At 63.8% G+C, this 225,039-nt stretch carries 213 protein-coding genes, 1 tRNA gene, 12 pseudogenes and 1 riboswitch (2 of these 227 cut by a window edge); of the genes and pseudogenes, 113 read left to right on the forward strand and 113 right to left on the reverse strand.

The window, feature by feature from the left end; genetic code table 11:
- The 4 genes in view from HAP41_RS07920 to tnpA (HAP41_RS07935) are tightly spaced (at most 51 nt apart) and all read right to left on the reverse strand, a layout consistent with a single transcriptional unit that may run on beyond the window.
- A protein-coding gene (locus HAP41_RS07920) for a plasmid pRiA4b ORF-3 family protein (protein ID WP_166055583.1) crosses the window boundary here: on the reverse strand, positions 1-60 show its beginning. It extends 543 nt beyond the left edge of the window; the window shows 60 of its 603 coding nt (coding positions 1-60); it begins with the start codon at positions 58-60; its stop codon lies off the left edge, out of view.
- The gene (gene tnpC / locus HAP41_RS07925) at positions 57-1,622 is read right to left on the reverse strand and encodes an IS66 family transposase (protein ID WP_166055670.1); all 1,566 of its coding nucleotides are present in this window, start codon (positions 1,620-1,622) and stop codon (positions 57-59) included. The genes HAP41_RS07920 and tnpC (HAP41_RS07925) overlap by 4 nt, the downstream gene beginning before the upstream one ends.
- A gap of 51 nt (positions 1,623-1,673) precedes the next feature.
- A complete protein-coding gene (tnpB, locus tag HAP41_RS07930; protein ID WP_166065968.1) occupies positions 1,674-2,027 on the reverse strand; it encodes an IS66 family insertion sequence element accessory protein TnpB in 354 nt (117 codons plus the stop codon).
- Positions 2,021-2,443 (reverse strand): IS66-like element accessory protein TnpA, encoded by a 423-nt coding sequence (gene tnpA, locus HAP41_RS07935; RefSeq protein ID WP_166055731.1) that lies wholly within the window; start codon positions 2,441-2,443, stop codon positions 2,021-2,023. Before tnpA (HAP41_RS07935) ends, tnpB (HAP41_RS07930) begins: the two co-directional genes overlap by 7 nt.
- A 374-nt stretch (positions 2,444-2,817) precedes the next feature.
- On the opposite strand from tnpA (HAP41_RS07935), the gene HAP41_RS07945 reads away from it, so the two are divergent.
- Entirely contained in the window at positions 2,818-3,144 is a 327-nt protein-coding gene (locus HAP41_RS07945) for a Rieske (2Fe-2S) protein (RefSeq protein WP_224580920.1), read from the forward strand.
- Between the two features lie 32 nt (positions 3,145-3,176).
- Here HAP41_RS07945 and istB (HAP41_RS07950) read toward each other — a convergent pair whose 3' ends face one another.
- Together istB (HAP41_RS07950) and istA (HAP41_RS07955) are read right to left on the reverse strand one after the other, a co-directional pair.
- The gene (gene istB, locus HAP41_RS07950; RefSeq protein ID WP_166063422.1) at positions 3,177-3,938 is read right to left on the reverse strand and encodes an IS21-like element helper ATPase IstB; all 762 of its coding nucleotides are present in this window, start codon (positions 3,936-3,938) and stop codon (positions 3,177-3,179) included.
- A gap of 16 nt (positions 3,939-3,954) precedes the next feature.
- A complete protein-coding gene (gene istA, locus HAP41_RS07955) occupies positions 3,955-5,496 on the reverse strand; it encodes an IS21 family transposase (protein ID WP_166065845.1) in 1,542 nt (513 codons plus the stop codon).
- A gap of 1,809 nt (positions 5,497-7,305) precedes the next feature.
- Here istA (HAP41_RS07955) and HAP41_RS07960 point away from each other — a divergent pair.
- Together HAP41_RS07960 and HAP41_RS07965 are read left to right on the forward strand one after the other, a co-directional pair.
- Positions 7,306-7,653 (forward strand): (2Fe-2S) ferredoxin domain-containing protein, encoded by a 348-nt coding sequence (locus HAP41_RS07960; protein WP_166103768.1) that lies wholly within the window; start codon positions 7,306-7,308, stop codon positions 7,651-7,653.
- A 91-nt stretch (positions 7,654-7,744) separates the two neighbouring features.
- Positions 7,745-8,793: pseudogene (locus HAP41_RS07965) on the forward strand (IS630 family transposase); the annotation flags it as partial.
- Between the two features lie 417 nt (positions 8,794-9,210).
- Here HAP41_RS07965 and HAP41_RS07970 read toward each other — a convergent pair.
- From HAP41_RS07970 to HAP41_RS07980, 3 genes and pseudogenes are all read right to left on the reverse strand, one after another.
- Complete coding sequence (locus HAP41_RS07970; RefSeq protein ID WP_166064748.1) at positions 9,211-10,485, reverse strand: IS256 family transposase; 1,275 nt, start codon at positions 10,483-10,485, stop codon at positions 9,211-9,213.
- Between the two features lie 325 nt (positions 10,486-10,810).
- A pseudogene (locus HAP41_RS07975) lies at positions 10,811-11,400 on the reverse strand (OmpW/AlkL family protein).
- A 617-nt stretch (positions 11,401-12,017) separates the two neighbouring features.
- On the reverse strand, positions 12,018-12,431 hold the full coding sequence (locus tag HAP41_RS07980; RefSeq protein WP_166103765.1) for an ArsC/Spx/MgsR family protein: 414 nt from the start codon (positions 12,429-12,431) through the stop codon (positions 12,018-12,020).
- An 839-nt stretch (positions 12,432-13,270) separates the two neighbouring features.
- On the opposite strand from HAP41_RS07980, the gene nifH reads away from it, so the two are divergent.
- The 7 genes from nifH to HAP41_RS08010 all read left to right on the forward strand — a co-directional run bounded on the left by nifH (position 13,271) and on the right by HAP41_RS08010 (position 19,503).
- Complete coding sequence (nifH, locus tag HAP41_RS07985) at positions 13,271-14,155, forward strand: nitrogenase iron protein (RefSeq protein WP_166106146.1); 885 nt, start codon at positions 13,271-13,273, stop codon at positions 14,153-14,155.
- A 144-nt stretch (positions 14,156-14,299) separates the two neighbouring features.
- The gene (locus tag HAP41_RS07990; RefSeq protein ID WP_414643292.1) at positions 14,300-15,016 is read left to right on the forward strand and encodes a nitrogen fixation protein NifQ; all 717 of its coding nucleotides are present in this window, start codon (positions 14,300-14,302) and stop codon (positions 15,014-15,016) included.
- A 377-nt stretch (positions 15,017-15,393) separates the two neighbouring features.
- Positions 15,394-15,735, forward strand: a complete 342-nt coding sequence (nifW, locus tag HAP41_RS07995; protein ID WP_166103762.1) for a nitrogenase stabilizing/protective protein NifW — start codon at positions 15,394-15,396, stop codon at positions 15,733-15,735.
- A 318-nt stretch (positions 15,736-16,053) separates the two neighbouring features.
- Positions 16,054-16,179, forward strand: a complete 126-nt coding sequence (locus HAP41_RS49990) for a hypothetical protein (RefSeq protein WP_256375202.1) — start codon at positions 16,054-16,056, stop codon at positions 16,177-16,179.
- A 559-nt stretch (positions 16,180-16,738) separates the two neighbouring features.
- Entirely contained in the window at positions 16,739-17,848 is a 1,110-nt protein-coding gene (locus tag HAP41_RS08000; protein ID WP_166103759.1) for an electron transfer flavoprotein subunit alpha/FixB family protein, read from the forward strand.
- An 11-nt stretch (positions 17,849-17,859) separates the two neighbouring features.
- The gene (locus HAP41_RS08005) at positions 17,860-19,167 is read left to right on the forward strand and encodes an FAD-dependent oxidoreductase (protein WP_166103756.1); all 1,308 of its coding nucleotides are present in this window, start codon (positions 17,860-17,862) and stop codon (positions 19,165-19,167) included.
- Between the two features lie 39 nt (positions 19,168-19,206).
- Positions 19,207-19,503 carry a ferredoxin family protein gene (locus HAP41_RS08010; protein WP_166103753.1) on the forward strand — a complete coding sequence of 99 codons (297 nt, stop codon included), beginning with the start codon at positions 19,207-19,209 and terminating at the stop codon, positions 19,501-19,503.
- A gap of 246 nt (positions 19,504-19,749) precedes the next feature.
- Here the strand turns inward: HAP41_RS08010 and ahpD are convergent, their stop codons facing one another.
- The 9 genes and pseudogenes from ahpD to HAP41_RS08050 form a co-directional block, all read right to left on the reverse strand.
- Entirely contained in the window at positions 19,750-20,274 is a 525-nt protein-coding gene (ahpD, locus tag HAP41_RS08015; RefSeq protein ID WP_166103750.1) for an alkylhydroperoxidase, AhpD family, read from the reverse strand.
- Positions 20,275-20,280: 6 nt separating this feature from the next.
- Entirely contained in the window at positions 20,281-20,835 is a 555-nt protein-coding gene (locus HAP41_RS08020; RefSeq protein ID WP_166103747.1) for a peroxiredoxin, read from the reverse strand.
- 579 nt (positions 20,836-21,414) lie between these two features.
- A complete protein-coding gene (locus HAP41_RS08025; RefSeq protein ID WP_414643366.1) occupies positions 21,415-21,582 on the reverse strand; it encodes a hypothetical protein in 168 nt (55 codons plus the stop codon).
- On the reverse strand, positions 21,542-21,811 hold the full coding sequence (locus HAP41_RS51010; protein WP_256478601.1) for a DUF2478 domain-containing protein: 270 nt from the start codon (positions 21,809-21,811) through the stop codon (positions 21,542-21,544). Before HAP41_RS51010 ends, HAP41_RS08025 begins: the two co-directional genes overlap by 41 nt.
- On the reverse strand, positions 21,735-21,983 hold the full coding sequence (locus tag HAP41_RS51015; protein ID WP_256478605.1) for a DUF2478 domain-containing protein: 249 nt from the start codon (positions 21,981-21,983) through the stop codon (positions 21,735-21,737). Before HAP41_RS51015 ends, HAP41_RS51010 begins: the two co-directional genes overlap by 77 nt.
- Positions 21,967-23,163, reverse strand: coding sequence for a molybdenum ABC transporter ATP-binding protein (gene modC / locus HAP41_RS08035; protein ID WP_166103744.1), 1,197 nt, complete (start codon positions 23,161-23,163; stop codon positions 21,967-21,969). The genes HAP41_RS51015 and modC overlap by 17 nt, the downstream gene beginning before the upstream one ends.
- A 369-nt stretch (positions 23,164-23,532) precedes the next feature.
- Positions 23,533-23,670 (reverse strand): hypothetical protein, encoded by a 138-nt coding sequence (locus HAP41_RS08040; protein WP_166103741.1) that lies wholly within the window; start codon positions 23,668-23,670, stop codon positions 23,533-23,535.
- A 608-nt stretch (positions 23,671-24,278) separates the two neighbouring features.
- A complete protein-coding gene (locus HAP41_RS08045; protein WP_166064748.1) occupies positions 24,279-25,553 on the reverse strand; it encodes an IS256 family transposase in 1,275 nt (424 codons plus the stop codon).
- A gap of 334 nt (positions 25,554-25,887) precedes the next feature.
- A pseudogene (locus tag HAP41_RS08050) lies at positions 25,888-27,177 on the reverse strand (IS256 family transposase).
- A gap of 376 nt (positions 27,178-27,553) precedes the next feature.
- Here HAP41_RS08050 and HAP41_RS08055 point away from each other — a divergent pair.
- From HAP41_RS08055 to HAP41_RS08070, 4 genes are all read left to right on the forward strand, one after another.
- Positions 27,554-27,838, forward strand: coding sequence for a hypothetical protein (locus tag HAP41_RS08055; protein ID WP_224580919.1), 285 nt, complete (start codon positions 27,554-27,556; stop codon positions 27,836-27,838).
- A 78-nt stretch (positions 27,839-27,916) separates the two neighbouring features.
- A complete protein-coding gene (locus HAP41_RS08060; RefSeq protein WP_224580918.1) occupies positions 27,917-28,762 on the forward strand; it encodes a DPP IV N-terminal domain-containing protein in 846 nt (281 codons plus the stop codon).
- 214 nt (positions 28,763-28,976) lie between these two features.
- Positions 28,977-29,561: a prolyl oligopeptidase family serine peptidase gene (locus HAP41_RS08065; protein ID WP_248577187.1), complete on the forward strand. Its 585-nt coding sequence runs from the start codon at positions 28,977-28,979 to the stop codon at positions 29,559-29,561.
- Positions 29,491-29,829: a prolyl oligopeptidase family serine peptidase gene (locus HAP41_RS08070; protein WP_248577227.1), complete on the forward strand. Its 339-nt coding sequence runs from the start codon at positions 29,491-29,493 to the stop codon at positions 29,827-29,829. The genes HAP41_RS08065 and HAP41_RS08070 overlap by 71 nt, the downstream gene beginning before the upstream one ends.
- Before the next feature lie 637 nt (positions 29,830-30,466).
- On the opposite strand, the gene HAP41_RS08075 is transcribed toward HAP41_RS08070, so the two are convergent.
- Together HAP41_RS08075 and HAP41_RS08080 are read right to left on the reverse strand one after the other, a co-directional pair.
- Positions 30,467-31,537, reverse strand: a complete 1,071-nt coding sequence (locus tag HAP41_RS08075; protein WP_166103738.1) for a cytochrome-c peroxidase — start codon at positions 31,535-31,537, stop codon at positions 30,467-30,469.
- A 1,716-nt stretch (positions 31,538-33,253) separates the two neighbouring features.
- Positions 33,254-33,523: a hypothetical protein gene (locus tag HAP41_RS08080; RefSeq protein WP_175618158.1), complete on the reverse strand. Its 270-nt coding sequence runs from the start codon at positions 33,521-33,523 to the stop codon at positions 33,254-33,256.
- 886 nt (positions 33,524-34,409) lie between these two features.
- Here HAP41_RS08080 and HAP41_RS08085 point away from each other — a divergent pair.
- Entirely contained in the window at positions 34,410-36,029 is a 1,620-nt protein-coding gene (locus HAP41_RS08085; RefSeq protein ID WP_166103732.1) for a hypothetical protein, read from the forward strand.
- 164 nt (positions 36,030-36,193) lie between these two features.
- Here the strand turns inward: HAP41_RS08085 and HAP41_RS08090 are convergent.
- The 6 genes and pseudogenes from HAP41_RS08090 to HAP41_RS08115 form a co-directional block, all read right to left on the reverse strand.
- Positions 36,194-37,456, reverse strand: a pseudogene (locus HAP41_RS08090) (IS5 family transposase); the annotation flags it as partial.
- A gap of 42 nt (positions 37,457-37,498) precedes the next feature.
- Positions 37,499-38,101 carry a plasmid pRiA4b ORF-3 family protein gene (locus HAP41_RS08095; protein WP_166055583.1) on the reverse strand — a complete coding sequence of 201 codons (603 nt, stop codon included), beginning with the start codon at positions 38,099-38,101 and terminating at the stop codon, positions 37,499-37,501.
- The gene (gene tnpC / locus HAP41_RS08100; protein WP_166055670.1) at positions 38,098-39,663 is read right to left on the reverse strand and encodes an IS66 family transposase; all 1,566 of its coding nucleotides are present in this window, start codon (positions 39,661-39,663) and stop codon (positions 38,098-38,100) included. Before tnpC (HAP41_RS08100) ends, HAP41_RS08095 begins: the two co-directional genes overlap by 4 nt.
- Positions 39,664-39,714: 51 nt before the next feature.
- Entirely contained in the window at positions 39,715-40,068 is a 354-nt protein-coding gene (tnpB, locus tag HAP41_RS08105; RefSeq protein WP_166065968.1) for an IS66 family insertion sequence element accessory protein TnpB, read from the reverse strand.
- A complete protein-coding gene (gene tnpA, locus HAP41_RS08110) occupies positions 40,062-40,484 on the reverse strand; it encodes an IS66-like element accessory protein TnpA (RefSeq protein ID WP_166055731.1) in 423 nt (140 codons plus the stop codon). Before tnpA (HAP41_RS08110) ends, tnpB (HAP41_RS08105) begins: the two co-directional genes overlap by 7 nt.
- Before the next feature lie 285 nt (positions 40,485-40,769).
- Positions 40,770-40,949 (reverse strand): annotated as a pseudogene (locus tag HAP41_RS08115) (IS3 family transposase); the annotation flags it as partial.
- Positions 40,950-41,375: 426 nt separating this feature from the next.
- Here HAP41_RS08115 and HAP41_RS08120 point away from each other — a divergent pair.
- From HAP41_RS08120 to HAP41_RS08140, 5 genes are all read left to right on the forward strand, one after another.
- The gene (locus tag HAP41_RS08120; RefSeq protein WP_206706209.1) at positions 41,376-41,546 is read left to right on the forward strand and encodes a hypothetical protein; all 171 of its coding nucleotides are present in this window, start codon (positions 41,376-41,378) and stop codon (positions 41,544-41,546) included.
- Positions 41,536-42,453, forward strand: a complete 918-nt coding sequence (locus tag HAP41_RS08125; protein ID WP_224580917.1) for a recombinase family protein — start codon at positions 41,536-41,538, stop codon at positions 42,451-42,453. Before HAP41_RS08120 ends, HAP41_RS08125 begins: the two co-directional genes overlap by 11 nt.
- Before the next feature lie 128 nt (positions 42,454-42,581).
- The gene (istA, locus tag HAP41_RS08130) at positions 42,582-44,123 is read left to right on the forward strand and encodes an IS21 family transposase (RefSeq protein ID WP_166063394.1); all 1,542 of its coding nucleotides are present in this window, start codon (positions 42,582-42,584) and stop codon (positions 44,121-44,123) included.
- Between the two features lie 16 nt (positions 44,124-44,139).
- Positions 44,140-44,901: an IS21-like element helper ATPase IstB gene (istB, locus tag HAP41_RS08135; RefSeq protein ID WP_166063422.1), complete on the forward strand. Its 762-nt coding sequence runs from the start codon at positions 44,140-44,142 to the stop codon at positions 44,899-44,901.
- A 57-nt stretch (positions 44,902-44,958) separates the two neighbouring features.
- Positions 44,959-46,203 carry a recombinase zinc ribbon domain-containing protein gene (locus HAP41_RS08140; RefSeq protein WP_224580916.1) on the forward strand — a complete coding sequence of 415 codons (1,245 nt, stop codon included), beginning with the start codon at positions 44,959-44,961 and terminating at the stop codon, positions 46,201-46,203.
- On the opposite strand, the pseudogene HAP41_RS08145 reads toward HAP41_RS08140, so the two are convergent.
- Positions 46,203-46,751: pseudogene (locus HAP41_RS08145) on the reverse strand (integrase core domain-containing protein); the annotation flags it as partial. The gene HAP41_RS08140 and the pseudogene HAP41_RS08145 sit on opposite strands and share 1 nt — an antisense overlap.
- A gap of 150 nt (positions 46,752-46,901) precedes the next feature.
- On the opposite strand from HAP41_RS08145, the gene HAP41_RS08150 reads away from it, so the two are divergent.
- Positions 46,902-47,831, forward strand: coding sequence for a DEAD/DEAH box helicase (locus HAP41_RS08150; RefSeq protein ID WP_224580915.1), 930 nt, complete (start codon positions 46,902-46,904; stop codon positions 47,829-47,831).
- Positions 47,832-47,881: 50 nt separating this feature from the next.
- Here HAP41_RS08150 and HAP41_RS08155 read toward each other — a convergent pair whose 3' ends face one another.
- Positions 47,882-48,778: a 3'-5' exonuclease gene (locus HAP41_RS08155; protein ID WP_166103728.1), complete on the reverse strand. Its 897-nt coding sequence runs from the start codon at positions 48,776-48,778 to the stop codon at positions 47,882-47,884.
- A 365-nt stretch (positions 48,779-49,143) separates the two neighbouring features.
- Between HAP41_RS08155 and HAP41_RS08160 the strand changes: the two genes are divergently transcribed.
- The 3 genes from HAP41_RS08160 to HAP41_RS08170 all read left to right on the forward strand — a co-directional run bounded on the left by HAP41_RS08160 (position 49,144) and on the right by HAP41_RS08170 (position 53,005).
- Positions 49,144-50,004 (forward strand): tyrosine-type recombinase/integrase, encoded by an 861-nt coding sequence (locus HAP41_RS08160; RefSeq protein ID WP_029085027.1) that lies wholly within the window; start codon positions 49,144-49,146, stop codon positions 50,002-50,004.
- A 20-nt stretch (positions 50,005-50,024) separates the two neighbouring features.
- Positions 50,025-51,251: an IS91 family transposase gene (locus HAP41_RS08165; RefSeq protein WP_166061603.1), complete on the forward strand. Its 1,227-nt coding sequence runs from the start codon at positions 50,025-50,027 to the stop codon at positions 51,249-51,251.
- 407 nt (positions 51,252-51,658) lie between these two features.
- Positions 51,659-53,005, forward strand: a complete 1,347-nt coding sequence (locus HAP41_RS08170) for an IS5 family transposase (RefSeq protein ID WP_166053956.1) — start codon at positions 51,659-51,661, stop codon at positions 53,003-53,005.
- Positions 53,006-53,179: 174 nt separating this feature from the next.
- On the opposite strand, the gene HAP41_RS08175 is transcribed toward HAP41_RS08170, so the two are convergent.
- Both HAP41_RS08175 and HAP41_RS08180 read right to left on the reverse strand, forming a co-directional pair.
- Positions 53,180-53,255, reverse strand: a tRNA-Ile gene (locus HAP41_RS08175).
- A 343-nt stretch (positions 53,256-53,598) separates the two neighbouring features.
- The gene (locus HAP41_RS08180) at positions 53,599-54,576 is read right to left on the reverse strand and encodes a Bug family tripartite tricarboxylate transporter substrate binding protein (protein WP_166103725.1); all 978 of its coding nucleotides are present in this window, start codon (positions 54,574-54,576) and stop codon (positions 53,599-53,601) included.
- Between the two features lie 107 nt (positions 54,577-54,683).
- On the opposite strand from HAP41_RS08180, the gene HAP41_RS08185 reads away from it, so the two are divergent.
- Positions 54,684-55,661 carry a TAXI family TRAP transporter solute-binding subunit gene (locus HAP41_RS08185; RefSeq protein ID WP_166103722.1) on the forward strand — a complete coding sequence of 326 codons (978 nt, stop codon included), beginning with the start codon at positions 54,684-54,686 and terminating at the stop codon, positions 55,659-55,661.
- Positions 55,662-55,731: 70 nt separating this feature from the next.
- On the opposite strand, the gene HAP41_RS08190 is transcribed toward HAP41_RS08185, so the two are convergent.
- Both HAP41_RS08190 and HAP41_RS08195 read right to left on the reverse strand, forming a co-directional pair.
- A complete protein-coding gene (locus HAP41_RS08190) occupies positions 55,732-56,961 on the reverse strand; it encodes an ABC transporter substrate-binding protein (RefSeq protein ID WP_166103719.1) in 1,230 nt (409 codons plus the stop codon).
- A 98-nt stretch (positions 56,962-57,059) separates the two neighbouring features.
- Positions 57,060-57,953: a substrate-binding domain-containing protein gene (locus HAP41_RS08195; RefSeq protein WP_166103714.1), complete on the reverse strand. Its 894-nt coding sequence runs from the start codon at positions 57,951-57,953 to the stop codon at positions 57,060-57,062.
- A gap of 326 nt (positions 57,954-58,279) precedes the next feature.
- Between HAP41_RS08195 and HAP41_RS08200 the strand changes: the two genes are divergently transcribed.
- The 4 genes from HAP41_RS08200 to HAP41_RS08215 are packed head-to-tail and all read left to right on the forward strand — an operon-like array spanning position 58,280 to position 63,599.
- Positions 58,280-59,113 carry an ABC transporter substrate-binding protein gene (locus tag HAP41_RS08200; RefSeq protein WP_166103709.1) on the forward strand — a complete coding sequence of 278 codons (834 nt, stop codon included), beginning with the start codon at positions 58,280-58,282 and terminating at the stop codon, positions 59,111-59,113.
- 54 nt (positions 59,114-59,167) lie between these two features.
- Complete coding sequence (locus HAP41_RS08205) at positions 59,168-60,310, forward strand: molybdopterin-binding protein (RefSeq protein WP_166103706.1); 1,143 nt, start codon at positions 59,168-59,170, stop codon at positions 60,308-60,310.
- Between the two features lie 12 nt (positions 60,311-60,322).
- Positions 60,323-62,272 (forward strand): molybdopterin biosynthesis protein, encoded by a 1,950-nt coding sequence (locus HAP41_RS08210; protein ID WP_166103703.1) that lies wholly within the window; start codon positions 60,323-60,325, stop codon positions 62,270-62,272.
- A gap of 46 nt (positions 62,273-62,318) precedes the next feature.
- Positions 62,319-63,599, forward strand: coding sequence for an FAD-dependent monooxygenase (locus HAP41_RS08215; RefSeq protein ID WP_224580914.1), 1,281 nt, complete (start codon positions 62,319-62,321; stop codon positions 63,597-63,599).
- Here HAP41_RS08215 and mobA read toward each other — a convergent pair.
- Both mobA and fdhD read right to left on the reverse strand, forming a co-directional pair.
- The gene (gene mobA, locus HAP41_RS08220; RefSeq protein ID WP_166103700.1) at positions 63,482-64,117 is read right to left on the reverse strand and encodes a molybdenum cofactor guanylyltransferase MobA; all 636 of its coding nucleotides are present in this window, start codon (positions 64,115-64,117) and stop codon (positions 63,482-63,484) included. The genes HAP41_RS08215 and mobA overlap by 118 nt on opposite strands.
- A complete protein-coding gene (gene fdhD / locus HAP41_RS08225; RefSeq protein WP_166103697.1) occupies positions 64,104-64,994 on the reverse strand; it encodes a formate dehydrogenase accessory sulfurtransferase FdhD in 891 nt (296 codons plus the stop codon). The genes mobA and fdhD overlap by 14 nt, the downstream gene beginning before the upstream one ends.
- 209 nt (positions 64,995-65,203) lie before the next feature.
- On the opposite strand from fdhD, the gene mobB reads away from it, so the two are divergent.
- The 8 genes from mobB (at position 65,204) to ybaK (ending at position 75,003) form a co-directional block, all read left to right on the forward strand.
- Entirely contained in the window at positions 65,204-65,731 is a 528-nt protein-coding gene (gene mobB / locus HAP41_RS08230; RefSeq protein WP_038943987.1) for a molybdopterin-guanine dinucleotide biosynthesis protein B, read from the forward strand.
- 9 nt (positions 65,732-65,740) lie between these two features.
- Entirely contained in the window at positions 65,741-66,997 is a 1,257-nt protein-coding gene (locus HAP41_RS08235; protein WP_166103694.1) for a molybdopterin molybdotransferase MoeA, read from the forward strand.
- A gap of 43 nt (positions 66,998-67,040) precedes the next feature.
- On the forward strand, positions 67,041-67,304 hold the full coding sequence (locus HAP41_RS08240) for a sulfurtransferase TusA family protein (protein WP_014497569.1): 264 nt from the start codon (positions 67,041-67,043) through the stop codon (positions 67,302-67,304).
- 319 nt (positions 67,305-67,623) lie between these two features.
- Complete coding sequence (locus HAP41_RS08245) at positions 67,624-69,279, forward strand: OFA family MFS transporter (protein WP_085402171.1); 1,656 nt, start codon at positions 67,624-67,626, stop codon at positions 69,277-69,279.
- A gap of 110 nt (positions 69,280-69,389) precedes the next feature.
- Positions 69,390-69,662: a hypothetical protein gene (locus HAP41_RS08250; protein WP_063985265.1), complete on the forward strand. Its 273-nt coding sequence runs from the start codon at positions 69,390-69,392 to the stop codon at positions 69,660-69,662.
- Positions 69,663-69,814: 152 nt separating this feature from the next.
- Positions 69,815-71,518, forward strand: a complete 1,704-nt coding sequence (locus HAP41_RS08255; protein ID WP_071916298.1) for an NADH-ubiquinone oxidoreductase-F iron-sulfur binding region domain-containing protein — start codon at positions 69,815-69,817, stop codon at positions 71,516-71,518.
- On the forward strand, positions 71,515-74,283 hold the full coding sequence (gene fdhF, locus HAP41_RS08260) for a formate dehydrogenase subunit alpha (protein WP_166103691.1): 2,769 nt from the start codon (positions 71,515-71,517) through the stop codon (positions 74,281-74,283). Before HAP41_RS08255 ends, fdhF begins: the two co-directional genes overlap by 4 nt.
- Positions 74,284-74,529: 246 nt before the next feature.
- Positions 74,530-75,003 (forward strand): Cys-tRNA(Pro) deacylase, encoded by a 474-nt coding sequence (gene ybaK, locus HAP41_RS08265; protein ID WP_166103687.1) that lies wholly within the window; start codon positions 74,530-74,532, stop codon positions 75,001-75,003.
- Positions 75,004-75,013: 10 nt separating this feature from the next.
- On the opposite strand, the gene HAP41_RS08270 is transcribed toward ybaK, so the two are convergent.
- Positions 75,014-75,697 carry a GntR family transcriptional regulator gene (locus HAP41_RS08270; protein WP_166103684.1) on the reverse strand — a complete coding sequence of 228 codons (684 nt, stop codon included), beginning with the start codon at positions 75,695-75,697 and terminating at the stop codon, positions 75,014-75,016.
- 150 nt (positions 75,698-75,847) lie between these two features.
- Here HAP41_RS08270 and tcuA point away from each other — a divergent pair, with 150 nt between their 5' ends.
- From tcuA to HAP41_RS08290, 4 genes are all read left to right on the forward strand, one after another.
- Positions 75,848-77,239: an FAD-dependent tricarballylate dehydrogenase TcuA gene (gene tcuA, locus HAP41_RS08275; protein ID WP_166103680.1), complete on the forward strand. Its 1,392-nt coding sequence runs from the start codon at positions 75,848-75,850 to the stop codon at positions 77,237-77,239.
- Positions 77,226-78,332 carry a tricarballylate utilization 4Fe-4S protein TcuB gene (gene tcuB / locus HAP41_RS08280; RefSeq protein WP_166103677.1) on the forward strand — a complete coding sequence of 369 codons (1,107 nt, stop codon included), beginning with the start codon at positions 77,226-77,228 and terminating at the stop codon, positions 78,330-78,332. The genes tcuA and tcuB overlap by 14 nt, the downstream gene beginning before the upstream one ends.
- 78 nt (positions 78,333-78,410) lie before the next feature.
- On the forward strand, positions 78,411-78,563 hold the full coding sequence (locus tag HAP41_RS08285) for a DUF5993 family protein (RefSeq protein ID WP_166051565.1): 153 nt from the start codon (positions 78,411-78,413) through the stop codon (positions 78,561-78,563).
- Between the two features lie 10 nt (positions 78,564-78,573).
- Positions 78,574-79,140 carry a disulfide bond formation protein B gene (locus HAP41_RS08290; protein ID WP_071916291.1) on the forward strand — a complete coding sequence of 189 codons (567 nt, stop codon included), beginning with the start codon at positions 78,574-78,576 and terminating at the stop codon, positions 79,138-79,140.
- Here HAP41_RS08290 and HAP41_RS50705 read toward each other — a convergent pair.
- The 4 genes and pseudogenes from HAP41_RS50705 to HAP41_RS50310 form a co-directional block, all read right to left on the reverse strand.
- Positions 79,133-79,387, reverse strand: coding sequence for a hypothetical protein (locus HAP41_RS50705; protein ID WP_414643367.1), 255 nt, complete (start codon positions 79,385-79,387; stop codon positions 79,133-79,135). The two genes, HAP41_RS08290 and HAP41_RS50705, sit on opposite strands and share 8 nt — an antisense overlap.
- A pseudogene (locus HAP41_RS08295) lies at positions 79,297-79,878 on the reverse strand (esterase/lipase family protein); the annotation flags it as partial. The gene HAP41_RS50705 and the pseudogene HAP41_RS08295, both read right to left, overlap by 91 nt.
- Positions 79,817-83,221: an acyl-[ACP]--phospholipid O-acyltransferase gene (locus HAP41_RS08300; RefSeq protein ID WP_166103673.1), complete on the reverse strand. Its 3,405-nt coding sequence runs from the start codon at positions 83,219-83,221 to the stop codon at positions 79,817-79,819. The pseudogene HAP41_RS08295 and the gene HAP41_RS08300, both read right to left, overlap by 62 nt.
- A gap of 361 nt (positions 83,222-83,582) precedes the next feature.
- Positions 83,583-83,849, reverse strand: a complete 267-nt coding sequence (locus HAP41_RS50310) for a hypothetical protein (protein ID WP_166103670.1) — start codon at positions 83,847-83,849, stop codon at positions 83,583-83,585.
- Positions 83,850-83,900: 51 nt separating this feature from the next.
- Between HAP41_RS50310 and HAP41_RS08305 the strand changes: the two genes are divergently transcribed.
- On the forward strand, positions 83,901-84,533 hold the full coding sequence (locus HAP41_RS08305) for a TetR/AcrR family transcriptional regulator (protein ID WP_175618566.1): 633 nt from the start codon (positions 83,901-83,903) through the stop codon (positions 84,531-84,533).
- Between the two features lie 13 nt (positions 84,534-84,546).
- Here the strand turns inward: HAP41_RS08305 and HAP41_RS08310 are convergent, their stop codons facing one another.
- The 4 genes and pseudogenes from HAP41_RS08310 to HAP41_RS08325 all read right to left on the reverse strand — a co-directional run bounded on the left by HAP41_RS08310 (position 84,547) and on the right by HAP41_RS08325 (position 91,368).
- Entirely contained in the window at positions 84,547-87,183 is a 2,637-nt protein-coding gene (locus tag HAP41_RS08310; protein WP_224580913.1) for an autotransporter outer membrane beta-barrel domain-containing protein, read from the reverse strand.
- A 315-nt stretch (positions 87,184-87,498) separates the two neighbouring features.
- Entirely contained in the window at positions 87,499-88,809 is a 1,311-nt protein-coding gene (locus HAP41_RS08315; RefSeq protein ID WP_135215520.1) for a GGDEF domain-containing protein, read from the reverse strand.
- Between the two features lie 246 nt (positions 88,810-89,055).
- Entirely contained in the window at positions 89,056-90,360 is a 1,305-nt protein-coding gene (gene pncB, locus HAP41_RS08320; RefSeq protein WP_041955082.1) for a nicotinate phosphoribosyltransferase, read from the reverse strand.
- An 80-nt stretch (positions 90,361-90,440) separates the two neighbouring features.
- A pseudogene (locus HAP41_RS08325) lies at positions 90,441-91,368 on the reverse strand (LysR family transcriptional regulator).
- A 117-nt stretch (positions 91,369-91,485) separates the two neighbouring features.
- Here HAP41_RS08325 and pcaH point away from each other — a divergent pair.
- Both pcaH and pcaG read left to right on the forward strand, forming a co-directional pair.
- On the forward strand, positions 91,486-92,247 hold the full coding sequence (pcaH, locus tag HAP41_RS08330) for a protocatechuate 3,4-dioxygenase subunit beta (RefSeq protein WP_166103666.1): 762 nt from the start codon (positions 91,486-91,488) through the stop codon (positions 92,245-92,247).
- Between the two features lie 4 nt (positions 92,248-92,251).
- The gene (pcaG, locus tag HAP41_RS08335) at positions 92,252-92,878 is read left to right on the forward strand and encodes a protocatechuate 3,4-dioxygenase subunit alpha (RefSeq protein ID WP_166103663.1); all 627 of its coding nucleotides are present in this window, start codon (positions 92,252-92,254) and stop codon (positions 92,876-92,878) included.
- Positions 92,879-92,902: 24 nt separating this feature from the next.
- On the opposite strand, the gene HAP41_RS08340 is transcribed toward pcaG, so the two are convergent.
- Together HAP41_RS08340 and HAP41_RS08345 are read right to left on the reverse strand one after the other, a co-directional pair.
- Positions 92,903-93,517 carry a LabA-like NYN domain-containing protein gene (locus HAP41_RS08340; protein ID WP_166103660.1) on the reverse strand — a complete coding sequence of 205 codons (615 nt, stop codon included), beginning with the start codon at positions 93,515-93,517 and terminating at the stop codon, positions 92,903-92,905.
- A 401-nt stretch (positions 93,518-93,918) separates the two neighbouring features.
- Positions 93,919-94,824, reverse strand: coding sequence for a helix-turn-helix domain-containing protein (locus HAP41_RS08345; RefSeq protein WP_166106135.1), 906 nt, complete (start codon positions 94,822-94,824; stop codon positions 93,919-93,921).
- Between the two features lie 51 nt (positions 94,825-94,875).
- Here HAP41_RS08345 and pobA point away from each other — a divergent pair, with 51 nt between their 5' ends.
- Complete coding sequence (gene pobA, locus HAP41_RS08350; RefSeq protein WP_071916282.1) at positions 94,876-96,048, forward strand: 4-hydroxybenzoate 3-monooxygenase; 1,173 nt, start codon at positions 94,876-94,878, stop codon at positions 96,046-96,048.
- A 177-nt stretch (positions 96,049-96,225) separates the two neighbouring features.
- Complete coding sequence (locus HAP41_RS08355) at positions 96,226-97,290, forward strand: SDR family oxidoreductase (protein ID WP_166103657.1); 1,065 nt, start codon at positions 96,226-96,228, stop codon at positions 97,288-97,290.
- 26 nt (positions 97,291-97,316) lie between these two features.
- Here HAP41_RS08355 and HAP41_RS08360 read toward each other — a convergent pair.
- The 3 genes and pseudogenes from HAP41_RS08360 to HAP41_RS08370 all read right to left on the reverse strand — a co-directional run bounded on the left by HAP41_RS08360 (position 97,317) and on the right by HAP41_RS08370 (position 101,484).
- Positions 97,317-99,466 (reverse strand): annotated as a pseudogene (locus tag HAP41_RS08360) (CHASE2 domain-containing protein).
- Positions 99,467-99,484: 18 nt separating this feature from the next.
- Positions 99,485-100,156, reverse strand: coding sequence for a hypothetical protein (locus HAP41_RS08365; protein ID WP_166103654.1), 672 nt, complete (start codon positions 100,154-100,156; stop codon positions 99,485-99,487).
- A gap of 188 nt (positions 100,157-100,344) precedes the next feature.
- Entirely contained in the window at positions 100,345-101,484 is a 1,140-nt protein-coding gene (locus tag HAP41_RS08370) for a response regulator (RefSeq protein WP_166103651.1), read from the reverse strand.
- Between the two features lie 286 nt (positions 101,485-101,770).
- On the opposite strand from HAP41_RS08370, the gene HAP41_RS08375 reads away from it, so the two are divergent.
- From HAP41_RS08375 to HAP41_RS08430, 12 genes are all read left to right on the forward strand, one after another.
- Positions 101,771-102,094 carry an STAS domain-containing protein gene (locus HAP41_RS08375; RefSeq protein ID WP_063985245.1) on the forward strand — a complete coding sequence of 108 codons (324 nt, stop codon included), beginning with the start codon at positions 101,771-101,773 and terminating at the stop codon, positions 102,092-102,094.
- On the forward strand, positions 102,094-102,459 hold the full coding sequence (locus HAP41_RS08380) for a response regulator (protein ID WP_008142319.1): 366 nt from the start codon (positions 102,094-102,096) through the stop codon (positions 102,457-102,459). Before HAP41_RS08375 ends, HAP41_RS08380 begins: the two co-directional genes overlap by 1 nt.
- Positions 102,456-104,543: a chemotaxis protein CheA gene (locus HAP41_RS08385; protein ID WP_166103649.1), complete on the forward strand. Its 2,088-nt coding sequence runs from the start codon at positions 102,456-102,458 to the stop codon at positions 104,541-104,543. The genes HAP41_RS08380 and HAP41_RS08385 overlap by 4 nt, the downstream gene beginning before the upstream one ends.
- Complete coding sequence (locus tag HAP41_RS08390) at positions 104,543-105,004, forward strand: chemotaxis protein CheW (protein ID WP_071916276.1); 462 nt, start codon at positions 104,543-104,545, stop codon at positions 105,002-105,004. The genes HAP41_RS08385 and HAP41_RS08390 overlap by 1 nt, the downstream gene beginning before the upstream one ends.
- Positions 105,005-105,042: 38 nt before the next feature.
- Complete coding sequence (locus HAP41_RS08395) at positions 105,043-106,740, forward strand: methyl-accepting chemotaxis protein (RefSeq protein ID WP_166103647.1); 1,698 nt, start codon at positions 105,043-105,045, stop codon at positions 106,738-106,740.
- A 36-nt stretch (positions 106,741-106,776) separates the two neighbouring features.
- Complete coding sequence (locus HAP41_RS08400) at positions 106,777-107,253, forward strand: chemotaxis protein CheW (protein WP_063985241.1); 477 nt, start codon at positions 106,777-106,779, stop codon at positions 107,251-107,253.
- Positions 107,254-107,313: 60 nt separating this feature from the next.
- Entirely contained in the window at positions 107,314-109,116 is a 1,803-nt protein-coding gene (locus tag HAP41_RS08405; RefSeq protein WP_166103645.1) for a methyl-accepting chemotaxis protein, read from the forward strand.
- A gap of 138 nt (positions 109,117-109,254) precedes the next feature.
- Complete coding sequence (locus HAP41_RS08410; protein ID WP_071916273.1) at positions 109,255-110,109, forward strand: CheR family methyltransferase; 855 nt, start codon at positions 109,255-109,257, stop codon at positions 110,107-110,109.
- A 16-nt stretch (positions 110,110-110,125) separates the two neighbouring features.
- Positions 110,126-111,217, forward strand: coding sequence for a protein-glutamate methylesterase/protein-glutamine glutaminase (locus HAP41_RS08415; RefSeq protein ID WP_166103643.1), 1,092 nt, complete (start codon positions 110,126-110,128; stop codon positions 111,215-111,217).
- A 5-nt stretch (positions 111,218-111,222) separates the two neighbouring features.
- The gene (locus HAP41_RS08420; protein WP_175618156.1) at positions 111,223-112,944 is read left to right on the forward strand and encodes a chemotaxis protein; all 1,722 of its coding nucleotides are present in this window, start codon (positions 111,223-111,225) and stop codon (positions 112,942-112,944) included.
- A 152-nt stretch (positions 112,945-113,096) separates the two neighbouring features.
- Positions 113,097-113,543 carry a hypothetical protein gene (locus HAP41_RS08425; RefSeq protein WP_014497533.1) on the forward strand — a complete coding sequence of 149 codons (447 nt, stop codon included), beginning with the start codon at positions 113,097-113,099 and terminating at the stop codon, positions 113,541-113,543.
- 124 nt (positions 113,544-113,667) lie between these two features.
- On the forward strand, positions 113,668-113,952 hold the full coding sequence (locus tag HAP41_RS08430) for a hypothetical protein (protein ID WP_166103640.1): 285 nt from the start codon (positions 113,668-113,670) through the stop codon (positions 113,950-113,952).
- 23 nt (positions 113,953-113,975) lie between these two features.
- Here the strand turns inward: HAP41_RS08430 and HAP41_RS08435 are convergent, their stop codons facing one another.
- From HAP41_RS08435 to HAP41_RS08445, 3 genes are all read right to left on the reverse strand, one after another.
- A complete protein-coding gene (locus HAP41_RS08435) occupies positions 113,976-114,341 on the reverse strand; it encodes a VanZ family protein (RefSeq protein WP_166103638.1) in 366 nt (121 codons plus the stop codon).
- Positions 114,342-114,839: 498 nt separating this feature from the next.
- On the reverse strand, positions 114,840-115,091 hold the full coding sequence (locus HAP41_RS08440; protein ID WP_063985235.1) for a hypothetical protein: 252 nt from the start codon (positions 115,089-115,091) through the stop codon (positions 114,840-114,842).
- 223 nt (positions 115,092-115,314) lie between these two features.
- Complete coding sequence (locus HAP41_RS08445) at positions 115,315-115,488, reverse strand: hypothetical protein (RefSeq protein WP_166103634.1); 174 nt, start codon at positions 115,486-115,488, stop codon at positions 115,315-115,317.
- A gap of 761 nt (positions 115,489-116,249) precedes the next feature.
- On the opposite strand from HAP41_RS08445, the gene HAP41_RS08450 reads away from it, so the two are divergent.
- The 4 genes from HAP41_RS08450 (at position 116,250) to HAP41_RS08465 (ending at position 117,746) form a co-directional block, all read left to right on the forward strand.
- The gene (locus HAP41_RS08450) at positions 116,250-116,633 is read left to right on the forward strand and encodes a hypothetical protein (protein WP_166051456.1); all 384 of its coding nucleotides are present in this window, start codon (positions 116,250-116,252) and stop codon (positions 116,631-116,633) included.
- A 135-nt stretch (positions 116,634-116,768) separates the two neighbouring features.
- Positions 116,769-116,939: a hypothetical protein gene (locus tag HAP41_RS08455; protein ID WP_162136531.1), complete on the forward strand. Its 171-nt coding sequence runs from the start codon at positions 116,769-116,771 to the stop codon at positions 116,937-116,939.
- Positions 116,940-117,026: 87 nt separating this feature from the next.
- Positions 117,027-117,272 carry a hypothetical protein gene (locus tag HAP41_RS08460; protein WP_224580911.1) on the forward strand — a complete coding sequence of 82 codons (246 nt, stop codon included), beginning with the start codon at positions 117,027-117,029 and terminating at the stop codon, positions 117,270-117,272.
- 51 nt (positions 117,273-117,323) lie between these two features.
- Positions 117,324-117,746, forward strand: a complete 423-nt coding sequence (locus HAP41_RS08465) for a hypothetical protein (protein ID WP_028150369.1) — start codon at positions 117,324-117,326, stop codon at positions 117,744-117,746.
- A 28-nt stretch (positions 117,747-117,774) separates the two neighbouring features.
- Here the strand turns inward: HAP41_RS08465 and HAP41_RS08470 are convergent, their stop codons facing one another.
- Positions 117,775-118,509 carry a metallophosphoesterase family protein gene (locus HAP41_RS08470; protein ID WP_166103627.1) on the reverse strand — a complete coding sequence of 245 codons (735 nt, stop codon included), beginning with the start codon at positions 118,507-118,509 and terminating at the stop codon, positions 117,775-117,777.
- A gap of 111 nt (positions 118,510-118,620) precedes the next feature.
- Positions 118,621-118,944, reverse strand: coding sequence for a hypothetical protein (locus HAP41_RS08475; RefSeq protein ID WP_071916268.1), 324 nt, complete (start codon positions 118,942-118,944; stop codon positions 118,621-118,623).
- Between the two features lie 396 nt (positions 118,945-119,340).
- On the opposite strand from HAP41_RS08475, the gene HAP41_RS08480 reads away from it, so the two are divergent.
- From HAP41_RS08480 to HAP41_RS08490, 3 genes are all read left to right on the forward strand, one after another.
- Positions 119,341-120,201, forward strand: a complete 861-nt coding sequence (locus HAP41_RS08480; RefSeq protein ID WP_029085027.1) for a tyrosine-type recombinase/integrase — start codon at positions 119,341-119,343, stop codon at positions 120,199-120,201.
- 20 nt (positions 120,202-120,221) lie between these two features.
- Positions 120,222-121,448 (forward strand): IS91 family transposase, encoded by a 1,227-nt coding sequence (locus tag HAP41_RS08485; RefSeq protein ID WP_166053869.1) that lies wholly within the window; start codon positions 120,222-120,224, stop codon positions 121,446-121,448.
- A 405-nt stretch (positions 121,449-121,853) separates the two neighbouring features.
- A complete protein-coding gene (locus tag HAP41_RS08490; protein WP_166053956.1) occupies positions 121,854-123,200 on the forward strand; it encodes an IS5 family transposase in 1,347 nt (448 codons plus the stop codon).
- Positions 123,201-123,471: 271 nt separating this feature from the next.
- Here HAP41_RS08490 and HAP41_RS08495 read toward each other — a convergent pair whose 3' ends face one another.
- Genes HAP41_RS08495 through HAP41_RS08510 form a run of 4 tightly spaced genes read right to left on the reverse strand, consistent with a single transcriptional unit; the run spans position 123,472 to position 126,443 of the window.
- Positions 123,472-125,037 (reverse strand): GMC family oxidoreductase, encoded by a 1,566-nt coding sequence (locus HAP41_RS08495; RefSeq protein WP_166103623.1) that lies wholly within the window; start codon positions 125,035-125,037, stop codon positions 123,472-123,474.
- Positions 125,038-125,066: 29 nt separating this feature from the next.
- Positions 125,067-125,615 carry a hypothetical protein gene (locus HAP41_RS08500; RefSeq protein WP_063985596.1) on the reverse strand — a complete coding sequence of 183 codons (549 nt, stop codon included), beginning with the start codon at positions 125,613-125,615 and terminating at the stop codon, positions 125,067-125,069.
- Positions 125,616-125,660: 45 nt separating this feature from the next.
- On the reverse strand, positions 125,661-126,056 hold the full coding sequence (locus HAP41_RS08505) for a VOC family protein (RefSeq protein ID WP_166103618.1): 396 nt from the start codon (positions 126,054-126,056) through the stop codon (positions 125,661-125,663).
- A complete protein-coding gene (locus HAP41_RS08510) occupies positions 126,057-126,443 on the reverse strand; it encodes a c-type cytochrome (protein ID WP_175618155.1) in 387 nt (128 codons plus the stop codon). It abuts the gene before it with no gap.
- Between the two features lie 303 nt (positions 126,444-126,746).
- On the opposite strand from HAP41_RS08510, the gene HAP41_RS08515 reads away from it, so the two are divergent.
- On the forward strand, positions 126,747-127,052 hold the full coding sequence (locus HAP41_RS08515; protein WP_166103615.1) for a hypothetical protein: 306 nt from the start codon (positions 126,747-126,749) through the stop codon (positions 127,050-127,052).
- Between the two features lie 69 nt (positions 127,053-127,121).
- Here HAP41_RS08515 and arfB read toward each other — a convergent pair whose 3' ends face one another.
- The 7 genes from arfB to HAP41_RS08550 form a co-directional block, all read right to left on the reverse strand.
- Positions 127,122-127,541 (reverse strand): alternative ribosome rescue aminoacyl-tRNA hydrolase ArfB, encoded by a 420-nt coding sequence (gene arfB / locus HAP41_RS08520; RefSeq protein WP_063985592.1) that lies wholly within the window; start codon positions 127,539-127,541, stop codon positions 127,122-127,124.
- 116 nt (positions 127,542-127,657) lie between these two features.
- The gene (locus HAP41_RS08525) at positions 127,658-129,025 is read right to left on the reverse strand and encodes a M16 family metallopeptidase (protein ID WP_166103612.1); all 1,368 of its coding nucleotides are present in this window, start codon (positions 129,023-129,025) and stop codon (positions 127,658-127,660) included.
- On the reverse strand, positions 129,022-130,416 hold the full coding sequence (locus tag HAP41_RS08530; RefSeq protein WP_371496566.1) for a M16 family metallopeptidase: 1,395 nt from the start codon (positions 130,414-130,416) through the stop codon (positions 129,022-129,024). Before HAP41_RS08530 ends, HAP41_RS08525 begins: the two co-directional genes overlap by 4 nt.
- Before the next feature lie 204 nt (positions 130,417-130,620).
- The gene (locus tag HAP41_RS08535; RefSeq protein ID WP_071909532.1) at positions 130,621-131,343 is read right to left on the reverse strand and encodes a hypothetical protein; all 723 of its coding nucleotides are present in this window, start codon (positions 131,341-131,343) and stop codon (positions 130,621-130,623) included.
- 106 nt (positions 131,344-131,449) lie between these two features.
- The gene (gene lspA / locus HAP41_RS08540) at positions 131,450-131,944 is read right to left on the reverse strand and encodes a signal peptidase II (RefSeq protein WP_166103609.1); all 495 of its coding nucleotides are present in this window, start codon (positions 131,942-131,944) and stop codon (positions 131,450-131,452) included.
- Positions 131,941-134,937 (reverse strand): isoleucine--tRNA ligase, encoded by a 2,997-nt coding sequence (ileS, locus tag HAP41_RS08545; RefSeq protein ID WP_166103606.1) that lies wholly within the window; start codon positions 134,935-134,937, stop codon positions 131,941-131,943. The genes lspA and ileS overlap by 4 nt, the downstream gene beginning before the upstream one ends.
- 218 nt (positions 134,938-135,155) lie before the next feature.
- Positions 135,156-136,127 carry a bifunctional riboflavin kinase/FAD synthetase gene (locus tag HAP41_RS08550; protein ID WP_166103603.1) on the reverse strand — a complete coding sequence of 324 codons (972 nt, stop codon included), beginning with the start codon at positions 136,125-136,127 and terminating at the stop codon, positions 135,156-135,158.
- 230 nt (positions 136,128-136,357) lie between these two features.
- Between HAP41_RS08550 and HAP41_RS08555 the strand changes: the two genes are divergently transcribed.
- The gene (locus HAP41_RS08555; RefSeq protein ID WP_007596883.1) at positions 136,358-136,753 is read left to right on the forward strand and encodes a response regulator; all 396 of its coding nucleotides are present in this window, start codon (positions 136,358-136,360) and stop codon (positions 136,751-136,753) included.
- Positions 136,754-137,068: 315 nt separating this feature from the next.
- On the forward strand, positions 137,069-138,403 hold the full coding sequence (locus HAP41_RS08560) for an IS5 family transposase (RefSeq protein ID WP_085398139.1): 1,335 nt from the start codon (positions 137,069-137,071) through the stop codon (positions 138,401-138,403).
- A gap of 94 nt (positions 138,404-138,497) precedes the next feature.
- Here the strand turns inward: HAP41_RS08560 and HAP41_RS08565 are convergent.
- The 4 genes and pseudogenes from HAP41_RS08565 to HAP41_RS08580 form a co-directional block, all read right to left on the reverse strand.
- Positions 138,498-139,333: pseudogene (locus HAP41_RS08565) on the reverse strand (IS5 family transposase).
- Positions 139,334-139,445: 112 nt separating this feature from the next.
- A complete protein-coding gene (locus HAP41_RS08570) occupies positions 139,446-140,300 on the reverse strand; it encodes a TIGR01459 family HAD-type hydrolase (protein WP_063985586.1) in 855 nt (284 codons plus the stop codon).
- A gap of 15 nt (positions 140,301-140,315) precedes the next feature.
- Positions 140,316-141,791 carry an EAL domain-containing protein gene (locus HAP41_RS08575; protein ID WP_166103600.1) on the reverse strand — a complete coding sequence of 492 codons (1,476 nt, stop codon included), beginning with the start codon at positions 141,789-141,791 and terminating at the stop codon, positions 140,316-140,318.
- A gap of 227 nt (positions 141,792-142,018) precedes the next feature.
- Entirely contained in the window at positions 142,019-143,581 is a 1,563-nt protein-coding gene (locus HAP41_RS08580) for a winged helix-turn-helix domain-containing protein (protein ID WP_166103597.1), read from the reverse strand.
- A gap of 119 nt (positions 143,582-143,700) precedes the next feature.
- Between HAP41_RS08580 and HAP41_RS08585 the strand changes: the two genes are divergently transcribed.
- Complete coding sequence (locus HAP41_RS08585) at positions 143,701-144,540, forward strand: class I SAM-dependent methyltransferase (protein WP_063985583.1); 840 nt, start codon at positions 143,701-143,703, stop codon at positions 144,538-144,540.
- 49 nt (positions 144,541-144,589) lie between these two features.
- Here HAP41_RS08585 and HAP41_RS08590 read toward each other — a convergent pair whose 3' ends face one another.
- From HAP41_RS08590 to uvrC, 7 genes are all read right to left on the reverse strand, one after another.
- On the reverse strand, positions 144,590-145,720 hold the full coding sequence (locus HAP41_RS08590) for a YihY/virulence factor BrkB family protein (RefSeq protein WP_166103592.1): 1,131 nt from the start codon (positions 145,718-145,720) through the stop codon (positions 144,590-144,592).
- 1 nt (position 145,721) lies between these two features.
- Entirely contained in the window at positions 145,722-146,309 is a 588-nt protein-coding gene (locus tag HAP41_RS08595) for a phage holin family protein (protein ID WP_166103590.1), read from the reverse strand.
- Positions 146,310-146,399: 90 nt separating this feature from the next.
- Positions 146,400-147,359, reverse strand: coding sequence for a 50S ribosomal protein L3 N(5)-glutamine methyltransferase (prmB, locus tag HAP41_RS08600; protein ID WP_166103587.1), 960 nt, complete (start codon positions 147,357-147,359; stop codon positions 146,400-146,402).
- Positions 147,359-147,856, reverse strand: coding sequence for a molybdenum cofactor biosynthesis protein MoaE (locus tag HAP41_RS08605; RefSeq protein WP_166103583.1), 498 nt, complete (start codon positions 147,854-147,856; stop codon positions 147,359-147,361). The genes prmB and HAP41_RS08605 overlap by 1 nt, the downstream gene beginning before the upstream one ends.
- 3 nt (positions 147,857-147,859) lie before the next feature.
- A complete protein-coding gene (gene moaD, locus HAP41_RS08610) occupies positions 147,860-148,111 on the reverse strand; it encodes a molybdopterin converting factor subunit 1 (protein ID WP_018318355.1) in 252 nt (83 codons plus the stop codon).
- Positions 148,108-148,725, reverse strand: a complete 618-nt coding sequence (gene pgsA / locus HAP41_RS08615) for a CDP-diacylglycerol--glycerol-3-phosphate 3-phosphatidyltransferase (RefSeq protein WP_014491974.1) — start codon at positions 148,723-148,725, stop codon at positions 148,108-148,110. Before pgsA ends, moaD begins: the two co-directional genes overlap by 4 nt.
- Positions 148,726-148,821: 96 nt before the next feature.
- Positions 148,822-150,885: an excinuclease ABC subunit UvrC gene (uvrC, locus tag HAP41_RS08620; protein WP_166103580.1), complete on the reverse strand. Its 2,064-nt coding sequence runs from the start codon at positions 150,883-150,885 to the stop codon at positions 148,822-148,824.
- Between the two features lie 249 nt (positions 150,886-151,134).
- Here uvrC and HAP41_RS08625 point away from each other — a divergent pair, with 249 nt between their 5' ends.
- A complete protein-coding gene (locus tag HAP41_RS08625; RefSeq protein WP_014491976.1) occupies positions 151,135-151,758 on the forward strand; it encodes an outer membrane protein in 624 nt (207 codons plus the stop codon).
- 85 nt (positions 151,759-151,843) lie between these two features.
- Here the strand turns inward: HAP41_RS08625 and HAP41_RS08630 are convergent, their stop codons facing one another.
- The 4 genes from HAP41_RS08630 to HAP41_RS08645 all read right to left on the reverse strand — a co-directional run bounded on the left by HAP41_RS08630 (position 151,844) and on the right by HAP41_RS08645 (position 154,596).
- Positions 151,844-152,059 carry a cold-shock protein gene (locus HAP41_RS08630; protein WP_063986700.1) on the reverse strand — a complete coding sequence of 72 codons (216 nt, stop codon included), beginning with the start codon at positions 152,057-152,059 and terminating at the stop codon, positions 151,844-151,846.
- Between the two features lie 254 nt (positions 152,060-152,313).
- Complete coding sequence (locus HAP41_RS08635; protein ID WP_166103577.1) at positions 152,314-153,174, reverse strand: 23S rRNA (adenine(2030)-N(6))-methyltransferase RlmJ; 861 nt, start codon at positions 153,172-153,174, stop codon at positions 152,314-152,316.
- 121 nt (positions 153,175-153,295) lie between these two features.
- Positions 153,296-154,012 carry a ribonuclease T2 family protein gene (locus HAP41_RS08640; RefSeq protein WP_166103574.1) on the reverse strand — a complete coding sequence of 239 codons (717 nt, stop codon included), beginning with the start codon at positions 154,010-154,012 and terminating at the stop codon, positions 153,296-153,298.
- A gap of 122 nt (positions 154,013-154,134) precedes the next feature.
- Positions 154,135-154,596, reverse strand: a complete 462-nt coding sequence (locus tag HAP41_RS08645; RefSeq protein ID WP_063985577.1) for a hypothetical protein — start codon at positions 154,594-154,596, stop codon at positions 154,135-154,137.
- Between the two features lie 183 nt (positions 154,597-154,779).
- Here HAP41_RS08645 and HAP41_RS08650 point away from each other — a divergent pair, with 183 nt between their 5' ends.
- Together HAP41_RS08650 and HAP41_RS08655 are read left to right on the forward strand one after the other, a co-directional pair.
- Positions 154,780-155,073, forward strand: a complete 294-nt coding sequence (locus HAP41_RS08650) for a hypothetical protein (RefSeq protein WP_166103571.1) — start codon at positions 154,780-154,782, stop codon at positions 155,071-155,073.
- Positions 155,074-155,103: 30 nt separating this feature from the next.
- Complete coding sequence (locus HAP41_RS08655; protein ID WP_166103568.1) at positions 155,104-155,634, forward strand: DUF3617 domain-containing protein; 531 nt, start codon at positions 155,104-155,106, stop codon at positions 155,632-155,634.
- A 170-nt stretch (positions 155,635-155,804) separates the two neighbouring features.
- Here HAP41_RS08655 and HAP41_RS08660 read toward each other — a convergent pair whose 3' ends face one another.
- The 3 genes from HAP41_RS08660 to HAP41_RS08670 are packed head-to-tail and all read right to left on the reverse strand — an operon-like array spanning position 155,805 to position 158,482.
- Positions 155,805-157,193: an ATP-binding protein gene (locus HAP41_RS08660; protein WP_028151545.1), complete on the reverse strand. Its 1,389-nt coding sequence runs from the start codon at positions 157,191-157,193 to the stop codon at positions 155,805-155,807.
- Between the two features lie 18 nt (positions 157,194-157,211).
- Positions 157,212-157,943, reverse strand: a complete 732-nt coding sequence (locus tag HAP41_RS08665) for a response regulator (RefSeq protein WP_176400451.1) — start codon at positions 157,941-157,943, stop codon at positions 157,212-157,214.
- On the reverse strand, positions 157,940-158,482 hold the full coding sequence (locus HAP41_RS08670; RefSeq protein WP_063985573.1) for a MarR family winged helix-turn-helix transcriptional regulator: 543 nt from the start codon (positions 158,480-158,482) through the stop codon (positions 157,940-157,942). Before HAP41_RS08670 ends, HAP41_RS08665 begins: the two co-directional genes overlap by 4 nt.
- 336 nt (positions 158,483-158,818) lie before the next feature.
- Between HAP41_RS08670 and HAP41_RS08675 the strand changes: the two genes are divergently transcribed.
- The 5 genes from HAP41_RS08675 (at position 158,819) to HAP41_RS08695 (ending at position 163,084) form a co-directional block, all read left to right on the forward strand.
- Positions 158,819-159,901 carry a branched-chain amino acid aminotransferase gene (locus HAP41_RS08675; protein ID WP_166103559.1) on the forward strand — a complete coding sequence of 361 codons (1,083 nt, stop codon included), beginning with the start codon at positions 158,819-158,821 and terminating at the stop codon, positions 159,899-159,901.
- 138 nt (positions 159,902-160,039) lie between these two features.
- Complete coding sequence (locus tag HAP41_RS08680; RefSeq protein WP_166103556.1) at positions 160,040-160,564, forward strand: YegJ family protein; 525 nt, start codon at positions 160,040-160,042, stop codon at positions 160,562-160,564.
- A gap of 84 nt (positions 160,565-160,648) precedes the next feature.
- The gene (gene hisS, locus HAP41_RS08685) at positions 160,649-162,169 is read left to right on the forward strand and encodes a histidine--tRNA ligase (RefSeq protein WP_014491987.1); all 1,521 of its coding nucleotides are present in this window, start codon (positions 160,649-160,651) and stop codon (positions 162,167-162,169) included.
- Positions 162,170-162,269: 100 nt separating this feature from the next.
- Entirely contained in the window at positions 162,270-162,473 is a 204-nt protein-coding gene (locus HAP41_RS08690; RefSeq protein ID WP_008144861.1) for a tautomerase family protein, read from the forward strand.
- A 206-nt stretch (positions 162,474-162,679) separates the two neighbouring features.
- On the forward strand, positions 162,680-163,084 hold the full coding sequence (locus HAP41_RS08695) for a thioesterase family protein (protein WP_166103552.1): 405 nt from the start codon (positions 162,680-162,682) through the stop codon (positions 163,082-163,084).
- 121 nt (positions 163,085-163,205) lie between these two features.
- On the opposite strand, the gene proC is transcribed toward HAP41_RS08695, so the two are convergent.
- Together proC and HAP41_RS08705 are read right to left on the reverse strand one after the other, a co-directional pair.
- Positions 163,206-164,042, reverse strand: a complete 837-nt coding sequence (proC, locus tag HAP41_RS08700; protein WP_224580910.1) for a pyrroline-5-carboxylate reductase — start codon at positions 164,040-164,042, stop codon at positions 163,206-163,208.
- Positions 164,043-164,233: 191 nt separating this feature from the next.
- A complete protein-coding gene (locus HAP41_RS08705; RefSeq protein WP_028151553.1) occupies positions 164,234-164,734 on the reverse strand; it encodes a type III secretion system chaperone family protein in 501 nt (166 codons plus the stop codon).
- Positions 164,735-165,121: 387 nt separating this feature from the next.
- A riboswitch (FMN riboswitch) is annotated at positions 165,122-165,297 on the forward strand.
- Positions 165,298-165,371: 74 nt separating this feature from the next.
- On the opposite strand from HAP41_RS08705, the gene HAP41_RS08710 reads away from it, so the two are divergent.
- The 9 genes from HAP41_RS08710 to HAP41_RS08750 all read left to right on the forward strand — a co-directional run bounded on the left by HAP41_RS08710 (position 165,372) and on the right by HAP41_RS08750 (position 174,780).
- Positions 165,372-165,929 (forward strand): 6,7-dimethyl-8-ribityllumazine synthase, encoded by a 558-nt coding sequence (locus HAP41_RS08710; RefSeq protein ID WP_071909551.1) that lies wholly within the window; start codon positions 165,372-165,374, stop codon positions 165,927-165,929.
- Between the two features lie 100 nt (positions 165,930-166,029).
- A complete protein-coding gene (locus HAP41_RS08715; RefSeq protein ID WP_071909552.1) occupies positions 166,030-167,232 on the forward strand; it encodes an MHYT domain-containing protein in 1,203 nt (400 codons plus the stop codon).
- A 360-nt stretch (positions 167,233-167,592) separates the two neighbouring features.
- Positions 167,593-168,456, forward strand: coding sequence for an FAD binding domain-containing protein (locus HAP41_RS08720; RefSeq protein WP_166106125.1), 864 nt, complete (start codon positions 167,593-167,595; stop codon positions 168,454-168,456).
- 12 nt (positions 168,457-168,468) lie between these two features.
- Entirely contained in the window at positions 168,469-168,969 is a 501-nt protein-coding gene (locus HAP41_RS08725; protein ID WP_063985567.1) for a (2Fe-2S)-binding protein, read from the forward strand.
- The gene (locus HAP41_RS08730) at positions 168,966-171,386 is read left to right on the forward strand and encodes an aerobic carbon-monoxide dehydrogenase large subunit (RefSeq protein ID WP_166103545.1); all 2,421 of its coding nucleotides are present in this window, start codon (positions 168,966-168,968) and stop codon (positions 171,384-171,386) included. The genes HAP41_RS08725 and HAP41_RS08730 overlap by 4 nt, the downstream gene beginning before the upstream one ends.
- 2 nt (positions 171,387-171,388) lie before the next feature.
- Positions 171,389-172,255, forward strand: a complete 867-nt coding sequence (locus HAP41_RS08735) for an AAA family ATPase (protein WP_166103542.1) — start codon at positions 171,389-171,391, stop codon at positions 172,253-172,255.
- Positions 172,252-173,460, forward strand: a complete 1,209-nt coding sequence (locus HAP41_RS08740; protein ID WP_166103539.1) for a vWA domain-containing protein — start codon at positions 172,252-172,254, stop codon at positions 173,458-173,460. The genes HAP41_RS08735 and HAP41_RS08740 overlap by 4 nt, the downstream gene beginning before the upstream one ends.
- Before the next feature lie 11 nt (positions 173,461-173,471).
- Entirely contained in the window at positions 173,472-174,311 is an 840-nt protein-coding gene (locus tag HAP41_RS08745) for an XdhC family protein (RefSeq protein ID WP_166103535.1), read from the forward strand.
- Between the two features lie 10 nt (positions 174,312-174,321).
- Positions 174,322-174,780 (forward strand): SRPBCC family protein, encoded by a 459-nt coding sequence (locus HAP41_RS08750; RefSeq protein WP_166106123.1) that lies wholly within the window; start codon positions 174,322-174,324, stop codon positions 174,778-174,780.
- Between the two features lie 114 nt (positions 174,781-174,894).
- On the opposite strand, the gene HAP41_RS08755 is transcribed toward HAP41_RS08750, so the two are convergent.
- From HAP41_RS08755 to HAP41_RS08795, 9 genes are all read right to left on the reverse strand, one after another.
- The gene (locus HAP41_RS08755; protein ID WP_063985561.1) at positions 174,895-175,929 is read right to left on the reverse strand and encodes a D-alanine--D-alanine ligase family protein; all 1,035 of its coding nucleotides are present in this window, start codon (positions 175,927-175,929) and stop codon (positions 174,895-174,897) included.
- The gene (locus tag HAP41_RS08760) at positions 175,926-176,954 is read right to left on the reverse strand and encodes a putative zinc-binding metallopeptidase (protein ID WP_166103532.1); all 1,029 of its coding nucleotides are present in this window, start codon (positions 176,952-176,954) and stop codon (positions 175,926-175,928) included. Before HAP41_RS08760 ends, HAP41_RS08755 begins: the two co-directional genes overlap by 4 nt.
- Before the next feature lie 217 nt (positions 176,955-177,171).
- Positions 177,172-178,125, reverse strand: coding sequence for a ribose-phosphate pyrophosphokinase (locus tag HAP41_RS08765; protein WP_028151562.1), 954 nt, complete (start codon positions 178,123-178,125; stop codon positions 177,172-177,174).
- Between the two features lie 193 nt (positions 178,126-178,318).
- Entirely contained in the window at positions 178,319-178,918 is a 600-nt protein-coding gene (locus HAP41_RS08770) for a hypothetical protein (protein WP_166103528.1), read from the reverse strand.
- Between the two features lie 117 nt (positions 178,919-179,035).
- A complete protein-coding gene (locus tag HAP41_RS08775) occupies positions 179,036-179,968 on the reverse strand; it encodes a MerR family transcriptional regulator (protein ID WP_166103524.1) in 933 nt (310 codons plus the stop codon).
- 72 nt (positions 179,969-180,040) lie between these two features.
- Positions 180,041-180,808, reverse strand: a complete 768-nt coding sequence (gene pgeF / locus HAP41_RS08780; RefSeq protein ID WP_166103520.1) for a peptidoglycan editing factor PgeF — start codon at positions 180,806-180,808, stop codon at positions 180,041-180,043.
- Positions 180,805-181,923 (reverse strand): class I SAM-dependent methyltransferase, encoded by a 1,119-nt coding sequence (locus tag HAP41_RS08785; protein WP_166103517.1) that lies wholly within the window; start codon positions 181,921-181,923, stop codon positions 180,805-180,807. The genes pgeF and HAP41_RS08785 overlap by 4 nt, the downstream gene beginning before the upstream one ends.
- A gap of 21 nt (positions 181,924-181,944) precedes the next feature.
- Positions 181,945-182,790, reverse strand: a complete 846-nt coding sequence (gene lgt / locus HAP41_RS08790) for a prolipoprotein diacylglyceryl transferase (protein ID WP_166103514.1) — start codon at positions 182,788-182,790, stop codon at positions 181,945-181,947.
- Positions 182,791-182,804: 14 nt separating this feature from the next.
- The gene (locus tag HAP41_RS08795) at positions 182,805-183,536 is read right to left on the reverse strand and encodes a dienelactone hydrolase family protein (protein ID WP_166103509.1); all 732 of its coding nucleotides are present in this window, start codon (positions 183,534-183,536) and stop codon (positions 182,805-182,807) included.
- 167 nt (positions 183,537-183,703) lie between these two features.
- Between HAP41_RS08795 and HAP41_RS08800 the strand changes: the two genes are divergently transcribed.
- The 4 genes from HAP41_RS08800 to ychF all read left to right on the forward strand — a co-directional run bounded on the left by HAP41_RS08800 (position 183,704) and on the right by ychF (position 186,692).
- On the forward strand, positions 183,704-183,964 hold the full coding sequence (locus HAP41_RS08800; RefSeq protein WP_166103506.1) for an accessory factor UbiK family protein: 261 nt from the start codon (positions 183,704-183,706) through the stop codon (positions 183,962-183,964).
- A 198-nt stretch (positions 183,965-184,162) separates the two neighbouring features.
- Positions 184,163-184,870: a 50S ribosomal protein L25/general stress protein Ctc gene (locus HAP41_RS08805; protein WP_166103502.1), complete on the forward strand. Its 708-nt coding sequence runs from the start codon at positions 184,163-184,165 to the stop codon at positions 184,868-184,870.
- A gap of 61 nt (positions 184,871-184,931) precedes the next feature.
- Positions 184,932-185,537 carry an aminoacyl-tRNA hydrolase gene (gene pth / locus HAP41_RS08810; RefSeq protein WP_085399290.1) on the forward strand — a complete coding sequence of 202 codons (606 nt, stop codon included), beginning with the start codon at positions 184,932-184,934 and terminating at the stop codon, positions 185,535-185,537.
- A gap of 57 nt (positions 185,538-185,594) precedes the next feature.
- The gene (gene ychF / locus HAP41_RS08815; RefSeq protein WP_028151572.1) at positions 185,595-186,692 is read left to right on the forward strand and encodes a redox-regulated ATPase YchF; all 1,098 of its coding nucleotides are present in this window, start codon (positions 185,595-185,597) and stop codon (positions 186,690-186,692) included.
- A gap of 160 nt (positions 186,693-186,852) precedes the next feature.
- Here the strand turns inward: ychF and HAP41_RS08820 are convergent, their stop codons facing one another.
- A complete protein-coding gene (locus tag HAP41_RS08820) occupies positions 186,853-187,149 on the reverse strand; it encodes a DUF4282 domain-containing protein (protein ID WP_063985551.1) in 297 nt (98 codons plus the stop codon).
- Positions 187,150-187,305: 156 nt separating this feature from the next.
- On the opposite strand from HAP41_RS08820, the gene HAP41_RS08825 reads away from it, so the two are divergent.
- From HAP41_RS08825 to HAP41_RS08835, 3 genes are all read left to right on the forward strand, one after another.
- Complete coding sequence (locus HAP41_RS08825; protein ID WP_166103499.1) at positions 187,306-187,758, forward strand: MaoC family dehydratase; 453 nt, start codon at positions 187,306-187,308, stop codon at positions 187,756-187,758.
- Entirely contained in the window at positions 187,758-188,237 is a 480-nt protein-coding gene (locus tag HAP41_RS08830; protein ID WP_166103496.1) for a MaoC family dehydratase, read from the forward strand. Before HAP41_RS08825 ends, HAP41_RS08830 begins: the two co-directional genes overlap by 1 nt.
- 199 nt (positions 188,238-188,436) lie before the next feature.
- Positions 188,437-188,583, forward strand: a complete 147-nt coding sequence (locus HAP41_RS08835; protein WP_166103493.1) for a hypothetical protein — start codon at positions 188,437-188,439, stop codon at positions 188,581-188,583.
- A 42-nt stretch (positions 188,584-188,625) separates the two neighbouring features.
- Here HAP41_RS08835 and HAP41_RS08840 read toward each other — a convergent pair whose 3' ends face one another.
- From HAP41_RS08840 to HAP41_RS08860, 5 genes are all read right to left on the reverse strand, one after another.
- Positions 188,626-188,763: a hypothetical protein gene (locus HAP41_RS08840; protein WP_014492018.1), complete on the reverse strand. Its 138-nt coding sequence runs from the start codon at positions 188,761-188,763 to the stop codon at positions 188,626-188,628.
- A gap of 486 nt (positions 188,764-189,249) precedes the next feature.
- Positions 189,250-189,672 carry a hypothetical protein gene (locus HAP41_RS08845; RefSeq protein WP_071909569.1) on the reverse strand — a complete coding sequence of 141 codons (423 nt, stop codon included), beginning with the start codon at positions 189,670-189,672 and terminating at the stop codon, positions 189,250-189,252.
- A 216-nt stretch (positions 189,673-189,888) separates the two neighbouring features.
- The gene (locus HAP41_RS08850) at positions 189,889-190,812 is read right to left on the reverse strand and encodes a hypothetical protein (protein WP_166103490.1); all 924 of its coding nucleotides are present in this window, start codon (positions 190,810-190,812) and stop codon (positions 189,889-189,891) included.
- Between the two features lie 383 nt (positions 190,813-191,195).
- A complete protein-coding gene (locus tag HAP41_RS08855; protein ID WP_063985546.1) occupies positions 191,196-191,636 on the reverse strand; it encodes a nuclear transport factor 2 family protein in 441 nt (146 codons plus the stop codon).
- A gap of 236 nt (positions 191,637-191,872) precedes the next feature.
- Positions 191,873-192,325, reverse strand: coding sequence for a nuclear transport factor 2 family protein (locus tag HAP41_RS08860; protein ID WP_166103485.1), 453 nt, complete (start codon positions 192,323-192,325; stop codon positions 191,873-191,875).
- A gap of 294 nt (positions 192,326-192,619) precedes the next feature.
- Here HAP41_RS08860 and HAP41_RS08865 point away from each other — a divergent pair, with 294 nt between their 5' ends.
- Complete coding sequence (locus HAP41_RS08865; RefSeq protein WP_166103482.1) at positions 192,620-192,856, forward strand: hypothetical protein; 237 nt, start codon at positions 192,620-192,622, stop codon at positions 192,854-192,856.
- Positions 192,857-193,347: 491 nt separating this feature from the next.
- Here the strand turns inward: HAP41_RS08865 and HAP41_RS08870 are convergent, their stop codons facing one another.
- Both HAP41_RS08870 and uvrB read right to left on the reverse strand, forming a co-directional pair.
- A complete protein-coding gene (locus HAP41_RS08870; RefSeq protein ID WP_166103479.1) occupies positions 193,348-193,947 on the reverse strand; it encodes a hypothetical protein in 600 nt (199 codons plus the stop codon).
- A gap of 129 nt (positions 193,948-194,076) precedes the next feature.
- Entirely contained in the window at positions 194,077-197,037 is a 2,961-nt protein-coding gene (gene uvrB / locus HAP41_RS08875; protein ID WP_166103474.1) for an excinuclease ABC subunit UvrB, read from the reverse strand.
- A 245-nt stretch (positions 197,038-197,282) separates the two neighbouring features.
- On the opposite strand from uvrB, the gene HAP41_RS08880 reads away from it, so the two are divergent.
- Positions 197,283-198,842: a gluzincin family metallopeptidase gene (locus HAP41_RS08880; protein WP_166103468.1), complete on the forward strand. Its 1,560-nt coding sequence runs from the start codon at positions 197,283-197,285 to the stop codon at positions 198,840-198,842.
- A 15-nt stretch (positions 198,843-198,857) separates the two neighbouring features.
- On the opposite strand, the gene HAP41_RS08885 is transcribed toward HAP41_RS08880, so the two are convergent.
- The 4 genes from HAP41_RS08885 to HAP41_RS08900 form a co-directional block, all read right to left on the reverse strand.
- Positions 198,858-199,754 (reverse strand): HAD family hydrolase, encoded by an 897-nt coding sequence (locus HAP41_RS08885; protein WP_166103461.1) that lies wholly within the window; start codon positions 199,752-199,754, stop codon positions 198,858-198,860.
- Between the two features lie 104 nt (positions 199,755-199,858).
- Complete coding sequence (locus tag HAP41_RS08890) at positions 199,859-200,089, reverse strand: hypothetical protein (RefSeq protein WP_063985544.1); 231 nt, start codon at positions 200,087-200,089, stop codon at positions 199,859-199,861.
- A 54-nt stretch (positions 200,090-200,143) separates the two neighbouring features.
- The gene (locus HAP41_RS08895) at positions 200,144-200,371 is read right to left on the reverse strand and encodes a hypothetical protein (RefSeq protein WP_063985543.1); all 228 of its coding nucleotides are present in this window, start codon (positions 200,369-200,371) and stop codon (positions 200,144-200,146) included.
- A 124-nt stretch (positions 200,372-200,495) separates the two neighbouring features.
- Positions 200,496-201,413, reverse strand: a complete 918-nt coding sequence (locus HAP41_RS08900) for a LysR substrate-binding domain-containing protein (protein WP_028151584.1) — start codon at positions 201,411-201,413, stop codon at positions 200,496-200,498.
- A 307-nt stretch (positions 201,414-201,720) separates the two neighbouring features.
- Between HAP41_RS08900 and HAP41_RS08905 the strand changes: the two are divergent.
- The 3 genes and pseudogenes from HAP41_RS08905 to HAP41_RS08915 all read left to right on the forward strand — a co-directional run bounded on the left by HAP41_RS08905 (position 201,721) and on the right by HAP41_RS08915 (position 203,607).
- Positions 201,721-202,496 (forward strand): annotated as a pseudogene (locus HAP41_RS08905) (TSUP family transporter).
- Positions 202,493-202,723 (forward strand): hypothetical protein, encoded by a 231-nt coding sequence (locus HAP41_RS08910; RefSeq protein ID WP_166103457.1) that lies wholly within the window; start codon positions 202,493-202,495, stop codon positions 202,721-202,723. The pseudogene HAP41_RS08905 and the gene HAP41_RS08910 overlap by 4 nt, the downstream one beginning before the upstream one ends.
- A gap of 185 nt (positions 202,724-202,908) precedes the next feature.
- Complete coding sequence (locus HAP41_RS08915) at positions 202,909-203,607, forward strand: glutathione S-transferase family protein (protein ID WP_166103455.1); 699 nt, start codon at positions 202,909-202,911, stop codon at positions 203,605-203,607.
- Positions 203,608-203,780: 173 nt separating this feature from the next.
- Here HAP41_RS08915 and HAP41_RS08920 read toward each other — a convergent pair whose 3' ends face one another.
- Positions 203,781-203,999 carry a cysteine-rich CWC family protein gene (locus tag HAP41_RS08920; protein ID WP_224580909.1) on the reverse strand — a complete coding sequence of 73 codons (219 nt, stop codon included), beginning with the start codon at positions 203,997-203,999 and terminating at the stop codon, positions 203,781-203,783.
- A 114-nt stretch (positions 204,000-204,113) separates the two neighbouring features.
- Here HAP41_RS08920 and HAP41_RS08925 point away from each other — a divergent pair, with 114 nt between their 5' ends.
- The 3 genes and pseudogenes from HAP41_RS08925 (at position 204,114) to hmuQ (ending at position 207,290) form a co-directional block, all read left to right on the forward strand.
- Positions 204,114-205,670: a DUF1800 domain-containing protein gene (locus tag HAP41_RS08925; RefSeq protein ID WP_166103453.1), complete on the forward strand. Its 1,557-nt coding sequence runs from the start codon at positions 204,114-204,116 to the stop codon at positions 205,668-205,670.
- Between the two features lie 2 nt (positions 205,671-205,672).
- Positions 205,673-206,889: pseudogene (locus HAP41_RS08930) on the forward strand (DUF1501 domain-containing protein).
- Between the two features lie 77 nt (positions 206,890-206,966).
- Complete coding sequence (gene hmuQ / locus HAP41_RS08935; RefSeq protein ID WP_166103450.1) at positions 206,967-207,290, forward strand: heme-degrading protein HmuQ; 324 nt, start codon at positions 206,967-206,969, stop codon at positions 207,288-207,290.
- 18 nt (positions 207,291-207,308) lie between these two features.
- Here the strand turns inward: hmuQ and HAP41_RS08940 are convergent, their stop codons facing one another.
- The 6 genes from HAP41_RS08940 to HAP41_RS08965 all read right to left on the reverse strand — a co-directional run bounded on the left by HAP41_RS08940 (position 207,309) and on the right by HAP41_RS08965 (position 211,207).
- The gene (locus HAP41_RS08940; RefSeq protein WP_166103448.1) at positions 207,309-208,250 is read right to left on the reverse strand and encodes an aldo/keto reductase; all 942 of its coding nucleotides are present in this window, start codon (positions 208,248-208,250) and stop codon (positions 207,309-207,311) included.
- Between the two features lie 262 nt (positions 208,251-208,512).
- On the reverse strand, positions 208,513-208,968 hold the full coding sequence (locus HAP41_RS08945) for a GNAT family N-acetyltransferase (RefSeq protein WP_166103446.1): 456 nt from the start codon (positions 208,966-208,968) through the stop codon (positions 208,513-208,515).
- 87 nt (positions 208,969-209,055) lie between these two features.
- A complete protein-coding gene (locus HAP41_RS08950) occupies positions 209,056-209,868 on the reverse strand; it encodes a PAS-domain containing protein (RefSeq protein ID WP_166103444.1) in 813 nt (270 codons plus the stop codon).
- 127 nt (positions 209,869-209,995) lie between these two features.
- Positions 209,996-210,154, reverse strand: a complete 159-nt coding sequence (locus tag HAP41_RS08955; RefSeq protein WP_166103441.1) for a hypothetical protein — start codon at positions 210,152-210,154, stop codon at positions 209,996-209,998.
- Positions 210,155-210,227: 73 nt separating this feature from the next.
- Positions 210,228-210,404: a hypothetical protein gene (locus tag HAP41_RS08960; RefSeq protein WP_166103438.1), complete on the reverse strand. Its 177-nt coding sequence runs from the start codon at positions 210,402-210,404 to the stop codon at positions 210,228-210,230.
- A 152-nt stretch (positions 210,405-210,556) separates the two neighbouring features.
- Positions 210,557-211,207 (reverse strand): glutathione S-transferase family protein, encoded by a 651-nt coding sequence (locus HAP41_RS08965; RefSeq protein WP_166103436.1) that lies wholly within the window; start codon positions 211,205-211,207, stop codon positions 210,557-210,559.
- Positions 211,208-211,769: 562 nt separating this feature from the next.
- Here HAP41_RS08965 and HAP41_RS08970 point away from each other — a divergent pair.
- The 9 genes from HAP41_RS08970 (at position 211,770) to HAP41_RS09010 (ending at position 221,202) form a co-directional block, all read left to right on the forward strand.
- On the forward strand, positions 211,770-212,972 hold the full coding sequence (locus tag HAP41_RS08970; protein ID WP_166103433.1) for a pyridoxal phosphate-dependent aminotransferase: 1,203 nt from the start codon (positions 211,770-211,772) through the stop codon (positions 212,970-212,972).
- A gap of 172 nt (positions 212,973-213,144) precedes the next feature.
- On the forward strand, positions 213,145-213,627 hold the full coding sequence (locus HAP41_RS08975) for a DUF992 domain-containing protein (protein WP_063985534.1): 483 nt from the start codon (positions 213,145-213,147) through the stop codon (positions 213,625-213,627).
- A 153-nt stretch (positions 213,628-213,780) separates the two neighbouring features.
- On the forward strand, positions 213,781-215,829 hold the full coding sequence (locus HAP41_RS08980) for an elongation factor G (protein ID WP_166103430.1): 2,049 nt from the start codon (positions 213,781-213,783) through the stop codon (positions 215,827-215,829).
- 321 nt (positions 215,830-216,150) lie between these two features.
- Positions 216,151-216,423: a helix-turn-helix domain-containing protein gene (locus HAP41_RS08985; RefSeq protein ID WP_014492044.1), complete on the forward strand. Its 273-nt coding sequence runs from the start codon at positions 216,151-216,153 to the stop codon at positions 216,421-216,423.
- A gap of 92 nt (positions 216,424-216,515) precedes the next feature.
- Positions 216,516-218,270 (forward strand): SulP family inorganic anion transporter, encoded by a 1,755-nt coding sequence (locus tag HAP41_RS08990; RefSeq protein WP_166103426.1) that lies wholly within the window; start codon positions 216,516-216,518, stop codon positions 218,268-218,270.
- 66 nt (positions 218,271-218,336) lie between these two features.
- Positions 218,337-218,981, forward strand: coding sequence for a YoaK family protein (locus tag HAP41_RS08995; protein WP_166103423.1), 645 nt, complete (start codon positions 218,337-218,339; stop codon positions 218,979-218,981).
- A gap of 52 nt (positions 218,982-219,033) precedes the next feature.
- Positions 219,034-219,873, forward strand: coding sequence for a shikimate dehydrogenase (locus HAP41_RS09000; RefSeq protein ID WP_166103420.1), 840 nt, complete (start codon positions 219,034-219,036; stop codon positions 219,871-219,873).
- Between the two features lie 67 nt (positions 219,874-219,940).
- On the forward strand, positions 219,941-220,567 hold the full coding sequence (locus tag HAP41_RS09005; RefSeq protein WP_071909587.1) for a hypothetical protein: 627 nt from the start codon (positions 219,941-219,943) through the stop codon (positions 220,565-220,567).
- 14 nt (positions 220,568-220,581) lie between these two features.
- Positions 220,582-221,202, forward strand: a complete 621-nt coding sequence (locus HAP41_RS09010) for a single stranded DNA-binding domain-containing protein (RefSeq protein ID WP_166103417.1) — start codon at positions 220,582-220,584, stop codon at positions 221,200-221,202.
- Between the two features lie 126 nt (positions 221,203-221,328).
- Here HAP41_RS09010 and HAP41_RS09015 read toward each other — a convergent pair whose 3' ends face one another.
- Positions 221,329-222,465 carry an alpha-hydroxy acid oxidase gene (locus HAP41_RS09015; protein ID WP_014492050.1) on the reverse strand — a complete coding sequence of 379 codons (1,137 nt, stop codon included), beginning with the start codon at positions 222,463-222,465 and terminating at the stop codon, positions 221,329-221,331.
- Positions 222,466-222,584: 119 nt separating this feature from the next.
- On the opposite strand from HAP41_RS09015, the gene HAP41_RS09020 reads away from it, so the two are divergent.
- From HAP41_RS09020 to HAP41_RS09030, 3 genes are all read left to right on the forward strand, one after another.
- A complete protein-coding gene (locus HAP41_RS09020; RefSeq protein WP_166103414.1) occupies positions 222,585-222,752 on the forward strand; it encodes a hypothetical protein in 168 nt (55 codons plus the stop codon).
- A gap of 220 nt (positions 222,753-222,972) precedes the next feature.
- The gene (glmM, locus tag HAP41_RS09025) at positions 222,973-224,316 is read left to right on the forward strand and encodes a phosphoglucosamine mutase (protein ID WP_071909589.1); all 1,344 of its coding nucleotides are present in this window, start codon (positions 222,973-222,975) and stop codon (positions 224,314-224,316) included.
- A gap of 297 nt (positions 224,317-224,613) precedes the next feature.
- Positions 224,614-225,039 carry the beginning of an MFS transporter gene (locus HAP41_RS09030; protein WP_166103411.1) on the forward strand. It continues 825 nt past the right edge of the window, so only the first 426 of its 1,251 coding nucleotides appear in the window; the start codon lies at positions 224,614-224,616; its stop codon lies off the right edge, out of view.

Genomic DNA, 225,039 nt, shown 5'->3' on the forward strand with positions numbered 1-225,039 from the left:
CTCCGGCTTCACATCCTTGAGGGTCACCTTGATCCGGACCGCGGTCGTGTTCAGGCTCATGCCGCCAGCCTCGGATCGCGTGTATGCATCGTATAGGTCGACGCCCAGGGAAGCAGTTCGTCCAGTCGCGCTGCAGGCCAACCATTGACGAGCTTGGCGAGAACGTCAGCGAGCCAGTGCTCGGCACTGACGCCATTGAGCTTACAGGTCTCAATGAGCGAAGCCAGCAATGCCCAATTCCCGGCGCCTTCGTCGCAACCGGCAAAAAGAGAGTTCTTGGCGTTGAGCTTGATCGGTCGCATCGCACGCTCGACAGCATTCGTGTCCATTTCGATGCGCCCATCATCAAGATAGAGCGTCAGGCCGTCCCAATGACGTAGTGCATAGCGCAAAGCCTTCGCCGTGTCGCTCTTCTGCGCAAGGTGATCGAGCTTGGCCTCAAACCACTGCTTCAAGGCTGCAACCAGAGGCCGGGTATGCGCTTGTCGGCCAGCACGGCGCTCGTCCGCAGATCGGCCGCGGAGGGCCTTCTCGACCGCGTAAAGCTGGGCGATGCGCTCAAGAGCCTCGCGGGCAACCGGAGCTGGCGCAGGCGCAGCCTCCCGCTCGATCTTCACAAACTGGCGCCGCAGATGCGACCAGCAGAAGGCGAGCGTCCCGGACAGGGCGTCCGCACGCGTCTCTCGGGTCATGGTCTTGTAAGCCTGATAGCCGTCGCAGTGGATGATGCCGCGATAGCCCTCCAGCAGCCGCAAGCCATGAACGGCGCCGCGGCCCGGTGCATAGGCATAGACTACCCCAGGCGGATCAGGTCCGGCCCAAGGCCTGTCATCGCGTGACAGCGCCCAGAAGTAGCCGGTTTTTGTTCTGCCGCGCCCCGGATCCAGCACCGGCGCCGGGGTCTCATCGACACAGAGCTTCGAGGAGGCGAGCAGAAGCTGGCGCAGACGATGCCACACGGGCTTCAATTCCTGGGCGGCATAGCCGACCCAGAAGGCGAGCGTGGAACGATCCAGCGCTATTCCGTGCGTCGCCAGCATCTGCGCCTGGCGGTAAAGCGGCAAATGCCAGTGATACTTGGCATCGATCACATGCGCGACCAGCCGCTCGGTGGGCAATCCTCCCCTGATCAATCGCTCGGGAGCCGCGTGCTGCAGGACGACGCCATGACAGGCGCGGCAGGCCAGCTTGGGACGGCGGGTGATGATGACGCGATACTGCGCCGGAACGACGTCGAGCCTCTGGCTCTCATCCTGACCAATCTCGAAGAGGTTGCCCTTACAAGACGGGCAGCAGCTCTCGGCCGGCATCATAGTCTCGATGACGCGCGGCAAATGCTCCGGCAGCTGACCACGGTTGGCTCTGCGCGCGGCAGCTCTCTTCTCGCCTGTTTTGGGATTGGCACGATTCTCGGCGGCTTCGAGAGCCGCAACGGCCTGATCGATATCCTCCAGAACAAGCTGCAGCTGATCAGCGTCCAGCTTTTCCGAGGACCGACCGAACTGCGCATCTTTCGCAAGCTTGAGCAACCGCTCGAGCCGGGCGCAGCGATCCAGCAGAGCCGCGGCAAAGGCACGCAACTCGGCTGGATCGCTCGGTAGCTCATCAGGCAAATCACTCATTGGCCCGAGCTTGCCATGCTTCGCGTCACGATGCAGCGATGATTTGCATTTTTACGCAAGCGCTTTCGGCTGCGGGATCCGAGGCGCGTGCATGCGCGTCCAATCCATGCCGGCCAGCAGTGCTGACAGCTGGGCCCCATTCATCCGCATCACACCGGCCACGATGGGTGGCCATTTGAAGCCGCTGCCATCGAGCCGCTTCCAGTACATCACAAGGCCGCTGCCATCCCAGACGACGATCTTCACCCGATCGGCGCGCTTCGCACGGAACACCACCGCCACGCCCTTCATCGGGTCATGGCCCAGCGTATCCTTCGCCAGCAGCGCCAAGCCCTCTGCACCCTTCCTGAAGTCCACAGGTTGCGTCGCCACGTAGATCATGAGGCTCGCCGGCATCGTCAGCATGAACGTGTCCGTCGCAGCGCAATGAACACATCGCTCAACGCAGCAAGGCCAGGCGCCCCGCGCACCTCCACGCGCGCGCCCTGGAACTCAACCGTAACAATGGCTGCTTCCGGCGAACCGGAGGGCTCTGCGGCCGCAGGCAACGCTAATTCCGACACCACCGGCACGAACGACAGCGTGTCCGCCGACGCCGGCAATACCAACTGGCCCAAACGCGCCCGGCGCCGCCAATCATGCACCTGCTGGGGCCGGCAGCCATGGCGACGAGCGACGTCTGTTACAACCGCCCCCGGTTCGAGGCTTTCCGCCGCAATCTGCGCCTTCAAATCATCCGGCCAGCGCTTTCGACCTGCGCCAGCGAACACTTCAATACGCGGTGACAACGGTCGTCTTATGTCGTCAGAATGGTCGTCCATTGTGAGCACCCTTCCAGAAGATGACTCTTCTAACGGTGCTCTCAAGACTCCGCACAAACAATCAGACGGGCCTCGGCGCTACGCTTACTGTGAACTCGCAACAGGTCATTGTTCACGTCCGCTTCGCTCCGAACGGGAGGGTGGTGCAAATCAGCGAGCGCCCGGCGAAGCTCACGCCGAACTAATGGTTTGAGGTCCTTAACGCCCGTGCCAGCTCAAGCTATCGCCCGATCGCTCGTGGTCGTGGTGTTTTTCGACTGACGCGGACCGCGATCGAAACCTTCAAGCAGGAAACCACGAGGCGGGAATGAGCGAAGGTATAATCGGCAACCTGCTGAGCGATCAGATCGAGGTATTCGCCGTATGTCCCGCTGATGCTATCGAGCGGACTGGCGCCAAGGGCTTTAGCCTGTCGCGCGCGGATCGATGCTAGCGGCGAGTGCCGGCCGCTTCTAATTATTGTGGTGCGCACTTTCGGGAACGATTATTTCGGGTATGTCAACCGTTGTCCGCATGACAGTGCCTGGCTCAACATCGGCTCCGGCGAGTTTTTCTCTCCAGATCGCTCCATTCTCAGATGCGGACGGCATGGTGCGAGATTCGAGGTCGACACTGGGGTATGCATTCGATGGGCTGCATATTTCAGTGATCGTGAGCAGCGATTTCGCGCGATCATGAGCGCCGAATTCAGACGATCGTGAGCAGCCTCGCTCCGGCCGAGGCGGTGATAGGGTCAGCGTTCTGGCTGCTCGTCAAGGGTGATGGTTTTGGCGTTGCGTTTTCGCATGCTTTCGCCAGCAAGCTGGAGGCGGTGAGCGTTGTGGACGAGGCGATCCAGAATCGCGTCGCCTAGCGTGGGATCTCCGATAACTTCGTGCCATGTGTCCACAGGGAGTTGGCTGGTTACGATGGTGGAGGAGCGGCCATGGCGATCGTCAAGGATTTCCAGTAGATCGCGCCGCTCGGCAGCGGTGAGCACCGACAATCCCCAATCATCCAAAATCAGAACCTGGGCGCGGCCAAGGGTTTTGAGCAAGCGGGCATAACGTCCATCGCCCCGCGCGAGCCCCAACGCTTCGAACAATCTTGGGACGCGGTGATAGAGGACCGAGCGATTATCTCGGCAGGCCTTGTGGCCGAGGGCACAGGCTAACCAACTTTTGCCCAATCCGGTCGCCCCGGTTATGAGCAAATTCTCGTGGCGATCGATCCAGTCGCCGCTGGCGAGCTTGGCGAAGACGGCCCGGTCGATACCCCGCGGCGTGCGCAAATCGACGTCCTCCACGCAGGCATTCTGGCGGAGCGAGGCCAGCTTGAGGCGCGTGGTGAGCCGCCTGGTGTCGCGTTCCGCCGCTTCCCGGTCGACCAGCAGGCCGATGCGATCTTCGAACGGCAAGGCTTCGAGATCAGGCGATCGTCGCTGCTCCTCGAAGGCCTTGGCCATGCCGCTCAAGCCGAGCTCGATCAGGCGTTCGTGGGTGGGATGGTTGAGCATACAGGTCTCCTTGGCTTCAGTGAAAATAATCGCGGCCGCGGATGTTGCCGTGGCGCAGGGGTTGGTGTTCGGAGGGCTCGTCGAGAAAGGTACGATCCAGACCGTTCTGGAGGATGGAGCGGATCGAGGCGACGGATCGCGCCTTGATCAGAATGCCGCGCCGGCAGGCCGCTTCGACGCGCTCCGCGCTGTAGCTTTTGACCAGTGACAGAATGCCGAGGCAGGTGCGAAAGCCTTGCTCGGGATGCGGCCGGGCCGCGATCACGGCCTGGAAGAAGGCGGCGGTCGACGGACCGATCCGCTCGCCGGCGACGATCACTCCGGCGGGCGTCCATTGACCGTAGCGCCGATGGGCGCTGGGCATATGGTCGGCGATGGTGGTGTGGCCCCGCCGGTTGGGCGCGCGGGCGTGGCTGGCGATCCTGCGGCCGTTGTGGAAGATCTCGACCGTTCTGTCATCGATGCGTGCGTCGACAAGCTCACGGATGAGCCGATACGGCGCGGAATACCAGTGTCCATCGATCTCGATATGATAGTCGGGGCCGATCCGGCATCGCTTCCAGCGTGCGAAAGCGTAAGCCTGGTCCGGCAGCTTTGTAAGCTTGGGCTTGTCGAGCTCGGCGAACAGTTCGGCGCGACTGGCGCCAAAGTCGCGCATCTGCCTTGCATTGAGTTCGACGACGAGTGTTTTGATGGCTGCGTTCAGCTCCGCCAACGAAAAGAAGCGTTGGTTGCGCAGCCGCGCCAGAATCCATCGCTGGGCGACTTGCACCGCAACTTCGACCTTTGCCTTATCTTTTGGGCGCCGCGGCCGGGCTGCGAGAATGGCCGTGCCGTAATGGCTCGCCATCTCGGCATAGGTTCGGTTGAGGCCGGGATCGTGGCGGTCGGGATTGGTGACGGCGGCCTTGAGATTGTCGCAGACTACGAATGTCGGCACGCCGCCGAGGAAGGCGAAAAGATTGATGTGGACCCGGATCCAGTCGGCGAGCCCCTCGCTTGGACAGGCCTCGGCATAGGTATAGTTGGAGGCGCCCATCGCCGCGACGAACAGCTTCATCGACTGCACTTCCCCGTTTGAGGGATCGATGACGTCGATGGTGTCGCCGGCGAAATCCACGAAAACCTTCTCGCCGCCCAGATGCGTCTGCCGCATCGAAGGCCGGGCTCGCCCCTTCCAGGCCTCGTACGTCGTGCAGAACCAGGTGTAGCCGAAGCCATCGGGATGGGTGGCGCGATACTCGTCCCACAGCAGCCGACGGGTCACGTTGCGTCGGCGCAGCTCCTTGTCGACATAGCCCCAGTCGGGAACGGCCCGCTGGGGGCTCTGCGACGCAGGCCTCGGCGCCGGGAAAAGCAGCAGCTCCAGGTCCTCGTCGCTCATTCCGGCCGGCAACGGCCAGTTCAGCCCGGCAGCCCCGGCTCGGCGTAGATAGCTGTGCACGGCGCCGTTGCTGATGCCCAAGGTGCGCGCGATGGCTCGCTCCGGCAAGCCTTGAACATGTTTTAAGCGGAGAACCTCTTTGATCCGGCGCATCGACAATCTCTGGGTGGGCATCGGCCTTCCTCGTTCACTGACGAGGCAGTTCCTAAGCCGGTTGAGTTGTCGGCCGAAGCGGGCTGAGTTGCTGAAAAGCTGCTCACGATCCCGCGAAATCCGTGCTCACGATCGTCTGAAATCTCTGCTCACGATCCCCTGAAATCCGTGCTCACGATCCCGCGAAACATGCACGATGGGCCCTGCAACGGACAAGCGCTTGAGCCGGTCGCACTCACCGTGATAGATGGTGACGTCTGCCTATGCGGCGTCAAGCTGCTGGCGGATGATCGGCGTGCCGACCTATTCGAGGACAGCGGCGAAACCATTGATGTTATGATCCACCCCGATTAACAGCTGCATCGCTTAGCTATTGCTCGAGTTGCCTTAGGCGTTTGGCGCCGGATAAAGCCTTGTGAGCGTTGGCGCAGGTGCGTGTCGTCGCTTTTTGAACTTGTAAGAGCAGAACGTTTTGAACCCGCAAGTTCAGTGGCACGCATCCGGATCCCGGTCATGCACCCGGCGATCTCCGTGGCACGAAGGAAGGGCTCTGGCGCTAACTCACCAAATGGACCTGGCATGCAAGAACCGCTTCTGGCTGCCGGTGGATGACAATAGGTTCGAGAAAGAAATGCCCTCGGCGGCTGCAAGCCCACCGAGGGCACCGTCTGGGCTGGAAGAATGGGGAGACCTAGACTGACAGGACCGTTTGAGCAGAGAAATGACGATCCTGTATCCGATGTTCGCGGGACACGCAGCGCGCAACGCACGCCGAACGATCGGATGTCCGCGGGCGCCGCCGGCGTTCGTGTCTGCGCTGCAATTGCAATGCCAACCCCCTGTACATCCGACGCCCATGGCGAATTTCGTCACCTTAATCCACTGACGGCATCGCTCCAGGTCAAATGCATTAACGAGCACGTGCGCGTGGTCATTCTCATCGTTCCGCAAGATGCGGCGAGCGAATCTCGAGTTGAAGCGCTCGAAGCGGTTGAGGCAAGCCGACATCGTTGTGTGGGCGGTCTTGCCGCTGCTGCCAATCAGGATTGCGGCAGGCCAGCTCTGTCGCCTCAAACGTAAGCTCGGTGATCACCTGTGCCTCGCTCGGACCCCGTCGCAATTGGGCGCTATCTTTGACGAAAACGCGGGATGAGCAGCGGCACGTGCGCGGCGCTTAGGAAGTTCTTTGGTTCGCGGTCGAACGATGCAATTAGCCGACTCCGCTGGGCAGAGCGCTCTCTTCACTGGGCCGATCGCCATACGCGCTCCTCGATAGACGGGACGCAGATCACGACGATCGCGGCTCATTCCGCGAAATGACCGTGCAAGGTCTGAACAGACCGAGCGAGTATCTTCCGTCCAATCGCAGGAGCGGACTGCGGAAAGGTGAAGCGTTGAACATGATGCGACGTTTGTCATGTCCGGAACAGGAGAGAACGACATTGTCGTAACCGCGGCAATGAGTGTCAGTGGCGCCGGAGGCGGGCAAGGGATCGTTGCGGAAACGAGCGTTGCGCATTGGCGTGGAAGTTGCTTGAACATGTTGGATGGTTGAGCAAATGATGCGTGAGCAGAAACGGTCGCGATTTGGGAGAAGGCGTTGAAATTGATCAAGGAGGGCGGTCAGACGCGGAGGTATCTGCTCGCGGATTTTCCGATAACAAGCACGATTAACAAGCACGATGATGTCCGCTCGCTTCGGCTGCTTTCGCGAGCACGAGTCAGCTGCTTCAATTGATCGATCCGGCGTTCAACTGAAGAATAGATTGTGCGGCAAGTACTCCGGCGTTGCCGCTTTTCAGATGATCCCCTTGATTTCAGGATAGGCGCATGAACGCAGAAACCGAATTCGAGCTTCCTCAACTTTACAGGTATCATGTCTTTGCCTGCCATACGCAGCGTCCGCCGAATCATCCGCACGGCAGCTGCGGCGCCTCGGGCGCGCAAGCCCTGTGGGATAGGATGGGCAAGGCGATCGAATCGCAAGGTCTGAACGATGTCGGCTTCACGGTGGCGGGCTGCCTCGGCTTTTGTAACTCAGGCCCTTTGATGGTCGTCTATCCCGACGGAGTCTGGTACCGCGCGACCACGCCCGAGGACGTGGACGAAATCGTAAATTCTCATCTCGTACAAGGCAAACGTGTGGACCGTCTTGTGATGGTGCTCAAGCGAAGCTAATGTCCTGATTCACAAAGTTCGCAATCGTAGATTCGCAGTAGATTCGCGTCGCCGTCCCAAGGATGGAGCTGTAGCAGCGACGGAGGATCTGATGGCGGTCCAGCAACTTGCGCCCCTGACATTGAGCGATGAAGAGCATGCCGAACTGAAGTCGCCGACGATGCAGCGGAAGACAGCGCAGGCGCTGGCTCTGAGAGCCCGGATCGTGCTGACCTGCGCGGAGGGCGGTCAGAACAAGGACGTCGCGGCCAAGCTGGGCTTGGACCGATCGACGGTAGGCAAGTGGCGGCGGCGTTTTGTGGAGCGGCGCGTGGACGGGCTGCATGACGAGCCGCGCTCCGGGGCGCCAAGTACGGTTGACGATGCCCGCATCGAAGCCGTGATCGTGAGGACGTTGGAGAGTTGCCCCGAGAACGCCACCCATTGGAGTTCTCGCGACATGGCGAAGGCCAGCGGCCTATCAGTGTCGACGGTGCAACGCATCTGGCGGGCCTTTGGGCTCCAGCCGCACCGGATGGAGATGTTCAAGCTCTCGACCGATCCGAACTTCGTGGCCAAAGTGCGCGACGTTGTGGGCCTCTACGTCTCGCCACCGGAGCACGCCATCGTTCTATGTGTGCATGAGAAGTCCCAAATCCAGGCGCTGGACTGCAGTCAGCCGATGCTGCCGATGCGTCCCGGCCAGCCGGCCCGAAGAAGCCATGACTACACGAGGCACGGCACCACATCGCTGTTCGCCGCCCTCGACATTGCTAGCGGACGGGTCATCGGCAAGTGCTATGGACGCCACCGTGCTGCTGAGTTCCGCAAGTTCCTCGACGAGATCGAAGCTGCCGTGCCACGTGAACCGGACGTCCATCTCGTCATGGACAATTACGCCACGCACAAGACCCCCTTGATCCGAAAATGGCTGGCTAAACGGCCGCGGTGGCACGTGCACCTGACCCCGACCAGTTCGTCATGGCTCAACCAGGTCGAGCGCTTCTTCGCGCTCCTCACCGATAAGAAGATCAGGCGCAGCATCTATCGCAGCGTCGCCGCTCTCAGGGCTGACATCACTTCGTTCATCGGCCGACACAACGCCGTTTCCGATGGACCAAATCTGCCGATGACATCCTTGCTTCCATCGAACGCTTCTGCCGGTACAATGCCCCCGGCAAAACACGACCCGATGTCGCGAACTTCTGGTTCAGGACACTAGAGGCTTCGCTTAGCGCCGCTTGGTCCGGGCTATCGGGAATGCACGGCTTTCTGTTCAAAGACTGGGGTCGTTGAGCTGTACGATCGTTCTTAAGGTGACTGGGTGCCCTCACGCCTCAAGGAGGTGCGCAACAGGAGGCCATTGACCTTGTCGCTGTGGCCTTGGATTCAAAAATGTTCGGTGAGAGACGGATCGGTCAGAGTAGTGCGCTTGATCGAGTCCGATGAGGCCCGAGCGTCACCCCTTTGTAGCGCGGTCTATCCCAGAGCGACAACCGATTTGAATTGCCGCCTTTGATAAGGGGGATGTCCCGATCGCTGTTGAACTACGTCGGGTCGACGTTGCCGGAATGAATATTACGCAGCCCTCGTGACGTGGGCAACGGACTTGATTGTCATGCGATCGTGGTGAGCTTGAAGGGCCGCACGCAGAACCGACAATTGCTTATGCGCCTTCAATCGTCGGAAGCCCTTGTTGGCCTCGATCATACCGGCCGCGACCCATCGCAAGGCCATACCGGCATCCCGCCAGCGTTTAACGTTGCGCGTGACGCGGCGAATGGTGCCCATCATGTTCTCGGCGATATTGGTACAGGCGAGCGATCGGCGAAGCTCCTTCGGCAACTTCAACCGGACGACAGTCAGGATTTCGTCGAGGCCTTCGAGGATACTGGCCGCAACGCCGGGCCATTGCTGGTCGAGTCGACGCGCGAGATTGCGGATCAATTTTTCAGCCTTGTCGGCGTCATCGAGCTCCCAGGCCTGGCGCAGCACCCGGCGGGTGGCCGCATGATGCTCTTTCGGCAGGCGTTCCATGATGTTGCGCGCCTTGTGGATCTGGCAGCGCTGGATCGCAGCGGCCGAACCGAAGGTGCGGCGGATCGCCTTCGACAACGCCTTCGCGCCGTCGGCGATGAACAGTCTTGGCACCGTCGGGTCGAGCCCGCGCGAGACCAGGTTGTCCAGCAGGGCCTGAACCGTTGCTGCATTCTCGGTCGCCCCTTCCACCAGCGCCAGCGGATGCTTGTTGCCTTCGCCGTCAACCCCGATCGCGGCCACCAGCACGAGATCGTCGTCGAGATGCAGCCCGTCGATTTGGACCACCAGAAGGTCGAGCGCGGACAGATCGGCAGCCATGAAGTCGGCCAGCCGCGCCGCCGACAGAGCCACGAACCTCCGCGAGGCCGCCGACTTCGAAATCCCCGATCCGGGCGGTGCCGGCACGTCACCCTCGGGCAGCCGGACGGCGCGGCCGAACCGGCGCGTCGACACATTGATCAGCATCAGGTTCATCGCCCAGCGACCGAGCCAGTCCTCCTGCGCCGCCGTTTCCCAGCTCGGGATCGTGACCTCGCGGCCGTCCATGCCCCGGACCCGCGGGCGATCGACCTCGATCTTGCCGCCGTGGAAACCGATCCGCCCCCGCGTTCGGCCCCAACGGTGCGCCCGCCGCGCCGCATCACGACCGTGGCGCGGCCCGCAGGCCGCTGTCACATCCGCCTCCATCATCGTGCCGAGCGCCTCGATTCCTGCCGCAAGGCAGAACCGATCGAAGCTCGCTCGCACTTCCGCAAATGATTTCTCCACAGCCCCGGTCGCCGGCCAACCAGCCGGTGTGATATCTCTCGTCATGGCGTTGCTCTCCTTTGTGGAATCAGCACCCCGAGCCTACCGGCTCAAGGTGGGCAACGCCGACCTCTTCAGAAATTCAACAGAACCCGGGACATCCCCTTGATAAGCGGCTGGCACTCTGCAGCGTGCAAGGAGGCAGGGAGCTGAATCTAGTCGATCACTATTAGTGATGCAGGCGTTCCGCCACTTCATGCCATCAATTCGTAGCTCACAGAGCGAGCATTGTTGCGCGTGCAGTCCGGCGCTGGCGAGACGGTGCACCTTAAACTCGCCGTCGCGCTCGCATCTGAACAAGCCGATCTCTTCCCTGGAGCTTGTGCTATCGTCATAACTTGTACGTGATTCCGCCGCTGACGAGCCATGGGTCGATATTGGCGCGGCCAGTGACGGCTATCGCATTGTTTACGGTCGCCGAGTAATCCGGCCGCAGCCACAACTTCTTCACGTCGAAGTTGAGGCCCCAGTGACGGTCAAGCATGTAATCGAAGCCGAATTGGACCGCGGCGCCAAACTGGTTGCTGATGCGTACATCCGCCACCGCAAGCCCCGCGAGCGGCGTATTGGCTGCTGATTGGTTGAAGAATGCGGTGTAGTTGATGCCCGCGCCGATATAGGGCTTGAGCGGCCCGAGTCGGTGAAGTGATATTGCAGCGTCAGTGTCGGAGGCAATAGCCAGGCCTTTCCAACATCGAGCCCGTTGAGCGTGCCGCTACCGCTGATGTGATGGCTGGCCACGCCGAGAATGAGTTCGGCGGCAATGTTTTTTGTGAAGAAATAGGTGATGTCGAGCTCCGGTATCACTCGATCGCTGATCGACAGGCCGGAGCTTGGTGACGACAGCGGCGGGGCTCCCGCGACGCTGACCGAGCCGCCTGCGCTGTCCGGCAAGACGCCGAGCACGCGCAGGCGGATCATCCACGGATTGAAGGGGGCGATCGGGGGCGATTTGTAATAGACCGGTGCCGGCGCCAGATCTGCAGCCTGTACCGAGATGCTGACGGAACTGAACGAGGTCGCGAGCGTGAGCAGCGATGCCGTCGTCAGAAGGGTTCTTGCTTTCATCAAGTTCTCCATTCCAAGTCCGCGCGAAGAGTCGCGCGAGAACCTCTGTCACACATCGCGGATGGAGAAGGATTTGATGCCGATCAAAATGGCTACGGCCGTAGCGCAATTAAGCAGCCAAGTTGCGTAAGCACCACGGCCGTGAAGCGTCGTGGCGCCTGTTCATCGATATTCGGCTCAATATTCTGTCTGAGCCGAACTCTACTAGGAACTGGTTATCATCTTATCGATCTGATCCAAGCCAGATGAGTCATGGGGCGATGGAGGCGGTCTAGCTGCAGCGGCCTCTTACACTCCGTGAGCGCGAAAGAGTTGTGTTAACACGGAGCGCAACATGGGCTCCGCTGTGTTACAGACGAGCCACTCACACTTGCTTGTCGGCGAAAAGCGTGTCGGCAGTCCCTGAGGATTCGGAGGGCGACAACTTCGCTCTTCGCGTCACTTTCCGCACGATAGCATTCATCATCTCATTACATCTGGAGACAGCCTGGGGCCTTTCCCTCGTGCGGACATCTCTCGAGATCATCTTGCGTCTTCTGGCCAAGCATCGACAATACGGGCTCGTCATCGAATCCGGCGTATCTTGCACCGTCGGCGTTGATCAGCGGGCGTCGGATCAGGAGCGGATCGCGCAGCATCAACGCGAGCGCGCTCGCCGCGTCGATTTCGTCGGGATTGATATCGCCCGACTTGATACGAGGCGCGACTCGGTTGAACCAGGATGCGATCGGCTTATTGCCGTAGAAGAGGCGTAAATCCTCGGCGGTCCATCGCTCCTTCAAGATGTTCTTGGCTATCACGTCATGGCCAGCGGCCTTCAGCGCCTGCATCTGATACGCATTGGTGTCGCAGCCGGGTTTTTGATAAAAGATAATTGTCGCCATGGCCTGCTCCTTATGTAGGTACGCTGCGCTGAACGATCGGGCCGGCGACCGCCGCGTTCCAGAGTGCATTCGACCTTTTTTGAGAACCATCTCCAAGGTCAGCGGCTTTACCACCTGCCGCGGCTCATGCCGCCGACCGACTTGGCCTCCTCGAGCGTTTGCAAACGACCAAGATCCGGACATTCTGAAATTGAGCCGCTAACTCATCGATGAGCTCCTTTCGGTCTCGGAAAGAAGGTACCGAGCAGGAGTGCATTTGGCGTCAACCCATGGGTGACGCTTAAAAGGCGTCTTGGGCGGTAAGCTCGTGCGCCCCGATCTGGTTCATGCTGCATTGAATTACAGGTCGCGCGGCAGATCGAACACCACCGGCGAAAGACTACCTGCAAGGTTTCGCCGCCAACCTGTATCCTCACTCTCCTCCGATCGCCGACAAGGGGCTTGGCCGACAAGGGGCTTGCAAGAAGAGTAGCAAGATCCGTTCCACACATGATGCATCGGACAAGCGCGCCAGACCGGCTTTTCCGATTGATTGGTTCTGGCCACTTGTTGGTTTCCTGACAGCTGCGCAGATCCTGTCAGGTCCGAAACAGCCAGGATCACGCATCGGCTCGCTGGCGTTTTTCAAAACGTAATCAGAAGCTTAATGTGCGCGGACAGGCGTTGGCATGGTGGTTGCTAATGAGCGGTAGCAACACTGAGTGAGGGCTGAGTGCACGCCGACGCTTAAGACGAGCGATGCGCTCCTTCCCTTGAACCCGTGTGCCCCGTTTCTGAACGAGAACAAGCTGGCGCGTACGAAGCGCGGAACTTTGGCAAATCGGTTGATGGAGAGCAACATGTCTTCACTGAGACAAATCGCGTTCTACGGAAAGGGTGGTATCGGCAAGTCGACCACTTCACAGAACACGCTGGCGGCGCTGGCCGAGATGGGTCAGAAAATCTTGATCGTAGGGTGCGACCCGAAGGCGGATTCGACCCGCCTGATCCTGCATGCCAAGGCGCAGGACACGATTTTGAGCCTTGCAGCGAGCGCCGGCAGCGTGGAGGACCTCGAGCTCGAGGACGTGATGAAGGTCGGCTACAGGGACATCCGCTGCGTGGAGTCCGGCGGTCCTGAGCCAGGGGTCGGCTGCGCCGGCCGCGGCGTCATCACCTCGATCAACTTCCTGGAGGAAAACGGCGCCTATGAGAACATTGACTACGTTTCTTACGACGTGCTCGGGGACGTCGTTTGCGGAGGCTTTGCGATGCCAATCCGCGAGAACAAGGCCCAGGAGATCTACATCGTCATGTCCGGGGAAATGATGGCGATGTATGCCGCAAACAACATCTCCAAGGGCATCCTGAAATACGCCAATTCCGGTGGCGTGCGGCTGGGCGGCCTGATCTGCAACGAGCGGCAAACCGATAAGGAGCTGGCACTGGCGGAGGCTCTGGCCAAGAAGCTAGGCACTCAGCTGATCTACTTCGTGCCGCGCGACAATGTGGTGCAGCATGCCGAGTTACGCCGCATGACGGTGCTGGAGTATGCGCCTGAGTCGCAGCAGGCCGATCATTATCGCAATCTCGCGAAAAAGGTTCACAACAATGGCGGCAAGGGCATCATTCCGACCCCGATCTCCATGGACGAGCTCGAGGACATGCTGATGGAGCATGGTATTATGAAGCCTGTCGACGAATCCATCGTCGGCAAGACCGCCGCCGAGCTCGCGGCCTCGTAAAGGTTGCGAGTCGCGGCCTTGTGAAGGCGCGCGACGGATGCCGGTCTCCTCACCTACCCATCCGGGAGACCGGCATTCTGACGAACGACCGTGACCAAGATCAGGATGGGGCAGGGCAAACCAGATCGTGGAATCCATCGATTCATGTCCGAAGCGCACTTTCTTCCTTTTGTGGCTGCTTGTGCCGTTGATGCGAGCAGCCGGATGCACAGAGCAATTGCAACCTACCGTCTACTCACCGGTGTGCCTCCTGAAGATGCCGACATTGCCACTGACAGTAATTTCGATTGCCATGTCCTGGCGTCTATTCTAGCGATTGCCTCGATGGATGGTGGCCCTCTTCCCGAGAAGGCGGGCCTGTCCGGCCACGAGCTAGCGGCCTTGCTGGAGCGGTACTTTCCCTCGGTAGGGGTCAAGCTCGTGGAGCGGCTCCTGTCGGTCGAGTGCGATGAGAGCGACGAGATCGCAATGGTGCGCGATCTTTTGCTCAAGCAGCGCTCGACGGAAGGACATATCGGTCGCTGGCTGGCCGCGATGATCGCGCGCCGCGCCATTGAGCCGGACCACCTGTGGGAAGGCTTGGGATTACGCAATCGTGCCGAACTCTCTCGGCTGCTCAGCCGCCACTTCGCGCCGCTCGCCGCGCGCAATATCAACAATATGCGCTGGAAGCGCTTTTTCTACCGCACGCTGTGCGAGGATGAAGGCCTCGTAATGTGCACGACGCCCGTCTGTACGCAATGTAACGACTTTAGCCTCTGCTTCGGCGAGGAAAGCGGCGAGAGCCGGTTGGCCGAGCGCCGGCGCGACTTTCTGTTGCAGGCGGCTCGCCCGGTTGTCCGCGGCGACTGGCCCATCTGAGTTGCCACAGGAATCTTCGAACGCCTCGTCCGGATTTGGCGGTTCGGAGAGGGGGGGGGCTGGCTAGCGCCACTACAACGCGAGCCCATCATGTATCCAAGGCGATGCCGCGCCCAAGCGCTCCGCGACAGGTCGTGTATCCCGGCGCTCTGCAGTCGAGTTCGAATTGGGCATGGCAACAAGCAAGGTGAGGCGTCTTTTCATCGGTGCTGAGTCGTCACCGGCGAGCCCGTGGGCCGCGGTATTGTGGACGCAGCTTTCCAGGGCCAGGCTTTGGCCGTGGAGAGCAGCCGCGCGAGCTAAGGCCTGCAGCAGGATCGTGGGTGCTGCCACAACTCGTCGAACGTCGACGAACTAACCCAAGGGAGATTTTTGCAATGAGCAACTCATGCTCGCCAGCCGGGATCCTGGATCGGCTCAGCAAGGCCTCGTCGGCGGAAGAGTTCTTTTCGCTGCTAGGCGTCGATTACGAGCCGAAAATCGTCAATGTTGCGCGCCTTCATATCCTAAAGCGCATGGGACAATATTTTGCCAAGGAGCAGTTCGCCGGTGCCGCAGAGCCGGAGATCAGAGCTCGGTGCAAAGCGATGCTGGAGCAAGCCTATGCCGATTTCGTGGCATCGTCACCGATCGAGCAGCGAGTGTTCAAGGTCTTAAAGGAAGCCGTCGCAGACCCTAACAAGTCGTTGGCGTTTGTCCCGTTGAGCGCGCTGAAGTGATTTCGTGCTCCACTGCGGTGTGGTTTGTCCCACCTGGCCGGGTGACGGTGTCTTGTACAGCCTTCGTCTTCATTCAAATCAACCCCTCTGCAGCCTGACGCGAGCCGCGCTGTCGTATTCCCGACCCATGTCTGAGCTGCTGCTCGTGCCCGTGGTGTCAGGGGCCATTTTAAGTGTCTTCCAAGACGTTGCTTTCGCGCGAAATTCCATGGTTCTTTCGACTGGTACGACACTTGCTGTTGTCCTGCCGATCCCGCCGATCCCGTCTTCGATGCCGACAGATGGTGGCCGTCCGAGATGAGATTTGAAGGAGGACCTATGACATCGCTTCTACTGTCCGCCGAGCGCTGCGGCATGATCTTATGGCTCACGCCAATGCCGTTCGAAATAGCCTTTGACGCGACCGAAGCCGGCATGGACCGCGAGATGGTGGTCAATGGGTAAGTCACCCGTCCACGCTACGCCCGGAGCGGGTATGCACATGGTCGTCCGCATCGCGCAGGCCTCCGGTCATGCGCAGATCCCCATCCGCTCCATGGCCGATGGCAAGATGCGTCAAGAAACGGGGCCAACGTCGGCTCTTATGAGTTGTCGGCGCCGGAGGCGGGGCTGGGATTGCGTGTCAGGAGCGGTGGCCAGATCCCTCTGGCCGTCACAGTCAACGCGGAGCGCGGGGCCGAAAGCGAGACGCCGGTATTGCGCGATCACCGGACTGACTGACCCAAGGCTGGCAGCCGCCGGTCAGATTGACCGCGGCGGCCTGGCCGCCGCGGTGGCGCTCGTCGAAGGGAGCGCGCAAGGAACCAAGGTCGAGCATCTCTACGAAGTCTGGCCCGTCCGCTACGTCTACCGCGGCGGCGCGTCTCGCCGCGTGGTGGGGCGCGCCGAACGGACGAGACGGGCGAGCGGCCGGTCAGGCACTGACCAAAAGTGATCTTCCGTTGAGCGAAGTAGAAAGCAATCCCGTGGTGCGTGCGCGCGTTATTTTGAGAGGATCTAGAGCATGAGCAATGTCATAAAAACGAGCACGCTGGCGGCTGGCGGCCGAGCGGCAGCGAAAAAGGAACTGCCCGAGCACTTTAAAGCATATAGGCATGTCTGGGTCTTCGTCGAGCAGGAGCGCGGCCAAGTGCACCCGGTTTCCTGGGAGCTGATGGGTGCGGGGCGCAGGCTCGCCGACAGGCTGAAGGTGAATCTAGCTGCGGTCGTTATCGGCCCGGAGGGACAGCCCACGCGTAACGCCGCGCTTGAATCCTTTTGCTATGGCGCAGATCTGGCTTATCTCGTGAGTGACAATGTCCTGTCAGATTATCGCAACGAGTCCTATACCAAAGCGCTAACCGAACTCGTCAACACCTACAAGCCGGAGATTCTGCTATTGGGTGCGACGACACTCGGTCGCGATCTTGCAGGTTCCGTGGCGACGACCTTGTCGACAGGGCTCACTGCCGACTGTACCGCGCTCGACGTCGACACCGATGGTTCGCTTGCAGCGACGCGTCCGACCTTTGGCGGCTCGCTGCTCTGCACGATCTATACCTTGAATTATCGTCCGCAGATGGCAACCGTTCGCCCACGCGTCATGCCGATGCCAGAGCGTGTGGTACGCGATGCCGCTCGTATCATTATCCACCCACTTGGCCTCGTTGAAGACGATATCGTCACGAAAGTGCTCTCCTTCATCCCCGATCGCGATTCGGAAACGTCCAATCTGGCCTACGCCGATGTCGTGGTTGCCGGCGGCTTGGGGCTGGGGGCGCCTGACAATTTTCGGCTGGTGCGCGAGCTCGCAACTCTGCTTGGCGCCGAGTATGGCTGCTCGCGTCCTCTGGTGCAAAAAGGATGGGTTACGTCTGACCGGCAGATCGGCCAAACCGGCAAGACCATCCGGCCAAAGCTCTATATTGCTGCCGGAATTTCCGGCGCGATCCAGCACAGGGTCGGTGTGGAGGGGGCGGATCTGATCGTCGCCATCAATACCGACAAGAACGCGCCGATCTTCGACTTCGCCCATGTCGCGATCGTCAGTGACGCGCTGCATCTGCTACCGGCGCTGACAGCTGCGTTTCGGGCGCGGCTTTTGCCGAATTCCCGTGCTCGGATCGCAGTCTAGAGGAGACGATGATGATTGAGGAGAGGTTCGACGCGATCGTGGTCGGAGCGGGTATGGCAGGCAATGCAGCGGCCTTGACCATGGCCAAGTGCGGCCTGCAGGTGCTGCAGCTCGAGCGGGGCGAGTACCCCGGATCGAAGAATGTGCAGGGCGCGATCCTCTATGCGGATATGATGGAGAGGCTGATCCCCGACTTTCGCGAGGAAGCGCCGCTCGAACGTCATCTGGTCGAACAGCGGTTCTGGCTACTGGACGATCGCTCCCACGTCGGCATGCACTACCGCTCGGATGACTTCAACGAGGAGCGGCCGAACCGCTACACGATCATACGCGCGCCGTTTGACAAGTGGTTCTCGTCGAAGGTGCGGGAGGCCGGGGCGACCGTGTTGTGCGAGACGACAGTCACCGAGCTCGTGCGAGACGACCGTGAGAGGGTTGTGGGAGTTCGTACAGATCGCGGCGGCGGCGAAATACATGCCGACGTTGTCGTGCTGGCCGAGGGTGTCAATGGACTGCTCGGGACGCGCGCTGGCCTGCGCGCGCGGCCGACACCCGATAACGTCGCGCTCGCGGTGAAGGAAATGCACTTTTTGCCTCGCGAAACCATCGAGGCGCGTTTCAATCTTAAGGGCGATGAGGGCGTCGTGATCGAGGCGGCCGGAACCATTTCTCGCGGCATGACTGGAATGGGTTTCGTCTATGCCAACAAGGAATGCATTTCGGTCGGCATCGGCTGTCTCGTCGCCGATTTCCAGCGCACCGGCCAGACACCATACGGCATGCTCGATCATTTCAAGCAGCATCCGTCCGTGGCACCGCTGATCGCAGGTTCTGAAATCAAGGAGTATGCGGCTCATCTCATTCCCGAAGGCGGCTACAAGGCAATCCCGCAGCTCTACGGTGATGGGTGGGTAGTGGTGGGGGACGCGGCGCAGCTCAACAACGCCATTCATCGTGAGGGTTCCAATCTTGCGATGACCTCAGGCCGCATCGCGGCGGAAGCAATCGCCGAGATGAAGTCGCGCCGCGAGCCCATGACGGCGAAAAATCTGTCGCTCTACAGGAAGATGCTAGCCGATTCCTTCGTGATCAAGGATCTCAAGAAGTACAAGGACTTGCCCATGCTGATGCACACCCATTCGCAAAACTTCTTTCTTACCTATCCGCAGCTCATCTCCAAGGCGATGCAGAACTTTGTGCGCGTCGATGGGACGCCGAAGCTTGAGAAGGAGAAGGCGACCCTGAAATCCTTTGTCAAGGCGCGGTCATGGAGGGGCCTGATCGGCGATGCGTCTCGCTTTGCCCGGGCCTGGCGCTGACCGCCAATAATGTGAGGTTCAGCAATGGAAGGTCAAAGCATGAATGTCGAGCCCTCGGTGCGCGTCGAAGACAAGCTGTATTACAACCGATATCTTGTCGACATCGGTCAGCCCCACGTCAAGGTACGCGCGCACACAACGCCGTCGGCGGAACTGCTTGCGCTCTTGAAAGTCTGCCCCGCACGATGCTACGAACTCAACGACAATGGACAGGTTGAGGTAACCGTCGACGGTTGCATCGAGTGCGGCACCTGCCGCGTGATCGCCGAGCCCACCGGCGACATCCAATGGAGCCATCCGCGCGGCGGATATGGGGTGTTGTTCAAGTTTGGCTGAAAGTGAACGAACGTAGCAGTATGATCGCCATGTAAAGGAGGATCTCGCCGTCACAGTTGCGCATTCCGCCTCTCTGCACGGGTTCAAGTTCGAACCGAGGCGCGCACCTCGAGAGGACACCCCACAAGACAGACATTGCATCAGGATATCACGATCACTCGGGATGCGCGTAGGAATGGTTGTGGCGCCACTGAACTGCGCCACAACGGTGTCGAACCGGTGGAAAAGGAGGAATCAGCCGGTCGCCTAAGGGGGAGTAGACCCTGCGGCCTCGATAGCAACTGCCACTGACTGCACGATCGCGGCAAAGCGCACGGCGGTCTGGATGGCTTCGGAACTTACGCCAGCGGCCCGCAGCGTCTTCTCGTGGGCGTCAATACAGGCACCGCAGCCGTTTATAGCTGAGACCGCCAACGACCAGAGCTCGAAGTCGGACTTGTCCGCTCCGGGATTGCCGATCACGTTCATGCGCAGCCGTGGTTGCATGGTGTTGGAGACAAGGTGAACGAAGCGGTAGTAAACGTTGTTCATTGCCATCACAGAAGCGGCGGATTTCACGGCGGCGATTGCCTCAGGCGTCATCACGGCGGCCGCAGCCGATTCCATCGCGGCAATAAGGGCCGCATTGCGGGTGGCAATCGCGGTCGCGAGCATCAAGCCATATTGTCGCTGCGGCGAGAGCGTCTCATCGGCCACCAAGGACGTCAGATTGAGCCTGACGTCCTTGGCACAATCGGGAATCTTCTCGTGCAATTGCTCGATCGACGACATGGGGCCTCATGCAACCTTCAGGGTTTTGCCGCCGACTTCGCGGTTGCAGGGACAGAGCTCGTCGGTTTGCAGCGCGTCCAGAACGCGGAGTGTGTCCTTGGGGCTGCGCCCGACATTGAGATTAGTCGCATAGACGTGTTGGATTGTGTTGTCGGGGTCAACGATAAAGGTGTAGCGATAGGCGACACCCTCGGGTGAACGCACGCCAAGGCCATCGACCAGGGCCCCCTTTGTGTCGGCAAACTGCCAGATCGGTAGGTTGTGAAGGTCGACATGTGAGCGTCGCCAGGCGAGCTTGCAGAACTCGTTGTCGGTTGAACCGCCCAGTACGATCGCATCGCGGTTGGCGAATTCCTTGGACAGCCGGCCAAACTCGGCGATTTCGGTTGGGCAGACGAACGTAAAGTCCTTGGGATAAAAGAAGATGATCTTCCACTTTTCTGGAAAGCTTGTTTCTGTCAGCGTCTCGAACGCACTCTGTCCTTCTTCTTCTTGCGCTTGAAAGCCGGGCTTCACGCCTGTGACTTCGAACGGCGGCAACTGGTTTCCAATTCCAAGCATGCTGTCCTCACGAGTTTGTTTTATGGTGATCGTGCCTCACCGGTGAAGCAAGCTATATGCCATCCGTTCTCAAGACCCGATTGCTGAGACGACGCCAACTAGTGACGTGGCTGCGTGCATTTGATCCATGTTTCGATTGAATCTCACACTCGCTTTCAATCATGCTTTGCGGATGCGCGATGTTCGCGTTGGAGTATCGGTTAGGGCCATGCTATGTGGCGATTGGGTTGCCGCGGTTCCGAAGATCCGCAGCCAGTGCACGGTCCGGGTTCGAGGACTGCAGCAAAGACGGCAATCGGACCTGAATCGACGATCCGTCTTCGATCGACAGGCACTGCAAAACCGACTGAGGGGGTGATGCTAGCGTCGACCGGGTAAAGCACGCGCGCAGCTTGTCGAAGTGCGGCTTCTTGCCGATCAGGGTCCGCAATCAGCACGTTCACAGAGCATCACGGTGGCTCACAATGTTGGGCGGACGCCGGAGCTAAGCTTGCTTTCGTTGTCGGCGAAGTAGCCCGACGGGTAATTTCGGGGTCAACATATCCGAACTACACACATACGTCATCAAGCTGTCCGGTATCATAGCGCCCAAATGGCCGCAGCCGCGACTAACGCCCGGGCGGCGCGCTGGCGGGATGGAGATATCGCGCCACCATTCCTCGACACTAGTAGCAACCTACCAATGTCCCCAGTGAAAGTTTGCCAATCAGCAAGACATGCTCTTGGAACGGCCGTCAAGTGTGGCACACCGCGGGTGATGGCCTCTGTGAATTTGGCGCGCTGGCCGTGGCCAACGGCTTCTTGTCTGGCAAAATGTGCTGATCACAAGGAGATCGACCTTGTCGCAAAGCGCCCGGGAAGCGACAGCTGCGGCTTCGGCAAGTCCAGTCGTATTGAGATTACCGGACGTAGCTCCGCTGCCGAGTGACTGATAAATCGAGATCTCTTGCCCCGTCGCAACGTCCACTGCAAGCATAGGTGCGTACCGTTTGTTGCCAGAAGCGACGCTGGACGATGCCGTCGACGCGTACGGCTTGCCGCGCAAGATCCTGAACGAAATCGGCGAGCAACCTATCGACGTCGTCTTTCGGCCGGTAGAAAATCGCAGCCACAGCATTCGGATCGATTTCTTCAAGGTTGCCGATCATGGCCGTGGTCCGATTTCTGTTTGTTTCTCGCGTCGACACTTACGTGTCGAGCTTCTCCTGCCGGTGTGGAAGGCGTTACGAGCAACCGCTCGGGGAGCACGGCCGGCAAGGCTCGTGCGACCTCGGCGAATACGCCCGTTCCATTGCTAAGGCCTAGTTCATCAAAGGAGCGGCGTGTGATGCGGGCCAAAAGTGGCGCGCCCGAACGGCCAGTTTCGAGAGCCAGAACCAACGTGACCTCAGCTTCGTCGAACGGCAGAGAGGCCTTGATGCGTGCCGGAAAGATATTGAGCATGGAACTTGCGCGCGGGGCCTCGCGCGCGATGCTGACGTCGCTGGCTGCGATGCGCAGCCGGAGCTGCGCGCCTGGTCTCAAGGGCGGTCCAGGTATCAACAGACGCGCACCTTGGAGGCGGAGGATGATCAGCCCGTAGCGCCCGTCATAGCCGCCGACTACGGTGTCGATGCAGACCGCCGCTTCGCCGCGCACGGCAAGCGCTGGATTGCTCTGTATGGCATGCAGGGGACCGACCGCAGTCACAACGCCATTTTTCATCATGATGAGATGATCAGCAAAGCGCTCGATGTCAGCCATGTCATGGCTGATATAGATCATCGGCAACGTGAGCTGTTCACGTATGCGCTCGAGAAATGGCATAATCTCGCGCTTGGCGGGGCGGTCGAGCAAAATGAGCGGGTCATCCAGCAAAAGTAGCCGGGGTTGGGCCAACAGCGCGCTGCCAAGGGCAAGCCGCTGTCGCTCGGCGCCCGAAAGGTGTGATGGCGAACTGTCAAGCAGTGACGCCAAGTCGAGCAATTCGACAACACCATCAAAGTCGATCAGTGCTGGCTTGGATTGTTTCGCGTTATACAAAAGGGTACGCTTGACGGATAAATGGGAAAAAAGGACCGGTCGGTGGAATACATACGTGACGGGACGCAGATGGGGCGGCCGAAACGTGGTCTCGTCCTGCCAAATCTCGCCATCGATCGCGCAGAATCCGCTCGGTAGGCGCTGAAAGCCGGCGATGCAGCGCGCGAGCGTGGTCTTGCCGCACCCAGGGGGACCGAAAACTGCCGTGACACCTTTAGCTGGTACGCTGAATTGTGCATCTAGGGGGACTCTTGCGAGAGAGCCGTTGAAGGCGATTTCGATATGGCCAGGTTTTGCGTATCTCACTTGCCTGCACCTCTGCTGTAGCGATCAATCACGGTCGCGGGCGGAATGGCCGCAAGGGAGATGATCACCATGCCGCCGACAATCCAGTCTGTTTGGTTCCAGCGCGGGGTCTCCGCCCCCGGGGAGGCCACTAGGTGGTCGCTGGATTGCAGATTGACGGTGTTACGACAGCCGGCATCTTATGCGTCTCCGCGCCATCGAACATCGCGGCAATCGAACGCTCCCGCGCGCGTTTGCCGATGACACAGGTAAGGTGGGGTTCCAGTGTCGCGCAATTCGTAGCCGGGTTGGCCGCACGGAGATTATCCAATCGTTGAAATGGCATGGCTTCCGTCGTTTCGCTGTGGAGGCGTGGGCTATCGCGCCAGTTCAATACGGCCTCGCGGCTGGCAATCCAATGGCGCCACAGTGTTGATAGCCGAAATTAAAATGTGCGCCGGCGCCGATATTGATGGCTTCCGCTTTTTGCGGAGCAAGCAGCATCAAACTCAGATCGACCAGGATCAATCGGATAAGCCTCATTGGGACTCCGAGGGTGGTTCGCCGCGAGGAGCTTTCGACGCGGCAGCCCCTTGCTCCTTGCCCAGCAATCCGCGTGCCGTTCAAAAATAGGGTGCGCGGCCTGCTCGGCTCATCGTGAACTCGCATAGGTCGGAGCACAGTGTGTGGAATGGCCGCATTGTATCGTTGGGTTTCAGACGTTCGCGTCGCCAACCGGACATGCAGGGTAGACGAAATCAAAAGCTGAAGATGCTGCGGGCTTGCGTCGAGAAGTGGGCTGGTGACCGCACGGTCGTGACGATCGCTCTTGATGCAAAAGCTTAGATTATCCAATTTGTCGTCCGATCCGGTTAGCGATCTATGATGATGGATATCCCCGGTTGCCTCCACAGCTGATCGGGTAAGTTCTCATCGGGTTGATCTATCGCGATCCTACGGTCAGCGTAGTCCGCGCTTCCCGAAATCCTAAGGCGACTTGTTTGAGTGATTTGGCAACGGGCGCGACAAATACCTCCCATTCGCAATGACATTCCGGACATTGGTCGCTACAGCTGGCCGAGGGGATGTCCCGATCGCTGTTGAACTACGTCGGGTCGACGTTGCCGGAATGAATATTACGCAGCCCTCGTGACGTGGGCAACGGACTTGATTGTCATGCGATCGTGGTGAGCTTGAAGGGCCGCACGCAGAACCGACAATTGCTTATGCGCCTTCAATCGTCGGAAGCCCTTGTTGGCCTCGATCATACCGGCCGCGACCCATCGCAAGGCCATACCGGCATCCCGCCAGCGTTTAACGTTGCGCGTGACGCGGCGAATGGTGCCCATCATGTTCTCGGCGATATTGGTACAGGCGAGCGATCGGCGAAGCTCCTTCGGCAACTTCAACCGGACGACAGTCAGGATTTCGTCGAGGCCTTCGAGGATACTGGCCGCAACGCCGGGCCATTGCTGGTCGAGTCGACGCGCGAGATTGCGGATCAATTTTTCAGCCTTGTCGGCGTCATCGAGCTCCCAGGCCTGGCGCAGCACCCGGCGGGTGGCCGCATGATGCTCTTTCGGCAGGCGTTCCATGATGTTGCGCGCCTTGTGGATCTGGCAGCGCTGGATCGCAGCGGCCGAACCGAAGGTGCGGCGGATCGCCTTCGACAACGCCTTCGCGCCGTCGGCGATGAACAGTCTTGGCACCGTCGGGTCGAGCCCGCGCGAGACCAGGTTGTCCAGCAGGGCCTGAACCGTTGCTGCATTCTCGGTCGCCCCTTCCACCAGCGCCAGCGGATGCTTGTTGCCTTCGCCGTCAACCCCGATCGCGGCCACCAGCACGAGATCGTCGTCGAGATGCAGCCCGTCGATTTGGACCACCAGAAGGTCGAGCGCGGACAGATCGGCAGCCATGAAGTCGGCCAGCCGCGCCGCCGACAGAGCCACGAACCTCCGCGAGGCCGCCGACTTCGAAATCCCCGATCCGGGCGGTGCCGGCACGTCACCCTCGGGCAGCCGGACGGCGCGGCCGAACCGGCGCGTCGACACATTGATCAGCATCAGGTTCATCGCCCAGCGACCGAGCCAGTCCTCCTGCGCCGCCGTTTCCCAGCTCGGGATCGTGACCTCGCGGCCGTCCATGCCCCGGACCCGCGGGCGATCGACCTCGATCTTGCCGCCGTGGAAACCGATCCGCCCCCGCGTTCGGCCCCAACGGTGCGCCCGCCGCGCCGCATCACGACCGTGGCGCGGCCCGCAGGCCGCTGTCACATCCGCCTCCATCATCGTGCCGAGCGCCTCGATTCCTGCCGCAAGGCAGAACCGATCGAAGCTCGCTCGCACTTCCGCAAATGATTTCTCCACAGCCCCGGTCGCCGGCCAACCAGCCGGTGTGATATCTCTCGTCATGGCGTTGCTCTCCTTTGTGGAATCAGCACCCCGAGCCTACCGGCTCAAGGTGGGCAACGCCGACCTCTTCAGAAATTCAACAGAACCCGGGACATCCCCCTGGCCGACACTGCATGCGTTTTGTGCTCCTCAGACTGGCGCCTTGTTTCAACAATGACCGATCTTGTCGGGTGACGATATCGTAGTCAAAAGAACGCGGAGGTACACTACTCGTTGGCATAGAGTCTGCACGCGATAAGTGGCGTGGAGGGAACACCGTAACGTCGGTGCTGCAGCAATCACAGGCGGATCGCGTGTTGGAGCTATCGCCAAATTTTGGTGACGGCGCGGTCGGTCAGGCGGCGGCGGTTATGGGCTGACGGTCAGTCGGTTTGGCGATGACCTCGATCCCGTCGTTGAATGTCACACCGAGAACGAGTTTTGGCAACTGGTTGTGGCCATCGAGACGACGCCGGCTTTCCTGCGCGGCCTCAAGCAGTTTGAAGACCATCGCGAGCGCCGTTCTGTTGGACAGGCAGCCCTTTGATCGGATCGTGCGGTGGCGCACGGTAGCGAAGGTGCTTTCAATGGGATTGGTGCTCCGCAGGTGTTTCCAGTGTTCGGCCGGGAAGTCGTAGAACGCCAGTAGCGTGTCCCGATCCTTGCTCAGGCAGTCGGCCGCCTTCTCGTATTTGGGCGTATAGCTCTCGATGAAGGCGTCGAACGCCAGCTCGGCGGCGGCCTTGGTTTCGGCCATCCAGCTCTCCTGCAACGCGCGTTTGGCTTTAGGCTGCTGGCTCTTCGGCAAGTTGGCGATCACGTTGGCGGTCTTGTGTACCCAGCAGCGCTGCTCGCGCGTTTTCGGCCAGACCTCGCCGGCGGCCTTCCAGAACCCGAGCGCGCCGTCGGCGGTCGGCGATGGTGAGCCGCGGCGGCACGCCGAGCCCGCGCCGCTTCAGGTCGAGCAGCAGATCGCGCCAGTCCTGCGCGCTCTCGCGGGCGCCATCGGTGAAGCCGACCAGTTCCTTGCGGCCTTCCGGCGTCGCGCCGATCAGCACCAGGATGCACTGCTTTTCGTCTTCGAGGCGTGCTTGGAGATGGATGCCATCGGCCCAGATGTAGACGTAGCGCTTCGCCGACAGATCGCGCCTCTGCCACGCGGTGTGTTCGTCAAGCCAACCGTCCTTCAGACGGCCGATGGCGGATGCCGACAACCCGGCAGCATCCTTGCCGAGCAGCGCCGCCAGAGCCTCGGAGAAGTCGCCGGTGGAGATACCCTTCAGGTAAAGGATCGGCAGCAGCGTCTCGATCGATTTCGAGCGGCGCATGTAGGGCGGCAGGATCGACGGAGAGAACCGGATGCGGTCGGGATCGGTAGCCTCCGCCTCGCGATCGCGTACACGCGGCTGGCGGACGCCGACCGGACCGATACCGGTCATCACCTCGCGTTCCGGCAGGTGACCGTGGCGCACGAGCGCTGGTGGCCGTCCGCAGTCCTCAAATCGGCATGCTTGCCGAGAAAGTCCGCGACCTCGGCCTCGACCGCCTGGGCCAACAGAGCACGCGCCCCATTGCGCAAGATTTCGGTGAGTTGATCGTCGACGTTTCCTGGCTGAATCAACTTGATGATGTTATCTTTGGACACGGCATATCGCTCCTTCGGTGGAGAAGTGGAGGCGTCAAGCACCCCCACGATATGCCGCCTTCCCGATTCCCGCCGTCACCAACTTTCAGCGATAGCTCTGTTCGTGCGGCGATATGCGATGTGGTGGATTGTTTGAGGCGCTTGCAGCTCTGGCGAGCCGCCAATGTCCATCAGAACGCCGAACGGTTCTGTTCTTACCAAAGGCTAGTGCAGGCGTCACTAAAGAATCAAGGGCACGACAAAGGACAGCTGTGTCCACCGGAAATAGCATATCAATCGGGAAGTCACTCAGATTGACTTCAGCCTACAATTAGGAGCGGTGAATAAGAATGTACAATGTTCTTGCCGTAACGGTGGCGCTGTTGGCCCAGCAAGAATGCAAGGCAGCGCAGAGCTCCTGCCAGCGGACATCGTGAATGCGCCGCTTGCACAATCCGATTACAAGCGGGCGCTCAGAACGGAGGACCGCTATGCCCGTCTTACTGTCAATGTGCCTGACGTGCCGTTCTGGTTCGGCGAGGGCGACGCGCTCGTCTACCGCCGGACAACGCGAGGCAAGCAGCAGTTCACTCTCGTTGATGCCGGCATTGGGGTAAGGCAGCCGCCGTTTGATCAAGCGCCTCGCGACGGCACTGAACAGGGCGAGCCACAAGCACTATAGGCCAGAGAATCTTCCTTTCGACCATTTCGAGCTGGCCGACAAGGGTGCCAAGATTACCTTCAATATCGAGCATATGCGTTGGAGCTGCGATCTTGTCAGCGATGCCTGCACAGGTGCTGCAATGCAACCGGGCGACAGCCAGCGGAGCCCTATGACGACACGCCACTGGCAGAGAACGATCCCGACAGGACAAGCGCCTCGCCTGACGGAAAATGGCTGGCCTACATTCGAAACTATAACCTCTACCTGCGCAGCCAGGATGGCTTGCAGGACATCCAGTTGACCTGGGACGGGTCCCAAGCCGACTATTATGCTCTCTTCACGCTAAGCTGGTCTCCGGCCTCAACGCACCTGGCTGCCTACCGAGTCCGTCCGGGTCTCCAGCGGGAGGTCCATTACCTCGAATCCTCGCCGGCGGACCAGCTCGAACCCAAGCATTCCACGATGACGTATCCTAAGCCGGGCGATGCCATCACACTACTCCAGCCCGTGCTGTTTGACGTCGCGAGCCGACGCGCGATTGCAATCGATAACGCCGCATTCCAAAATCCGTACAGTCTTTCGGCGGTCCAGTGGTGGAAAGACGGTCGGGGATTCACCTTCGAGTTTAATCAGCGTGGGCACCAGCTCTATCGTCTGATAGAGGTCGACGCCGCCACAGGTCAAGTGCGCTCGCTGATTGATGAGGTGAGCAAGACATTCGTCGACTTCCAGCCATTGGTGATGGACCAGGTGAATACTGGAAAAACGTTCCGCTACGACATCGATGATGGGAAGGAGATCATCTGGACCTCGGAGCGCGATGGTAACGAGCATCTCGATTTATTCAATGGCAGGACAGGCGAGCTCCAAAACCAGATCACCAGAGGTGATTGGGTGGTCCGCGCGGTGTATCATATTGATCCGATCAAGCATCAGATCTAGTTTGGCGCGAGCGGAATGCACCCCGGCGGCGATCCCTATTTCGTCCATGCCTATCGCATTGACTTTGATGGGAAGGGACTCACGGCCTCACACCTGAGCCGGCAAATCATCACATCGAATTCTCGCCTAACGGTCGCTACTATGTCGACCTTTGGTCTCGCATTGATGTTCCGCCCCGCATGGTGCTGTACCGCGCAGTGATAATATCGAATTGATGCAGGTTGAGAGCGCCGAGATTGCCGAGCTCATCGCCGCTGGCTGGCAGCCACCCGTCAGTTTCAACGCCAAGGGGCGCGACGGCGAGACGGACATATGGGGCGTCATTCATCTGCCCGTTGATTTCGATCGAAACAAAAGATACCGCGTGGTGGAGCATATCTATGCAGGTCCGACAGGTTCCTTTGTTCCCAAATCCTTCTCGGCATCGTTTGAGCCGCTCACGCAGCTCGGCTTTATCGTTGTTCAGATCGATGGCATGGGTACGAATCATCGCTCGCGCGCGTCCCATGATGTTGCTTGGAAAAATCTGAAAGACGCGGGCCTTCCCGACCGGATCCTATGGTACAAGGCGGCGAGCGCGAAGTATTCTTGGTACGATGTCGCCAGCGTCGGCATTTTTGGCGGGGCCGCTGGCGGGCAGAACGCGGCTAGCGCGTTGCTTTTCCCTCCCGATTTCTACAAGGTGCGCGGTCGCAAACAGTGGCTGCTGCGACAACCGGCTGGACAAGATCTGGTGGAACGAACAGTGGATGGGCTGGCCGGTCGGGATCGAATATTCGCAGTCCTCCGCCATCGATAATGCCCACAGGTTAGAGGGCAAGCTGCTGCTCATTGTCGGCGAAATGGACCGCAATGTTGATCCGTCCGCCACCTTCCAGCTTGCAGATCGGCTCATTAAGGCGGGAAAATACTTCGACATGCTTTATGTGCCCGGTGCATCATGGAGTTCCCGGCCGTTATGCGCAGCTCAAGCTCTTGCTTTTCTTCGTCCGCAACATTCTCGAGCAAGCACCGCCGAACTGGAACGCCAGCTCAATCGAGCGGCCGAAGAGCAAGTCAGGCCATGATGGCTGAAGACCTATCGCGAGTCCGTCTAACAGCGCTATACCCGGCAATACCTGCTTCAATCCGGATCGGCGCGCGGCACCTTTCTGACACCGACGATCGAGGACGGATTGACGAGGGCCGCATCAGTTGCGCTCCCCAATCAGGAGCGCGAAGGCCGCTCGCGCGACGGCGAGCATCGCGAAGCTGCGCGACATCGTGCTTGGTCCTCGCGACAAATAACAGTCGAAAGGAACTGACGGGCGAGCTGTTCGCGACCCGGATCGTGTGCACCATAATCGGAGCAAAATCCGTCTTGTCGGCCTTGTATCAAACTGCAAGTTCGGTCACGATCAGCGATCGATGACGTTTCACCCATCGTCGGAACGATCGCCTGAAGCGCTTTGACGATCTGGTCACTCGCGCTTGCCAGGTCAGGCGAGGGGGGCTGATGGAAGGAGAGATATAAGAGCTCACGGCACGCTCGGGCAATGTTTGCTTCTATGGCAAAGCCGATGGCACCCGCAGGAACTCGGAGCCGGATTGCTTTTTGCTGTCCAGAGTGTGAGCGAGCTCCAGCTTGAGACCGTGCCTTTTCACTTCGCCGCAGCGAACCGCATTCCTGCGCGACAAACGCCTGGTTCTGCTGCGGTGATGGCTCTATTTGTGCACGGAGGGCTTAGGCGTTGTGTCGGTACGCGTGGGCAATATCGGATAATCGATCTTAGGCAGCTGCCCGGTGAGTGAATTCAGAAATGCCACGATGTCATCTTTTTCTGTATCGCTAAGCTTCGCGCCGAGTTGACTCTCACTCATTACGCCAACCGCTTCTTTGAGGCTCCAAACCTGGCCGGAATGAAAGTAGGGGGGCCGTAATGCGACGTTGCGCAACGGCGCAGAGCGGAAAACATACTCGTCGCTGGGCATCTTGGTGACGGCGAAACGGCCCTTGTCGTTTCTCGGCAGTAGGCTTGCGGCGGGCCGCTCCACCGCACCGAAAGCGAAGTAATCCTGCCCACCGACGTTGATACCATTGTGGCAAGACGAGCATCCCTTTTCGATAAACAGCTTTAATCCCGCTTTCTGCCGATCGCTAAGGGCATACGCATCACCCTCGAGGTACTGATCAAAAGGGGCGGCGGGCGTGATCAAGGTGGCCTCGAAAGCCTCGATGGCCTTGGCGAAATTTTCAAAGGTAACCGGCGTTGCATCGCTGGGGAACGCCTTGCTGAACATAACGATATACTCGGCCATTGAATTCAATGTGTCGACCACGTGAACGGGCGTCGCATTCATTTCGACGCTAGCCTGGACGGGACCTTCGGCCTGCGCTTTGAGGTCTGCCGCTCGACCATCCCAGAACTGCGCCACATTGAAGACGGCGTTGTAGACTGTTGGTGCGCGACGTGAACCCAGCTGCCAGCGATGCCCAACCGATGTCGGGCCAGCATCCACTCCGCCGGTTCCAAGGTTATGACATGTATTGCAGCTAATGACCTCGCTCGCAGATAACCTCGGATCGAAGAACAGAGTCTTGCCGAGTGTGACCTTTTCGTGGGTGATGGGGTTGTCCTTGACCGCGGGAACGATTGAGGGGATCGGCCTGAAAATCCGCCTCGCGGCGCTCATCAAATCATTATCGGCGCCTGCCGCCGACGAAGCCAGGACCCCCGCGGCCAAGACATATAGCGTGCCCACCATGTAAAGCTCGCGTACCGCTGATTTCCTCATACTAAGCCTCACTCTCGTCGTCTTTGCCGGTATTTCGAACATCGGGGTGGGGCATGCGTGCCTGCTCGTCTCGCCCGGCTCGTGTTGCGGCTAGACTGCATACCAGGACTCATCCGCCGTCGTCGGAGTAGCAACCGCCGTGCCAGGGGAGCTTAAGGTCTAAGCCGCTGATCGGTCCAAGCAATTGCAGACTAGCAATAGCAGAAGGCCGAATCGGGCGCCCGTCACAGACCAACAACGACTAGCCCCGACCAAAGGAGTTCTGGTCTACGCTTCGAACCTGTGTGCTCAGGTCGTGCGCTGTCGGTCCGGCGTTCTTCGACCGTGCAGGTTTCAAGACATTGGTCAGACGCCGAACAAAACGAGCAGCTTTGACGCAATCGGGCGATCGATTCGATGGATCCGCTGTGCCCTTGCGACGCCTTCAATAATACGCTGCGCTATCAACGGTGGGCCGCGATCATCGGCCGACATCAATGGCGTTTTCGTGCGCGCTGCCGCGTGGAGTGCGCATTACTCGCTCACGTCAAGCTATAAATATTCCAGCCAAGAACGTTGTGACAGTGGCTTCGACGATCAAAGTGCTTGAATCGACCGCAGCGTCAGGTTGTAGGTGTGGGCCTTGCTAAGGAGGATCGGACGCCTTTGCAGAACGGAACATTAGTAAGGAACATAACATCGCGAATGTCCCAAGACCCAGAACGGGCTGCGGGATCCGCAAATGCAGCCAATCTCTATTGTTCTGTGGCCCGCAACAATTCTATTGCGCGTGGTGCAACAATGACTCGCAAGTGTTGCAAGCCGGGTCCACAATAGCAGGACCGCTGCTACCGTTGCAGTGGCCTTTTCCATATGTTGCGCGTGGCGCAAAGAACGATAGTGAAGGATATGCAGCTTAGGGAGTTCTTGTTGAATCGGGAGCCACTAACGAGTTGGGCTTACCGGGCGCTTCGCTATCTAGCCGGCCTTGCAGCGATTGCGATTGCGGCCACGTGGTGTACAGGGAACGCCCGCGCTCGGGATCTGAGGTCAGAGGAGGTATTGACGTCTTGCAGACCAGATGTGATGCGCTTCTGTGATCACTTCACAGGACGTGGAGATATAGACGCGGCCATGTTTTGTCTGAAGGACAATTTCAAAAGCTTGCGTATCGAATGTCGCCGAGTGATGCCCATCGCGGCGAAGAGAAGCGGAAGATCGAAACCAAGCGTCAACAGCCAGCTGATCGTCCCGCATCGGGAATGATGCCGCCGGCGCGGCAATTTTGCAATATCAACCACAGTGACGTGCCAGAATTGATAGGGCGCCGGAGCTTTCGCCACGCTGGTTCTCGAAAGTCAATCGGGCTAAAAGCGTCGCCTAGCTGGTTGCATCTGATCTTCCAGCGGGTACGTGCGCGCTACGACGCCATAGGCGTCGCTAGGCAATCAAAGCGCAAGCATGTGCGAGGTTTTAATGTGATCTAAAGACGGTAATTGCGGTGCTGTTGCGCTCGTTATCAGCGCTGCAGTCAATTCGGCGGCGTGCGAGGCCGCAGTAAATAAGCCATCGGTTCGCACCAACTGGTCCGGGGGATCTATCGGCTTGCATGTTTGGGTTAGGGTCGCGCGGTTCAACCCATGGCGGTCTTCAACTCAGAGCGCTCCGCGCTCGCCCTTCCCGTCAGCTTCGAAGGGGCTTCTCGAGCACGAGCAGCCGTTCATATCAGCTACCAATCTACATTTCGAAGCGGTCGGTTGATGCCATTGCGGCGCTCTCGATGGGCGCTTCAGTGGAGGCGATTTTGGTCGAGTTAATTTCAGAGCATAAAGTCAAGGGAATTGCGACCTGCAAGAGCCGCTTAAAGTCAGAAAGTTGTTCAAGCAGACGCTTCTCAACGACCTCGCGCTCCGCACCGGGCAGCTCCGTTTCGAGCAACCTACGACAGCGCCAGATCTCGTTCCGTATCCACCTGAGCTCACTTAATCGATCGTCAATCGAAATCATCACGGATGTTCACCTGGCATTGGAGTATTAAGTGCACCGTCTGCAGTGCGCAGCCGCTCCATGGCCCCACATTCACGCCGATTGATTGCGTCTGAGAACTTGCGGCTTGCTGCCATTCCCCGGCAAAATGTGGTGAGCGATTCAACGTATGCAAGGTTCTTATCAATCGCATATCATCTTACGACGTGCGTGGGACTAGAATTTGCAGCAGATTGCTGCGTTTTCCGGCGTTGAATCGTGTAGGTTGCATTATTCCTGCGTTCCATCTGTGTCCATAGAAGATTTAACAGTGAGGGGCGGCGCTTACCCCATCATGGGATTCGCATAGGGGTGATGTTTTCTCGCAAAGGGAATAAGATGAGCACCCGCAACTCGATCGAGTAAGCGGCACGCGCCGAGCTCGAGCTGCGAGCAGATCGTAAAATGGCATTTAAAATAGTGTTGAACGAGAGAAGATCGGCGGCTGACGCCGTCCGCGTCGCAATGCCGATTTAGCAGCTTGAATCTAGCGTTGCGTCAGGTTGTAACCTCGCAGAGGCGTAAAGACAAAGGCGCGCTTGGCAGGCGTCTACGATTTATTGGCGATAATGATCGGGCAGGATGGCTCACTATTTGCCGATGTTCTCGCTTGGGCGACGGGCAGGAAAATCGGCTGCATCCTCGGCGGGACGACGCCGTTCTGTTATTGTCGATCGGGGTGGAAAGAACGAAGTCGCGATATTGCGTGAGACGATAGAACGTCGCAGCGACAGCGAGCTGAGTGAAGAGCCGGGAGCTTGCAAGGAGATGCTCCAATTGCATAGGTGGCATTGCCAGCCAGAGGCGATGATCGGTCACATTGAGCGCGTGGCCGCACGGTGCGCCGTGGTGAAAGCTCGGAGGTCGTATGTCCGCTGAAGCTAACCTGACGACGGCGCTAAGCGAAATTGATCGTGCTCGTGACATCGTTGAATTCTCAACCGTAGTGGTCGCGCGCGACAAGCAGCTCCGCAAGGCAGACCAACTGGTGTTTCTGCAGAAAGCGGCCGTTGAGTTTCAATCTAGATTCCTGCCAAGCTTCGAGGACAGCATCCGTGCCGAAAGATCGTGGGGCTATGCCACGACGTGCAACGCGGTGAGTCGAAAAGCCGGAGGTCAGCCGGGGCGGGACGCTTGCGAAAAGATCGCTTCTCGCGTGTCGCAGATTGACCATGCTCTGATGGCGAAAATCGGAATCAGGGCGCTATCTATCTTTGCAGCGTCATTCGGCCGGCACTCCAGAAGCTCGGAATGTCACTATGGAGCGATCCGAATAGCTAGGCTTTGTCGCGAGGAAAGCAGGTCGCTTCAAGAGCTGAACAATCTGAGCCTGGCAGCGCTGATAAACGGTTTCAGCAAATGGCCAGAAGAGGCCGACTGTCGCCAGGCCGCCGTCGCAATCGCGGGTGAGGTTATTCGCCGTGCGAACCGCCACCACCAGCTCTCTGACTTTACACAGCAAGGGTTGGTGAGTCTGGTCAACGGTTTCAGCAAATGGCCGGAAGAAGTGACCTCGCGCCAAGCTGCGGCCGCGCTGGCACTTGAAATCGTGCGCCGTCCCGGTCGGCTCCGCGCTTTTGCGCAGCAGGGATTGGCCATCCTGGTGAACGGTTTCAGCAAGTGGCCAGATGAGCGGCCCTACGGTCAAGTTACAGTCGCGATCGCGGGTGAAGTCCTCGGACGTGCCGCCCGGTTTCGTGAGTTTAGCGAGCAGGATCTGGCGAATTTGGTGAATGGCTTCAGTAAATGGCCAGATGACGCGGTCTCTGGTCAGGCGACAGTCGCGATCGCAAGTGAACTCCTGCGCCGTGCCACCCAGCTTCCTCATTATACCCAACAAGGGCTGGCGAACCTGGTGAACGGATTTTGCAAATGGCCGGAAGATGCGGTCTGTCGTAAGGCTACAGTCGCGATCGCTGGGGAGGTTCTTCGCCGTGCTGCGCAACTCCGCGATCTTACGCAGCAGGGGTTGGCAAACCTGGTGAACGGTTTTAGCAAGTGGCCGGAGGAGCTGGCCGTTCGCCGCGCCGCGGTCGCACTCGCTCGTGAGGTCTTGCGCCGTGCTACCCAGTTAGACGATTTTTCGCAGCAGGGGCTGGCGAATCTAGTGAACGGCTTCAGCAATTGGCCGGAGGAGCTGCCGTGCGCTCAAGTGACCGTTATGCTCGCGGGCGAGGTGCTTCGCCGCACCGAGCGCGGGACCGGGCTCTCAGATTTCTCTGCCCAGGACCTCAGGGGGATAGTGATCGGTTTCAACAGATGGCCGCGAGAGAGCGCCGCTCGCCAAGCCACGATCGCAGTCATCAATGAGGTCCTTGGCCGCGGTATCCGGCTCTTTGACTTTACCAAGCCGGATTCGGAGAATCTGCTGGATGGCTTCAGTAAATGGCCGCAAGACGCTGCCCGCCACGAGGCGATAGCGGAGATCATCAGGCAGCTGAAACTTACGCAAACTGGAGCAGCGCAGCTCCGTACTGAGGAGAAGTAGTCCCAGCAGCCGAGGTAATCGAGCAAAGAAATCTCCCGGTTGCGCTGTTCAATGCGTATCATGCAGCGACTCCGCGACACAACGAATCGACGCGGCGAGCTCCTAATGATGTGATCGGGAGCGTCACATCACACAGAAGTGAGTAAACAATCAGAAGTCGTCCGTTAAGAATCCGAATTGAGCGGGATGGGACATGTGAACGTGCGCCATATCCGGATCAGGAACAGGTCCAAGAAATCTCTCAGCCAGGCGAGGATGCGGCGGAAGTTGTGGCCTACGGCGGAGAGGACGACGTTGGCGGCGTCTCCTGCGCGGCCTTTGAGGTAGCAGCGCCCGAGGTGACCTTCGGCCTTCAGGTGTCCGATGATGGGCTCGATGGCGGATCGGCGGCGCAACTCGCGCTTGATGATCCCGAAGACGCCGCGCTTCTGGCCGGAGATGAAGACGCGACGTGGATTTTGAGCGTCGTGGCCGCGATACCCCTTGTCGACATAGGCCCGCTCGATCGGACAGCCGGTGAGTGCCTCGGTGCGGTCGATGACGTCGCGCAGGGTGTGACCGTCATACGGATTATCGGGCAGCGCCCTGACGTGTAGCACGAACAGACCGCCGGGAGCTCGGCGGTTGTTGGTGACGATGGAAGCCTTGACGCCGAACTCGTACGGCGCGGAGGCCTTGCCCTTGCCGATGCACTCCACCTCCGGGGCATGGAAAGAATAAAGCTTCCAGCCGCGTTGGCGCTGCTGCTGCGAGCGGATCTGGCTGGCCCGGCCAAGCGGAAGGGCGAACGCCTCCTCCAGGGCTGGCTGGCCGTCGATCTTGCGGCGGATATCGCGGATGATCCGGCCGAGCCTTGAGCGCAGGATACGCAACTGCCGCTGATGCCGCCTGAATTGTTTGGCATGGGCGTAGCGGCCCGCCATCATCGCGGCGGCCTTGGCGATCCGAGAATAGGACTGCCGCAGCCTGACGCCGTGCCTTCTCGCCAGGCGATTGAGCCCCTTGATGGCCGCATGCAGCAGCTTGGCGTCGGTCGGAAAGGTGATGGCCTTTGGCTGCACCGTGGTATCGACCGTGACCCGCTTGAGGTCCTGGCCGCGTAACGCGCCGGCCTCGTGCGCCACCCGCAGGCTCTCGGCCAGCAGCAGTTCCAGCTTGTCGCCGAGCCGCTTGCGCCAATGGCTCAGGTCCGATCGCTCGTGCGGGAAGGCGTGCTGGAAGAACTCTTCGCCGGTGAAGTACTGGAAATACGGGTCGTGGACCCAGCGCTCGCAAATCCCCTCATCGGACAGCCCGTAAATCTGCTTGAGCAACAGCAGCCCGATCATGAAGCGGGTCTCGATCCCCGGCCGGCCGTTCTCGCTGTAGAGCGGCGCGATCTCGCCGTCGATCCAGTCCCAATCGATCTTGCCGGCCAACAGAACCAGCGTAAGCGTAGCTCTGCGGCCCTTTTGAATGGCGCTTGACGCCTATTTTGTTCGCGTGGCGCGTCGCCGCGGCTTCCTTGTGTCGGACAACGCGTTGACGGCGGCTTCGAGTGCCTTCCGGTCGACGACGTTGGGATCGAACCGCTCCGGGCCCCAGAGGCGCATGTGTCCGTGCTCGGGATGGGCGGGGTCGCTGATGGCGGCGAGGTATTCGGCATAGCCTGGCGCACCGCCGACGTCTTCCGGAGGACAACGACCGGCGGCCTCGAGCAGGAAGGGAAGCCCCTCCGTCGTGGTGTTCTCGAACCATTTTTCGAGCTTGATCACATGGTCCCAGCTGTCGCCGAAGTCATAGAGATAGTGGATCGTCTTGGCGCCGGTCTCGCGAACGATATCGCACAGCCGCGCTTTGCGGGCATCCATGGGCTGGTGACCGTAATCATTGTCGGGGTCGGGAATCCCCCAATGTGCCTCACCAGCAAAGAACTCGAAGAGGTGACTGTTCGTCCAGCCGAATGCCTCCTGAAGCGTCAGATGCAGCCGATCAAGGCGCAGGGTGACGGGTACGACAAGGCGACGCATCACCTCCGGCTTCACATCCTTGAGGGTCACCTTGATCCGGACCGCGGTCGTGTTCAGGCTCATGCCGCCAGCCTCGGATCGCGTGTATGCATCGTATAGGTCGACGCCCAGGGAAGCAGTTCGTCCAGTCGCGCTGCAGGCCAACCATTGACGAGCTTGGCGAGAACGTCAGCGAGCCAGTGCTCGGCACTGACGCCATTGAGCTTACAGGTCTCAATGAGCGAAGCCAGCAATGCCCAATTCCCGGCGCCTTCGTCGCAACCGGCAAAAAGAGAGTTCTTGGCGTTGAGCTTGATCGGTCGCATCGCACGCTCGACAGCATTCGTGTCCATTTCGATGCGCCCATCATCAAGATAGAGCGTCAGGCCGTCCCAATGACGTAGTGCATAGCGCAAAGCCTTCGCCGTGTCGCTCTTCTGCGCAAGGTGATCGAGCTTGGCCTCAAACCACTGCTTCAAGGCTGCAACCAGAGGCCGGGTATGCGCTTGTCGGCCAGCACGGCGCTCGTCCGCAGATCGGCCGCGGAGGGCCTTCTCGACCGCGTAAAGCTGGGCGATGCGCTCAAGAGCCTCGCGGGCAACCGGAGCTGGCGCAGGCGCAGCCTCCCGCTCGATCTTCACAAACTGGCGCCGCAGATGCGACCAGCAGAAGGCGAGCGTCCCGGACAGGGCGTCCGCACGCGTCTCTCGGGTCATGGTCTTGTAAGCCTGATAGCCGTCGCAGTGGATGATGCCGCGATAGCCCTCCAGCAGCCGCAAGCCATGAACGGCGCCGCGGCCCGGTGCATAGGCATAGACTACCCCAGGCGGATCAGGTCCGGCCCAAGGCCTGTCATCGCGTGACAGCGCCCAGAAGTAGCCGGTTTTTGTTCTGCCGCGCCCCGGATCCAGCACCGGCGCCGGGGTCTCATCGACACAGAGCTTCGAGGAGGCGAGCAGAAGCTGGCGCAGACGATGCCACACGGGCTTCAATTCCTGGGCGGCATAGCCGACCCAGAAGGCGAGCGTGGAACGATCCAGCGCTATTCCGTGCGTCGCCAGCATCTGCGCCTGGCGGTAAAGCGGCAAATGCCAGTGATACTTGGCATCGATCACATGCGCGACCAGCCGCTCGGTGGGCAATCCTCCCCTGATCAATCGCTCGGGAGCCGCGTGCTGCAGGACGACGCCATGACAGGCGCGGCAGGCCAGCTTGGGACGGCGGGTGATGATGACGCGATACTGCGCCGGAACGACGTCGAGCCTCTGGCTCTCATCCTGACCAATCTCGAAGAGGTTGCCCTTACAAGACGGGCAGCAGCTCTCGGCCGGCATCATAGTCTCGATGACGCGCGGCAAATGCTCCGGCAGCTGACCACGGTTGGCTCTGCGCGCGGCAGCTCTCTTCTCGCCTGTTTTGGGATTGGCACGATTCTCGGCGGCTTCGAGAGCCGCAACGGCCTGATCGATATCCTCCAGAACAAGCTGCAGCTGATCAGCGTCCAGCTTTTCCGAGGACCGACCGAACTGCGCATCTTTCGCAAGCTTGAGCAACCGCTCGAGCCGGGCGCAGCGATCCAGCAGAGCCGCGGCAAAGGCACGCAACTCGGCTGGATCGCTCGGTAGCTCATCAGGCAAATCACTCATTGGCCCGAGCTTGCCATGCTTCGCGTCACGATGCAGCGATGATTTGCATTTTTACGCAAGCGCTTTCGGCTGCGGGATCCGAGGCGCGTGCATGCGCGTCCAATCCATGCCGGCCAGCAGTGCTGACAGCTGGGCCCCATTCATCCGCATCACACCGGCCACGATGGGTGGCCATTTGAAGCCGCTGCCATCGAGCCGCTTCCAGTACATCACAAGGCCGCTGCCATCCCAGACGACGATCTTCACCCGATCGGCGCGCTTCGCACGGAACACCACCGCCACGCCCTTCATCGGGTCATGGCCCAGCGTATCCTTCGCCAGCAGCGCCAAGCCCTCTGCACCCTTCCTGAAGTCCACAGGTTGCGTCGCCACGTAGATCATGAGGCTCGCCGGCATCGTCAGCATGAACGTGTCCGTCGCAGCGCAATGAACACATCGCTCAACGCAGCAAGGCCAGGCGCCCCGCGCACCTCCACGCGCGCGCCCTGGAACTCAACCGTAACAATGGCTGCTTCCGGCGAACCGGAGGGCTCTGCGGCCGCAGGCAACGCTAATTCCGACACCACCGGCACGAACGACAGCGTGTCCGCCGACGCCGGCAATACCAACTGGCCCAAACGCGCCCGGCGCCGCCAATCATGCACCTGCTGGGGCCGGCAGCCATGGCGACGAGCGACGTCTGTTACAACCGCCCCCGGTTCGAGGCTTTCCGCCGCAATCTGCGCCTTCAAATCATCCGGCCAGCGCTTTCGACCTGCGCCAGCGAACACTTCAATACGCGGTGACAACGGTCGTCTTATGTCGTCAGAATGGTCGTCCATTGTGAGCACCCTTCCAGAAGATGACTCTTCTAACGGTGCTCTCAAGACTCCGCACAAACAATCAGACGGGCCTCGGCGCTACGCTTACGGATCAACGACGAGCACCGGAGCCGCATCTCAGGCCTTATCATCGAGCCCGCCAGCATCTCGAACACAGATCCGGCGGCAAGGTTCCTCGACAAGACGGTGATGCTCGGCCCGGCTTTGACGGTGGTCTGCGCCCGCAGAAGGCGATCGAATGAACTGCGTGACTAACGACTCTGGGTCTGACCTTGCCCCCAAGTTTTATCCAGTCCTGAGTTCGCCCCGGCTGTTGGATTTGCCCGGTTGGACGGTGGCAGCGGCGGGAGCCGGCGCGGAGCCCTCGGCATAGCGCAGCGCCGGCTCCCGGCGCGGGTGGCAGGTGAAGGCGAACTCGGACGGCGTCTTCCATCCGAGCTGCGAGTGTGGTCGTGCCTCGTTGTACAACGAGGTTTGAGAACGCCCACAGGACCGCTCTTCGCGTGGTTCTTTATCGATATCATCCTTGGTTTGGTTGCCGAGTTTGCGTTCATGGGGCCGTCGACAAGGCTGGCGATGTCGCCTTCCGCTGCACACTGGATGGATCGCAAGCAGATCGTTGGCTGGAGGTTCCAGCATGGATGTTCGACCGGACGGCATGCCCTGAGGCGGAGCTTTTGGCAGCTCGGCCATTTGTCAGCATAACCGCACTTGCAGCGCTTTCTGCGCTTCTCGATCTGGTGTTGATGGATCGAACGCCATCAGCTGCCCTGCTTTCTAGCGCATCCAGAGCCTCTCACGACCAGAATCGGGGAGAGACCCATGTCACGGCAGACGGCAATGCCAGGGAGCGGATACCGACACAATCGACAACCGCGGCCGCAGCAACAGATGGATCTGTTCGGGAGCGGCCTGCCGAACGGCGCCATCCGCGCGCCAGCATGGCCGGAGTTGCCGGCGGAAGCCCGGGCGGCCCTCACAAGCCTGATGACGCAGTTGATCCTCGACCATGCTGCGATGACAGCGACGCCGCCCGCGAAGGGGGTCGATCATGATCTCTGACAAGGTCAGGCCTCATCATCTGGAGCGTAAGGCGATTCTTTACGTGCGCCAATCCTCAGCACATCAGGTGTTGCACAATCGCGAGAGCAGCGCATTGCAATACGCCATGCGGGACCGGCTGACGGCACTCGGGTGGTCAGAGATCGAAGTGATCGATGATGATCTCGGTCGTTCAGCCGCCGGCGGCGTGCAACGCGCCGGTTTCGAGCGAATGGTAGCGGAGGTTTGCCTCGGTAAGGTTGGTGCGGTTTGCGCCCGCGAGGTCTCGCGCTTCGCCCGCAACAGCCGGGATTGGCAGCAACTCATCGAGATGTGCCGCGTGGTCGATACCGTTCTGGTCGATCAGGAGACGATCTATGCACCGAGGCACGGCAACGATCGCCTGCTACTCGGGCTCAAGGGCAGCCTCAACGAGTACGAACTGGATTTGTTGCGCCAACGCTCGCTCTCGGCCCGCTACGAGAAGGCGCGCCGGGGCGAGTTGGTTGTGGCGGCGCCCGTCGGTTTCGTGAAGGCCGGCGACCGTTATGAGAAAGATCCGGATCGGCGTGTCCAGGAAGCGATCAAGCTGGTGTTCGACAAGGTCGAGGAACTGGGCAGCGCGCGACAGGCGCTCTGCTGGCTCCACGAGTACAATCTCGATCTACCAGTGAAGCAGTCCAACGGCGACACAGCCTGGCGGCGACCGAGTTACTCCGCCATCCACCGGATCATTGAGAACCCGGTCTACGGCGGCGCCTATGCCTATGGTAAGACGGCTGTGGCGGCGGGATACAGCGCCGGGGGCGTGAGCGTGAAGATCCGCCGCAAGACGCGGAACGAATGGCTGGCGCTGATGCCCAACACCCACGACGGGTATGTGTGCATGTTTCGCGGGATCGTGAGCACGGATTTCAGGGGATCGTGAGCAGAGATTTCAGACGATCGTGAGCACGGATTTCGCGGGATCGTGAGCAGCTTTTCAGCAACTCAGCCCGCTTCGGCCGACAACTCAACCGGCTTAGGAACTGCCTCGTCAGTGAACGAGGAAGGCCGATGCCCACCCAGAGATTGTCGATGCGCCGGATCAAAGAGGTTCTCCGCTTAAAACATGTTCAAGGCTTGCCGGAGCGAGCCATCGCGCGCACCTTGGGCATCAGCAACGGCGCCGTGCACAGCTATCTACGCCGAGCCGGGGCTGCCGGGCTGAAGTGGCCGTTGCCGGCCGGAATGAGCGACGAGGACCTGGAGCTGCTGCTTTTCCCGGCGCCGAGGCCTGCGTCGCAGAGCCCCCAGCGGGCCGTTCCCGACTGGGGCTATGTCGACAAGGAGCTGCGCCGACGCAACGTGACCCGTCGGCTGCTGTGGGACGAGTATCGCGCCACCCATCCCGATGGCTTCGGCTACACCTGGTTCTGCACGACGTACGAGGCCTGGAAGGGGCGAGCCCGGCCTTCGATGCGGCAGACGCATCTGGGCGGCGAGAAGGTTTTCGTGGATTTCGCCGGCGACACCATCGACGTCATCGATCCCTCAAACGGGGAAGTGCAGTCGATGAAGCTGTTCGTCGCGGCGATGGGCGCCTCCAACTATACCTATGCCGAGGCCTGTCCAAGCGAGGGGCTCGCCGACTGGATCCGGGTCCACATCAATCTTTTCGCCTTCCTCGGCGGCGTGCCGACATTCGTAGTCTGCGACAATCTCAAGGCCGCCGTCACCAATCCCGACCGCCACGATCCCGGCCTCAACCGAACCTATGCCGAGATGGCGAGCCATTACGGCACGGCCATTCTCGCAGCCCGGCCGCGGCGCCCAAAAGATAAGGCAAAGGTCGAAGTTGCGGTGCAAGTCGCCCAGCGATGGATTCTGGCGCGGCTGCGCAACCAACGCTTCTTTTCGTTGGCGGAGCTGAACGCAGCCATCAAAACACTCGTCGTCGAACTCAATGCAAGGCAGATGCGCGACTTTGGCGCCAGTCGCGCCGAACTGTTCGCCGAGCTCGACAAGCCCAAGCTTACAAAGCTGCCGGACCAGGCTTACGCTTTCGCACGCTGGAAGCGATGCCGGATCGGCCCCGACTATCATATCGAGATCGATGGACACTGGTATTCCGCGCCGTATCGGCTCATCCGTGAGCTTGTCGACGCACGCATCGATGACAGAACGGTCGAGATCTTCCACAACGGCCGCAGGATCGCCAGCCACGCCCGCGCGCCCAACCGGCGGGGCCACACCACCATCGCCGACCATATGCCCAGCGCCCATCGGCGCTACGGTCAATGGACGCCCGCCGGAGTGATCGTCGCCGGCGAGCGGATCGGTCCGTCGACCGCCGCCTTCTTCCAGGCCGTGATCGCGGCCCGGCCGCATCCCGAGCAAGGCTTTCGCACCTGCCTCGGCATTCTGTCACTGGTCAAAAGCTACAGCGCGGAGCGCGTCGAAGCGGCCTGCCGGCGCGGCATTCTGATCAAGGCGCGATCCGTCGCCTCGATCCGCTCCATCCTCCAGAACGGTCTGGATCGTACCTTTCTCGACGAGCCCTCCGAACACCAACCCCTGCGCCACGGCAACATCCGCGGCCGCGATTATTTTCACTGAAGCCAAGGAGACCTGTATGCTCAACCATCCCACCCACGAACGCCTGATCGAGCTCGGCTTGAGCGGCATGGCCAAGGCCTTCGAGGAGCAGCGACGATCGCCTGATCTCGAAGCCTTGCCGTTCGAAGATCGCATCGGCCTGCTGGTCGACCGGGAAGCGGCGGAACGCGACACCAGGCGGCTCACCACGCGCCTCAAGCTGGCCTCGCTCCGCCAGAATGCCTGCGTGGAGGACGTCGATTTGCGCACGCCGCGGGGTATCGACCGGGCCGTCTTCGCCAAGCTCGCCAGCGGCGACTGGATCGATCGCCACGAGAATTTGCTCATAACCGGGGCGACCGGATTGGGCAAAAGTTGGTTAGCCTGTGCCCTCGGCCACAAGGCCTGCCGAGATAATCGCTCGGTCCTCTATCACCGCGTCCCAAGATTGTTCGAAGCGTTGGGGCTCGCGCGGGGCGATGGACGTTATGCCCGCTTGCTCAAAACCCTTGGCCGCGCCCAGGTTCTGATTTTGGATGATTGGGGATTGTCGGTGCTCACCGCTGCCGAGCGGCGCGATCTACTGGAAATCCTTGACGATCGCCATGGCCGCTCCTCCACCATCGTAACCAGCCAACTCCCTGTGGACACATGGCACGAAGTTATCGGAGATCCCACGCTAGGCGACGCGATTCTGGATCGCCTCGTCCACAACGCTCACCGCCTCCAGCTTGCTGGCGAAAGCATGCGAAAACGCAACGCCAAAACCATCACCCTTGACGAGCAGCCAGAACGCTGACCCTATCACCGCCTCGGCCGGAGCGAGGCTGCTCACGATCGTCTGAATTCGGCGCTCATGATCGCGCGAAATCGCTGCTCACGATCACTGAAATATGCATATGTGAGCTGGGAGAGGTTCGAGGCGATCCGCACCATGGTCAGCAGCAACGTTCCCACCGGTCGGCATCACGGCGCACCCAAGCATGGGGACGCGCTGCTGGCCGGTCTGATCCGGTGCAAGCGCTGCGGCCGCAAGCTCACACTCCGGTACTCCGGCATGGAAAACCATATCCCGCGCTACAGCTGCAGCCGCGCCTGGATGGACAATGGCGGGGCCCACTGCATCGCCTTCGGCGGATTGCGTGTCGATGATGCAATCGAGGACGCACTGCTTGGCGTCGTCGGTCCGGGCGCTATCGCCGCTGCAACCGCTGCCGCCGAAGGAGCCAGGGAACGGCGGGATCAGGTGCGCGATGCGCTCAGTCGCGATCTGGAAGCGGCGCGCTATGCCGCCGACCGGGCTTTCCGGCAATACGATGCCGCTGACCCCGCGAACCGGTTGGTGGCGAGTGAGCTGGAAGCGCGCTGGAACAGGGCACTCGCTCACGCGGCGGAGGTCGAGGGCAAGATCGCCATGCATGATGCGGCGACGCCCGCACCCATTGCTGATCCAGCTTCGCTCGGCGTACTGGCCTCGAACCTCAAAACGGTCTGGGATGCGCCGACGACGGATGCTCGTCTCAAGAAGCGCATTGTACGCACCCTCGTCCATGAGGTCGTGGCCGATATAGACGACGCGGCGTCCGAGATCGTTCTCATCGTCCACTGGGTGGGTGGCGCTCACAGCGAGTTGCGCTTGCCCAAGCGCCGGCGCGGACAGCGCAACAGCACTTCCGCCGATATTATCCAAGCCGTGCGTCAACTGGTGCTGATCGCCAGCGACGATCTGATTGCCGGCCTCCTCAACCGCAACGGCCTCAAGACGGGCAACGGCAATCGCTGGACCCGTGAGCGCGTCACATCAATGCGCTCGAGCTACCACCTCCCGGTATTCAAGCCCGCCGATGACGGGATCGAACCCTGGCTCAACCTTAGCAACGCCGCAAAGCTCCTGAAGATCGCGCTCAAGACGCTCCGGCTGGCCGCTGAAGCCGGCGAAATCGAAGCCTTCCATCCGCTGTCGGACGGCCCGTGGATCTTCGCCCGCGCCTCGCTGATAACAACTGCCGCTCAATCTATCGCCGAACGAGCGCGACAGAACCCAAGATACCCCACGGGATCGCATCCCAATCAGCAAAGTCTCTTCTCTTCAACAACATAGACAGATGGGTGTTCTGATGCGCGGTTGTAATCGGCCCGCCAGCATCCGAGCGCGACGCGGGCCTGGGCCAACGACGTGAACAGCGTCTCGTTCAACAGTTCATCGCGCAGCCGGCCGTTGAAGCTTTCGATGAAGGCATTCTGCATGGGCTTGCCCGGCGCGATGTAGTGCCATGCCACGCGGCTCTGATCAGCCCATGTCAGGATGGCGTTGCTGGTGAGCTCGCTGCCGTTGTCGCTGACCACCATCTTCGGCTTGCCGCGCTCAATCATCAGCCGGTCCAGCTCCCGCGCCACCCGGGGGCCCGAGAGCGAGGTATCGGCCACCAGCGCCAGGCACTCGCGGGTGCAGTCGTCGACCACGGTGAGGATACGGAAGCGGCGACCATCGGTGAGCTGATCCGATACGAAGTCGAGCGACCAGCGGTCGTTCGGCGCCATCGGCACCGTCATCGGCGCCCGGGTCCCGATCGCCCGCTTGCGGCCGCCACGGCGACGCACCGCAAGCTTCTCTTCCCGGTAGAGCCGGAACAGCTTCTTGTGGTTGATTGAGGAAAGCGAGTTGGGATAACCGCCAATAGTCACAAGGTTATCCGGAATCTTTTCGATGAGGTCGTCGAAGCTGCAGGTGAAGAAGGCCTTCGGATCCGCTGCGTTCAAAAGGTCGATGAGAAGCATCAAGAAGACGATCTCGACAGCTTGAAGTTCGTCAAGAAGAACGAGCATGCCCTCGACGCGCTGCGGACGAACTGTTCCGTCGGCGGAGGGACATCGTATTTCTGGGCTCGGCCGGACGCACGCCTAAGCGTCGACGTGCTGTTCATCGATGAAGCCGCGCAGATGGCTCTCGCGAACGTGCTGGCCGTCGCACAAGCTGCGCAGAGCGTCGTTTTGCTGGGAGACCCGCGGCAACTGGAGCAGCCGATTCAAGGGAGCCATCCTGATGGCGTCGGAGTTTCGGCCTTAGACCATGTCCTGGGGCCCCATGCCACCATTCCGGCCGATCGGGGTCTGTTCCTCGCCGAGACGTGGCGGCTTCATCCGCTCATCTGTGCCTTCAATTCGGAACTGTTCTATGAAGGTCGCCTGAAGTCTCGGCCCGGACTTGAGCGGCAGGAAATCAGGATCAAGTCCGGTCTCAACGGTTCTGGCCTTCGCTACCTTCCAATCCAGCACGACGGAAATCAGAGTTCTTCGCCGGAAGAAGCTGATGCGATCCGCGACCTCATTGCGGACGTCCTGGGATCCGGCACGACCTGGGTCGACCGGAAAGGTAGTGAGTCCCCGATTTCGCTCGACGATGTCCTGATCATCGCGCCGTACAATGCGCAAGTCTTCGAGCTTCAGGAGCGACTTCCCGGCGCTCGCATCGGCACCGTGGACAAATTTCAGGGCCAGGAGGCGCCAATCGTCATCTATTCTATGGCGACTTCAAGTCACGCGGATGCGCCGCGCGGAATGGAGTTTCTGTACAGCGCCAATCGGCTGAACGTTGCGGTTTCGCGAGCGAAGTGCATTTGCATAGTGGTCGCTTCGCCGCGTTTGTTTGAGGCCGAGTGCCGGACCCCTCGTCAAATGCAACTAGCTAATGCCTTTTGTCGGTACGCCGAGATGGCGTCGGCATTGTAGGGTCGTCGCTGGACTAAGTAGATGGGTCCATCATCAAATTCAAACCACTTTCACGCTCGAACGGAAAATCGATCGAACGCCGTCAGGATTTGTGACCGCGGCTCGACATCCTGCAGATAGATTTCGGTCTTCAGAAATTCGATCTCTTCCGTGAATTTGTTTTCGTCTACATCCACATACCACGATCGCGGCCTACCATCACTTCCATCACTCCAGCGATAGCCCCGCCGTTTGAGTGTGTCCTTGAGATCAAAGGGCGATTGTTCGGCCCACACGCGGATCGTTTTCTTGCGGGCTTGCTCAAGCAGGATAGAGAGCGCCGGCGAGCCCGCGGTCGGCAATTCGAAGGCTAGAATTTCGAGAAGCGCATGACAATCGTCTACGGCCCTGTGCGCTTGGTGGAAGTAGCCCGTGCCGTTCAGTAAATAGCCCAAGCGCGACCCTTCGAAGCCATGCTTTCGCCACTCGACCTCCGTTGCGGAGCATCCCCAGCCTTTTCGCTGGAAGATTGGCCAGTAGCGTTCCGCAAATTTGCGATCGAAGTTTGCGTTGTGCGCAATCACGATGACCGCCTCGTCGGCAAACGAAGTGACCAACGTCTCGTCTATGCGATGTCCGGCCACCATTTCGTCCGTGATCCCAGTGAGCGCTGTTACCTCAAGGGGTATAGTTCCTGTTGGCTCATTGAATGACGAAAAGGCGTCCTTGACCCCCGTGATCCGACCGTCGGGCAGGTAGTCGAATTTGACCATACCGAGCTCGATGACCTCGTCTTTTCGTGGATCAAGTCCGGTGGTCTCGACATCTAGAAGGATGCCTGTCTTAGTCGTCTTACCATCGGACGGTGTGAAATTGGTGCGGGGGAGCAGGCGCCGCAAAACTCGGTAGTCGGCCGATTTCGCCAGCGCGTCGGCCATGGCGGCCAGAGATAGGTCGTTATCGGACATCGTACAATTGGACCCCATATCCTTAGTCAGATATCGAGATTGGGTCGCAATTCTAATCCGCTTTAAATCTCGAAATCCAGTTGCGGACCTTCCTTGTCGTCGCCTAGACCGGTAGCACTTCAGCGAACATCTTTATCCGGTCGTCCGTGAACAAGGCTCTAAGCGATTGAGCGAGAGTCTGTTTTTCGGATTTGAGACGGTTTGAGATTGCAGGGATTGGGAGGTAAAGACCGCCAAAGCCTGCAAATTCGATTGTGGATTGAACGAAGCCGCTGCCGCGGCGTAGGGGGCAAGGTGGCATAGATCGCCTCCTGGCTGAGAGGATGTGGGTGTTGGAGCCCACCCCCTCAGACAGGAGTATCGAGATGGCCGATTTGAGCCCTCTTCGCCGCCGCATGATCGAAGACATGACCGTCCGCAATCTGTCGCCGGCGACGCAAAGATCCTACATCAGCGCGGTTTCGAAGTTCAGCCGCTATTTTGGCCGATCGCCTGACCGGTTAGAGCTGGAAGACGTCCGCGCCTTCCAGGTGCATTTGGTCTCGACCGGCATCTCATGGCCGGCGCTGAACCAGATCGTCTGTGCGCTACGGTTTTTCTACGGCGTCACGCTCGGCGAGGCGCTCATCCCAGAGCGCATTCCCTATGCGCGAGAACCGCGCAAGCTGCCGGTCGTTCTCAGCGCCGACGAAGTGGTTCAGTTTCTTGAAGCGGTATCGAGCCTGAAGAGCCGCGCCGCGCTCACCACCGCCTATGCGGCCGGGCTCAGGGCCTCGGAGGTTGCGGGACTGCGGATCGAAGACATCGACAGCGCCCGCGGCGTCATCCAGGTGCGCCACGGCAAGGGCGCGAAGGATCGCAACGTGATGCTGTCGCCCCAGCTGCTGGGCATCCTGCGCACCTACTGGCGGCTCGCCCGGCCGCGGCTTTATCTGTTCCCTGGTCGTGACGAAGATCATCCGATCGATCAGACCGTGCTGCATGCCGCCTGCCGGTCGGCGGTGAAGGCTGCGGGCCTGACCAAGCGCGTCACGCTGCACACGCTGCGCCACAGCTTCGCGACACATCTTCTCGAGAACGGAACCGATATCCGGATCATCCAGGTCTTGCTCGGGCACAATAATTTGTCGTCGACAGCGCGCTACACGCAGGTCGCCACCGATACGATCCGAGCGACGCAGAGCCCGCTCGATCGCCTGTCGCTGGAGGTGACGCCACCTGGATGACCCGCAGCGGGATGCGGGTCATGACCCGCTCCGACATCCGCTCCAACAGGCCCGCCATCGAGATTGCCGATATTCTGCGCCGGCATGGCGACGCCTATCGCCGTGTACATGCCGGTCATCTGGGGCGGGTCGAGCGGCGCGTGATGAGCGCGATCGTTGCGTGCCGGACCGAGGCGCTCGGCGGCCACATGCAGGCTTGCGACGACTGCGGCACGACACGCGTTGCCTATAATTCCTGCCGCAATCGGCACTGTCCGAAGTGTCAGGGGAGAGCCCGAGCCGCGTGGCTCGCCGCGCGTCAAGCCGACCTGCTTCCGGTTCCCTATTTCCACGTCGTCTTTACACTTCCCGCACCGATCGCCGCGATCGCTTTCCAGAACAAGGCCGTCGTCTATGCCATCCTGTTCAAGGCTGCCGCCGAGGCGATGACGACGCTCGCCGCCAATCCACGCCGGCTCGGCGGTGCGATCGGCGGCGTCGCCGTCCTCCACACCTGGGGACAGACGCTGATGCATCATCCCCACGTCCATTGCGTCGTTCCGGGTGGCGGCCTCTCGCCCGATGGCGCGCGCTGGACCGCTTGCCGACCGAACTTCTTCCTGGCCGTCAAACCGTTGTCCAGACTATTTCGCACACTTTTTCTCAAACGTCTGTCGGCAGCCTTCAACTCCGGTGCCTTGCGTTTCTTCGGCGATCTCGGAGCTCTGGCCGAGCCGGCTGCCTTTGCGGCCCACCTCGACGCCATGCGACGCATCAACTGGGTTGCTTACGCCAAGCGGCCCTTCGGCGGACCCGCACAGGTCCTGGCCTATCTCGGCCGCTACACCCATCGCGTCGCGATCGCCAACAGCCGGCTCGTCGCACTCGACGACGATCATGTCGCCTTCTCATGGAAGGACTATCGCCAAAACAGCGCGACAAAGATCATGAATCTCAAGCCCGATGAGTTCATTCGCCGTTTCCTGCTTCATACGCCGCCTGACGGCTTCCACCGCATCCGCCACTTCGGCTTCATGGCCAACCGCCATCGCGCTGCCAAGCTCGCCCTTTGCCGCGAACTTCTCGATCATGAGCGAACAGCCCCAAACGATGGCCAGCCGTCGCCTGTGGATTCGGAGGCTCAAACCTGGGCCGAGGTTCCTGCCTGTCCCGATTGTGGTGGCGTCATGCGCATCATTGAGCGCTTTCGACATAGCTTCAGACGCCCCAGCCCTCGAACATCACCGTTCCGATGCGACACATCGTGAGCCAAGTCATGTCGTGCACGACGATCATCATTCGTCATTTCGCTCCCAGCGTCTCGATCATCGCGGACGATGTCGAATCCGTGCTGTCACACTGCGCGACAACAACCGTCCGATGCAGCAAAAGGCCTATCGCGATCTCAGGCGAAGCGCGTCTGATCTCAACTCTTCCAGGATGCGCACTCCTGTGTCTCTGCCTCACGCGCCGAGCCAGCAGATCGGGCATGGCGATCTCGAACAATCCCCATAGCTGCAAAACCGCGAATAGCCTCCCGCGCCTTCGTTCAATCCGGCTTCAATGAGGTCGCGTCATAAGCGCCTGCCGCGCCCTCGCGTGAGCGCGACCTCACAGAACCCTCCAGATTCCCTTTCGCAGCGGACCATGATTCTGTGTTGCATCGGAGGGGACGATGCGACCGAAGAAGCACAAGACGACGGGATCGAACGACCTGTTCCGGGCGCGGCTGGACCAGATCATCAATCTGAAGCACGAGCTGGTTCTGTTGGCCGGCAAGATCGATTGGGACTGGATCGACGGCGAGATCGCGCCGCTCTACAGCGAGAACGGCCGGCCGGGGATCGAGACCCGCTTCATGATCGGGCTGCTGTTGCTCAAGCAGATTTACGGGCTGTCCGATGAGGGGATTTGCGAGCGCTGGGTCCACGACCCGTATTTCCAGTACTTCACCGGCGAAGAGTTCTTCCAGCACGCCTTCCCGCACGAGCGATCGGACCTGAGCCATTGGCGCAAGCGGCTCGGCGACAAGCTGGAACTGCTGCTGGCCGAGAGCCTGCGGGTGGCGCACGAGGCCGGCGCGTTACGCGGCCAGGACCTCAAGCGGGTCACGGTCGATACCACGGTGCAGCCAAAGGCCATCACCTTTCCGACCGACGCCAAGCTGCTGCATGCGGCCATCAAGGGGCTCAATCGCCTGGCGAGAAGGCACGGCGTCAGGCTGCGGCAGTCCTATTCTCGGATCGCCAAGGCCGCCGCGATGATGGCGGGCCGCTACGCCCATGCCAAACAATTCAGGCGGCATCAGCGGCAGTTGCGTATCCTGCGCTCAAGGCTCGGCCGGATCATCCGCGATATCCGCCGCAAGATCGACGGCCAGCCAGCCCTGGAGGAGGCGTTCGCCCTTCCGCTTGGCCGGGCCAGCCAGATCCGCTCGCAGCAGCAGCGCCAACGCGGCTGGAAGCTTTATTCTTTCCATGCCCCGGAGGTGGAGTGCATCGGCAAGGGCAAGGCCTCCGCGCCGTACGAGTTCGGCGTCAAGGCTTCCATCGTCACCAACAACCGCCGAGCTCCCGGCGGTCTGTTCGTGCTACACGTCAGGGCGCTGCCCGATAATCCGTATGACGGTCACACCCTGCGCGACGTCATCGACCGCACCGAGGCACTCACCGGCTGTCCGATCGAGCGGGCCTATGTCGACAAGGGGTATCGCGGCCACGACGCTCAAAATCCACGTCGCGTCTTCATCTCCGGCCAGAAGCGCGGCGTCTTCGGGATCATCAAGCGCGAGTTGCGCCGCCGATCCGCCATCGAGCCCATCATCGGACACCTGAAGGCCGAAGGTCACCTCGGGCGCTGCTACCTCAAAGGCCGCGCAGGAGACGCCGCCAACGTCGTCCTCTCCGCCGTAGGCCACAACTTCCGCCGCATCCTCGCCTGGCTGAGAGATTTCTTGGACCTGTTCCTGATCCGGATATGGCGCACGTTCACATGTCCCATCCCGCTCAATTCGGATTCTTAACGGACGACTATCCGGAACGGCGTCAACTTGACCGTCCGTAAGCTTCCGCCTGCCGCAGTCGAAAAGTTGCCGTGCGCGAGGCGCTCCCGAACGAAAAGTGGACGTATCTGGTGCGCTTTCTGGTGCGGTCGTCGCGACAACGGCAACGAAGACCAAGCAACATACTGATATTCTTGGTGGGCCCGGCAGGACTCGAACCTGCAACCAGACCGTTATGAGCGGCCGGCTCTAACCATTGAGCTACAGGCCCCGCCGCGGGACGGCCGCGGATGTGCGGCCAGCAACGGTGCGCGGTTCGTTTACAGGGATGGAGGCGGGGGTGCAATGCTGGCTCCGGCGGACGGAAACCCCTGGCGCAGCATTGCCGGTGATTTCTGAATTACCGAAATTGACGATGGTGCCCTTATGCTCCTGTTTTGCCCGACGAGTCAAATCGGCTCGCGAAGGCCCTTTTTTCGCTTCCGTAACCCATTGTGATTACGTGGCTTTTCTACTGTGCATGGGGTTGTTTTCGCACATTGTGATTCCGGAGGGGCCTGCAGGTCCCTCCGAATGCTTTGCTGGCGCGCTACGGGCGCCGCGCAGGGCCACCCCTAGTCGACCGATACCCCGGCGAACTCCACCACCTTCTTCCACTTCTCGGTCTCGTCAGCGACCAGCTTGCCGAACTCGGCTGATGTCATCGGCTTCGGGATGCCGCCGTTCTCGGTCAGCCGCGCGATGACCTTCGGGTCCTTGAGGACTTCGCCGACGGCCTTGTTGAGGATCTCGATCACTTCGGGCGGCGTGCCCTTCGGCGCGGAGATGCCGTAGAAGCCGACCGATTCGAAGCCCGGCACGGTCTCGGCGATCGCCGGCACGTCGGGCACGGTTGGCCAGCGCTGCGGCGAGGTGACGCCGAGGGCGCGGACAGTGCCGCCACGCGACTGCTCGAGCGCGGAGGGCAAATTGTCGAAGATCAGCTGCACCTTGTTGGAGATGATGTCGGGGAAGGCGATGGCCGAGCCGCGATAGGGCACGTGCACCATGTCGCACTTGGTCATCACCTTGAAGAGCTCCGCCGACATGTGCACCGAGGTGCCGTTGCCGGACGAGGCAAACGAGATCTTGCCGGGATTGGCCTTGCAGTAGTCGATGAACTCCTGGACCGTCTTCGCGGGAAACGCGTTGGAGACGACCAGCATGTTGGTGAGCTGCATGATGCTTGCGACCGGCACGGTGTCGCGCAGGAAGTCGTAAGGCAGCTTCTTGTAGAGCGAGGTCGAGATCGCGTTGTTGGGCGCGACGAACAAGAGCGTATAGCCGTCGGGGGCGGCGTTGATCGCGGCGGCGGCCGCGATGTTACCGCCGGAGCCGGCGCGGTTCTCGACGATGAATTGTTGGCCGAGGCGATCCGAAAGCGCCTGCGCCATGATCCGCGCCACGATGTCGACCGGGCCGCCGGCGGCGAAGCCGATCATCCAGTGCACGGGGCGGTCGGGGTAGCCGGCGGCGGAGGCGGGAGGGGAGGCGTTGAGAAGAGTTGAAAGGAACAGCAGCCCAAAAACAGTGTTACGCAAAATTCGCAACATGACGTCTCCCATTGTTCTATTGTCGTTGGGCTGCATGCTTTCACAAAAACCGCCCGCTGCCTACATCGCCGCAAGTCGATGTTGACGCGGGGCGGCCGGGACTCATCATGAGATTCGCAATCGCAATTCTTCTTGGCGCGGCGCTGCTCGCAAATCCACTCGCAAGCCCCGCGGCTGCTCAAACCGGAGGCAACGCCATTCCGACCACGACACTCAGCCTGGGCACCGCGACGCCCGGCGGCGGCTTTCCGCTCTATGGCAACGCCTTTGCGGAAGCGATGAACGCGGCCGATCCGCAAATCACCATCGCGCCCCGCAACACCAAGGGCAGCAACGAGAACATTCCGCTGCTGGAGAAGGGCGAGCTCGATCTCGCACTGGTCGCGGGCGAGCCGGCCTACGAGGCCTTTGCCGGCATCGGCCGCGCGCCTGTGCGGTTGAAGATACTCACCGCGATCTATTCCAACCCCGGCATGTTCGTGGTGCGGGCGGACAGTCCGTACAAGACCATTCGCGATCTCGTCGGCCAGCCCGTCGCGTTCGGCGCCAAAGGCTCGGGCCTGCCGATCCTGGCGCGCTACGTGCTCGATGGCCTCGGCCTGAAGCAGGACGAGGATTTCAAGGCGATCTATCTCGACCGCGCCGGCGATGGCCCCGCGATGGTCGAGGATGGCCGCGTCGCCGCGTTGTGGGGTGCCGGCATCGGCTGGCCCGGCTTTGCCGCGGTGGCATCGAGTGCGTCAGGCGCGCGCTTCATTGCGCCGACCGCTGAGGAGATCACGCGCATTCGCGCCAAGCATGCGTTCCTGGAGCCGCTCACCGTGCCGGCCGGCTCCTATCCGAAGCAGGCCGAGCCGATCGCCTCGCTCGGCTCGTGGAGTTTCGTCCTCACGCGCGAAGACCTGCCCGATGACGTCGCCTATCGTCTCGCGAAGACGCTGCACGGCGCCGAGGCGACGTTCTGCAAGCAGCTCGCGCAGGCCTGCGAGACCACGGCGTCGAACACGGTCGCGGCAGCGCCGAAGCCGGAGCTGATCCATCCGGGCGTGAAAAAATACTTCCGCGAAATCGGTGTCATGAAATAGGACGCGACTGCATCGACAATCGTCGTGGCCGGGACAAGCCCGGCCATGACGACGACCTCTCGCTACAGCATCACTTCTTCACCAGCGGACACGCCGGGTCCGGTGGGCCAAACGCCTTCTCGCCCGAGATGGTCGTGAGGATCTTGTAATAGTCCCACGGATATTTGCTCTCCTCCGGCGTCTTCACCTGCACCAGCCAGAGATCGTGCACCATCAGATTGTCCTCGCGCAGTTTGCCGTTGCGGGCGAAGAAATCCTCGATCGGCTTTTCCCGCATCTCCGCCGCGACCTTGAGCGGATCGTCGGTGCCGGTCTCCTTGATGGCGTTGAGGTAGTGCATCACGCTCGAATACACGCCGGCCTGCCACATCGACGGCATCTTGTTCATCTTGGCGAAATAGCGCTTCGACCATTCGCGGGTCTTGTCGTCCATGTCCCAGTAGAACGACGTCGTCAGCAACAGCCCTTGGGCGGCCTGCAGGCCGAGGCCGTGGATGTCGGTGATCAGCGCGAGCAGCGCCGCCATCTGCTGGCCGCCCTTGAACACGCCGAACTCCGAGCCGGTCTTGATCTCGTTCATGTTGTTCGGGGGACCAGCGGCAATGCCGATGATCTTGGCCTTGGAGGCCTGCGCCTGCAGCACGAAGGAGGAGAGGTCGGGGGTTGCCAGCGGCGGCCGCACCGAGCCCAGCACCTTGCCGCCATTGGCGGTGACGACGCTGGAGGCGTCGCGCTCCAGCGAATGGCCGAAGGCGTAGTCGTCGGTGATGAAGAACCAGCTGTCGCCGCCGCGCTTGACCACCGCATCAGCAGTGCCGACCGCGAGTGCGCGGGTGTCGAACACCCACTGGATCGCGTATGGCGAGCAGAACTTGCCGTGGAAATCCGCCGTGCCGGTGGAGTGAGTGATGAACAGCCGCTTCTTCTCGTTGGCGACGTTCTGCACCGCGAGCCCGACCGCGGAAACCGGCACGTCGACGATCAGGTCGACCTGATCAACGTCATACCAGCGCCGCGCGATGCCGCCGCCGATATCGGCCTTGAGCTGGTGGTCGCCGATCACGATGCTGATCGGCTTGCCGAGCACCTTGCCGCCGAAATCGTCGATCGCCATCTGCGCCGCCGTCACCGAACCCTGGCCGGTCGGCGCGGAGGCGGCGCCGTTCATGTCGGTGAGCACGCCGATCTTGACGATGTCGTCGGAAACCTGCGCCGACGCCGTACCCGGCAGCAGCGCCGCCGCCAGGAACGTCGCTGCAAAGCCGGCCGCGACCGGCAGTCCAAATCTCGTTGGATTCACGCTTGTCCTCCCCTGATCCGGCTCGTTGGCCGGTGTTGCCCGGGTATGGCCCGGCTGAATTGGTTTCTTTTGCAACTATTTGGGGGCGGGCGTCAACGTCAGGCCGCGAAGCGGATCTGCCCCGCCGGCGAGGGATCGTAGCCGGTCAGTTCCTCGGCGCGCTGCCGCAGCCGCCTTTCGCTGAGGAACCGGATCAGGGCCTGCATCGGCGGGCGGAAATAGCTGCGCTGCCGCATTGCGAGATCAAAATTCTCCCAGACCAGCGGCACGAAATCGAGCCCGGCCGAGCGCGCCGCCGCACGCGTCGCGATTCCGCAATCGGCCTGTCCGGCGCGGACGATCTCGGCGAGATCCGGCCCGGTGAGGGCCGGCGTCTCGACCCGGCGCAGATCGCGGGTCGAGGTGCCGGCGCGCTTCAACAGCACGTCGAGCAGCATCTGCGCGCCTGTGCCCTGTTGTCGCATCGCCATCCTGACACCGAGCGCAAGCACGTCGGAGAGGCCGCGCAGCCGTTTCGGATTGCCCGGCGGCAGCACGAGACCTTGCTCGCGGCGCACGAATGCGACCAGCACCGCATCATGCAGGTCGGGCGCGTCACGCAGCGCCGTCGCACTGGCGTCGGAGGCAAGATTGCCGTCGGCCTCCAGGCCGTGGAAGTGCACCGCCACCGCCATCACCTCGTCGCGCTGCAAGCGCTCGAGCCCGCGCGCGGTGCCCTCGCTCATCGATCCCAAGCCCGAGCCGGATTCACGCAGGCTCCAGTCCAAAAGCTCGTCCTGACTGCCGCCCACGACCGGCGGCGGCTCCGCAGTCAGCATGCCGGCCGGACGCGCCAGCCCCGACAGGACCCAGAGGTCGAGCTCGTGCCGCGGGAAGAGCCACTTCCCGGTCACCTTGGTGCAGGGAATCGCGCCGGTGGTGACGAGTTCGTAGAGCTTGCGTTCGCCGAGCCGAAGGTATTCGGCGGCTTCGCTGGTCGTCAGGAATTCCATCCTGCATTCCTATGCAAATTCTTGCTTCTTTTTGGCGTTCGACGCAGGTGGAATTCTGCATTTCAATTTACGTCCGCCGGGACCATGCCCGATCATCTCGCTGCTTTGCAACACATCCTCACGCGCGATTTCTGCTTTGGTGAACGATCCTGAAGCACCCGCGTGGCGCGGGCCTTGTGGCCGTCGCGCTCGCAATTGCAATGGGCGCACCGCGCGAGCCGCATTGCCGAAATGTCCCGAGTGGGGAGCGCAACGCGCAAACGCGTCACGAGTGTGGCGCAATCGATCATCATCATGATTGCGTCATAGCCAATGGGAACCCGATCATGGTCGTCCGCCGCCTGTCCGTTGCACTCGCGCTTCTCTGCGGCCTCGCCGCGGGCGTGGCGGCGTCATTCGCGGAGGACCGCGCGATCGTGCTGGCCTCGACCACGGCGACACAGGAGTCCGGCCTGCTCGATCATCTGCTGCCGATCTTCCGCGAGAAGACCGGCATCGAGGTGACGGTGATCGCGCGGCGTGCCGATGAAGTGCTCGACGGCGCGCGCAGGGGCGAGGTCGACGTCGTGCTGATGCACGCACGGCCGCAGGAGGAGAAGTTCGTCGCCGACGGTTTTGGCGTGAAGCGTTTTGACGTGATGTACAACGATTATGTGCTGATCGGACCAAAGAGCGATCCCGCCGCCGTGAAAGGCAAGGACATCGCCACCGCGCTGAAGGCGATCGAGGCCAAGGGCGCGCCGTTCGTGACGCGCGGCGATCGCTCGGGCACCCATGGCGCGGAGCTCGCGCTCTGGATCGTCGCCGGCATCGATATCGCCGCTGCCAAGGGTGCATGGTATCGCGAAGTCAAGCAAGGGATGGACGCAGCCCTCGACGCGGCGCGCACGGCGAACGCCTATGTGCTGTCCGACCGCGGCAGCTGGATCGCCTTCAAGGATCGCGGCGATCTCGACATCGTCGTCGAAGGCGACAAGCGGCTGCTCAATCAGTACGGCGCGATGCTGGTGAACCCGGAAAAGTTTCCGAACGTGAAGAAGGAGCTGGGGCAGACCTTCATCGACTGGCTGATTTCGCCGGAGGGGCAGGCGGCGATCGCCGGCTACAAGGTCGACGGACAGCAGCTGTTCTTCCCCAATGCGGCCAAGTCCGGGGGCTGACCTTCGCATCGGCAGCGGTTGCCAAACCGGGCGATGCATGGTCCATCATGGCGCATGACCCAGCGCCTGCCGCCCTCGCTGACGCCGCTCGACACTGCGCTCGCCGCGTTGCTGCGAGGCGTTGATCCGATCGCGACGATCGAGTTGCCCCTGGCGGAGGCCGCCGGCTGCATCGCGGCAGGGACGCCGCTGCTTGCGGCCTGTCCGTCGTGCGACATCGCCGCTGCGGATGGCTGGGCGCTCTGCGCCAACGATATTGTCGGCGCGTCCGCCTATTCGCCGCTGCCTCTGACGACGGCGCCCGTTTGGGTCGATGCCGGCGACGCGATGCCGCCGGGATGTGATTGTGTGCTCGATGCCGACGCAGTCGAGGTGTCGGGTCCACTCGCCCAGGTGCTGGCGGAGGGCGTGCCCGGACAGGGCGTCAGGCGCGGCGGAAGCGACATCGCCGGGCTGGCGCCTGCCGTGGCAGAAGGGCATTTGATCCATCCTGCCGCCTTGCTGCTCGCGCGCACCGCCGGTGTTGAAAAGCTGAGCGTACGGCGGCCGCGGCTGGGCATCGTCAACGTGCCGGGTGCGGCCGTGACGGCGCACATGATTGCCGAGATCGCGCGCGCGGCAGGGCTGCAGGTGCAAACGCGCGAAGCTGCCGCGCGAGATGCGGCATCGATCGCGGAAGCGCTCGGCGATCTCGCTTGCGATCTCGCTTGCGATCTCGCTTGCGATCTCACTTGCGATCTCGTCGTGACGATCGGCGGCAGCGGCGCCGGCCGCCGGGATGCCGCGGTCAGCGCGCTGGCCCGGCATGGTGACGTGCTCGCCCATGGCCTCGCGCTCCAGCCCGGACGCACCGCCGCGGTCGGGCGGCTCGGACCGGTTCCAATCGTCGCCTTGCCCGGCTCGCCCGATCATGCGCTTGCCGCCTGGCTCGCGCTGGTGCTGCCGCTCGTCGATCGCCTGTCGGCGCGGCAGTTACGCCGGCGCATGACCTTGCCGCTTGCGCGAAAAATCGCATCCAGTGTCGGCATCGCCGAAATCGCCCTGCTGGCCGAGGAACATCATGCGTGGCTCCCGCTTGCGGTGGGGGATTGGCCGCTTCAGGCCATTGCCCGGGCCGATGCATGGCTGCTCGTTCCCGCCAGCCACGAGGGATTTGCGGCAGGAACGCCGGTCGATGCCTATCTGATGCGGGAATGATATGGGTTTGGCATGACGATGATCCCGCAATCGCAAGACCGCAGCGCGCTCGAGCAGGAGCAGTTCCTCAAGATCCTCTTGCGCGAGGACGCGCTGGCGCGCTTTGAAGCTGCGTTGTTCCCGCGCGCGGTCCCGAGCGAGGCGCGCAAGCTTGCCGATGCGCTCGGCGCGGCGCTGGCCGCAGACATCACGGCGCCCCTCGACGTTCCGCCGTTCGACCGTTCCAACGTTGACGGCTTTGCCGTGCGCTCGGCCGATCTCGCCGCGGCCGGCGAAGGCGCGCCCGTTCGCCTTGCGCTGAACGGCGAGACCATTCACTGCGGCACCACGCCGAAGCTGCAGGTGGCGACGGGAACTGCAGCGCCGATCGCAACCGGCGGGCCGCTACCGCGCGGCGCCGACGCCGTCGTCATGGTGGAGCACACCCAGCCTGCCGGATCCGATGCGATCCACGTCCGGCGAGCCGCCTCGCCGGGACAGTTCGTGTCATACGCAGGCTCCGACATCGCGCGCGGCGAGGCGCTGCTGCGCGCCGGCACGATCATCGGCTCGCGCGAGATCGGCATGCTGGCGGCCTGCGGCATCGCCGAGGTGACCGTCGCGCGCAAGCCGCGTGTTGCCGTGATCTCCACCGGTGACGAATTGGTTCAGCCCGGCGAGGCGCTCGCGCCGGCTGCGATCTACGACACCAACGGCGCCATCGTCGCCGCCGCAATCGACGAGAATGGCGGCGAGGCGGTGTTCCTCGGCGCCATTCCCGACGATGAGGCAAAACTCGAAGCCGCCATGCGCCGCGCGCTGGCGGACGCCGACATGCTGGTGCTCTCGGGCGGCACCTCGAAGGGTGCGGGCGACGTGTCCCATCGCATCATCGGCCGGCTCGGCCAGCCCGGCATCATCGCGCATGGCGTTGCGCTCAAGCCCGGCAAGCCGCTGTGCCTTGCGGTGTGCGACGGCAAGCCGGTGGTGATCCTGCCGGGCTTTCCGACCTCGGCGATGTTCACCTTCCACGACATGATCGTGCCGGCGCTGCGCAAAATGGCCGGGCTGCCGCCGCGCTCCGATGCCAAGGTGAATGCAACCGTGCCGGTGCGCATCGCCTCCGAACTCGGCCGCACCGAGTTCGTCATGGTCTCGCTGGTCGGCGGCAAGGACGGCCTGATCGCCTATCCCTCCGGCAAGGGTTCCGGTGCGATCACGTCGTTCGCCCAGGCCGACGGTTTTCTACGCATCGACGCGCTCGCCGACCAGATGCCGGCAGGGACCGACGCCGAGGTGACGCTGTTCACGCCGCATGTGCGGGTGCCCGATCTCGTCATCGTCGGCAGCCATTGCACCGGCCTCGATCTCGTCACCGCACAGCTCGCGCATGCGGGGCTGACCGTGCGCTCGATCGCGGTCGGCAGCCTCGGCGGACTCGCGGCGGCGAAGCGCGGCGAATGCGATCTCGCGCCGATCCATCTGTTCGACGACAAGAGCGAGACCTACAACACGCCTTACCTCGTTGAGGGGCTTGAGCTCGTGCCGGGCTGGCGGCGGATGCAGGGCATCGTGTTCCGGAGTGGTGACAAGCGTTTTGAGGGGCTCGGTGCGAAGGAGGCCGTTGCCGCCGCGCTCGCGGACCCCGCCTGCATCATGGTCAACCGTAACCAGGGCGCCGGCACGCGCATCCTGATCGACCGCCTGCTCGGCGGTGCGCGCCCGGAAGGTTACTGGAACCAGCCGCGCTCGCACAATGCCGTGGCTGCGGCTGTCGCGCAGCACCGCGCCGACTGGGGCATGACCATTGCGCCGGTCGCCCATGCGGTCGGCCTCGGTTTCATTCCGTTCGCGGAAGAGCATTATGATTTCGCGCTGGTGACGGCGCGCAAGCAGCGGCCGGCGGTGCAGGCCTTTCTCGACGCACTCGGCTCGGATGAAGCGCGTACTGCGCTGGAGCGGGCGGGCTTCCGGCCTGCGTAGAGGCGACGACGCGGCGTTCAAGCCGCGCGACAGGGTGGGGGACGCGATGGCGAGGCCGCTTTCGGTTGCGATCGTCGGTGCCGGCATGGGCGGGCTTGCGACGGCTGCGGCGCTTCGGCGCGTCGGTATCGATGTGATGGTCTACGAGCAGGCCTCCCAGTTCGCCCGCATCGGCGCCGGCATCCAGATCGGCTGCAACGCGATGAAGGTGTTGCGCGAACTGGGGCTGGAGGCGCGGATGCGCGAGCACTCGTTCTATCCACGCTCCTGGAACAACCGCGACTGGAAGAGCGGCGACATCAAGTTCGACATGATCTTCGGCGAGAGCGCGGAAGAGAAGTTCGGCGCGCCCTATCTGCTGGCACATCGCGGCGATCTCCATGCGGCGCTGGCGAGCGTGGTGCCGAACGAATTTGTGAGGCTCAATCACAAGCTCGTCGGTCTCGACCAGACCGGCGATGGTGTCCGGCTGAGCTTTGCCGATGGCACGCGTGCCATGGCCGATGCCGTGGTCGGCGCAGACGGCGTCCATTCGACGGTCCGCGATATCCTGTTCGACGCCGCGCCGGCCAAATTCACCGGCCGCATCGCCTACCGCACCACCTATCCCGCCGCGCTGCTCGGCGGCGCAGGGATCGACGATTGCACCAAATGGTGGGGCGAGGACCGCCACATCGTGATCTATTACGTCAAGCCTGATCGCAGCGAGGTCTATCTCGTCACCAGCCAGCCCGAGCCGGACTTTCGCATCGAGTCCTGGTCGGCGAAGGGCGACGTGCGCGACCTGCGCGCATCATTCGAAGGTTTTCATCCGCAGGTCACTCGGGTGCTCGCCGCCTGTCCCGACGTGCACAAATGGGCGATCATGGACCGTGACGCGCTGGAGCACTGGGCCGACGGCAAGGTGACGCTGCTCGGCGATGCCTGCCATCCGATGACGCCCTACATGGCGCAAGGCGCGGCGATGCAATCGAGGACGCCGCCGTGCTGTCGCGCTGCCTCGACGGTGTCGGCCGCGACGGCGTCGCCAATGCGTTCCGCCGCTTCGAGGCGACCCGCAAGGTGCGCACGACGCGGGTGCAGGAGACCTCGCGCGCCAACATCTGGCTCAAGGAGCGCACCGATACGAGCTGGGTTTACGGTTACGACGCCTGGGAAGTGCCGCTGGCGGCTTGAACCGTCTGCTCGCGCTTGCGCCGACGCTTCTTGTCAGGAGGCCGCATCCAGCGCGGCCAGCCGTTCGGCTTCGGCGATGTCCTCGACCGTGTTGGCGTTGAAGAACGGATCGAGCGGCGCGGCCGGCCATGTCACCGTTGCGAGGGGATAGCGCGCGGTCCAGCGGTCGATCTTGCGGAGGTCTTCGACGACCAGCGCGTGACGCAGCTCGTCGCGCAACGCGACGCGCCACAGACCGATCACCGGATGTGACTGGTCGCCCGATGCGGCGACCGCGAGCTGGGCGTCCTCCCGCGTCCGCGCCTCGTGCAGGCGGGCGACGAGATCGCGCGGCAGGAACGGGCAGTCGCCTGCGGCGCTCAGCACCCATTCGATGTCAGGCCGGTTCGCCGCCGTCCAGTCGAGCGCGGCGAGAATGCCGGCGAGGGGCCCAGGAAAGCCGGGGACGTCATCGGCGACAACGGCCAGGCCGAATGCCGCGAAGCGTGCGGGATCGCCGTTCGCATTGAGGATCAATCCGCTGCATTGCGGCGTCAATCGCGCGATCACGCGCTCAAGGATGGTGCGGCCGCTGATGGTCCGCATCGGCTTGTCGCCGCCGCCCATGCGCCGTGCGAGGCCGCCTGCGAGCAGCACGCCCTGCGTTGCCGGAAAGTCAGTCGTCACCACCTTCACCCTTGCGTTTGTGCTTCGTCGATTCCTCCTCGACGTAAGCAAGGTTCTGGTCGTAGACGATCCGCTCTTCACCCGCGAGCGCGATGAAGCGCTTACCGCGCGTGCGGCCGACCAGCGTCAGTCCGACCTGGCGAGCGAGATCGACGCCCCAGGCGGTGAAGCCGGAGCGCGACACCAGGATAGGAATGCCCATCCGCACGGTCTTGATCACCATTTCCGAGGTGAGCCGTCCCGTGGTGTAGAGGATCTTGTCGGAGGCATCGACGCCGTGGCGGTACATCCAGCCCGCAATCTTGTCGACCGCGTTGTGACGGCCGACGTCCTCGGTGTAGCAGAGCGGCTCGCCCTCCTTGCACAGCACGCAGCCGTGGATCGCGCCGGCCTCGAGATAGAGTGAGGGCATGGTGTTGATGGTCTGCGTCATCTGGTAGAGCCAGGAGGTGCGCAGCTCTGCCTTCGGCAACGCGACGCTCTCGACCGCCTCCAGCAGGTCGCCGAACGCGGTGCCCTGCGCGCAGCCCGAGGTCTGGGTGCGCTTCTTCAGCTTGGCTTCGAAATTGGTGTGATGTGTGGTGCGCACCACCACCACCTGGAGGTCGTCGTCGTATTCGACCTCGGTGACCTCGTCATTATATTTCAGCATGTTCTGGTTGAGCAGATAGCCCAGCGCCAGATATTCCGGGTAGTCGCCGATCGTCATCATGGTGACGATCTCTTGCGAATTCAGGTAGAGCGTCAGCGGCCGTTCCATCGGCACCTTGATCTCGACCTTGGCGCCGGTCTGGTCGGTGCCGGTCACGCGCTCCGTCAGGCGCGGGTCGTCAGGGTTCGGAACGATCAGGGGCACCGGGGCTTTGTCGATCTTCATCATGGCCGCGACGTTAGCATGACATTCGGGTCAAGCCGATATAAGCATGCCGTGGAGACAACGAAATGCCTCCGTTCGTCATTGCGAGCGAAGCGAAGCAATCCAGAACTATATCCGCGGTGGCAGTCTGGATTGCTTCGCTGCGCTCGCAATGACGGGGAGAGGCCAGGGGTTCCATCGGCTGACGAGCCGTTGGCGGAGATCGAACGGACATGAAAGTCATCGGCCTTGCGGGCTGGAGCGGTGCGGGCAAGACCACGCTGTTGACGCGGCTGATCCCGCATTTCAACGCGCAAGGCCTGCGCGTCTCCGTCATCAAGCATGCCCATCACCAGTTCGACGTCGACGTGCCCGGCAAGGATTCCTGGCGCCACCGCGAGGCCGGCGCGGCCGAGGTGCTGGTTGCGTCGTCGAACCGCTGGGCCCTGATGCATGAGTTGCGCGGCGCCGAGGAACCGCGGCTGCCGGAGCTCCTGAGCAAGCTATCAGCCGTCGATCTCGTCGTGGTCGAGGGCTTCAAGCGCGAGCCGCACCGCAAGATCGAGGTGCATCGCGCCGGTAACGGCAAGCCGCTGCTGTTTCCCGATGATCCCGGGATTGTCGGGATCGCGACCGACATCGCCATTGAAACCCGCCTGCCGACCGTCCATCTCGATGATATCGAGGCCGCCGCGGCATTGCTGCTGCGTGCGGCGATGCCGGTCGAGGAAGCGGTGGCAAAAAGCGCCGCGATACGCTGACGAGGCACCATGGCGCAACTGTCGGACGATTGCTTTGCCTTCGGCGGACCGATGATGTCGGTCGACGAGGCCGTTGGTCTGATCACCACGCGCGTCAATGCGATCGCCGATATCGAGACCGTGGCACTCGTTGACGCCGATGGGCGCGTGCTCGCGCGCGATATCGCGGCGCCTCTGCCGCTGCCGCCCTTCACGAACTCCGCCGTCGACGGTTACGCCGTGCGCAACGCCGACCTTCCGGAAAACGCGGAACGGGCATTCCCGCTCGACGGCCGCATCCAGGCCGGCGGTCTTGCGCAGGCGCCGATCAAGGCCGGCCACACTGCGCGCATCTTCACGGGCGCGCCGATGCCGCCTGACGCCGAGACCGTCTTCATGCAGGAAGACGTCCGCCTCGATGAGGCCGGCAGAATCGTGCTGCCGCCGGGGCTGAAGCCCGGCGCCAATGTCCGCCCGGCGGGTGAGGACATTCCGCAAGGGCACGTCGCGCTGCGGGCCGGCCAGCGGCTGTGGCCGCAGCATGTCGCGCTTGCTGCAGCATTCGGCCTTGTCAGGCTCGACGTCGTCAGGCGCATCCGCGTCGCCGTGTTCTCGACCGGTGACGAGCTGGCTTCGCCCGGCGAGCCGCGCGCGGCCTCACAGCTGTTCGATTCCAACCGCTTCATGCTGATGGCGATGCTGCGCCGGCTCGGCTGCGAGGTCTCCGACCTCGGAATCTTGCGCGACGAACGCAATGCGCTCGCGGATGGATTGAAGCAGGTTGCAGGCAGCCACGATCTGATCCTCACCACCGGCGGCGTCTCGACCGGCGAGGAGGACCACGTCAAGGTGGCTGTCGAGAGCATCGGCTCGCTGGTGCTGTGGCGGATGGCGATCAAGCCCGGCCGTCCCGTGGCGATGGGCATCATCGGCGGCACGCCGCTGATCGGCCTGCCCGGCAATCCCGTCGCCAGTTTTGTCACCTTCGTCCATGTGGTGCGGCCGACGGTGCTGGCGCTTGCGGGCAGTCTGCCGGAGCCGCTGTTGCCGATCCCGGTGCGTGCCGCGTTCACCTACAAGAAGAAAATCGGCCGCCGCGAATATGTTCGCAGCTCGTTGCGGCGCGGAGAGGACGGCGCGTTGGAAGCGGTCAAGTTTCCGCGCGAAGGCGCAGGCCTGTTGTCGTCGCTGGTCGAGACCGATGGCCTCATCGAACTCGGCGACGACATCACGCGTGTCGAGCCGGGCCAGAGCGTGGGTTTCTTGTCCTATGCGGATTTGCTCTGAGCCTCGCGTTGACGCCATCGTCTCACCCCGCCATGTTGCGCCCATGACCAGAACCACGCTCGATCTCACCGGGCTGAAATGCCCACTACCTGCGCTGAAGACGCGCAAGGCGCTCAAACCGTTACAGCCGGGCGATCAGCTCGAAGTGCACTGCACCGACCCCTTGTCGGTGATTGACATTCCGAACCTGATCCGCGAGACGGGCGACACGGTGGAGATCACCGAGCGCAACGAGGCGCGCATCGTGTTCTTGATAGAAAAGATCAATGGATCGATAGAGAAAACCAATGGTGCGCTGCGTTCGTAGTGCACGGTCACTCTGCTGATACCTACCTTTTGTCTATCGACATCAATCGTGGCTTCTGCCCCAATTGACAACCTCCGTGCAGGCGCGGAGGTTGAGTCTTGTCTGCGATACGCGGATGAACGGGCCAAGCTCACGAAGCCTGCACGGTGTATCGGCATAGAGCCCCGCTCGAGGGGTTAACGACTCGGATGCGCGTGACGATCCTGGCGCGCGTCAATGATGGTGCGGGGCAGCAGGGACCGTGGCTGCGCCGCAAGGGCTGAGGACCAGGATTGCAGCGGCAGGCTTGCTCAGAAGGGCAACTGCAGGGGAGGACTACATGGCAACAATCGAGAGCGCTGGAACACTTTCGGGTGCCGGCGCAGGTTTTCTGGATCGCGAGCGAACCATCGCGACCGCCGGCTTCAATCGCTGGCTGGTGCCGCCGGCTGCGCTGTGCATCCATCTCTGCATCGGCATGGCCTACGGCTTCTCGGTGTTCTGGCTGCCGCTGTCGCGCGCGATCGGGGTGACCGCGCCGAAGGCGTGCGCAGACATGTCGCTGTTTCAGGAACTGTTCACGACCAGCTGCGACTGGAAGGTCGCCAGCATGGGGTGGATGTACACGCTGTTCTTCGTGTTGCTCGGTATCGCGGCCGCGGTTTGGGGCGGCTGGCTGGAGCGCGTCGGCCCGCGCAAGGCCGGCTTCGTCTCGGCGCTGTGCTGGTGCGGCGGTCTCTTCCTCGGTGCGATCGGAGTCTACACCCATCAGCTCTGGCTGTTGTGGCTGGGCTCGGGCGTGATCGGCGGTATCGGTCTCGGCCTTGGCTATATCTCGCCGGTGTCGACGCTGGTGAAGTGGTTTCCGGACCGCCGCGGCATGGCGACCGGCATGGCCATCATGGGCTTCGGCGGCGGCGCCATGATCGGCGCGCCGCTGGCGAACCTGTTGATGAACTACTTCAAGACCCCGACCTCGGTCGGCGTCTGGGAGACCTTCGTCGCGATGGGCGTCATCTACTTCGTGTTCATGATGATCGGCGCGTTCCGCTATCGCTTGCCGCCGCCCGGCTGGCAGCCGGAGGGCTGGACCCCGCCGTCCAAGGCCAACGCGATGATCTCGAAGAGCAACGTCCATCTCAACGACGCGCACAAGACGCCGCAGTTCTGGCTGATCTGGTGGGTGCTGTGCCTGAACGTGTCGGCCGGCATCGGCGTGATCGGCATGGCCTCGCCGATGCTCCAGGAGATCTTCGCCGGCAAGCTGATCGGCCTGCCTGAAGTCGGCTTCAACGCGCTCGACGCCGGGCAGAAGGCGCAGATCGCTGCCATCGCCGCGGGCTTCGCCGGATTGTTGTCGCTGTTCAACATCGGCGGCCGCTTCTTCTGGGCATCGCTGTCGGACAAGATAGGGCGCAAGAACACCTACTACACGTTCTTCATCCTCGGCATCGTGCTCTACGCGCTGGCGCCGACGTTTGCGGCGATGGGCTCGAAGCTCCTGTTCGTGCTCGGCTTCGGCATCATCCTGTCGATGTATGGCGGCGGGTTCGCCACCGTGCCGGCCTACCTTGCCGACATGTTCGGGACCCAGTTCGTCGGCGCCATCCACGGCCGGCTGCTGACGGCGTGGTCCACCGCGGGCATCATCGGTCCCGTCGTGGTGAACTACATCCGCGAGTTCCAGCTCGCGGCGGGCGTGCCGCGCGATCAGCTCTACAACACGACCATGTACATCCTGTGCGCGATGCTGATCGCGGGCCTGATCTGCAACTACCTGATCAAGCCGGTCGATTCGAAGTGGCACATGAAGGACGCCGACGTCGCCAAGCTGCAAGCGGCGAGCGCCAGCGCCGCTGCCGCGGGGCCGCACGGCTCCTACGGCATCGGATTTGGCGGGCTTGACGTCAAGGCGGCGCTGTTCTGGGCCTTCGTCGGCGTGCCCCTGCTTTGGGGTGTCTGGAAGACGCTGGAGAGCGCGGTCAAGATCTTCTGATCGCCGTCGAGACTGCCGCGGGATGCTGATCATCGGCGTCCCGCGGCGTTCGCCTTTTAGACATCATCGAGAGTCGGACTTAATCAAGAGTGGGACTTAGGGGGATTGAAATGCTTCGCACCCGAATTTGCCTTGTGGCCGTGTTACTTGTCGCCGGCCTTCATGCCGCATCCGCGCAGACGACGCCGCCGGCGGCGCCTGCCGCAACGACTGAAGCCAAGCCGGGCAAGATCAAGCTCACCATGCAGAAGCTGAAGGACATGAAGGCGAAGTGGGCGGCCAACAAGCCGAAGCTCAAGGCCTGCCGCGCCGACGTGAAGTCCAAGGGCCTCGCAGGCGACGACCGCTGGTTCTACATCGAAGAGTGCATGAGCAAGACGTGAGGTCGCGCCACAAATCGGATCGATGAAGGGGCATGGAGCCGGACGGCTGCATGCCCCTTAAATGCTTATCGGAACGCATGAATTCTCTTGGCATCTGGTATGCCAAAGGCTAGGGTTGGACTCATTCTAAAGAAGAGATACGAGACGCATTGATGAGTCACGACGTGCACGAGGTCCGCTCGTTCGAACATCCGGGCGAGGGACGGAAGCGAGCCAAGGCCACGCCCAAGGGGCGGCAGGTCGATCCCACCGCCGCGCACGAGATCGAGCAGCTGCTCGGCGACAGGCCGCGGCGGCGCGACCTCCTGATCGAATATCTGCACCTGATCCAGGACAAATATCACCAGATCTCGGCCGCTCATCTCGCCGCGCTTGCCGACGAGATGAAGCTTGCCTTCGCCGAGGTGTTCGAGACCGCGACCTTCTACGCGCATTTCGACATCGTGAAGGAAGGCGAGCCTGATATCGCGCCGCTGACGATCCGCGTTTGTGATTCTCTCACTTGCGCGATGCTGGGCGGCGAGAAGCTGCTCGCCGATCTGCAGAGCACATCGGGTCCGGGCATCCGCGTCGTGCGCGCGCCCTGCGTCGGCCGCTGCGATACGGCGCCGGCGGCTGAGGTCGGCCACAACTTCGTCGATCACGCGACCGTGGCCAATGTGATGGCCGCGGCGAAGGCCGGCGACACCCATGCGCATCTGCCTGAGTATGTTGACTACGACGCCTATGTCGCCGGCGGCGGCTACAAGCTGCTCAATCGCGTGCGCTCGGGTGAATTGCCGAAGGACGATCTGCTGAAGGCACTCGACGAAGCCTCGCTGCGCGGCCTCGGCGGCGCCGGCTTCCCCACGGGACGGAAATGGCGCGCGGTGCTGGGCGAACCCGGCCCGCGGCTGATGGCGATCAATGGCGACGAGGGCGAGCCTGGCACGTTCAAGGACCGCGTCTATCTCGAAAGCGATCCGCATCGCTTCATCGAAGGCATGCTGCTCGGCGCGCATGTCGTGCAGGCCTCCGACGTCTACATCTATCTGCGCGACGAATATCCGGCATCGCGCGAGATCCTCGAGCGCGAGATCGCAAAACTTCCGCCGGGCGGTCCGACGCTGCACATGCGCCGTGGCGCCGGCGCCTATATCTGCGGCGAGGAATCCTCGCTGCTCGAAAGCATCGAGGGCAAGCGCGGGCTGCCCCGGCACAAGCCGCCTTATCCGTTCCAGGTCGGCCTGTTCGGCCTGCCGACGTTGATCAACAACATCGAGACGCTATGGTGGGTGCGCGACATCGTCGAGAAGGGCGCGGACTGGTGGAAGGGCAATGGCCGCCATGAGCGTCACGGCCTGCGCAGCTTCTCGGTCTCGGGCCGCGTCAAGAACCCCGGCATGAAGCTGGCACCCGCCGGCATCACCGTGCGCGAATTGATCGACGAATATTGCGGCGGCATGGCCGACGGGCACCAGTTCTACGCGTACCTGCCGGGCGGCGCGTCGGGCGGCATCCTGCCGGCGTCCATGGACGACATCCCGCTCGATTTCGGCACGCTGGAGAAATACGGCTGCTTCATCGGCTCGGCCGCGATCGTGATCCTGTCGCAAAAGGACAGCGTGCGCGCGGCCGCGCTGAATCTGATGAAGTTCTTCGAGGACGAGAGCTGCGGCCAGTGCACGCCGTGCCGTGTCGGAACCCAGAAAGCGGCGCAGCTGATGCAGAAGCCGGTCTGGAACCGCGCACTTCTGGAAGAATTGAGCCAGGCGATGCGCGATGCCTCGATCTGCGGGCTCGGACAGGCGGCATCGAATCCGCTGTCTACCGTGATCAAATATTTCCCTGACGAGTTCAAGGAAGCGGCCGAATGACCAAAATTACGTTCGAGCTCGACGGCAAGCAGGTCGAGGCCAAACCCGGCGAGACGATCTGGCAAGTTGCAAAACGCCAGGGCCGCGAGATTCCGCATCTGTGCTATTCGCCGGCGCCCGACTACCGCCCCGACGGCAATTGCCGCGCCTGCATGGTCGAGATCGAGGGCGAGCGCGTGCTCGCCGCGTCCTGCAAGCGCACCCCGTCGGTCGGCATGAAGGTGAAGACCGAGTCCGCGCGTGCGGTGTCGGCGCAGAAGATGGTGATGGAGCTGCTCGTCGCCGACCAGCCGGCGCGCGAGACCTCGCACGATCCGGATTCGAAGTTCTGGCACTGGGCCGAGACCACAGGCGTCACCGAGAGCCGCTTCCCCGCGGCCGAGCGCTGGGCGACCGACGCCAGCCATCCGGCGATGCGCGTCAATCTTGACGCCTGCATCCAGTGCGGCCTCTGCGTGCGTGCCTGCCGCGAGGTCCAGGTCAACGACGTCATCGGCATGGCGTATCGCAGCCATGGCTCGAAGATCGTGTTCGACTTCGACGATCCCATGGGCGAGTCCACCTGTGTCGCCTGCGGCGAGTGCGTGCAGGCCTGCCCGACCGGCGCGCTGATGCCGGCCGTCATGCTGGATGAGAAGCAGACCCGTGTCGTCTACGCCGACAAGAAGGTGGATTCGCTCTGCCCGTTCTGCGGCGTCGGCTGCCAGGTGACCTACGAGGTCAAGGACGAGAAGGTGATCTACGCCGAGGGTCGCGACGGCCCGGCCAATCACAACCGTCTCTGCGTCAAGGGCCGCTTCGGCTTCGACTATATCCACCATCCGCATCGTCTGACCAAGCCGCTGGTGCGGCTGCCGAATGCGAAGAAGGATTCCAACGACCAGGTCGACCCGGCCAATCCCTTCACGCATTTCCGCGAGGCGAGCTGGGAAGAAGCGCTCGACATCGCAGCCAAGGGCCTCGTCAAGATCCGCGACGGGAAGGGCGTGAAGGCGCTGGCCGGCTTCGGCTCGGCCAAGGGCTCGAACGAAGAGGCCTATCTGTTCCAGAAGCTGGTGCGCACCGGTTTTGGCTCGAACAATGTCGACCATTGTACGCGGCTCTGCCACGCCTCGTCGGTGGCGGCGCTGTTCGAAGGCCTCAGTTCGGGCGCGGTGTCGGCGCCGTTCTCGGCTGCGATGGATGCCGAAGTCATCATCGTGATCGGCGCCAATCCGACCGTGAACCATCCGGTCGCCGCGACCTTCATCAAGAACGCGGTCAAGCAGAATGGCGCCAAGCTGTTCGTGATGGATCCGCGCCGGCAGACGCTGTCGCGCCACGCGACCAAGCATCTGCAATTCAAGCCGGGCTCCGACGTCGCCATGCTGAATGCGATGATCAACACGATCATCACCGAAGGCCTGACCGACGACCAGTATATCGCCGGCTACACCGAGGGATTTGAGGACCTCAAGGAGAAGATCAAGGAATTCACGCCGGAGAAGATGGAGGCGATCTGCGGCATCCCGGCGCAAACGCTGCGTGAGGTCGCCCGGACATATGCGCGGGCAAAATCGTCGATCATCTTCTGGGGCATGGGCATCAGCCAGCACGTCCACGGCACCGACAATGCGCGCTGCCTGATCGCGCTCGCGCTGATCACCGGCCAGGTCGGCCGTCCCGGCACAGGTCTGCATCCGCTGCGCGGCCAGAACAACGTGCAGGGCGCCTCCGACGCCGGCCTGATCCCGATGTTCCTGCCGGACTATCAGCCGGTCAGCCGCGACGATCTGCGCGGCAATTTCGAAAAACTGTGGCACCAGGATCTCGATCCCGTCCGCGGCCTGACCGTGGTCGAGATCATGAACGCGATCCATGCCGGCGAAATCACGGGCATGTATATCGAGGGCGAGAATCCCGCGATGTCCGATCCCGATCTCCAGCATGCGCGCCAGGCGCTCGCCATGCTCGATCATCTCGTCGTGCAGGATCTCTTCGTCACCGAGACCGCGTTCCATGCCGACGTCATCCTGCCGGCCTCGGCCTTTGCGGAAAAGGACGGCTCCTTCACCAACACCGATCGCCGCGTGCAGCTCGCGCGCCAGGTGATCAAGCCGCCCGGCGATGCGCGGCAGGATCTCTGGATCATCCAGGAGATCGGCAAGCGCATGGGCCTGCCCTGGAATTATTCCGGCCCCGGCGACGTCTACACCGAGATGGCGGAGTTGATGCCCTCGCTCAAGAACATCAGCTGGGAGCGGCTGGTGCGCGAAGGTGCTGTCACCTATCCGGCCGATGATCCGAACAAACCCGGCAACGAGATCATCTTCACCACGGGCTTTCCGACTGCGAGCGGCCGCGGCAAGATCGTGCCGGCCAAGGTCATCCCGCCGGATGAGCTGCCCGACGCCGAATATCCGATGGTGCTCTCGACCGGCCGCGTGCTCGAGCATTGGCACACAGGCTCGATGACCCGCCGCGCGCAGGTGCTCGACCAGATCGAGCCGGAAGCGGTCGCGTTCATGTCGCCGAAGGACATGCACCGGAAGAAGCTCGCGCCTGGCGATTTCATCCGGCTGGAGACCCGCCGCGGTGCGGTCGAGGTCAAGGTCCGCTCCGATCGCGATGTGCCGGAGAACATGGTGTTCATGCCGTTCTGCTACGCGGAGGCGGCGGCCAACTTGTTGACCAACCCAGCGCTTGATCCCTTCGGCAAGATCCCGGAGTTCAAGTTCTGCGCGGCCAGGGCCGAGCGTGCGGAGGTGCGGGACGCGGCGGAGTAATACTCCGCCGTCGTTGGGCGGCGTAGCACCGTCAACGCCCACTGTCGTCCCGGCGAACGCCGGGACCCATACCGCGTGATCTCGCGATTGCGGACGGTCGCAGCCCCTAACGACTAGGCTTCGCCAAACTCCTTCCTGTGGTTATGGGTCCCGGCGTTCGCCGGGACGACACTGAAGGTGTGGCGCGTATAGACATCCTCCTTGCCATGGCTTCGCTCCTCGCAATGACGGTGGTAAACATCGTGCATGTCCAAAGTCACCCCAGCCACGCGCGCGCTTGCAGCCGCCGACGTTGCCTTCACCGTGCACACCTACGACTACGATCCCGACGCCGAGAGCATCGGCCTGCAGGCCGCCGCTGCGCTTGGTGAGGACCCCGCGCGCGTGCTGAAGACGCTGATGGCGATGGTGGACGGTAAGCCGATCTGCGTCGTCGTCCCGTCCGACCAGGAAGTCTCCATGAAAAAGCTCGCCGCTGCCGCGAGCGGCAAGTCGGCGCAGATGATGAAGCCGCCGGAGGCCGAGCGCGTCACCGGCTACAAGGTCGGTGGCATCAGCCCGTTCGGGCAGCGCAAACTGGTGCGTACCGTGATCGAGCAGAGCGCGCTCGCCCATGATCAGGTCTATCTCAACGGCGGCCAGCGCGGCTTGCAGGTTCGGCTGAAGCCGGGCGACGTGCGGGATGTCCTGAAAGCGGTCGTCGCGGATGTGGTCGCGTGAGCGCCGCGCGCTACTGCTTCTGCAGCAACTTGAGCCGGCAGCGCAATGCCTCGCGGATATGCGCCCGCGCAAGCTGCTCGGCCTTGTCGCCGTCGCGCGCGGCGATGGCGTCGATGATCGCCTGGTGCTCGCCGTGACTGGTCGAGGGACGGCCCGTCACCATGAAGGTGGTCGGGCCCAGCAGCGCGATCCAGTCCTGCAATTCGCGCGAGGCGTTGTCGAGATAGCGGTTGCGCGCGGCGCGGCAGATGGCTTCGTGGAAGGCGCGGTTGAGCCGCGCCATCTCGGCAGCGTCTGACGCCGACGCCTCGACAAAGGCCTGCTCGATATCCCTGAGCGCGTGGACTTCGGGCGCTGAGGCGTGCTCGGCGGCCAGGCGCGCTGCAGCACCTTCCATGATCTCGCGCATGGCGTAGAGCTCGAGCACCTCGGAAATGTCGAGGTCGCGCACGATCAGCCCGCGGCCGCCGGCGGGCTCGACGAAGCCGCGGGCCGCGAGACGGCCAAGCGCCTCCCGGACCGGCGTGCGGCTGACCTTGAGCCGCTGCGCGACCTCTTCCTCGCGCAGCCGGTCGCCGGCACGGTAACTGCCGGCCTGGAGCGCCTCGCACAGCGAGCGGAACACGGCTTCGCCCAGTGCCACGCCGCCGCCGCGTGTGATCGATCCGCCTGACTTTGCCACGCGCTTGGCCATGTTTCCTCACGGCGCATCCTGCCCATGCAGAGATGGCACTTGCAGTGCCGATGTATATCTTTGTATACAAACGTACGCAACGGCTGCCCTAGGTCGATCGGGGTCCTCGGCGGCAGAATGTCTCTAACTTCGTCGCATCGGGCAGGCGGGATGAGCAGCAAATACGACGTGCTGGTGATCGGCGGCGGCAATGCGGCACTGTGCGCGGCGATCTCGGCGCGCCGCGGCGGTGCCTCGGTGCTCGTGCTGGAGGGCGCGCCAAAATTCTATCGCGGCGGCAACACCCGCCACACTCGCAACATGCGCTGCGCCCATGATGCGGCGACTGAGATCCTGACCGGTCCCTACACCGAAGAGGAATTCTGGCAAGATCTGCTGCTGGTGACGGGCGGCCAGACCGACGAGGACCTCGCGCGCCACATGATCCGGGAGTCCAAGGACATCCTGAACTGGATCGTGGAGCAGGGCGTGCGCTGGCAGCCCTCGCTCGGCGGCACGCTGAGCCTTGGCCGCACCAACTCCTTCTTTCTCGGCGGCGGCCGCGCGATGTTGAACGCGCTCTATCTCACCGCCGAGCGGCTCGGCGTCGACGTCGAATACGACGCCGAGGTCACCGACCTCGTGATCGAGGACGGCATGTTCCTCGCCGCGCGCCTCAAGCGGCCGATCAAGGGCGAGAGCGAGATTCGCGCGACGTCGCTGGTCGCCGCGGCCGGCGGGTTCGAGGCCAACATCGAATGGCTGAAGCAATATTGGGGCGAGGCCGCGGACAATTTCCTGATCCGCGGCACGCCCTATAATCGCGGATCGATCCTGAAGATGCTGCTCGACAAGGGCGTGCAGGAGGTCGGCGATCCCACCCAGTGCCATGCGGTCGCAATCGACGCCCGTGCGCCGAAATTCGACGGCGGCATCATCACCCGCCACGACTCCGTCGTGTTCGGCATCGTCGTCAACAAGCATGCCCAGCGATTCTACGACGAGGGTGAGGACATCTGGCCGAAGCGCTATGCGATCTGGGGCCGGCTGGTCGCGGCGCAGCCCGACCAGATCGCCTACATCATCTTCGATTCCACCGTCGTCACCAGCTTCATGCCGACGCTGTTCCCGCCGATCGCCGGGCAGACCGTCGCCGAGCTGGCCGGCAAGCTCGAGCTCGATCCGGCTGCGCTGGAGAGGACCGTCACCGAGTTCAACGCGGCCGTGCGGCCAGGCACCTTCGATCACACCATTCTGGACGACTGCGTGACTGAAGGCATCACGCCGCCGAAGACGCATTGGGCGCGCAAGATCGAGACGCCGCCTTATCTCGCCTATCCGGTGCGGCCCGGCATCACCTTCACCTATCTCGGCACGCGCGTGAACAAGGAAGCGCGGATGCTGATGGCTGACGGCAAGCCGTCCGCCAACATGTTCGCGGCCGGCGAGATCATGGCCGGCAACGTGCTCGGCAAAGGCTACGCGGCCGGCATGGGCATGACCATCGGCAGCGTGTTCGGGCGGATCGCAGGACGGGAAGCGGCGAAACATGCACGGAACTAGGATTCTTGACGAAGCCGACCGTCTGATGACGGTCTGCAATTCCTGCCGCTACTGCGAGGGTCTCTGCGCGGTGTTTCCCGCCATGGAGATGCGGCGCGCCTTCTCCGATGGAGATCTCAACTATCTCGCAAACCTCTGCCATTCCTGCGGCGCTTGCTACGTCGACTGCCAGTTTTCGCCGCCGCACGAGTTCAACGTCAACGTCCCGCAGACGCTTGCGGTCGCGCGTGCCGAATCCTACGCGGCCTATGCCTGGCCGCAGGCACTGGCCGGTGCCTTCGCCCGCAATGGGCTCGTCATCAGCGTCATCGCCGCGCTCAGCATGGCCGCCTTCATTCTCGGCTTTGCCGCCCTCAACGACCACAGCGTGTTGTTCGGTGTGCACACCGGGCCGGGCGCGTTCTACAAGCTGATGCCGCACAACGCGATGGCCGCATTGTTCAGCGCCGCCTTCCTCTACGCGATCCTCGCGCTGGTCATGAGCGTGCGTGCCTTCTGGCGCGACATCGGCACCCCCATTGGCGGTCGCGCCGACGGCGGCTCGATCTTCCAGGCGATCCGCGATGCCGGGGAATTGCGCTATCTCCACGGCGGCGGCGTCGGCTGCTACAACGAGGACGACAAGCCGACCGACCGGCGCAAGCTTTTCCACCACCTGACGTTCTACGGTTTTCTGCTGTGCTTCGCCGCGACGTCGGTGGCGACGCTCTATCACTACCTCTGGAGCCGGGAGGCGCCGTATCCGTGGTGGGATTTGCCCGTGGTGCTGGGCATACTCGGCGGCATCGGCCTCATCGTCGGTCCGATAGGCCTGTTCGTTGCGAAAACGCGGCGTGCACCGGAGCTGCTCGACGAGCAGCGCTACGGCATGGACGTCGGCTTCATCGCCATGCTGTTCCTGACCGGCTTCACCGGCATGGCGCTGCTTGTCCTGCGCGAGACCGCGGTCATGGGGCCGCTGTTGGCCCTGCATCTCGGCGCGGTGTTTGCGCTGTTCATCACCATGCCTTATGGCAAGTTCGTGCACGGCATCTATCGCTTCGCGGCGCTGGTGCGTTATGCGCAGGAGCGGCGCAGCGAAGCCGGCTCTTGAGAGGCATGCGCGGCTGACGTATCTCTTGGGCCCGTTCGCGCAGAGAGCGAATCGCTTTGGGAGCCCGCGCTCATGTACATGTTTCTGCCTTTTCTGCTGGCGCTCGCGGGCTGCGCGAGTGTCTGGCGTTCGCGCGCGGGACTAAGCTATGCGCTCTGGAGCGCAACAGTCGTGGTCACGGTCGCATGGTTCTTCCTCCACGCGACCGATCCGCTCAAATTCTCGTTCTGACGGTGTCGAGATGGGCACTGCAGAGATGAGCGAGCAACGGCCGGTCGGCGCGATCCTGAACATGCTTGGGCTGCTCGGGATCTCGTTGATCCTGACGGTGGCGTTCACCTATCAGCTTGCGCTCGGCGAGCTGCCCTGTCCGCTTTGCCTGTTGCAAAGGGCCGGGTTCATCGCGATCGGCATGGGGTTTTTGTTCAACCTCCGCCTCGGTGAGCGGCCGTCGCACTACGCGATGATTCTCGTTTCCAGCCTCGTCACCGGCTTCATCTCGATGCGGCAGGTGTCGCTACATCTTGCGCCCGGCGATCCCGGATATGGCTCGGCGCTGTTCGGGCTGCATTTCTACACCTGGGCGCTGATCGCGGCGATCGGGATCGTCTGTTATGTCGCGCTCGTCTTCATCCTGAAGGATGTGACCGGCAAGCGAGACGGGGACGCGCCTTTGAACGGCGCGGCATCGAACGCGGTGTTCGCGATCTTTGCGTTGCTGGTCGCCGCCAATCTCTTGTCCACCGTGCTGGAGTGCGGCGCGGGGCAGTGCGACGACAACCCGGTTCGCTATCTCCTGCTCAAGTGATCGGATTGAAGCGGCCGTCGTGCAGGAACGCGATCGTCTGCTCGATCGCGACGGCATTTCGTGGAAGTCCGGTGTGCGATGCCTTGACGACGATGTGGTCGGCCATGTCGGCCAGTTTCGCGCTTGCGACTGAAACCCGTCCGTCATTGGGCCGCGGCAGGACAAAGGCCGAGGCGATCGGCGCGATGGTGCGGCATCCCGCGATGACGCCGATCGCATAATCGGGAGGCGGCAGGGCGGCGAGCACAGGGGGCTGGGCTGTCGAAAGCTGCGAGCCGGCTGGACCGAAACAGCGCGGTAGAGCGAGAGGTCCTTCAAGAGATCGGCGACTTCGCTGCCGCCGTTGGGCGTGCCCAGCATCACGACGCGGCCGAGCCGCACCGGACGATATCTCGCGATGTAAACCCGGGCGAGCAGCCCGCCCATGGAATGGGCGACGAAGTGGATCGCGCCGTCGCATTGCTTTGCAAACGCGGCGACCGGCGCGTGGATGTCTTCCGCAAGCTCCTCGAGCGGCTTCTTGCGGCTGGGGTAGTCGAGATTGAGCGTGGCGAAGCCGTGACGCTGCAACGCTCGATCCACCTTCTTCAGCGTCCAGGAACCGACCCCGATGCCGTGAAGCAGGACCACGCCGTCGCACCGCGCACTAGCCGGTGCGACGGACGTGGGCTGGATCTCACGCAACCTCGCGCTCCGGCGAGGACGCCTGCTCGCGGGCCATCGTCGTTGCCGTGACATAGTCGGTCTTGCCGGTGCCGAGCAACGGCACCTTGTCGACCACCATGATCGCCGCGGGCACGGTCAGCTCGGACGCGCCGATCGCCTTGGCCTGCCCCTGCATCGCACTGCGCTCGGCGGTCTTCTCCGTCGTCAGCAGCACGATGCGCTCGCCCTTGCGCTGGTCGGGGATCGACACGGCAACCGAGGCGGCCTGCGGCCACAGCGCCGTCGCGATGCTCTCGACGGCCGACAGCGAGACCATTTCGCCCGCGATCTTGGCGAAGCGCTTGGCGCGGCCCTTGATGGTGATGAAGCCGGCCGGGTCGATCGCCACGATGTCGCCGGTGTCGTGCCAACCCTCGGCGAGCGGTTCGAGCACGCCAGGGTTTTCGGCCCTGAGGTAACCGAGCATCACGTTCGGTCCGCGCACCGACAGGCGTCCGCCTTCCTCGATGCCGGGGACCGGATCGAGGCGGCTTTCCATCAGCGGTGACAGGCGGCCGACGGTGCCGGGGCGGTTGGCCATCGGCGTGTTCATCGCCAGCACCGGCGCCGTCTCGGTGACGCCGTAGCCTTCCAGGATGCGGATGCCGTAGCGTTCCATGAACACCTGACGGGTGCGATCCTTCACCGCCTCCGCGCCGGCGATCACCAGGCGCAGCGTGCGGAAGTCGTAGGCGTGCGCCGAACGGGCGTAGCCGGTGAGGAAGGTGTCGGTGCCGAACAGGATCGTGGCGCCGGTCTGGTAGATCAGCTCCGGCACGATGCGGTAGTGCAGCGGCGAGGGGTACATGTAGATCGGAATGCCAGCGAGCAGCGGCATCATCATTCCGCCGGTCAGCCCGAACGAGTGGAACACCGGCAGCACGTTGAACACCTTGTCATTGGCGTTGGCATCGACCCGGGCCAGCGCCTGCGCCGCATTCGCAAGGATGTTGCGATGGGACAGCACCACGCCCTTGGGCGTGCCTTCCGAGCCCGAGGTGAACAGCACGACAGCCGGATCGTCGGCCTGGCGGGCGACGCGCGGCGCAGTGCCCGCGAGCAGCCCCTTGATCTCGTCGGCCTTACCGATCAAGGCGCGGACGTCCTCGAGATAGACGACGCGGGCCTCCGCGGAGATCGCGGCCATCAGCTTGTCGAGTTTGCCCTTCTCGATAAAGGCCTTCGAGGTCAGCACCGTCTTGACCTGTGCGGCCTTCATGGCGGCGAGGACGTTGACCGGTCCGGCCGAGAAGTTGAGCATGGCCGGGACCCGGCCGATGCTTTGCAGCGCCATGAAGACGACGGCGACGCCTGCGGAATTCGGCAGCAGCACGCCGACATTCTCGCCGGCCGTGGTGCCGGCTTCGAGCTTGCGGCTCAAGACCTGCGCGCCGAGGATCAGCTTGCGATAGGTCAGCTTGGTGCCGAGCGCGTCCTCGATGATGACCTTGCCGGTGTCACGATCGCGATAGGCGTGTCCGAGTGCTTCGAACAGCGTGTGATCGAGCATGGCGTTCTTGACCATCGCATCGATCATCACGTCCTGAAGTGCGGCGCCCGCGGCATTGCGGCGTGCCTTGCCCTTCAGCGTCGGATCGACCGGAAGCTTGACCGGCGGCAGGATCGTGACCGTCACCCGCGGGAACCACGAGCGCTTGATCTGGCTGCCGTTGAGATAGCTGAGATGCGAGCGCTGCGCGCCCTCGATGCGAATGGGCACGACCACCGCATCGGCCTTGTCCGCGATCATCGCGGTGCCGTCGTAGACCTTCATCAGCGAGCCGGAGACGGTGATGCGTCCCTCCGGGAAGATCACCACGGGCTCGCCGGCGGCGACGAGCTTGATCAGGTCGCGGGCGGCCAGCGGCTTGGTCGGGTCCATGGTGTAGTGCTTGACGACGCGCAGGAACGGCTTGGCCCACCAGGCCTTGGAGATGCCGGTATCGACCGCGAAGCTGGCGTCGATCGGCAGCACGGCGTGCAGCAGCGGGCCGTCGATCAGGCTGACATGGTTGGGCGCGATCAGCATGCGCGTGCCCGGAGGCGGCAGGTTCTCGAGCCCGCGAACCTCGGTGCGGAACAGCGCGCGGAACAGCAGCCCGCCGAAATCGCGGACGCCTTCCTTGCCCCACTTGGTCAGCACGAACCACACTGCGCCGAAGCTGGCGACGCCGAGGCCGAAGAAGATCCAGCCGACATGCAATCCGCCCGCCTGCAACAGCGCGACGAACAGCGAGCCTGCTACCATGAAGGCGGCTTGCAGCACGTTGCCGGCGGCGATGATGCGGGCGCGCTCGGACGGTGCCGACCAGGCTTGCACGGCAGCGAAGGAGGGAACGACGAACAGGCCGCCGCCGAACGCGAAGGCGACGAAGTCGATCAGCATGCGCAGCCCGGCGAACGAGGTCGCGAAGTCGGCCGCGGCGATGTCCTGCCCCTTGGTGGTCACGGCGATGGCCCAGGCGAGATCGAGACCGGCAAAGCCCATGATGATGGCGCCGATCGGCACCAGCGCGAGGTTCGGGCGGACGTGGCTCAGGCTGGCCGCGAACAGCGAGCCGATGGCGATGCCGATCGCGAAAGTCGCAAGACACAGTGTCACCACGCCTTCGGTGCCACCGACGACCTCCTTGACCAGCGCCGGCAGCAGCGACAGCACGATGGCGCCGACCAGCCAGAACCACGAGACGATCACGGTGCCGTCCCACAGCCGCTTGTCCGCGTAGAGCGTCTTCAACAGGCCGACCGTCGAGGTCCAGGGATTGGCGGTGACGGGCAGGTCGGGTGCCGACGGCGTGGTCTGCGGAATGCGGGAGGCGAAGGCCCAGGACAGCAAGGCCAGCACGACCACGACCGATGCAACCCAGCCCATATGCGCGGAGCCGGCCACGAACTGGCCGCCGGCGACGGTGCCGAGCAGGATGGCCATGAAAGTCGCGCCTTCGACTAGCGCGTTGCCGGTTGCGAGCTCTCCGAGTTCGAGCTGGTCCGGCAGCATGGCGTATTTCACGGGGCCGAACAGGGCGGCGATGGTGCCGAACAGCGCGAGCGCCGTGAACAGCAGCGGCACCGAGTGCAGGAAGAAGCCGGCGGCGGCAAAGGCCGCCGCAAAGATCTCCGCGAATTTGAGCCGCCGCGCGACGACGGATTTGACGTATTTGTCGGCGAGCTGGCCGCCGAGCCCCGACAGGATGAAATAGGGGAAGATGAAGACGGCGCCTGCGACCGTCACCAGCGCATCGCCGTGACCGGTTGCAGCACTGTAAAGCAGGATGATGACGAGTGCGTTCTTGAGCACGTTGTCATTGAGCGCCGAGAAAAATTGCGCCCAGAACAGCGGCGCGAAGCGGCGTGACGACATCAATTCCCTGATCATGACAAGTCCTGTTTTGGGAAGGCAGCCTGAGATTGTTACGTTGTCGGTGAGGCGTCACGACCGGAAGCTTACGGGACGAACGATGGCTGGATGACGACGGTCGCCGGCCTGCTCTGTCCCCTCGATCCTTCCGATCCTGTTGGTCTCCAAATGGTCTCGTTAGGTTCGCAATTATCTGGTCGCAGCCGTGGTTCGGACGGACCGGCCGCGCTTTTCCGGATACCGCGCGGAGCGATGAGGAAAAGTTGAACCGCATCGCCAAAGGCCGCGACATCGGCTGCGAATGTCGGGACATGGTAAGTCCTTCCTTGCAACCGGGTCTTGCATTCGAGCCGACCGGAACGTCCCGGGTGCGCCCGCCTCAGGTGAGATGAGCGAGGTGGCGAAAGGGCGAGAGGCGGCCGAGCCGGCTGAACCGGCGGCCCGCGTGACGGCTACGGGCGCGGCTCGCCCGCCACATCCGGAAGGTCGCGCGGCGCTCGGTGAGCACGCCGGCAATGTCGCAGGCATTTGCGATGCGATCGACCGGCGCCATCACGAACTTCAGGACGGCCCGGCCAAGGCCAGTCACGAGAGCTGCGGCGTCGTCGACGAAGGTGGAGGCGATATCAACAGCGAGGGTTTGCATTTTGCAGATCTCCGGGTTAATTTGAACAATGTTCACATGAGTAGTTTGAAAATGAACAATGTTCAAGAAGAATCGCCACGCGACCAGAAAAAAAATCGGCGGAGGCTCCAGATCCTGGAGATCGCCCGCGGCATTATTTCAGCTAAGGGACTGAGATCATTGAAAGTTCGTGACGTTGCGGAGGCCGCCAATTGCTCGGTGGGCAGCGTCTATAACGAATTCGGCGACTTCGACGGGGTGATCCTGACGGTCAATCGGGAGACGGTTCAGGCGCTCACGGTGCGGCTTGGCGAGGTCCCGGGGGAAGATCCCGTTCGCCAGCTCTACGGACTGGCCGCGACCTATTTCGAATTTTTCGCCGAGCACGCAAACCTGCTGCGCTCGTTGTTCGAGCATCGGATGGAGGACGACCGTCCTTATCCCGACGACATCCTTCAGATGGTGATGGACGCTTTCGCGCTGATGCATCCACCCCTGGTGCGGCTGCTACCGGATGCGGACGACGTACGGATCGCGCTGCTGTCGCGCACGCTGTTTTCCGCCGTGCACGGAATCATCTCGCTCGGCCTCGAGGAGCGCATGGTGGCGGTGCCGCCCCAGATGCTGCGCCAGCAGGTCGAGCAATTCGTCGATACGCATCTCGCCGGCCTCGGGATCGTGTCGGTCGGCGCACGGTCGCCTTGAGGAGGCCAAGCGGCTACCACGCGTATCGCAGGCTCGCGGTGCCGGAATATGTGGTGCTGCGCGCAGCGAACTCGCCGTCGAACTTCGCCGACAGGGCAACGCCGTTCGAAAACTTCAGCTCGGCACCTGCGGATGCGAGCGCGGTGTCCTTTGCCGGCGTTGCGCCGTTGACGATGAAGCTCGCGCCGGGCAGCGCCTGGAATGCAGCGACGAGCGTCGGGTCGCTCACCCAATCATGGGCCCAGGCCGCGCGGCCGCGCAACGTGAGGACCGAGTTCGGCGTGACCAGCGTCGCGCGATCGAAGCGCGCGCCGAGCTCGCTCCGTGTGTCGGAGGCCGTGCGTCCCCGATAGGTCAGGCCAAAGCCGCTGCCGGCCAGATCGGCCTCGGTATAGGTCGGTGTGCGAAAAGCCTGCGCCTGCGCCGCCACATATGGCGTGAGGCCGCCAATCGGCGTGGCGAAGCGATAGCCGCCTTCGATGCGGCCTCCGACGGTTTGCGCGTCGAATTTGGCGGTGAGCTGGTTGCCGAACGGTGCGAGCCGATCTGTCGACATCCAATGATTGGCCACGGCGAGAGAGGCGGCAAAATAGGCCGGCCCTGTGCGCACGGCGGTGTAGACGCCGGCCTGGATTGCATCGCTCTTGCCGCCGCCGATGGCCTGCGCGAGGTCCCATTTGGTGCCGCCGCCCGACAGTGCGAAACCGACCAGCGCATCGCGGCCGAAATGATAATCGGCGCCGGCCGCGACGCCGCCGGCGCGCGCGCCGAGGTCGTGACTGCCGATCATGACGGGGTCGCCGCTGGTGCGGTTGGTGCCGCCGAACGCCGTGCCCCAGGCCGTCCAGCGCTCAGCAAAGGCCGGCGCTTTCACGGCCGGCGTCCCCAGCACCTTGTTGTAGGCGAGGGCGATATCGTCCGGCAGCGCGGCGCGTTCGGGGCTGAAGCCGAATGCCGTGTCGCCGGTGCTCATGCCACTGCGTCCACCCACGAACGGATCAAGCATGAGGCCGAGGAATTGGCTCGTGAACTGGAACGCGCCCTGTTGCGCGCCGGTCGCAGCTTCGCCCGAGAGCTGATCGAGACTGTAACGGAGCTGGGCGTCGCTCTGGCCTGCAAAGGAGGAGAGGAACGGCAGGTTGGGACCGAACGCGCTCAAGGCGCCGGCCACGGCCTTCTGGTTTTGCGTCTGGGCGAGGGAGAGGAATGCGGCGTTGTTGTAGTTGAGCGTCAGGAAGACGCTGAACCCGTCATAGCTGAGGGAGGAAGCGAAGAGCTGCGGATTGTATCCGCTAACGGTCACGCCCGAGAAGCTGCCGGTGACGCCAGTCGTCGTGCTGAGGATCGTGTATTGCGTCGAGGGGTTATAGGCGCCGGCGATCGTGTTGACTGCGACGGTGCCGCCGTTCAACGCTGCGCTGACCGCGAGGATCTTCTCGGATTGTCCGGTAGCGGTGACGGAGATCGCGTAGGTCGAGCCGGCGTTGAATGTGACATTGCCGGAGCTCGTCAGCGTACCGAGATTGCCGGGCAAGACCGTGCCGCCCGATAGCACCGTGATATTGCCGATCGCGCCGTTACCGCTGAGGATGCCCGCGCTGACGGTCGTCGCGATGTTGGGCATCGAGCCGTTCACCTCGACGGTGCCGGCCAGGACATTCATGCTCGCGATTTCGGTCGTCGAGCCGTTCAGCGTCCAGGTCGAGCTGCCGGTCTTCTCCAGAGCCTCGAATTCCCGGAACTGATTGGACGCACCGAATGTGCTGAGGTCGAACGCAGCGTTGGCGGTCCCGCCCAGGCGCAACGTGTCCGCTCCGTTGCCGCCCACGACCCAGCCCGTGATGTTCGATCCCGCGCGCAGCTCGAAGACATCGTTGCCGTCCTTGAGGTCGACAGCAATGCTGACGCCGTTGCTGCTGATCGCGCCTGAGTTGATAATGGTGTCCTGATTGTTCGAGCCGAAGATTGCAGTGCCCGAGGCATTCGATATCGTGCCGGCGTTGTTGATGGTGTTGCCGCTCGCCGCGCCGTTGAGATCGATGGCTGCGGGGCCGTTGCCCTGGACAATGCCGCTCGACAGGATGTTCACCTGATTGCCTGCTGACCCGCCGAAGATGCCGATGCCGGCGGTTCCGGCAGCGCCGCTTCCAACCGTACCTCCGATCAAGACGATGTTGTTGTTCGAACCGGCCAGACCGAGCGCCGTCGTGCCGACGGTCGGTGATCCAATTGCGGCACCCGCATCCACGGTGATTGTATTGTTGCCGCCGCCTGACACGATGATGCCGTCGCTGTTGGCTGGCGCGACCGACGCATTGCCGAGAACCTTGATCGCGCTATTCGATGTCGTGTCGAAGACAATGCCGGCTAAGGCAGGGTCGTTCAGGGATGTCGGGCTGCCGTCGCCGACGTTGACGGTGACGCCGCTGACCCCTGACGCTGTTCTTACCAGGGTATTGCCCATCCCGATGCAGGTAATTGAGTCGCCTGACTGAAGCGCCGTCTGCGAGCCGGCCCCGGTAATCACACATGCCGCTTCCGCCGGCATGATAAACCAGGGCAGCGAGCTACCGAGGGCTCCGATCGCGGTGCTCAAGAGAACCGCACGCCGCCGGGACGTCGTCGCACGAACGATATTGCGCGGGGTCATCAAATGATTCCAAGGCACTTCCAAACTCCTCTCGCGGCGCGGTCCGGGCGGATTCGCGCCCGCAGCATCGGTCGGTGCTATGCTTAGCGAGAGAGGTCCCGGCCATCGTGGACCGGCGCGCAATGTGATGTGTCCGAATGCGAAGAGCGCCATTTTTTCAGAGCCATGTGGCCGCCACGTCACAACTGCGCCGTGTCACTGTATTGTCTGGTGCGCCGGGGTGGATCGGGGCGCCATCGGGTGGGCCTGAGGCGAACTCAACCCCGATTGCGATGGCACCCGGACCGTCGAGATGAAATTGCGAGCGGACGGCTATCAGCCTCGCGCTGCGACGGCCTCGCGCGGGCGGGCAACGACGACGACGTCCGGTCTGCCGTTGTCGGCCTGTACCCGGTTGCGCCCCTTTTCCTTGGCGCGGTAGCAGGCGGCATCCGCGCGCCGCATGGCGTCCTCGAGCGTGGTGTTACCGTCCGCGATACAGGCGACGCCGATGCTGGCGGTCACCGCAAAGCAACGATCGTCCCAGGCGAAGGTGAACAGCTCGAGCGATCTGCGCAGGCGTTCGGCGATATCGACGGTGGTCGAGGGCGAGCACTGCGGCAGGATCAGGCCGAATTCGTCGCCGCCGAGCCGGGCCACCAGATCATGCGGTCCCCGCTCCTGTTGCAGCAGGCGCGAGACCTGGCAGAGCAGGCGGTCGCCGGCGAGGTGGCCACAGGTGTCGTTGACGCTCTTGAACTGGTCGAGGTCGAGCAGGATCAGGCCCAGCGAACCCGCCGCGGTCGTGTCCAGCACGCTTTGCAGGCGCGCCTCGAAGGCGCGGCGGTTGGACAGGCCGGTCAACCAGTCGTGCGATGCCTGCCATGCCAGGCGCTCCTTCTCGGCATGCAACGCATCCTCGAACGCTTGTCGTTGCAGCATCAAGCGCCGCGTGTGCCAGATCAGGAGCAGGATCAGCGTCGCGGCCGCCACGATGTTGATGCACGTCAGCGTTACCTTGATGGCGCGGGAGCCTTCGCCGAGGACAGTCGAGAACCGCTTTGCATGCACCGTGAACTGCGTGTTGAGCTCCGAGAGCCGCGACGACAGCAGCCGCAGGCGGTCGCGGTCCTCAATGGGTCCGTGCGCCAGCTCGGACCGGATGACCTCGCCGAACACGCTGAGCTCCAGCAGCATGGGATCGGTGGCCGCCCACTCGTGGATCGCTTCCTGGAGGAAGCTGACGCGGCTGAAATAACGGAATAGCCAGATCAATCCCGGAACGTCATCGGGATGGTTGCCGCCTTGCAGAAACCCGACGCGGGCGGCCTCGACGTCGACCGGATCGCGCTCGAGTGCCCAGCGCGCGAACTCATCGCCGATGGGAACGGCAAGGGACGCCTGGTAGTGGGTGAACTGGCTGGGTTCGCCTGAATGCAGATAGAGATTGAGGAAATAGACGGCGTTCTTCTGTGACCGCGACCACATTGCTTCGCCCGCGACATAGGCGCGGACCGATGACATCACCTCGAGGCTGAATCCCGCGATCGTTGCCTGGAGCACGACGACCATCACGAATGGCGAGACAAGTTTGATGACGTGAAGGAAACTACGCCCCTTCGTCGACGTCGCTGTTCTGCGAAACACCCTGCATTCCCCAAATCGATCAACGACCCCACCGGAGCGTCGCGCCTGCAACGCCAAGTAGAGGGGAAAGTTGCTTAACTCGACCCCAAGGACGCAGGCGACTGCACTGCAGGGTGAAAGCGTCGTGAAGCGGATGCCCGCAGATCGTTGCAAATGCCGACGAACCGGAACCGATGCGGTCGTGGCGAACCAATGCCTCGCATTCGTCCTGCGCGGTTTACCTGATCGAGAGAGTTTGGTCCGGCGCTAGACCAGCACCGGCTTGCGCACCCGGCCAGCGTCGCCGAACACGCGCAAATAGCGTTCGATCTCGGATGGCATGCCGGTCGCCTTCTCCGGATTGTCAGAGAGCTTGACGGCCGGGTGGCCGTCAACCGACGACACCTTGCAGACCAGCGAGATGGGATCGAGATTGAACGAGCCGTCCGGCGGGCAGCCGACGAAATCATTGGTGAGGTTGGTGCCCCAGCCGAAAGAGAGCCGCGAGCGACCGGAGAAGTGGTGATAGGTCTCCTCGATCGAGCCGACATCCATCGCATCGGAGAAGACGAGCAGCTTGTCCTTGGGGTTGCGGCCCTTCTTTTCCCACCATGCGATGATCTCCTCGCCGGCCTGGATCGGTGGTGCGCTGTCGGGGCGGAAGCCGGTCCAGTCGGCGACCCATTCCGGCGCATCGCGCAGGAAGGATTTGGTGCCGAAGGCGTCGGGCAGCGCGATCAGGAGATTGCCGCCATAGGTCTGGCGCCATTGGTCGAGAATGCGATAGGGCGCCCAGCGCAACTCCTCGTCGTCCTTGGCAAGCGCAGCCGCGACCATCGGCAGCTCATGCGCATTGGTGCCGATGGCTTCGAGATCATTGTCCATCGCCAGCAGCACGTTGGAGGTGCCGATGAAGGACGGGCCCAGGCCTTCCTTCACCGCCTCGACGCACCAGCGTTGCCAGAGGAAGCCGTGCCGGCGGCGGGTGCCGAAGTCGGAGAGCCGCAAATTCTCGAGCTGGCGCAGCCGCTCGACCTTGGTCCACAGCTTGGCCTTGGCGCGGGCATAGAGCACGTCGAGCTCGAAGCGGCCGCGGCCCTTCATCGCGGCGCGCGACCGCAACTCGTTGAGGATGGCGAGCGCCGGAATTTCCCACATCGTGGTGTGGGTCCAGGGCCCGTGGAAATGCAGCTCGTACTGGCCCTCGACCTTGCGCAGCTCGTATTCGGGCAGCCGGAATTCGGCCAGCCAGCGGATGAAGTCCGCCGAGAACATGTGGGTCTTGCCGTAGAAGGTGTTACCGGCAAGCCAGATCAGCTCTTTCTTGGCGAAGCGGATGGTGCGGGCGTGGTCGAGCTGGGCACGCAGCTCGCCCTCGTCGATGATCTCGGCCAGCCGCACATGGCGCGAGCGGTTGATGACCGAGAAGGTCACCTGCTGATCCGGATAGTCCTCCCGAATCATCTGTAACATCAATAGCTTGTAGAAGTCGGTATCCAGCAGGCTGCGGATGATGGGGTCCAGCCGCCAGCTATGATTGTAGGTCCGGCTCGCAATATCGGTCACTGTCATGGGACAATTCTAGCGTGGCGGCCCTCGCGCAACCAGTGGGTTTGGCGAAGGGCAGACTTCCCTGAAACCGTAACCGAGGCTCAGTCTCCGGCCGCCGTTGCCGCCACGGTTTCGAGCTGGCCGCGGATCCAGCGATGGGCCGGGTCTTTCTGATAGCGCTGATGCCAGACCATGAACATCGGCAGCTCGGCCAGCGTCTTTGTCCGCGACGCCAGCGGAATCGGTACATGCGCAAAGCCGCGCATCACACCGGAGGCGAGCAGGCTCGGCATGCTGGCCAGCATCTGCGAGCCGCGCAGGAAGGGCGGCACGCCGGAAAAGCTCGGCACGGAGATGGCGATGTCACGAAGAAAGCCGTTCGCCGCCAGCCGGCGGTCGAAGTCGAGCCGCTCGTTGTCGGTATAGACCACCGTGATGTGGCGTGCCGCGAGATAGGCGCTGCGGCCGGCCGGCGCGGTGCGCGCCTTGGGATCGAAGTAGCAGACGTAGTGATCGCTGAGCAGCCGCTTCTGCACGATGTCCACGCCGGATGGCGGCAGCGGCGTGACCATGAGATCGCAGCGGTTTTCGCGCAGCATCGCGGGCGACGGCGACTGCGAGGGGATCACGCGCAGGTTCAGGCTCCTGACCTGTCCCGCGACATGATCGAAGAACCGCGGCAATAGCAGATCGCGCTGGAAATCGTTGGCGGCGATCGTCAGCGATAGCTGCGCGCGCCGGCTCGAAGGTGACGCCGCCGGCAAAGCTGCGCATCTCGTCGATCAGCGCCCGCGCTTTCGCAGCCAATGCCTGGGCGTGGGCGGTGGCGACGATGCCGCGGCCGGATTTGGCAAACAGCGGATCGCCCGCGATCCGCCGCAGCTTGTTCAGCCCGTGACTGACCGCCGATTGCGTCAGACCGAGCCGCGTCGCTGCCGCCGTGACCGAACCTTCCTCCAGCACGGCAAGGAACAGTTCGAGGGCGTGGCCGTCGAGCGCCAAATGATCGATTTCCTTCATGTAATTCATTATAATCGATCTATTTATCTTGAGAATAGATCGTCCCATGATCTCCCGATAAGCCGCGCCCCCCGGACCCGGGCGCCACAGGGAGAGACAACGCCGATGAACGTCTAGGCGCCAGCCTTGCAGGATCCCCGCCTCAACCGACCCGAGCCGTTCACGCCGCGCGACGGCGGCTTCTTCCAGCGCGACCATTCGATCCATCCGCCGGCGCATGCGCCCGGCTACAAATCCTCGGTGCTGCGCTCGCCGCGCCAGCCGCTGCTGTCGATCGAGAACTCGGTCTCGGAGATCACGGGTCCGGTGTTCGGCCACAACGATCTCGGCCCGCTCGACAATGATTTGATCCGCAACTACGCCAAGGATGGCGATCCCGTCGGCGAGCGCATCATCGTCCATGGCCGCGTGCTGGACGAGACCGGCCGCGGCGTGCCGAACACGCTGGTCGAGTTCTGGCAGGCCAATGCCGGCGGCCGCTACCGGCACAAGAAGGACACCTATCTCGCCCCGATCGATCCGAATTTCGGCGGCTGCGGCCGCGCGCTGAGCGACGACACCGGCTACTATTATTTCCGCACCGTGAAGCCGGGCCCCTATCCCTGGCGCAACTTCGTCAACAGCTGGCGTCCCGCCCACATCCACTTCTCGGTGTTCGGCTCGGGCTTTGTGCAGCGGCTGATCACCCAGATGTATTTCGAGGGCGATCCCCTGATCCCGGTCTGCCCGATCCTGACGACGATCCCGGACAAGGACGCGCTCGACCGCCTCGTGGCGCCGCTCGACCTCAACGCCTCGACGCCGTTCGACTCGCTCGCCTACCGCTTCGACATCGTGCTGCGCGGCCAGCGTTCCACCTATTTCGAAAATCGCACCGCGGGGAATTGAGCCAATGCCGCAGCCGCTCGACTATCTCAAGGAAACCGCCTCGCAGACCGCCGGGCCCTACGTTCATATCGGCCTGATCCCGGCCATGGCCGGCTTCGACATTTTTGAGAAGAACTTTTCCAACGTGCTGGTGACGCCGAACACGCCAGGCGAGCGCATCACGCTGGAGGGCAAGGTGTTCGACGGCAGCGGCACGCCGCTGCGCGATGTGCTGCTCGAAATCTGGCAGGCCAACGCAACCGGCCGCTATAACCATCCGGCCGATCGCCCGGCCAGCCCGGTGGACGAGGAGTTTCGCGGCTGGGGCCGCGCCGGCTCCGATTTCGAGAGCGGGTTGGTGACGTTCGAGACCATCAAGCCAGGTGCCATCATCGACAAAGCGGGCCGCAAATGCGCGCCGTACGTCAATATCTGGATCGTCGCGCGCGGCATCAACATCGGTCTCAATACGCGACTCTATTTCTCCGACGAAGAAGCCGCGAATGCCGCCGACCCCGTGCTCAACCTGGTCGAGCCGCCGGCGCGGCGCGCGACGCTGATCGCCACGCGCGGCGAGCGCGCCGGCAAGGTCGTGTACTCCTTCTCGATCAATCTGCAGGGGGCGGAGGAGACGGTGTTCTTCGACGTCTGACGATCCGGCGGTCGTCCCGCGGGATCATTCCACCTGGTCGCCTCGATTGATCGATCCGCGCGTGGTGGCTTGCGGTGGTTGCTGGCGCATCTCGCGCGATCCCGGCCGCTCGGCCGGGGCGCGCCCCACTCTTGGCTTCAGCTCCGTCAAATCGATGAAGACGTCGGCCTGCCGGCGCAGTTCGTCGGCCACCATGGGAGGCTGGCTCGCAAGCGTGGAGACGACCGTCACGCGGACGCCGCGGCGTTGCACGGCTTCCACCAGTGAACGAAAATCCCCATCGCCCGAGAACAGCACGATCTGATTGACGTGCTCGGCGAGTTCCATGGCATTCACGGCGAGTTCCACATCCATGCTGCCCCTCATCTTGCGGCGGCCGGTCGTGGCGTCAACGAACTCCTTGGCGAGCTTGGTGACGACGGTATACCCGTTATAGTCGAGCCAATCGATCAACGGGCGGATTGACGAGTATTCCTGATCCTCGCTCACGGTCGTGTAGTAGAAGGCTCGCAGCAGCGTACCTCGGCCGTGAAATTCGCCGAGCAGGCGCCTGTAGTCGCTATCGAAACCGAGCGCCTTGGTGGCGGCATAGAGATTGGGGCCATCGATGAAGACCGCAATCTTCTCAAGCGAAGACATTATGCACTAATCCCCAGTTCCGCATTGAAGCCGGCAGGTTCAGCCGCCAGGGCTGTGTGCCGGCCGGAAAACACCGAAGTCGCCGATGGCCCGCGGAAAAAGGCGGCGCAGACGGCCGGAGGGGGGGGCCGTCCCGCGCCAGTTAAGGGAGGTTGCTGCTATCAGCGCCAGGATTCCGAATGCAGTCACGTTAAGGCGTGCGCATGCCACGCTCAATTGTACGGAGGTAAACGGCGCGTATCCAAAGGGTTGGATGCTCTATACGAAGGTAAGTGGCGCGCCGGTTCGGATCTCGACAGCCCGGCGCGATCACGGATGCGGCCGGCCGCAAATGCGCGCCGCACGTCGATGTCTGGATTGTTGTGCGCGCCCGGGGACCGGTTCTTCGACGTGGGATGGCCTCAAGCTTCGCCGCCATGGAGCTGGGCGCGAAAGGCGCGCGGCGACAGGCCCGTGGCTGCGGCATAGACGCGGCTGAAATAGGCGGGATCCTCGAAGCCGAGCGCGTAGGCGATCGTCGAGACCGGCAAATTGGTGTAGACGAGGTTGCGACGCGCCTCGCGGATCAGCCGGTTGAGGATCAGGTGCGAGGCGGTGTCGCCGGTCGCTGCCCGCGTCAGCCGGTTGAGATGGGTCGGCGTGATCGACAGCGTGCCTGCATAGTCCGCAACGCTCCAGCGTTCCAGATGATGCTGTTCCAGCAGCGCCTCGAAGCGGCGGAACAGCCCGCTTTCCGCCGTGCCGTTGCCGCCGCTCTCGCTGGTGAGCGCGCGGGCCACCAGCCCGATCATGGCCGCCGACAGTGCACGCAGCACGTGCGCGCGGCCGAAATCGCGCGCGGCGTGCTCGGCGAAGATCTGCTTCATGGTGGTGCGGATCTGCGGCGTACCGCGCACCACGGCCGATCGGGACAGGGCGCCGCGCAGTCCTTCCGAGGCAAGCAGTGCCTCGTCCAGAATTTCCGCCGCGATCGTCAGCACCCAGCCTTGGGTATCGGGCTCGAAGCGGAAGCCGTGGACATGGCCGACCGGCACGTTGACGACCTGCATCGGCCGGAGCGGCACCACGCGCCCGTCGAGCGTCGCCTCGCCGCCGCCGCGCTCGATCAGCAGCACCTGGTGCAGCCGGGCATGGCGATGCACGGCCAGCGTCCAGTCGTGCAGCACCGAGCGCGACGCGATCGTCTCGCAATGCACGACGTCGGGCAGATCGCCGGACTCGCCGAAGAGGTTGTAGACCCGGATTGCCGGGGCTGAGGCTGCGGTTCTCATGTTCGAATAGTACAAGACAAAGACGAAACCCTCCATCGGTTTGCGGCGCCGCATCTGTAAAAAACGCGGCGACGGGAGGACGTAAAAATGAAAGTTCAGGTCTGCATCATCGGCGGTGGGCCGTCCGGGCTGCTGTTGTCTCAGCTTCTGCACCTGAAGGGCATCGATACGGTCGTGCTGGAGAAATACAGCCGCGACCACGTGCTCGCCCGCATCCGTGCCGGCGTGCTCGAGCACGGCTTCGCCAGGTTGATGCGCGAGGCGCAGTGCGGCGAGCGGATGGACCGCGAGGGCGAGATCCACAACGGTTTCGAGATCGCGCATGACGGCGTGCTCTCCCATATCGACCTGCACAAGCATTCCGGCGGCAATTCGGTGCTGGTCTACGGCCAGACCGAGCTGACGCGCGACCTCTACGAGGCGCGCGATCGCCTCGGCGGCAAGGTCGTGCACAACGCCGAGGACGTGACGCCACACGATCTGACGTCGGACCGGCCCTACGTGACCTATCGATCGAACGACGAGATCGTCCGCATCGATTGCGATTACGTCGTTGGCGCCGACGGCTTTCACGGCGTCAGCCGCAGGTCCATCCCGAAGGACGTGCTGCGCGAATACGAGAAGGTCTATCCGTTCGGCTGGCTCGGCGTGCTGTCGCGCACGAAACCGGTGTCGCCCGAGCTGATCTATGTGAAGCATGAACGCGGCTTTGCGCTCTGCTCGCTGCGCTCACAAGTGCTGAGCCGCTACTACGTCCAGGTGCCGTTGACCGACAAGGTGGAGGACTGGAGCGACGATGCGTTCTGGACGGAGCTGAAGCGCCGCCTGCCGGACGAGGTCGCCGGCCGCCTGATTACCGGGCCCTCGATCGAGAAGAGCATCGCGCCCCTGCGCAGCTTTGTCGCCGAGCCGATGAGCTACGGCCGCCTGTTCCTCGCCGGCGATGCCGCCCACATCGTGCCGCCGACCGGCGCGCGCGGGCTCAACAGCGCCGCGTCCGACATCTACTATCTCTACCACGCCATGCTTGCGCATTATCAGCACGGCGACGATTCCGGCCTTGCGGGCTATTCCGCCAAGGCGCTTGCGCGGATATGGAAAGCGCAGCGCTTTTCGTGGTGGATGACGATGCTGCTGCATCGTTTTCCCGACCGTTCCGAATACGAGGACCGGCTTCAGCAGACGGAGCTCGAGTACCTGCTCTCGTCCGAGACGGCGCAGCGGCTGCTCGCGGAGAATTACGTGGGACTGCCGTTTTAGCGACGGTTTGTGACCGCTCAGCTGACGTTGCCGCTCCAAAGGGGAGCTCTCCCCGCGGCACGAGGCGAGTTCGCCCGTCAGGCCGGTTCCCTTTCAATAAGTGGTGACGGACGCCGAAATGCTCTGTTGCCTTGTGCGATCGTTCCTACCTCCTCAACCGAACAGGAGGGCGCAGCGATGACGAACACAGCGCTTGTGGTCGGCGCCAGCGGTATTGTCGGCAGCAATCTCGCCCGCCATCTCAGCGATCGCGGCTGGCAGGTGCTTGGGCTCGCAAGGCGCCCACCAAGCGACCTCGATGGTGTTCGTCCCATCGCGGCCGATCTGCAGGATCCGGCCTCGCTTCGCGACATCCTGGCGAGCCTTCGTCCCACTCACGTATTTCTCGCCACATGGCTACGTCAGCCGACCGAGGCGGAAAATATCCGCGTTAACGCTGCGATGGTGCGCAACGTGCTGGGGGCACTTTCCGGCGCAGATACGCTTTCTCATGTCGCGCTGGTCACCGGGCTAAAGCATTACCTGGGACCGTTCGAGTCCTACGGTAAAGGCAGGCTGCCCGCGACGCCATTCCGCGAGGAGCAACCGCGGCTCGATGTCGAGAACTTCTACTACGCTCAGGAGGACGAACTATTCGATGCGGCCAGGCGCGGTGGTTTCAGCTGGAGCATTCACCGCCCGCACACGATCATCGGTTATGCGATAGGCAACGCCATGAACATGGGAACGACGCTTGCCGTCTACGCGACGATCTGTCGAGAAACGGGGCGGCCATTTCTCTTTCCAGGCTCGGCGATGCAATGGACCGGCTTGGCGGATATGACGGATGCCAGATTGCTGGCGCGGCACCTGGAATGGGCTGCGACGACGACGGTCGCGCGAGACCAGGCATTCAACGTCGTAAATGGCGATGTCTTCCGATGGAGCTGGATGTGGGCGCGACTGGCCGGCTGGTTCGGGTTGCAGCCTGCCCCCTTTCCAGAGGAAATTTCGCCGCTTGAGCGTCAGCTTGCCGATTCAGGTCGTATATGGGCTGATATCGCGCTCAAGTATGATCTCGTCGAAAGAGACCTCTCCGTCCTTTCGTCGGCATGGCACACCGATGCCGACTTGGGCCGACCTATCGAAGTCGTCACCGATATGAGCAAGAGCCGTAAGCTCGGTTTCCTTGAATATCAGGCGACGGACGACAGTTTTTTCGATCTCTTCAGCAGGTTGCGTGCCGCGAACGTTATTCCTTGAGCCTTCTGACGAAGAGTAAACAACCGCTACTTTCCTTCCAGCGTATTGACTGGCGTCCACTCTGGCGATGGTGGATTTGTGGCAAGGGCTTTTGCGCGCTTGGCGAACAGCGCCGACGCCGGGTCGATCTTCGCGACGCCGTCGAACGCCTCGGCCGCCTTCGCAAACTCCCTCGCCCGCCAGGAGGCGAGCCCCTCCGCATACGCCGCGGCCATCTTTGTTTGCGCCGCGCTCTCTGCGCCCTTGTCCGCCAGCGGCTCGAACACCTTGATTGCCTCGCCGCGGCCGAGCACCTGATCGCATCGAGCTCACGCCAGGCGAAAGTGTCGCCGGTCTGCGCCATCGTCGTTTCCGAGGCCATGATGGCGGTGCCGTAATATTTGTTGGCGCCCTCGAGGCGCGAGGCGACGTTCACGGTGTCGCTCATCACGGTGTAGTTGAAGCGGCGGCGCGAGCCGATATTGCCGACCACGGCCTCGCCGCTGTTGAGCCCGATGCGGTGCGACAGGCCGTGGCTTGCGAAGGCGGGATTGCTGGCGTTCAATTCCGCGAGCTTCTCGTGGCACTTCAGCGCGGCGTGAACCGCGTTGCGCGCGTGGGCGGGATCGTCGGCCGGCGCGCCGAACATCGCGACGATGGAATCGCCGATATATTTGTCGACATAGCCGCCATGGCTCTCGATGATGTCGGTCATGGCCGAGAGATACTCGTTCATCAGGGTCACCAGCTCGCCCGGCGTCATCGTCTCGGCGATCGAGGAGAAGCCGCTGAGGTCGGAGAAGAACATGGTGACGTTGCGCATCTCGCCGCCGAGCGCCGGCATCTTGCCGGAGGCAACCATGGTGTTGATCACTTCGGGCGCGAGATAGAAGGCAAAGCTCTGGCGCAGGAAGCGCTCGTCGCGATCGGCCAGCACGAAGCGGTAGCCGATCATCATCGCGAGCGCGGCGAGACTTGCGAGCGCGGGCTCGGTCAGCGGCAGCGCCACGGCTTGGACGAATGCCCCAACAGTCACGGCAGTGTAAGCGGCGGTAAGGACGAACCAGACAATCAGTGCGCCGCTCGGTGCGAGCATGCAGGCTGCGCAGGCGATGACCGCTGCAAATATAGCGGTGAGAACGGTTCGCAGCGGAAAGCCGAGTTCAGTCACGGCATCGCGCTCGATCAGGTTTCGCACCACGGTGGCGTGCACGAAGACGCCGGCGATGTCGCTGCGGGCCTTCTGTGCGGTGCTTGCCGGGGCGGGCAGGGCACAGCGCGCGGCCGGCGCCCCGTCATATCCGCCCGCAAGGCGCATCGAGGTGAGCTTGCGATCGTCGAAGTTCAGGGCGGTGCCGAGCAGCACGACCTTACCGTCGAAGGCGTGGCGGAAGAAATCGCGGTCGCCTTTTTCGACGCAGGCGCGCAGATCGGCGAAGGAATAGGTCGGAACGTCGCGGCCCATTCCGCGGAAGTTGAGCGTCAGCGTGTTCGGCACCGCGCTCGGGACCGAATAGCCGGACAGCTCGGTCGCACCGGACGGCGCAATCGCGGGCTTTCCGCCGAGCGCGCGCGCGGCGAGCTCGACTGCCATCGCGGGGGCCGGCTTGCCGTCGATGGAGAAGCTGAGTGGCATGCGCCGGATGACATCGTCCGCGTCGGTATGGACATTGAGCGCGCGGATGTTGGTACGCACCGCCAATTGTTGCGCACGATACGGCCTCTCCGGATGGTCGTTGCTGAGGATCTCGCCGAGCACGAGCTTGTCGCCGTCGGAGAGTTGCCGCAACGCTATCAGGTAGTCCCGGTCAAACCCTCTCATGCGCGCGCCGAGCGGCGCCTCGCCGAAGGGGATTTCCGACTGCTCGATCGAGCTTGGAAAGATGACGTCGAAGCCGATCACCTTGGCGCCGCCGTCGGTGATGCCAGTGAGCACGCGGCCGATCTCGCGTGTCCAGGTCTGCGTCGGCGATCCCTTGAAGGGTGGGGTGTCGTAGGTCTCGCCGTCGATGGCCACGACGACGACCGGCGAATCGGCGGGATCGCGGCGATCGCCGACAAGCTCCCAGCGCAGCGCCGTGAGGATATCGAGCGAGAGACCTTGCAGCGTCTGAAGCGGCGGGGACGTGAAGACCGCGCCCGCAACCAGCGCAATCAGGATCGCCGCAACGATGTCCCGTCCCCCGAGCCGCCGCATCGCCCCGTCGCAGACCGCCTATTCGAGCCGCAGCAGGCGACCGACGATCGGCGTCGGCGATGACGTGGCGCTGGCATCGACCTGGAAGGCGTAGCGCTTGGCGCCGAGGATGGCGAGATAGCTGCCGCCCGGGGTCAGCGTCTTTCCGGCCTTGGCAAAGTCGTAGAACTTGCCGCCGACCATGATCTCGCTCTTGAGCGGCACGCTGATCGTGGGCTCCTTGCCGTCGGTGCGTTCGATGACCAGCGTGCTGCCGCTCTTGGCCTGTATCAGCGGGGCGACGCCATAGAGCGTCGGCAGCTTGGCCGGCGGCGCTCCCTTCGCGTCCGATCGCATGGTGCGGAAGGTCGTTGCGGCGCTCTGGTTCGCCTCGCGCTCGGACAGTTTTGCTGCATTGGTATCGCAGGGCACTTTCTCGCGCTTGACCTCGCCGAGCTGCACGGTGCTCTGCTCGGCGCCGACCAGGACGACGCCTTCGCTGATGGTCTCGCGCTGGCAGGATTTGAGGTAGCTGAGCGTGATGCTGGCCTTGGGCCCGAGCTTGATGATCTTGCCGGGCGCGACATAGTCCATGAACGCGATGCCATCGACCTTGCCTTGGACGTCCTCGACGATCGCGGCAGGGGTCTCCGCCAAAGCGGGGGCCGCAAGACAGAACGCGCCGACACCAGCGCTGATCAGGCTTCTCATGGGAATTCTCATCCAATTCGACCGATAAATCGCCGGTCCCCGTTCTGGTCCGATGCTTAGCAGCGGCGCGTCCAGACAAATGTGACCGGAATCACTCTTGGTTGTTGGTGCACTCTAGCAGGAACAGGTTCAAACCTGCGACCGGAGAAAAGCGAAGCCGCGGCAAGCTATTTGCCGGATGGATCATGTCAGGCGGCCGGGACGGGCTCAGGCAACCGGTCCTCGACCGCAGGGCTCTCTGCCGCACACTCTATAATGGGCGCGAGAGGGGCTTCGGTCTTCTGATACGGCGTCGCCTGCTGACCGGCGGCGATTTCCACGACCTCGTCCCAGCGCGACAGGAAGGCCTCGACGCAGGCCGGGTCGAACTGCCGGCCCTGGTTCTCGACCAGATAGTTGCGCGCCACGTCGAGCGGCATCGGCTCTTTATATGGCCGGCGCGTCGTCAGGGCGTCGAAGACGTCGGCGACCGCGACGACGCGTGCGGCGACCGGGATCTCGTCTGCCTGAAGGCCGTTCGGATAGCCCGCGCCGTCCCAGCGCTCGTGATGGCCTGCGGCAATTTGCGCACCGAGCTGGATCAGCTCGCAGCTGGAGTCCGCCAGAATCTTTTCGCCGATCGTCGCATGGGTGCGGATCACCGCCATCTCATCGTCGGTGAGCCTGCCGGGCTTGAGGAGGATATGGTCGGGGATGGCGACCTTGCCGACGTCGTGCAGGGGCGCGGCCAGATAGATGTCGCGGCAGAGCCGGGGTGGCAGGCCGAGCTGCTCGGCGATGATGCGGCTGTAGCGGGCGACCCGCAGCGTGTGCTCGCCGGTGTCGTTGTCGCGGTATTCGACCGCGAGCGCGAGCCGCAGGATGATCTCCTCCTCGCGCTCGCCGAGTTTCTGGGTCGCGGCCGCGACCGCGCTCGCCAGATCGGCGGCACGGTCGTTCTGCTTGCGCACGGCTGCACCAAGGCGCACCAAATTGCGCAGCCGCACCGTCATCTCGACGCTCTGTGGCTGTTTCGGTAAGAAATCGGTTGCACCAACCTGCAGCGCTTCCATCTTGACGTCATCGGTCTGTCGCGACGTGATCATTGCGATCGGGACGTCGGCGCAGCCGGGCAGGGCGCGGAAGGCGCGGATGAAGCTGATGCCGTCCATATGCGGCATCTCATAGTCGACCAGCACGAGGTCGAAGACGCGCTCGCGTGCGCAAGCCAGCGCCTCGACGGGATCGAGGAACGTCGTGGCCTCGACCAGGCCGTCGGCTTCGATATGACGTTTCAGGAAATTGAGGACAGAGCGGCTGTCATCAACGAGAAGCGCTTGGGTCAGCATCGGCGGCCGGTCTCGTTCGGATGCGAGGCGTGACCTCCACGAATAGTCTTTGCGATTTAACGCGGAGCAAACGCCCGGGCTGCGGCGAACTGACTCAAGACTGCGCACAGCGCATGCGAATTGAGCGAACCATGCACGTCTGCATGCATGCGCGAAGTTCTTCGGTTTGTGACCCGTAGTTGTACGGTGATGCCCATTAGGGGTTTGCACACTCTCCCAAGCGAATAGTCGTCGCGCGAGATTCGCGTCATGCGTGCAGCGAATCCCGAGGAAATCTGGGGAACGAATGCCGTCTGACGTCACTGAGCCGAAGTGGTCCCTACGGCTGCCTGCAGATTGCAGCATCGCTGCGATCCGCAGCGTCTATGACCTGATCCGCGAAGCTTTCGGCCGGCAGGACCGGCTCGAGATCGATTGTTCGAGCGTCGACAAGGCCGACGTAACCTCGATCCAGCTTCTGCTGTCGACCGCCAAGACGGGCGAGGCCCAAGGCCGCCCGGTGGTGCTCACATCATTCTCCCAGTCTCTGCGCAACACCCTTCGCCGCGCCGGCTTCGCCAGCGATGCGATGATCGATCAGCACTTCCCGCAAAAGAAAGATGGCACCTGATGGCCACGATTCTCACGGTCGACGATTCCCCCAGCATCCGTCAGATGATCAAGGTCGTGCTCGAGCCGGCCGGTCACAACGTGATCGAGGCCGGCGACGGCGCGCAAGGGCTCGCCAAGGCGCAGGCCGGCAAGCTCGACCTCGTCATCACCGACCTCAATATGCCCGTCATGAACGGGCTGGAGCTGATCCGGGCGCTGCGCAAGCTGCCGAGCGCGGTCGGCATGCCCATCGTGTTCCTGACCACCGAATCCAACGATACGGTGAAGCAGGAAGCCAAGAGCGCCGGCGCCACCGGCTGGATTACCAAGCCGTTCAAGCCGGAGCAGCTGCTCGCCGTGGTCGGCAAGCTGGTGCGTGCATGAACGCGATAGACCCGACAGAGGTCTTTCGCCAGGAAGCCAGCGAGCTGTTCGAGGTCCTGGAAGGGGCCTTGCTCGATCTCGGCCAGCGTCCCGACGACCGCGAGCTGGTCGATTCCGCCTTCCGCGCCCTGCATACGATCAAGGGCTCGGGCGCCATGTTCGGCTTCGACAAGGTCGCCTCCTTTACGCACGAATTCGAGACCGCGTTCGACCGCGTCCGCAAGGGCGAGATCAAGCCGACGCAGGAGCTGATCTCCGTCGCGCTTGCGGCCAAGGACTATATCCGCGCGCTGATCGAGGATCCGCAGTCGACCGACGACATCATCGGCGAGGCCATCCTCGACGACCTCAAGCGCTTCGTGTTTCCCGACCGGCCTGCTGCTCCCGTTGCCGAAATCGCAGAAGCACCGCCGCTGGCTCCCAGTGAAAGCAAGCAGACCGGCTGGCACCTGTATCTGGAATTTGAATCCCACATCCTGCGCAACGGCTCGAACCCGCTCGATCTGCTGGAAGACCTCTGCAAGCTCGGCCCGTGCTTCGTCGTGCCCGTGACCGATGGCATCCCGTTCCTCGACGAGATGGAGCCGGAAGACTGCTATCTGAAGTGGGACGTCAAGCTGCACGCGGCCTGCGACAAGGACGCGATCGACGACGTCTTCATGTTCGTCCAGGACGAGATGAAGCTGACGCTCTCGCCGCTCGAGCAGGTCGAAGCGCCCGCGCCGCTGCCGCTGTTCCAGCTCCTCGACGAGGAGCCGGCTCCTGCGGCCGAGATGGCCGCGCCGGCGGTCGAGGCTGTTGTTGCGCCTGTCGCCGCGCAGCCCGTCGCAAAGGCGGAGCCGAAGCCGGAAGCCACGCCTGTATCCAAGTCTGAACCGAAACCCGAGGCCAAGCGCGACGATCGCGGCATCGCCACCGTCCGCGTCCAGGCCGAGCGTCTCGACGAGTTGATGGATCGGGTCGGCGAGCTCGTCATCGCCCAGGCGCGGCTGACGCAGCTCGCCTCGTCCGGCTCGGATCTCTCGATCAAGATGATCGCCGAGGAAATCGAGCGCCTCGCCTCCTCCCTGCGCGACACCACGATGGGCGGGCGCATGGTACCGATCGGCTCGCTGTTCGGCCGCTTCCGCCGCCTGGTGCATGATTTGTCGCGCGACCTGTCGAAGCCGGTCGAATTCGTCACCACGGGCGAGGACACCGAGCTCGACAAGACCATGATCGAGTGCCTGGCCGATCCGCTGGTTCACCTGATCCGCAACGCCATCGACCATGGCATCGAAGACACCGCGACCCGCTCCGCCAACGGCAAGACGGAGCAAGGCCGGATCGAGCTCGCGGCCGTTCATTCCGGTGCGCAGGTGCTCGTCACCGTGAAGGACAATGGCGGCGGCCTCAACACCGCGCGCATCCGCGCGAAAGCGGAAGAGCAGGGGCTGATCGCCTCCGGCGCGGTGCTGACCGATCACGAGATCCACCAGTTCCTGTTCCACCCGGGCTTCTCGACCGCGCAGACCATCTCGGCGCTGTCGGGCCGTGGCGTCGGCATGGACGTGGTCAAGCGCACCATCGAGAACATGCGCGGCACGATCGATCTGTCGACCCGGCCGGGCCAGGGCACCACGGTGACGCTGCGTCTGCCGCTGACGCTTGCAATCATCGAGGGTCTTTTGATTCGCGTCGGCGAGGGCCGCTACATCATTCCGTTGTCGGCGGTGGAGGAATGCGTCGAGCTGACGGCCGAGGACGAACGCTCCCGCGGCCGCAATTTCCTCAACGTGCGCGGCAACCTCGTGCCGTTCCTGCGCTTGCGCGAGATCATGACCGCATCGGGCGCGCCTGACCGGCACCAGAAGACGATCATCATCTCGACCGGCGAGACCCGCGTCGGCCTGGTCGCCGACCAGATCATCGGCAACCACCAGACCGTGATCAAGTCGCTGTCCAAGCTGCACTCCGACGTCACGATCTTCTCCGGCGCGACCATTCTGGGCGATGGTACGGCGGCGCTGATCCTCGATGTCGCACAGCTCGTCGCGATGGCGCAGTCGAAGGTCGAGAAGCAGCACATCAGCGAGGCGGCGTGATGAACGAGGCGCATACGGGCGAACATCAGGTCGACGCGATGCAGGTCGTGATGATCGGCCTCGGCGAGGAGAAGTTTGCGCTCGATGCCGGCCTCGTGCGCGAGATCATCGATCCCGTGCCGGTGACCAAGGTGGCCGGCGCGCGGGCCTTCGTTCCGAGCGTCATCAACGTGCGTGGCAACGTCATTCCGCTCGCCGACCTGCGCATTCGCTTCGGCATGCCGCAGCTCGACGACTCCGCCGACACCCGCATCGTCGTCATCGAGATCGAGCTCGACGGCGAGCCGGTGCTGGTCGGTGTCACTGCCGACAAGGTCTATGAGGTCACGGAGATATCGCAGACCGACGTGCAGCAGACGCCGCGCGTCGGCATGCACTGGAAGCCGGAATTCATCCGTTTCATCGCCAAGTGGCGTGAAGAGTTTGTCATCGTTCCCAACATGGAACGCATCCTGAATTGAAATGAGGTCTCGGGGCGAGACTGGGGTAGGGGCTGGAAATGAGATTCACGGTCAAGGCAAAGCTTGCCATCGCGTTCGGTGTGGTCCTGTTGCTGTCGATGGCGGCGGGCGGCCTCGCTTATGTGAAACTGAGCGAGATGATCGACACCGCCGACAGTCTGGTGTCGCGTGCCAACCGGATGGACCGTGCGGCGGAGATCGAGAAGGGTATCCTGCTTCAGGTTCGCGCCGAGAAGAACCTCATTCTCGCGCCTGAAGGCGAGGCGGATCGTTTTATCGCCGAAATCGCCAAGCAGCGCGAGACGCTCTCGAAGTTGAAGGAAGAGATCCAGGCCGCGGCTTCCCCCGAAGGCAAGAAACTCATGGAGAATTTCGGCGTCGCGTATGCGCGGATGAACGCCGTTCAGGACGACGCCCTCAAGACCGCCCGGACCGACAAGGCGAAAGCCGCCGAGCGCTCCATGACCGAGGTCCGCAAGGCGGTCGCCGAGGCCATGGAAGCCGCCAACGTCTACGTCACCAACGTCAAGAAGAACATGGCCGCTCAGGCGGCCCAGGCTCACGAGGACGGCAACCGGGCCCAGCTCCTGCTGATCTCGGCCGTGCTGGCTTCGCTTGTCATCGGCCTGATCGCCGCGATCTGGATTTCCTTGAGCATCTCCCGCGGTCTCGGCCGCGCCGTCGGGCTCGCCGGCGCGGTTGCCGATGGCGATCTCAGCCAGTCGATCAAGGTCACAAGCAACGACGAGATCGGCGATCTCGTTACCTCGCTGAACTCCATGGTCGAGAAGCTCAAGCAGATCGTCGCCGAAGCACTCACCGCGGCGCAGAACGTCTCGGCCGGCAGCCAGGAGCTTTCGGCCAGTGCCGAGCAGCTGTCGCAGGGCGCGACCGAACAGGCCTCGTCGGCCGAAGAAGCCTCGTCCTCGATGGAAGAGATGGCCTCGAACGTGAAGCAGAATGCCGACAACGCCAACCAGACCGAGAAGATCGCCGCGCAGTCGGCCAAGGACGCGGAAGCCAGCGGCGTCGCCGTGGGGCGTGCCGTCAATGCGATGCAGACCATCGCTGAGAAGATCACGATCGTGCAAGAGATCGCGCGCCAGACCGACCTGCTTGCCCTCAACGCCGCGGTCGAGGCCGCACGCGCCGGTGAGCATGGCAAGGGCTTTGCCGTGGTCGCGTCCGAAGTGCGCAAGCTCGCCGAACGCAGCCAGGCGGCCGCGGCCGACATCGGTACGCTGTCGACGGAAACCGTGAAGGTCGCGCGGGAAGCCGGCGACATGCTGTCCAAGCTTGTGCCCGACATCAAGAAGACTGCCGAGCTGGTCCAGGAGATCACGGCGGCCTGCCGCGAGCAGGACGTCGGCTCGGCCCAGATCAACCAGGCGATCCAGCAGCTCGACAAGGTCGGCCAGCAGAACGCCAGCGCCTCCGAGCAGGTGTCCTCGACCTCCGAGGAGCTCGCCTCGCAGGCCGAGCAGCTTCAGTCCACCATCTCGTTCTTCCGCATCGAGCATGCCGGTCGCGGCGAGGCTGCTGCGCCCGCGCCGATCGACCGTGCGGTCACCCAGCTCCGCGCCAAGGCCGCGCACATGGCGGCAGCGGACCGCGGCGTCAAGAAGCCCGCGCCCGCCCGCAAGCCGGCGCGCGCGATGAAGGTCGCCAATGGCGGCGGCTTCGCCTTTGACATGCAGGACGGCGAAGACGACCGCGACGCCGAGTTTCAGCGCTGACCGCAACTTGAAAACAATCTGACTCTGGACCGTACCATGGCCGCAACCTCGCAATATCTGACGCTCGGGCTCGCCGGCGAGACGTTCGGCATCTCGATCCGCAATGTCCGGGAAATTCTTGACATGCGGCCGATCTCACGGCTGCCGCATGCGCCGAATTTCCTGCTCGGCATGATCGACGTGCGCGGCAGCGGCTATCCCATCGTCGACCTCCGCACCAAGCTCGGCCTGCCGGCCGTGGAAGCGACTGAAGCGACCCGCATCATCATCCTCGACGTGCCGATGAAGGATCGCCTGGTCGGCGTCGGCTTCGTGGCCGATTGCGTGTTCGAGGTCACCGATATCGACGAGCAGGCGATCGAACCCATCCCGGAGGTCGGCGGCAAATGGCAGTCCGACTATGCCGCCGGGATCGGCCGCAAGGGCGAGAAATTCGTCGTCATCTTCGATCTCGCCAAGCTGATGGCGAACGACGAGATCCCGGAAGGGCGCGATACCTCTCGCGCCGCCTGAATTTGCAAGCGTGAAGCGTGGTCAAGCGTAAGCACCCCAATTCGAACCAACGAGACTGACATGAGATTCACCGTCAAAGCCAAGCTTGCCAGCGCCTTCGGCGTCGTCATCCTGCTGTCCATGATCGCCGGTGCGGTCGGCTATATGAAGCTGGCGGACATGGTCAGCACCACCGAGCTTCTGGTCAGCCGTGCGGGCCGGATGGAAAAGGCCGCGGAGCTGAAGGAAGGCATCCTGTTCCTTGTGCGCGCGGAGAAGAACGCGATTCTCGCAGCGTCCGATGCAGAGCACGAGCAGTTCCAGGCCGACCTCATCAAGAACCGCGATGCGATCACCAAGTCGAAGGACGAGATCTACGCGGCTGCCAGCGAAAGCGGCAAGAAGCTGATGGAAGTCTTCAACGTCGCTTTCGCCAAGCTCAACGCCTATCAGGACGAGACGGTCCGGCTCGCGAAGACCGACAAGCCGAAGGCCCTGGACCGCTCCATGCATGATGGCCGCAAGGTCGTTGCGGACGCGATCGAAGCGGCCGACGTCTACATCAAGAATGTCAAGAAGAACATGGCTGAGCAGGCCGAGCAGTCCAAGCAGGACGGTGCGCGCGCCGAGATGCTGCTGATGAGCCTGGTCATTGCCTCGCTCCTGATCGCCGCGGTCGCGGCGACCTGGATTGCGCTGAACATCAGCCGTGCGCTGGCGCAGGCGGTGGGTCTCGCTGATGCGGTGGCGATCGGCGATCTCAGCCACAAGATCGAGTCCTCCAGCAATGACGAGATCGGCGATCTCATCAAGTCGCTGAACGCGATGACGGTCAACCTCAACGCGACGGCGGCGCTCGCCAACCAGATCGCACAGGGCGATCTCATGGTCGAGGCCAAACCGCTGTCGGACAAGGATACGCTCGGCCTCGCGCTCGAGCGCATGGTGGAGAAGCTCCGTCAGATCGTGTCGGAAGCCCTGACCGCGGCGCAGAACGTCTCCGCTGGCAGCCAGGAGCTCTCGGCCAGTGCCGAGCAGCTCTCGCAGGGCGCGACCGAGCAGGCCTCGTCCGCCGAGGAAGCCTCGTCCTCGATGGAAGAGATGGCCTCGAACGTGAAGCAGAACGCCGACAACGCCAACCAGACCGAGAAGATCGCCGCGCAGTCCGCCAAGGATGCCGAGGCCAGCGGCGCCGCCGTCGGCCGCGCCGTCAACGCGATGCAGACCATCGCCGAGAAGATCACGATCGTGCAGGAGATCGCGCGCCAGACCGACCTGCTCGCGCTCAACGCCGCGGTCGAGGCCGCGCGCGCCGGCGAGCACGGCAAGGGCTTTGCCGTGGTTGCGTCCGAAGTGCGCAAGCTCGCCGAACGCAGCCAGGCGGCCGCCGCCGAGATCGGCACGCTCTCGACTGAAACCGTCAAGGTCGCGCAGGAGGCCGGCAATATGCTCTCCAAGCTCGTCCCAGATATCAAGAGGACGGCAGAGCTCGTCGAGGAAATCACCGCCGCCTGCCGCGAGCAGGACGTCGGCTCGGCCCAGATCAACCAGGCGATCCAGCAGCTCGACAAGGTCGGCCAGCAGAACGCCAGCGCCTCCGAACAGGTCTCCTCGACCTCGGAGGAGCTCGCCTCGCAGGCCGAGCAGCTTCAGTCGACGATCGCCTATTTCCGCATCGAGCAGGGACGCGGCCAGGCCGCCGCGCCGATCGACCGGGCGGTTACCCAGCTCCGCGCCAAGGCGGCGACAATGGCGGCTGTCGAGCGGCCGGCCAAGAAGCCGCAGGCGAGGCCGGCGCGCGCGGTGAAGGCGGCCGGTGGCGGCGGCTTCGCCTTCGACATGAACGACGGCGAGGACGATCGGGACGCCGATTTCCAGCGCTGAGAGCGGTCAAGAGGTCGGCCCATCCTTCACCGGTGGGCCGATCCGCCGTCAGTGATCGTGTAAACGCGCGGGATTCAAGATGGCCCGTTCGGCCCGACATTCAGTGCAGGCGGCCATCGCGGATCGGGGCATTCAGCCATGATGCCCGCCGTGCAGGATACGGTCGTCCATCTGTCCGACCGCCACTTCCGGACCATCGCCGAACTGATCGAGGGCCAGGTCGGCATCAAGCTGCCGCAGGGCAAGCGGCTGATGCTGGAGGGGCGGCTGCACAAGCGCGTGCGCGCGCTGAACTTCTCCGACCTCAACGAGTATGTCGACAACCTGTTCGAGGCCGATCATTTCGACACCGAGCTGACCCATCTCATCGATGTGGTGACGACCAACAAGACCGACTTCTTCCGGGAGCCCCAGCACTTCACCTTCATGAGGGACGTCGCGATCCCGGCCCTGCTCAAGTCGCACGGGCGGAAGAACGCGAACCTGAAGATCTGGAGCTCGGCGAGCTCCACCGGCATGGAAGCCTACACCACCGCCATGGTGCTGGACGACATGACGCGGAACGGCTCGCGGTTTCAGTACCGCATCCTCGGGACCGACATCTCGACCGCGGTGCTGCGACTTGCCAAGTCCGCGATCTACACCCGCGACGTGCTCGCCCCGGTGCCGGAGCCCTTCGTGAAGCGTTATTTCCTGTCGTCGCGGGACAAGTTGCGCGGCGAAGTGCGGGTGGTGCCGGAATTGCGGCGCATGACGCATTTCATGAGGATGAACCTCATGGATAAGTCCTACCCCGTCGACCGGGACGTCGACATCATCTTCTGCCGCAACGTCCTGATCTATTTCGAGCGCGAGACCCAGCGCAAGGTGATCGAGCAATTGTGCAGCCATTTGCGGCCCGGCGGCTATCTTCTGGTCGGTCATTCGGAATCGATGATTCACAGTGCAGTGCCGGGTCTGAAGCAAGTTCAGCCAACCATTTTCAAGGTCTAGCCGGAGCGCAACCAGAATGCCGAGGGAGAAAGTTCGCGTACTGATCGTGGACGATTCGGCGTCGGTGCGCCAAATCCTGCAAACGATCCTCAACGACGATCCTGACATCGAGGTGATGGGGGCGGCCTCTGATCCGTTCGCGGCGGCGCGCCGCCTCCAGAACGAAATCCCCGATGTCATGATCCTCGACCTGGAAATGCCGCGCATGGACGGCATGACTTTCCTGCGCAAGATCATGGCGCAGCGCCCGATTCCGGTGATCATCTGCTCCTCGCTCACCGAGGAAGGTTCCAACGTGATGTTCGAGGCGTTCGAGGCGGGCGCGGTCGACATCGTGCCGAAGCCGAAGATCGACACCCGGCAGGCGCTGCTCGAATGCTCGACGCGGCTGCGCGAGGCCGTGAAATCGGCAGCGCGCGCGCGGGTGCGTCCGCGGGCGGAGCGCCGTATGATCGAGAGGAAGCTGACCGCCGACGCCATCATCCAGCCGCCGGTGCAGGGCAAGGTCCGGCCGACGACTGAGCGCATCGTATGCATCGGCGCATCGACTGGCGGCACCGAAGCGCTCAACGACGTCCTCGAGATGCTGCCGCCGCACTGTCCTCCCATCGTCATCGTCCAGCACATGCCGGCAGGGTTCACCGCGGCCTTCGCCAGACGTCTCGACAGCGTCTGCCAGGTTCGCGTCAAGGAAGCCGAGGACGGCGAGCCGGTGCTGCCGGGCTGCGCCTATATCGCGCCGGGCGCCCGTCACATGCTGCTCCAGCGCATCGGCCTGCGCTACCAGATCGCGATCAAGGACGGCCCGCCGGTGTCGCGGCATCGCCCGTCGGTCGACGTGCTGTTTCGCTCCGCGGCCCAGCATGCCGGCGCCAACGCGCTCGGCGTGATCATGACGGGCATGGGCGACGACGGCGCGCGCGGCATGCTGGAGATGCGCAAGCTCGGCGCCTCGACACGCGCGCAGGACGAGGAGAGCTGCGTGGTGTTCGGCATGCCCAAGGAAGCCATCGCGCATGGCGGTGTCGAGAAGGTCGTCTCGCTGCATCATATCCCGCGCGAGATCATGCTCTGGTATCAGGCCGGACACGTTGCGGTGGCAGGTTGATTGCGATGTCCGCCATTCCAGCCAACACGCTCACCGAGGCGATCGTCGCGATCGAGGATGTCTCGTCGCGGATCGAGGACGTCTTCGCGCGCGTCGGTCACGAGCTCGGTCGCGGCCACCTCATCTTCAAGGAGCTGAACCAGGGCCTCGCGACGCTCTCGGAGGAACTCTCCGGCGCCGAGATCGAGGGCGCGGCCACCGCGCTACAGGAGATCGCCGCGCGGCTCAGCGAGCTGGCAGAGGCGCTGCCGTCCGAGAGCGCGCTGCTTGCGACCATCGGCACCAGCACGGCGGAGGCGTCCGCGCTGCTCAAGCCGCTGTTCAAGCATATCCAGATGATCACCATCATCGCGCGCAGCGCGCGGATCGAGGCGGCCTCGCTGGATGGCGATCGCGAGGGCTTTCTCGCCTTCACGCAGGAAGCCTACGATCTCGGCAAGGCGGTACAAGGTTCGATCGAGGGCTGCGCGCGGGACCAGCAGCGCCTGTCGGAAGCCGTTGCGACCGCGTCCGGTCGGCAGAGGGAATTCGAGAGCCGCTACCGGAGTCAATTGGTGTCGGAGAGCGCCGAGCTCGGCGCAGCCTATTCCGGATTGCGCGGCCAGCGCCGCGACAGCAGCCAGCTCGCCGACCTCGCGAGCACCAGCACCAGGAAGATCGCCGAGGCGGTCGGCGGCGCGATCATTTCCTTGCAGGCCGGCGACAGCACGCGCCAGCGCCTCGAACATGTCTGTCATGGCCTCGGCCAGGCGGCGGAAGCTGCGCCGGGCCTCGTTCCCGAACGGGGTGCGAGCGAGGACGGCGCGCGCGCGATCTGCCAGTTGCAGGCGGCCTTGCTCAGGGACGCCCAGCGTGAATTTGGCGGCGACATCGGCCAGATCGTTCGCGCGCTCACGGCCATCCTGCACGATGCGGGCAATGTCGTCGGCCATGGCCGCACGCTGTTCGGCGGCGAGGATGGCGGCCCGTCATCGTTTCTGGCGCGCATCAAGCAGGCACTGGCACATGCCTCGACCCTGATCGCCACCTGCGAAAGCGCCGGCCGCTCGGTCGACGAGGCGCTCGCCATCGTCGAGGACACGCTGGCAAAGTTTCGCCAGGCCATCGCCGGGCTCGCCGAGGCGACCGTCGACATCACCCTGATCGGAATGAATGCCGGCCTGAAGGCAAGCCATTTGGGCAGTCGCGGCAGCGCGTTCGTCGTGATCGCCAACGAGCTCAAGGCGACCGCCGACCAGGTTTCGGCGGGCGCGGGGCGCTTGCGGCCTGTGCTCGACGGCATCGAGCGCTCTGCGAACGAGCTAAAGGAGCTCCGCGTCCGGGGCGATCCCACGCAGCTCGCCAAGTTCGAGCCGCAGATCCTCCAGGCGCTGCGCGAGGTCGAGGTCGGCAATGAACGGCTCGGCAAGCTGATGAGCCGGCTCGTCGATGAAGGCGCGGAATTCGAAGGCCTGATGAATTCGGCGCAAGGTCTGATGAGCTCGCTAGGCGAGAGCGCCGCGGCCTTGCCCGCGGTTGCCGCGCGCCTCGAGACCGCGAGCGCGCAGCGGCCGCAGCCGGAGGCGCAGGATCAGGCGATGCTCGATGATCTCTTCGCGCGCTACACGATGGAGCGCGAGCGGGACGTTCGCCGCGAATTCCTGCAAACGCTTGGCCTCGCGTCGATCGCCGCCACGCGTCGCATCGAAGCGGTCGAGACCGCGGATGACGGTATAGAGCTGTTCTGACGTTCGCCGCCGCCGGCGGCGCGCGTCGGCGGCAATTCGACGGATTGGGTTTTCGGAGCATTAACCTTGCCCGAAGGGCCGGCCGTTAGGTCATTGTCGCGCCCCAGAGTTGGTCGCAAATACAGGGCGATCTTCACCTCGGAAAATTCCCCATGCTGAGAGACGGTAAATACGCTGCCTGGTTCAGGACCTCACGAGGTCAGGGCACCGGCATCGTGGATCTGGCCGAGGGCCGGATCTCGGGCCGCGACAGCTTCTTTACTTATGGTGGTTCCTACCGGGTCGATGAGCAGCACTTCTCGGCCGTCCTGACCGTGAACCGGCATGCCGACGGCCCGCTGAGCGTGTTTGGGCCTGATGAGGTCGAGGTCAAACTCTCGGGTGTGTGCAACGGCCTGGTGGCGAGCTGTTCGGGAACGGCCAAGGAAGCGCCCGACGTGAAGTTCGAGGCGACGCTGATCTACAGCCAGGAAGATGCGCCGGCAGCCGACGCGAAATGCGCGGTCGTGAAGCTCAACGCCGACAAGCTGCCCAAGGGCCTCGACAACCGTTCCCGGCCGCGTCATCCGTTCACGCCGCCCAAGGCGCCTGTGTCGTAGGGTGCGGGCTTTTAGCTTTGCATTGACGCTGTTGTCGCGAAATCACGGCGCGACTGGACTGCGGCAACACTAGTTTTAGAGGTGAAATCTAGGTTGGGGCCCATAACAAAAGGCGGACAGGGACATGCCTCAGATCTGGATGACATATGACGAACTCGCGACCCTCAGCGGCTGCAGCGCTGCCGAGGCCAGGATGCAGGCGATGCATCTGTCGCTCGATCGCCGCAAGAGCCGCGACGGGAACACCCGCGTCAAGCTGAACCTCGCCTTGATGGCCCGGTTCTTCGAGACCGTTCGCGAAGCCGAATTCGACCTCGATGACGCGATCACGGCGCTGCGCGATGCCCATCGCCAGATGTCCGGGGTTCTTTCGACCAGTCAGCCGAGCTTGCGACGCGGAGTGGCGTAAGTTCTCGCGGCGCCGCGGCCGCCTCAGGACGGCGGCCTCGGCAGGAAAGCCAGGATGGTTTGGGCCAGAAGGACGCCGACGGTGCCGCCGGCGGCCTTTTGCAGCACATCGATGAATCGTGGATCACGATCCGGCGTCACCGCCTGCAAGACCTCTAACCCGACTGCGACGGCGACCACGAACGCGCAAGCCAGCCTGACGCGCCCCGGTAGCAGGAAGGACAGCAGGAAGCCCAGCAGACCGTAGGCGCTGAAGCGCTCAATCACGACGACCCAGTAGGCCTCCGCGTGGCCCATGAGTGCCGGCCGGCCCGCGAGCTTGGCCAGCGTCGCATAAACGATGAGCACGAGACAGATAACCGCGGCTGCGATGAGATGGTTGCGACGCATTGCGCCAACATAGCCGGTCGACCGGCTGGCCGCTTTCGAAAGCCAAGAACATCGTTAAGGTTCACAAACCCTCGAGGGCATGAACCAAGGTTCACGGGCGAGCCGCGGAGCCGTGGCTACGGCCCAATCCGCATGCATTCAGTTGACGTCAAACGTGGCGGTGCAGTCGCGATGTCACGCGGACGGCGCTGAATTGGCGAGGGCAGGCATTCATCTGCCAGTTCTTCCGCCTGGTGACCCAAAGCCGCACTGCCAAGAACAGGAAGTTGATGCCGAACCAGATCGACATCACGATAAGGAAGGAGCATGCCATGACGGCTCCGCCTCCCGCTTTCTTTCGAAAGCAATGCGGAGCTCGGCTGAGAGTTCCGCCTTCAGGGGAACGGGCAGGCGATCGCGCCTGCCCAAATTCTCGTCATCGACAAAACCAGGCCACCCCGGTCAGGCACAAAGCAACATGCCTGACCGCATGACCAAGCCGTTCGCAGGGACCGACGTTCAACGCCGATTGTAGGTCCAGCCCTTGTCGACATTGGTCGGGTAGTGGGCTGCGAAGTACGGATTCTTGAGGCAGTTGCGCGCGGGATCGAAAATCCAGTCGGCGCATTCCCGGTAATTCAGGAATCGGCAGTCGAAACCGAAGGCGCACCACGGCGCGCCGTTTGGAAATCCGAACCCCACGGGGACTTGCGCCGACGCTACTGAGGGCAGAGCCAGGAGCAGAGCTACGGCGAGCGCGCGGGACAACATGGTGCATTCCTCCAACAATCTATCAAACTGAGACCGAAGCCGGTCCGGCGACCGTTTTGCGCCGAAAAGGGACGATGTTCAATCTTCATCGTTGGATAGTCTAACATCCGGGTGCGGAGAGATCGAGAGTGCTGAAGCGATCGGCCCATGTCGATTGGCGGCTGCCATGCATCGATTGATGAGGCGGACGCACCCGTCCATGACGTGTCGCGCGCGGCCGACGCTAGCCCTTCTTGGCGCCCTTGGATTTCAGCGACAGGCCGAGGCGCAAGGCCATACGCTTGATCGCATCGGGCGAGCGCCCGAGAAGTTTTGCTGCCTCTTCCAGCGAAGTCGAAGACTTGGCCAATTCCATCAGCCGGCGGTCTTCCTTGAACGACCAGGGCCTGCGCGCCATAACCGAAATCATCCTCTCGTCGACACAAAGACAAAGCCGCCAAGCGGACCCACGTTCGCTCGACGGCTTTGCTTGGGTGGGGCCGGGCCTGGGGGAGCCCGGTGAGAAGATGGATATGCGATCCACTAAGGTTCGCAACAAACAACGCGGATTAAGCTAACCGCTCAACCTTACCGCGATGAAATCGGCGTGTTGCGCTCCGTATAACCACGGAGTTTCGCTAACCAAGATCGGTCTGCACGCTTTGATGGTGGGGATCGAGGATGTTCTGCCACGACGTCTGGTTGTCAGAACCGGCGCACGGTCTTCGCAAGTCCGCGCTCGAAATCCTCGCGGGGGCGCATGCCGATATCCGAGACCCAACTCCGCGTCTCGACGCTGCGGCAAGACTCAGCAGCTCCGCCAATCCGCGCGGACTGTTCTGATGAGCATGGAAGAAGTGCCGATCCCCGAGCCGTCGCCGAGCAGCCGTCGAAACAGCGACCGGTCTTGCCGCGTGGTGGTGATGAGGATTCTCCTGAGGTCGGCGAACGTCAGGCTGGACCGCAGACACTGGATCATCGGCTTGCGAAGACAGGCAGGAGCTGCTCGGACGCCATGCTGACGATGGAGGCGAGCAGGGAACTTGTTCCCTGCGATGTGTCCCTCAATGTCCTCCAAGCTCAGGCCGGCAACCTCCACTTGACAATGGATGGTACGGCGTTTCGGCGTCAGCACTTGTGCGCGATTAGGAATTAAGTGCTTCGAGATCACGACATTGTTTGCTTCGAGATCACGACGTCGATTCGAGCGATCAACTTGAATTGAATCGGCGCCGGTTGGTCGCAACGGCTTCGAACGAGAAAAAATCCAATCGCGATGCATGCGGCAGCGGTTTGACGAGCAGTATTGTGCTTCTCTCGGTTGAGTCGTCACGAGATCGTCGAATTCGTTCGGCTATGGTGCGCGCGCACGAACAAATCAAAATCAACAAAATCAAGAAGACCGAGATGCTTCAAAAGGCGCGAGCGGCACTTCCTCTCACGAAGCTCAGAGAGCGGGCGTTTGAAGGCGCGTTTTTCAGCGTCGCGCTGATCGCGATGGCGGGCTGGGTGTATTTCATCACGCTGATGCTGGTGCGATTGTTCCTCTGGTTTTTCGGTTGACGCACGAGCCAGATCAGTTCGCATGCAGGGTGCTGCCCAAAAAATCCCTGGCATGACGAGAAAATCAGCGGCGGTGATCATGATCTCGACACAACTCGAGGATGAGACTGCCGGTGTCACTGGAACGAATTGCGAATGATGCTGCTCGCGATCCTGGTCTCGCTCCTCGCTGGCTTTGGCGCAGGCTACGCGACACGCGCGCTGCGGCCCCGCGAGCGCGCGGAGCGTCATCCGTTCCACCGTCCCTACAGTCCCACCGCGTTCCGGCAGAACAGTTCATTGGCGAGGGCGCGGCGTGCATTCTGAGGATTTACAACCGGCGTGCGGTTCTCGCGTTGCGGCTCGCATGGCGGCGGAGGGGAGTGAATCATGACGGGATTTCGGGGAGACGCCATGACGAGCCCGACGTACAACGCGCCACGGCGGTATTTCGTCGATGGGGGAGGTCGCCGCGTCCTGATCGGCCTGACGCCAGAGGAGACGTTCGAGTTCGAGCGGCTCGACAGCGAGCAGGCGCAGGTCGCGCCCGATGCCGGCGAGCGGCGCAGGCTCGAGCTCTATGAGAAGCATGAGGGGGCCTGGAGGGCCTGGATGGCGCAAAGCCGCACCGAGCGACGCGAAGGATTCAGCCTTTATTAACCATCGCGGGCCCATTTTCTAGTCTGGCGCCTCGAACCGGAAAATGCACGCATGTTTCAGCTCTTCCTGCGGGCCCGCACCCATAACTTCCTGAAAGACCGTTTCGGCGGAGAGCAGGTGTTCCGCGCGCGCTCGCCCGAGCGCGACGCCGAAACCGATCGCACCCGCATCGAAGCCATCATGGTTGCGATCGATGACGCCCTGCATGCGGCGGAGCGCGAGCAGTCAGGTCTCAACCGGCGGGTCGAGGACGTGCTGGCGCGCGCCGCCGTGACGATCGGCAACGGCGACGACGAATATCTCGAGCGCGAGGCGCTCGACAATCACCACCAGGACCTGTTCGACAAGGAAATCCTGAACGGCCAGCGCCGACTCAAGGAGCTCGGCGCCTCGATCGCCCATTTCAAGTTCCTGAAGGCGGCGATGCTGAGCCGTTTCCCGGACTACCGGCCTCCGGCGAGCCCCACCAACTGACGCTTGATACGGCGCGCGAGCGAGACCGCTAGATCGCGAGCATGCTGTTGCCCTGAATGGACAGCAGCGTCAGGTTTCCGGTGGCATAGGCCCCGGTATCGATGTTGGCCCGGTTCTCGAGCAACTCGGCCTGCTTCACCGGCGTATGGCCGTGCACGACGTATTTGCCGAAGCGCCTGTTGCTTTGCAGGAACTCGTCCCTGATCCACAACAGGTCCTGCTCGCGCTGCTCGGAGAGCGGAATTCCCGGACGCACCCCTGCATGGACGAAGAAGAAGTCGCCGCATGTGAAGGTCGGCCGCAACTGGCGCAGGAACGCGATGTGCTCCGGCGGCATCACGGATGTGAGCTCGCGAACCAGATCGGGCAACTCGTCCTTGCCAAGGCCGGGCGCGGCCGACACGCCGTACGACATCAGGGTCTGGAGCCCGCCGAACTGAAACCATTCCGCGGCGCGCGCGGGATCTTCCAGCACCGAGGTGAAATAGGCCTCGTGATTGCCCTTGAGAAAGACGGTGTTGCGGCGGCGGCTGCGGTTGATCAGGAGATCGAGGGTATGACGCGAGTCCGGTCCGCGATCGATGTAGTCGCCGAGGAAGACCTCGATCGCGCGAAACGGCCGGCTGTTCGCCATGTCCGCATCGATCACGGCGAACATCTGCTCGAGCAGATGCGCGCAGCCGTGGATATCGCTGATCGCATAGATGCGCACGCCGTTCGGTAGCTTCGGCCGGGGCGAATTTCGGGGCGCAATCATGGACATGGGGTGCAACTCTTTCAAAGAGCTTCGCCCGGGATGTCAATATGCTATCGGCGAATCTGGGTGTCCGAGCAGGTTTTTTTTACCCCTGCCGGCAAGCCTGCGCCTGCCCGATCATTCACCAGCGTTGCGAATCACCCGTCCCCAAGCTTGCGCGAGGCTGGCCGAGTTGCCGCTGTCGAACGATGGTGCGGCCTTGCCGCGATAGGCGGCCTCTCGCGCGCGGACCAGAACCGCGCCGCAGAAATAGCCAAGCTGGAGCACCGACGCGAAGACGAGAATCGTCACAACGATGTGAGCTGAATCATGTCCCTGCCAGGCGGAGCCCACACCGAGGATCGTGGCGCCAAGAACGATGGCGGGCGGCAGGATGAAGATCCGGAATCGGCCTCCCAGCAACGATCCGATCAGCAGACTGAAAATGGCAACCGTACTCACGACGCAACTCCTCGAATTGGTCACGAGTGTTAATGGCCGCGGACTAATAACGGCTTAAGCGGCATGGTTGAACAGCCGTTCAAATGCGCGCGACAATGCTGTGCGAAAATGACGCGATTTGGTGTGAAACGCGGCGTGATGCCTGCTTAATTGTCACGCGTGTGACAGTAGTCGTCCGTGAACAAGGCTCTAAGCGATTGAGCGAGAGTCTGTTTTTCGGATTTGAGACGGTTTGAGATTGCAGGGATTGGGAGGTAAAGACCGCCAAAGCCTGCAAATTCGATTGTGGATTGAACGAAGCCGCTGCCGCGGCGTAGGGGGCAAGGTGGCATAGATCGCCTCCTGGCTGAGAGGATGTGGGTGTTGGAGCCCACCCCCTCAGACAGGAGTATCGAGATGGCCGATTTGAGCCCTCTTCGCCGCCGCATGATCGAAGACATGACCGTCCGCAATCTGTCGCCGGCGACGCAAAGATCCTACATCAGCGCGGTTTCGAAGTTCAGCCGCTATTTTGGCCGATCGCCTGACCGGTTAGAGCTGGAAGACGTCCGCGCCTTCCAGGTGCATTTGGTCTCGACCGGCATCTCATGGCCGGCGCTGAACCAGATCGTCTGTGCGCTACGGTTTTTCTACGGCGTCACGCTCGGCGAGGCGCTCATCCCAGAGCGCATTCCCTATGCGCGAGAACCGCGCAAGCTGCCGGTCGTTCTCAGCGCCGACGAAGTGGTTCAGTTTCTTGAAGCGGTATCGAGCCTGAAGAGCCGCGCCGCGCTCACCACCGCCTATGCGGCCGGGCTCAGGGCCTCGGAGGTTGCGGGACTGCGGATCGAAGACATCGACAGCGCCCGCGGCGTCATCCAGGTGCGCCACGGCAAGGGCGCGAAGGATCGCAACGTGATGCTGTCGCCCCAGCTGCTGGGCATCCTGCGCACCTACTGGCGGCTCGCCCGGCCGCGGCTTTATCTGTTCCCTGGTCGTGACGAAGATCATCCGATCGATCAGACCGTGCTGCATGCCGCCTGCCGGTCGGCGGTGAAGGCTGCGGGCCTGACCAAGCGCGTCACGCTGCACACGCTGCGCCACAGCTTCGCGACACATCTTCTCGAGAACGGAACCGATATCCGGATCATCCAGGTCTTGCTCGGGCACAATAATTTGTCGTCGACAGCGCGCTACACGCAGGTCGCCACCGATACGATCCGAGCGACGCAGAGCCCGCTCGATCGCCTGTCGCTGGAGGTGACGCCACCTGGATGACCCGCAGCGGGATGCGGGTCATGACCCGCTCCGACATCCGCTCCAACAGGCCCGCCATCGAGATTGCCGATATTCTGCGCCGGCATGGCGACGCCTATCGCCGTGTACATGCCGGTCATCTGGGGCGGGTCGAGCGGCGCGTGATGAGCGCGATCGTTGCGTGCCGGACCGAGGCGCTCGGCGGCCACATGCAGGCTTGCGACGACTGCGGCACGACACGCGTTGCCTATAATTCCTGCCGCAATCGGCACTGTCCGAAGTGTCAGGGGAGAGCCCGAGCCGCGTGGCTCGCCGCGCGTCAAGCCGACCTGCTTCCGGTTCCCTATTTCCACGTCGTCTTTACACTTCCCGCACCGATCGCCGCGATCGCTTTCCAGAACAAGGCCGTCGTCTATGCCATCCTGTTCAAGGCTGCCGCCGAGGCGATGACGACGCTCGCCGCCAATCCACGCCGGCTCGGCGGTGCGATCGGCGGCGTCGCCGTCCTCCACACCTGGGGACAGACGCTGATGCATCATCCCCACGTCCATTGCGTCGTTCCGGGTGGCGGCCTCTCGCCCGATGGCGCGCGCTGGACCGCTTGCCGACCGAACTTCTTCCTGGCCGTCAAACCGTTGTCCAGACTATTTCGCACACTTTTTCTCAAACGTCTGTCGGCAGCCTTCAACTCCGGTGCCTTGCGTTTCTTCGGCGATCTCGGAGCTCTGGCCGAGCCGGCTGCCTTTGCGGCCCACCTCGACGCCATGCGACGCATCAACTGGGTTGTTTACGCCAAGCGGCCCTTCGGCGGACCCGCACAGGTCCTGGCCTATCTCGGCCGCTACACCCATCGCGTCGCGATCGCCAACAGCCGGCTCGTCGCACTCGACGACGATCATGTCGCCTTCTCATGGAAGGACTATCGCCAAAACAGCGCGACAAAGATCATGAATCTCAAGCCCGATGAGTTCATTCGCCGTTTCCTGCTTCATACGCCGCCTGACGGCTTCCACCGCATCCGCCACTTCGGCTTCATGGCCAACCGCCATCGCGCTGCCAAGCTCGCCCTTTGCCGCGAACTTCTCGATCATGAGCGAACAGCCCCAAACGATGGCCAGCCGTCGCCTGTGGATTCGGAGGCTCAAACCTGGGCCGAGGTTCCTGCCTGTCCCGATTGTGGTGGCGTCATGCGCATCATTGAGCGCTTTCGACATAGCTTCAGACGCCCCAGCCCTCGAACATCACCGTTCCGATGCGACACATCGTGAGCCAAGTCATGTCGTGCACGACGATCATCATTCGTCATTTCGCTCCCAGCGTCTCGATCATCGCGGACGATGTCGAATCCGTGCTGTCACACTGCGCGACAACAACCGTCCGATGCAGCAAAAGGCCTATCGCGATCTCAGGCGAAGCGCGTCTGATCTCAACTCTTCCAGGATGCGCTCCTGTGTCTCTGCCTCACGCGCCGAGCCAGCAGATCGGGCATGGCGATCTCGAACAATCCCCATAGCTGCAAAACCGCGAATAGCCTCCCGCGCCTTCGTTCAATCCGGCTTCAATGAGGTCGCGTCATAAGCGCCTGCCGCGCCCTCGCGTGAGCGCGACCTCACAGAACCCTCCAGATTCCCTTTCGCAGCGGACCATGATTCTGTGTTGCATCGGAGGGGACGATGCGACCGAAGAAGCACAAGACGACGGGATCGAACGACCTGTTCCGGGCGCGGCTGGACCAGATCATCAATCTGAAGCACGAGCTGGTTCTGTTGGCCGGCAAGATCGATTGGGACTGGATCGACGGCGAGATCGCGCCGCTCTACAGCGAGAACGGCCGGCCGGGGATCGAGACCCGCTTCATGATCGGGCTGCTGTTGCTCAAGCAGATTTACGGGCTGTCCGATGAGGGGATTTGCGAGCGCTGGGTCCACGACCCGTATTTCCAGTACTTCACCGGCGAAGAGTTCTTCCAGCACGCCTTCCCGCACGAGCGATCGGACCTGAGCCATTGGCGCAAGCGGCTCGGCGACAAGCTGGAACTGCTGCTGGCCGAGAGCCTGCGGGTGGCGCACGAGGCCGGCGCGTTACGCGGCCAGGACCTCAAGCGGGTCACGGTCGATACCACGGTGCAGCCAAAGGCCATCACCTTTCCGACCGACGCCAAGCTGCTGCATGCGGCCATCAAGGGGCTCAATCGCCTGGCGAGAAGGCACGGCGTCAGGCTGCGGCAGTCCTATTCTCGGATCGCCAAGGCCGCCGCGATGATGGCGGGCCGCTACGCCCATGCCAAACAATTCAGGCGGCATCAGCGGCAGTTGCGTATCCTGCGCTCAAGGCTCGGCCGGATCATCCGCGATATCCGCCGCAAGATCGACGGCCAGCCAGCCCTGGAGGAGGCGTTCGCCCTTCCGCTTGGCCGGGCCAGCCAGATCCGCTCGCAGCAGCAGCGCCAACGCGGCTGGAAGCTTTATTCTTTCCATGCCCCGGAGGTGGAGTGCATCGGCAAGGGCAAGGCCTCCGCGCCGTACGAGTTCGGCGTCAAGGCTTCCATCGTCACCAACAACCGCCGAGCTCCCGGCGGTCTGTTCGTGCTACACGTCAGGGCGCTGCCCGATAATCCGTATGACGGTCACACCCTGCGCGACGTCATCGACCGCACCGAGGCACTCACCGGCTGTCCGATCGAGCGGGCCTATGTCGACAAGGGGTATCGCGGCCACGACGCTCAAAATCCACGTCGCGTCTTCATCTCCGGCCAGAAGCGCGGCGTCTTCGGGATCATCAAGCGCGAGTTGCGCCGCCGATCCGCCATCGAGCCCATCATCGGACACCTGAAGGCCGAAGGTCACCTCGGGCGCTGCTACCTCAAAGGCCGCGCAGGAGACGCCGCCAACGTCGTCCTCTCCGCCGTAGGCCACAACTTCCGCCGCATCCTCGCCTGGCTGAGAGATTTCTTGGACCTGTTCCTGATCCGGATATGGCGCACGTTCACATGTCCCATCCCGCTCAATTCGGATTCTTAACGGACGACTAGCTATCCCAACAAAAGTGTGTAACCCGGATGAAGCCCGGCGCAATCCGGGATTCAGCTCACCCGCGAGCGCCCCGGATTACGCTTCGCTCCATCCGGGCTACGATGCTCTCTCCGCCGTCATTGCGAGGAGCTCGCGATAAAATTGCGTAGCAATTTTGCGCTAGTGCGACGAAGCAATCCAGGCCGTCACCGCGGTGGGATTCTGGATTGCTTCGCTTCGCTCGCAATGACGGGGAGAGGAAACAGTTTTCTTTGAACCGTCAGATCTCCTTCTGCATCGCCCCCGCGATGTAATCAGCCTGCCGGATCGCGAGCGCGACGATGGTCAGCGTCGGATTGCAGGCCGCCCCGCTGGTGAACTGACTGCCATCCGAGACGAACAGATTCTTGACGTCGTGGCTCTGTCCGAACTTGTTGACGACGCCGTCCCGCGGCTTCTCGCTCATCCTGTTGGTGCCGAGATTGTGGGTGCTCGGATAGGGTGGCGTTGGATAGGTCACGGTGGCGCCGACGGCGTCGTAGACGGCCGCACCCTGCTTGTAGGCATGTGCGCGCATCGCGAGGTCGTTGGGATGGTCGTCGAAATGGACGCTCGCGACCGCTTGCCCGAACTTGTCTTTGACGACGGGATCGAGCGTGATGCGGTTGGTCTCCTGCGGCATGTCCTCGCCGACCAGCCACATGCCGGCCATCCTGGGATAACCGTCGAGCGCCGCGGTGAACGGACGGCCCCAGGCGCCGGGATTGAGGAACGCCGCCATGAACGGCAGGCCGATCGACAGCGTCTCCATCTCGTAGCCGCCGACGAAGCCGCGCTTCGGATTGTTGGCGGCTTCGTCACGGATGATGCCGGCCATGGTGGTGCCGCGATACATGTGCACCGACTTCTCGAACACGGCGTAGACGCTGCCGGTCATGTGCCGCATGTAGTTGCGGCCGACCTGGCCCGATGAATTGCCGAGGCCATCGGGGAACATGCTCGAGGCGCTGTTGAGCAATAGCCGCGGGCTCTCGATCGAATTGCCGGCCACCGCAACGATACGCGCCTTCTGGCGCTGCATCGCGCCACTCTCGTCGGAATAGACCACGCCGGTCACCTTGCCGCCAGCGTCATGCTCGATCTTGACCGCCATGCTGCTCGGCCGGACTTCGAGATTGCCGGTCGCCTCGCCCTTGGGGATCTCGGTGTAGAGCGTCGACCATTTCGCGCCGGATTTGCAGCCCTGGAAGCAGAAGCCGATCTGCTGGCAGGCGCCGCGGCCGTCACGCGGCTGGCTGTTGATGGCCATATTGCCGGTATGCACGGTCTTGTAGCCGAGCTTCTTCGCACCGGCCTCCAGCACCTTGAAATTATTGTTGCCGGGAAGTCCGGGAATGCCGTTGGTGCGGGTCACGCCCATCTTGTTCTCGGCCTTGGCGTACCATGGCTCGATCTCGGCGAGCGTCACCGGCCAGTCCAGCAGGTTCGCGCCGGGCAGGCCGCCGTAGGTGCTCTTCACCTTGAACTCATGCTCGTCGAAGCGCAGCGACGCGCCGGCCCAATGCGTGGTCGAGCCGCCGACCGCCTTGACGATCCAGGCGGGAAGGCCCGAAAAATCCTTGGCGACGCGCCATGTCCCCGACGTGGTGCGGGCATCGGTCCAGGCGAGCTGGGAAAAGCTCTCCCATTCGTCGTTGACGAAGTCCTGGTTCTCGATGCGCGGACCTGCTTCGAGGATGACCACCTTGACGCCCTTCTGCGCGAGCTCGTTGCCCAGCGTGCCGCCGCCGGCACCGGAGCCGACGATCACCACAACGCTGGAGTCGTTCAGATCGAATTTTGCCATATGCGTTCTCCTGAACCGTTGGGTGAGCCTTAAGCCTTCGGTAGCCAGTCGATGTCGGCAAAGCCGCGGTTGATGTAGCCGCCGTGCTCGGCGGAGGAGCCCTCGTAGCCGAAGCGCGGCCAGACCTCTTTCTGGTTGTAGAGCGACACGACGAGGTCGCCGCGCACCTTCTGGAAGAAGTCGCTCTGCTCGATCTCCGTCAGCAGCACCACGCGGTCGGCTTCCCATGGCACTTCGGCGTAAGCCACCTTGTGGCGATCCCGCGCGTTCTGATCGAGCCGCGTGATGCCGTCGCTGATCAGAGACTTGACGGCGGGGTCCTTGGCCGCCTTGCCGTCCCACGGCTTGATCGCGGTGATGTAGTAGCTGTCGCCGAGGACGTCGTGCGGATAGATGTCGCGCGCGACCTTCAGCAGCGTCTTCATCGTTGCGGGCGAGAGCGTGCTGGCATCATCCGCCCAGGCATCCTCGATGCTGACGGCGACGCTGGTCGCGACAGCGACGACCGGAACGGCGGTCGCCGCGCCCTTGAGAAAGACGCGGCGGCTGTGCTTGCTTCGACGATCGACTTCTCTCATGGCATTCCTCCGTAGATTTTGTGATTTGGATTTTTGTGATTTTGATCAGCCGAAACGACCCCCTCGCTGGATCACCTCGATTTTGTAGCCATCGGGATCGCTGACGAAGAAGAAGCGCGCCAGCGTCTTGCCGTCGTGCTTGAAGTCGCGCAGCGGTCCCGGTGCGAGCTTCTCGCGCTCGAAGCGGGCATGTTCGGTATCGAGATCCTCGACCACCACGGCAATATGTCCGTAGCCGTCGCCGAGCTGGTACGGCTCCTTGCGATCGAAATTCACCGTCAGCTCCACCTCGAAAGGTGAGGAGGGGTGACGCAGGTAGATCAGAGCAAAGTCCGAAAATTTCAGATGGTCGGCGACCTCCAAGCCGAAGGCGCGCTTGTAGAAGTCGAGCGAGCGGGCCTCGTCGAACACGCGGATCATGGAATGAACGGGCTTTGCCATTCAGTTCAGCTCCTTCAGGTAGGTGATGATGGCGGCGCGCGTCTCCGGCTTCGCCTGCCGGTAGACCATGGTCACGCCGGGAATGACGGCTTGCGGATTGCTCAGCCAGGCGTCGAGCCTGGTCTCGTCCCAGGCGAAGTCCGCTTTCGACAGCGCCTCCGAGTACTTAAAACCTTCGGTCTTGCCGGCGGGACGGCCAACGACCTTCACCAGCGCGGGGCCTTGCCGCGCCGGTTCTGACAAGCTTGTCGTGTGGCACACCGCGCATTGCTGCTTGAACAGCGTCGCGCCATCCGGCGGCTTGGCGGCCGGCAGGGGCATTTGCGCATCGGCAACCCGCGTCACCAGCACCATCGCGGTGCACAATCCAAGCACGACTGCGCGCATCGCCAAGAATCCGCCCATTCACATCAACGTGCGCAAACTCTAGGCGGCGTCAAAGATGCGGTGGTAGTAGCGGGCTGTTTCGATGCGCGCGGAAACACTGGTGGCCGCGTGTGTTCCGCAATGCCTTATATGCGGAGCACAATTCCGCGAAACCGCCGTCAAATCCCTAAACGATCACCACACCATGCGCATTGCATGACGACCGCGCCGCTTGAACTCTCTACGCGATGCAATGACCCGGTGCAGGTGAGCGGCGCAGGATGCAGCCGAGCCATTCGTCGCGGAAAAATCCAGGAGAAATGGATGAAGTTGGTGAAGACCTCGATGATCGCATGCGCTCTGTCGGCTCTCATTGCGACGCCGATTCTCGCGCAAGGCGCGCCACCCGCCAAGACAGGCGGCACCGTGCAAGGCAAGCCGATGCAAGGCAACACAATGGGCAGCGGGGACGAGGAGATGAATGCTCAGCCGGGCGCGGCGGGCGAGAAGACGGGCATGAAGTCGACCAAAGGCACCAGGGGCACGGTCGGCACCACCGGTAGCGCTGCGCACAAGGGAGCCGCCGACGATTCCGCGACGGGCGGTGCAGCCCCGGCCAAGCGTTACTAGTTCCGCCGGGTGAAGCAAGCAGACTCCGGTCGCCCTGCGGCCGGAGTTTTTTTGACTGGGTCTGCTTTGCTAGTCGTCGAAGCGGCCGCCGCCCCGCCCTGCCTTGATGTCGCTGCGGCGCTTCTTGCCGTCGAGCCGACGCTGCTTGGAGCCAAAGGTCGGCCGTGTCGCGCGCCGTGGCTTCGGCCGTATCATCGCTTCGGTCAGGATCTCGGTGAGCCGGTCGATGGCGTCCTGACGGTTGCGCTCCTGGGTGCGGAAGCGCTGGGCGTGGATCACGATCACACCGTCCTTGGTCATGCGCTGGCCGGCGATGCGGGCGAGCCGGATCACCGCATCCTCCGGCAGGGTCAGCTTGCGCGTGTCGAAGCGCAGCTGCGCCGAGGTCGAGACCTTGTTGACGTTCTGTCCGCCCGGGCCGGAGGCGCGGACAAAGCCGATCTCGATGTCGTCCTCGTCGATGACGAGATCGCGGGATATCCGCAGCATGATGGCACCATTCGTGATGTCCGGACATATCGCGGACGTCCACGTTCGGCAATGGCGCATCCTGGAAACGCAAATGGCCGGGCGAGCCCGGCCATTTCAGGAAACGTCTGGGGACGTCAGTTCGACTTCGTCGCCGGTGCCGCGGCCGGTTGCGCGGCCGCCTGTGGGGCGCGGCCGACGACCACGGTCAGGAGGCCCTGGCCCCAGAGGCGCTTGGCGGCCGCCTTGGCGTCGTCCAGTGTCACCGCATCGACGATGGCGTTGCGCTTCTCGATATAGTCGATCGGCAGCTTGTCCTGCTGGTATTGCAGCAGCGCCTGCGCGAGCTTCGAGGAGGTATCCAGCGCCAGCATCTGCGAGCCCTTGAGGTAGGACTTGGCTTCGTCGAGCTCCTTCTGCGTCGGGCCCTCCTCGGCGATGCGGCGCACTTCCTTGTCGATCGCGTCGATGGTGTCGCCGGCCCGGTCGGCGCGGGTGCCGGTGTTGCCGATGAAGACCGCCGAATGCTCCATCCAGAGCAGCGATTCGAACACGGAATAAGCCAGCCCGCGCTTCTCGCGCACCTCGCGATAGAGCCGGGAGGACAACCCGCCGCCGCCTAGGATGTGGTTGACGACATAGGCGGCCATGAAGTTCGGATCGTTGCGCTTCACGCCGGGGCCGCCGAAGGTGATCACGGTCTGCGGCACGTCGAGCGGCACGAAGGCGCGCTGCGGCGGTTTTGCCGCCTCGACGTCGGCGACCGGCGTGAGATTGGCTTTTGCGGGCAGGCTACCAAAAGTGTGGTCGAGCAGCTTGCCGAGGGTGGCCGGATCGACGTCACCGACCACCGCGATCTTCAGCCCGTCCTTCGCAATCACGCGGCCGACATAATCCTTCATGTCGGCGACCGTGATGGTCGGCACGCTGTCCAGCGTGCCATTGGTCTGCCGGCCATAGGGATGGTCGCCGAACGCGACCTCCAGGAATTTACGGCTCGCCAGCGACGACGGATTGGTGGTCTCGCGGCGCAGGCCCGAGATCACCTGTGAGCGGATGCGCTCGACGTCGGCGGTGTCGAAATGCGGTGAGATCAGCGCGCTCCTGAGCAGGTCGAAGGCTTCGTCCTTGTTGTCGCGCAGCATCCGCAGGCTGCCGCGGAACGTATCGCGGGTGGCGCTGAAGGAGAGCTCGATAGCGCGGCGGTCGAGCCGCTCATGGAAGGTCTTGGAGTCGAGATCGCCGGAGCCCTCGTCGAGGAGGTCGCCGACCAGATTGGCGACGCCGGATTTGTCCTTGGGATCCTGCGCCGAGCCGCCGGCAAAGGAATATTCCATGGCGATCAGCGGCACGGTCGCATCCTGTACGAACCAGGCTTCGATGCCGCCCGGCGAAGTCAGGTGCTGGATCTTTGCAGCCGCCTGTGACGGCGAGACCGTAGCCAGCGCGAGTGCCGCGCCGGTGGCAAGCGAGAATGCAACACGTCGAAGGAAGGGATAGGTCACGAACGCTTCTCCTCGCGCTTGGCGGCACTGGTGTCCTTGATCAGATAGCCCGTCACCGAGCGCTTCTTCTCGAGCCATTTCTGCGCGACAGTGCGAACCTGCTCGGCGGTGACCGCGCGAATGCGGTCGGGCCAGCTCCTGATGTCCTCGATCGAAAGGCCCGTGGTCAGGGCGCCGCCATACCAGCGCGCCAGCACCGCCTGGTTGTCCTGGGCGTAGATCGCTTCCGCAATGAGCTGGGTCTTGACCCGCTCGAGGTCCTCGGCGCGGATCGGGTTCTGTGCGATGTCGGCGATGACGCCGTCGACCACTTGCTCAACATCTGCAAAGCTGACGCCCGGTTTCGGCGAGGCCGAGATCGCGAACTGGGTCGGGTCGAGCGAGATGCTCGAATAGCTGGCGCTGGCGGACACCGCGAGCGGCTTGTCGACCACGAGCGCGCGGTAGAGATAGGAATTGCTGCCGCTGCCCATCAGCTGCGCCAGCACGTCGAGGGCGGCGCTTTCACCTGCGGCGGCGGTCGTCGCCGACGGTACGAGATAGTAGCGGCGCAGGCTCGGCTGCTCGACGCGCGGGTCGGCCAGCGTGACCGTGCGCGGCGCCGCCGGCTCCGGCTCCTGCGGACGGATGCGCCGCTCCGGGATCGCGGGCTGGGCCGGAATGGAGCCGAAATTCCGCTCGACCAGCGGGCGGATGTCGGCGGCTTCCACGTCGCCGGCGATCACGAGGATCGCGTTGTTCGGCGCGTAGAAGCGGCGGTAGAAGGCGAGCGCATCCTCGCGGTCGAGCTTCTCGATCTCCTGGTGCCAGCCGATCACCGGCCGGCCGTAGGGATGGTTGAGATAGAGCGCGGCCATGATCTGCTCGTTGAGCCGCGCGTCCGGATTGTTGGCGACCCGCATGTTGTACTCTTCGAGCACGACGTCGCGCTCGGGCAGCACGTTCTCGTCCTTGAGGATCAGGCCGGTCATGCGGTCGGCCTCGAACTCCATCATGGTCGGCAGCTGCTCTTTCGGCACGCGCTGGTAGTAGTTGGTGTAGTCGACCGAGGTCGAGGCGTTCTCGTTGCCGCCGACGCGGAGCACGGTCTGGGAGAATTCGCCGACCGGATGCTTCGAGGTGCCCTTGAACATCAGATGCTCGAGGAAGTGCGCGAGCCCGGACTTGCCCGGGGTCTCGTCGGCCGAGCCGACCTTGTACCAGATCATCTCCGTGACCACGGGCGTGCGGTGATCCGGGATCACCACGACCTGCATGCCGTTGGCGAGCGTGAAGCTGGCGGGCGGGGCCGATGTCACCGTGGTCTGGGCGAGGGCGGCGCTGGCTGAGAGGACACTCGTCGAAAGCAGCGCGGCAAGGAGGCAGGCGGCCGATCGGTAAGAGGACATCATAATCCTTATGAAAAGGCCGAACCCGGATGTCCGGCTCGGAGGCACGGCATGCTACACCGTGCGGCTGAGGCTTCGCGTCACGAAGCAGAGAACTCAACGCGCTGGCAAGTTACTGATAAGCAATATGCAGACTGCGTCCGGCGTGCGTAAGCCGCCGGTGCCAGGATGCGCCTGTCAGGATGTCGCGGTGGGGCAGGAGCGCTATTATTCCTTTTCCTTGCCCGACATGATGTCGAAATAGGTCCGGCGCGACTTGTCCGGCCCGGCGCCATAGGCGTAGTTCGGCGAGGGGGTCTGGTAGCCCGGCGGCGGCTCGACCAGCGACGAGCGCGGCGGCTCGCTGGTGAATTTCTTCTCTTCGGAGCTGTTGCCGCCCTTCATCATGTTCCAGAGACCACCGGCGTAACCGAGCTCGGTGGGGCTGAGCGACGGGTTGCCGTTGGTGCCCGGCTGGATCGGATCGTTGCTGGTGCGGGGGGCTGCGGCGACCTCGCCGGCCTTCATCTCGGCGGGCGTCAGCGGTTGGGCCGCCTGCCAGTTCTCCGTCGCCTTGGTCGCCTTCTTGCGCGCTGCGATGGCTTCCTTGCGGCGCTTCTCTTCGGGGTCCTTCGGCCAGTTCGGAGCATTCTTGGCCTGGGTTGCCGGAGGCGGCAGGTCGAGCTTGGGCGGCACGACCAGCGGGGAGCGCTCGCGGTATTCGATGCCGGGCTTTTCCATGCTCTTGGCACCGATGCCGGACATCAGATTGTCGATGATCTTCTCTTCGAAGGTCATCCCGTCATCATCATCGTCGTCGTCACCGGCACGGACCGGGCCTGCCGACATGACGAGGCCGATGCCGAGCATGACCGCGGACAATTTCAACGCCCGCCAGAACCCTGCTTTGGGATCTCGAACCATCGAACCGCTGGTCTCGGAGCTGCGCATCACTGTACCTGTTCCATATTGTGGCAGATTGCTGCATTTTGCCGCTCGCACGCGGCCAATCCTCGCAAGAAGCAGGGTTCCACCTGCCGGTCCGTATCGGCCGGGATCAGGGCGCTTTTGCGGCGGGTACCCCCAGGAAGGAATCATACAATAGCGCCGCCACCCCGACAACGATGGCCACGTCCGCGAGGTTAAACACATACCAATTATAGGTATTTCCGCCGATCTCGATGTGGAACAGGGCGAAATCGACCACCGCGCCGTAGGCGAAGCGGTCGATGCCGTTGCCGATCGCGCCGCCGATGATCAGCCCGAGTGCGACCGTGGCGAGCAGGGTGTGCGAGCGGGCCATCCAGATCGCCAGGGCGACCACGGCGACGACCTTGACCGCCATCAGCGCGATCTGCGCCGACTGGCCGTCGTTCTGGAGCCAGCCGAAGCTGATGCCGATGTTCCAGGCCAGCACCAGGTCGAAGAACGGCATCACCTTCACCACGCCACGGCGGGCAAGGTCGAACACGTTCAGGAGCCACAGCTTTGAGGCCTGGTCGGCCACCAGAGTGACCACGGCCGCGAGGATGCCGGCGCGAAGCGGGGTCATGGCACCCCCAACGCCTTCCATTCGCGCAGCGCCTGGGCGTCGCGCGGCGTGACGTCGGGGTATTCAGGGTCTTCACCGACCATGGGCGAGATCTTCCAGGAGCGGGCGCATTTGGTGCCGACCGCCTTCTCGACGACGACCTCGACGCCGGGCACCGCATCGAGACGGAACGCGCCCGCAGGCGCCTCGCCCTCACGCACCTCGTAGTTCGAGGTGATGCAGACCTCGGCGAGATCGGTGTCGAACAGCGTCGCCAGCATGTCGCGGTCGGCGACATAGATCACCGGTGAGGCCTCGAGCGACGAGCCGATGTTCTTGGCGGCGCGCTCAAGCTCCAGCGCGCCGGTGACGACGCGGCGGACGTTGCGGATCGTCTCCCATTTCGCGGCGAGCTTGTCGTCGCGGAGCGTCTCGATGCCTTCGGGAAACAGGGTCAGATGGACGGAAGGCTCCGCGTTCGGCCGGAACATGCGCCAGGCTTCATCGGTCGTGAAGCTCAGGATCGGCGCAAGCCACTTCAGGAGCGCATCGCACAACAGGTCAATCGTGGTGAGCGCGGCCTTGCGCGCCGCCGAGGACGGCGGGTCGCAATAGAGCGTGTCCTTGCGGATATCGAAGTAGAACGCCGACAGCTCGGAGTTCATGAAGGCCGCGAGGCTCGCGACGACGGTCTTGTAGTCGAAGGCGGCATAGGCCTTGCGAACGGTTTCGGCATGGCCGGCCAGTTCGTGCAGCATCAGCCGCTCGAGCTCGGGCATCTCGGCATAGGCGACCTTCTCGCTCGCCTTGAAGTGATGCAGCGTACCGAGCATCCAGCGGATCGAGTTGCGCAGCTTGCGATAGGTCTCGATGGTGTTCTTCAGGATCTCCGGGCCGATGCGCTGGTCATCGGCATAGTCGGTGGCGCAGACCCACAGGCGCAGGATGTCCGCGCCCGAATCCTTGATCACCTTCTGCGGCTCGACGGTGTTGCCGAGCGACTTCGACATCTTGCGGCCGTTCTCGTCGAGCGTGAAGCCGTGGGTGAGCACGATGTCGTAGGGCGCGCGGCCCCGCGTGCCCGCGCTTTCCAGCAGCGAGGAATGAAACCAGCCGCGATGCTGGTCGCTGCCTTCCAGATACATCACGGTGTCGTTGCCGCCGTCGATCTTGCGGACGATGTTGCCGAGCTGCGGGAAGTTCTGGCGATCCTCGAGCACGAAGGCGTGCGTGGAGCCCGAATCGAACCAGACGTCGCAGATGTCGTCGACCTTCTTCCAGTCCTCGCTCGCGCGGGACCCGAGGAAGCGTTCGCGGGCGCCGTCCATGTACCAGGCGTCGGCGCCTTCCTCCATGAAGGCTTCGGCGATACGCTGGTTGACGATCTCGTCCTGCAGTATCTCGGCCGAGCCGTCGCTCTTCTCGCGCACGAACACGGCGATCGGCACGCCCCAGGCGCGCTGGCGCGAGATCACCCAGTCCGGACGGTTGGCGATCATGCCGTTGATGCGGTTCTCGCCCGACGGCGGCACCCATTGCGTGACCGAGATCGCGTGCAGCGCGCGGGCGCGCAGCGTGTCGCCCTTCTTCGCATGGCCGTCATCGCTGATGTCCTTGTCCATCGCGATGAACCATTGCGGCGTGTTGCGGAAGATCACCGGCTTCTTCGAGCGCCAGGAGTGCGGATATTGGTGCTTGAGGCGGCCGCGCGCGAGCAGCTTGCCGCCGTCGATCAGCGCCTTGATCACGGCCTCGTTGGCATCGCCCTTCTCGCCCTTGTCGTTGAGCACGCGCTTGCCGGTGAAGCCGGGGGCCTGCGCCGTGTAGGCGCCGTTCTCGTCGACGGTGTAGGGGATCGCGGTCGGGATGCCGCGCGCATCGAGCTCGCGGGTGTTGGCCGTCCAGACGTCGAAGTCCTCGCGGCCGTGGCTCGGCGCGGTGTGCACGAAGCCAGTGCCGGTGTCGTCGGTGACATGCTCGCCAGCGAGCAGCGGCACGATGAACTCGTAACCGCCACCGAACCCGCGCAGGGGATGGGCGCATTCGACAGCATCCAGCGTGTCGCCGGGAATGTCGCGCACCTTCTCATAGGACGTGACGCGCGCCTGCTTGAACACTTCTGCGGCGAGCGCATCGGCCAGGATCAGGAGATCGCCGGTCTTGGCCCAGTTGTCGGCGGGCGCATCCGTCACCTTATAGAGGCCGTAGGCGATTTTCGGCGAGAACGAGATCGCGCGGTTGCCGGGCAGCGTCCAGGGCGTGGTGGTCCAGATCACGACGGAGGCGCTGGCGAGTGCGCCATGTGCCGGTGACGTGACGGGAAACTTCACCCACACCATGTCGGAGGTGTAGTCCTCGTACTCGACCTCGGCTTCCGCAAGCGCGGTCTTCTCGACCACGCTCCACATCACCGGCTTGGAGCCGCGATACAGCGTGCCGTTGGCCGCGAACTTCATCAGCTCGCGGGCGATCTGCGCTTCGGCCGGGTAGCTCATCGTCTGATAGGGATGATCCCAGTCGCCGATGATGCCGAGCCGCTTGAACTCCTCGCGCTGCACGTTGATCCAGTGCGTCGCATAGGCGCGGCATTCCTTGCGGAACGCCACCATCGCGGCCGAGTCGCGGAAATCGGGCTTCTGCTTGCCCTTCTTGCGGTAGTTCTCCTCCTCGATCTTCCATTCGATCGGCAGGCCGTGGCAGTCCCAGCCGGGCACGTAATTGGAGTCGAAGCCGAGCATCTGCTGGCTCTTGGTCACGACGTCCTTGAGGATCTTGTTCAGCGCGTGCCCGATATGGATGTTGCCGTTGGCGTAGGGCGGGCCGTCATGCAGCACGAATTTGGCGCGGCCCTGGGCTTCCCGGCGCAGCTTGTCGTAGAGGCCGATGTCGTTCCAGTACTTCAGCAGTTCCGGCTCGCGCTGCGGCAGGCCGGCGCGCATCGGGAAATCCGTCTGCGGCAAATAAAGGGTCTTGGAATAGTCTTTGGCGTCGGACTTTTGCGGCTTTTCGGACATGGGGCTGACTGGCTCGGAAGGGCGCGGAAACGGATAGCGACTGGAATCGCGGGGTGAAACGACGAAATCCCGGTCTTGCGCCGAGCCTTCAGGCTCAGGCGGAAGCCGGGCCGCTAATCCCTATGATGCGCCGCGCAAACATGGGCTCTCCATAGCAGGGGGCCAAGGGAAGCGCAAAAGGTAGAAGCGCAAAAGGTCCGGCGGACCGGCTTTCGACCTCAATCGATCGTTCCAAGCAGCGGAAACGCGTCCGGGGCGGCGGCCAGCATGGCGCGGGCGCGGGCGGAATCGTCGTCCATCTGGCGGATCAGGGCCTCCAGGCTGTCGAATTTCAGCTCCTCGCGGATGAAGCCGACGAAGGCGCAGTCGAGCGCTTGTCCGTAGAGGTCGCCCTTGAAGTCGAACAGGAAGATTTCCAGCAGCGGCGCGCCATTATCAAAGGTCGGACGGCGGCCGAAGCTCGCCACCCCGTCCAGCCGCTCGGCGCCGCGGCCGACCCGCACCGCATAGATGCCGTGCTTGAGGCCGCAATTGGCATCGAGGCGGATGTTGGCGGTGGGATAGCCGAGGTCGCGGCCGCGCTTCTCGCCGTGGATCACCTCGCCGGTGATGAACCAGGGCGCGCCCAGCATGGTGGTGGCCTCGTCGATGAGGCCCTCGGCGAGCGCGATCCGGATGGCGCTGGAGGAGACCGGCCGCTCGTCGAGGTCGACATGGGCCTGCACGTCAACCTCGATGCCGAGCCGGGGCGCCTCGTTGACCAGGAGGCTCGGCGAGCCGACGCGACCCTTGCCGAAATGGAAGTCGTAGCCGACCGCGATGCCGCTGACGCCGAGGCGTCCGATCAGGTCATGGTGAATAAAGTCTTGCGCGCTGGTCCCGGCCCTGGCCTTGTCGAAGGTCATGACCACGGCGCCGGCGAGCCCGGTGCCGGCCAAAAGCCGCAGCTTGGCCGGCTCGTCCGTCAGGCGGAATTGCGGGGTGTTCGGGCTGAAAAACCGGCGCGGATGCGGCTCGAAGGTCAATGCCAGCGCAGGGCGGCCATGCGCCCGGCCCATTTCCAGCGCGGCTGCGATCACCGCGCGATGGCCGAGATGAACGCCGTCGAAATTGCCCATGGCGACCACGGCGCCCCTCAAAATCGCGGAATCCGGCGTTGTGTCGCGGATAACGGTAAAATGCGGGACCATCAGGGGAATTCTCGAAGCGGCAGGACCTGCGGACCGTGGCTTGACCGGCCGGACGAAGTCAAGCGGCAGGGGAGCGGCCGCATTGAACGTGATTTCAGTCCTTCGGAGGCGCCCCCAGTTAACGCGCTGTTTAACGCCTTGGTGCTAGTCCTTGAATTGTGGAACAGCGGGGCTCCGGCCCCGGCGGGTCCGATCGTAATATTTCCTGGGTTTGCGTTGGGGGAGTCGAGATGGCGGTTGATTTGTCGATGTCGGTTCTGGTGGTTGATGACTACAGCACCATGATCCGTATCATCAGGAATCTCCTGAAGCAGCTTGGCTTCGAGAATATCGATGATGCAAGCGACGGTTCGGCGGCGCTGAACAAGATGCGTGGCAAGAAGTACGGGCTCGTGATTTCCGATTGGAACATGGAGCCGATGACGGGTTACGACCTGCTGCGCGAAGTGCGCGCGGATCCGAACCTCGCCACCACGCCTTTCATCATGATCACCGCGGAATCGAAGACCGAGAACGTGATCGCGGCCAAGAAGGCCGGCGTGAACAACTACATCGTCAAGCCGTTCAACGCGGCGACGCTGAAGACCAAGATCGAAGCGGTCTTCCCGGACATGGCGAGCGCGTAAGCGCGCTCTTCGCCGGACAATAATCTTCCATTTTGGAACGTCGTGCCCGGGCTTGTCCCGGGCATCCGTGTTTGTGGATGCCAAAGGCGTGGATGGTCGGCGCATAGGCGCGCGGAAGCGACGCCGTCCTTCGGCCGGCTAAGCCGTCGTCCGTGAAGAATGCGGATTGATCTGAGAAATAAGCAGAATTTGTCTTGATGTAGTATTCGATTTTGCAGGAAAGCGGGGTGTTGGACCTCGCTTTCTTGCGTTTTAGGATTTTGCTTTTGGGCGATTCGTGATTCCCTGACGGCGTCGTCGACATTGGGGAATGCGATGAGCAAGCCGAGGGATGATCGCCAGAAAGACCTGTTGCTTCCGGCGCTTGATCAGATCATCGACATGGGTCATCCGCTGGTGCGGTTGGCAGCGCTGATCGACTGGAACATCCTGAATGAGCGCTTCAGTTCAGTGTGCCAAGCAGGGTCGGGCCAGCCGGGCTTGCCGACGCGGCTAGTCGCCGGCCTGTTCATTTTGAAGCACATGCACAACCTGTCAGATGAGGTGCTGTGCGCTCGCTGGATCGAGAACCCCTATTACCAATACTTCTGCGGCGAATTGAGCTTCTGCCACCGTCTGCCGTTCGATCGATCGTCGATGACACGCTGGCGGCAGCGGCTCGGCGAGGAACAGCTCGTCGCCCTGATCCAGGAAAGTCTTTCAGTGGCGCACAAGACCGGCGCCATCGGTCCCAAGGACCTGGAACGGGTGGTCGTCGATACCACAGTGCAGCCCAAGGCGGTTGCACATCCGACCGACGCGCGGCTGCTGCATCGAGCAATCACCAAGCTGGTCGGGCTCGCCAAGCGCAACCGTGTGCCGCTACGCCAGAGCTATCTGCGCCTGGCCAAGCGCGCCGCCATCATGACCGGCCGCTATACCCACGCCCACCAGTTCAAACGCGCCCGGCGGCAGCTCAAGTTCCTGCGGACACGGCTTGGCCGGATCATCCGCGACATCCGCCGCAAGATTGATGGCGATACGGTGCTGGAAGCTCGCTTCGGCCCGTTGCTCGGTTTAGCGCAGCAGGTGCGCAGCCAGGATCAGCATCAGCGCGGTCCGAAGGTCTATGCGTTACATGCTCCGGAGGTTGAGTGCATCGGCAAAGGTAAAGCCCGCGCGCCCTACGAGTTCGGCTGCAAGGTCAGCATCGCCACCCCTGTGACGTCTCCGAAGGGCGGCCAGTTCGTGCTCCATGCCAAGGCCCTGCATGGCAATCCCTTCGATGGGCACACGCTCGGTCCCGTAATCGCCGACATGGAGAAGCTCACCGGGGTGGAGACTCGCCGTATCCACGTCGACAAAGGATATCGCGGTCACAACCACCCGCATCGGTTCAGGGTCTGGATCTCGGGTCAGGTCCGCCGCGTCACAGCTTCCATCCGTCGCGAGATGAAGCGTCGTGCGGCTGTCGAGCCTGTCATCGGCCACGTCAAGGCCGAGCACCGCATGGACAGAAATTATCTCAAGGGACGCCTCGGCGACCGCATCAACACTGTTCTCGCCGCCGCCGGCTATAACTTCGGTCTGCTGCTGCGATGGCTCGCAGAGCTCTTGCGTGTCATCATCCGAGCCTTCTTCGAGACCGTCCCGGCTCGAAACACCGCTTGAGCCGGGCGCCGCCGCCAGTTCTTCACGAACGACTAAGCCGGGCCATGACGACGATTGGGGCTTAGCAATTCGTCTAAGAGTCTGTCCGGAAAGATTACCTTGGATTGCATAGCTTTCGCAGCATGAGTCGGATGGAGGCCAGCTTGAGAAAGGCGAGCGCCCTGTGATTGAAGCATTCCCAATCTTTGGACAGTCTTCGGCATCGCCCGAGCCAGGCAAAGGTACGCTCGACGATCCAGCGTTTGGGCAAGACGACGAAACGGTGAGCCTGATCGGAGCGTTTGACGATTTCGAGGTTCACGCGCTTCAGAGCGCTACGCAGCCCCTTCTGGAAATGTGGCCCTTGATATCCGCCGTCGGCGTAGAGCTTCAGAAGAAAGGGATAGAGGCCGAACAACGTTGCCATCAGGAGCACGCCGCCGTCGCGATCCTGGATGTCCGCCGCATGCACGATGGCGTGCATCAAGAGGCCTTGCGTGTCGACGAGAATGTGCCGCTTCTTGCCCTTGATCTTCTTGCCCGCGTCGTAGCCATGGAGATCATGAGGCCCCCTTTTTCAGCGCTTTTCACGCTCTGGCTATCGATGATGGCGGCGGTGGGAGAAGCCTCGCGCTCGGCCCTTTCGCGACATTCGACATAGAGGGCGTGATGAATTTTATCGAGCGTGCCGTTCCAGCTCCACAGATCGAAGTAGCCATACAGCGTCGAGCGCGGCGGCAGGTCCTTGGGGATCGCGCGCCACTGGCAACCTGTGCTCAGGATGTACATCAGCCCGTTGGCAATCTCGCGCAGGTCCACCGTACGCTTGTTGCCGCCGCGCTTGGCCGGCGGGATGCGAGGCGCGATCAGCGCCCACTCCTCGTCGGTCAAGTCGCTCGGATAGCGCAGGCGGCTGCGGTCGTAGCGTGCACGGTTCTCGGTAGTCCACATTGGCGGCGCGTCCCCATCGAATCAGGCCGCTCACCTTGAATCACAACCGATTCATTCGACTCAACATGTTTTGGAACAGACACTAAGCCGGCGTCGGTTCAAGCCGCAGCCGTCACCACTTCAATTCGCGCATCAGCGCCTTCGGCGGGTGGCCGAACAACTCCATCACGGAATTCGGGTCGAGCTGGTCGAGGCCCTCGAACTCCTCGGCATGGATGCCGCGGGTGACGAACAGGCAGTCGATGCCGAATTCGCGCGCGCCGGTGAGGTCGGTGCGGACGGAATCGCCGATCGCCAGCACCTTTTTCCGGTCGATCATGTGACCCTGGCGTTCGCCGGCGAGCATCATCGCGCGCTCGTAGATCGGGCGATGCGGCTTGCCGTAGAAGATCACCTCGCCGCCGAGTTCGCGATAGAGTTCCGCGATCGCGCCGGCGCAATAGATCAGCCGGTCGCCGCGCTCCACCACGATATCGGGGTTGGCACAGACCAGCGTCAGCTTGCGCTCGCGCGCCTTCAGCATCATGCCGCGATAGTCTTCCGCCGTCTCGGTCTCGTCGTCATAGAGGCCGGTGCAGACGATGTAGTCGGCTTCTTCCAGCGGCGCGGTCGTCGCATCGAGGCCGCGATAGATCGAGTTGTCGCGCTCGGGTCCGAGCCAGAACATCTTGCGGCCGGGATGCTCGGCGACATAGAGCCGCGTCAGGTCGCCCGACGAGACGATCGCGTCATAGGTCTCGTCCGCGACGCCGAGCTTGCGCAATTGCCGTTGGACGGAGTCGGCCGGGCGCGGGGCATTGGTGATCAGGATCACCGTACCGCCGCGGCTGCGATAGGTATGCAGCGCCTCGCAGGCTTCGGGGAACGATTCCAGGCCATTGTGAACCACGCCCCAGATGTCGCTGAGCACAACGTCAACGCCGCCCACGAGCTCGCGCAGACTTTCGGCGAAATGCAGCGTGGTCATGATGCGTGCGGCCGATCAGATCCGGCGCGCGAGCGCCGCGTTGCCGGTGATACGTTGGGCTGGAGGCGCTGAAGACGTGGCGCCTGGGCTGGGAGAAGCGGAGCCATTGGATCCCTGAATTTCCTGCGCCGGGTTCGGCGAGGCCCCGCCGGTAGCAGATGCCCCTTCAGGCCGCAATGGCCGGGGCGGCGCGAACAGGAACCCCTGACCGAACCGCACGTCAAAGTCGAGCAAATCGACCACTGCGCGCTCGCCCTCGATCCGTTCGGCGATCAGGTCGATGCCGAAGCGGCCGAGCAGGTCGGAGAGGTCGGAAGGGTGGATGTCCGAGGTCGAGGCCTGCCTGGGGTCGAGCAGGAGGGACGCCGGCACCTTGATGAAGCGCACGCCGCGATCGGCGAGCTCGCGCGGCTCGATCCTGAGGTCAGTGACATGGTCGATCGAGAAGCGGAAACCGCGCTGGGCGAGCGCCGCGAGATTCTCGGTCTCGGCCGGACCGAGATTGCGGAAGGTCGACTGCTTGAACTCCAGCACCAGCGAGGGCGCCAGCGCCCGGTTGGCTTCGAGGAAGTCGAGGCGCTGCGCGAAGGTGGTGGAATTGCCGAGCGTGGAGGCCGCGACGTTGCAGAACACGCCGACATCCTTGTTGCGCACCATCAGGCGCCGCAGCACCTGCACACAGCGCAGCATCACCATGTTGTCGATGCGTCCGATCAGACCCGAGGCTTCGGCGATGCTGATGAATTCCTCGGCGGCGATCAGCTGGTCGCGCTCGTCGCGCAGGCGCGTCACGGCTTCGTAGAACCGCACCTTGCGCTGCGGCAGCGTCACCATCGGCTGGAGGAAGATGTCGATGCGGTTCTCGTCGATGGCGTTGCGCAGTGTCGCCAGTAACTGGGTCGGGTTGCGGCCATTGGCCGTCTGAACCGGAACGGCGGTGTGGGTCTGGATCGCCGGTGCTGGCCGCGGCGGCGGTGCGGGCAGTGGCGGAGCGGCGGCCGGCCGCTCCTCGAAGGCCGCAATCAGGTCGAGCGGCGCCTCCGGCTCTGGCCGGGCGACCGGAGCGGGGGTGGGGGTCGGCGCGGCCCCGGCCAAGAGGTCTTCATGGGCTGACACGGTGGTGGCGAGCTGCCTGACCAGCCCGCCGAGCTCGTTGATCTCGCCGACCACTGACTGGATGCGGTCGGAGTTGGTCGAATTGGCCGAGGCGATGCGCCCCTCCATCGCCGCGAGCCGGCGGCCGAACTCGGCGACTTGGCGGGCGAGGTCGGCGGTGCCGCGCGAGAGGTCGGCGATCTGGCCGCCGACGTCACTGCGGTCGCGCAGCCGCATCGAGACCGCGTTGTAGAGGATCAGGAAGGTCAGCGCGGTTAGCGCCACGATGGCGGATTCGGTTCCGCTGATGCCGGCGACCGAGTAGAGGACAAGCCCGAGCGAGGCCGCGACCAGAACCATGCAGATGGCGATGAAGTTCGTCGAGATGCGAATCATGCCGCGCGTTACGCCTCAAAGAGCTGCCTCATCCGGGAAAACACGGGTCAGTGTGCGAACCCGTCACGCCTCATGCTCCCCCTAAGCAAGGCGACCTTAACATCATTGTTGATTCGAGGGGATAGCGGCCTGTTCGCGGGGCCGGAGCATGATCCGGAAAAGTGCGCGGCGGTTTTCCCTCGCGACAAACGCGGAACGCGTTTGCGCGGAGACCATGCTCAAACCGTCTAGGTCAGGCCGGCCCGGCGAAAGCCTTCGAGGTAGTGCTCGCGGTCGGCGGCGAGCTTGATCGGCATGAACTCGGCGATCCAGGCGAGCGAGACGTTGGGCTGGGCACGCTGGAGTTCCTTCAGCGCCGCGCGGGCGGTCTCGGTTTGCCCGGCCATCGCCGCGGCCGCGGTCAGCACCCGGTGCCCGCCGACGAAGTCACTGCGCTGGCGCAGGGCCTCCTGCGCGAGCCGGATCGCTTCCGCATAGTCCCTGCCGAGGAAGCGGGCAAAGGCGGCGATGCCGAAATAGACGGGTGCATAGGGGTCGCGCGGGCTGAGGCGGATCGCCCGCCGCGCGGCGTCGTCGGCATCCCGCCAGCGGCCGCAATAGCTGAGCGTCAGGCCATAATAGCCCTGCGCCAGCGCAAAGTTCGGATTGAGCCGCAGCGCGGTCTCGAACTCGGCAAGCGAATCCTCGAACCGGCGTGCGAACAGATCGACATGGCCGAGCGCATTATGCGCCCAGGCATCCTGGTCGTCGGCGCGGATCGCGGCCCGCGCCGCGCGCTCGGCCACCGGCAGCGCCGCGGCCATCTCCATCCAGCCCATATGCGCCGTGAACATGTAGCTGGTGCCGAGCAGCCCGAGCGCCTTGCCGTAGTTCGGGTCGAGCGCGATGGCCTTTTCGAGCAGGGCTCGCGCCGCGACGTGGTCCTGCCGCGTTACGCGCCAGTAATGGGAGAGGGCGCGCATCAGAAGGTCCCAGGCGTCCAGGCTGTCGGGCGGCTTCCGCTCGGCGCGAAAATTCTCCGCGGCATAGAGCTGCGGCTCGATCGCGGCGACGATGCGTTCGGTGATCTCGTCCTGTACGGCGAAGACGTCGGCGAGCTCGCGGTCGTAGCGTTCGGCCCAGAGATGGCTGCCGGTGGCGACATCGTTGAGCTGCGCGGTGATGCGGACGCGATCGCCCTCCTTGCGGACGCTGCCCTCGACGACATAGCGCACGCCGAGCTCCTCGGCGACCTGCCGCAGGTGAACCGTGCGGCCCTTGTAGATGAAGGACGAGTTGCGCGCGATCACGAAGAACCATCGCAGCTTCGACAGCGCGGTGATGATGTCCTCGCTGATGCCGTCGGAGAAATAGTCCTGCTCGGCCTCGCCGCTCATGTTGGTGAAGGGCAGCACGGCAATTGCGGGACGATCGGGCAGCGGCAATTCCGTCGGTGTTGCGTCGGGCGGCCTGCCCGGCGCCGACGATGAGGCCACGGCGGAGCGTTCGGTCACTGCGCCGACGAACCGCACGCCTTTGCGTGCGACGGTGCGGATCAGCCGCTGATCTTCGCCATTGTCATTGACCGCGCGCCGCGCCGCGTTGATCCGGCTGGTCAGCGTCGATTCCGAGACGACGCGGCCGTTCCAGATCGCGTCGAGCAGATTGTCCCGCGTTACCACGCGCTCGCGGTTGCGGACCAGATAAAGCAGGAGATCGAACACCTGGGGCTCAAGCGCGACGAGCGTCTCTGCCCGCCGCAATTCGCGGCGCGCGGGGTCGAGCACGAAATCCTCGAAATGAAATGTCACGCCGCCCTCGGCTCGCGCGGGAAATCAAGGTGTTCTCAGCGTAAAATAACGCCACTCTCAAGGCCAGCGAGCCGCATGCGCCCTATCGTCCCGGCGTCTTCAACCGCAGGAGAATTGCCATGTCGACATCCGCCGCGCTCAAGCCGGCCCTCGCCCAACCAGATCTCGCCGCCGTCAAGCAGCGCCAGCACAGCGCCTGGTCATCCGGCGACTATGCCATTGTCGGCACCACCTTGCAGATCGTCGGCGAGCAGCTCTGCGAGGCGCTCGACTTGCGCGCCGGCAGCAAGGTGCTTGATGTCGCCGCCGGCAACGGCAATGCGACACTGGCCGCGGCGCGGCGCTGGTGCGACGTCACATCGACCGATTATGTTCCCGCGTTGCTCAAGCGGGGACGCGAACGGGCCGCGGCGGAGCATTTGATGGTCGAATTCCGTGAAGCGGATGCCGAAGCGCTGCCGTTTGCGGATGCCAGCTACGACGTCGTGCTCTCGACCTTCGGTGTCATGTTCACGCCGGATCAGGACAAGGCGGCGTCCGAGCTCGCGCGGGTCTGCAAGTCCGGCGGCAAGATCGGCCTCGCCAACTGGACGCCCCAGGGCTTCATCGGTCAGCTCTTCAAGACCATCGGCAGGCATTTGCCGCCGCCAGCGGGCGTGAAGTCGCCGGCCTTGTGGGGCACGCCGGCACGGCTTGAGGAGATGTTCGGCAGCCAAGCCTCCGAGATCGCCGCCGAGCCGCGCATGTTCGCCTTCCGCTATCGCTCTCCGGAGCACTGGCTCGAGGTTTTCAAATCCTATTACGGGCCGATGCTGAAAGCGTTCGTGGCGCTGGAGGAGACCGGCCAGGCCGCGCTGCGGCGCGATCTCATGGCGCTGCTCGGCGAATTCAACCGTGCCGACGACGGTACGGTGGTGGTGCATAGCGAGTATCTGGAGGTAGTGATCAGCAAGCGCTGAATTGCCGTCGTGATCCGGTCAGGCCGAGCCCCGGCCTGACCGCCGGCAATCACGATGGCGCGGCTGCGCCGACCGTGTCGGCCGAGACGGCCTGCCGGGTGCCGAGCGGCTTGGTCGGTCCGGTGGTCGTATCCCGAAGGGTCTGCCGTTCGATCTCCGAGTTCAGCTCGGCCCCGAACATGATGACGATCGCCGACATCCACATCCACATCATCAAGCCGATCGCCGCGCCGAGCGAGCCGTAGGTCGCGTTGTAATTGGCGAATTCCGAGAGATACCAGGACAGGAGCGCCGAGCCGGCGATCCAGAGGATGGCGGCCGTCACCGCGCCGAGGCTCAGCCACTGCCAGCGCGGCGCGTCGCGGCTGGGCGCGAAGCGATAGAGAACGGCAAGCGCCGCCAGCAGGATGACGAACAGCACCGGCCATCGCGCGAGAGCGACGATCAGCCTGCTTTCCGGCGCGATGCCGAGATGGTTGAGCGCGAGCGGGAAGGCGACCACGGTGCCCACCATCAGCAGCAACGCCGCGATGCCGCCGACGGTGAAAGCCAACGACACCGTGTTCAGCCGGACGAAGCTGCGCTTTTCGCGCTCCTCATAGGCGACGTTGAGGGCATCGAAGATGGCTTTGACGCCCGCATTGGCGCTCCAGATCGCGAGCAAGAGGCCAAACAGGAAGGTGACACCCAGGGCAGTATTGCCGTTGGAGACCACTCGGGCGACCTGGTCCTCGACGATCTGGAACGCGCCCTCGGGCAGCAGCATCGCGAGCGAATGCAGGTTGGAACTGATCGTCGAGGGATCGGCGAACAGGCCGTAGGATGAGACCAGCGCGGTCACGGCGGGAAAGATCGCGAGCAGCCCGAAGAAGACGACGCCGCCCGCGGTCGCGAGCAGGCGATCGTCGTCGATGCGCTGATAGGTGCGCCAGAAGATGTCTTTCCAGCCCGCCCACGGGATCGCGAAGGGGCTTTTCGCGCGCCGGCCGTGGCCGGGCTGCATGGCTGCGCCGGCCGCGCTCGTTTCCGGCGAATTTGCTTCATTGTTGCGATGGTCTTGCGGAGGCCCCGATCGGATGGGGCCGAACTCCTGAAAGTAGCGTTCCGCAGACAGCACGAAGACGGCCGTGGCGGCCACCAGCAACCAACTGTCGAGGTGCTCGGTGTGCCGCGCGCGCATTTCAAGCGTCCAATCCGCGGCCGTGCCGCCGCCGCCGAGCGGCCGTGAAGCCCAACAGCCCGACGGCTGCGAGCATCAGACCAAGCTGCACGGGCCGGTTGGTCCGACTCGACACGGCGTTGCCGCCACGGCCACGTTCGCCCGGTGCGCGCGGCACCAGCGGAATCGTCGTTGCGACCTCTTTCACCGCCTGCTTGACCGTTCCGCGCGGGATCCGCGGGGTGGCGATCGCAACGCGCATACGGCTGGCAAGCGGCACGATCGGCTTGTCCCGACGCTTCATTTGGGCCTGAGCCACGCCGGCGCAGGATACGGCCAGCACCAGGAGCACGGCCGCGACGGCACCAAAGCCCCAGAATTGTCCCTGGGTGATCGCGACCCAACGATAAAGGGCGATCAGGCCGACAAAGAGGGTGGCGATCAGGAACAGCCCGGCCATTGCGAACAGTCCTGCCGCGACCGCATAGGACGTCGCGCGGCCCGTGGCCTGATTGGTGCGGTCGCGCAAGTACGATCGCGCGGCGCGCTTGAGATGATTGATCTTGAGCGCCATGCCGGCGCGCAGCAATTCGCCCGATGGCGCGAGCATGCGGACATCCTCCGAGAACGAAAAAATCGTCGGGGGATGAACGTGGCGGAATTTGACTTGTTCCGCGCGGAGCGCGGCTGCCGGGACGGATCAGCCGAGATCGGCGGCCGCGATCCAGAACACCTCGCCCTCGGACTCCTCGGTGTCGAGCCAGAGCAGCGGCAGTTCCGGAAAGGCCTCGTCGACCAGTTCGCGGCCGCGGCCGATCTCGCAGATCAAGCCGCCATCCGGCGTCAGGTGATCGGGCGCATCGCGCAGGATCCGGCGCACCACGTCGAGACCGTCGGGGCCGCCGTCAAAGGCGAGCTTAGGTTCGGCCCGGCATTCCGGCGGCAGCGCCGCCATGCCTTCGGCATCGACGTAGGGCGGGTTGGTGATGATCAGGTCGTATCTGTTGTCGCCGAGCGGGGCGAACAGGTCGCCGCGATGCAGGCTGATCCGGTCATCGAGACCGAATTCGCCGACATTTCGTGTGGCGACTTCGAGCGCGCCCTTGGAGATGTCGACGGCATCAACGGTGGCATTCGGGAAATGATGCGCGGCGAGGATGGCGAGACATCCAGAGCCCGTGCAGAGATCGAGCACGCGTTCGACGGCCGTGGGGTCGTCGATCAGCGAGCCCGCCTCACCGTCGCCGCCGAAATGCGACTCCAGCAGCTCGCCGATGAAGGAGCGCGGAACGATGACCCGCTCGTCGACATAGAAGGGCAGGCCGCGCATGTAGATCTTGTTGACGAGATAGGCGGTCGGTTTGCGCGTGGTGACGCGCTGATGGATGAGGTCGACGATGGTCTTGCCTTCCGCCGACGTGACGCAGGCATGGGCAAAGATCTCGAACTGGTCGGGATGCAGATGCAGGGCTTCGCAGACCAGGAAGGCTGCTTCCGCGACCGGGTCGGTCGTGCCATGGGCAAAGGCGAGCTTCGCCTCGGTGAAGCGGCTCACGGCGTAGCGCACGAAATCGATCAGCGTGAGCAACTCGCCGCGGCCGACCTTCGCGAGCTTTGGCGCGGCGCGGCCGCGCGTGGTCTTCTTGGATGCTTTTGCCATCAGGATCGGGTCCAGCGTGCGGCGGCCACGTCGTCACGGGCGTGGGCTTCGACCCAGCCGGTACCGGTGGCGCTCTCTTCCTTCTTCCAGAACGGCGCGCTGGTCTTGAGATAATCCATCAGGAACTCGGCCGCCTGGAACGCCGCCTGGCGGTGCTGCGACGCCGTGAGCACCAGCACGATATTCTGCCCGGGCATGAACCGCCCGACGCGATGAATGATGGTGACGCCGTTCAGCGGCCAGCGCGATGTAGCTTCGTCGGCATGGCGCTTGATCTCTTCTTCCGCCATGCCGGGATAATGTTCGAGCGTGAGGGCGGCGATCTTCGCGCTGTTCTCGTCGCCGCGGCAGATGCCGGAAAAGCTTACGACCGCGCCGATGTCGGTGCGGCTCCCGGTCAGGATCGCGATCTCGCGCGCGATGTCGAAATCGTCCTGCTGGATGCGGATGGTGACGGGGCAGGGGCCGGCGGGGGAGGTGCTTACGGGGGAGGTCATGGCCTAGCCGCCGGTCATCGGCGGGAAAAACGCGATCTCGCGGGCGCCCGCGATCGCGGCGTCCGATTTGACGTGGGCATGATCGATCGCGGTGCGGATCACCTTCGGCTTCTCGAAGGCGTAGGCATAGGCCTCGCTCTGGCCGGACAGCCAGGCGATCAACTCCTCGACGGTGCGCACGGTCGCCGGCGGCTCGATGGTCTCCTCGGCCTTGCCGACGCGCTCGCGCACCCAGGCGAAGTACTTCACCTTCATGCCTCATCCTCCTTGATGAGGTGATGGATGCCGGCGCGGAAATAGTCGTAGCCGGTGTAAATGGTGAGGATCGCCGACGCCCAGAGCAGCGCCAGCCCGATCATCGAGACCACGGGCACCACCTCATCGCCGGCCGGGCCCGCGAGCAGGAAGCCGATGGCGATGAGCTGAACGGTCGTCTTCCACTTCGCAAGCTTTGTCACGGGAACGCTAACCCGTAACGCGGCGAGATATTCGCGCAGGCCCGAGACCAGGATCTCGCGGCACAGGATCACGATGGCGGCCCACAGCGACCAGCCATGGATGATGCCGTCGGCGGCCAGCATCAGCAGGCAGGAGGCGACCAGCAGCTTGTCGGCGATCGGATCGAGCATCCGGCCGAATGCGGATTGCTGATTCCAGATCCGCGCGTAATAGCCGTCGAGGTAATCGGTCACTGCTGCCGCGATGAAGATGGCGACCGCGACCCAGCGCAGCCACAGCGGCTGATCCAGAATCGACTGCGCATAAATGCACCCGACCACGACCGGGATCGCGGCGATCCGGCCATAGGTCAGGATGTTCGGGAGGGACATCGCGCGGCTGGTCGTCCCTCGTGTCGTGGCGATGTTCATCCGTCCTACCAATACCGCTCGTGCCTGAAGGTCAACCGTCCCGCTCCCCAAATGAGGTGCAGCATGCGACGACCATATGACCGCGGCCCCCTTAGTTCACCCCGGCTGGGGATGGAAATAGTCGAAAATCCTGCGAGCGCTCTCGGCGCTCACCCCCGGAACCTTGCCGAGATCGGCGATCGAGGCCCGCTCGATCTCCTTCAGGGTTCCGAAATGGTGCAGCAAGGCACGTTTGCGTGACGGGCCGATGCCCGGAATCTCCTGCAAACCGGCCTCGCGGATGTCCTTCTTGCGCAGCTTGCGGTGCGAGCCGATGACGAAGCGGTGGGCCTCGTCGCGCAGGCGCTGGATGAAATAAAGCACGGGATCGCGCGGCTCCAGCTTGATCGCCTCGCGCTCCGGCATGAACAGGGTTTCGCGGCCGGCATCCCGGTCCGGTCCCTTGGCGACCGACATCAGCGACACCTGGGTCAGGCCGAGATTCGTAAAGATCTCCCGGACGGCGTTGAGCTGGCCGCGACCGCCGTCGATGATCACGAGGTCGGGCCATTGCGGGAAGTCGTCGTCCTTGGCCTTGCCGGCGGCGTCCTCGGGCGGATTGATCAGGCGCTTGAAGCGGCGCTCCAGCACCTCTTTCATCATGCCGTAATCGTCGCCCGGCGTGAGCCCTTCCGACTTGATGTTGAACTTGCGGTACTGGTTCTTCACAAAACCATCCGGGCCGGCGACGATCATGGCGCCAACCGCGTTGGTGCCCTGGATGTGGCTGTTGTCGTAGACCTCGATGCGCTTGGGCGAATGCGGCAGGCTCAGCGTCGTGGCCATGGCGTCGAGCAGGCGGCCTTGGGTCGCGGTGTCCGCGAGCTTGCGGCCGAGCGCCTCGCGCGCATTGGTCAGCGCGTGCGCGACCAGCTCCTTCTTCTCGCCGCGCTTGGGCGTGGAGACCTCGACCTTGTGGCCGGCCTTGATCGACAGCGCATTGGCGAGCAGCTCGCTTTCCTCGATCTCGTGCGAGAGCAGGATGTTCTTCGGCGGCGGCTTGTCGTCGTAGAACTGGGCGAGGAACGAGCCCAGCACTTCCTCCGGCGTATAGGTCTTCTCCGCGCGCGGGAAATAGGCGCGGTTGCCCCAGTTCTGTCCGGTGCGGAAGAAGAACACTTCGACGCAGGAGAAGCCGCCCTCCTGGTGGATGGCGAACACGTCGGCTTCTTCCACCGTGCGCGGATTGATGCCCTGCTGCGACTGGATCGCCGACAGCGCGGCGAGGCGGTCGCGGTAGAGTGCCGCGGTCTCGAATTCGAGCTCGCCGGAGGCCTTCTCCATCTCGCCGGCAAGCTCCTGCTTCACCGCTTGGCTCTTGCCGGAGAGGAAGTCGGTCGCCTCGCGCACCAGCGTCGTGTAGCCGGGGAAATCGATCTCGCGGGTACAGGGGCCGGCGCAGCGGCGGATCTGGTAGAGCAGGCAGGGCCGCGAGCGGCTCTCGAAGAAGGAATCGGTGCAGGAGCGGATCAGGAACGCGCGCTGCAAGGCGGTGATGGTGCGGTTGACCGCGCCGGCGGAAGCGAACGGGCCGAAATAGCGGCCGGGCCGCGACTGCGCGCCGCGGTGCTTGAGGATCTGCGGCGCCCAATGGTCGCCGGTGATCAGGATGTAGGGAAACGACTTGTCGTCGCGCAGCTGCACGTTGAAGCGCGGCCGGAGCTGCTTGATGAGATTGGCTTCCAGCAGCAGCGCTTCGGTCTCGGTGTTGGTCGAGACGATCTCCACGGTCACCGTGGCCGCGATCATGCGCAGGATGCGCGCCGGTTGCGGCGCGCTCTGGCGCGCATAATTCGACAGGCGCTTTTTGACGTTCTTGGCCTTGCCGACATAGAGCACGTCGGCATTGGCGCTGAGCATGCGATAGACGCCCGGCGAGGTGGGCGCGAGGCGGACCGCGCGCTCGATCGCCTCATGGCCGGTCGCCAGCGGCTCTTCGCCGACCGCGCCGCTCTCCTCCAGGATGTCAGGCAGCAGCGCGTCGTCCTCGTCCTCGCCAGCGGTGGTGGCGGGATCGAGGTCCGGCGGCGCCAGGCTCTCCGGCGGGGCGTCGGCCGTCATGCCGCGCGGAGATTTGCGCGCGCGCGTGTCGTCCGGATTGTCGGTGGAATCGTGAGCCATGATGCGAATTTAGGCGCTGGGGGTGCCGATTTGAAGTTCCCGCCTTGCGGCACACACAGGATGGCGGCGCAGTTCCGGGTAACACTTGCTTAAGCCTGTTAAGAGCGCGGTAACCCGGCTTAACAGGCCTTTAACTTAAAACTCTCGATAAATCTTACGCGAAAAAGAGGAGGTTCCGTAACCATGCGATTTTGCCTTGCGCGGCGGCGCAGGCATCGCGGGGGGCGGCCGTTGCGTTGGAGAGTACCGATGAGGGGGTTCGTTGTAGGCGCAGCCGTGTTGGTTGCAGCCGGCTGGACAGCTTCGGCAGAGGCCGCCGATCTCAACTACGGGCAGGGTGCGCCCTACACCGTCAATCAGCCGCTCAATGCCTATAGCTGGGCCGGTCCGTATCTCGGTGCCAATCTCGGCTATGAGTGGGGCTCGGTGAGTAATTCGCCCGTCAAGCCCTCCGGTTTCGTCGGCGGTGTGCAGGCCGGCTACAATTTTCAGAATGGTCCATGGGTGTTCGGCGTCGAGGGCGACATCCAGGCCGCGGGCGCTGATGACACCTTCGCGCCGTGGAAGTTCTCCAACCCCTGGTTCGGCACGCTGCGCGGCCGCGCCGGCTATGCCTTCAGCAACGTGCTGTTCTACGGCACCGCCGGCCTCGCCTTCGGCGAGCTGCGCGCGCAGACATTCGGTTGGACGGAGTCGCACACCACCGCAGGCTGGACCATCGGTGCCGGCGCGGAAGTCGGCTTCGCGCCGAACTGGAGCGCCAAGCTCGAATATCTCTACATCGATCTGTCGACGAGCCAGTTCGCAATTACCGGCGTGTCAAACGGCTATAGCGCCAGCGTTGTGCGCGCAGGCGTGAACTATCACTTCTGATAGTTGAAGAAGAAAATACCGGACAACAGCCTCCCGGCCGCTCGCGGCCGGGATTTTTTTCGCCAGGTGTTCGCTCGAAAACGCTCTAGGAGACGATGACCAAATTGACTGCCTTTGGTCCCTTCCCCTTCTTGTCCGGCTCGACTTCAAAAGTAATGCGCTGTCCTTCGGCGAGGTCTTTCAGTCCCGCCCGCTCCACAGCAGTAATGTGCACGAAGACGTCGCGCCCGCCGTCGTCGGGCTTGATGAAACCGTAGCCGCGCTCGCCGTTAAAAAACTTGACCGTTCCCGTCATGGCCATCGGGAAACTCCCCCTCATTGCTCCTCCGTCGCGACGCAGACTCACGTCACGACATGACCGGGCCTTACGAAGCCCGGGAGCTGGCCATCCTTGGGCGGACCTTTCTTTCGGTCCGATCGGATCTTTCTTAGGCCTTCACTCCGCCGCAACCATTCGCGGAAGCGGAACGTAAAGCCAGTCACGGAAACAGCATAATACGGTTCTCTGCAGATTGACTACCGCTCCTGCATCTTTTTCCCAAGAATGCCGGTGTGTTACGGCCTCGGCACCTCTAATCGGAATCTGGCAGCTCCGCCCTGTCCGAGCGGTATCTCCAGCTCGGGCAGGATCGTCTTGAGCTCGCCATGCAGCGTGTACGGCGGATTGACGATCAACAATCCGGCGGAGGTGAGGGTGGCGCCATCAAGCTGCGGCGCGACACTGAATTCGAGACGCAGACATTTTCCTGGTGGTTTTGCTGCGGCTGCGAGCCGCGCCACTGATTGCACCAGCGTGTCGGTGGCGCGCCGGCTCTTGGCCGGATACCAGATTACATAGATACCGGTCGGCCATTTCACGAAAGCCGCCGAGAAGGCGTCGCCGAGCTTTTCGAACTCGTCTTTCGCCTCGAACGGCGGGTCGATCAGCACGAGCCCGCGCCGTTCCTTCGGTGGCACAAAGGCCGGCAGCGCGACCCAGCCGTCGAGATCGACCACGCGTGCCTGTTCGTCGCGGCGCAGCACACCGATCAGCGCCTTGCGCGCCTTCGGCTCGAGCTCGCAGGCAACGAGGCGGTCCTGCGGCCGCAGCAGGCCGCGCGTGATCAGCGGCGAACCCGGATAGGCCTTGAGCTCGCCCTTCGGATTGTAGGCGCGAACGATGTCGAGATAGGGCTTGGCCAGCGCCACGGCGTCGTTCGACAGGCGCGCCTGCATCAGCCGCGCGATGCCGGTCAGCCATTCGCCACTGCGGCGCGCCTCGTCGCTTTCGAGATCGTAGAGGCCGGCGCCGGCATGGGTGTCGATGACACGGAATGCCCCCGGCTTGTCCTGAAGGTAGGTAATGATGCGCGCGAGCACGATGTGCTTGATGACATCGGCGAAGTTTCCGGCGTGGAAGGCGTGACGGTAGTTCATGAGACAGGACTACGCTACGTCACGGCTTGCGCAAAGCGGCATGCGCGCCTGTGCCGGCATGGGCCCGGATTCTGCAGCGCACCGCCGAACCGGCGCTGCGTCCGGGGCGCAAACACTTGGACTAGCCACCTCTGATCGGCGGCATCGTCACCCGGTCGCGGCGGCAGGCGCGGCGCTCGATCTCCTCGCAGGCCCGGAATTGCAGGTCCTTGTTGAGGCAGATGCGGACCTCGGAGAGCCGGGTCCGATTGCAGGTGACCGAGATGGCCGCGTTGCTCAGGCCCGCATTGGCCTTGATGAAGGCTTCCTCCACCTCGCCCGGCGCCACGGTCTTGGCCTGCGACAGTTCGAGATATTCCGCCGGGATCTTGATCGCGGCGCGCGCCTTTCGGATCGTCTCGAAATAATTGCGGCTGTCGAGCCCGGAGCAGGTGCCGTGCTTGTCCCACTCGTTGAAGATCAGCCCCGGCGCCGGCATCAAATCGAGCATCGAAGAGACGATATTGCGGTTCAGGCGTGGCGACGGCCGCTGGCAATATTCAGGGAAGCCATTCTCATATTGCGGCCACAGCCCGTGCACCACGAACGCGTAGGGCCGCCCGCTGCACTGCATCTGCGAGCGACCACCGCCGCCGCGGTTGCGCTCGGACGCCTCCTCGCAGAACGAGGGCGACCATGACAGCGACAGCACATAGAAGTCGAATTCGCCGGGCGCGTTCTGCCGTTTGTCCTGGGCCTTCGCGCCGCCCGGCAGCGCGACCAGCCCGGCGGCCAGAACCAGGGGGAGGGTCAGTGAGATCACGAGACGGGTGAACGAACGCAATCTAAAATGAAACATGGCGACGCCCCTCAACTAGACTGTGCAATCAGCCTAGCAGGCAACAAGAACATTTCAAGAACAAAATTCGAGCCGGCCCGTCAGGCGCCTGATCAGTCCGATTCAGGCCTTTCGATCGAGGCTCAGGGCCTGGCGGCGCGGCAGGACGGATTGTAGGCCCAGTTGCGGTCGAGCCCGACCACGCACCATTCCACACCATTGCCGTAGCCGGAGAAGCCGCCATCCTCGATGATCGAGAAATGCACCTTGCGCACCTTTCCGTCATTGAGCATGGCGTCGCCGGTGCAATAGCGGCGCGGAATGTTGTCAGACTGCCAGGGCCGGAACGCGATCTCGTGAACGGCGGCGAAGCCGGTGATCTTCAACGAGGAATTCCAGAACGAGCTTTCCTTCTCCCAGAACTGGGTGGCGATGGTCGGCAGCGCCCTCTCGCAATCGACGACGGCGCCGTCATAGCGCGGCCCGTTCAGCCAGAAGTTCAGCTCCAGCGGATTGGCGGCCCTGGCCTCACCGAGCGATAGCGCTCCGAACATGAGGCCAAGCAAGGTGGCAAAGCGGAGCGATTTCAGGGGGAGGGCGCGCATGGGCAATCCGGACAGCTGGGTCTTGCGAAGGATGGACGGTGCCGCGAAGGCCGGGGCAGGTCAAGTGCAGCGCGGCAACACTTGGCCAAGAGTTGACCCTAACCTCGCAGCCGGCGGGGCATCAGTTCTTTTCATGGACATCCCGGCACCGTAAACTGGCGCCAACCAACTGGAGTGACGGGAATGCGAATCATTGCGGCTGCGGGCCTTCTTGCCCTGGGGATGATGGCCAGCCAGTCGGCACGCGCCGATATGCTTCCGGTGCCTCCGTTCAAGGGCAACGACACCGGCGGCATCATCGCTTATTCGATGGCGACCCAGGCGGATGCGCGGCAGGTCGCGGTCGATCACTGCGCGCGCTACGGCAAGGTCGTGAAATTCCTCGCGGTGCAGGCCTTTGAGGGCGGCTACATCTCGTTCTCCTGCCGTTGGGTGCCCTATGGCGCTGCCCAACAGCCGATCCGCACGCTGTACTGAGGCGCTTTCGGAACGTCGGGAGCTTCCTACATGACGCGCAAGCTCGCTTTGCTCGGCTCGGCCCTTTGTCTTGTGGTGTCGGCAGGCAGCGCCAGCGCCGACGATCTGCCGGTGCGCAAGGCCGGTCTCTGGGAAATGAAGATGGTCAGGACCGGCACGCCCATGCCCGAGATGACCATGCAGCACTGCACCGACGAGACCGTCGGCAAGGAGATGAACAACAACGTCTCCCCGATGGCCAAGCAGATCTGCGCCAAGCAGGACATCAAGAAGACCGCGACCGGCTATGTCAGCGATTCCGAGTGCAACGTCGCCGGCATCAGCACGACCTCGCATGCCGAGATCACCGGCGATTTCAACTCGGCCTATACGGTGAAGACCTCGTCGCATGCGCAAGGCGGCGCCGCCGGCGCAGCAGGCCGCGACACCACGATGCAGCTCGAAGCCAAGTGGCTGGGGGCCTGCAAGCCCGACCAGAAGCCCGGCGACATCGTGATGCCCGGCGGCTTCAAGATGAACGTGCGCGACATGGACAAGTTGAAGGCGCTGCTGCCGAAGTAGGTTTGTCTTCCCCTCTCCCCTTGTGGGAGAGGGTGGCTCGCCGCGTAGCGGCGAGACGGGTGAGGGGTATCTCTCCGCGCGTGACTCTCTTACTTCTGAATTCGCGGAAACAACCCCTCATCCGGCGCTTTGCGCCACCTTCTCCCACAAGGGGAGAAGGAAGAGCAAAGCTACACCGGAATCCGAACGCTCGCCCTTAATCCCCCCATCGGGCTGTCGCCGAGGGTGATGTCGCCGCCATGCGAGCGCGCGATGTCGCGGGCGATGGCTAGCCCCAGGCCGGTGCCGCCTTCGTCCTGGTTGCGGGCGTTGTCCAGCCGCAGGAACGGCTTGAACACCTCTTCGCGCAAGTGCGCGGGAATGCCGGGGCCGTCGTCCTCCACCGTGACGGTCAAATAACGGTGATCGCGCTGGCCGTTGATGGCGATGCTCTTGCCGTAGCGCGCCGCGTTGGTGACGAGGTTGGCGAGGCAGCGCTTGAACGAGGCCGGCTTCACGGTGACCACGGGCAGGCCGTGGAACGCGACGGTCGCGGTGTGGCCGTGGCGCTCGGCGTCGCTGCGCAGCTCCTCGAGCGCCTGCGCCATGTCGGTCGGCTGCGACTGCTCGCCGGAATCGCCGCGGGCAAACGCAAGGTAGTCCTCCAGCATCATCGACATCTCGTCGACGTCCTTGCGCATGCCCTCGAGCTCTGGGTTGTCGCCAATCAGCGCCAGCTCGAGCTTGAAGCGGGTCAGGATGGTGCGCAGATCGTGGCTGACGCCGGCGAGCATCGCGGTACGCTGCTCCATCGTGCGCTCGATGCGTGACTTCATTTCGAGGAAGGCGACCGCCGCGCGCCGTACCTCGCGCGCGCCGCGCGGCCTGAAGTTCGGCGCCTCGCGGCCCTTGCCGAAACTTTCGGCGGCGTCTGCCAGCCGCAGGATCGGCTTGATCTGGTTGCGCAGGAACAGCACGGCGACGATCAGGAGGATCGAGGACGTGCCGACCATCCAGAACAGGAAGATCTCCGAGTTCGAGGCATAGGCGGCGCTGCGCTGCGCGAACACGCGCATCACGGCATCGTCGAGCTGGATCCGGATCTCCACGAGGTTGGAGCGGCCGACGGTGTCGATCCAGAACGAGCGTCCGATCTGGCGACCGAGCTGCACCGACAGCGTCTGGTCGAGCAGCGAGAAGAACGGTTTTGGGCCCGGCGGCGGCATGTCGCCGGCGGGGAGGAAGTCGACGACGAGGCCGAGGCGCTGCTGGGCGATGCGGCGGATCTCGTTGCGGTCCTTGTCCTGCGGATAGCCCTTGTAGACGTCGATCAGCGCGGCGATGTCCTGCACGACAGCAGCCGACAGGCGGCGCGTCACCGTGTTCCAGTGCCGCTCCATGAACACGAAGGCGACGACCGATTGCAGGATCACCATCGGCACGATCATGATGAGGAGCGCGCGCGCATAGAGGCCGGTCGGCATCCAGCCCTTGAACGCGTTGCCCATCCAGCCATTGGCGGCGGAGACGCGGCCGGCGGCGCTCTTCAACAGCGTCAGGCCGGTATCGATCGTGCTCATCGGTCGCGCTTCACTGCTTTATGGCGAGGCCACCAGGCGGTAGCCGATGCCGCGCACCGCCTGGAGGAACAGCGGATTGGCGGGGTCGGTCTCGATCTTGCGCCTGAGGCGGTTGATCTGCACGTCGACGGCGCGCTCGTTGACGCTGCCATTGCCGGTGAGCGCGCTGCGCGGCACGGTCTCGCCCGGTGTTTCCGAGAGAATCCGCAACATCTCGCGTTCGCGGTCGGTGAGGTGAATGACCTCCTCGCCCTGGCGCAGTTCGCCGCGATCGAGATGGTAGACGTAAGGGCCGAACGCGATCTTCTCCACCGCGGCGGTTTGCGGCGGCGGTGCGGCGCGCTTGAGGATGTTGTTGATGCGCAGCGCAAGCTCGCGCGGCTCGAACGGTTTTGCCACGTAATCGTCGGCGCCGATCTGCAGGCCTTCGATGCGGGCTTCGGCCTCGTGCCGCGCCGTCAGCATCACGATCGGCACCGAGGAGGAAGTCCGGATGAAGCGGGCGAGATCGAAGCCGGTCTCGCCGGGCATCATGACGTCAAGGATCAGGAGATCGAAATGCAGGCCCATGAGCTTCGAGCGTGCATCGCCGGCGCTTGTGGCGGTGGTGACGCGATAGCCTTCGCTGGCGAGGAAGCGCGACAACAGATCGCGGATGCGGCGGTCATCGTCGACCAGCAGCAGATGCGGCGCATCGTCGGCCGGTTCTACCGGCGGGCGGGCGAGCGTGGCAGCGAACGGCACGTTCACTCCTTTCCGTCCTGATTGACGTTGGCGAAGATCGTCTCCAGCACCTTGTCCGGATCGTCGCGGTCGATCATCGCGCGCAGGAAACGCTTGACGGTATCGGCATCCTGCGGCGCCAGCTCGGCGAGCGCCTTGGTGATCCGCGTGGTCTGGAGTCCGGCGAGCTTCTGCACCAGCGCCTCGCCCTTCGGCGTCGCGTAGAGCAGGCGCTGGCGGCGGTCATTGTCGCCGGTCTTCTGCACGATATAGCCCTCGTCCAGGAGCTGCTTGAGCACGCGGCCGAGCGACTGTTTTGTGATGCGCAGGACATCGAGCAGATCGGCGACCTTGAGGCCGGGATAGCGATAGACGAAATGCATGACCCGGTGGTGGGCCCGGCCGAAGCCGAAAGCCTCCAGCTCCTGGTCGGGATCGCCGACGAAATCACGATAGGCGAAGAACAGCAGTTCGATGATATCCCAGCGCAAATTGCCTCCATCGCCTGCGGCCGGCCGCGGCTCGGCTGCGTCTTGAGAGGGAGTTGCGAAATTTATGTCAGGCATATTGACGTATCTTGGGTTCAATGTTACAAAACGATTAGCCCGCACGAAATTTTAGATCGCTTCGCGTCGGGTGGCAGTTCTAGGAGCGGCCGGAGAGAGCCGGACAGGCGGCGACGGCCGAAGCAGATCTACCGTGCGATTGTCGAGCGGCATTTCGGCAAAACATACTGGACTTCCGCCTTCCGCAAAAGCATGTCCTCGGCGACATGCTGGCCACGGAAACCGGCCGTAACAAGGCTGGCGGCGGTCCAGCCACAACCTAATCAAGCCAGCCGGGCTCAAACAGGGCAGGCGGGCGCCAGAACAGCGCCGCTACCGGCAGCGGGAGGCAAGGACATGAGTATGAAATTCGACATCCAGCCCGCATCCAATCCGACATCCGAGAAGGACCGCGTCGCCAAGCTGGTGGATCCCGGCTTCGGGCGGGTCTTCACCGATCACATGGCGATCGTCCGCTACAACCAGGCCAAGGGCGGCTGGTACGAAGCGCGCATCGAGGCGCGCGCCAACTTCCAGCTCGATCCGGCCGGCGCGGTCCTGCACTACGCGCAGGAAATCTTCGAAGGCCTCAAGGCCTACAAGCGTGACGACGGCGGTGTGAACCTGTTCCGCCCCGACGCCAATGCGCGCCGCTTCAAGGATTCCGCCGACCGCATGGCGATGGCGCAGCTGCCCGAGGACGTCTTCATCGAGGCGGTCGAGCAGGTCGTGCGCATCGATCGCGCCTGGATGCCGGGCGGCGAGGGCAGCCTCTATCTGCGCCCCTTCATGATCGCGAGCGAGACCTTCCTCGGCGTCAAGCCGTCGTCCGAATACATCTTCGCGGTGATCGCTTCGCCGGTTGGCTCCTATTTCAAGGGCGGACCTGCGCCGGTCTCGATCTGGGTCTCGGAGAACTACACCCGCGCCGCGATCGGCGGCACCGGCGCCGTCAAGTGCGGCGGCAATTACGCGGCGAGCCTGCGTGCGCAGGCCGAAGCGATCCAGCACGGTTGCGATCAGGTCGTCTTCCTCGACGCGGTCGAGCGCCGCTACATCGAGGAGCTCGGCGGCATGAACGTCTTCTTCGTGTTCGAGGACGGCTCGCTCTCGACGCCGCCGCTCGGCACGATCCTGCCCGGCATCACCCGCGACTCCATCATCGCGCTCGCGAAGGATGCCGGCAAGACGGTGCGCGAGGAGCCGTACTCGCTCGACCAGTGGCGCAAGGATGCGGCGAGCGGCAAGCTGAAGGAAGCGTTCGCCTGCGGCACCGCTGCCGTGATCTCGCCGATCGGCAAGGTGCGCTCGGTGAGCGGCGATTTCGACATCAGCGGCGGCGCCGCCGGCCCCGTCGCCACGGGCCTGCGCAAGCAGCTCATCGACATCCAGTACGGCCGCACCAACGATCCGCACAACTGGATCCGCAAGGTGTTTTGATCGACGGCGATTACGTTTCCCCTCTCGCACAAGGGAGAGGGGAAACGCGCAACGTTTGTGGCTTGTTGCGCTATGAACGTGCTGCTGCCGACACGCGACAAAGCCAGGAGACATCGAAGCATCCTGGACATCGCGAACATGGCAACAAAACTCTCCCAGCCCATGAAATGGGTCGTTCTCGCCGCAATCACCGGCGTCAGCGTTCTCGGCATCCTGACGATCGGCCCCACGCACGAGGTCGCGGCGCAAGACCGCTCGCCGATCGTCGACGTGCGCACCACCGATCCCGAGATGAACACCGCGATCGCGCGCGCCCGCGGTACGCTTCCCACCTTCTGGGCGTCCTATGACGCGCCAAAGCCGTCAGAGACCGGGCACGCCTTGAAGGTGCGCTTTTCGACCCGCAGGGGCGGGGAGCATATCTGGATCGGCGACGTGAAGAAGCTGCCGAACGCCACCTATTCGGGCCTCTTCGCCAACGAGCCGCGCGATCTGCCGGGCAAGCGGGCCGGCGACGCGGTCAAGTTCAGCGAAGCGGACATTTCAGACTGGATGTTCATGCGTAACGGCAAGATCGTCGGCGGCGAAACCATCAAGCCGACGCTGAAGTCGCTGCCAAAGGCGGATGCGGATGCCCTGCGGGCCCGGATGGAGCAGCCGTAGATTCTCTTCCCCTCTCCCCGCAAGCGGGGCGAGGTAAAGCGAACTTCGGTTGCCGCACCGCGCGTCGGCTGGTAAACGCCGCGCATGGCCGAGAAACCCAAAAAACCCCAGAAACTGAAGGCGCGCCTGCCGCGCGGGCTCGAGGATCGCGATCCCGCCGCGATCCGGGCGACGCGCGAGATGGTCGAGAAGATCCGCGCCGTCTACGAGCTCTACGGGTTCGAGCCCGTGGAAACGCCGGCGATGGAATACACCGATGCGCTCGGCAAGTTCCTGCCCGACCAGGACCGTCCGAACGAGGGCGTGTTCTCGTTCCAGGACGACGACGAGCAGTGGATCAGCTTGCGCTACGATTTGACCGCGCCGCTCGCGCGTTACGTCGGCGAGCGCTACGGGACCGACGGTCTGGTCCTGCCCTACCGCAGCTACCGCGTCGGCTACGTGTTCCGCAACGAGAAGCCCGGCCCCGGCCGCTTCCGCCAGTTCATGCAGTTCGACGCCGACACGGTCGGCTCGGCGACGCCGGCGGCGGATGCCGAGATCTGCATGATGGCCGCGGACACGATGGAGGCGCTCGGCATCGCGCGCGGCTCTTATGTTGTGAAGGTCAACAACCGAAAAGTGCTCGACGGTGTTCTGGAAGCCATCGGGCTCGGCGGTGACGAGAACGCCGCGCGCAGGCTGACTGTGCTGCGCGCGATCGACAAGCTCGACAAGTTTTCCGCCGACGAAGTGCGCAAGCTGCTCGGTCCCGGACGGTGGGATGGCGGCGAAGAAGGCAAGGGCGACTTCACGAAAGGCGCCAACCTGAGCCCGGCGGAGGCTGATGTTGTTCTCGCCATCACCAAGCCGCGCGACGATTGGAAAGACGCGATCGCCGCGGCGGAAACCTACCTCGCCAAGAGCGAGATTGGTCAGGCTGGCGTCAGCGAGCTGGAAGAGATTGCCAAGCTGGTGACAGCGTCGGGTTATGGCGCAGACCGTATCAAGATCGATCCCTCCGTCGTGCGCGGCCTCGAATATTACACCGGCCCCGTCTACGAGGTCGAACTGCTGCTCGAGACCAAGGACGAGAAGGGCCGGCCGGTGCGCTTCGGCTCGGTCGGTGGCGGCGGCCGCTACGACGGCCTCGTCTCGCGCTTCCGCGGCGAGCCGGTGCCGGCGACCGGGTTTTCGATCGGCGTGTCCAGGCTTCAGGCCGCGCTGACGCTGCTCGGCAAGCTCGACACGCGGCCCGAATTCGGCCCCGTCGTCGTCACCGTGTTCGATCGCGACCGCGTTGCGGACTATCAGAAGATGGTGGCGTCCTTGCGCGCTGCCGGCATCCGTGCCGAGCTCTATCTCGGCAATCCCAAGAACATGGGCAACCAGCTCAAATATGCCGACCGCCGCAACTCACCTTGCGTGATCATCCAGGGCTCGGATGAAAAGGCGCGCGGCGAGCTGCAGATCAAGGATCTGATCGAAGGCGCCAAGGCCGCCGCCGCGATCGCCTCCAACCAGGAGTGGCGCGAGAGCCGCCCGGCGCAGTTCTCGTGCAGCGAAGCCGACCTCGTCGCCAAGGTGCGCGAAGTCCTGGGCCGCCATGACGTAAAGTGGGGATAGCCATTCCGGAAGGCCGTCACGCCCGGGCTTGTCCCGGGCATCCACGTCTTGTTTGATGGCGACCGTCAATGGCCGGTGTTCGGCCGCAAGGGAGAGAACGATGCCTGAGATTACCGTCAGCATGGCCGAAGGCCGCACCGACGAGCAGAAGGCCGGCATGATGCGCGACATCACCCAGGCCCTGGTGAAGAATCTCGGCGTCGATGCCGATGCCGTCGTGATCCAGATCAACGAAGCCCCGCTCCGTCACAAGATGAAGGGCGGCAAGACCTTTGTGGAGCGCGCGGCGGCTGCGAAGAAATAGCCAGCGCTATATCGGCAGTCTCCACTGTCGTCCCCGCCTACTGCGCAATTGCGCACGAAAGCGGGGACCCATAACCACAGGCAGTGGTTATTTGGCGAGCTGGTAACTCGGAGTCTTCGCCAAACTACTCCCTGTGGTTATGGGTCCCGGACCAGCGCTCCGCTTCGCTGCGCTTGTCCGGGACGACAGCGGAGTTTGAGGCCCCCATGGACGCACGCGACTTCATCAAGGTCGGCATGAGCGCCGAGCGCACGCTGGTGGTGCCGGCTGAGCGGACGGTCGGGCATTTCGTGCCCGGCATGCCCATGGTCTATGCGACGCCGATGATGATCCTGGAGATGGAGATGACGTCGGGCGATGCGATCCGCGCCGCGCTTCAGCCGGGCTGGGTCACCGTCGGCACCGAAGTCGACATCCGCCACCTCGCAGCCGCTCTCGTCGGTGCGACCGTGCGGACCACCGCGAAGGTGGTCGCGGTCGAGCGCCGCGTCATCCGCTTCGAGGTCGAAGCGTTCGAGGGCACGTGCAGGCTCGGCGAGGGCCGCCATGCGCGCGGGCTCGTGAATGTCGAGACGTTCAACAAGCGGCTAGCCGCAGGCTCGAAACTGTAGGGTGGGTTAGCCGAAGGCGTAACCCACCACTTCTGCCGCCGCGGAAATAGAAGAGGTGGGTTACGCCAAGCGGTCTGCGCTTCGCGCAGTCCGCAGGGCTAACCCACCCTACGACACCTGCTTACTTCGCCAGCTCCTTCGACCGCTTCGTCGCGGCCGCGATTGCGCGGATCATCAGATCGCGCAGGCCCGGCTCGCCCATCAGCACGCCGAGGGCCGCGGCGGTGGTGCCGCCGGGCGAGGTGACGTTCTGGCGTAGCGTGCTGGACGGAAGCTCCGACTGGTGCAGAAGTTCACCAGAGCCGGCGACGGTTTCGCGTGCAAGCTTCGTCGCCAGCGCCTCGGGCAGTCCGGCCTCGACGCCGGCGCGCGCGAGCTCTTCGGCGAGCAGGAACACATAGGCCGGGCCTGAGCCGGACACCGCGGTGACCGCATCCATCAGGCCTTCATCCTCGACCCATTCGACCGAGCCGGTGGCGCGCAGCAGCGCATCGGCTACCGCGCGCTGCGTGGTGCTGACGTTCTTCGCCGCGACGGCGACCGTGATGCCGCGACCGATCGCGGCCGGCGTGTTCGGCATCGCGCGCACCACGGCGCCACCGCAGACCTCTTCGAGCGATGCGATCGTGGTTCCCGCCATGATCGAGACCACCGAGGTCTTGTCCGAGACGAATTGCTTCAGTTTGGCGCCGGCCTCGCGGAACATCTGCGGCTTCACCGCGACGACCAGAGTCTCGACCGTGCCGACGGCCCTGACATCGGGATTGAGCGCAACGCCGTTGGCGGCAAGCGCGGTGATCTCAGGTGAGATGTGCGGATCGATCACCGCGACGCGGCGCGGATCGAGCCCGCCCGAAAGCCATCCGGTCAGCATCGCGCCGCCCATCTTGCCGGCGCCGGCGAGGAGGATGGTGCCGGTGATGTTCTTGAGAGTGCTGCTGTCTGCCACTGTGGTCACCACAAACAAAGGTGTCGTCCCGGCGAAGGCCGGGACCCATAACCACAGGCGGTTCTAGTGGATGGAGTGCGGAGCAACAAGCATCGCGCGATACGGAGAAATCACGCGGTATGGGTCCGGATCTGCGCTCCGCCTGTCCGGCACGATGCTGAGGAGGGCGCGCGCGCCCCTCACCATCTTGGAGAGAGGCCTTACGCCTCTCCCACCGTGTCGAACATCGCCGCGTCCATCGCCTGCGCGGTGGTCTTGCCGGCCCACACCACGAACTGGAACGCCGGAAAGTAGCGCTCGCAAGCGTGGATGGCGCCGGCGAGCATGGCTTCGCATTGCGCGGTCGAGGCGGTGAGCCCGCCCGGCAGCACCAGGGCCTGACGGTGCATGATCATGCCGGTGTTGGTCCACAGGTCGAAATGGCCGACCCACAATTGCTCGTTGACCGCAGCGACCAGCCGTTGCACTTCGCCCCGCCGTGCAACCGGAATCTTCATGTCGAAGGCGCAAGCCAGATGCAGCGCCTCGATCTCACCCATCCAGGTGAAGGAGATCTGATAGTCGGTCCATTGTCCCTTGGAGACAATCGTGAGCTCGTCTTCGCCGGAGCGTTCGAACGGCCAGTTGTTGCTGGCAGCGATGTCCTCGACCACCGCGAGCGGGTGATTTCTGGAATCGATAGTGCCTTCGAGCAGGGACATTCCGTCTCGACCTCTTGCCTTTTTGTTGTCTTTGATACGCACTCGGTCGGCCCGGCGCGCTCCCTCAACGTCGCTGTCGCGATCCCCTCGGATCAGCGCGAGCCTGTCGCGGATCAAGTGATGTGATTTGCGGAATCTGCGCAACTGGCTGCCGAGTCCGTCCACAAGCCAGGACTCGTTCGTCCACAGCTCATCTCCGCCACAATTCTTAACGAATGAGAACAAATCGGAATCGGATTCGCCGATGGCGCGCCAATCGTTAATTCCGCCGGGCGAGGCCACACCCGTCATGGCGGCATGGGACCATGCGGTTTTTCATGCGGAACGCGCTTGCTGCGGCCGCCGGGCGGCGTCATATTTCCGGTCAGGCCGTTCATCCCGGGCGGCCGATGTTCTCAGGGCGGGGTGAAAGTCCCCACCGGCGGTAAGGGTCGCAAGGCCCAAGCCCGCGAGCGCCTTCCCCCAAGGATCTTCCTGAAAAGGAATTTTGCCGAAGGGAAGGGTCAGCAGATTCGGTGCAACTCCGAAGCCGACGGTTAGAGTCCGGATGAAAGAGAACGGTCGGTGGCAGACGCATCGCAAGGTGCGGCTGCTTGTCGTTCCGTGTGCCCTGATTCTGGTCCTTTGAAGGAAAGCCATGAATCAGATGTTGCAAGACCCCCAAACCGAAACTTCCGAAGTCACCCAACCGCCGGTTCCGCAGGATCCGGCACCCGAGCATCCGCGCTTTGCGAAACCGCAGCGGGTGGCCTTCGTGCAGGCCTGCTGGCACCGCGACGTGGTCGAGGAGGCCCGCATCGCCTTCGTGAAGGAGGCAGCCGCGCGTCACCTCAATCATGTCGACGTGTTCGAGGTGCCGGGCTCGTTCGAGATCCCGCTGCATGCGCAGATCCTCGCCAAGACGCGGCGCTACACCGCGATCGTCGCGGCGGGCCTCGTCGTCGACGGCGGCATCTACCGACACGAGTTCGTCGCCGACACCGTGATCAAGGCGCTGATGGACGTGCAGCTGCGCACCGAGGTGCCGGTGTTCTCGGCGGTGCTGACGCCGCAGCAATTCCACGAGACCGAGGTGCACTACGATTTCTTCCGCAGGCATTTTGCGATCAAGGGCGTCGAGGTCGCCGCAGCCTGTGCCGAGACATTGCTCGGCCTGGAGCGCCTGCGCGGTCAGGTCGCGGCGGGCATTGTGTAGCCGTCCGCTCACACGCCGCTGATTGTCAATCCCGTCGCCGTCCCTATAAAGTCGGCGACGGGAGGAGGCCGTGCCGTGGAGACGGACGGCCGACAAGATCATGTTCGAAGGACACGATCCCTATCTCGTCGCGCTCTCTGTGGCGGTCGCGAGTCTGGGTGGCTATACCGGCTTTGCGCTTGCTGCTCGCATCCGCAACACGCCCGGCGTCAGCAACCGCGTTCTGCTCGCGGGTGCGGCCGCGTTTCTGGCCGTCGGCATCTGGACCATGCATTTCGTCGGCATGCTGGCCGCGCCGCTGCCGCCGGACACGGTCTATCTCGTTCTTCCCACCATCATCTCGTTCCTGATCTGCGCGCTGGTGGTCGGCATCTCCTTGTTCTTTGTCTCGATCGGCGAGCCATCCCTGAAGCGAGTGGCCTCGTCGGCCGTTTTGCTCGGCGTCGGCATCGCCAGCATGCATTATGTCGGCATCCACGGCCTCGCCGGTCATTTCAGTATCGTCCACGACCGGACCATGGTGCTGCTCTCGGTCGTGGTCGCAATCGTCACGGCCTATGGCGGCCTGCGCGCCTTCCTGGCGCAGCAGGAGGGCGTCCGGCTGATCGTCAGCTCGATTGTTTTTGGCGTCGCCGTCTCCGGCATGCATTACACGGCGATGCTGGGTATGCATTTCGAGCCGCTGACCGGTGCGGCGCATCACCACGCCGGCGGCGGTCTTGCCGCGTCGCAACAAATCTTGTCGATCATCGTTGCGGTGCTGTGCTTCGTCATCGCAGCCGGCTTCCTGCTGTCGCTGGTTCCCGACCAGCGGCGTCAGACTTCGACCTCTGTTGCCGCCGAACCGGTTGCTTCGCCGGTCGCGGTGGCCGCCATCGAACTGATCGCTGCGCCGGCTGCAGCTCCGCGCCCGGTGGCACCCCTCGGCGGTCTCGGCCAGCCGCCCCGCGCGCCGGTTCCCCGATTGCCGGTCGAGAGCGCCGACGGCACGCACTTCATCGAGACAGCCAATGTCCGCAGCGTCCGGGCCGATGCGCACTACACCCGTGTTCACGACGGCACCCGCGAGCGAATGTGCCCCTGGTCGATCTCGGAGGCCGAGGCGCAGCTCGATCCCTCGCTGTTCCTCCGGGTGCACCGCAGCCATATCGTTGCCATCCCCCATGTCGCATTGGTCCGCAAAGAGGGGGATGGCGCCGTGCTCGAGCTCGACGGTCCGTCGCCGCATCGGGTCCCGGTCAGCCGTGCCAAGATAGCCGAGGTGAAGGCAAGGTTGGGGCTAGCGAACCGGCGGCACGCGTAGAGTCGGGCCGCACGGGAGGCGCGTTCTTTCTTACCCTCCCCTGGAGTGGGAGGGTCGCTTCGCATGGAGCGGAGCGTAATGCGGAGCGGGGTGGGGTGACGGTCCCTCCGCGATGAATACTGCCCGAGTGGAGAGATCACCCCACCCCGCCCGCGCTTCGCGCGGTCGACCCTCCCCCTCCAGGGGAGGGTAAGTGGCCGCCGCCATACGTCGCTACCCCTGACGCAATTCGTGCGTTCCCCGCCGCAACTCGTGCGAAATCCGCTGTTCCGTGCCCGAATGATTGCGGCGCGCCCCTCTCGGAGTGAGCCTCCCCCCATGTCCGCGCCGTCACGCGCAAAGGACGACGAGGAGGAGATGATGATCCCAGGCTCATTCAGCTATCACCGGCCGGCGAGTGTCGCCGATGCCGTCAAGCTCTTGTCAGACCTTGGCGAGGATGCCCGGCCACTGGCCGGCGGGCACAGTCTGGTGCCGATGATGAAGCTTCGGCTCGCCACCCCCGCCCATCTGATCGACCTGCACGGCATCGCCGCGCTCAAGGGCATCAGCCGCGACGGCAACAATCTGGTCATCGGTGCGATGACCACCCAGCACGAGTTGCTGGCCTCGGACGACGTCGCCAAGTCGATGCCGATCCTGCATGAAGCGGCACTGCTGATCGCCGACCCGCAGGTGCGCTACCGCGGCACGATCGGCGGCAATGTCGCCAATGGCGATCCCGGCAATGACATGCCGGCGCTGATGATGACCTTGGGGGCAACCTATCGCCTCGAAGGCCCGGGTGGCTCCCGCGACGTCGCGGCGGCCGACTTCTATCAGGGCGCCTATTTCACCGCGCTCGAGCCCGGCGAGATCCTGACCTCCGTCTTGGTTCCCGTGCCCGCGGCCGGCCACGGCTACGCCTACGAAAAACTCAAGCGCAAGGTCGGAGACTACGCCACCGCCGCCGCCGCCGTGGTTCTCACCATGGCGAGCGGCAAGGTCGCGACCTGCGCGATCGGGCTCACCAACGTCCACGAGACGCCGCTGCTCGCCGCTGACGCCGCCAAGGCCGTGATCGGTACCAGCCTCGACGTCGCCACGCTGAAGAAAGCGGCCGCTGCCGCCGAAGCGATCATGGCGCCAGCCGCGGATGCGCGCGGTCCGGTCGAATACAGAAAACATGTCGGCGGCATCATGGTGACGCGGGCGCTGCAGCGCGCCGCTGCCGTCGCGAAATAAAGGGAGGGATCGATGGCCAAAACACACGTCACCATGAAGGTGAACGGCGCCGAGGTCGAAGGCCTCGTCGAGCCGCGCACGCTGCTGGTGCATTTCATCCGCGAGAATCTGCAGATGACCGGCACCCATATCGGCTGCGAGACGACGCATTGCGGCGCCTGCACCGTCGATATCGACGGCATGTCGGTGAAGTCCTGCACCATGTTTGCGGTGCAGGCTGATGGCAGTGACATCACCACGATCGAAGGCATGGCCAATGCCGACGGCACGCTCTCGGCGCTCCAGGAAGGTTTCCGAATGATGCACGGTCTGCAATGCGGCTTCTGCACGCCCGGCATGATTGTCCGCGCGCATCGGCTGCTGAAGGAAAATCCCTCGCCGAGCGAGCCGGAAATCCGCATGGGCATCTCCGGCAACATCTGCCGCTGCACCGGCTACCAGAACATCGTCAAAGCCATTCAATACGCCGCCGCAAAGATCAACGGCGTGGAATTCCAGGAGGCCGCAGAATGAACGACCTCACTCCCACGCGGGAACAACGCACCGCCGCACTCGAAGGCATGGGCTGCAAGCGCAAGCGCGTCGAGGATATCCGCTTCACCCAGGGCAAGGGCAATTACGTGGACGACGTCAAGCTGCCCGGCATGCTGCACGGCGACTTCGTCCGCTCGCCGCATCCGCATGCGCGCGTCAAGAAGATCGACGACAGCGCGGCGCTAAAGGTGCCCGGCGTGCTCGCGGTCATCACCGCTGAGACGCTGAAGACCGTGAACCTCGCCTGGATGCCGACCTTGGCCGGCGACGTGCAGATGGTTCTGGCCGACGGCAAGGTGCTGTTTCAGAATCAGGAGGTCGCCTTCGTTGTCGCCACCGACCGCTATGCGGCCGATGACGGCATCAACGCGGTCATCGTCGAATACGAGCCGCTGCCGCCGCTGGTCGATCCCTTCAAGGCGATGGACGCGAACGCGCCGGTGCTGCGCGAGGATCTCGTCGGCAAGATGTCCGGCGCGCATGGTCCGCGCAAGCACGACAACCACATCTTCGAGTGGACCGTCGGCGACAAGGAATTGACCGACGCGGCCTTCAACAAGGCCGAGGTCAAGATCAAGGAGATGATCTCCTATCACCGCACCCATCCGTCGCCGCTCGAAACCTGCCAGTGCGTCTGCTCTTTCGACAAGATCAAGGGCGAGCTGACGATCTACGGCACCTTCCAGGCCCCGCACGTGATCCGCACCGTGGTGGCGCTGATCGCAAAAATTCCGGAGCACAAGATCCACGTCATCGCGCCCGACATCGGCGGCGGTTTCGGCAACAAGGTCGGCGCCTATCCCGGTTATATCTGTGCGGCGGTGGCCTCCATCGTCACCGGCAAGCCGGTGAAATGGGTCGAGGACCGCATCGAGAACCTCACCGCGACCTCGTTCGCGCGCGACTATCACATGACCACCGAGATCGCCGCGACCAAGGACGGCAAGGTGACGGGCCTGCGTGTGCACGTGCTCGCCGATCACGGCGCGTTCGATGCCTGCGCCGACCCGTCGAAATGGCCGGCCGGCTTCTTCAACATCGTCACCGGCTCCTATGACTTCCCGACCGCACATCTGGCTGTCGACGGCGTCTACACCAACAAGGCGCCGGGCGGCGTCGCCTACCGTTGCTCGTTCCGCGTCACGGAGGCCGCCTACTGCATCGAGCGCGCCATGGATATTCTGGCGCAGAAGCTCAACATGGACCCTGCTGAACTCCGGCTGAGGAATTTCATCAAGCCGGAGCAGTTCCCCTATCACTCGGCGCTCGGCTGGGAATACGATTCCGGCGATTATCACACCGCCATGCGCAAGATGATGGAGACGACCGGCTACGCTGCGCTCCGGAAAGAGCAGGCGGAGAAGCGTGCCGCGTTCGCGCGGGGGGAGACCCGCGAGATCATGGGGCTCGGCATCTCCTTCTTCACCGAGATCGTCGGTGCTGGCCCGTCGAAGAACTGCGACATCCTCGGCATCGCGATGTTCGACTCCTGCGAGATCCGCATGCACCCGACCGGTGCCGGCATCGCGCGCATGGGTACCAAGAGCCAGGGCCAGGGTCACGAGACCACCTGGGCCCAGATCATCGCCACCGAGATCGGCATTCCCGCCGACAACATCATGGTGGAGGAGGGCAACACCGACACCGCGCCCTACGGGCTCGGCACCTATGGTTCGCGCTCGACGCCGGTTGCGGGTGCCGCGATCGCCATGGCTGCGCGAAAGATCAAGGCCAAGGCGCAGATGATCGCAGCCTACAAGCTCGAGGTCCATGAAGACGACCTCGAATTCGACATCGACGGCTTCCGGGTGAAGGGCCTGCCGGAGAAGTTCATGTCGATGAAGGACATCTGCTGGGCGGCCTACAATTCGGTGCCGCCAGGCATGGAGCCGGGGCTGGAGGCGGTGAGCTATTACGATCCGCCCAACATGACCTATCCATTCGGTGCCTATCTCTGCGTGATGGACATCGATGTCGATACCGGCGTGTACAAGGTCCGGCGCTTCTACGCGCTGGACGATTGCGGCACCCGCATCAACCCGATGATCATCGAGGGCCAGGTGCATGGTGGCCTCACCGAAGCTTTCGCCATCGCGATGGGCCAGGAGATCCGCTACGACGAGGTCGGCAACGTCGTCACCGGCTCGTTCATGGACTTCTTCATGCCGACCGCGGTGGAGACGCCGCATTGGGAGACCGACTTCACTGTCACCCCGTCGCCGCATCACCCGATCGGCGCCAAGGGCGTCGGCGAAAGCCCGAATGTCGGCGGCGTGCCGGCCTTCTCCAACGCCGTCAACGACGCGTTCTCGTTCCTGGGCAGCACGCACATCCAGATGCCGCATGATTTCTGGCGCAACTGGAAGGCGGCGAAGGATCTGGGCGCGGTGGCGTAGCGATGAAGGGCCGTGATGAGATCGCGCAAGCGCTGGCCGCATCGGGGTATATCGCCGATGCGGACCTTGCGACCGCGATCTCGCTGATGCAATTGCTGCGGCGTCCGCTGCTGCTCGAAGGCGAGGCGGGCGTCGGCAAGACGGAAGTGGCGAAGGCGCTCGCCAAAGTGCACGCGACCGAGCTGATCCGGCTGCAATGCTATGAAGGGCTCGATCAGTCCTCCGCACTCTACGAGTGGAACTACCAGCGCCAGCTGCTGGCGATCCAGGCGCATCGCGGCACCGACAGCATCGAGGATCAGGTCTTCTCGGAAAAGTACCTGCTGGAGCGTCCGCTGCTTGCCGCGATCCGCCGCGTACAGGCGCCGGTGCTGCTGATCGACGAAATCGACCGTGCCGACGACGAGTTCGAGGCCTTCCTGCTGGAGCTGCTGTCCGACTTCCAGGTCTCGATCCCCGAGCTCGGCACCATTCCCGCAATCACCATCCCGCATGTTGTGCTGACCTCGAACGGCACGCGCGAGCTCTCCGACGCGCTGCGCCGGCGCTGCCTCTATCATTATGTCGACTATCCCGACGTCGACCGCGAGACCCGCATCATCCTGGCGCGCGTCATGGGCGCCAGCCCGTCGCTGTCGCTCCAGATCGCGCGCATGGTCGAGGGTGTGCGCAAGGAGGAGCTGCGAAAAGTCCCGGGCGTGGCGGAGACGCTGGATTGGGCGGCAGCTCTCGTCGGCCTCGACGTAACCAATCTTCACGACGCACCCGAGATTGTGCATGAGACGCTCGTCTGCCTGTTGAAGACTCACGAAGACCGCGCCCGTGTCACGCCAGAGGTGACGCAGCGCCTGCTGGGGAAGGTCGCATGAGCTGCTGTGGCTCCAGCCCGGGATATGACGACCTCAATGAGGTCTCCCGGCTCGTGTCCGCGAGGCTTGCCGCCTTCCTGCGCACGCTGCGCGATGCCGACTTTCGCGTTGGGCTCGCCGAGGGACAGGATGCGGCGACGCTGATGACCGCGGGCTATGCGGCCCGGCCGAACCTGCTGCGCGCGGCGTTCAAGCACCTGTTCTCGGCACGCAAATCCGACTGGGATAAGTTCGACGGACTGTTCGACGCGTTCTGGTTGGGCAAGCGCGTGCGCTCGCGCTCCCGCACGATTGGATCAACACCGGGCGCCAGCAATCCCTCGCTGAAGAGCTTGCGGGATGCCGCGGCAGAGCAGGGCAGTAACCAGTCCGCCGTCGACCAGCTTCCGTCCTCCGACGACGCGCCGGAAGGCCGCTCCGGCGAGGGCCGCATGGAAGGTGCTTCACGCGCCGACAATTTTGCCGAGGTCGATTTCCGAAAGCTGAGCGATCCAGACCAGGTCGCGCAGGCCCATGAGGCCGCAGCAGCGCTCGCCAAGGCGATGCGCACGCGGCTCACCCGTCGCGACCTCGCGCGCCGGCGCGGCTACCGGCTTGATCTCCGCCGCACCATCCATCGGAACATCAGCCATGGCGGCGTGCCGATCAGCCTGGTGAAACGCCAGCGCAAGGACAAGCCGTTGCGGCTCGTCGTGCTGCTCGATGCCTCCGGCTCGATGAGCATGTATACCGCCGTGTTCCTGCGCTTCATCCACGGTGTGCTCGACCAGTTCCGCGAGGCCGAGGCGTTCCTGTTCCACACGCGCCTCGCCTACGTCTCCGACGCGATGAAGGAGAAGGACGCCGGCCGCGCGCTCGACCGGCTCTCGATCATGGCGCAAGGCGCGGGTGGCGGCACCAGGATCGGCGAGAGCCTGCAAACCTTCAATCGCTGGCACGCCGCGCGCGTGATCCATTCCCGCAGCTGCGTGATGATCGTGTCCGACGGCTACGAGACCGGCGATGCCGCATTGCTTGGCCGCGAGATGGCGGCGCTGCACCGGCGCTGTCGCCGCATTGTCTGGCTCAACCCGATGATGGCGTGGGAGGGCTACACGCCCGAAGCGCGGGGCATAAGAGCTGCGTTGCCGCATGTCGATCTCTATGCGCCCGCGAATTCGCTGCAAAGCCTGCGAGCGCTCGAACCCTATCTGGCGAAGCTTTGAGGAGGCTTCCGATGACCGCTCATGTCGAAGTGCTTGATGTAGTCGCTCAGATGAAGGCCGCCGAGCGTGCCTTCGTGCTCGCGACGGTGGTGCGCACGGTGTCGGTGACCGCGGCGAAGGCTGGCGCCAAGGCGATCATCGCCGCCGACGGCACCATCGTCGCGGGTTGGATCGGCGGGGGCTGCGCCAAGGGCGCGGTGCTGAAGGCGGCGCGCGAGGCGCTCGCCGATGGCGAGCCGCGGATGGTCTCGGTGCAGCCGGAGAACCTGCTGGCCGAGCTCGGCGTCAGCGCGGGCGAGAGCCGCGACGGCATTCGCTTCGCCAGCAACATGTGCCCGAGCAAGGGCACGATGGACATCTTCGTCGAGCCGGTGCTGCCGCATCCCTCGCTCGTCATTCTCGGTGCGAGCCCGGTGGCGCTGTCGCTTGCGGCGCAGGCGCGCGTGCTCGGCTATCACGTCACGCTCGCCGCGCCCGCTGCCGATCGCACGGCGCAGCCGGATGCCGATGCGGTCATCGATGGTTATCACCTCGGCGAGCTCAACGACGCGAAGCGATTCGTCGTCGTCTCGACGCAAGGCAAGGGTGATGAAGCCGCCTTGCGTGCCGCGGTCGCGACCAGAGCCGACTACCACGCCTTCGTCGGCAGCCGCCGCAAGATGGCTTCGTTGCGCGCCAAGCTTCTCGCGGAAGGCACTAATGCCGCCGCGATCGATGATTTCAAGGCGCCGGCCGGCCTCGATCTCGGCGCGATCACGCCGGAGGAGATCGCAATGTCGATCCTCGCGGAGATCACAAGGGAACGCCGGCGTGGCCAGCGCGCGGCCAATCAAACAGCAAGCAGAGAGTGAGACACCGATCATGCAGATGAACGACAGCCAGCGAATTCCCGCCTCACGCGAGCAGGTGTGGGCGGCGCTGAACGATCCCGCTGTGCTGAAGCAGTGCATCCCGGGCTGCCAGTCGCTCGAGGTGACCGCGCCGAACGAGATGACCGCGACGGTGGTCTTCAAGGTCGGCCCGGTGAAGGCGACGTTCAGCGGCAAGGTGACGCTGTCCGATTTCGATCCGCCCAACAGTTACCGTATCTCAGGAGAGGGCTCCGGCGGCGTCGCCGGCTTCGCCAAGGGTGGCGCGGTGGTGCGGCTGGAATCCGAGAGCGCCGACGTGACGGTGTTGCATTACGAAGTCGATGCGCAGATCGGTGGCAAGCTCGCGCAGTTGGGAGCACGGCTGATCAATTCGACCGCGACGAAGCTGGCGGGGGAGTTCTTCAAGTCATTTGCCGACGTGGTGAGCGCGAAGGCCGAGGCGCAATAGGTCTCGTAGGGTGGGCAAAGCGTAAGCGTGCCCACCATTCTCTATCGCAAACAAAGACGGTGGGCACGGCGCTTTGCGCCTTTGCCCACTCTACGATAGTCGCGCAAGCCGCCATCACCCCAGCGACACCCCCGCCTTGGCCCGGCTGATCCCCAGCGTCAGGATGCGCTGCAGGAGATCCGGATATTTGAGCCCGGCATGTTGGGCCGCCGTGGCGAACTCCTGGCTCTTGGCGATCTCGGGGTTGGGATTGGCTTCGATGAAATACGGCGTGCCGTCGGCGGCGAGACGAAAATCGATGCGTGCGTAGCCGTCGAGGCCGAGTGCCCGGTAGATGCGTTTCGCGGCGCGCTGGATGCGGGCGGTGACTTCCGGCGCGAGGTCCTTGGCCGGCCCGTCGACGATGCCGAGCTTCTCCTGATAGTCGGTGTCGTGCTTGGCTTTCTCCGTGGCGATGTGCCGTGATCTGCGCCCGCCCATGCTGCCGAATTTCAGTTCCCACACCGGCAGGACGCGCAGGCGGTTGTTCCCGAGCACGCCGACATAAAGCTCTCGCCCCTCGATGAACTGCTCGGCGATGGCGGCGGATTCGACCCGCTCGTGGATGAAGGCGACGCGCTCCACGAGCTTCTCGTCGGTATCGACGATCGAGGCCTGCGAGATGCCGAAGGACCCGTCCATGTTCAGGCTCTTGACGATCAGCGGCAGCGCAAGGCGCGTCGGGCGCTTCACCTTGCGGCGCATCGGGAAGACGGCGAAGGCCGGCGCCGCGATCCGGCGGTGATGCACCAGCGTCTTGGACAGATCCTTGCCGCGCGCCAGGATCAGGCCGCGCGGATTGCACCCGGTATAAGGGACCTTCATCAGCTCGAGATAGCTGGCGATGTGCTGGTCGTAGGCGACGTTGTTGTGGAATTCCTCCAGCAACGTGAAGACCACGTGGGGCTTGAATTCCTCGATCGCCTCGCGGATCGGCTTGATCTCGTCCTGCGCACCGAGGGCGCGAACCTCGTGGCCGGCCGCACGCAAGGTGCTCACCACGTCGTATTCCGTCTTCCAGTTGTTGATTTCCTGCGGCGTGTATCCGTCGGAGGAGTCCGGAGGCATGAAGTCTGGATGCATCAGCACCAGAATGCGTGAGCGTCTCATAGCGCGATCCATTTGCGCCGAGACGGGCCAAACAGCGCGTGCATCGTCTTGGCGGTCACGAGGACGGTGAAATCGAGAACGAGCTTCTGTTCGGGGCCGACGGCGCGCAGATCGAGCTCACGGCAGCGGGAGATCATATCATCGAGCACGGCATCGAGTGTGAGCTGGTTCTCGCCCGTCCACCGCGCGACCAGCTGCCTGATCTGCGCGCGGTGACGCCTGATCAGGGCCGAAGCCGGCTTTGAGCGGTGATGCCGTGGATCGGCTGAAAACAGCCGGGAGAGGTCGCGGTCGTAGGTCTTCGGCGCTGTGAAGGCGTAGAACGCCTGCTTCTTCTTGTAGTGGTCTTCGAGCGTCTGGCTGAGCCGGCCCAGCGTATCGACACGCTCCCGCGTCGTGATCAGCGGCCGCTTTCCCGCAATCTCGTGCATCAGCTCGTCGACATATTCGAGCTTCTTCAGCGCCGGCCATCCGGCATATCGCGTCCGCCAGTTCGAGCGTGGGCGCAGCCACACCGCGAAGGTCTCGGCGAAGTCTTCATCCGGATGGCTTTGCGCGTACCACAGCCGGAGATGCTGGACGTAGCGCCTGCTGGCAGGATTGGGCCGGTAGTAGCGCGGATAGTGTTTCGACGACGGGCCGAACAGCTGCTGCCAGCGCCGGTGGCGCTGCAGCTGATAGCCGTGCTGCACGGCATGGCCGGCCTCGTGACGGAGGATACCCATGCACTCGCGCCAGGTTCCGCCCTCGACGTCGAACATCATCTTCTTCTCGAGCTTCATCAGACGGGGATGGGCGAGATAGAAGGGGATGGCGATGCCCGGTACATCGCCCGGACTGAACCATTCGCTCGAGATCCATGTGTGCGGTCGCAGCCGGATGCCCCGCTCTTCGAGCTCCTCATGGAGCGTGCTGACGCAGTCCTCGAGCCAGGTGCCTTTGACCGTAACCCTCAGGCTGGAGAGGCGCTGCTTGAGCAACTCGTCATCCGACAGCTTCTCCCAGGCAAATTTCCGGCGCGGCATCAGGAATCCAGGGGGGCAGAGATGACTCGGTATCCGGATGATGTCATGGGCCGCAGCCGGCAACAACCCGTGGGGTTTGCGAGGGGGGCTGTGGGGCGTCAGTGCACGAGATCGTAGGGTGGGCAAAGCGCAGCGTGCCCACCGTCCGCGTGCCAAAGAAAAAGGTGGGCGTGGCGCGTCGCGCCTTAGCCCACCCTATGGCATCGCGAAACTTAACCTAGTCGAACAGGCTCGACACCGACTCTTCCGCCGCGGTGCGCGCGATGGCGTCCGAGATCAGGCTGGCGATCGGAAGCGTGCGGATGTTCGGAGCCTTGGTCACCGCCTCCGTCGGCAGGATCGAGTCGGTGATCACGAGCTCCTTCAGCTTCGAGCCCGCGATGCGGGCGGCCGCGCCGCCGGAGAGCACGCCGTGGGTGATGTACGCGTAGACGTCCTTGGCCCCCTTGGCGATCAGCGCGTCGGCCGCGTTCACCAGCGTGCCGCCGGAGTCCACGATGTCGTCGATCAGGATGCAGGTGTAGCCGGCGACGTCGCCGATCACGTTCATGACCTCGGATTCGCCCGCCCTCTCGCGGCGCTTGTCGACGATCGCGAGCGGGGTGTTGATGCGCTTGGCAAGGCCACGTGCGCGCGCCACGCCGCCGACGTCAGGCGAGATCACCATCGTCTTCGAGAGGTCGAACTTGTCCTTGATGTCGCGCACCATCAGCGGCGCCGCGTAGAGGTTGTCGGTCGGGATATCGAAGAAGCCCTGGATCTGGCCGGCATGCAGGTCGAGCGTCATGACGCGGTCGACGCCGGCCTGCGTGATCAGGTTGGCGACGAGCTTGGCCGAGATCGGCGTGCGCGAACCCGATTTGCGGTCCTGCCGGGCGTAGCCGAAATAGGGCAGCACCGCGGTGATGCGGCGTGCCGAGGAGCGGCGCAGCGCATCGGTGATGATCAGCAGTTCCATCAGATGGTCGTTGGCGGGGAACGAGGTCGACTGGATGACGAAGGCATCCGAGCCGCGGACGTTCTCCTGGATCTCGACGAAGATCTCCATGTCGGCGAAGCGCCGTACCACCGCCTTGGTCAGCGGCAGGTCGAGGCCTTGCGCGATCGCCTGCGCGAGAGCCGGGTTTGAGTTGCCGGCGACAAGCTTGATGGAGCCGTTCTTGGCCGACATGGACGCTTCCTCCCGCGCTTTGCTGGATACGACGTTCAACATCAGAGAATACCCACTGGAAGCACGGTTACGACGGGCGAGGAAATATCAGGCCGGGGCCTGCAATGGCAACCCGGCATGCTACGTTTTCCCTCCGAAATCCTGAGTCGGGCCAACGGTTTGGCCGCAACTTGGGGCCGTGGTTTCGCGGGGGTTATCGCTCGGCATAGCCCAGCGCCGAGGCCGGCATCTCGGCCGCCGGAGCCTCCGGGATCACGCTGGCCACCGCCGGGCCCCGCAAGCCGGGAACAGTGCCCGGCGCGTCCGGGGTTCCGTTGATCATGTTGGAAAGTCCGCTGAATCCGGCCTGGGCGATCTTCCGCAGCACCAGGTCGTCGGCGGCGCCCCAGGGATCGCGGCCGCCCTTGGCGGCGGTCAGTTCCTCGCCGGAGAGGCGCAATGCCCGCTGCTGGTTGGCGTCGTAGACGTCCCAGACCCAGGCGATCACGGTCTTGCCGCGCACGATTTGGGCGGAGAGGTAACTGCGCACGCGATAGGCAGCCGTTCCCTCGCGGGAGACGACGGACAGGCTGCGCAGCTTGGATTCGCTGTCGAGAACGCCGACCATGCGGTCGAACACCTGCGGGGGCGGCCCGTCGATCGATTCGAAGGCCACGGTCGCCCCTGAGCCGGCGCTCGGCGCCATCGCATAGGAGTTGGCGGCACCGCCGCCAAGCGCGACCGCCGCTGCCAGCAGCATGACCGCCAGCACACGCGAACCCGCGCGGCCCAGGATGAATGACGCGTCCCTCATTATGGAGGGCAGCGATATCGTTAAAACGCATTAACGTCTAGGGCGGGAATGCTACATCGGCCCTCTGGAGCGCATCGCGGCCGGGGCCGGTGGGCGGCCCGGCCGCGACATGCTCGCTCAGGCTGCCAGATGATGTCGCATCGCAGCCTGGATCCACACCCATTCCCGGTTTGGGCTGGCGTCCGGGGACTGCCCTCTCATGATGGCCGCCAGTTCCCAATAGCGGTTCGCGCGAGCATCGTGCCGGACATATTTCGTGCGCATCCAGTTACGGAAGCCGGCGTCGGGCTTCTGGTTCATCAGGCGAGCCGAGATCTCCAGCCAATCCCGCGCCAGCTCATTGGCTTGCGCGGATGACGGTTCAAGCCCCTGTTCGATGGCTTGCTTCGCCCTGAGCACTATGGCGTCGCTGGCTTCCTGACAGGCCTTCATATCGATGGCCTCGCGATCCCAGACATCACCGGCGTTGGCTCGCATATTGGCGATGAAGGAGGGATCGCTCAGGAGCGTTGCAAGCTCGATCCATGCGTCGCATTGCTCAGGCGTTGGCGCGTCGGGCAGTTCCGGGACGGTCGCTTCCACCATCTGGCGGACCCATTCCTGATCGATGTTGATGCCGTCGGACACTCTTTCAAAAAAGCGTTCAACCACGTTGCGTCGTTCCACGCGGGACAGTTGCGTCATGCTCCAAAATCTCCTCAGGTCGGCTTCGGTGAGTTGCGGTGAACGCAACGCAGCCCGCAGCGCGGCGGCGACGCGGCGCTGAGCGGCGATCTCCGCCTCCAGCGCTTCGAGCCGCAGCTTCAGAGCCTCGGCAAGCGACAGCTCCTGGCAGAGGACCTCCCGGATCGCATCCAGGCCAAGGCCGGCATCACGGAGACAGCGGATGAGCTCCAGTCGGACGAGTTCGCTATCCGTGAAGACGCGGTAGCCGCTCGCAGTTCGGTCTGCCGGCGGCAACAATCCCTCGTCCGAATAGAAGCGAAGCTTGCGGACCGAGATGCCGCAGAGCCGTGCCGCTTCGCCGATGCTGTAGGTGCGTTGCTTCATTCCGCGTTTCTGCGGTTTCCAGCAGGTGGAGAGTCAAGGCCGTTTTGAAGCAAGAACGAAGCGACGGCCAGCTTACCCCTCGAGCGCGATCGCGTGGATGTGGCGGCCGTAATCCGGCTCCTTGCGATGCACCGAGCGGCGATAGCTGAAGAAGCGGTCGTCGGCATAGGTGTCCAGACCAAGATCGTCGATCATCAGGATGCCGGCGGCTTCGAGCCGCTTCCGGATGAACCCGGCGAGGTCGAACATCGCGTGTCCGGCGCGCACCGACGGGATGAAGAACATGGCGTTGTCCGCGTCCGCCTCGATGAAGCGCGCCACGAACTCGTTGCCGACCTCGTAGCTGTCCTGACGGATCAAGGGGCCGATCGCGGCGATGATGCCGCTGCGCGTGGCGCCGAGCTTCTCCATCGCCGAGATCGTCTGTTCCAGCACGCCGGTCAGCGCGCCCTTCCAGCCGGCATGGGCACCGCCGATCACGCGCGCGTTGGGGTCGACGAACAGCACCGGCCCGCAATCGGCGGTGGAGACGCCGAGCGCGATGCCGGGCGTTTTGGTGACGAGTGCATCGCCCTTCGGCCGCGGTCCGCTCGGCCACGGCGCTTCGGCAACGAGGACATCGGGCGAATGGATCTGGTGCAGGCTGATGAAGCGCTCCGGGGCGACGCCGACATGCTCGGCCATGCGGCGGCGGTTCTCCGCGACATGCGCCGGATCGTCGTTGGAGCCGAGCCCGCCATTGAGCGCCGAATAAATCCCGCCCGAGACACCGCCCTCGCGGGTGAAGAAGGCGTGGCGCAGGCCGGGCACGGCCGACAGCAGCGACGAAGCAAGCGTCATGAGGCGCCTCCGGCCTGTTCGAGATCGCTGAGGCCGGCGATGCCGGTCAGCCGCGGCTCGGAGATGCCGAGCACCTTGAACATCGAGCCCATGCCGCTGCGCCCGGTATCGGTCAGGCGCTTGAGCGCCACCGAAATGTCGGTGGCGACTTCAGGCGTCGCCTTCTGCATCAGGGCGGCCGCGCGGGTATCGATGCCGACGCGCTTGAGGAAATCACCCTGCGTCACCGGGCCGTGCACACGGGCGCCGACATCCTCGGCCGCGCGCGCCAGGGCCTGGAAGTCGACATGGGCGGTGACGTCGGCCTGGCCCGGCGCCTTCAGGGGATCGGTGAAGGTGTGGCGCGCGATCGCCTGGAAGGTGTCGCCGGCATCGCTGCGCAGATGGCCGTAGTCGATGATCAGCGCCGCGCCGTCCTGGTCGCGCACGCGCGTGGCGAGCTTCATGATCTCGCCGTCGGGTCGCCATTCGAACACGGCGCCAACGGGAGCGGCGCGCACCAGAGGCGGCAGCAGCACGTCGAAGCGCGGCGTCGGGTCGGCGGCCGCGCCGAATTGAAGCTTGCCGTTGGGATCGATCTCGATCACGCGCTCGTGCCAGCCGTTCTCGCGCTTCACCATCTGGCGGATCGGCAGCACGTCGAAATATTCGTTGGCGAGGATGATGCTCGGGCCTTCCGGCACGTCGTCGATGCTGTCGTGCCAGGCGATGTTGCGCACGCCTGCCAGCGTCGCACTCTGCCGCTCGCGCAGCACGGGATTGACCTCGACCATGTGGACGTGAAGCGCCTGGTAGAGCGGCGGCAGCACGCGCAGCGCGCGCAGGGCATCCGCCATCATGGTGCCGCGGCCGGGGCCGAGCTCGATCAGCCGCAGGAATTGCGGCGAGCCCATCTGCTTCCACACCGAGGCGGTCCACAGCCCCAGGAGCTCGCCGAACATCTGGCTGACCTCGGGCGCTGTGGTGAAGTCGCCTTCGCGCCCGAGCGGATCGCGCGAGACGTAATAGCCATAGCGCGGATGCATCAGGCACAGTTCCATGTACCGCCAGACCGGCATGGGCCCTGAGGATTTGATCAGCGCCCTGATCTCGTTGAGTAGCGGCTGTTCGGTCACGGTCTGTCTTCTCGAAAGGAATTAACTGATGGCCCCGGCGGGCTTCGGCGCGCCGCGCCTGATAGCCAATACAATAAGTATGAGGCCTACAATAAGCATCGGGATCGACAACAGCATGCCCATGGTTAATCCGCCCCAGAGGAAGCCGAGCTGGACGTCCGGCTCGCGAAAATGCTCGCCGGCGATGCGGGTCAGGCCATAGATCAGGATGAAGGCGCCGAGGATCATGCCGGGCCGCTTCAGGGCGCCGAAACGGATCATGATCGCGAGCACGGTGAACAGCAGGATGCCCTCCATGCCGGCCTCATAGAGCTGGCTCGGATGGCGCGGCAGCTGCGTCGGATCGTTGGGGAAGATCATCGCCCATGGCAGGCTGGGGTCGGTGGCGCGGCCCCACAATTCGCCATTGATGAAATTGGTGATGCGTCCGAGCAGCAGCCCGACCGGGGCGACCGCCGTGGTGATGTCGCCCAGCGACAGGATCGAGATGCGGTTGCGATAGGCAAACCACATCACCGCGACGACGCAGCCGAGGAAGCCGCCATGGAAGGACATGCCGCCCTCCCACAATTTGAAGATCGCGGCGGGGTGTTCGATGAAGAAGGGCAGATTGTAGAACAGCACGTAGCCGGTGCGGCCGCCGAGGATGATGCCGAGCGTGACCCACAGGATGAAGTCGTCGATCTGCACCAGCGACATCGGCGCGGGGCCGCTCCACAGGCGCTCTTTCTTCAGCAGCGAGCGCGCATAGAGCCAGCCGAACACGATGCCGCTGATATAGGCCAGCGCATACCAGCGGATCGCGAACGGACCGATCTCGATCGCGATCGGCTTGAAGGCGGGAAAGTCGATGAGCAGAAAGGGCATCAGGCTTTCTAGACTTAAACGAGATTGCGGCGATAGAGCGCCAGCAGACGCTCCCAATGCCGCTCGGCAGCGTCGCGGTCGTAGACCGGACGCTTGAGGAAGGCGAAGCCGTGATGCGTGCCGGGATAGATCTCGACCTCGGCCTTGGCTCCGCTCATGCCCTGCTTGACCTTCTCGATGACCTCGGCGGGCGCGTAGATGTCGGTCTCGGCGCAGGCGAAATAGAGCTCGGCCTTGGTCCTGCCGGCGGCGAGATGCGGGCTGTTGTCTTCGTCGGTCGCCAGATGCGTTCCGTAGATCGAGGCGGCGGCCTTGACGCGGTCGGCAAAGTGCGTGGCCGCGTTGACGGCGTAACGGCCGCTCATGCAATAGCCGACGGTGCCGACGATTTTCGTATTGGCAGCCGTCTGGCCCTCGGCATAGGTGAGCAGGGCCCTGGTGTCCTCCATGATCATGGGAATGTTGAGCGAGGCCATGAGCTGGAACATGCGCTTGCGCTCAGGCGCGTTCGGATCGGCCGGCAGCGCGCCGAGCTCCATCACGCCGGAGCGGTAATAGAGGTTCGGCAGCATCACGTAATAGCCCGAGGTGGCGAGCCGGCGCGCCATGTCGCGCAGCTCTTCGCGGATCGCCGGCGCATCCATGTAGAACAGGATGACCGGAAACGGCCCGCCGCGTTCGGGATGGGTGATGAAGGTTGCGGTGTGGCCGTCCTTGGTGGGAATCGCGATCTGCTGATCGATCATCTCGTGCGCCTTCTGATTCTTGTTATGCAGGGACGTTGAATACGATTGCAAGGAAACCGGGGCATGACAAGGATACCGCCGATCGGCCCTTGAACCGTTTCGCCCGGATTGCCATTGTCTTTTCGCGCGTTCGCGCAAAGTTTATCTGAGGCCGCCAGGAGACCGACATGACCCAGACCAACAACCGGTTTTTCGACGAGATCGGCCGCCTGATGAACGACGCCGCCGGTGCCGCCCAGGGCGTCAAGCGCGAGTTCGACACCGTGATGCGCACCCAGGCCGAGAAATTCCTGCGCGACATGGACCTGGTCAAGCGCGAGGAATTCGAGGCGGTCAAGGACATGGCCCGCCTCGCCCGCGAGGAGAACGAGGCCCTGAAGGTGCGCATCTTGGCGCTGGAGGCCAAGCTCGGCGGAACGCCGACGTAAGGCCGCCGCTCTCGCTTACCCTCCCCTCCAGGGGAGGGTGGGAACCCCGCCGGGCGGGCCATTCTCCTTGTCATTTCCGCATCTTCCGGGTAAAAGCCCGCCAAGTTCGTGGCCCCCGCACCCCTGGAGGCTTGCTGCGAACTGCACCATGGGCCGCGCTGCGGCCCATTAACTTTTGCAAAAACAAGGACTTAGACTATGGCGACGACCGTCAAGGAATTGAAGGCGACCGCACGTCCGAAGAGCGGCAAGGGGGCCGCCCGGGCAGAGCGTCGCGCCGGGAAAGTGCCCGGAGTGATCTATGGCAACAAGCAACCCCCGCTCCCGATCTCGGTTGACGATCGTGAACTGCGCCAGCGCATCCTCGCCGGCCGGTTCCTGACCACGCTGGTCGACATCGACCTCGAGGGCAAGAAGCACCGCGTGATCCCGCGCGACTATCACCTTGATCCGGTCAAGGATTTCCCGATCCATGTCGACTTCATGCGTCTCGGCGAAGGTGCCACCATCCGCATCAGCGTTCCGTTGCATGTGGTGAAAGCGGAAGGTTCGCCCGGCGTGAAGCGCGGCGGCGCCGTCAACATCGTCGCGCATTCGATCGAGCTCGAATGCGGCGTCGAGAGCATCCCGCAATTCATCGAGGCTGATGTCGGCTCACTCGAAATCGGTCACTCCCTGCATCTGTCGGACGTCAAGCTGCCGGCCGGCGTGAAGGCGCTGACCCGCGAGGACGCGACCCTCGTCACCATCGTGCCGCCGTCCGGCTACGCCGAAGAGCAGAAGGCCGCGGCTGCGGCTGCAGCTCCGGGCGCTGCTCCGGCGGCTGGCGCTGCGGCTCCGGCTGCGGGTGCTGCTGCTCCGGCTGCGGCTGCCAAGGCTCCCGCCGGCGGCGACAAGAAGAAGTAATCTCTCAAAGAGCTGGGCGCGCGGTCCTTGATCGCGCGCCGAGCGAGGGGCGCGCCGCGTCATGCGACTCTTTGTTGGGCTCGGCAATCCCGGCGCGAAATACGCACGTAACCGGCACAATATCGGCTTCATGGCCGTCGACGAGATCGCGCGGCGTCATGGCTTTGCGCCATGGCGCCGCCGCTTTCAGGGCGAGACCTCGGAAGGTGCGCTCGGCACTGAGCGCATCATCCTGCTCAAGCCGACGACCTACATGAATGACTCGGGCCGCAGCGTTCAGGAAGCGGCAAGCTTCTTCAAGATCGCGCCCGGCGACGTCACCGTGTTCCACGACGAGCTCGAACTGCCGCCGGGCAAGGTGCGCGTGAAGATCGGCGGCGGCATCGCCGGCCACAACGGCCTGCGCTCGATCTCCGCGCACATCGGCAACGAGTATCGCCGGGTCCGGCTCGGCATCGGTCATCCCGGCGTCAAGGAGCTGGTGCATGGCCACGTGCTGTCGGACTTCGCCAAGGCCGACAACGACTGGGTGGCGACGTTGTGCGAGGCGGTGGCCGAGCACGCGGCACTGGTTGCCAAAGGCACGGACGCGACCTTCGCCAACAGGGTGCATCTCGCCATGCAGGCGAAGGGCTTTTTGACCAAGGACGAGAACGGCAAGGAATAGGGCGCCGTTTTTTTCTCCGTCAGGCCCGGCCATGACGAATACGGATAGAGGACGACCATGGGATTTAAATGCGGGATCGTCGGGTTGCCCAATGTCGGCAAGTCGACCTTGTTCAATGCGCTGACCGAGACGGCCGCGGCGCAGGCCGCGAACTATCCGTTCTGCACCATCGAGCCGAATGTCGGCGAAGTCGCCGTGCCCGATCCGCGGCTCGACAAGCTCTCGGCCATCGCCAAATCGGCGCAGATCATCCCGACCCGGCTGACCTTCGTCGACATCGCCGGCCTCGTGCGCGGCGCCTCCAAGGGTGAAGGCCTCGGCAACCAGTTCCTCGCCAACATCCGCGAGGTCGACGCCATCGCGCATGTCGTGCGCTGCTTCGAGGATTCCGACATCACGCATGTCGAGGGCAAGATCGCCCCGCTCGCCGACATCGAGACCATCGAGACCGAGCTGATGCTCGCCGACCTCGACAGCCTCGAGAAGCGCGTCGACAACCTCACGAAGAAGGCCAAGGGCAACGACAAGGACGCCAAGGAGCAGCTCGACCTCGTCAACCGCACGCTGGTGTTGCTGCGCGAGGGCAAGCCCGCCCGCCTCGTCGAGCGCAAGGCGGAGGAGGAGCGCGCCTTCGGGATGCTCGGCCTGCTGTCGTCGAAGCCCGTGCTCTACGTCTGCAACGTCGAGGAAGGCTCGGCCGCCACGGGCAATTCGTTCTCCAAGGCGGTGGAGGAGCAGGCGGCCAAGGAAGGCGCCGTTGCCGTCGTCATCTCCGCCAAGATCGAATCCGAGATCGCCACCATTTCGCGCGAGGAGCGTGCCGACTTCCTGGAGACGCTGGGTCTCGAAGAAGCCGGCCTCGATCGCCTGATCCGCGCCGGCTATACCCTGCTCGACCTCATCACCTATTTCACGGTGGGCCCGAAGGAAGCGCGCGCCTGGACCATCTATCGCGGCACCAAGGCCCCGGGCGCGGCCGGCGTGATCCACACCGACTTCGAAAAAGGCTTCATCCGCGCCGAGACGATTGCGTATGAGGACTATGTCGCGCTGAACGGCGAAGCCGGCGCCCGCGATGCCGGCAAGCTGCGTCTCGAAGGCAAGGAATACGTCGTCGCCGACGGCGACGTGATGCACTTCAGGTTCAATACGTAAGACGCGAAAGAGCGGTGCTGTAGGGTGGGCAAAGCGACTTGTCCGCCGTAGCTCGAAGAGCGAAGGCGGAAGCGTGCCCACCACGTCTCTCTCAAATCGCGAAAGGATGGTGGGCACGGCGCTTTGCGCCTTTGCCCACCCTACGGCACCTGCAGCCGCCTCACCGCGCCCCGCCGCCCTGGTCGCGGATCGCGCCGAGATGCTCGTTGATGCGGAAGACGATCAGGATCAGCTCCGCGGCGATGCGCGAGAACACGATGCCGACAACGATGCTCGCGATCGATGACAGCAGCACCAGGAAGCCGCCGAACGGGCTGATCGCCATCGTCGCGAGACCGGAGAAGATTCCGGAAAGGCCGAACAGGCAGATCAGTGCGATCACCAGCCAGTAGAAGGTCTTGATGATCGTAGGGGTTATGAATCGGTCCCATTGAAACAGGTCGCTGAATGAAAACATTGCTCTCCCCAGGGCAAATCGGGCCTCGGCCTGCCGGTTGATCCGACTCAAGACCAACGCCGACACCCCATATGTAGCACGAGCCATGCGGGCCGGCGGGTTGAGATTGCCGCAAAGTGCGGCCACAATCTGTCATTCCCTCAAAGCATTCCCGAGATGACCCTGACCTTCGAAGATTTCCCGCCCGGCCGGTTCGGAACATTCGGCCCGCGCCATGTCACCCGCGACGAGATCTTGGCTTTCGCCGCCGAGTTCGATCCGCAGCCGATGCACCTCGATGAGGAGGCCGCGGCCAAGAGCATGCTGCGCGGCCTGTCCGGCTCGGGCTGGCACCTCTGCTCGCTGATGATGCGGATGATGGCCGATGGCTTCATCACACGCGCCGCTTCGCTCGGCTCGCCCGGCGTCGACGAGGTGCGCTGGCTGTCACCCTTGCGGCCCGGCGACGATCTCATGCTCGACGTCGACGTGCTGGAGGCGCGCGCCTCGAAGAGCCGGCCGGAGCTCGGCATCGTCAAGTTCAAATGCACGGTGCGCAACGCCAAGGGCGAGGCGCTGTGCGAGATGACCTCGCCGATCCTGATCAAGCGCCGCGAGGGAGCAGTCTGATGCCCTTCTTCGAGGAGATCGAGATCGGCCACCGCCGCGAGATCGGCGCCTACATGTTCACCGCGGAGTCCATCAAGACGTTCGCCGCAAAGTTCGATCCGCAGCGCTTCCACCTCGACGAGGAGGAAGGCAAGAACTCGCTGTTCGGCGGCCTTGCGGCCTCGGGCTGGCATGTCGGCTCGGCCTGCATGAGCCTGCTTGTCGCCGATGGCCAGCGTCTGGCGCGTGAGGCTGCGTCGCGCGGCGAGGAGGTCGCGGTGTGGGGGCCGTCGCCGGGCTTTCGCGACCTGCGCTGGATCAGGCCGGTGCTCGCCGGCGACACCGTCGCCTACGTCAACGAAGTCATCGACAAGCGTAGCTCCGCCTCGCGCCCCGGCTGGGGCATTCTGACGGCCCGCACCACCGGCACCAACCAGCGCGGCGAGGAGGTCTATTCCATCACCGCCAGCGCCTTCGTGCCGATGCGGAAGGGCGGTTAGACCTGTTCCAAGATGAACAGTCCAAATGTGTGCGCGAGTGTTGCCCGCGCGCTATGGACGCGATTCCGGGCGGCTGCCATAAGCCTGCTCAACATGATGACCCGCGAAGCAGTTGGCGGAACCATCGAGTTGCTAACCAATTATGAACCTGTCGCTGTCTAATTGAAACGAATTGGGCAGAGAACAGGGGACGAGGACCATGGCAGACCGCGGCGCACTCAAGCTGGTGGGATTTATCTTTGCGACCGCGACGCTGGCAGTGATGCTGGTCGCCGGCATGGTGGTGAAGGGCTATGCCGATGGCGGCTACACCCTGGAAGCCTCGACGGTCGACGCGAGCCGTTAAGGGCTCGTTAACTCTTCGGGGCCGGACGTCCGGCCTCCGCCGTCAGCGGCTATAGACGAACGCCAGCACCGCGATCGCGACCGCCAGCAATCCGACGAAGCGCAGCATGATCGTGCCGAACTGGTTCGGCGCGGGCCGCAGCGGGATAGGGTCCGTATTGTCGGGCCGAATGCTTTCCATCTGAAATGTCCCCAGGCCCGGCCGCAAGGCTGCGGGCGCTTGGCATTGGTCGGCGCTGGGGCGCGGAGGGTTCAAAGTGAACCGGGCCGGCTGCATTGACTGTGTGAACGCATGTCCACTGCCCCAATCTTTCGCAGCCACACCCTCCGCTGTCATGCCCCGGCTTGCCGCCTTCGCTGAAGCTTCGGCGGCCGGGCGAGCTTGTGGCCCGGCGTAGCCTTGGCGGAGCCGGGACCGGGGTATCCAGTACGCTGCGGCGTCTCGGCTCTTGCCTCATTGTCTCTGGAATACTGGATCGCCCGATCCCGTCTCCGCCAAGGGCTTCGCCGGGCCAAGAACTCACTCGGCCGCCGAAGCCTTAGCGAAGGCGGCAAGTCGGGCGATGACACCTATTGTGGGGAGCTTGTGCGCATCCAACTCCCCCACGAATCAAAACCGCCGCGCCCCTTGCGGAACGCGGCGGCTGGTGGTGCTTGACGTGAATGATCAGCTGTTGCGCAGGCCGTCGGCGGCGCGCTTCCACTGCGCGACGTTGTCGGCGATCATGCGGGTCGACTTCATCGCGGCCTGGCTGAGCTGGGCGTAGCCGGAGATCTCGCGCTGGACGCGCTGGCCTTCGGCATGGAGCAGGTCGCGCAGGCTCTCGAGCTCGGAGATCAGGTTCTCGATCTCGGCGAGCGAGGTGCCGGCGACGCGCTGGATCAGCGAGTTGACGTTGGTGACGGTGGCTTCCGCGCTCGGATCGAGCGGCGGCGTGTCGGTGGTTCCCGATGCCGGCCGGCGCAGATAGGCGATGTCGTTGCGGACGAAGTCGCGGATGCCGGCTTCGACTTCCGTCACTGCGGCGAGGTTGGTGTCGACCGTCTCGGTCTCGGTGGGTTCGGTCTTTTCCGGACGCATGGCGTTCATCGTTATTCCCCTGTTCGCGTTGAGCGCAGCGCGAGTGTCCCCCGCACGACGAGTTCGATCATCCGACTAGGGCGTCGGATTTTGACCGCAACTTGGCCGAGATACGGCAAGGGCGGACGATTCGGGGGCTTTGCCGTGGCGTATGGTTACGAGAGTCTGAACTACTGGGAAAACGAACCTATCCCGGGATGACGGGAGAGGGTGGGCGCTGGACTGCTACCAGCTCTTCTTGAAGCCCGCCGTCAGGCTCTTGTTGATCGCGCCCTGCGAGGTCTCGCCGACCGAGCCGGAGACGGTGACGTTGTCGAACAGCTTTTGCTCCGCGCCGACCTTGCGCAGCCATTTGTCGTCGGTGGTCGACAGCGACTGGCCCGCGGTGATGCTGGTGCCGGTGTCGGTGAGGGTGACCTTGGCGCTCTGATCGGTCTCGTAATTGCGCGTGACGTGCCCGCCGATGCCGGGCACCGCGGTGGTGCCCTGCTGGTTGACGCTGTAGCCGTTCTGGAGCGTCAGCGACGTGTCGCTCGACAGCGGCACCGACTTGATCAGCGACGCCCCGATCTTGCTCTGTTCGGCGCCGGGATCGACGCGGGCTTCCACCGCGGTCTTGTCCCAGATCGAGCCGGCGCCCGGCGCGGTCGCCGCCGCCCAGGCGCTGCCGGAGGATTGCGGCAGGCTGCCGCCATTGGTGGCTTTCTGCGCCAGCAGCTCGGACATCGTCCGCGGCTCGCTCGTCACCGTCATGTCGGCGCCGATGCGGGCGTCCCAGAACGAGGAGACCGACTGCTTCACCGTCACCGCCGAGGAGCCGTTGGCGTTCGCGTTCGACGACCAGTTCAGTCCGTCCTTGGCGGCGGCCTGGGCGCGCTTCTTGGCGGCCATGACGTCGTTGCCGGTGCCGGCGTCGACCGCGAGTTGACTCCAGTCGAGCTTGTCGACGTCGATGCCCTTTAAAATGTCGGGGTCGTTGACGTCGGGGGCTGCGGCGGTCTTTGTGGCTTCGGTCTCGGCCTCGTCGTCAGGCGCAGCCGCCGAGAAGGGCGGGATGATCTGCGCCGAGACCGTCAGAACCGAGCCCAAAATGAATGCGGCCGCCAGCACCGTCAGCCTGGTCCAGCCAAAACCTGTCGAGAATTCCATCGTCCTGCCCGCGAGCCCAGCGCATGCTTGCCGCCACTATAATGCGGCCTTCGGTGATGACCATGCGCCATTCCGTCCGCTCAACACATGGTGATCTATCGTTGCGAAATTGTGGCGGCTCGCCTCGGCCAGAGCATGATCCGGACCCGAAGGGCCGCGCCGGCGCAAAGTGTGCAGCGGTTTTCCCTCGCGACAAACGCGGAACGCGTTTGCGCGGAGATCATGATCAAACCACTGGAATGGCGAACCAACGGGCCGCGCGAAAGGCGCGCGCCCGATGACGAGCTTCGCCACGACGGCATCCGGCGGGGCTGGAGGCCAGGACGCGGGTCGGGCGAGCATCAATCATCGGTCCCGGCAAGCGGGGCCCGTTGGCGTCCCCCTCAGCCGACGCGGGTCATCTTCGGCAGATGAATGGCGCGGCCGAGTGCCTGTTCAACCAGATCGAAGGTGTCGACCAGCACGCGCATGCTGATCAGCTTGCCCGCCCTGAACTGGGCGAACTGCGCCACCCGCAAGCTGATCGGCTTGTCGGAATCCAGCGCGGTCAGCGAATAGCGCAGCATCGAAGCGGCGGAATCCACGCCGAGCATGATGCTCTCGCGGTCGAAGCGGCGGACATGGAAATTGTCGGCGAGCTGGCGGATGACGTCGAGCACGGCGTCCCGGCCCTGGCGCGCGCCGAGGAACGGAAACATGTCGATCGGGCCGTAGATCGCCCACTCGACGTCCTCGTCGATCAGGGCCTCGATGTCCCTGAAATCCCGGTCGTTCACCGCGCGATGCAACGCGCGCGAGAAACGCCAGAGGCTGTGCTCTGTCATTTGGGGGCGTCCTGAAGCTGGCTTGCAGAAAAAACGGAAAGCAACCCCATGCACAGAAAAGGTGCGGGGGCCGCTCAACTCATTCGTATACAAATAAAATAGGCGATTTCGGCCAAAACGCAATTCACGTTTTCGCAATGCACAATTGATGCGGGTTTGTGAGATTTACAACAGAACCCCGTAATCTTCCGGTCTCTGCTTCATCTGTCCGTAAGAACGGTGGCGAGGGCGAAGGGTCATCCTCCGTCCACCCGCGCGCCCACGATCAGCGGCCCGATCTCCCGCTCCAGCACCTGCTGCACCAGATCGTAGGAATCGATGATCTCGCGGATCTGCGCCACCAGTCCGCCCCGGAAGCTGTAGAACACGGCCATGTCGAACTGCACGACGCGATCGTTGCCGCGCTTCTTGAAGTAGGTGTGCATGTAGGTCGCGACCTCGTCGCCCTCGGCGAGGATGTGCGGCGCCTTGTAGCGGATTTCGGAATAGCGCGACCAGACCGTCTGCCACAGCTCGCGCAGCTCCTGCTTGCCGTGGCGCGGCACCATGTGCGGCAGCACGTCGATCGGCGCGTGGGTGAGGAAGTCGACGTCGTCGGTGCAGCACGACAGCGCGGCCTCGATATCGCCGCGCGCAAAACTGTCCAGCAGATGCAGCACGCGTTGCCTGTTCAGCGATTCAACCGTCATGCCGCTCCCGCCCTCGTGGGGTGTCGATTGCAAACGCCAATGCGCGCTCCGCGGGTCCATCAATCCGCAAGAACAAAGGTGTCCGGATCATATGACGCGCCGATGCAAGGCCGGGTTCATGAAATGCAATTATGGGTTGCGTACGTAGTCGCCTGCACGATTTCGAGCGGGTTTTCGCGTCCCGCGATGACGCCGCGTGCATGCCGGCGGGCGCGTCCCGCCACGCACGGCACGCGGGAACCCGCGCCCGTCGGTGCTCGTTGAGACGCCGAACCTGATCCGGAGACATCGATCATGAAATCCCCGCTTCTCACCGTCGCCGCAGCACTTCTGATGCTGGGCGCGACCTCCGCCGCCAACGCCAAGGGCTGCATCAAGGGCGCGGTCGTCGGCGGCGTCGCCGGCCACTATGCCGGCCATCACGCCGTCCTGGGCGCCGCCGCTGGCTGCCTCTACGGCAGGCATCACGCCAACGAGCAGGACAAGCAGCGGCAACAGCAGGGTCAGGTGAACGGGCAGGGGAAGCTGTAAGGCTGCGGAAAACCTCGCTCCCGTCCTCTTTTATCCGGTGCGCGTCGATGGTAAATTCCAGTGCAAACGCTGGGGGTTGAATCGGGCGAGGGGACGATGGACGCTGGGAAGTCCTTGTGGGGTGTCGTCCTCGCAATCCTGTTCCTGTATTGCCTCGTCGCTTTCGTGGGAAACGCTTCCCGTTCGCAAGGCGTCAAATACAATTGGTTTGGCGTCTTGCTATCGTTCTCAACGATCGGCCTCGCCCTCTACCTCGTCTTCTTCCGTCAGCTCTGACGCCGCTCGCTCACCCGCCCGCTGCTGCGGGACGGAGCGTGAGCCTCTTCGAGGCCCATCTGTCGCTCGCCGACAGATCACCGCATGGCGCACCCAGCCGGCCGCCTCGCTCCAGCTCGTAACCATCGTGCTGCTGCTGCCCGTGATGGCCGTGGTGACGGCGAGCGTGGGGTGAGGGCGGCAAAACTTTGTCAGAGACCGTTCGGCCGCTTAACTCAGCCTCTTGCTTGATTGCGTTCGCGACGAATCCCAGCAGACCCACTATATTGTGTGCGAGGCCATGGAGGGGTCTCGACTATTGCACGATCGAAAAGGTTGTCGAACCGATCCGTTAGCTGTTCGATTTCGACAACAAGCTTCTCCACGGCCTTTAGATCGATAACGATGAAGTCATGTCGTATTCTGCGATCAGCCGTAGTCTCCACTCGATAGAGCTGGCGATCTTGGCTGTTGAGCACGACTACATCGTGTATGAATCGATTTCGTTGCCTGCCAAGGCCCTCTGCTTCAGAGGATAGTGAATTAAACGCCTTAATGAGTTCCGGACTCACGCCACGCAACTCAAAAAGCGAGGCAAGATATCGAAAACGTGGCCCAGGTCCAATCAATTGCGCGGTCATGCAAGTGCCTGCGAGTCGCTCCACGTTCGCGAGCTCCCAAATTGAATCATTAAGAACGTATTCGAAAGCCGCCCAGTGGCGAGAGAGTTTTCCGAGAGCCAGATAAAGCGGCTCGAAGTCCGCGCTTTCATCAAATGAAAAGTCAAAGGATACGGACTCCGGATTTATGTCAGCAGACGTAGGTTCGTCGCTCATGAAGCGCTCCAAATCATCAAGATGGGCAACGGACGCTATCGAGCCCGAAGCTCGTAACAATGCGCCAGCGCACGTCAGCAGGGGACGGCGCACTCAGTTGGGCATGATTTTAGATAAAGTCTTTGGACGCTACCTCTTCTTCCACCCACCCCGTCGCCCGGGCTGCCCGCCCGTCGACTTCGGCGCAGGCCCGAACTCCGGCCCTGACTGCCTAGAATCCGTCGGCTGGATGATCCGGCTCGTGCTACCGAACGGCTTTGACGGCAGTGACGCGTTCTCGCGATAAGGCAGCGATTCCGGCCCGTGCATCTCGTCGAGATGCGGCTTGTGCACCTTCGAGCCGCTGCCGCCGCCGCTCGCTTTCAGCGCGGAGCTCACGGTTTTCTTCTTCATCGCGCTGACGGGCAGGTTGGCGGCGTCGCCGTACTTCTTGGTGCCAGCATAGGCGCCGGCCTTGCCCTGCACGGTGCGCTGCTTGACGGTGGGGTCGTCGACGACTGCGAGCTCGGTGGCGCGCAGGCGCTTGACTTCGTCGCGCAGGCGGGCGGCTTCCTCGAAGTTCAGATCGGCTGCCGCCTCGCGCATCCTTGTTTCGAGATCGGCGAGCACGGCTTCAAAATTGTGGCCGATCGAGATGACGTCGTCGGTCATGTCGTGGCCGCCGACCTCGACCAGCACGTGGTCGCGCTCGTAGACGGAGTTGAGGATGTCGCCGATCTGCTTCTTCACGCTCTCCGGCGTGATGCCGTTGGCGGTGTTGTACTCGACCTGCTTTTCGCGGCGCCGATTGGTTTCCGCGATGGCGCGCTCCATCGATCCCGTCATCTGGTCGGCATAGAGGATCACCTTGCCGTCGACGTTGCGCGCGGCGCGGCCGATGGTCTGAATCAAGGACGTTTCACTGCGCAAAAAGCCTTCCTTGTCGGCGTCCAGAATCGCGACCAGTGCGCATTCGGGAATGTCGAGGCCTTCGCGCAAGAGGTTGATGCCGACCAGCGCGTCGAAGGCGCCGAGACGGAGGTCCCTGATGATCTCGATACGCTCAATGGTGTCGATATCGCTGTGCATGTAACGGACGCGAATGCCCTGCTCATGCAGATATTCGGTGAGATCCTCCGCCATGCGCTTGGTCAGCACGGTGATCAGCGAGCGATAGCCTGCCTGGGCGGTGGCGCGGACCTCGCCGACGAGATCGTCGACCTGGGTGCGGGCGGGGCGAATGTTGACGGGCGGATCGATCAGGCCGGTCGGTCGGATCACCTGTTCGACGAACACGCCGCCGCTTTCGTTCAGCTCCCAGCCGCTCGGCGTGGCCGACACGGCGACCGTCTGGGGCCGCATCATGTCCCACTCCTCGAAGCGCAGCGGGCGATTGTCCATGCAGGAGGGCAGGCGGAAACCGTATTCGGCCAGCGTCGCCTTGCGCCGGAAGTCGCCGCGGAACATGCCGCCGATCTGCGGCACGGTGACGTGGCTCTCGTCGGCGAACACCAGCGCATTGTCGGGGACGTATTCGAACAGCGTCGGCGGCGGCTCGCCGGGCAGGCGCCCGGTGAGATAGCGCGAATAGTTCTCGATGCCGGCGCAGCTTCCGGTCGCCTCCATCATCTCGAGATCGAAGGTGGTGCGCTGCTCCAGCCGCTGCGCTTCCAGCAGACGGCCCTGGTCGTGCAGCTGGTCGAGCCGCTGCTTCAGCTCCGATTTGATCGACTTGATCGCCTGCACCAGCGTCGGGCGCGGCGTCACATAGTGCGAGTTGGCGTACATCTTGATGAATTCGAGCTCGTCCTGCTTGTGGCCGGTGAGCGGATCGAACTCCTCGATGGTCTCGATGGTGTCGCCGAACAGGTTTACGCGCCAGGCGCGGTCTTCATAGTGCGCCGGGAAGATGTCGATGACGTCGCCGCGGACGCGGAAGGTACCGCGGGTAAAATCGGCCTGGGTGCGCTTGTACTGGAGCGCGACGAGGTCGGCGATCAGCTGGCGCTGGTCGATGCGCTCGCCCTTCTTCAGCGCGAAGGTCATCGCGGTGTAGGTCTCGACCGAGCCGATACCGTAGATGCAGGATACGGACGCCACGATGATGACGTCGTCGCGTTCGAGCAGCGCGCGCGTCGCCGAGTGGCGCATGCGGTCGATCTGCTCGTTGATGGAGGAATCCTTTTCAATGTAGGTGTCGGTGCGCGGAACGTAGGCTTCCGGCTGGTAGTAGTCGTAATAGCTGACGAAGTACTCGACCGCGTTGTCGGGGAAGAAACTCCTGAACTCGCCATAGAGCTGGGCGGCGAGCGTTTTGTTCGGCGCCAGGATGATGGCGGGCCGCTGCGTCGCCTCGATCACCTTGGCCATGGTGTAGGTCTTGCCGGAGCCGGTGACGCCGAGCAGCACTTGCGAACGGTCGTTGCGCTGGATGCCCTCGACGAGCTCGGCGATCGCGGTCGGCTGGTCGCCGCGCGGCTCGTACGGCGACTTGATCTCGAAGCGCACGCCGCCTTCGGACTTTTCCGGGCGCGGCGGGCGGTGCGGCGTCCACACCTTGGTGGAGCCGTCGTCCCTGCGGAACTCCGGCCGGCCCTCGCGGATCAGCGATTCCAGCGCGTCGGCGGTCGCCTTGACGCCGAGCGCCTCCATCTTGGTACGTGGCGGACGCGCCAGCGCCTCGGCGTCGTCCTCTTCGGTGGGAAGCCCGAGCTGCCGCGCCAGTTCCGGGTCGAGCGTCGGGATCGTGGCCGCGGTGCCGTAATTGGCCTGCGGCGCCTCGTCGAAACCGCCGCTCTCCGAGGCGCGGGCGCCCGGCGACTGCGGATTGGGCCGCAGCGGCATCGGTCGCGTCGTATCCTGCGGAAACTCCTTCGGCGTCGAGGCACGCGCCCGATGCGCGGCAGCTTCGCCCCCGGCGCGGCGGTCGCGCGAATTGTCCGGCGGCGGCTGCAGCCCGGTGCCCGATCCCAGCCCGGCATCGCCGCGATTGATCGCGGGATTCAGAAGTTCGGCCAGCGCCGGCCCGATCGGCTGCACGTCAGGGCGGTGCGCCTTGGAGTTCGGGGCCTTGGATTTGGGGGATTTCGGGGGAGCAGGTTTCTTCGCCATGTCCCGAATATGGGACGAGTCCGGCCTTCAGAAAAGAGCGAAGGTACGTCCGTGCTCAGGCTGCTGACAGCAGGTTGGCAGCAGGAGCCATGATCGCCCCGACGCGACAAATTTGTCGTTGCGTCGGACGGCGATGGCGCTACTTTAGGTGGTGTTTATTGCGCGATGATCTGACCATTTTCGTGCATCTCGGCGGCGCTTTCGGCCGCAGGCGCGGCCAGCCGCCTCAACAGCGGGTAGATTCCATGACAATCAATTTCATCCCGAACGACCCCAATGCCGTGACCGACATGCAGCAACGGCAGCAGGACGCGCGGCCCGACCGTCCGGCCGGGCGTGCAAATTTCAACTATGAGGCTCACGCGGCCGAGGCCCCGTTCGGTGTCAATCAGCGGGACTTTCTGTTCTGGCAGAGCCGGGAAGCGGCGCTCGCCGCTGTGGAGGCCTGGGAGACCTATGCCGGCAACCTCGCCAGATGGTCGCAAGGGCCTCGCATCGACATCAGCCTGACCTACAATGACGGTGAAACGGTCGGCCCCCGGCGGTTGAATGCCTATTACGACACGCAAGGTGTTCGGTTCTTCGACTTCAACGACGGCACCACAACCACCTTCTCCGCGGCCAGCACCGACACGGTCAGCCATGAGGTCGGCCACGCCCTGCTCGATTCCCAGCGGCCGGAGCTGTTCAACAGCCCGCTACCTGAGGTCGGAGCGTTTCACGAAGCGTTCGGCGACGTGGTTGCCCTGCTGACCGCGCTGTCGGACCAGGCGACGCGGATCAAGCTGCTTGAGATCACGCCCGACCTGTCCCAGCCGAATTTCGTCGAGGCGAGTTCCGAATATCTGTCGGCCGCCATTCTCAAGCAGTTCGGCAACGTCAATCCCTCGAAGCCGCGGCGGGCGCTGAATACGTTCAAATGGCAGCTGCCCAGCACCTTGCCGGCCGGCAAGTTCGAAGATCCGCCAGAATTGCTCACGCGCGAGAGCCACAATTTCAGCCGCGTCTTCACCGGCGCATTCTATGACACGCTCCGCGGCGTGTTCGCGGCGAGCGGCGCCGGCAGCGAGGCGGCGCTGCTGACCGCCGCGCAGACCTGCGGCAGGCTGTTGGTCGAAGCGGTGCGGCAGACGCCGGAGACGGCGCGATATTTTCAGTCCGTGGGCCGGGCCATGGTCAAGGCCGACGGCCAGATCAACAACGGCGCCAATCGCGAGATCATCGGCAAGGCGTTCTCCGATCACGACATCATGCTCGGCAGCGCCGCCATGACCGCGCCGACGGCGGCGTTGGCGGGGCCGCCACCCAAGATCCTGAAGGCGAGCGCCACGATCGCGCCGAGCACGCTCTCGGATCTGCGCGAGCGGATCGGCGCGAAGGGCGCCAGATTCGCGATCCGCCCGCTCGCCATGCTCGGGGAGGGCGTGGCGGAAGCGGTGCATCGGCGCGAAGTCCCGCTCGACGATATCGACACCAGACTTCGCGGCGTGGTCGCCTTCGCCGCGGAGCCGGTTCTGATCGGCCGCTCCGGCGCCCGTGCGGCGGTGCTCGGCGCGTTGCCAGAGCACAACCGCACGGAGGACGAGGTCGGCGCCTTCGTCGAGACGCTGCTCAGGAACGGTCGCATCGAGCTCGACGGCAAGCCGAAGGCGGCCGCAAAGACGGCGAAGAAGAAGAAAGGGCTGGTGGCCGCCGCCGCGGCCGACGATGCGTCGTCGAACAATGTTCGCACCCACGTCATCCGCACGGTCGGCGGCAAAAGGGTGCTGACCCGCATCCGCTTCCTGTGCGGCTGCTGCATTTGAGGCGGCGGTCTACGGTCAAAAGGCCGTCAAGCGGCGGCGACGCAGAATGCGCCGCCCCTCAGAATCCGTTTCCACCCGATAGGTCGGCAGCACGGGCGATGCGGGATCGGGCGGACCGTCGGCGATCTGCTTGTTGGCCGCGAGCGACTGCACATTCAGAATGGCCTCGGCCACGTCGTCAGGACGGGGCGTCGAGTGCACCGCGGTGATGCGACCGGCCGAATCGAGGCTCGCCGCGACCTCCACCGGCAACTCAACATGCACGTCGTTGAAGCTGCCGAGGTCGGGCGAATGCAGCTGCACCAGATTGCGTGCAGTGCCGCGGAGCTTGTTCGGGCTGAGGTCCTCGATGGATTGAAGCCTCAGGCCACGGTCGGCCAAAGCGGGTCTGAACACCGCTTCGCTGTTCTTGAAACCGGCGGCGCCAATGTCCTGCGAGATCAGCAAGGGGGCCTGCGACCAGGATGTGAAATCGGTGCCATATCGCAGGGTCTTCATCCCAAGTTTGCGGCAGGCCGCTATATGCTCGGCATTTTCCGTGATGAACAGCGCCTGATTCAAGCCGCCATCGACACCGGCGCGCTTAAAGGCTGTCTCGAACACCAAGGCATCGGGCTTTCTCGCGCCGGCATGGGTCGACAGCGTCACGCGTTCCTCGACCGGTTCGAAGAAGCGCCGCAGGCCAGTCCTGTCGAGCACCTCAAGGTATTCGGCAAAGGTCGCAGCGATCGCCTGTGATGTCCGCGGTTCAGGCATCGTGTAGTCCGAGACCAGGCACACGACCAGCGGCGCGTGGTCCGCCGTCTCGAAGGTCTCGATAACGCCGAGCGCGTCCTCGACGCCGGGAAACGGTTTTTCACTGGCGGAGTCGATCAGTGTATCGCCGAGATCGAGCAGCAGAGCCTTGATCATCCGTCATGCCTCGCCTGCGCGCGCGGTTGCTGCGCCAGCATAGCAGTTGCACGGGCCGGATGGAATTGCGATTGCGAGCGTGCGACCGGATCGCCGGTCGCGCCTTACGCCGCCGGCGGCGGGGCCTCGTCGTCGTTGCTCGCCCGGTGCGGCTCGAGGATGTCGAGATGGATTCCGCCGCAATCGGTGCAGCGCATGGTCCAGTACTCGCACCCCGCGCGGCCGCCGATCACGCGAAGCACCGCGAGATCGCCATCGCATTCGGGACATTTCGACAGCACATTGCGGGCATAGATTCTCGGCCGCGGCGTGTCTTCGAATTCGATGACTGACATGACCGGTTCCCCCTTTATGCTGCGCTGTCCCTTGGTTCGCTTGGAGTTCCGCGCTTATTCGTCGTCGCTGTCGTCGGCCCGCCGGCGGAAGCGGTCGATGTGGTGCTTGGCATCGGCGATCGCCGCGTTCTGATCCGGCCAGGCGAAACCGACTTCCATGGCCGGAAACAGCACGCCGTCGATGGCGAGGGGGCTGAGATCGGCGCGGCGGATGCGGGCATGCCAGAGGCCTTTGCCGGCCTCGAAGGATTCGATGTCAAAGCCGTCGTAGATGGTCGTCATTGTAGTCCCCAAATGTTCCGTAAGTGTCTTGTTGAAGGGTCAGGGGACCACGTTTGGCGGGTTCAGTATGTGAAGCCATTCACAAGCGGCCGGCTTTTTTGCCCAGGGCCTCGTGGAACGGGCGTCAGTTCCGCGGCGCGGCGCGGCCGATCCGCCTGGCGGGGCGTGCGGCGGGCTCCGAGGCCGCCCGCATGATCCAGCGCCGGAACGCGGCGAAGTCGCGCTGCTCGGTCTGAAAACTGCGATACAGCAGGTACCAGCGCATGCCCTTGGGAACCGAGAGATCGAACGGCGCAACCAGCCGGCCGGCGGCGAGATCGTCATCGATATAGGGCCGGATGCCCATGGCGATGCCGAGGCCGTCGGCGGCGGCCTGGAGCGCCTGGCCGTAGAACTGGAATTCCGGTCCGCGCGCGTTGATGCGGGTGAGGTTCGCCGCCTTGAGCCAGATCGGCCAATCCTCCGGCGAATGCGTGACGCGGATCAGGCCTGGCCCTTTGAGGTCGGCGGGCCGCTTCAGGCCGGTGGCGAGGCGGGGCACGCAGACCGGCGTGAGGTCGCCGGCGAACAAGGGTTCGGCGACCAGGCCGGGCCAGTCGCCGGTGCCGAGCTTGATGCCGCAGCTCCAGTCCTCGCCGAACGGGACCTCGGCACCACCGGTGGTGAAGCGCACCTCGATGTCGGGCTCCTCGCTGCGAAACTCCGACAGGCGCGGGATCAGCCAGCGCATCGCAAAGGTGTGGCCGACGCCGATGGTGAGCACGCGGACGCTGGAGGGCGCCGTCACCTGCGCGGTGAGACTTGCCAGCGCGTCGAAGATCGGCGTCAGCCCGCTTTGATAGGCGCGGCCTGCCTGCGTCAGCACGAGCTTGTTGGCCTTGCGCTCGAACAGCGCGACGCCGAGACGTTCCTCCAGCAGATGCACCATGCGGCTGACGGCGGCCGCCGACACGCTGAGCTCGAGCCCGGCCGCAGCAAAGCTGCCGGTCCGCGCCGCCGCCTCGAATGCCTTGATGCCGTTGAGAAACAGCAGCCGCCGCAAATGACCTACCCTTAGGAAAGCTGATGCAAGGCCAAGATAACTCAGTTTGCGAAGCCGGGGCAAGCGAGGCACAAGAATGAGAGTAATTCCAAGTTGTGTTTCGGGGCCGCCGCCGCGTTCTTCGCCTCTCCCCGCACGCGGGGAGAGGCCGGAGTTTGCGAGAGCAAATTCCGGGTGAGGGGGTTCCGCGAGTCCCTCTGCCACCTTCCTTGCGGAAAGTCCCCCTCACCCCACCCTCTCCCCGCAAGCGGGGCGAGGGAGTGATGATGCAGCCTTCGTCCCTTACGCACGTGCAGGAGAATCTCTCGTGACGCCCATCATGATCGCTGCCCTTGGATTGCTGATGGTCGCCACCGCGTTCCTGTCGGGGTTGTTCGGCATGGCGGGCGGGCTGATCCTGATCGGCGTGCTGCTGGCGCTGATGCCGCTGCCGACCGCGATGGTGCTGCATGCGATCACGCAGATGGCCTCGAACGGCTGGCGCGCATTTCTGTGGCGAGCGCATATCCGCTGGCGGCCGGTCGCAAACTACATGGTCGGCGCTGCCGTCGCGCTCGCGGCCTGGTCGCTCACCCGCTACGTGCCGGACAAGCCGATGGCGCTGCTGCTGCTCGGCGTCACCCCGTTCATGGCGCGGCTGCTGCCGTCGAACATCAAGCCGGATCCTGACCGTCTCTGGCAGGGCACCGTCTATGGCACGATCTGCATGGGCTTGATGCTGATGACCGGCGTGTCCGGCCCGCTGCTCGACACCTTCTTCCTTGGCGGTGATTTCGGCCGGCGCGAGAAAGTGGCGACCAAGGCGATGTGCCAGCTCGTCAGTCATTTCACCAAGCTCGTCTATTTCGGCGGCATCATCGACCAGGCCGCGAGCCTCGATCCCGTGCTCGCCGGCGTCGCGATTCTCGCCTCGATGCTCGGCACCACGCTGGCGCGGCGCATCCTCGAAGCCATGACCGACCAGCAATTCGTGGCTCGAACAAGCTGATCACCACCATCGCCTGCTACTATATGGCCTATGGCGGCTGGCTGCTGGTTCGAACGCCGGTGCTGGCCGCCTTCGACAAGGGAGGTTTGCAGTGAGCGAGATTGCCGATCCGCTGGTGCTGGACTTCGTCGAATGGGTCGCGCGCGAGCCGCGCGCCTATGCCGAGGTGATCGCGACCTGGAAGACCTCGTGCCCGCGCCTCACCATCTGGGAAGACGCCGCCGAGCGCGGCTATGTCACCCGCGACACGCTGCCCGGCGTGGGGCTGATCATCGCGGTGACGACGGACGGCGAGAGGTTGCTGCGCACGAACGGGCGGTGACACCCACCTCCGCCGCCACATCGTCATTGCGAGCGCAAGCGAAGCAATCCAGAATGGGAGACCCTCACCCTGAGGAGCGCGCATCTTGCGCGCGTCTCGAAGGGCGAGGCCGAGATCGGGCCTTCATCCTTCGAGACGCGCGTTCCGTGCTCCTCAGGATGAGGGTCTGGCAGGGAAGGCCTTTCATGTCGCTCAAGCTCTTCGAACTCGTCGGTACCGATGCCGCGCGCCCGTTCAGCCCGTATTGCTGGCGCACGCGGATGGCGCTGGCGCACAAGGGCCTGTCGGCGGAATCGCTGCCCTGGCGCTTCACCGAGAAGGGCGCGATTTCGCCGCACGGCTCGGAGAAGGTCCCGGTGCTGCTGCATCATGACAAGCCCGTGATCGATTCCTGGGCGATCGCGAACTATCTCGAAGACAATTTTCCAGACCAGCCGTCGCTGTTCGGCGGCGAGGGCGGCCGCGCCATGGCGCGCATGCTCAATGCCTGGGGCGACATCGCCATCGTCGGCGGCATCTTTCCGCTGATTATCGCCGACATCCCAAAGAATCTCGCGGAGGTCGATGCGACCTATTTCCGCCAGTCGCGCGAGGCGCGTTTCGGCAGCAAAACACTGGAAGACGTGATGGCGAGCCGCGACACCGGCGTGATCGCATTCCGCAAATCGCTCGAGGTGATGCGGCAGACCCTCAAGAGGCAGCCCTTCATCGGCGGCAGGGCGCCGAACTATGCCGACTACATCGTGTTCGGCGGTTTTCAGTGGGCGCGTGTGGTGAGCCCGTTCAGGCTGCTGGAAGCGGATGATTCCGTCTACGCGTGGCGCGAGAAGCTGCTCGACGCGTTCGACGGCATGGCGCGGACATCGCCGGGGCACGCGGTGTAGGCCGAGGTCTCTCCACACCGTCGTCCCTGCGAAGGCAGGGACCCATACCGCGTGATTTATCGGTTAGGGATGGTCGTAGTACCAAGCGATCAGTCTTCGCCTAACGTCTCCCTGTGGTTATGGGTCCCTGCGTTCGCAGGGACGACAGCGACAATGTGGCGATCTTCGCGCGCTCAATGAGCAGCGTTCACCGCCTCCGCCGCCGCCTTCCGCAGACATTCCCGGCACAAACAATCCTCGCCCTTGACCGGCATCGGCAGCCGCGCCGTTTCCTCCGCGCACCAGCAGTTTCCCGAGAGATCGCAACCGAACTCGGTGCCGCAGCGGGAGCAGGCGAGGCGGCGCGGTTCCGGCAAGGGAAATTCGAAGGGAAATTCTTTCGGATTTGTCATGATTTGCCCAAAAGCTGCGCCGTCATTTTCATGCCGGGTTCATCTCCCGCTACGGTATATTAGGCGCTGCGCTCAGACTCGGAAAGCGGTTGGCAACGCGCGAAGGACACATCGATGGCCCGCGATTCGCAAGCTGCCCTCGTCGCGCTCAACCGTTTCGGTTTCGGAGCGCGCGGCGGGGCGTCCGGCGATCTCATCAACGCGGCCTCCGATCCGCGCGGCTTCGTGAAGGCGGAACTCGTGCGCCCTAATGGCGTGCTGCTGGAAGCGCCGGGGCTGCAATCGACGCCGCAACTCGGCCAGGCCGTGTTCGCCTATCAGGATCAGGTCAAGCAGGCCCGCGAGGCCGCGAAGGCCGCTGCGCCCGCTGAAGGGGCGCAGCAGGCACCGGCCGATCAGAAACCGGGGCTGCGCCGCAATCTTTCGCTCAACGCGGCCGCGACCGAGATCGCCGGCCAGATGGCCGAGGCCAAGCCCGCCGACAATGCGGCGAAGCCGGATACGATGCAGCCCAACGATGCCGCGCCCCCTGCCGCCAAGCCCGCGCCGCGGCCGCTCAACGTGATCCAGAAAACCTTTCGCGCCGAGGCGCTGGCGCGCTTGCAACGCGCGACGCTGGTCGAGTGCGGCTTCACCGAGCGGCTGGTGGTGTTCTGGTCCAACCATTTCTGCATCTCCGCGAGCAAGGGCGAGCTCGCGCGGATCTGGGCCGGCGCGTTCGAGCGCGAGGCGATCCGGCCGCATGTGCTCGGGCGCTTCGCCGACATGCTCAAGGCCGTCGAGCAGCATCCGGCCATGCTGTTCTTCCTCGACAACCAGCAATCGCTCGGGCCGGACTCGCGCGCCGGGCAAAACCGCAAGCGCGGGCTGAACGAAAATCTCGCGCGCGAGATCATGGAGCTGCATACGCTCGGCGTCGGCGGCGGCTACACACAGGACGACGTCACCTCGCTCGCGCGCATCATCACCGGCTGGACCTTTGCCGGAAGGCAGGGGCAGCTCGGCACGCCCGGCTCCTTCGCGTTCAACGCCAACGCGCATCAGCCCGGGCCGCAGATGTTGCTCGGCAAGACCTACGAGCCGACCGGACTCGCGCAAGGCGAGGCCGCGCTCGCCGACATCGCGCGCCACCCTTCGACCGCCAATTTCATCGCCACCAAATTCGTCCGCCATTTCGTTGCCGACGATCCGCCGCCGGCGCTTGTCGCACGGTTGCGCGATGTCTTCGTCAAGACCGATGGTGACCTCAAAGCTGTGGCGACGGCGTTGGTCGATTCCGACGAAGCGTGGAAGGCGCCGCTGACCAAGATGCGCTCGCCTTACGACTTCGTGGTCGCGAGCGGACGGCTCCTCGCGCGCGTCCCGGAGGATCCCGGCGGCTATCTCAACAATCTCAATCTGCTCGGCCAGCCACTGTGGTCGCCGGCCGGTCCCAATGGCTTCCCGGATACCAGCGCCGCTTGGGCTGCGCCCGAAGGCATCAAGCTCAGGCTCGACATCGCCGCGCAGATGGGCGCGCGGCTTGGGCCCAATATCGATCCGCTCGACTTGCTCGAATTCGCCGCCGCTGATGCGGCGTCCATCGAGACGCGCAAAACCATCGAGCGCGCGGAGTCGCGGCAGCAGGCGCTGGCGCTGCTGCTGATGTCGCCGGAAATGCAGAGGAGATGAAGATGATCGACTGCGTCGAGAACCGGCTCCTCACCTCGCGCCGCGGCCTGCTGCTCGGCGGCGCGTCCTTCGCGGCCTGGGCCTATCTGCCGAAATTCGCCCGCGCGGCCGGCGGGCGCGATCCGCGATTGATCGTGGTGATCCTGCGCGGCGCGCTCGACGGGCTCTCGACCGTCGCACCGCTCGGTGACCCCGGTTATGCCGGCCTGCACGGCTCGATCGCGCTTGCCGCCGACGGCGCGCATCCCGCGATCATGCTCGATACTTTCTTCGCGCTGCATCCGGCGATGCCGGAATTCGCACGCATGTATCGCGACATGCATGCCGCGGTGATCCATGCGGTGGCGACGCCCTATCGCGACCGCTCGCATTTCGATGGCCAGGACGTGCTCGAAAGCGGCTATGCCGGCCCCGGCCGCGTGCAATCCGGCTGGCTCAATCGCGCGCTCGAAGCGCTGCCGCGCGGCGAGCGTGTGTCGAGCGGCTCGCGGTCGGTCCGACCACGCCGCTGGTCTTGCGCGGCAATGCGCCGACCGTCGGCTGGGCGCCGGTGGCGCTGCCGCAAGCCGACGACGACACCGCGATGCGGCTGGTCGATCTCTACCGTCACCGCGATCCGGCGCTGGCATCAGTGCTGTCGCAAGGTCTTCAGCTCGACAAGGTCGCGAGCGGCGACGACATGAAGCCGAAGGGTGGCAACCAGGTCGCGCAGATGCGGCAGGTCGCGCGCGGCGCCGCAAAACTGATGGCGGCCGACGACGGCCCGCGCATCGCCGCGCTCGCCTTCGACGGCTGGGATACGCACGCCAATGAAGGCGGTCCGGTCGGGCGTCTGGCCTTCCTGCTCGGCGGTCTCGACGGCGCGCTCGCCGAATTCGAAAGCGGCTTAGGCGATCGCTGGCGCGACACCGCAATCGTCGTCGCCACCGAGTTCGGCCGCACCGCGCGCATCAACGGCACCGATGGCACCGATCACGGCACGGGAACGATCGCGCTGCTCGCCGGCGGCGCGGTGAAAGGCGGCCGCGTCATCTCCGACTGGCCCGGCCTCAAGCTCGCGAACCTGTATGAAGGCCGCGACCTCAAGCCGACGACGGACTTGCGCTCCGTGATCAAGGGCGTGCTGCAGGGACAGTTCGGCCTGTCCGATCGCGTGCTGGCGGAGACGGTGTTCCCGGACAGCGCGGGAGCGCGGCCAATGAAGGGATTGGTTGCTTAGCCGTCATTCCGGGCCCGCGCCTTGCGGTGCGTCCCGGAATGACGACATGATGAGCCGAGTATCAGGAGACTATCCCCATGTACATCGCCATGAACCGCTTCCGCGTCACCAAGGGCTCTGAAACCGCTTTCGAACAGGTCTGGCTCTCGCGCGACACGTTTCTCGGCGGGGTGCCGGGCTTTGTCGAGTTTCATCTGCTGCGCGGCCCCGAGCTCGAGGACCACACGCTCTACGCATCGCACACGGTCTGGGCGAACCATGCCGCTTTCGAGGCGTGGACCAAGTCGGAGGCGTTTCGCGCGGCGCATCAGCGCGCTGGCGATAACAAGCCGCTCTATCTCGGCCATCCCCAGTTCGAAGGCTTTGAGGTGATGCAGACGGTGGGACGCGGCGCGAAGTAACGCGCCGCGCTTTAAACATCAGCCCTGGGTGATCTTGTCGATCTCCGACATCTCATCGGCGCTGAGCTTCCACGCGATCGCCTTGACGTTCTGCTCGATCTGCTCGACGCGGGTGGCGCCCGCGATGACGCTCGAGACCTGCGGGCGGCCGGCGAGCCAGGAGAAGGCGAGCTCGAGCATCGAGTGACCGCGCGCTTGCGCAAAGGCCTGCAGCTTCTCGACGATCGCCTCGTTGCGCGGGGTGACGTAGCGGTCGCGCAGTCGCGGAGTTTGGCCAAAGCGGGTGTCGCCGGGTGCAGACTCACCCTTTTTGTATTTGCCGGTCAGAAGTCCGCTTGCGAGCGGGAAGAACGGCAACAGGCCGAGCTTGTATTCCGTTGCTGCCGGCAGCAGGTCCTTCTCGATGTCGCGCACGACGAGGGAATATTCGTCCTGGCAGGAGACGAAGCGGCTGACATTCATCGCGCGCGCGACGTACTCCGCTTCCGCGATCCGCCACGCGGGAAAGTTCGAATTGCCAATGTAGCGGACCTTGCCCTGGCGTACGAGGTCGTCGAGCGCGCGCAGGCTCTCCTCGATCGGCGTCAGCGGGTCATAGTCGTGCTGCTGGTAGAGATCGATGTAGTCGGTCTTCAGCCGCTTCAGGCTCGCTTCCACAGCCGCCATGATGTAGCGGCGCGAGGCGCCCTGCTTGGTTCCGTCCTCCGCCATCGGCTTGGAGTATTTCGTCGCCAGCACGATGTCCTTGCGGCGATCGCCCAGCACGGCGCCGAGCACGTTTTCCGAGCCGCCCATGGCCGAATAGATGTCGGCGGTGTCGAACAGCGTGATGCCGAGATCGAGCGCGCGGTGGATCACCTTGCGCGAGGCCTCGAGGTCGATGCGCCGGCCGAAATTGTTGCAGCCGAGCCCGACCGCGGACACGCGCAGGCCGGAGGCGCCGAGATTACGAATTTCCATGGGAGGTCCTGTCAGGAGAAAGCGGGCCATTGTGGCCGCGCTGCCCGCTAGCGGCAAGGCGTCGCCTTGCGTTGCTGCCATGCTGCCGGGAACTGAAGCCAAAAAAATGCGGCCCCTGTCAGACGCGGCGACTGACGGGGACCGCTTTGGGGCGCTTGATCGGTGACGGGGGGCCTGATCAGACGCAGGCGCAACGTAGTCCCGCTATGTTACGCGCGGGTGACAGGCAGAGTTATCCACAGGGACTCCGCGGCTGCCGCGATCAGAAGATCTTGCGATAGACGATGAAGCCGGAGCGTTCGGCGACCTTGTCGTACAGGCTCTGCGCCGTGACGTTGGTCTCGTGCGTCTGCCAGTAGACCCGCGGGGACCCCGCAAGCTTTGCGCGCTCGTAGACGCCGTAGATCAGCGCCGAGGCGACGCCCTTGCCGCGCGAGGCCACCAGCGTGAACAGGTCCTGCAGATAGCAGGACGGTTCGATCGCCGTGGTGCTGCGGTGAAACAGATAGTTCGTCATGCCGAGCAGCTTGCCGTCGCTCTCGGCGACCAGCCCATGCACCGGCTCATAGCCATCGAAGAAGCGCTGCCACGTCATCCGCGTGATTTCGGGCGCCAGCGCGGTCGGGCCGGAGCGGCCGTAGAAAGCGTTATAGCCATCCCACAACGGGAGCCATTGATCGTAGTCCTGCTTCGTGACGGAGCGAATGGTGAGCGACATGTGAGTTTCCGCGATCTCGGAGGACGCAAGGCGATGAAGCGTCCTTCATACGTGATGATCGCACTGCCGATCAATCGCGCCGTCGCATCACTCCGCGACGCGCAAGTACCGCATCAGCCTGCGGCCCGCGGGGTCGCGCAGCGAGCGGTAGTACTCGGCGCGCGCGGGCGGGTCGGTGTGGCGCACGAGGTCGGTCACGGGCGTGTAGCTCAGCATGCGCCCGCCATCGGGCAGGACGGCGCAGACGAAGCGCAGCACCTCGCCATTGCGCAAGGCGATGTTGATCGGCGTGGCGTCGCCGATCCGCACCATTTCCATCCGCTGCGCGATGAAGGTGCCGAGCTCGTCCTCGGGCAGCTCGAACGCGCCGGTGTCGCGGCCGTGATACATCAGCGCAATGAAGGGCGGCTTGCCGTCGGCCACTTCGTCCGGCAGCGCAAAATAGTCGCGAAATGCGCGGTTGATGAATTCGGCACGCGTCTCGGCGTCGAGCAGCACGATGCCGATATCGACCTGGTCGAGCGCGGCCGACAGCCGCGCGGCGGTGGCGTGGCTCTGGCGCTCGGCGGCGAATGTGCCGAGCAGCCGCTCGCGCATCAGGCCGGTGATTGCGGCCGTGCCGGCAGTCGTCACGGCGAGGAGGCCGAGCCGGACCAGATCCGCCGCCGCATAGCCCGGCAGGGCCCGATGGGCCAGAAAGAACAACGCCGCGCCGATCACCGCGACGGCAGCGCTGGTCATGGCGGAAGCGAGACCCGACAGTGAGCCGGCGAGCGCCACGATGCAGACGAACAGGGGCGCAGGCGAGGGAACATGGATATAGCGATCGAGCAGGATCGCCAGCACCGCAATTGCCGCTGTGAGCGCCGGACCGGAGATCGCACGCCATCCGAACCGCATGGGCCAGTCTCGCTCCTCCCGAACGAGGTAAGCCGCAACACTGGCCGATCGTTGCGCCCATGCGATGCGATTTCATGCGGTGCGCTTAAGGAGCACTTGCCGGCAAGGGCAAAGCTTTCGGATGATTTTAGGCCAAATGCGCGTGCCTGAGGCGCTGCTGCTGCGCCGGCGCATTCAGCGTCGACGTCCCCGTGTTCTTGCGCACGCCGGTGAAAATCAACAGCGATGCCGCGACCAGGATGGCCGCAGTCAGGGTGATTGCAACGACTACCACAGGCGATTTCATCGGTGTCCTGTCGCGATGCCGGTCGGCGCGGGCCGCGCGGCACCTTGAAGGCGGGTCCGGGATGAAACGGGGATCAGACCGGCAGGCCCATCGCCATGGTCGCCTTGGTCGACAGCACAGTCAGGGCGACGATCAGGCACAGCGAGAGCGCGGCGACGGCGAGCGAGGCCACGACCGCGTTGGTCAGCCGGGAAGACGAAACGGTAACGGTTGGGCCCCGAAAGCCTGCCGTGCCGGACGCCCGAATCATGCTCTAAATCCTTCAACGTGCGAGCGAATCACCCGCGACTCGAACAATTTCCCTGTTTCAACCGGCAATATTGGGGCGGCCATAGCGTCGAAAATGGCGAGAATGCGGCATGGGCTGCCCTTATGCCCGCTATTCCCGGAGCCAGCGCGCCGTCAGGCGCCCGCCGCGATGCTGGCGGGGTCGTCGACGTCGGCGGGCCGCCAGTCCATCGCCACGAAGCCGGGTGCAGCTTCCACGCGCTTCAGCCAGTCCCGGATCGCCGGGAAGGTCGAGAGGTCGAAGTCGCAGCGCTCGGCGAGGTGGGTGTAGCCGTAGAGCGCGATGTCGGCGACCGTGAGCTGGCGGGCGGCGAAATAGGCGTTGGTCTTGAGGTGGTTTTCCATCACCTGGAGCGCGCCATAGCCGCGCTCCATCCAGTCTTCCAGGGAGTGGGTCTGGAGATCGCGGCCGCCCTTGACCAGCGACAGCCAGAAATAGGCGGCGCCGATGTTCGGCTCGAGCGCGTGCTGCTCGAAGAACATCCATTGCAGCGCCTCGGCGCGGTCAATGCGGTTCTCGGGCGCAAGCGGCGTGCCGACCGCGACGTACCAGAGGATGGCGTTGGACTCGGCGAGATAGCGGTCGTCGCCGACCTCGAGCAGCGGCACCTGTCCCGACGGGTTCTTGGTCAGAAAGTCCGGCGTGCGACTCTCGCCGCGCAGAATGTCCACCTCGACTGCTTCGTAAGGCACGCTCAACAGGGCCAGCGCAAGGCGGACCTTGTAGCTGTTGCCGGAGCGTTGCATCGAATAGAGCTTGTACATTCTGGAGTTCGTTCCGAGGACGGGAAGGCGCGGTGTTCGTTGCCCCGCACCGCGGCTAAACAATGATGCCGTTGCGAATCCGCCGCAAGACCCGCGCCATAGAAAAACTCGAAAACCCTACCGCACCGCAATGCCGCGAAAGATCATTTTCGTGCGACGCTGCAAATCAGATCACGCTTGCGTTAGCGCGCGGCCGCACGTTCGTGCGGGACGGTTGAACGATCGTGATCGCTTCGGCCGCTGACGGGCCAAAGTCTTTCAAAGCAAATCGCTCAAAGGTTGTCTCAAGCGTCCTCTCGAGCGTCAGACTGCCGTCAGCTTCATGGCGGCGCGCAATGCGCAAAATTGCTCCGAGGACAGGCCTTGCCGGATATGAGGGATTCCGGCGGCAAAGTTACGGAAAATTGCGGGAAATCGCGCCTTGAAACGCTCCAGATCCGTAAACTTTTTCGAGATCGGACCGAAGTTTCTTGCAGCGCAGCGGCACACGTTTTAGGGTGGCTCATTCCCACAATCGGAGTCGTGAGGCCAAAGGGTTCACGACGCTTGTCAGGAGATGACGATGTCCTTCCTTGCCGCTGCGCTCGACCGTGTGAAGCCGTCCGCGACCATCGAGGTCACGGATAAAGCACGTGCGCTGAAAGCGGCGGGCCGCAACGTCATCGGCCTCGGTGCCGGCGAGCCCGACTTCGACACGCCCGCCAACATCAAGCTGGCTGCGATCCATGCCATCGAAGCCGGCAAGACCAAGTACACCGCGGTTGACGGCATTCCCGAGCTGAAGGAAGCCATCATCGGCAAGTTTCAGCGCGAGAACGGCGTGGCCTACAAGCCGAACCAGATCATCGTCGGCACCGGCGGCAAGCAGGTGCTCTACAACGCGCTGATGGCGACCATCAATCCGGGCGACGAGGTGATCATCCCCGCGCCGTACTGGGTCAGCTATCCCGAGATGGTGGCGCTCGCCGGCGGCGAGCCGGTGCCGGTGGTCTGCACCGCCGCGACCGGCTTCAAGCTCCAGGCCGAGGCGCTGGAGCGTGCGATCACGCCGAAGACCAAATGGGTGATCCTGTGCTCGCCGTCGAACCCGACCGGCGCGGCCTACACCAGAACCGAGTTGAAGGCGCTCACCGACGTGCTGGTCAGGCATCCGCATGTGTGGGTGATGACCGACGACATGTACGAGCACCTCGTCTATGACGACTTCCAGTTCACCACGGTCGCGCAGGTCGAGCCGAAACTCTACGACCGCACGCTCACCGTGAACGGCGTGTCGAAGGCCTATTGCATGACCGGCTGGCGCATCGGTTACGCCGGCGGTCCGGCGCAGCTGATCAAGGCGATGTCGACGATCCAGTCGCAGTCGACCTCGAACCCGTCGTCGATCGCACAATGGGCCGCGGTGGAAGCGCTGAACGGTCCGCAGGACTTCATCCCCGCCAACAACAAGGTGTTCAAGGAGCGCCGCGACCTCGTGGTCTCCATGCTCAACCAGGCCAAGGGCATCGAGTGCCCGCGTCCCGAAGGCGCGTTCTACGTCTATCCCTCCTGCGCCGGCACCATCGGCAAGACCGCGCCGTCGGGCAAGGTGATCGACAATGACGAGACCTTCGTGACCGAGTTGCTCGAGACCGAAGGCGTCGCCGTGGTGCAGGGTTCGGCCTTCGGCCTCGGCCCGGCGTTCCGCATCTCCTACGCGACCAAGACCTCGGACCTCGAAGACGCCTGCAAGCGCATCCAGCGCTTCTGCGGCAACCTGCGCTGAGCCTGTCGCAAATACCTTTCGAAAAGGCCCGCCTCCGGCGGGCCTTTTTATTGTTTGCACGCTTATCGTCACGCGTGATCTGGCACCACCACGGCTCTTGTGGCATAGACCATCGCGCAACACGGGTGGGGCGCTCTCTCTGCTCGCATCACATTCATCGCCGGAGATATTCATGCGCCGTTCGTTCATCCTCGCCGGGCTCGCCGCGGCCAGCCTCGTTGCCTCCGTCGCAAACAGCGGCGCTCAGCAGCAGCGGATGGTCCGGGTCGGCGTGCTCGAATGCCGCGGCGGCGCCAGCGTTGGCTTCATCGTGGGATCGGTGACCAATCTCGGTTGCGTCCTGCGTGCCGACGGTTTGCCGGAAGATCGCTACGTCGCGACCATTCGTAAAGTGGGCCTCGACATCGGCATCACCCAGGAGACCACGCTGGCCTGGGGCGTGTTCGCGCCGGTCGACCGGCTCGGCCCCGGCGATCTCTCGGGCAATTATGCCGGCGCGCAGGGCAGCGCCTCGGTCGGCGTCGGTATCGGTGGCAACGCGCTGATCGGCGGCTCCAACAATTCGATCGCGCTCCAGCCGCTCAGCGTGCAGGGCCAGGTCGGCCTCAACGTCGCCGCTGGCCTCGAGAGCCTGGAACTCCGTCCGGGTCGTTGACAATTTCGCGTGTGCAGATCGCGTCAGTCCGACGCGATCTCGGCAACGACGCACCGCAGCGATTTTTGATGCTTGCCAAATCTCGGGGACGGGCAGAGCATCGGCGTTTGCCGACCCAATCATGGGCCGAGCTCCACACCAAGGAGGCGGCGAATGGGACAAGACGTCAGAAGTCCCCGAGGTCCACGGTGCATCGCACTGGTGGGCCCATTCCAAAGCGGTAAAACCACACTTCTCGAAGCAATACTGGCGCGAACGGGCGCAATACCCCGCATCGGCAGCGTCGACGCCGGAACATCCGTCGGCGACGCCTCCCCGGAGGCCCGTCATCACAAGATGACCGTCGGCCTGACTGCCGCCACCACGAGTTTCATGGGCGACAGCTACACCTTCCTCGATTGTCCCGGTTCCGTTGAGTTCGCCCACGACATGCGTGCAGCGCTTCCCGCTGTCGACGCCGCGGTCGTGGTCTGCGAGGCCGACGAGAAGAAGCTGCCGCAGCTTCAGATCATCCTGCGCGAGCTGGAGGAGCTGAAGATCCCGCGTTTCCTGTTCCTCAACAAGATCGATCGCGCCAACAAGCGCATCCGCGAGACGCTGGCGACACTCCAGCCCGCCTCGCGCGTGCCGCTGGTGCTGCGCCAGATCCCGATCTGGAAGGGTGAGCTGATCGAGGGCTTCGTCGATCTCGCGCTGGAACGCGCGTTCATCTACCGCGAGCACAAGGCCTCCGAGGTGGTCGCGCTCGAAGGCGGAGATCTCGATCGCGAGAAGGAGGCCCGCTTCTCGATGCTGGAGAAGCTCGCCGATCACGACGACGCGTTGATGGAGCAACTGCTCGAGGACATCCAGCCGCCGCGCGATGCGGTGTTCGACGATCTCGCGCGCGAATTGCGCGAGGGGCAGATCTGCCCCGTGCTGCTCGGTGCCGCCGCGCGCGAAAACGGCGTGCTGCGCCTGATGAAGGCCCTGCGCCACGAGGCGCCCGGCATCGAGGAGACTGCAAAGCGTCTCGGTGTGCCGGCCAGCAAGGAGGCGCTCGGCTACGTCTTCAAGACGCTGCATTCGCAGCACGGCGGAAAGCTGTCGCTGACGCGATTGCTCGCCCGCCATCTCGACGACGGAGCGACGCTGCAATCCGCCTCCGGCGGCAGCGGCCGCATCTCCGGCATCCTCGCCGTCAACGGCGCCTACGATACCAAGCGTTCCGCGGCCGAAGCCGGCGACACGGTTGCGCTCGCCAAGGTCGACCCGATCAAGACCGGCGACACGGTCTCGAGCGGCAAGTCCCCGCCGGCTGCGCTGTTCGCCCCGGAGCCGACGCCGCCGGTGCTCGCGATCTCGGTCGCCGCCACCGACCGCAAGGACGACGTCAAGCTCGGCCAGGCCCTTGCCCGGCTGCACGAGGAGGATCCTTCGCTCGGCGTCGTGATGAACGCCCAGACCCACGACACCGTGCTGTGGGGCCAGGGCGAGATGCATCTGCGCGTGGCGAGCGAGCGGCTGCGCGACCGCTTCGGCGTCAAGATCACCTCGCATCCACCCGCGATCGGCTACCAGGAGACCATCCGCAAGCCGATCGTCCAGCGCGGCCGCCACAAGAAGCAGTCCGGTGGCCACGGGCAGTTCGGCGATGTCGTGCTCGACATCAAGCCGCTGCCGCGCGGCGAGGGCTTCAAGTTCACCGAGAAGGTGGTCGGCGGCGCGGTGCCGCGCAACTATATCGGCGCGGTGGAAGAGGGTGTTGTCGACGGGCTCACACGCGGCCCGCTCGGTTTCCCCGTCACCGATCTGCAGGTGACGCTGACCGACGGCTCCTATCACAGTGTCGACTCCTCCGACCTCGCCTTCCGCACGGCGGCACGGGTCGGACTCAACGAAGGCCTGCCGCAATGCCAGTCGGTCCTGCTGGAGCCGATCCACGTGGTCGAGATCGTCTGCCCGACCGACGCCACCGCCAAGATCAACGCGATTCTGTCGGCGCGGCGCGGCCAGATCCTCGGCTTCGACACCCGTGACGGCTGGAGCGGATGGGACTGCGTCCGCGCCATGATGCCGGAGGCGGAGATCGGCGAGCTCATCGTCGAGCTGCGTTCGGCCACGGCCGGAGCCGGCAGCTTCACCCGTCAGTTCGACCACATGGCCGAGGTGACCGGCCGCGCCGCCGACCAGATCATCGCCGCGCATCAGCACGCGGCGTGATCCGTCTCGCGCGGCAAGGAAGGCTCCGCTCTCTCACTCCCTCTCCCCGTTCTTACGGGGAGAGGGAGTGGTGAGTGGCCGTTCCCGCGCCCACGGTGTTTCGTTTGGCCGAACCCGCGCCCAACCTCCGTCATTGCGAGCGCACCGAAGCAATCCAGACTGGCTCTGCGGAGGCGGTCTGGATTGCTTCGTCGCAAGAGCTCCTCGCAATGACGGAGGAGGCAGACGGGGTAGCCCCTTGCGTTCCCCTTACAATGATGTATTTTACATCATTGTACATGCTCCAGATATCACTTATAAGCTCTGATACGTGAGGCCACGGTGATCACGTCGTTCCAGATGCGGGCAGCCCGCGCGCTGCTTGGCATTGACCAGAAAGCCTTGGCCGAGCTCGCCGGCGTTTCGCTGCCGACCATCCAGCGGATGGAGGCCAGCACCGGCAATGTGCGCGGCGTGGTCGAGACCTTGATCAAGGTGGTCGAGGCGTTCGACCGGGCCGGCGTCGAGCTGATCGGCGAGCAGGCCCGCAGCGACAGCGGCGGGCGGGGCGTTCGCCTGAAGGAGCCGGGACCGCCGCGCCGCGTGGGAGCATGATCGCGTTGATCGTGCTCGGGATGAGCTAGCGCATCGTCGCGCGCGCTGCACGATGCACCGGAGCATTGTGGGCAGCGGAGCACTCTGCGGACATGAGCATCACTGGCGAACACGCAGGCAAGCTGCATCAGCTGCGTCGACCGACCTTTGCCGAACTCTATCTCCCCAAGCTCGTCACCGTCTGGCGCGAAGGCTACGGCCTCGCGGATCTCCGCGCCGATGTGTTCGCGGGCCTGACGGTTGCCATCGTCGCGCTGCCGCTGTCGATGGCGATCGCAATCGCCTCGGGCGTGACGCCGGACCGCGGGCTCTACACCGCTGTCGTCGGCGGCTTCATCGTGTCGCTGCTCGGCGGCAGTCGCTTCCAGATCGGCGGGCCCGCCGGCGCCTTCATCGTGCTGGTCGCGGTGACCGCGGAGAGGCACGGCGTCGACGGCGTAATCCTCGCCACCCTGATGGCGGGCATGGTCCTGATCGCCGCGGGCCTGTTGCGGATCGGCACCTACATCAAGTTCATTCCCTACCCCGTCACGGTCGGCTTCACCGCGGGCATCGCCGTGATCATCTTCGCCAGCCAGCTCCGCGATCTCGGCGGGATCACGCTGGCGGGCAAGGAGCCCAGCGAATTCGTGCCGAAACTCGTTGCGCTCGCGGGGGGCCTGCACACGATCAATCCCTCCGCCGTCGCGGTCGCGATCGTCAGCATTGCTGTCATCGCCGGCCTGCGGCGCTGGCGGCCGTCCTGGCCCGGCATCCTGATCGCAGTCGTGCTCGCGGCGGTCGCGACTGCGGTGCTGGCGCTGCCGGTCGAAACCATCGGCAGCCGGTTCGGCGGCATTCCGCGCGAATTGCCGTCGCCGGCGCTGCCGGCGTTCTCGCTTGCGAAGGCGACGGCCGTGCTGCCGGATGCGATCTCGTTCGCGCTGCTGGCCGCGATCGAATCGCTGCTGTCGGCGGTGGTGGCCGACGGCATGACCGGACGCCGCCACCGCTCCAATTGCGAGCTGGTGGCGCAAGGCGCGGCCAATATCGGTTCGGCGTTGTTCGGCGGCATCTGCGTCACCGGCCTGATCGCGCGCACCGCCACCAACATCCGCGCCGGCGGACGTGGGCCGCTCGCGGGCATGCTGCATTCGGTCTTCCTGCTGCTGTTCATGCTGATCGCGGCGCCGCTCGCGAGCTACATCCCGCTGGCCGCGCTCGCCGCCGTGCTCGTCGTCGTCGCCTGGACCATGGCGGAGAAGCACGAATTCGCGACGCTGCTGCGCTCATCCTGGGGCGATGCCGTCGTGCTGCTCGCGACCTTCCTGCTCACCATCTTCCGCGACCTGACCGAAGGCATCCTGGTCGGCTTCGCACTCGGCGCGGTGCTGTTCATCCACCGCATGGCGGAGATGACGGGCATCGAGGAGCGCTCCCCGCTGGTGGCCGCCGATCGTCCCGATGACGGCAATGGCGAGCGCGTGCCTTACGATCCCGCGCTCGCCATCGATCGCGACGTGCTGGTCTATCGCATCACCGGTGCGTTCTTCTTCGGTGCCGCCTCGGCAATCGGAAACGTGCTCGACGGCATCGCCGAGCAGCGCAAGGGTCTTGTGGTCGATTTCGCCGCGGTGCCGTTCCTGGATTCGACGGCCGCCAACGTGCTCGGCCGCGTCGCCGCCAAGGCGCACCGCCAGGGCATCCGGTTGTTCATCACGGGGGCGTCGCCCGCGGTTCGTCGCGCGCTGCTCACCCATGGCGTGACGCCGCCGCGTGCGCGCTATCGCGTGACGATCGCGCGTGCAGTCGCCGACATCAAGGGCGGCGCGGCGCAGCCCGTGCCCGATGACGCGGCCGCGACCTGACGGCAGCGCACTTCTCAAGCCGGCCGATTTGATCGACACTGCCGCGTCACGGCGGTGGTGCAGGGAATGCTGGATTCGCGTCGCAATATCGCGCTGGCCTGCGCGCTCAGCATGCTGGCGGGCTATGTCGACGGCATCGGCTTCCTGCATCTCGGCGGCCTGTTCGTCTCGTTCATGAGCGGCAACTCCACGCGTCTCGGCGTCAGCCTTGCGGAAGCGCAGTGGTGGCAGGCCGCCAGCGCCCTCGGCCTGATCGCGCTGTTCGTGGCCGGTGCCGCGGCCGGCAGCTTCGTCGTGCTCGGCGGCGGGGCCGAGCGGCAGCCCTGGCTGCTTCTCATTGAAACCGGGTTGCTTGCGGGGGCCGGACTTTGCCATGCCTACGGCCTGTCGAACCTCGCGATCGCGGCCATCGTGCTCGCGATGGGCCTGGAGAACGCCGTGTTCCAGATCGACGGCGGCGCGGGCCTCGGCCTCACCTATGTCACGGGCGCGCTGGTCAAGGTCGGCCAGTTCCTCGCGGTGAGCCTCACCGGCGGGCCGCGCTGGAATTGGGCGCCGAACCTGCTGTTGTGGGCGGCGCTCGTTGCGGGGGCGGCGGGCGGGGCGCTCGGCTATGCCCGGATCAACCTCGCCGCGATCTGGTTCGCCGCTGCCGCGGCGCTGGCTTTGGCCGCGATCGTGGCTGCGGCGATGCGGCGGCCGCGCGCTTGACAGAGCCGGCGGGACGCGAAATGGATCGCCTCGAACACGACCCGAGGGACAGATGACCGCGCTCAGGACTCCCGCAGCCTGTTTGATCGGATGGCCGGCCGCGCATTCGCGCTCGCCGCTGATCCATCGTTACTGGCTGCGCACGCTCGGGATCGAGGGTGGTTACGTCATCGAGGCGGTCCCGCCCGAGGATCTGCGCGACTTCGTGCTGCGGCTGTCGCTGCGCGGCTTCGTCGGCGCCAACGTCACCATCCCGCACAAGGAAGACGTGCTGGCGCTGTCCACGCCCGATGCGCGTGCCAGGGCCGTCGGCGCTGCGAACACGCTGTGGTTTGCCGACGGCGAGCTGCGCTCGACCAATACCGACGTCGAAGGCTTCATCGGCAATCTCGACGCCGAAGCGGTCGGTTGGGACAGCGCGGAAGAGGCATTGGTGCTCGGGGCCGGCGGTTCCTCGCGCGCGGTCGTGTTCGGCCTGCTCGAACGCGGCATCAAGCGCATCCACCTCGCCAACCGGACCATCGCGCGCGCCGAGACGCTGGCAGAGCAATTCGGGCCGAACGTGCATCCGATTCCCTGGGACGGCATCAACGACGTGCTGCCGCGCGCAAGACTTCTCGTCAACACGACCTCGCTCGGCATGCACGGCCAGCCTTCACTCGATGTCAATGTGGCGCGCCTGCCGGACGGGGCGGTCGTCGCCGATCTCGTCTACGTTCCCCTGGTGACGCCGCTGCTGGCGGCTGCGAAGGCGCGCGGCCTGAACGCCGCCGACGGTCTCGGCATGCTCCTGCATCAGGCGGTGCGCGGCTTCGAGCTGTGGTTCGGCCAAAGGCCTGCTGTCACGGCCGAGCTGCGCGCGCTGGTCGAGGCCGATCTCACAAAGACTTGAAAGGATAACGGCGAATAGCACCCCACCTCCGGAGTTCTATCCCCGTGGGGACAATCCGGAGACCGTCATGCCTATTCAACGTGCAACTTTCACACGTCCGCTCATCGCCGTCGCGATGGTGGCCGCTTCCACCCTCTATGCCGTCGCGCAGAGGGCGCCGGTGCCGACGCGCGTGCGCGGCACGATCGAGAGCGTCAATGGCGACACCATGCAGGTCAAGTCGCGCAGCGGCGAGGACGTCAAGCTCCGCATCGCCCCTGACGTGAACGTGTCGGGCGTTACCAAAATTTCACTCGCCGACATCAAGGTCGGCTCCTTCGTCGGCGCCACCACGGTGCCGGGTCCGGACGGCGGCCAGAACGCGGTCGAGGTCCACGTGTTTCCGGAGAGCATGCGCGGCACCGGCGAGGGCTCGCGGCCCTATGACCTCAAGCCGAACTCCACCATGACCAATGCCACGGTGTCGGAGAGCGTGGTCGGCAATGACGGCCATACGCTGCTGGTGAAGTACAAGGACGGCGAGAAGAAGGTGTTCGTCGCCGACAACACGCCGGTCGTGACCTTCGTGCCCGGCGACAAATCCGAGCTGAAGGCCGGCGCAAAAGTCGTCGCCTTCATGAAGCAGCTGCCGGACGGCTCGTTCGAAACCAACCGCGTCAGTGTCGGCCTCGACGGCCTGACACCACCGATGTGATGGAGAATCGCAACATGTCGAAATCAAGCTGGATGCCGCGCCTGTTCGTGGCGGCGTTTGCCGTCACATCCATGTTCTCCGCCTCGGCGCAGCAGTCGCCGACGGTCCGCATCCGCGGCACCATCGAGAGCGTCGACGGCAACACCCTCGGCATCAAGACGCGCGAAGGCAGCGACGTGAAGGTGCGCATGACCGACAACGTCGCGGTCTTCGCCGTGGTGAAGACCTCACTGTCGGAGATCAAGGAAGGATCCTATATCGGCGTGACCGGCATGCCCCAGCCCGACGGCACGCAGAAGGCGATCGCCGTGCACATCTTCCCCGAGAACCAGCGCGGCGCGGCCGAAGGTTTTCGTCCCTGGGATGCGCGCGCGAACTCGACCATGACCAACGCGACCGTGGCGCAGACGGTGGAAGGCACCGACGGCCAGAACATCACCGTCAAGTACAAGGACGGCGAGAAGAAAGTGGTGGTGCCGCTGGATACGCCGATCGTCACCTTCGTCGCCAGCGACAAATCCGAGATCAAGCCCGGCGCCAAGCTGATCATCTTCGGCGCGGCGAAGAAGGAGGACGGCTCGCTCGAGGCCAACCGGGTGAACGTCGGCAGGGATGGGATTACGCCGCCGATGTGAGGGACTGGCGCTGAACTCGTAGGGTGGGCAAAGGCGCACTTGCGCCGTGCCCACCACGCTCCTGTGTTTCGCGAAAGTTGGTGGGCACGCTTCGCTTTGCCCACCCTACGGCGCTGCCGCTACGCCTCACACCGCAATGATGTGATCGTCGATCTCGTCGATCCGGTTGACGCCGCACAGGCCCATGGTCGTGAGCAGCTCCTTCTGGATGATGTCGATCGCCTTGGCGACGCCGGCCTGGCCGCCTGCACCGAGGCCATGGGCGTAGGCGCGGCCGATCATGCAGGACTTTGCGCCGAGCGCGAGCGCGCGCATCACGTCCTGGCCGGAGCGGACACCGCCGTCGAACATGATCTCCATCTGCGAGCCGACCGCGTCGACGATCTCCGGCAGCGCCTCAATCGAGGACGGTGCGCCGTCGAGCTGACGGCCGCCATGGTTGGAGACGACCAGTGCCTGCGCGCCGGTCTTCGCGGCGAGCTCGGCGTCCTCGACGTCGAGGATGCCCTTCAGGATCAGCTTGCCCGGCCAGATGCTGCGGATCCACTCGATGTCGTTCCAGTTCAGCGAGGTGTCGAACTGCGAGTTGATCCAGGTCGAGAGCGACGTGATGTCGTCGCTGACCTTCAGATGACCGGCGAGATTGCCGAAGGTGCGGCGCTTGCCCTGCAGCACGCCCGACACCCAGGCCGGCTTGGTGGCGAAATCGATCAGCTTCGACAGCGACCATTCCGGCGGCACCGTCATGCCGTTCTTGATGTCCTGGTGGCGCTGGCCGATCACCTGGAGATCGACGGTCAGCACGAGCGCGCTGCATTTCGCCGCCATCGCGCGCTGGATCAATTCCTTGATGAAGCCGCGGTCCTTCATCACGTAGAGCTGGAACCAGAACGGCTTCTCGACATTGGCGGCGATGTCCTCGATCGAGCAGATCGACATCGTCGACTGCGTGAACGGGATGCCGGCGGCCTGCGCGGCGCGGCAGGCGTGAATCTCGCCGTCGCCATGCTGCATGCCCAGGAGGCCGACGGGCGCCAATATCAACGGCATCGTCGAGGACTCGCCGAGGATCATGGTCGAGGTGTCGCGCCTGGAGACGTCGACCAGGACGCGCTGGCGGAACTTGATGGCCTGCATGTCCTCGCGGTTGGCGCGCAGCGTTTCCTCGGCATAGGAGCCGCGGTCGCAATAGTCGAAGAACGCCTTCGGCACGCGGCGCTGATGCAGCGTGCGAAGATCGTCGATACAGGTGATGTGCTTCATGAACGTTTCCCCGGCCCGTCTTGCATCAGAAGTCTTGCTTCAGAAGTCTTGCATCGGAAGATCGAGGGGTCATCTAGCATGGTTGGATGCACAGCCAAATCGTTTGGGAGGAGGGCGCCATGAGCAAACCGCGCGGCCAGCCGACACCGGAAGAGATCAAGGAGAAGCAGGATCTCGACGACGCGCTGGAGGAGGGTCTGGAAGAGACCTTCCCGGGGTCCGATCCCGTCAACGTCACCCAGCCGGCGCCGAGCCGCCAGGACGGCCATGTGAAGCGCTCCGACTAGGGCGGGTTCCGCTCCGTTCCGCCCTGTCGGCCGGAAATATAGTGCTAACAATAAGTTACCGGGGCGGCTTGGGCCCGGTCCCGTAATGATTAATCACATTTTTTGAAGCCAAGTTGGCCGCGAAGGCATTATAACGTCTCAGCAAATCAGGGATGCGGGGCCCTTTCGGGCATCCCGTAGTTGTAGAGGGGTCCCTGATTGATGTTGCGTGGGGGACGATATGAGCCGCAAATATTTCGGGACGGACGGGATTCGGGGCCGCGCCAACGGACTGATCACGCCGGAGCTCGCGCTCAAGGTCGGCCAGGCCGCAGGCCTTGCGTTTCAGCGCGGTGACCATCGCCACCGGGTCGTGATCGGCAAGGACACGCGTCTGTCCGGCTACATGATCGAATATGCGATGGTCGCGGGCTTCACCTCGGTCGGCATGGACGTGCTGCTGGTCGGCCCGATGCCGACGCCGGCGGTCGCGATGCTGACCAAGTCGATGCGCGCCGATCTCGGCGTGATGATCTCGGCCTCGCACAATTTGTTCGAGGACAACGGCATCAAGCTGTTCGGCCCGCAGGGCTTCAAGCTGTCCGACGACGTCGAGAAGCAGATCGAGCAGCTGCTCGACGAATCCCTCGACAAGCGGCTCGCTCAGAGCGCGAGCCTCGGCCGCGCCCGCCGTATCGACGGCGTGCATGACCGCTACATCGAATTCGCCAAGCGTACGCTGCCGCGCGATCTCTCGCTCGACGGCCTGCGCGTCGTGGTCGATTGCGCCAACGGCGCCGCCTACAAGGTGGTGCCGGAAGCGCTGTGGGAATTGGGCGCCGACGTCGTGCCGATCGGCGTCGAGCCCGACGGTTTCAACATCAACAAGGAATGCGGCTCGACCTCGCCGGAAACGCTGTCGAAGAAGGTGCGCGAGATGCGCGCCGACATCGGCATCGCGCTCGACGGCGACGCCGATCGCGTCATCCTGGTCGACGAGCGCGGCCACACCGTCGACGGCGACCAGCTGCTCGCGGTGATCGCGCAGAGCTGGAAGGAAGACGGCCGGCTGTCGCGGCCGGGCATCGTCGCCACCGTGATGTCCAATCTCGGCCTCGAACGCTTCCTCAAGGGGCAGGGGCTCGATCTCGTGCGCACGCCGGTCGGCGACCGCTACGTGCTCGAGCAGATGCTGAAAGGCGGCTACAATCTCGGCGGCGAGCAGTCCGGCCACATCATCCTGTCCGACTATGCCACCACCGGCGACGGCTTCGTTGCGGCGCTGCAGGTGCTGGCCGTGGTGCAGAAGCTGCGCCGGCCCGTGTCGGAGGTCTGCCACCGTTTCGACCCGCTGCCGCAGATCCTGAAGAACGTCCGCTACAAGAGCGGCAAGCCGCTCGAGGATTCCGACGTCAAATCGGCGATCTCCGACGGCGAGAAGCGGCTCAACGGCCACGGCCGCCTTCTGATCCGCTCGTCCGGCACCGAGCCCGTGATCCGCGTCATGGGCGAGGGCGAGGACCGCCTGCTGGTCGAGGACGTCGTCGACACCATCGTCTCCGCGCTCGGACAGGCCGCGGCCTGAGGCGCATCGCTACGCGAAGCACGATCGTAGCCCGGATGGAGCGCAGCGAAATCCGGGGATCGCGCCCGCGGACATAGACGTCCCGGATTACGCTTCGCTCCATCCGGGCTACGAGATCCCCGGACCCTCATGGTGAGGAGCCCGCCAACGGTGAGCGTCTCGAACCAAGCAGGGCGTGTCGCCTCGCGGTGAAACCGGCACGTGCATTCCAGCCATCGACGATTGGCGGTGGATCGGCCGCAGCCGGCATCGTAGTTAGGCGGTGCGGCAATCTGCCGTGCCCGCCAGGATGCTCCATTGAACAAGCCTGTCGTCGTCTCCGAGGAAACGCTGACCGAACCGGTCGTCGTCAGCCACGTGGCGCCCGCCGCCCGGGCTGCCGCAGGGCCGGCCTATGTCGTGCTCGCCGGCATCAGCTTCTCGCACTTCCTCAACGACACCATGCAGTCGCTGATCGCCTCGGTGTATCCGATCCTGAAGGACACCTACGCGCTCGACTTCGCGCAGATCGGCATGATCACGCTGGCCTTCCAGTTCACTGCCTCGCTGCTCCAGCCGGTGGTCGGCCATTACACCGACAAGAAGGCGCAGCCCTATTCGCTGTCGATCGGCATGGCCTCGACTTTCTTCGGCCTGCTGCTGCTCAGCGCGGCGCACCAATATCTCGTCATCCTGATTGCTGCCGCGCTGGTCGGCCTCGGCTCGGCGGTGTTTCACCCTGAA

The organism is Bradyrhizobium barranii subsp. apii, assembly GCF_011516635.5.
In the GTDB taxonomy this organism is placed as follows: Bacteria; Pseudomonadota; Alphaproteobacteria; order Rhizobiales; family Xanthobacteraceae; genus Bradyrhizobium; species Bradyrhizobium barranii.

Excerpts from the sequence above, each read along its gene's own strand:
- tnpC (WP_166055670.1), bottom strand. The coding sequence starts at position 1,622 with ATGAGTGATTTGCCTGATGAGCTACCGAGCGATCCAGCCGAGTTGCGT.
- tnpB (WP_166065968.1), bottom strand. The coding sequence starts at position 2,027 with ATGCTGACGATGCCGGCGAGCCTCATGATCTACGTGGCGACGCAACCT.
- tnpA (WP_166055731.1), bottom strand. The coding sequence starts at position 2,443 with ATGGACGACCATTCTGACGACATAAGACGACCGTTGTCACCGCGTATT.
- HAP41_RS07945 (WP_224580920.1), top strand. The coding sequence starts at position 2,818 with ATGCTATCGAGCGGACTGGCGCCAAGGGCTTTAGCCTGTCGCGCGCGG.
- istB (WP_166063422.1), bottom strand. The coding sequence starts at position 3,938 with ATGCTCAACCATCCCACCCACGAACGCCTGATCGAGCTCGGCTTGAGC.
- istA (WP_166065845.1), bottom strand. The coding sequence starts at position 5,496 with ATGCCCACCCAGAGATTGTCGATGCGCCGGATCAAAGAGGTTCTCCGC.
- HAP41_RS07960 (WP_166103768.1), top strand. The coding sequence starts at position 7,306 with ATGAACGCAGAAACCGAATTCGAGCTTCCTCAACTTTACAGGTATCAT.
- HAP41_RS07970 (WP_166064748.1), bottom strand. The coding sequence starts at position 10,485 with ATGACGAGAGATATCACACCGGCTGGTTGGCCGGCGACCGGGGCTGTG.
- HAP41_RS07980 (WP_166103765.1), bottom strand. The coding sequence starts at position 12,431 with ATGGCGACAATTATCTTTTATCAAAAACCCGGCTGCGACACCAATGCG.
- nifH (WP_166106146.1), top strand. The coding sequence starts at position 13,271 with ATGTCTTCACTGAGACAAATCGCGTTCTACGGAAAGGGTGGTATCGGC.
- HAP41_RS07990 (WP_414643292.1), top strand. The coding sequence starts at position 14,300 with ATGTCCGAAGCGCACTTTCTTCCTTTTGTGGCTGCTTGTGCCGTTGAT.
- nifW (WP_166103762.1), top strand. The coding sequence starts at position 15,394 with ATGAGCAACTCATGCTCGCCAGCCGGGATCCTGGATCGGCTCAGCAAG.
- HAP41_RS49990 (WP_256375202.1), top strand. The coding sequence starts at position 16,054 with ATGACATCGCTTCTACTGTCCGCCGAGCGCTGCGGCATGATCTTATGG.
- HAP41_RS08000 (WP_166103759.1), top strand. The coding sequence starts at position 16,739 with ATGAGCAATGTCATAAAAACGAGCACGCTGGCGGCTGGCGGCCGAGCG.
- HAP41_RS08005 (WP_166103756.1), top strand. The coding sequence starts at position 17,860 with ATGATTGAGGAGAGGTTCGACGCGATCGTGGTCGGAGCGGGTATGGCA.
- HAP41_RS08010 (WP_166103753.1), top strand. The coding sequence starts at position 19,207 with ATGAATGTCGAGCCCTCGGTGCGCGTCGAAGACAAGCTGTATTACAAC.
- ahpD (WP_166103750.1), bottom strand. The coding sequence starts at position 20,274 with ATGTCGTCGATCGAGCAATTGCACGAGAAGATTCCCGATTGTGCCAAG.
- HAP41_RS08020 (WP_166103747.1), bottom strand. The coding sequence starts at position 20,835 with ATGCTTGGAATTGGAAACCAGTTGCCGCCGTTCGAAGTCACAGGCGTG.
- HAP41_RS51010 (WP_256478601.1), bottom strand. The coding sequence starts at position 21,811 with ATGCTTGCAGTGGACGTTGCGACGGGGCAAGAGATCTCGATTTATCAG.
- HAP41_RS51015 (WP_256478605.1), bottom strand. The coding sequence starts at position 21,983 with ATGATCGGCAACCTTGAAGAAATCGATCCGAATGCTGTGGCTGCGATT.
- HAP41_RS08045 (WP_166064748.1), bottom strand. The coding sequence starts at position 25,553 with ATGACGAGAGATATCACACCGGCTGGTTGGCCGGCGACCGGGGCTGTG.
- HAP41_RS08055 (WP_224580919.1), top strand. The coding sequence starts at position 27,554 with ATGCAAGGCAGCGCAGAGCTCCTGCCAGCGGACATCGTGAATGCGCCG.
- HAP41_RS08065 (WP_248577187.1), top strand. The coding sequence starts at position 28,977 with ATGCAGGTTGAGAGCGCCGAGATTGCCGAGCTCATCGCCGCTGGCTGG.
- HAP41_RS08075 (WP_166103738.1), bottom strand. The coding sequence starts at position 31,537 with ATGAGGAAATCAGCGGTACGCGAGCTTTACATGGTGGGCACGCTATAT.
- HAP41_RS08080 (WP_175618158.1), bottom strand. The coding sequence starts at position 33,523 with ATGATTTCGATTGACGATCGATTAAGTGAGCTCAGGTGGATACGGAAC.
- HAP41_RS08085 (WP_166103732.1), top strand. The coding sequence starts at position 34,410 with ATGTCCGCTGAAGCTAACCTGACGACGGCGCTAAGCGAAATTGATCGT.
- HAP41_RS08095 (WP_166055583.1), bottom strand. The coding sequence starts at position 38,101 with ATGAGCCTGAACACGACCGCGGTCCGGATCAAGGTGACCCTCAAGGAT.
- tnpC (WP_166055670.1), bottom strand. The coding sequence starts at position 39,663 with ATGAGTGATTTGCCTGATGAGCTACCGAGCGATCCAGCCGAGTTGCGT.
- tnpB (WP_166065968.1), bottom strand. The coding sequence starts at position 40,068 with ATGCTGACGATGCCGGCGAGCCTCATGATCTACGTGGCGACGCAACCT.
- tnpA (WP_166055731.1), bottom strand. The coding sequence starts at position 40,484 with ATGGACGACCATTCTGACGACATAAGACGACCGTTGTCACCGCGTATT.
- HAP41_RS08120 (WP_206706209.1), top strand. The coding sequence starts at position 41,376 with ATGGATCTGTTCGGGAGCGGCCTGCCGAACGGCGCCATCCGCGCGCCA.
- HAP41_RS08125 (WP_224580917.1), top strand. The coding sequence starts at position 41,536 with ATGATCTCTGACAAGGTCAGGCCTCATCATCTGGAGCGTAAGGCGATT.
- istA (WP_166063394.1), top strand. The coding sequence starts at position 42,582 with ATGCCCACCCAGAGATTGTCGATGCGCCGGATCAAAGAGGTTCTCCGC.
- istB (WP_166063422.1), top strand. The coding sequence starts at position 44,140 with ATGCTCAACCATCCCACCCACGAACGCCTGATCGAGCTCGGCTTGAGC.
- HAP41_RS08140 (WP_224580916.1), top strand. The coding sequence starts at position 44,959 with ATGATCGCGCGAAATCGCTGCTCACGATCACTGAAATATGCATATGTG.
- HAP41_RS08155 (WP_166103728.1), bottom strand. The coding sequence starts at position 48,778 with ATGTCCGATAACGACCTATCTCTGGCCGCCATGGCCGACGCGCTGGCG.
- HAP41_RS08160 (WP_029085027.1), top strand. The coding sequence starts at position 49,144 with ATGGCCGATTTGAGCCCTCTTCGCCGCCGCATGATCGAAGACATGACC.
- HAP41_RS08165 (WP_166061603.1), top strand. The coding sequence starts at position 50,025 with ATGACCCGCTCCGACATCCGCTCCAACAGGCCCGCCATCGAGATTGCC.
- HAP41_RS08170 (WP_166053956.1), top strand. The coding sequence starts at position 51,659 with ATGCGACCGAAGAAGCACAAGACGACGGGATCGAACGACCTGTTCCGG.
- HAP41_RS08180 (WP_166103725.1), bottom strand. The coding sequence starts at position 54,576 with ATGTTGCGAATTTTGCGTAACACTGTTTTTGGGCTGCTGTTCCTTTCA.
- HAP41_RS08185 (WP_166103722.1), top strand. The coding sequence starts at position 54,684 with ATGAGATTCGCAATCGCAATTCTTCTTGGCGCGGCGCTGCTCGCAAAT.
- HAP41_RS08195 (WP_166103714.1), bottom strand. The coding sequence starts at position 57,953 with ATGGAATTCCTGACGACCAGCGAAGCCGCCGAATACCTTCGGCTCGGC.
- HAP41_RS08200 (WP_166103709.1), top strand. The coding sequence starts at position 58,280 with ATGGTCGTCCGCCGCCTGTCCGTTGCACTCGCGCTTCTCTGCGGCCTC.
- HAP41_RS08205 (WP_166103706.1), top strand. The coding sequence starts at position 59,168 with ATGACCCAGCGCCTGCCGCCCTCGCTGACGCCGCTCGACACTGCGCTC.
- HAP41_RS08210 (WP_166103703.1), top strand. The coding sequence starts at position 60,323 with ATGACGATGATCCCGCAATCGCAAGACCGCAGCGCGCTCGAGCAGGAG.
- HAP41_RS08215 (WP_224580914.1), top strand. The coding sequence starts at position 62,319 with ATGGCGAGGCCGCTTTCGGTTGCGATCGTCGGTGCCGGCATGGGCGGG.
- fdhD (WP_166103697.1), bottom strand. The coding sequence starts at position 64,994 with ATGATGAAGATCGACAAAGCCCCGGTGCCCCTGATCGTTCCGAACCCT.
- mobB (WP_038943987.1), top strand. The coding sequence starts at position 65,204 with ATGAAAGTCATCGGCCTTGCGGGCTGGAGCGGTGCGGGCAAGACCACG.
- HAP41_RS08235 (WP_166103694.1), top strand. The coding sequence starts at position 65,741 with ATGGCGCAACTGTCGGACGATTGCTTTGCCTTCGGCGGACCGATGATG.
- HAP41_RS08240 (WP_014497569.1), top strand. The coding sequence starts at position 67,041 with ATGACCAGAACCACGCTCGATCTCACCGGGCTGAAATGCCCACTACCT.
- HAP41_RS08245 (WP_085402171.1), top strand. The coding sequence starts at position 67,624 with ATGGCAACAATCGAGAGCGCTGGAACACTTTCGGGTGCCGGCGCAGGT.
- HAP41_RS08250 (WP_063985265.1), top strand. The coding sequence starts at position 69,390 with ATGCTTCGCACCCGAATTTGCCTTGTGGCCGTGTTACTTGTCGCCGGC.
- HAP41_RS08255 (WP_071916298.1), top strand. The coding sequence starts at position 69,815 with ATGAGTCACGACGTGCACGAGGTCCGCTCGTTCGAACATCCGGGCGAG.
- fdhF (WP_166103691.1), top strand. The coding sequence starts at position 71,515 with ATGACCAAAATTACGTTCGAGCTCGACGGCAAGCAGGTCGAGGCCAAA.
- ybaK (WP_166103687.1), top strand. The coding sequence starts at position 74,530 with ATGTCCAAAGTCACCCCAGCCACGCGCGCGCTTGCAGCCGCCGACGTT.
- HAP41_RS08270 (WP_166103684.1), bottom strand. The coding sequence starts at position 75,697 with ATGGCCAAGCGCGTGGCAAAGTCAGGCGGATCGATCACACGCGGCGGC.
- tcuA (WP_166103680.1), top strand. The coding sequence starts at position 75,848 with ATGAGCAGCAAATACGACGTGCTGGTGATCGGCGGCGGCAATGCGGCA.
- tcuB (WP_166103677.1), top strand. The coding sequence starts at position 77,226 with ATGCACGGAACTAGGATTCTTGACGAAGCCGACCGTCTGATGACGGTC.
- HAP41_RS08285 (WP_166051565.1), top strand. The coding sequence starts at position 78,411 with ATGTTTCTGCCTTTTCTGCTGGCGCTCGCGGGCTGCGCGAGTGTCTGG.
- HAP41_RS08290 (WP_071916291.1), top strand. The coding sequence starts at position 78,574 with ATGGGCACTGCAGAGATGAGCGAGCAACGGCCGGTCGGCGCGATCCTG.
- HAP41_RS08300 (WP_166103673.1), bottom strand. The coding sequence starts at position 83,221 with ATGATCAGGGAATTGATGTCGTCACGCCGCTTCGCGCCGCTGTTCTGG.
- HAP41_RS50310 (WP_166103670.1), bottom strand. The coding sequence starts at position 83,849 with ATGCAAACCCTCGCTGTTGATATCGCCTCCACCTTCGTCGACGACGCC.
- HAP41_RS08305 (WP_175618566.1), top strand. The coding sequence starts at position 83,901 with ATGAACAATGTTCAAGAAGAATCGCCACGCGACCAGAAAAAAAATCGG.
- HAP41_RS08310 (WP_224580913.1), bottom strand. The coding sequence starts at position 87,183 with ATGACCCCGCGCAATATCGTTCGTGCGACGACGTCCCGGCGGCGTGCG.
- pncB (WP_041955082.1), bottom strand. The coding sequence starts at position 90,360 with ATGACAGTGACCGATATTGCGAGCCGGACCTACAATCATAGCTGGCGG.
- pcaG (WP_166103663.1), top strand. The coding sequence starts at position 92,252 with ATGCCGCAGCCGCTCGACTATCTCAAGGAAACCGCCTCGCAGACCGCC.
- HAP41_RS08340 (WP_166103660.1), bottom strand. The coding sequence starts at position 93,517 with ATGTCTTCGCTTGAGAAGATTGCGGTCTTCATCGATGGCCCCAATCTC.
- HAP41_RS08345 (WP_166106135.1), bottom strand. The coding sequence starts at position 94,824 with ATGGAGGGTTTCGTCTTTGTCTTGTACTATTCGAACATGAGAACCGCA.
- pobA (WP_071916282.1), top strand. The coding sequence starts at position 94,876 with ATGAAAGTTCAGGTCTGCATCATCGGCGGTGGGCCGTCCGGGCTGCTG.
- HAP41_RS08355 (WP_166103657.1), top strand. The coding sequence starts at position 96,226 with ATGACGAACACAGCGCTTGTGGTCGGCGCCAGCGGTATTGTCGGCAGC.
- HAP41_RS08365 (WP_166103654.1), bottom strand. The coding sequence starts at position 100,156 with ATGAGAAGCCTGATCAGCGCTGGTGTCGGCGCGTTCTGTCTTGCGGCC.
- HAP41_RS08370 (WP_166103651.1), bottom strand. The coding sequence starts at position 101,484 with ATGCTGACCCAAGCGCTTCTCGTTGATGACAGCCGCTCTGTCCTCAAT.
- HAP41_RS08375 (WP_063985245.1), top strand. The coding sequence starts at position 101,771 with ATGCCGTCTGACGTCACTGAGCCGAAGTGGTCCCTACGGCTGCCTGCA.
- HAP41_RS08380 (WP_008142319.1), top strand. The coding sequence starts at position 102,094 with ATGGCCACGATTCTCACGGTCGACGATTCCCCCAGCATCCGTCAGATG.
- HAP41_RS08385 (WP_166103649.1), top strand. The coding sequence starts at position 102,456 with ATGAACGCGATAGACCCGACAGAGGTCTTTCGCCAGGAAGCCAGCGAG.
- HAP41_RS08390 (WP_071916276.1), top strand. The coding sequence starts at position 104,543 with ATGAACGAGGCGCATACGGGCGAACATCAGGTCGACGCGATGCAGGTC.
- HAP41_RS08395 (WP_166103647.1), top strand. The coding sequence starts at position 105,043 with ATGAGATTCACGGTCAAGGCAAAGCTTGCCATCGCGTTCGGTGTGGTC.
- HAP41_RS08400 (WP_063985241.1), top strand. The coding sequence starts at position 106,777 with ATGGCCGCAACCTCGCAATATCTGACGCTCGGGCTCGCCGGCGAGACG.
- HAP41_RS08405 (WP_166103645.1), top strand. The coding sequence starts at position 107,314 with ATGAGATTCACCGTCAAAGCCAAGCTTGCCAGCGCCTTCGGCGTCGTC.
- HAP41_RS08410 (WP_071916273.1), top strand. The coding sequence starts at position 109,255 with ATGATGCCCGCCGTGCAGGATACGGTCGTCCATCTGTCCGACCGCCAC.
- HAP41_RS08415 (WP_166103643.1), top strand. The coding sequence starts at position 110,126 with ATGCCGAGGGAGAAAGTTCGCGTACTGATCGTGGACGATTCGGCGTCG.
- HAP41_RS08420 (WP_175618156.1), top strand. The coding sequence starts at position 111,223 with ATGTCCGCCATTCCAGCCAACACGCTCACCGAGGCGATCGTCGCGATC.
- HAP41_RS08425 (WP_014497533.1), top strand. The coding sequence starts at position 113,097 with ATGCTGAGAGACGGTAAATACGCTGCCTGGTTCAGGACCTCACGAGGT.
- HAP41_RS08430 (WP_166103640.1), top strand. The coding sequence starts at position 113,668 with ATGCCTCAGATCTGGATGACATATGACGAACTCGCGACCCTCAGCGGC.
- HAP41_RS08435 (WP_166103638.1), bottom strand. The coding sequence starts at position 114,341 with ATGCGTCGCAACCATCTCATCGCAGCCGCGGTTATCTGTCTCGTGCTC.
- HAP41_RS08440 (WP_063985235.1), bottom strand. The coding sequence starts at position 115,091 with ATGTTGTCCCGCGCGCTCGCCGTAGCTCTGCTCCTGGCTCTGCCCTCA.
- HAP41_RS08445 (WP_166103634.1), bottom strand. The coding sequence starts at position 115,488 with ATGGCGCGCAGGCCCTGGTCGTTCAAGGAAGACCGCCGGCTGATGGAA.
- HAP41_RS08455 (WP_162136531.1), top strand. The coding sequence starts at position 116,769 with ATGATGCTGCTCGCGATCCTGGTCTCGCTCCTCGCTGGCTTTGGCGCA.
- HAP41_RS08460 (WP_224580911.1), top strand. The coding sequence starts at position 117,027 with ATGACGAGCCCGACGTACAACGCGCCACGGCGGTATTTCGTCGATGGG.
- HAP41_RS08465 (WP_028150369.1), top strand. The coding sequence starts at position 117,324 with ATGTTTCAGCTCTTCCTGCGGGCCCGCACCCATAACTTCCTGAAAGAC.
- HAP41_RS08470 (WP_166103627.1), bottom strand. The coding sequence starts at position 118,509 with ATGTCCATGATTGCGCCCCGAAATTCGCCCCGGCCGAAGCTACCGAAC.
- HAP41_RS08480 (WP_029085027.1), top strand. The coding sequence starts at position 119,341 with ATGGCCGATTTGAGCCCTCTTCGCCGCCGCATGATCGAAGACATGACC.
- HAP41_RS08485 (WP_166053869.1), top strand. The coding sequence starts at position 120,222 with ATGACCCGCTCCGACATCCGCTCCAACAGGCCCGCCATCGAGATTGCC.
- HAP41_RS08490 (WP_166053956.1), top strand. The coding sequence starts at position 121,854 with ATGCGACCGAAGAAGCACAAGACGACGGGATCGAACGACCTGTTCCGG.
- HAP41_RS08495 (WP_166103623.1), bottom strand. The coding sequence starts at position 125,037 with ATGGCAAAATTCGATCTGAACGACTCCAGCGTTGTGGTGATCGTCGGC.
- HAP41_RS08500 (WP_063985596.1), bottom strand. The coding sequence starts at position 125,615 with ATGAGAGAAGTCGATCGTCGAAGCAAGCACAGCCGCCGCGTCTTTCTC.
- HAP41_RS08505 (WP_166103618.1), bottom strand. The coding sequence starts at position 126,056 with ATGGCAAAGCCCGTTCATTCCATGATCCGCGTGTTCGACGAGGCCCGC.
- HAP41_RS08510 (WP_175618155.1), bottom strand. The coding sequence starts at position 126,443 with ATGCGCGCAGTCGTGCTTGGATTGTGCACCGCGATGGTGCTGGTGACG.
- HAP41_RS08515 (WP_166103615.1), top strand. The coding sequence starts at position 126,747 with ATGAAGTTGGTGAAGACCTCGATGATCGCATGCGCTCTGTCGGCTCTC.
- arfB (WP_063985592.1), bottom strand. The coding sequence starts at position 127,541 with ATGCTGCGGATATCCCGCGATCTCGTCATCGACGAGGACGACATCGAG.
- HAP41_RS08530 (WP_371496566.1), bottom strand. The coding sequence starts at position 130,416 with ATGATGTCCTCTTACCGATCGGCCGCCTGCCTCCTTGCCGCGCTGCTT.
- HAP41_RS08535 (WP_071909532.1), bottom strand. The coding sequence starts at position 131,343 with ATGCGCAGCTCCGAGACCAGCGGTTCGATGGTTCGAGATCCCAAAGCA.
- lspA (WP_166103609.1), bottom strand. The coding sequence starts at position 131,944 with ATGACCCCGCTTCGCGCCGGCATCCTCGCGGCCGTGGTCACTCTGGTG.
- ileS (WP_166103606.1), bottom strand. The coding sequence starts at position 134,937 with ATGTCCGAAAAGCCGCAAAAGTCCGACGCCAAAGACTATTCCAAGACC.
- HAP41_RS08550 (WP_166103603.1), bottom strand. The coding sequence starts at position 136,127 with ATGGTCCCGCATTTTACCGTTATCCGCGACACAACGCCGGATTCCGCG.
- HAP41_RS08555 (WP_007596883.1), top strand. The coding sequence starts at position 136,358 with ATGGCGGTTGATTTGTCGATGTCGGTTCTGGTGGTTGATGACTACAGC.
- HAP41_RS08560 (WP_085398139.1), top strand. The coding sequence starts at position 137,069 with ATGAGCAAGCCGAGGGATGATCGCCAGAAAGACCTGTTGCTTCCGGCG.
- HAP41_RS08570 (WP_063985586.1), bottom strand. The coding sequence starts at position 140,300 with ATGACCACGCTGCATTTCGCCGAAAGTCTGCGCGAGCTCGTGGGCGGC.
- HAP41_RS08575 (WP_166103600.1), bottom strand. The coding sequence starts at position 141,791 with ATGATTCGCATCTCGACGAACTTCATCGCCATCTGCATGGTTCTGGTC.
- HAP41_RS08585 (WP_063985583.1), top strand. The coding sequence starts at position 143,701 with ATGTCGACATCCGCCGCGCTCAAGCCGGCCCTCGCCCAACCAGATCTC.
- HAP41_RS08590 (WP_166103592.1), bottom strand. The coding sequence starts at position 145,720 with ATGCGCGCGCGGCACACCGAGCACCTCGACAGTTGGTTGCTGGTGGCC.
- HAP41_RS08595 (WP_166103590.1), bottom strand. The coding sequence starts at position 146,309 with ATGCTCGCGCCATCGGGCGAATTGCTGCGCGCCGGCATGGCGCTCAAG.
- prmB (WP_166103587.1), bottom strand. The coding sequence starts at position 147,359 with ATGGCAAAAGCATCCAAGAAGACCACGCGCGGCCGCGCCGCGCCAAAG.
- HAP41_RS08605 (WP_166103583.1), bottom strand. The coding sequence starts at position 147,856 with ATGACCTCCCCCGTAAGCACCTCCCCCGCCGGCCCCTGCCCCGTCACC.
- moaD (WP_018318355.1), bottom strand. The coding sequence starts at position 148,111 with ATGAAGGTGAAGTACTTCGCCTGGGTGCGCGAGCGCGTCGGCAAGGCC.
- pgsA (WP_014491974.1), bottom strand. The coding sequence starts at position 148,725 with ATGAACATCGCCACGACACGAGGGACGACCAGCCGCGCGATGTCCCTC.
- uvrC (WP_166103580.1), bottom strand. The coding sequence starts at position 150,885 with ATGGCTCACGATTCCACCGACAATCCGGACGACACGCGCGCGCGCAAA.
- HAP41_RS08625 (WP_014491976.1), top strand. The coding sequence starts at position 151,135 with ATGAGGGGGTTCGTTGTAGGCGCAGCCGTGTTGGTTGCAGCCGGCTGG.
- HAP41_RS08630 (WP_063986700.1), bottom strand. The coding sequence starts at position 152,059 with ATGGCCATGACGGGAACGGTCAAGTTTTTTAACGGCGAGCGCGGCTAC.
- HAP41_RS08635 (WP_166103577.1), bottom strand. The coding sequence starts at position 153,174 with ATGAACTACCGTCACGCCTTCCACGCCGGAAACTTCGCCGATGTCATC.
- HAP41_RS08640 (WP_166103574.1), bottom strand. The coding sequence starts at position 154,012 with ATGTTTCATTTTAGATTGCGTTCGTTCACCCGTCTCGTGATCTCACTG.
- HAP41_RS08645 (WP_063985577.1), bottom strand. The coding sequence starts at position 154,596 with ATGCGCGCCCTCCCCCTGAAATCGCTCCGCTTTGCCACCTTGCTTGGC.
- HAP41_RS08650 (WP_166103571.1), top strand. The coding sequence starts at position 154,780 with ATGCGAATCATTGCGGCTGCGGGCCTTCTTGCCCTGGGGATGATGGCC.
- HAP41_RS08655 (WP_166103568.1), top strand. The coding sequence starts at position 155,104 with ATGACGCGCAAGCTCGCTTTGCTCGGCTCGGCCCTTTGTCTTGTGGTG.
- HAP41_RS08660 (WP_028151545.1), bottom strand. The coding sequence starts at position 157,193 with ATGAGCACGATCGATACCGGCCTGACGCTGTTGAAGAGCGCCGCCGGC.
- HAP41_RS08670 (WP_063985573.1), bottom strand. The coding sequence starts at position 158,482 with ATGCCTGACATAAATTTCGCAACTCCCTCTCAAGACGCAGCCGAGCCG.
- HAP41_RS08675 (WP_166103559.1), top strand. The coding sequence starts at position 158,819 with ATGAGTATGAAATTCGACATCCAGCCCGCATCCAATCCGACATCCGAG.
- HAP41_RS08680 (WP_166103556.1), top strand. The coding sequence starts at position 160,040 with ATGGCAACAAAACTCTCCCAGCCCATGAAATGGGTCGTTCTCGCCGCA.
- hisS (WP_014491987.1), top strand. The coding sequence starts at position 160,649 with ATGGCCGAGAAACCCAAAAAACCCCAGAAACTGAAGGCGCGCCTGCCG.
- HAP41_RS08690 (WP_008144861.1), top strand. The coding sequence starts at position 162,270 with ATGCCTGAGATTACCGTCAGCATGGCCGAAGGCCGCACCGACGAGCAG.
- HAP41_RS08695 (WP_166103552.1), top strand. The coding sequence starts at position 162,680 with ATGGACGCACGCGACTTCATCAAGGTCGGCATGAGCGCCGAGCGCACG.
- HAP41_RS08705 (WP_028151553.1), bottom strand. The coding sequence starts at position 164,734 with ATGTCCCTGCTCGAAGGCACTATCGATTCCAGAAATCACCCGCTCGCG.
- HAP41_RS08710 (WP_071909551.1), top strand. The coding sequence starts at position 165,372 with ATGAATCAGATGTTGCAAGACCCCCAAACCGAAACTTCCGAAGTCACC.
- HAP41_RS08715 (WP_071909552.1), top strand. The coding sequence starts at position 166,030 with ATGTTCGAAGGACACGATCCCTATCTCGTCGCGCTCTCTGTGGCGGTC.
- HAP41_RS08720 (WP_166106125.1), top strand. The coding sequence starts at position 167,593 with ATGATCCCAGGCTCATTCAGCTATCACCGGCCGGCGAGTGTCGCCGAT.
- HAP41_RS08725 (WP_063985567.1), top strand. The coding sequence starts at position 168,469 with ATGGCCAAAACACACGTCACCATGAAGGTGAACGGCGCCGAGGTCGAA.
- HAP41_RS08730 (WP_166103545.1), top strand. The coding sequence starts at position 168,966 with ATGAACGACCTCACTCCCACGCGGGAACAACGCACCGCCGCACTCGAA.
- HAP41_RS08735 (WP_166103542.1), top strand. The coding sequence starts at position 171,389 with ATGAAGGGCCGTGATGAGATCGCGCAAGCGCTGGCCGCATCGGGGTAT.
- HAP41_RS08740 (WP_166103539.1), top strand. The coding sequence starts at position 172,252 with ATGAGCTGCTGTGGCTCCAGCCCGGGATATGACGACCTCAATGAGGTC.
- HAP41_RS08745 (WP_166103535.1), top strand. The coding sequence starts at position 173,472 with ATGACCGCTCATGTCGAAGTGCTTGATGTAGTCGCTCAGATGAAGGCC.
- HAP41_RS08750 (WP_166106123.1), top strand. The coding sequence starts at position 174,322 with ATGCAGATGAACGACAGCCAGCGAATTCCCGCCTCACGCGAGCAGGTG.
- HAP41_RS08755 (WP_063985561.1), bottom strand. The coding sequence starts at position 175,929 with ATGAGACGCTCACGCATTCTGGTGCTGATGCATCCAGACTTCATGCCT.
- HAP41_RS08760 (WP_166103532.1), bottom strand. The coding sequence starts at position 176,954 with ATGCCGCGCCGGAAATTTGCCTGGGAGAAGCTGTCGGATGACGAGTTG.
- HAP41_RS08765 (WP_028151562.1), bottom strand. The coding sequence starts at position 178,125 with ATGTCGGCCAAGAACGGCTCCATCAAGCTTGTCGCCGGCAACTCAAAC.
- HAP41_RS08770 (WP_166103528.1), bottom strand. The coding sequence starts at position 178,918 with ATGAGGGACGCGTCATTCATCCTGGGCCGCGCGGGTTCGCGTGTGCTG.
- HAP41_RS08775 (WP_166103524.1), bottom strand. The coding sequence starts at position 179,968 with ATGAAGCAACGCACCTACAGCATCGGCGAAGCGGCACGGCTCTGCGGC.
- pgeF (WP_166103520.1), bottom strand. The coding sequence starts at position 180,808 with ATGACGCTTGCTTCGTCGCTGCTGTCGGCCGTGCCCGGCCTGCGCCAC.
- lgt (WP_166103514.1), bottom strand. The coding sequence starts at position 182,790 with ATGCCCTTTCTGCTCATCGACTTTCCCGCCTTCAAGCCGATCGCGATC.
- HAP41_RS08795 (WP_166103509.1), bottom strand. The coding sequence starts at position 183,536 with ATGATCGATCAGCAGATCGCGATTCCCACCAAGGACGGCCACACCGCA.
- HAP41_RS08800 (WP_166103506.1), top strand. The coding sequence starts at position 183,704 with ATGACCCAGACCAACAACCGGTTTTTCGACGAGATCGGCCGCCTGATG.
- HAP41_RS08805 (WP_166103502.1), top strand. The coding sequence starts at position 184,163 with ATGGCGACGACCGTCAAGGAATTGAAGGCGACCGCACGTCCGAAGAGC.
- pth (WP_085399290.1), top strand. The coding sequence starts at position 184,932 with ATGCGACTCTTTGTTGGGCTCGGCAATCCCGGCGCGAAATACGCACGT.
- ychF (WP_028151572.1), top strand. The coding sequence starts at position 185,595 with ATGGGATTTAAATGCGGGATCGTCGGGTTGCCCAATGTCGGCAAGTCG.
- HAP41_RS08820 (WP_063985551.1), bottom strand. The coding sequence starts at position 187,149 with ATGTTTTCATTCAGCGACCTGTTTCAATGGGACCGATTCATAACCCCT.
- HAP41_RS08825 (WP_166103499.1), top strand. The coding sequence starts at position 187,306 with ATGACCCTGACCTTCGAAGATTTCCCGCCCGGCCGGTTCGGAACATTC.
- HAP41_RS08830 (WP_166103496.1), top strand. The coding sequence starts at position 187,758 with ATGCCCTTCTTCGAGGAGATCGAGATCGGCCACCGCCGCGAGATCGGC.
- HAP41_RS08835 (WP_166103493.1), top strand. The coding sequence starts at position 188,437 with ATGGCAGACCGCGGCGCACTCAAGCTGGTGGGATTTATCTTTGCGACC.
- HAP41_RS08840 (WP_014492018.1), bottom strand. The coding sequence starts at position 188,763 with ATGGAAAGCATTCGGCCCGACAATACGGACCCTATCCCGCTGCGGCCC.
- HAP41_RS08845 (WP_071909569.1), bottom strand. The coding sequence starts at position 189,672 with ATGAACGCCATGCGTCCGGAAAAGACCGAACCCACCGAGACCGAGACG.
- HAP41_RS08850 (WP_166103490.1), bottom strand. The coding sequence starts at position 190,812 with ATGGAATTCTCGACAGGTTTTGGCTGGACCAGGCTGACGGTGCTGGCG.
- HAP41_RS08855 (WP_063985546.1), bottom strand. The coding sequence starts at position 191,636 with ATGACAGAGCACAGCCTCTGGCGTTTCTCGCGCGCGTTGCATCGCGCG.
- HAP41_RS08860 (WP_166103485.1), bottom strand. The coding sequence starts at position 192,325 with ATGACGGTTGAATCGCTGAACAGGCAACGCGTGCTGCATCTGCTGGAC.
- HAP41_RS08865 (WP_166103482.1), top strand. The coding sequence starts at position 192,620 with ATGAAATCCCCGCTTCTCACCGTCGCCGCAGCACTTCTGATGCTGGGC.
- HAP41_RS08870 (WP_166103479.1), bottom strand. The coding sequence starts at position 193,947 with ATGAGCGACGAACCTACGTCTGCTGACATAAATCCGGAGTCCGTATCC.
- uvrB (WP_166103474.1), bottom strand. The coding sequence starts at position 197,037 with ATGGCGAAGAAACCTGCTCCCCCGAAATCCCCCAAATCCAAGGCCCCG.
- HAP41_RS08880 (WP_166103468.1), top strand. The coding sequence starts at position 197,283 with ATGACAATCAATTTCATCCCGAACGACCCCAATGCCGTGACCGACATG.
- HAP41_RS08885 (WP_166103461.1), bottom strand. The coding sequence starts at position 199,754 with ATGATCAAGGCTCTGCTGCTCGATCTCGGCGATACACTGATCGACTCC.
- HAP41_RS08890 (WP_063985544.1), bottom strand. The coding sequence starts at position 200,089 with ATGTCAGTCATCGAATTCGAAGACACGCCGCGGCCGAGAATCTATGCC.
- HAP41_RS08895 (WP_063985543.1), bottom strand. The coding sequence starts at position 200,371 with ATGACGACCATCTACGACGGCTTTGACATCGAATCCTTCGAGGCCGGC.
- HAP41_RS08915 (WP_166103455.1), top strand. The coding sequence starts at position 202,909 with ATGTCGCTCAAGCTCTTCGAACTCGTCGGTACCGATGCCGCGCGCCCG.
- HAP41_RS08920 (WP_224580909.1), bottom strand. The coding sequence starts at position 203,999 with ATGACAAATCCGAAAGAATTTCCCTTCGAATTTCCCTTGCCGGAACCG.
- HAP41_RS08925 (WP_166103453.1), top strand. The coding sequence starts at position 204,114 with ATGGCCCGCGATTCGCAAGCTGCCCTCGTCGCGCTCAACCGTTTCGGT.
- hmuQ (WP_166103450.1), top strand. The coding sequence starts at position 206,967 with ATGTACATCGCCATGAACCGCTTCCGCGTCACCAAGGGCTCTGAAACC.
- HAP41_RS08940 (WP_166103448.1), bottom strand. The coding sequence starts at position 208,250 with ATGGAAATTCGTAATCTCGGCGCCTCCGGCCTGCGCGTGTCCGCGGTC.
- HAP41_RS08945 (WP_166103446.1), bottom strand. The coding sequence starts at position 208,968 with ATGTCGCTCACCATTCGCTCCGTCACGAAGCAGGACTACGATCAATGG.
- HAP41_RS08950 (WP_166103444.1), bottom strand. The coding sequence starts at position 209,868 with ATGCGGTTCGGATGGCGTGCGATCTCCGGTCCGGCGCTCACAGCGGCA.
- HAP41_RS08955 (WP_166103441.1), bottom strand. The coding sequence starts at position 210,154 with ATGAAATCGCCTGTGGTAGTCGTTGCAATCACCCTGACTGCGGCCATC.
- HAP41_RS08960 (WP_166103438.1), bottom strand. The coding sequence starts at position 210,404 with ATGATTCGGGCGTCCGGCACGGCAGGCTTTCGGGGCCCAACCGTTACC.
- HAP41_RS08965 (WP_166103436.1), bottom strand. The coding sequence starts at position 211,207 with ATGTACAAGCTCTATTCGATGCAACGCTCCGGCAACAGCTACAAGGTC.
- HAP41_RS08970 (WP_166103433.1), top strand. The coding sequence starts at position 211,770 with ATGTCCTTCCTTGCCGCTGCGCTCGACCGTGTGAAGCCGTCCGCGACC.
- HAP41_RS08975 (WP_063985534.1), top strand. The coding sequence starts at position 213,145 with ATGCGCCGTTCGTTCATCCTCGCCGGGCTCGCCGCGGCCAGCCTCGTT.
- HAP41_RS08980 (WP_166103430.1), top strand. The coding sequence starts at position 213,781 with ATGGGACAAGACGTCAGAAGTCCCCGAGGTCCACGGTGCATCGCACTG.
- HAP41_RS08990 (WP_166103426.1), top strand. The coding sequence starts at position 216,516 with ATGAGCATCACTGGCGAACACGCAGGCAAGCTGCATCAGCTGCGTCGA.
- HAP41_RS08995 (WP_166103423.1), top strand. The coding sequence starts at position 218,337 with ATGCTGGATTCGCGTCGCAATATCGCGCTGGCCTGCGCGCTCAGCATG.
- HAP41_RS09000 (WP_166103420.1), top strand. The coding sequence starts at position 219,034 with ATGACCGCGCTCAGGACTCCCGCAGCCTGTTTGATCGGATGGCCGGCC.
- HAP41_RS09005 (WP_071909587.1), top strand. The coding sequence starts at position 219,941 with ATGCCTATTCAACGTGCAACTTTCACACGTCCGCTCATCGCCGTCGCG.
- HAP41_RS09010 (WP_166103417.1), top strand. The coding sequence starts at position 220,582 with ATGTCGAAATCAAGCTGGATGCCGCGCCTGTTCGTGGCGGCGTTTGCC.
- HAP41_RS09015 (WP_014492050.1), bottom strand. The coding sequence starts at position 222,465 with ATGAAGCACATCACCTGTATCGACGATCTTCGCACGCTGCATCAGCGC.
- HAP41_RS09020 (WP_166103414.1), top strand. The coding sequence starts at position 222,585 with ATGAGCAAACCGCGCGGCCAGCCGACACCGGAAGAGATCAAGGAGAAG.
- glmM (WP_071909589.1), top strand. The coding sequence starts at position 222,973 with ATGAGCCGCAAATATTTCGGGACGGACGGGATTCGGGGCCGCGCCAAC.